Annotated in this window: 220 protein-coding genes, 1 pseudogene, 1 riboswitch and 1 other annotated feature (1 of these 223 running past the window's edge); of the genes and pseudogenes, 206 read left to right on the forward strand and 15 right to left on the reverse strand. The window is 39.5% G+C overall.

Features of this window, described 5'->3' with window-relative positions; translation table 11 throughout:
- From ftsZ to pyrE, 25 genes are all read left to right on the forward strand, one after another.
- A protein-coding gene (ftsZ, locus tag ACRPLQ_RS01225; protein WP_013058955.1) for a cell division protein FtsZ crosses the window boundary here: on the forward strand, positions 1-1150 show its 3' portion. The gene continues 8 nt to the left of window position 1, outside the view; 1150 of the gene's 1158 nt are visible here — the last part of the coding sequence; its start codon lies off the left edge, out of view; the stop codon is at positions 1148-1150.
- A 276-nt stretch (positions 1151-1426) separates the two neighbouring features.
- Complete coding sequence (gene spoIIGA / locus ACRPLQ_RS01230) at positions 1427-2350, forward strand: sigma-E processing peptidase SpoIIGA (RefSeq protein ID WP_014458377.1); 924 nt, start codon at positions 1427-1429, stop codon at positions 2348-2350.
- A 30-nt stretch (positions 2351-2380) separates the two neighbouring features.
- A complete protein-coding gene (gene sigE, locus ACRPLQ_RS01235; RefSeq protein WP_013058953.1) occupies positions 2381-3100 on the forward strand; it encodes an RNA polymerase sporulation sigma factor SigE in 720 nt (239 codons plus the stop codon).
- Between the two features lie 148 nt (positions 3101-3248).
- The gene (sigG, locus tag ACRPLQ_RS01240) at positions 3249-4028 is read left to right on the forward strand and encodes an RNA polymerase sporulation sigma factor SigG (protein ID WP_013058952.1); all 780 of its coding nucleotides are present in this window, start codon (positions 3249-3251) and stop codon (positions 4026-4028) included.
- Between the two features lie 345 nt (positions 4029-4373).
- On the forward strand, positions 4374-4628 hold the full coding sequence (locus ACRPLQ_RS01245) for a YlmC/YmxH family sporulation protein (protein ID WP_013058951.1): 255 nt from the start codon (positions 4374-4376) through the stop codon (positions 4626-4628).
- Positions 4629-4702: 74 nt separating this feature from the next.
- A complete protein-coding gene (gene pgeF / locus ACRPLQ_RS01250; RefSeq protein ID WP_154991816.1) occupies positions 4703-5524 on the forward strand; it encodes a peptidoglycan editing factor PgeF in 822 nt (273 codons plus the stop codon).
- A gap of 7 nt (positions 5525-5531) precedes the next feature.
- Positions 5532-6215, forward strand: a complete 684-nt coding sequence (locus ACRPLQ_RS01255; protein ID WP_028411471.1) for a YggS family pyridoxal phosphate-dependent enzyme — start codon at positions 5532-5534, stop codon at positions 6213-6215.
- A gap of 16 nt (positions 6216-6231) precedes the next feature.
- Positions 6232-6696 (forward strand): cell division protein SepF, encoded by a 465-nt coding sequence (locus ACRPLQ_RS01260; RefSeq protein WP_028411470.1) that lies wholly within the window; start codon positions 6232-6234, stop codon positions 6694-6696.
- A 3-nt stretch (positions 6697-6699) separates the two neighbouring features.
- Positions 6700-6969 (forward strand): YggT family protein, encoded by a 270-nt coding sequence (locus tag ACRPLQ_RS01265; RefSeq protein WP_028411469.1) that lies wholly within the window; start codon positions 6700-6702, stop codon positions 6967-6969.
- Between the two features lie 51 nt (positions 6970-7020).
- Positions 7021-7794 (forward strand): RNA-binding protein, encoded by a 774-nt coding sequence (locus tag ACRPLQ_RS01270; protein WP_013058946.1) that lies wholly within the window; start codon positions 7021-7023, stop codon positions 7792-7794.
- 84 nt (positions 7795-7878) lie between these two features.
- On the forward strand, positions 7879-8373 hold the full coding sequence (locus ACRPLQ_RS01275) for a DivIVA domain-containing protein (RefSeq protein WP_013058945.1): 495 nt from the start codon (positions 7879-7881) through the stop codon (positions 8371-8373).
- Positions 8374-8442: 69 nt separating this feature from the next.
- Positions 8443-8663 (forward strand) — a binding site (T-box leader).
- Between the two features lie 71 nt (positions 8664-8734).
- Complete coding sequence (ileS, locus tag ACRPLQ_RS01280) at positions 8735-11500, forward strand: isoleucine--tRNA ligase (protein WP_014458384.1); 2766 nt, start codon at positions 8735-8737, stop codon at positions 11498-11500.
- Between the two features lie 170 nt (positions 11501-11670).
- Entirely contained in the window at positions 11671-11958 is a 288-nt protein-coding gene (locus ACRPLQ_RS01285) for a conjugal transfer protein TraR (RefSeq protein WP_028411468.1), read from the forward strand.
- 80 nt (positions 11959-12038) lie between these two features.
- Positions 12039-12506 (forward strand): signal peptidase II, encoded by a 468-nt coding sequence (lspA, locus tag ACRPLQ_RS01290; protein ID WP_013084844.1) that lies wholly within the window; start codon positions 12039-12041, stop codon positions 12504-12506.
- The gene (locus ACRPLQ_RS01295) at positions 12503-13417 is read left to right on the forward strand and encodes an RluA family pseudouridine synthase (protein WP_013058941.1); all 915 of its coding nucleotides are present in this window, start codon (positions 12503-12505) and stop codon (positions 13415-13417) included. Before lspA ends, ACRPLQ_RS01295 begins: the two co-directional genes overlap by 4 nt.
- A gap of 191 nt (positions 13418-13608) precedes the next feature.
- Positions 13609-14151: a bifunctional pyr operon transcriptional regulator/uracil phosphoribosyltransferase PyrR gene (gene pyrR, locus ACRPLQ_RS01300; protein WP_013058940.1), complete on the forward strand. Its 543-nt coding sequence runs from the start codon at positions 13609-13611 to the stop codon at positions 14149-14151.
- Between the two features lie 156 nt (positions 14152-14307).
- Positions 14308-15615, forward strand: coding sequence for a uracil-xanthine permease family protein (locus ACRPLQ_RS01305; protein ID WP_028411467.1), 1308 nt, complete (start codon positions 14308-14310; stop codon positions 15613-15615).
- 148 nt (positions 15616-15763) lie between these two features.
- On the forward strand, positions 15764-16702 hold the full coding sequence (locus ACRPLQ_RS01310; RefSeq protein ID WP_028411466.1) for an aspartate carbamoyltransferase catalytic subunit: 939 nt from the start codon (positions 15764-15766) through the stop codon (positions 16700-16702).
- Entirely contained in the window at positions 16665-17954 is a 1290-nt protein-coding gene (locus tag ACRPLQ_RS01315) for a dihydroorotase (RefSeq protein WP_045290205.1), read from the forward strand. The genes ACRPLQ_RS01310 and ACRPLQ_RS01315 overlap by 38 nt, the downstream gene beginning before the upstream one ends.
- Positions 17939-19024, forward strand: a complete 1086-nt coding sequence (locus tag ACRPLQ_RS01320) for a carbamoyl phosphate synthase small subunit (protein ID WP_028411464.1) — start codon at positions 17939-17941, stop codon at positions 19022-19024. Before ACRPLQ_RS01315 ends, ACRPLQ_RS01320 begins: the two co-directional genes overlap by 16 nt.
- A complete protein-coding gene (gene carB, locus ACRPLQ_RS01325) occupies positions 19024-22236 on the forward strand; it encodes a carbamoyl-phosphate synthase large subunit (RefSeq protein WP_014458390.1) in 3213 nt (1070 codons plus the stop codon). Before ACRPLQ_RS01320 ends, carB begins: the two co-directional genes overlap by 1 nt.
- Complete coding sequence (locus ACRPLQ_RS01330; protein ID WP_034265289.1) at positions 22233-23006, forward strand: dihydroorotate dehydrogenase electron transfer subunit; 774 nt, start codon at positions 22233-22235, stop codon at positions 23004-23006. Before carB ends, ACRPLQ_RS01330 begins: the two co-directional genes overlap by 4 nt.
- Positions 23003-23944 (forward strand): dihydroorotate dehydrogenase, encoded by a 942-nt coding sequence (locus ACRPLQ_RS01335; protein WP_013058933.1) that lies wholly within the window; start codon positions 23003-23005, stop codon positions 23942-23944. Before ACRPLQ_RS01330 ends, ACRPLQ_RS01335 begins: the two co-directional genes overlap by 4 nt.
- Positions 23916-24638, forward strand: a complete 723-nt coding sequence (gene pyrF, locus ACRPLQ_RS01340) for an orotidine-5'-phosphate decarboxylase (RefSeq protein ID WP_028411462.1) — start codon at positions 23916-23918, stop codon at positions 24636-24638. The genes ACRPLQ_RS01335 and pyrF overlap by 29 nt, the downstream gene beginning before the upstream one ends.
- Complete coding sequence (gene pyrE, locus ACRPLQ_RS01345) at positions 24635-25273, forward strand: orotate phosphoribosyltransferase (protein ID WP_029715075.1); 639 nt, start codon at positions 24635-24637, stop codon at positions 25271-25273. Before pyrF ends, pyrE begins: the two co-directional genes overlap by 4 nt.
- A 34-nt stretch (positions 25274-25307) precedes the next feature.
- On the opposite strand, the gene ACRPLQ_RS01350 is transcribed toward pyrE, so the two are convergent.
- Complete coding sequence (locus tag ACRPLQ_RS01350; protein WP_176343453.1) at positions 25308-27020, reverse strand: Rqc2 family fibronectin-binding protein; 1713 nt, start codon at positions 27018-27020, stop codon at positions 25308-25310.
- 141 nt (positions 27021-27161) lie between these two features.
- Here ACRPLQ_RS01350 and ACRPLQ_RS01355 point away from each other — a divergent pair, with 141 nt between their 5' ends.
- From ACRPLQ_RS01355 to spoVM, 17 genes are all read left to right on the forward strand, one after another.
- On the forward strand, positions 27162-29840 hold the full coding sequence (locus ACRPLQ_RS01355; RefSeq protein ID WP_028411459.1) for a cation-translocating P-type ATPase: 2679 nt from the start codon (positions 27162-27164) through the stop codon (positions 29838-29840).
- 153 nt (positions 29841-29993) lie between these two features.
- On the forward strand, positions 29994-30869 hold the full coding sequence (locus ACRPLQ_RS01360) for a YicC/YloC family endoribonuclease (RefSeq protein WP_028411458.1): 876 nt from the start codon (positions 29994-29996) through the stop codon (positions 30867-30869).
- Between the two features lie 46 nt (positions 30870-30915).
- A complete protein-coding gene (locus ACRPLQ_RS01365) occupies positions 30916-31176 on the forward strand; it encodes a DUF370 domain-containing protein (protein ID WP_013084831.1) in 261 nt (86 codons plus the stop codon).
- A 13-nt stretch (positions 31177-31189) separates the two neighbouring features.
- Positions 31190-31804 carry a guanylate kinase gene (gene gmk, locus ACRPLQ_RS01370; protein WP_013058927.1) on the forward strand — a complete coding sequence of 205 codons (615 nt, stop codon included), beginning with the start codon at positions 31190-31192 and terminating at the stop codon, positions 31802-31804.
- Positions 31805-31806: 2 nt separating this feature from the next.
- On the forward strand, positions 31807-32028 hold the full coding sequence (gene rpoZ / locus ACRPLQ_RS01375; RefSeq protein WP_013058926.1) for a DNA-directed RNA polymerase subunit omega: 222 nt from the start codon (positions 31807-31809) through the stop codon (positions 32026-32028).
- Positions 32029-32208: 180 nt separating this feature from the next.
- On the forward strand, positions 32209-33426 hold the full coding sequence (gene coaBC, locus ACRPLQ_RS01380) for a bifunctional phosphopantothenoylcysteine decarboxylase/phosphopantothenate--cysteine ligase CoaBC (protein WP_047749894.1): 1218 nt from the start codon (positions 32209-32211) through the stop codon (positions 33424-33426).
- Complete coding sequence (priA, locus tag ACRPLQ_RS01385) at positions 33423-35837, forward strand: primosomal protein N' (protein WP_432235636.1); 2415 nt, start codon at positions 33423-33425, stop codon at positions 35835-35837. Before coaBC ends, priA begins: the two co-directional genes overlap by 4 nt.
- Positions 35838-35907: 70 nt before the next feature.
- Positions 35908-36381: a peptide deformylase gene (gene def, locus ACRPLQ_RS01390; protein ID WP_013084828.1), complete on the forward strand. Its 474-nt coding sequence runs from the start codon at positions 35908-35910 to the stop codon at positions 36379-36381.
- A gap of 10 nt (positions 36382-36391) precedes the next feature.
- The gene (fmt, locus tag ACRPLQ_RS01395) at positions 36392-37330 is read left to right on the forward strand and encodes a methionyl-tRNA formyltransferase (RefSeq protein ID WP_165635179.1); all 939 of its coding nucleotides are present in this window, start codon (positions 36392-36394) and stop codon (positions 37328-37330) included.
- Entirely contained in the window at positions 37323-38663 is a 1341-nt protein-coding gene (gene rsmB / locus ACRPLQ_RS01400) for a 16S rRNA (cytosine(967)-C(5))-methyltransferase RsmB (protein WP_165635180.1), read from the forward strand. The genes fmt and rsmB overlap by 8 nt, the downstream gene beginning before the upstream one ends.
- Before the next feature lie 2 nt (positions 38664-38665).
- Entirely contained in the window at positions 38666-39757 is a 1092-nt protein-coding gene (gene rlmN / locus ACRPLQ_RS01405; protein ID WP_028411453.1) for a 23S rRNA (adenine(2503)-C(2))-methyltransferase RlmN, read from the forward strand.
- A 4-nt stretch (positions 39758-39761) separates the two neighbouring features.
- The gene (locus ACRPLQ_RS01410; protein WP_028411452.1) at positions 39762-40505 is read left to right on the forward strand and encodes a Stp1/IreP family PP2C-type Ser/Thr phosphatase; all 744 of its coding nucleotides are present in this window, start codon (positions 39762-39764) and stop codon (positions 40503-40505) included.
- A gap of 5 nt (positions 40506-40510) precedes the next feature.
- Entirely contained in the window at positions 40511-42553 is a 2043-nt protein-coding gene (gene pknB, locus ACRPLQ_RS01415; protein WP_432235840.1) for a Stk1 family PASTA domain-containing Ser/Thr kinase, read from the forward strand.
- 13 nt (positions 42554-42566) lie between these two features.
- Positions 42567-43448 carry a ribosome small subunit-dependent GTPase A gene (gene rsgA / locus ACRPLQ_RS01420; RefSeq protein WP_013058917.1) on the forward strand — a complete coding sequence of 294 codons (882 nt, stop codon included), beginning with the start codon at positions 42567-42569 and terminating at the stop codon, positions 43446-43448.
- A gap of 2 nt (positions 43449-43450) precedes the next feature.
- Entirely contained in the window at positions 43451-44107 is a 657-nt protein-coding gene (rpe, locus tag ACRPLQ_RS01425; RefSeq protein WP_013058916.1) for a ribulose-phosphate 3-epimerase, read from the forward strand.
- A gap of 116 nt (positions 44108-44223) precedes the next feature.
- Complete coding sequence (locus tag ACRPLQ_RS01430; RefSeq protein WP_028411450.1) at positions 44224-44871, forward strand: thiamine diphosphokinase; 648 nt, start codon at positions 44224-44226, stop codon at positions 44869-44871.
- A gap of 79 nt (positions 44872-44950) precedes the next feature.
- Positions 44951-45031 (forward strand): stage V sporulation protein SpoVM, encoded by an 81-nt coding sequence (gene spoVM, locus ACRPLQ_RS01435; RefSeq protein WP_016765421.1) that lies wholly within the window; start codon positions 44951-44953, stop codon positions 45029-45031.
- A 57-nt stretch (positions 45032-45088) separates the two neighbouring features.
- Here spoVM and rpmB read toward each other — a convergent pair whose 3' ends face one another.
- Positions 45089-45277, reverse strand: a complete 189-nt coding sequence (gene rpmB / locus ACRPLQ_RS01440) for a 50S ribosomal protein L28 (RefSeq protein ID WP_013058914.1) — start codon at positions 45275-45277, stop codon at positions 45089-45091.
- 314 nt (positions 45278-45591) lie between these two features.
- On the opposite strand from rpmB, the gene ACRPLQ_RS01445 reads away from it, so the two are divergent.
- From ACRPLQ_RS01445 to spoVK, 128 genes and pseudogenes are all read left to right on the forward strand, one after another.
- Entirely contained in the window at positions 45592-45954 is a 363-nt protein-coding gene (locus ACRPLQ_RS01445) for an Asp23/Gls24 family envelope stress response protein (RefSeq protein WP_013058913.1), read from the forward strand.
- A gap of 16 nt (positions 45955-45970) precedes the next feature.
- On the forward strand, positions 45971-47638 hold the full coding sequence (locus ACRPLQ_RS01450) for a DAK2 domain-containing protein (protein WP_028411449.1): 1668 nt from the start codon (positions 45971-45973) through the stop codon (positions 47636-47638).
- A gap of 195 nt (positions 47639-47833) precedes the next feature.
- Positions 47834-48862 (forward strand): PTS sugar transporter subunit IIC, encoded by a 1029-nt coding sequence (locus ACRPLQ_RS01455; protein ID WP_016765419.1) that lies wholly within the window; start codon positions 47834-47836, stop codon positions 48860-48862.
- Positions 48863-49074: 212 nt separating this feature from the next.
- Entirely contained in the window at positions 49075-49737 is a 663-nt protein-coding gene (gene sdaAB / locus ACRPLQ_RS01460; RefSeq protein ID WP_028411448.1) for an L-serine ammonia-lyase, iron-sulfur-dependent subunit beta, read from the forward strand.
- Positions 49738-49816: 79 nt separating this feature from the next.
- Positions 49817-50704 carry an L-serine ammonia-lyase, iron-sulfur-dependent, subunit alpha gene (gene sdaAA, locus ACRPLQ_RS01465; protein ID WP_013084817.1) on the forward strand — a complete coding sequence of 296 codons (888 nt, stop codon included), beginning with the start codon at positions 49817-49819 and terminating at the stop codon, positions 50702-50704.
- Positions 50697-52745: an ATP-dependent DNA helicase RecG gene (recG, locus tag ACRPLQ_RS01470; RefSeq protein WP_033579773.1), complete on the forward strand. Its 2049-nt coding sequence runs from the start codon at positions 50697-50699 to the stop codon at positions 52743-52745. The genes sdaAA and recG overlap by 8 nt, the downstream gene beginning before the upstream one ends.
- A gap of 263 nt (positions 52746-53008) precedes the next feature.
- The gene (gene fapR / locus ACRPLQ_RS01475; protein WP_013058909.1) at positions 53009-53572 is read left to right on the forward strand and encodes a transcription factor FapR; all 564 of its coding nucleotides are present in this window, start codon (positions 53009-53011) and stop codon (positions 53570-53572) included.
- Positions 53573-53592: 20 nt separating this feature from the next.
- A complete protein-coding gene (plsX, locus tag ACRPLQ_RS01480) occupies positions 53593-54597 on the forward strand; it encodes a phosphate acyltransferase PlsX (RefSeq protein WP_028411446.1) in 1005 nt (334 codons plus the stop codon).
- 3 nt (positions 54598-54600) lie between these two features.
- A complete protein-coding gene (fabD, locus tag ACRPLQ_RS01485) occupies positions 54601-55545 on the forward strand; it encodes an ACP S-malonyltransferase (RefSeq protein WP_432235637.1) in 945 nt (314 codons plus the stop codon).
- Between the two features lies 1 nt (position 55546).
- Positions 55547-56287, forward strand: coding sequence for a 3-oxoacyl-[acyl-carrier-protein] reductase (gene fabG / locus ACRPLQ_RS01490; protein WP_013058906.1), 741 nt, complete (start codon positions 55547-55549; stop codon positions 56285-56287).
- Positions 56288-56425: 138 nt separating this feature from the next.
- The gene (acpP, locus tag ACRPLQ_RS01495; protein ID WP_013058905.1) at positions 56426-56659 is read left to right on the forward strand and encodes an acyl carrier protein; all 234 of its coding nucleotides are present in this window, start codon (positions 56426-56428) and stop codon (positions 56657-56659) included.
- Positions 56660-56840: 181 nt separating this feature from the next.
- Positions 56841-57587 carry a ribonuclease III gene (gene rnc, locus ACRPLQ_RS01500; RefSeq protein ID WP_165635185.1) on the forward strand — a complete coding sequence of 249 codons (747 nt, stop codon included), beginning with the start codon at positions 56841-56843 and terminating at the stop codon, positions 57585-57587.
- Positions 57588-57664: 77 nt separating this feature from the next.
- A complete protein-coding gene (gene smc / locus ACRPLQ_RS01505; protein WP_165635186.1) occupies positions 57665-61225 on the forward strand; it encodes a chromosome segregation protein SMC in 3561 nt (1186 codons plus the stop codon).
- A gap of 25 nt (positions 61226-61250) precedes the next feature.
- Positions 61251-62249 carry a signal recognition particle-docking protein FtsY gene (gene ftsY / locus ACRPLQ_RS01510; protein ID WP_013058902.1) on the forward strand — a complete coding sequence of 333 codons (999 nt, stop codon included), beginning with the start codon at positions 61251-61253 and terminating at the stop codon, positions 62247-62249.
- Positions 62250-62522: 273 nt separating this feature from the next.
- Positions 62523-62855 (forward strand): putative DNA-binding protein, encoded by a 333-nt coding sequence (locus tag ACRPLQ_RS01515; protein WP_025750337.1) that lies wholly within the window; start codon positions 62523-62525, stop codon positions 62853-62855.
- A 12-nt stretch (positions 62856-62867) separates the two neighbouring features.
- Positions 62868-64211: a signal recognition particle protein gene (gene ffh, locus ACRPLQ_RS01520; RefSeq protein WP_432235638.1), complete on the forward strand. Its 1344-nt coding sequence runs from the start codon at positions 62868-62870 to the stop codon at positions 64209-64211.
- A gap of 137 nt (positions 64212-64348) precedes the next feature.
- Positions 64349-64621 carry a 30S ribosomal protein S16 gene (gene rpsP / locus ACRPLQ_RS01525; RefSeq protein ID WP_013058899.1) on the forward strand — a complete coding sequence of 91 codons (273 nt, stop codon included), beginning with the start codon at positions 64349-64351 and terminating at the stop codon, positions 64619-64621.
- Positions 64622-64632: 11 nt separating this feature from the next.
- The gene (locus ACRPLQ_RS01530) at positions 64633-64863 is read left to right on the forward strand and encodes a KH domain-containing protein (RefSeq protein ID WP_013058898.1); all 231 of its coding nucleotides are present in this window, start codon (positions 64633-64635) and stop codon (positions 64861-64863) included.
- Positions 64864-65014: 151 nt separating this feature from the next.
- Entirely contained in the window at positions 65015-65398 is a 384-nt protein-coding gene (locus ACRPLQ_RS01535; RefSeq protein WP_013058897.1) for a YlqD family protein, read from the forward strand.
- Between the two features lie 12 nt (positions 65399-65410).
- Positions 65411-65923, forward strand: coding sequence for a ribosome maturation factor RimM (gene rimM / locus ACRPLQ_RS01540; RefSeq protein ID WP_028411442.1), 513 nt, complete (start codon positions 65411-65413; stop codon positions 65921-65923).
- On the forward strand, positions 65923-66663 hold the full coding sequence (trmD, locus tag ACRPLQ_RS01545) for a tRNA (guanosine(37)-N1)-methyltransferase TrmD (protein WP_014458419.1): 741 nt from the start codon (positions 65923-65925) through the stop codon (positions 66661-66663). The genes rimM and trmD overlap by 1 nt, the downstream gene beginning before the upstream one ends.
- Positions 66664-66824: 161 nt before the next feature.
- Complete coding sequence (rplS, locus tag ACRPLQ_RS01550) at positions 66825-67169, forward strand: 50S ribosomal protein L19 (RefSeq protein WP_013084808.1); 345 nt, start codon at positions 66825-66827, stop codon at positions 67167-67169.
- Between the two features lie 180 nt (positions 67170-67349).
- Entirely contained in the window at positions 67350-67901 is a 552-nt protein-coding gene (gene lepB, locus ACRPLQ_RS01555) for a signal peptidase I (RefSeq protein ID WP_013058893.1), read from the forward strand.
- 21 nt (positions 67902-67922) lie between these two features.
- Positions 67923-68789 (forward strand): ribosome biogenesis GTPase YlqF, encoded by an 867-nt coding sequence (gene ylqF / locus ACRPLQ_RS01560; protein ID WP_025750333.1) that lies wholly within the window; start codon positions 67923-67925, stop codon positions 68787-68789.
- A 107-nt stretch (positions 68790-68896) separates the two neighbouring features.
- Entirely contained in the window at positions 68897-69664 is a 768-nt protein-coding gene (locus tag ACRPLQ_RS01565; RefSeq protein ID WP_432235639.1) for a ribonuclease HII, read from the forward strand.
- A 368-nt stretch (positions 69665-70032) separates the two neighbouring features.
- A complete protein-coding gene (gene sucC, locus ACRPLQ_RS01570) occupies positions 70033-71193 on the forward strand; it encodes an ADP-forming succinate--CoA ligase subunit beta (RefSeq protein WP_013058890.1) in 1161 nt (386 codons plus the stop codon).
- A gap of 18 nt (positions 71194-71211) precedes the next feature.
- Positions 71212-72114: a succinate--CoA ligase subunit alpha gene (sucD, locus tag ACRPLQ_RS01575; RefSeq protein ID WP_013058889.1), complete on the forward strand. Its 903-nt coding sequence runs from the start codon at positions 71212-71214 to the stop codon at positions 72112-72114.
- Positions 72115-72177: 63 nt separating this feature from the next.
- Positions 72178-73059 (forward strand): DNA-processing protein DprA, encoded by an 882-nt coding sequence (gene dprA, locus ACRPLQ_RS01580; protein ID WP_033579776.1) that lies wholly within the window; start codon positions 72178-72180, stop codon positions 73057-73059.
- 154 nt (positions 73060-73213) lie between these two features.
- Positions 73214-75289, forward strand: a complete 2076-nt coding sequence (gene topA, locus ACRPLQ_RS01585; protein ID WP_028411437.1) for a type I DNA topoisomerase — start codon at positions 73214-73216, stop codon at positions 75287-75289.
- A gap of 206 nt (positions 75290-75495) precedes the next feature.
- Positions 75496-76800 carry an FADH(2)-oxidizing methylenetetrahydrofolate--tRNA-(uracil(54)-C(5))-methyltransferase TrmFO gene (trmFO, locus tag ACRPLQ_RS01590; RefSeq protein WP_028411436.1) on the forward strand — a complete coding sequence of 435 codons (1305 nt, stop codon included), beginning with the start codon at positions 75496-75498 and terminating at the stop codon, positions 76798-76800.
- A 65-nt stretch (positions 76801-76865) separates the two neighbouring features.
- A complete protein-coding gene (gene xerC, locus ACRPLQ_RS01595; RefSeq protein WP_014458427.1) occupies positions 76866-77768 on the forward strand; it encodes a tyrosine recombinase XerC in 903 nt (300 codons plus the stop codon).
- A 14-nt stretch (positions 77769-77782) separates the two neighbouring features.
- On the forward strand, positions 77783-78325 hold the full coding sequence (gene hslV, locus ACRPLQ_RS01600; protein ID WP_013058884.1) for an ATP-dependent protease subunit HslV: 543 nt from the start codon (positions 77783-77785) through the stop codon (positions 78323-78325).
- Between the two features lie 16 nt (positions 78326-78341).
- On the forward strand, positions 78342-79742 hold the full coding sequence (gene hslU / locus ACRPLQ_RS01605; RefSeq protein ID WP_013084801.1) for an HslU--HslV peptidase ATPase subunit: 1401 nt from the start codon (positions 78342-78344) through the stop codon (positions 79740-79742).
- A gap of 28 nt (positions 79743-79770) precedes the next feature.
- Complete coding sequence (gene codY, locus ACRPLQ_RS01610; protein WP_013058882.1) at positions 79771-80550, forward strand: GTP-sensing pleiotropic transcriptional regulator CodY; 780 nt, start codon at positions 79771-79773, stop codon at positions 80548-80550.
- A 443-nt stretch (positions 80551-80993) separates the two neighbouring features.
- The gene (gene flgB, locus ACRPLQ_RS01615) at positions 80994-81383 is read left to right on the forward strand and encodes a flagellar basal body rod protein FlgB (RefSeq protein ID WP_432235640.1); all 390 of its coding nucleotides are present in this window, start codon (positions 80994-80996) and stop codon (positions 81381-81383) included.
- Between the two features lie 2 nt (positions 81384-81385).
- The gene (gene flgC, locus ACRPLQ_RS01620) at positions 81386-81835 is read left to right on the forward strand and encodes a flagellar basal body rod protein FlgC (protein WP_289578387.1); all 450 of its coding nucleotides are present in this window, start codon (positions 81386-81388) and stop codon (positions 81833-81835) included.
- Positions 81836-81847: 12 nt separating this feature from the next.
- Positions 81848-82138, forward strand: coding sequence for a flagellar hook-basal body complex protein FliE (gene fliE / locus ACRPLQ_RS01625; protein WP_028411433.1), 291 nt, complete (start codon positions 81848-81850; stop codon positions 82136-82138).
- A 49-nt stretch (positions 82139-82187) separates the two neighbouring features.
- Positions 82188-83780 (forward strand): flagellar basal-body MS-ring/collar protein FliF, encoded by a 1593-nt coding sequence (gene fliF, locus ACRPLQ_RS01630; protein WP_048019845.1) that lies wholly within the window; start codon positions 82188-82190, stop codon positions 83778-83780.
- 11 nt (positions 83781-83791) lie between these two features.
- On the forward strand, positions 83792-84811 hold the full coding sequence (fliG, locus tag ACRPLQ_RS01635; RefSeq protein ID WP_025750326.1) for a flagellar motor switch protein FliG: 1020 nt from the start codon (positions 83792-83794) through the stop codon (positions 84809-84811).
- Positions 84804-85592 carry a flagellar assembly protein FliH gene (gene fliH / locus ACRPLQ_RS01640; protein WP_033579779.1) on the forward strand — a complete coding sequence of 263 codons (789 nt, stop codon included), beginning with the start codon at positions 84804-84806 and terminating at the stop codon, positions 85590-85592. The genes fliG and fliH overlap by 8 nt, the downstream gene beginning before the upstream one ends.
- A complete protein-coding gene (gene fliI / locus ACRPLQ_RS01645) occupies positions 85567-86880 on the forward strand; it encodes a flagellar protein export ATPase FliI (RefSeq protein WP_432235641.1) in 1314 nt (437 codons plus the stop codon). Before fliH ends, fliI begins: the two co-directional genes overlap by 26 nt.
- 2 nt (positions 86881-86882) lie before the next feature.
- The gene (gene fliJ / locus ACRPLQ_RS01650) at positions 86883-87326 is read left to right on the forward strand and encodes a flagellar export protein FliJ (protein ID WP_028411429.1); all 444 of its coding nucleotides are present in this window, start codon (positions 86883-86885) and stop codon (positions 87324-87326) included.
- Positions 87327-87335: 9 nt separating this feature from the next.
- The gene (locus ACRPLQ_RS01655) at positions 87336-87968 is read left to right on the forward strand and encodes a MotE family protein (protein WP_432235642.1); all 633 of its coding nucleotides are present in this window, start codon (positions 87336-87338) and stop codon (positions 87966-87968) included.
- A gap of 17 nt (positions 87969-87985) precedes the next feature.
- Positions 87986-90613: a flagellar hook-length control protein FliK gene (locus tag ACRPLQ_RS01660; protein WP_432235643.1), complete on the forward strand. Its 2628-nt coding sequence runs from the start codon at positions 87986-87988 to the stop codon at positions 90611-90613.
- A gap of 9 nt (positions 90614-90622) precedes the next feature.
- Positions 90623-91051 carry a flagellar hook assembly protein FlgD gene (gene flgD, locus ACRPLQ_RS01665; RefSeq protein ID WP_033579782.1) on the forward strand — a complete coding sequence of 143 codons (429 nt, stop codon included), beginning with the start codon at positions 90623-90625 and terminating at the stop codon, positions 91049-91051.
- A gap of 25 nt (positions 91052-91076) precedes the next feature.
- Positions 91077-91871 carry a flagellar basal body rod protein FlgG gene (gene flgG, locus ACRPLQ_RS01670; protein WP_033579783.1) on the forward strand — a complete coding sequence of 265 codons (795 nt, stop codon included), beginning with the start codon at positions 91077-91079 and terminating at the stop codon, positions 91869-91871.
- A gap of 35 nt (positions 91872-91906) precedes the next feature.
- Positions 91907-92116, forward strand: a complete 210-nt coding sequence (locus ACRPLQ_RS01675) for a flagellar FlbD family protein (protein WP_025750317.1) — start codon at positions 91907-91909, stop codon at positions 92114-92116.
- A 3-nt stretch (positions 92117-92119) separates the two neighbouring features.
- On the forward strand, positions 92120-92551 hold the full coding sequence (fliL, locus tag ACRPLQ_RS01680) for a flagellar basal body-associated protein FliL (protein WP_033579784.1): 432 nt from the start codon (positions 92120-92122) through the stop codon (positions 92549-92551).
- 20 nt (positions 92552-92571) lie between these two features.
- The gene (fliM, locus tag ACRPLQ_RS01685; protein WP_034265235.1) at positions 92572-93573 is read left to right on the forward strand and encodes a flagellar motor switch protein FliM; all 1002 of its coding nucleotides are present in this window, start codon (positions 92572-92574) and stop codon (positions 93571-93573) included.
- Entirely contained in the window at positions 93563-94693 is a 1131-nt protein-coding gene (fliY, locus tag ACRPLQ_RS01690; RefSeq protein ID WP_028411423.1) for a flagellar motor switch phosphatase FliY, read from the forward strand. Before fliM ends, fliY begins: the two co-directional genes overlap by 11 nt.
- A gap of 21 nt (positions 94694-94714) precedes the next feature.
- Positions 94715-95077, forward strand: coding sequence for a response regulator (locus ACRPLQ_RS01695; RefSeq protein WP_033579786.1), 363 nt, complete (start codon positions 94715-94717; stop codon positions 95075-95077).
- A gap of 63 nt (positions 95078-95140) precedes the next feature.
- Complete coding sequence (locus ACRPLQ_RS01700) at positions 95141-95782, forward strand: flagellar biosynthetic protein FliO (RefSeq protein WP_028411421.1); 642 nt, start codon at positions 95141-95143, stop codon at positions 95780-95782.
- The gene (gene fliP, locus ACRPLQ_RS01705) at positions 95775-96443 is read left to right on the forward strand and encodes a flagellar type III secretion system pore protein FliP (protein WP_028411420.1); all 669 of its coding nucleotides are present in this window, start codon (positions 95775-95777) and stop codon (positions 96441-96443) included. The genes ACRPLQ_RS01700 and fliP overlap by 8 nt, the downstream gene beginning before the upstream one ends.
- 10 nt (positions 96444-96453) lie before the next feature.
- The gene (gene fliQ / locus ACRPLQ_RS01710; RefSeq protein WP_033579787.1) at positions 96454-96723 is read left to right on the forward strand and encodes a flagellar biosynthesis protein FliQ; all 270 of its coding nucleotides are present in this window, start codon (positions 96454-96456) and stop codon (positions 96721-96723) included.
- Positions 96724-96725: 2 nt separating this feature from the next.
- Positions 96726-97502, forward strand: a complete 777-nt coding sequence (gene fliR / locus ACRPLQ_RS01715) for a flagellar biosynthetic protein FliR (protein WP_047749904.1) — start codon at positions 96726-96728, stop codon at positions 97500-97502.
- Positions 97503-97504: 2 nt separating this feature from the next.
- Positions 97505-98587 (forward strand): flagellar biosynthesis protein FlhB, encoded by a 1083-nt coding sequence (flhB, locus tag ACRPLQ_RS01720; RefSeq protein WP_275210778.1) that lies wholly within the window; start codon positions 97505-97507, stop codon positions 98585-98587.
- Between the two features lie 30 nt (positions 98588-98617).
- Positions 98618-100654, forward strand: a complete 2037-nt coding sequence (flhA, locus tag ACRPLQ_RS01725; protein ID WP_289578380.1) for a flagellar biosynthesis protein FlhA — start codon at positions 98618-98620, stop codon at positions 100652-100654.
- Positions 100654-101754, forward strand: coding sequence for a GTP-binding protein (locus ACRPLQ_RS01730; RefSeq protein WP_049166124.1), 1101 nt, complete (start codon positions 100654-100656; stop codon positions 101752-101754). The genes flhA and ACRPLQ_RS01730 overlap by 1 nt, the downstream gene beginning before the upstream one ends.
- Positions 101747-102616, forward strand: a complete 870-nt coding sequence (locus ACRPLQ_RS01735; protein ID WP_028411415.1) for a MinD/ParA family protein — start codon at positions 101747-101749, stop codon at positions 102614-102616. Before ACRPLQ_RS01730 ends, ACRPLQ_RS01735 begins: the two co-directional genes overlap by 8 nt.
- A 9-nt stretch (positions 102617-102625) precedes the next feature.
- Positions 102626-103669 (forward strand): protein-glutamate methylesterase/protein-glutamine glutaminase, encoded by a 1044-nt coding sequence (locus ACRPLQ_RS01740; RefSeq protein WP_098626922.1) that lies wholly within the window; start codon positions 102626-102628, stop codon positions 103667-103669.
- A 14-nt stretch (positions 103670-103683) separates the two neighbouring features.
- Complete coding sequence (locus ACRPLQ_RS01745; RefSeq protein WP_432235644.1) at positions 103684-105663, forward strand: chemotaxis protein CheW; 1980 nt, start codon at positions 103684-103686, stop codon at positions 105661-105663.
- A gap of 30 nt (positions 105664-105693) precedes the next feature.
- Entirely contained in the window at positions 105694-106122 is a 429-nt protein-coding gene (locus ACRPLQ_RS01750; RefSeq protein ID WP_028411412.1) for a chemotaxis protein CheW, read from the forward strand.
- A gap of 50 nt (positions 106123-106172) precedes the next feature.
- Positions 106173-106667, forward strand: a complete 495-nt coding sequence (locus ACRPLQ_RS01755) for a chemotaxis protein CheD (RefSeq protein ID WP_028411411.1) — start codon at positions 106173-106175, stop codon at positions 106665-106667.
- 56 nt (positions 106668-106723) lie between these two features.
- The gene (locus tag ACRPLQ_RS01760; RefSeq protein WP_025750299.1) at positions 106724-107485 is read left to right on the forward strand and encodes a FliA/WhiG family RNA polymerase sigma factor; all 762 of its coding nucleotides are present in this window, start codon (positions 106724-106726) and stop codon (positions 107483-107485) included.
- 15 nt (positions 107486-107500) lie between these two features.
- Positions 107501-108028: a hypothetical protein gene (locus ACRPLQ_RS01765; protein WP_028411410.1), complete on the forward strand. Its 528-nt coding sequence runs from the start codon at positions 107501-107503 to the stop codon at positions 108026-108028.
- A 158-nt stretch (positions 108029-108186) separates the two neighbouring features.
- Complete coding sequence (rpsB, locus tag ACRPLQ_RS01770; RefSeq protein ID WP_013058850.1) at positions 108187-108906, forward strand: 30S ribosomal protein S2; 720 nt, start codon at positions 108187-108189, stop codon at positions 108904-108906.
- 107 nt (positions 108907-109013) lie between these two features.
- Positions 109014-109895: a translation elongation factor Ts gene (gene tsf / locus ACRPLQ_RS01775; RefSeq protein ID WP_013058849.1), complete on the forward strand. Its 882-nt coding sequence runs from the start codon at positions 109014-109016 to the stop codon at positions 109893-109895.
- A gap of 76 nt (positions 109896-109971) precedes the next feature.
- Positions 109972-110694, forward strand: coding sequence for a UMP kinase (gene pyrH / locus ACRPLQ_RS01780; protein WP_028411409.1), 723 nt, complete (start codon positions 109972-109974; stop codon positions 110692-110694).
- Between the two features lie 2 nt (positions 110695-110696).
- Positions 110697-111254, forward strand: a complete 558-nt coding sequence (frr, locus tag ACRPLQ_RS01785; protein WP_013058847.1) for a ribosome recycling factor — start codon at positions 110697-110699, stop codon at positions 111252-111254.
- 134 nt (positions 111255-111388) lie between these two features.
- Positions 111389-112171, forward strand: a complete 783-nt coding sequence (locus tag ACRPLQ_RS01790; RefSeq protein ID WP_028411408.1) for an isoprenyl transferase — start codon at positions 111389-111391, stop codon at positions 112169-112171.
- Positions 112172-112189: 18 nt separating this feature from the next.
- Positions 112190-112981 carry a phosphatidate cytidylyltransferase gene (locus ACRPLQ_RS01795; protein ID WP_033579794.1) on the forward strand — a complete coding sequence of 264 codons (792 nt, stop codon included), beginning with the start codon at positions 112190-112192 and terminating at the stop codon, positions 112979-112981.
- 35 nt (positions 112982-113016) lie between these two features.
- Positions 113017-114165: a 1-deoxy-D-xylulose-5-phosphate reductoisomerase gene (dxr, locus tag ACRPLQ_RS01800; protein WP_033579795.1), complete on the forward strand. Its 1149-nt coding sequence runs from the start codon at positions 113017-113019 to the stop codon at positions 114163-114165.
- 78 nt (positions 114166-114243) lie between these two features.
- Positions 114244-115503, forward strand: coding sequence for an RIP metalloprotease RseP (rseP, locus tag ACRPLQ_RS01805; RefSeq protein WP_028411405.1), 1260 nt, complete (start codon positions 114244-114246; stop codon positions 115501-115503).
- A 104-nt stretch (positions 115504-115607) separates the two neighbouring features.
- Complete coding sequence (locus ACRPLQ_RS01810; RefSeq protein WP_028411404.1) at positions 115608-117305, forward strand: proline--tRNA ligase; 1698 nt, start codon at positions 115608-115610, stop codon at positions 117303-117305.
- A 118-nt stretch (positions 117306-117423) separates the two neighbouring features.
- Positions 117424-121734, forward strand: a complete 4311-nt coding sequence (locus tag ACRPLQ_RS01815; protein ID WP_028411403.1) for a PolC-type DNA polymerase III — start codon at positions 117424-117426, stop codon at positions 121732-121734.
- A gap of 364 nt (positions 121735-122098) precedes the next feature.
- Positions 122099-122569, forward strand: a complete 471-nt coding sequence (gene rimP, locus ACRPLQ_RS01820) for a ribosome maturation factor RimP (RefSeq protein ID WP_028411402.1) — start codon at positions 122099-122101, stop codon at positions 122567-122569.
- A gap of 37 nt (positions 122570-122606) precedes the next feature.
- Positions 122607-123719 carry a transcription termination factor NusA gene (gene nusA / locus ACRPLQ_RS01825; RefSeq protein WP_028411401.1) on the forward strand — a complete coding sequence of 371 codons (1113 nt, stop codon included), beginning with the start codon at positions 122607-122609 and terminating at the stop codon, positions 123717-123719.
- A 13-nt stretch (positions 123720-123732) separates the two neighbouring features.
- The gene (gene rnpM, locus ACRPLQ_RS01830; RefSeq protein ID WP_013058838.1) at positions 123733-124014 is read left to right on the forward strand and encodes an RNase P modulator RnpM; all 282 of its coding nucleotides are present in this window, start codon (positions 123733-123735) and stop codon (positions 124012-124014) included.
- On the forward strand, positions 124014-124313 hold the full coding sequence (locus ACRPLQ_RS01835) for a YlxQ family RNA-binding protein (protein WP_028411400.1): 300 nt from the start codon (positions 124014-124016) through the stop codon (positions 124311-124313). Before rnpM ends, ACRPLQ_RS01835 begins: the two co-directional genes overlap by 1 nt.
- A 22-nt stretch (positions 124314-124335) precedes the next feature.
- Positions 124336-126204, forward strand: a pseudogene (gene infB / locus ACRPLQ_RS01840) (translation initiation factor IF-2); the annotation flags it as partial.
- The gene (locus tag ACRPLQ_RS01845) at positions 126201-126479 is read left to right on the forward strand and encodes a DUF503 domain-containing protein (protein WP_013058835.1); all 279 of its coding nucleotides are present in this window, start codon (positions 126201-126203) and stop codon (positions 126477-126479) included. The pseudogene infB and the gene ACRPLQ_RS01845, both read left to right, overlap by 4 nt.
- A gap of 14 nt (positions 126480-126493) precedes the next feature.
- The gene (rbfA, locus tag ACRPLQ_RS01850) at positions 126494-126859 is read left to right on the forward strand and encodes a 30S ribosome-binding factor RbfA (RefSeq protein WP_013058834.1); all 366 of its coding nucleotides are present in this window, start codon (positions 126494-126496) and stop codon (positions 126857-126859) included.
- Positions 126860-126951: 92 nt separating this feature from the next.
- On the forward strand, positions 126952-127869 hold the full coding sequence (gene truB, locus ACRPLQ_RS01855; RefSeq protein WP_033579797.1) for a tRNA pseudouridine(55) synthase TruB: 918 nt from the start codon (positions 126952-126954) through the stop codon (positions 127867-127869).
- A gap of 28 nt (positions 127870-127897) precedes the next feature.
- Positions 127898-128854 carry a bifunctional riboflavin kinase/FAD synthetase gene (gene ribF, locus ACRPLQ_RS01860; RefSeq protein WP_432235645.1) on the forward strand — a complete coding sequence of 319 codons (957 nt, stop codon included), beginning with the start codon at positions 127898-127900 and terminating at the stop codon, positions 128852-128854.
- A gap of 149 nt (positions 128855-129003) precedes the next feature.
- Entirely contained in the window at positions 129004-129273 is a 270-nt protein-coding gene (gene rpsO / locus ACRPLQ_RS01865) for a 30S ribosomal protein S15 (protein ID WP_013058831.1), read from the forward strand.
- Positions 129274-129441: 168 nt separating this feature from the next.
- Positions 129442-131568, forward strand: a complete 2127-nt coding sequence (gene pnp, locus ACRPLQ_RS01870) for a polyribonucleotide nucleotidyltransferase (protein ID WP_014458473.1) — start codon at positions 129442-129444, stop codon at positions 131566-131568.
- A 142-nt stretch (positions 131569-131710) separates the two neighbouring features.
- On the forward strand, positions 131711-132691 hold the full coding sequence (locus ACRPLQ_RS01875) for a polysaccharide deacetylase family protein (protein WP_016765374.1): 981 nt from the start codon (positions 131711-131713) through the stop codon (positions 132689-132691).
- Positions 132692-132719: 28 nt separating this feature from the next.
- A complete protein-coding gene (locus ACRPLQ_RS01880) occupies positions 132720-133964 on the forward strand; it encodes a M16 family metallopeptidase (protein ID WP_028411394.1) in 1245 nt (414 codons plus the stop codon).
- Between the two features lie 98 nt (positions 133965-134062).
- Positions 134063-134329, forward strand: a complete 267-nt coding sequence (locus ACRPLQ_RS01885; protein WP_013058827.1) for a YlmC/YmxH family sporulation protein — start codon at positions 134063-134065, stop codon at positions 134327-134329.
- A 188-nt stretch (positions 134330-134517) separates the two neighbouring features.
- Positions 134518-135417 carry a dipicolinic acid synthetase subunit A gene (gene dpaA, locus ACRPLQ_RS01890; RefSeq protein WP_013058826.1) on the forward strand — a complete coding sequence of 300 codons (900 nt, stop codon included), beginning with the start codon at positions 134518-134520 and terminating at the stop codon, positions 135415-135417.
- On the forward strand, positions 135417-136022 hold the full coding sequence (locus ACRPLQ_RS01895; protein WP_013058825.1) for a dipicolinate synthase subunit B: 606 nt from the start codon (positions 135417-135419) through the stop codon (positions 136020-136022). Before dpaA ends, ACRPLQ_RS01895 begins: the two co-directional genes overlap by 1 nt.
- Positions 136023-136213: 191 nt before the next feature.
- A complete protein-coding gene (gene asd, locus ACRPLQ_RS01900) occupies positions 136214-137257 on the forward strand; it encodes an aspartate-semialdehyde dehydrogenase (protein WP_013058824.1) in 1044 nt (347 codons plus the stop codon).
- A 39-nt stretch (positions 137258-137296) separates the two neighbouring features.
- Positions 137297-138529: an aspartate kinase gene (dapG, locus tag ACRPLQ_RS01905; RefSeq protein ID WP_028411393.1), complete on the forward strand. Its 1233-nt coding sequence runs from the start codon at positions 137297-137299 to the stop codon at positions 138527-138529.
- A gap of 75 nt (positions 138530-138604) precedes the next feature.
- The gene (gene dapA, locus ACRPLQ_RS01910) at positions 138605-139477 is read left to right on the forward strand and encodes a 4-hydroxy-tetrahydrodipicolinate synthase (RefSeq protein WP_013058822.1); all 873 of its coding nucleotides are present in this window, start codon (positions 138605-138607) and stop codon (positions 139475-139477) included.
- Positions 139478-139671: 194 nt separating this feature from the next.
- Complete coding sequence (locus ACRPLQ_RS01915; protein ID WP_432235646.1) at positions 139672-141339, forward strand: ribonuclease J; 1668 nt, start codon at positions 139672-139674, stop codon at positions 141337-141339.
- A 105-nt stretch (positions 141340-141444) separates the two neighbouring features.
- Positions 141445-142197 (forward strand): ClpP family protease, encoded by a 753-nt coding sequence (locus tag ACRPLQ_RS01920; RefSeq protein ID WP_013058820.1) that lies wholly within the window; start codon positions 141445-141447, stop codon positions 142195-142197.
- Positions 142194-142403 carry a YlzJ-like family protein gene (locus ACRPLQ_RS01925; RefSeq protein WP_028411391.1) on the forward strand — a complete coding sequence of 70 codons (210 nt, stop codon included), beginning with the start codon at positions 142194-142196 and terminating at the stop codon, positions 142401-142403. The genes ACRPLQ_RS01920 and ACRPLQ_RS01925 overlap by 4 nt, the downstream gene beginning before the upstream one ends.
- Positions 142404-142541: 138 nt before the next feature.
- Positions 142542-144899 (forward strand): FtsK/SpoIIIE family DNA translocase, encoded by a 2358-nt coding sequence (locus ACRPLQ_RS01930; RefSeq protein ID WP_047749914.1) that lies wholly within the window; start codon positions 142542-142544, stop codon positions 144897-144899.
- 639 nt (positions 144900-145538) lie between these two features.
- Positions 145539-146264, forward strand: a complete 726-nt coding sequence (locus ACRPLQ_RS01935; RefSeq protein ID WP_432235647.1) for a GntR family transcriptional regulator — start codon at positions 145539-145541, stop codon at positions 146262-146264.
- 133 nt (positions 146265-146397) lie between these two features.
- Complete coding sequence (locus ACRPLQ_RS01940; RefSeq protein WP_028411388.1) at positions 146398-147486, forward strand: BMP family lipoprotein; 1089 nt, start codon at positions 146398-146400, stop codon at positions 147484-147486.
- Between the two features lie 119 nt (positions 147487-147605).
- Positions 147606-149135, forward strand: coding sequence for an ABC transporter ATP-binding protein (locus ACRPLQ_RS01945; RefSeq protein WP_028411387.1), 1530 nt, complete (start codon positions 147606-147608; stop codon positions 149133-149135).
- Positions 149132-150193, forward strand: coding sequence for an ABC transporter permease (locus ACRPLQ_RS01950; protein ID WP_432235648.1), 1062 nt, complete (start codon positions 149132-149134; stop codon positions 150191-150193). The genes ACRPLQ_RS01945 and ACRPLQ_RS01950 overlap by 4 nt, the downstream gene beginning before the upstream one ends.
- A complete protein-coding gene (locus ACRPLQ_RS01955) occupies positions 150190-151149 on the forward strand; it encodes an ABC transporter permease (protein ID WP_074893335.1) in 960 nt (319 codons plus the stop codon). The genes ACRPLQ_RS01950 and ACRPLQ_RS01955 overlap by 4 nt, the downstream gene beginning before the upstream one ends.
- A gap of 258 nt (positions 151150-151407) precedes the next feature.
- A complete protein-coding gene (yfmF, locus tag ACRPLQ_RS01960; RefSeq protein ID WP_028411385.1) occupies positions 151408-152703 on the forward strand; it encodes an EF-P 5-aminopentanol modification-associated protein YfmF in 1296 nt (431 codons plus the stop codon).
- Positions 152690-153973, forward strand: coding sequence for an EF-P 5-aminopentanol modification-associated protein YfmH (yfmH, locus tag ACRPLQ_RS01965; protein WP_025750276.1), 1284 nt, complete (start codon positions 152690-152692; stop codon positions 153971-153973). Before yfmF ends, yfmH begins: the two co-directional genes overlap by 14 nt.
- Before the next feature lie 63 nt (positions 153974-154036).
- Positions 154037-154762, forward strand: a complete 726-nt coding sequence (gene ymfI / locus ACRPLQ_RS01970; protein ID WP_311264942.1) for an elongation factor P 5-aminopentanone reductase — start codon at positions 154037-154039, stop codon at positions 154760-154762.
- Between the two features lie 65 nt (positions 154763-154827).
- Complete coding sequence (locus tag ACRPLQ_RS01975) at positions 154828-155088, forward strand: DUF3243 domain-containing protein (protein WP_013058809.1); 261 nt, start codon at positions 154828-154830, stop codon at positions 155086-155088.
- Positions 155089-155301: 213 nt separating this feature from the next.
- Entirely contained in the window at positions 155302-156093 is a 792-nt protein-coding gene (locus tag ACRPLQ_RS01980) for a DUF3388 domain-containing protein (protein WP_013058808.1), read from the forward strand.
- 21 nt (positions 156094-156114) lie between these two features.
- Entirely contained in the window at positions 156115-157089 is a 975-nt protein-coding gene (locus ACRPLQ_RS01985; RefSeq protein WP_025750272.1) for a helix-turn-helix domain-containing protein, read from the forward strand.
- A gap of 144 nt (positions 157090-157233) precedes the next feature.
- A complete protein-coding gene (pgsA, locus tag ACRPLQ_RS01990; protein ID WP_028411382.1) occupies positions 157234-157818 on the forward strand; it encodes a CDP-diacylglycerol--glycerol-3-phosphate 3-phosphatidyltransferase in 585 nt (194 codons plus the stop codon).
- Between the two features lie 16 nt (positions 157819-157834).
- Complete coding sequence (locus ACRPLQ_RS01995; RefSeq protein ID WP_028411381.1) at positions 157835-159076, forward strand: competence/damage-inducible protein A; 1242 nt, start codon at positions 157835-157837, stop codon at positions 159074-159076.
- Between the two features lie 199 nt (positions 159077-159275).
- On the forward strand, positions 159276-160313 hold the full coding sequence (gene recA / locus ACRPLQ_RS02000) for a recombinase RecA (RefSeq protein WP_013058804.1): 1038 nt from the start codon (positions 159276-159278) through the stop codon (positions 160311-160313).
- A gap of 280 nt (positions 160314-160593) precedes the next feature.
- Positions 160594-162153 (forward strand): ribonuclease Y, encoded by a 1560-nt coding sequence (rny, locus tag ACRPLQ_RS02005; protein ID WP_013058803.1) that lies wholly within the window; start codon positions 160594-160596, stop codon positions 162151-162153.
- Between the two features lie 81 nt (positions 162154-162234).
- Positions 162235-163032: a TIGR00282 family metallophosphoesterase gene (locus ACRPLQ_RS02010; RefSeq protein WP_028411380.1), complete on the forward strand. Its 798-nt coding sequence runs from the start codon at positions 162235-162237 to the stop codon at positions 163030-163032.
- Between the two features lie 223 nt (positions 163033-163255).
- Positions 163256-163516, forward strand: coding sequence for a stage V sporulation protein SpoVS (gene spoVS / locus ACRPLQ_RS02015; protein WP_003181955.1), 261 nt, complete (start codon positions 163256-163258; stop codon positions 163514-163516).
- A gap of 75 nt (positions 163517-163591) precedes the next feature.
- Entirely contained in the window at positions 163592-164509 is a 918-nt protein-coding gene (locus tag ACRPLQ_RS02020; RefSeq protein WP_033579803.1) for a dipeptidase, read from the forward strand.
- A 183-nt stretch (positions 164510-164692) separates the two neighbouring features.
- Positions 164693-164869 carry a hypothetical protein gene (locus tag ACRPLQ_RS02025; protein ID WP_432235649.1) on the forward strand — a complete coding sequence of 59 codons (177 nt, stop codon included), beginning with the start codon at positions 164693-164695 and terminating at the stop codon, positions 164867-164869.
- A 17-nt stretch (positions 164870-164886) separates the two neighbouring features.
- Positions 164887-166644 (forward strand): 2-oxoacid:acceptor oxidoreductase subunit alpha, encoded by a 1758-nt coding sequence (locus ACRPLQ_RS02030; RefSeq protein ID WP_013058800.1) that lies wholly within the window; start codon positions 164887-164889, stop codon positions 166642-166644.
- Positions 166631-167497, forward strand: a complete 867-nt coding sequence (locus ACRPLQ_RS02035; protein WP_013058799.1) for a 2-oxoacid:ferredoxin oxidoreductase subunit beta — start codon at positions 166631-166633, stop codon at positions 167495-167497. The genes ACRPLQ_RS02030 and ACRPLQ_RS02035 overlap by 14 nt, the downstream gene beginning before the upstream one ends.
- 254 nt (positions 167498-167751) lie before the next feature.
- Positions 167752-169281, forward strand: coding sequence for a tRNA (N6-isopentenyl adenosine(37)-C2)-methylthiotransferase MiaB (gene miaB / locus ACRPLQ_RS02040; RefSeq protein WP_025601388.1), 1530 nt, complete (start codon positions 167752-167754; stop codon positions 169279-169281).
- A 1-nt stretch (position 169282) separates the two neighbouring features.
- Positions 169283-169714: a RicAFT regulatory complex protein RicA family protein gene (locus ACRPLQ_RS02045; protein WP_013058797.1), complete on the forward strand. Its 432-nt coding sequence runs from the start codon at positions 169283-169285 to the stop codon at positions 169712-169714.
- Positions 169715-169950: 236 nt separating this feature from the next.
- Positions 169951-170496: an outer spore coat protein CotE gene (locus ACRPLQ_RS02050; RefSeq protein ID WP_013058796.1), complete on the forward strand. Its 546-nt coding sequence runs from the start codon at positions 169951-169953 to the stop codon at positions 170494-170496.
- 177 nt (positions 170497-170673) lie between these two features.
- Positions 170674-172071 carry an amino acid permease gene (locus ACRPLQ_RS02055; protein ID WP_033579805.1) on the forward strand — a complete coding sequence of 466 codons (1398 nt, stop codon included), beginning with the start codon at positions 170674-170676 and terminating at the stop codon, positions 172069-172071.
- Positions 172072-172234: 163 nt separating this feature from the next.
- On the forward strand, positions 172235-174892 hold the full coding sequence (gene mutS, locus ACRPLQ_RS02060) for a DNA mismatch repair protein MutS (protein ID WP_028411377.1): 2658 nt from the start codon (positions 172235-172237) through the stop codon (positions 174890-174892).
- Positions 174893-174910: 18 nt separating this feature from the next.
- Positions 174911-176788, forward strand: coding sequence for a DNA mismatch repair endonuclease MutL (mutL, locus tag ACRPLQ_RS02065; RefSeq protein ID WP_033579807.1), 1878 nt, complete (start codon positions 174911-174913; stop codon positions 176786-176788).
- A gap of 100 nt (positions 176789-176888) precedes the next feature.
- A complete protein-coding gene (gene miaA, locus ACRPLQ_RS02070; protein ID WP_033579840.1) occupies positions 176889-177839 on the forward strand; it encodes a tRNA (adenosine(37)-N6)-dimethylallyltransferase MiaA in 951 nt (316 codons plus the stop codon).
- 32 nt (positions 177840-177871) lie between these two features.
- Positions 177872-178096, forward strand: coding sequence for an RNA chaperone Hfq (gene hfq / locus ACRPLQ_RS02075; RefSeq protein ID WP_013058791.1), 225 nt, complete (start codon positions 177872-177874; stop codon positions 178094-178096).
- A gap of 205 nt (positions 178097-178301) precedes the next feature.
- A complete protein-coding gene (gene spoVK, locus ACRPLQ_RS02080; protein ID WP_432235841.1) occupies positions 178302-179240 on the forward strand; it encodes a stage V sporulation protein K in 939 nt (312 codons plus the stop codon).
- A 31-nt stretch (positions 179241-179271) separates the two neighbouring features.
- Here the strand turns inward: spoVK and ACRPLQ_RS02085 are convergent, their stop codons facing one another.
- Positions 179272-179883: a trimeric intracellular cation channel family protein gene (locus tag ACRPLQ_RS02085; RefSeq protein ID WP_013058789.1), complete on the reverse strand. Its 612-nt coding sequence runs from the start codon at positions 179881-179883 to the stop codon at positions 179272-179274.
- Positions 179884-180160: 277 nt separating this feature from the next.
- On the opposite strand from ACRPLQ_RS02085, the gene hflX reads away from it, so the two are divergent.
- From hflX to glnA, 4 genes are all read left to right on the forward strand, one after another.
- Positions 180161-181423: a GTPase HflX gene (hflX, locus tag ACRPLQ_RS02090; RefSeq protein WP_016765352.1), complete on the forward strand. Its 1263-nt coding sequence runs from the start codon at positions 180161-180163 to the stop codon at positions 181421-181423.
- A gap of 14 nt (positions 181424-181437) precedes the next feature.
- Positions 181438-182700, forward strand: a complete 1263-nt coding sequence (locus tag ACRPLQ_RS02095; RefSeq protein ID WP_033579808.1) for an aminotransferase class I/II-fold pyridoxal phosphate-dependent enzyme — start codon at positions 181438-181440, stop codon at positions 182698-182700.
- Positions 182701-182882: 182 nt separating this feature from the next.
- Positions 182883-183290: a MerR family transcriptional regulator gene (locus tag ACRPLQ_RS02100; RefSeq protein ID WP_014458504.1), complete on the forward strand. Its 408-nt coding sequence runs from the start codon at positions 182883-182885 to the stop codon at positions 183288-183290.
- A gap of 83 nt (positions 183291-183373) precedes the next feature.
- Entirely contained in the window at positions 183374-184708 is a 1335-nt protein-coding gene (gene glnA, locus ACRPLQ_RS02105) for a type I glutamate--ammonia ligase (protein WP_013084732.1), read from the forward strand.
- 609 nt (positions 184709-185317) lie between these two features.
- On the opposite strand, the gene ACRPLQ_RS02110 is transcribed toward glnA, so the two are convergent.
- A complete protein-coding gene (locus ACRPLQ_RS02110) occupies positions 185318-185467 on the reverse strand; it encodes a hypothetical protein (protein WP_155404183.1) in 150 nt (49 codons plus the stop codon).
- A 156-nt stretch (positions 185468-185623) separates the two neighbouring features.
- On the opposite strand from ACRPLQ_RS02110, the gene ACRPLQ_RS02115 reads away from it, so the two are divergent.
- The 3 genes from ACRPLQ_RS02115 (at position 185624) to ACRPLQ_RS02125 (ending at position 190079) form a co-directional block, all read left to right on the forward strand.
- A complete protein-coding gene (locus ACRPLQ_RS02115) occupies positions 185624-186670 on the forward strand; it encodes an N-acetylmuramoyl-L-alanine amidase (RefSeq protein ID WP_047749922.1) in 1047 nt (348 codons plus the stop codon).
- A 191-nt stretch (positions 186671-186861) separates the two neighbouring features.
- A riboswitch (cyclic di-AMP (ydaO/yuaA leader) is annotated at positions 186862-187003 on the forward strand.
- A 162-nt stretch (positions 187004-187165) separates the two neighbouring features.
- Positions 187166-188992 (forward strand): APC family permease, encoded by a 1827-nt coding sequence (locus tag ACRPLQ_RS02120; protein ID WP_028411372.1) that lies wholly within the window; start codon positions 187166-187168, stop codon positions 188990-188992.
- 109 nt (positions 188993-189101) lie between these two features.
- Entirely contained in the window at positions 189102-190079 is a 978-nt protein-coding gene (locus tag ACRPLQ_RS02125) for a cation diffusion facilitator family transporter (protein WP_028411371.1), read from the forward strand.
- Between the two features lie 39 nt (positions 190080-190118).
- Here ACRPLQ_RS02125 and ACRPLQ_RS02130 read toward each other — a convergent pair whose 3' ends face one another.
- From ACRPLQ_RS02130 to ACRPLQ_RS02140, 3 genes are read right to left on the reverse strand one after another with little or no spacing between them, the layout of a single operon-like run.
- On the reverse strand, positions 190119-191096 hold the full coding sequence (locus ACRPLQ_RS02130; protein ID WP_028411370.1) for a glycosyltransferase family 2 protein: 978 nt from the start codon (positions 191094-191096) through the stop codon (positions 190119-190121).
- Positions 191093-191485 (reverse strand): GtrA family protein, encoded by a 393-nt coding sequence (locus ACRPLQ_RS02135; protein ID WP_028411369.1) that lies wholly within the window; start codon positions 191483-191485, stop codon positions 191093-191095. The genes ACRPLQ_RS02130 and ACRPLQ_RS02135 overlap by 4 nt, the downstream gene beginning before the upstream one ends.
- A gap of 20 nt (positions 191486-191505) precedes the next feature.
- The gene (locus ACRPLQ_RS02140; RefSeq protein WP_416420453.1) at positions 191506-193011 is read right to left on the reverse strand and encodes an ArnT family glycosyltransferase; all 1506 of its coding nucleotides are present in this window, start codon (positions 193009-193011) and stop codon (positions 191506-191508) included.
- A gap of 282 nt (positions 193012-193293) precedes the next feature.
- On the opposite strand from ACRPLQ_RS02140, the gene ACRPLQ_RS02145 reads away from it, so the two are divergent.
- Positions 193294-193494, forward strand: a complete 201-nt coding sequence (locus ACRPLQ_RS02145; RefSeq protein ID WP_168761232.1) for a hypothetical protein — start codon at positions 193294-193296, stop codon at positions 193492-193494.
- Positions 193495-193561: 67 nt separating this feature from the next.
- Here ACRPLQ_RS02145 and ACRPLQ_RS02150 read toward each other — a convergent pair whose 3' ends face one another.
- Both ACRPLQ_RS02150 and lexA read right to left on the reverse strand, forming a co-directional pair.
- Positions 193562-195007 (reverse strand): hypothetical protein, encoded by a 1446-nt coding sequence (locus tag ACRPLQ_RS02150; RefSeq protein ID WP_034270839.1) that lies wholly within the window; start codon positions 195005-195007, stop codon positions 193562-193564.
- A gap of 207 nt (positions 195008-195214) precedes the next feature.
- Positions 195215-195832, reverse strand: coding sequence for a transcriptional repressor LexA (gene lexA, locus ACRPLQ_RS02155; protein WP_013058778.1), 618 nt, complete (start codon positions 195830-195832; stop codon positions 195215-195217).
- Positions 195833-195978: 146 nt separating this feature from the next.
- Here lexA and yneA point away from each other — a divergent pair, with 146 nt between their 5' ends.
- The 8 genes from yneA to ACRPLQ_RS02195 all read left to right on the forward strand — a co-directional run bounded on the left by yneA (position 195979) and on the right by ACRPLQ_RS02195 (position 204046).
- Positions 195979-196308, forward strand: coding sequence for a cell division suppressor protein YneA (gene yneA, locus ACRPLQ_RS02160; protein WP_028411366.1), 330 nt, complete (start codon positions 195979-195981; stop codon positions 196306-196308).
- 53 nt (positions 196309-196361) lie between these two features.
- Positions 196362-197030 carry a YneB family resolvase-like protein gene (locus ACRPLQ_RS02165; RefSeq protein WP_432235650.1) on the forward strand — a complete coding sequence of 223 codons (669 nt, stop codon included), beginning with the start codon at positions 196362-196364 and terminating at the stop codon, positions 197028-197030.
- A gap of 69 nt (positions 197031-197099) precedes the next feature.
- A complete protein-coding gene (locus ACRPLQ_RS02170; RefSeq protein ID WP_013058775.1) occupies positions 197100-197330 on the forward strand; it encodes a DUF896 domain-containing protein in 231 nt (76 codons plus the stop codon).
- Between the two features lie 167 nt (positions 197331-197497).
- Positions 197498-199504, forward strand: coding sequence for a transketolase (tkt, locus tag ACRPLQ_RS02175; protein WP_013058774.1), 2007 nt, complete (start codon positions 197498-197500; stop codon positions 199502-199504).
- Between the two features lie 149 nt (positions 199505-199653).
- The gene (gene sirA, locus ACRPLQ_RS02180) at positions 199654-200094 is read left to right on the forward strand and encodes a sporulation inhibitor of replication protein SirA (RefSeq protein WP_028411364.1); all 441 of its coding nucleotides are present in this window, start codon (positions 199654-199656) and stop codon (positions 200092-200094) included.
- A 90-nt stretch (positions 200095-200184) separates the two neighbouring features.
- On the forward strand, positions 200185-200397 hold the full coding sequence (locus ACRPLQ_RS02185; protein WP_013058772.1) for a YneF family protein: 213 nt from the start codon (positions 200185-200187) through the stop codon (positions 200395-200397).
- Positions 200398-200487: 90 nt separating this feature from the next.
- On the forward strand, positions 200488-202251 hold the full coding sequence (locus ACRPLQ_RS02190) for an ABC transporter transmembrane domain-containing protein (RefSeq protein WP_432235651.1): 1764 nt from the start codon (positions 200488-200490) through the stop codon (positions 202249-202251).
- Entirely contained in the window at positions 202241-204046 is a 1806-nt protein-coding gene (locus ACRPLQ_RS02195) for an ABC transporter ATP-binding protein (protein ID WP_367076872.1), read from the forward strand. The genes ACRPLQ_RS02190 and ACRPLQ_RS02195 overlap by 11 nt, the downstream gene beginning before the upstream one ends.
- Positions 204047-204068: 22 nt before the next feature.
- On the opposite strand, the gene ACRPLQ_RS02200 is transcribed toward ACRPLQ_RS02195, so the two are convergent.
- On the reverse strand, positions 204069-204245 hold the full coding sequence (locus tag ACRPLQ_RS02200) for an aspartyl-phosphate phosphatase Spo0E family protein (RefSeq protein WP_013084718.1): 177 nt from the start codon (positions 204243-204245) through the stop codon (positions 204069-204071).
- A 139-nt stretch (positions 204246-204384) separates the two neighbouring features.
- Here ACRPLQ_RS02200 and ACRPLQ_RS02205 point away from each other — a divergent pair, with 139 nt between their 5' ends.
- The 3 genes from ACRPLQ_RS02205 to ACRPLQ_RS02215 all read left to right on the forward strand — a co-directional run bounded on the left by ACRPLQ_RS02205 (position 204385) and on the right by ACRPLQ_RS02215 (position 206457).
- Positions 204385-205092, forward strand: coding sequence for a cytochrome c biogenesis CcdA family protein (locus ACRPLQ_RS02205; protein ID WP_033579815.1), 708 nt, complete (start codon positions 204385-204387; stop codon positions 205090-205092).
- Positions 205093-205303: 211 nt separating this feature from the next.
- Positions 205304-205861, forward strand: coding sequence for a DUF2179 domain-containing protein (locus ACRPLQ_RS02210; protein WP_013058767.1), 558 nt, complete (start codon positions 205304-205306; stop codon positions 205859-205861).
- A gap of 104 nt (positions 205862-205965) precedes the next feature.
- Complete coding sequence (locus tag ACRPLQ_RS02215; protein WP_013084715.1) at positions 205966-206457, forward strand: CcdC family protein; 492 nt, start codon at positions 205966-205968, stop codon at positions 206455-206457.
- Positions 206458-206488: 31 nt separating this feature from the next.
- On the opposite strand, the gene ACRPLQ_RS02220 is transcribed toward ACRPLQ_RS02215, so the two are convergent.
- Positions 206489-206914 (reverse strand): DUF2621 domain-containing protein, encoded by a 426-nt coding sequence (locus ACRPLQ_RS02220; RefSeq protein WP_028411360.1) that lies wholly within the window; start codon positions 206912-206914, stop codon positions 206489-206491.
- Positions 206915-207190: 276 nt separating this feature from the next.
- On the opposite strand from ACRPLQ_RS02220, the gene gabT reads away from it, so the two are divergent.
- The 3 genes from gabT to ACRPLQ_RS02235 all read left to right on the forward strand — a co-directional run bounded on the left by gabT (position 207191) and on the right by ACRPLQ_RS02235 (position 211521).
- Positions 207191-208546: a 4-aminobutyrate--2-oxoglutarate transaminase gene (gene gabT, locus ACRPLQ_RS02225; protein ID WP_028411359.1), complete on the forward strand. Its 1356-nt coding sequence runs from the start codon at positions 207191-207193 to the stop codon at positions 208544-208546.
- Between the two features lie 148 nt (positions 208547-208694).
- The gene (locus ACRPLQ_RS02230; RefSeq protein ID WP_028411358.1) at positions 208695-210065 is read left to right on the forward strand and encodes a sigma-54 interaction domain-containing protein; all 1371 of its coding nucleotides are present in this window, start codon (positions 208695-208697) and stop codon (positions 210063-210065) included.
- 31 nt (positions 210066-210096) lie between these two features.
- Positions 210097-211521 carry an NAD-dependent succinate-semialdehyde dehydrogenase gene (locus ACRPLQ_RS02235; RefSeq protein WP_028411357.1) on the forward strand — a complete coding sequence of 475 codons (1425 nt, stop codon included), beginning with the start codon at positions 210097-210099 and terminating at the stop codon, positions 211519-211521.
- 36 nt (positions 211522-211557) lie between these two features.
- Here ACRPLQ_RS02235 and ACRPLQ_RS02240 read toward each other — a convergent pair whose 3' ends face one another.
- The gene (locus tag ACRPLQ_RS02240) at positions 211558-211800 is read right to left on the reverse strand and encodes a hypothetical protein (RefSeq protein ID WP_028411356.1); all 243 of its coding nucleotides are present in this window, start codon (positions 211798-211800) and stop codon (positions 211558-211560) included.
- Between the two features lie 124 nt (positions 211801-211924).
- On the opposite strand from ACRPLQ_RS02240, the gene ACRPLQ_RS02245 reads away from it, so the two are divergent.
- Both ACRPLQ_RS02245 and ACRPLQ_RS02250 read left to right on the forward strand, forming a co-directional pair.
- On the forward strand, positions 211925-212092 hold the full coding sequence (locus ACRPLQ_RS02245) for a hypothetical protein (RefSeq protein ID WP_165573659.1): 168 nt from the start codon (positions 211925-211927) through the stop codon (positions 212090-212092).
- Positions 212093-212199: 107 nt separating this feature from the next.
- On the forward strand, positions 212200-212694 hold the full coding sequence (locus ACRPLQ_RS02250) for a metal-dependent hydrolase (RefSeq protein ID WP_224357778.1): 495 nt from the start codon (positions 212200-212202) through the stop codon (positions 212692-212694).
- A gap of 36 nt (positions 212695-212730) precedes the next feature.
- On the opposite strand, the gene ACRPLQ_RS02255 is transcribed toward ACRPLQ_RS02250, so the two are convergent.
- Together ACRPLQ_RS02255 and ACRPLQ_RS02260 are read right to left on the reverse strand one after the other, a co-directional pair.
- The gene (locus ACRPLQ_RS02255; protein WP_432235652.1) at positions 212731-213936 is read right to left on the reverse strand and encodes an ATP-binding protein; all 1206 of its coding nucleotides are present in this window, start codon (positions 213934-213936) and stop codon (positions 212731-212733) included.
- Positions 213937-214175: 239 nt separating this feature from the next.
- On the reverse strand, positions 214176-215603 hold the full coding sequence (locus ACRPLQ_RS02260) for a cryptochrome/photolyase family protein (protein ID WP_432235653.1): 1428 nt from the start codon (positions 215601-215603) through the stop codon (positions 214176-214178).
- A 165-nt stretch (positions 215604-215768) separates the two neighbouring features.
- On the opposite strand from ACRPLQ_RS02260, the gene ACRPLQ_RS02265 reads away from it, so the two are divergent.
- From ACRPLQ_RS02265 to ACRPLQ_RS02320, 12 genes are all read left to right on the forward strand, one after another.
- Positions 215769-216575 (forward strand): hypothetical protein, encoded by an 807-nt coding sequence (locus tag ACRPLQ_RS02265; RefSeq protein ID WP_432235654.1) that lies wholly within the window; start codon positions 215769-215771, stop codon positions 216573-216575.
- 251 nt (positions 216576-216826) lie between these two features.
- Positions 216827-217519, forward strand: coding sequence for a copper homeostasis protein CutC (locus ACRPLQ_RS02270; protein WP_014458532.1), 693 nt, complete (start codon positions 216827-216829; stop codon positions 217517-217519).
- Between the two features lie 262 nt (positions 217520-217781).
- A complete protein-coding gene (locus ACRPLQ_RS02275) occupies positions 217782-219146 on the forward strand; it encodes an aspartate aminotransferase family protein (protein WP_335707574.1) in 1365 nt (454 codons plus the stop codon).
- 1 nt (position 219147) lies between these two features.
- Entirely contained in the window at positions 219148-220668 is a 1521-nt protein-coding gene (locus tag ACRPLQ_RS02280; RefSeq protein ID WP_243495100.1) for a pyridoxal phosphate-dependent decarboxylase family protein, read from the forward strand.
- Entirely contained in the window at positions 220646-222400 is a 1755-nt protein-coding gene (locus tag ACRPLQ_RS02285; RefSeq protein ID WP_323873954.1) for an IucA/IucC family protein, read from the forward strand. The genes ACRPLQ_RS02280 and ACRPLQ_RS02285 overlap by 23 nt, the downstream gene beginning before the upstream one ends.
- Positions 222397-222990: a GNAT family N-acetyltransferase gene (locus ACRPLQ_RS02290; protein WP_323873955.1), complete on the forward strand. Its 594-nt coding sequence runs from the start codon at positions 222397-222399 to the stop codon at positions 222988-222990. The genes ACRPLQ_RS02285 and ACRPLQ_RS02290 overlap by 4 nt, the downstream gene beginning before the upstream one ends.
- Positions 222969-224258, forward strand: a complete 1290-nt coding sequence (locus tag ACRPLQ_RS02295) for a lysine N(6)-hydroxylase/L-ornithine N(5)-oxygenase family protein (protein ID WP_028415136.1) — start codon at positions 222969-222971, stop codon at positions 224256-224258. The genes ACRPLQ_RS02290 and ACRPLQ_RS02295 overlap by 22 nt, the downstream gene beginning before the upstream one ends.
- A 3-nt stretch (positions 224259-224261) precedes the next feature.
- Entirely contained in the window at positions 224262-225419 is a 1158-nt protein-coding gene (locus ACRPLQ_RS02300) for an MFS transporter (RefSeq protein WP_099331241.1), read from the forward strand.
- Entirely contained in the window at positions 225416-227221 is a 1806-nt protein-coding gene (locus tag ACRPLQ_RS02305) for an IucA/IucC family protein (protein ID WP_154973165.1), read from the forward strand. Before ACRPLQ_RS02300 ends, ACRPLQ_RS02305 begins: the two co-directional genes overlap by 4 nt.
- A gap of 284 nt (positions 227222-227505) precedes the next feature.
- Positions 227506-228408 (forward strand): formyltetrahydrofolate deformylase, encoded by a 903-nt coding sequence (purU, locus tag ACRPLQ_RS02310; RefSeq protein ID WP_028415133.1) that lies wholly within the window; start codon positions 227506-227508, stop codon positions 228406-228408.
- 267 nt (positions 228409-228675) lie between these two features.
- A complete protein-coding gene (locus ACRPLQ_RS02315; protein ID WP_013058746.1) occupies positions 228676-229470 on the forward strand; it encodes a thymidylate synthase in 795 nt (264 codons plus the stop codon).
- A complete protein-coding gene (locus ACRPLQ_RS02320; protein WP_028415131.1) occupies positions 229467-229952 on the forward strand; it encodes a dihydrofolate reductase in 486 nt (161 codons plus the stop codon). The genes ACRPLQ_RS02315 and ACRPLQ_RS02320 overlap by 4 nt, the downstream gene beginning before the upstream one ends.
- A 294-nt stretch (positions 229953-230246) precedes the next feature.
- On the opposite strand, the gene ACRPLQ_RS02325 is transcribed toward ACRPLQ_RS02320, so the two are convergent.
- Entirely contained in the window at positions 230247-230465 is a 219-nt protein-coding gene (locus ACRPLQ_RS02325; protein WP_028415130.1) for a hypothetical protein, read from the reverse strand.
- Positions 230466-230686 lie beyond the last annotated feature (221 nt).

Raw genomic sequence — 230686 nt, forward strand, 5'->3', positions numbered from 1 at the left:
GTTTGATACAAGTGTAGACCAATTAGCGACGATTAAAGTAATCGGTGTCGGAGGCGGCGGTAACAACGCGGTTAACCGAATGATTGAACATGGCGTCCAAGGTGTAGAATTTATTGCAGTTAATACAGATGCACAGGCATTAAATTTATCAAAAGCTGAAACAAAAATGCAAATCGGCGCTAAATTAACAAGAGGATTAGGTGCAGGTGCTAATCCAGAAGTTGGTAAAAAAGCAGCTGAAGAAAGTAAGGAACAAATCCAAGAAGCACTAAAAGGTGCAGACATGGTTTTCGTAACAGCTGGTATGGGTGGAGGAACTGGAACTGGTGCAGCTCCAGTCATTGCCCAAATTGCTCGTGAGCTAGGAGCACTAACGGTAGGCGTTGTTACTCGTCCATTTACGTTTGAAGGCCGTAAGCGTTCTACTCAAGCGGCAGGCGGCATTGCGTCAATGAAAGAAGCAGTGGATACGCTGATTGTTATTCCAAATGATCGCTTATTAGAAATCGTTGATAAAAACACGCCAATGCTAGAAGCGTTCCGTGAAGCGGATAACGTATTACGACAAGGTGTGCAAGGTATTTCAGATTTAATCGCAGTTCCTGGATTAATTAACTTAGACTTCGCGGACGTGAAAACAATTATGTCTAACAAAGGATCTGCACTTATGGGTATCGGTATTGCGACTGGTGAAAACCGCGCTGCTGAAGCAGCTAAAAAAGCTATTTCAAGTCCACTTCTTGAAACATCTATCGATGGAGCTCAAGGTGTATTAATGAATATCACAGGCGGTACAAACCTAAGTCTTTACGAAGTACAAGAAGCTGCAGATATCGTTGCTTCGGCTTCTGACCAAGAAGTGAACATGATCTTTGGATCTGTTATTAACGAAAACCTAAAAGATGAGATTGTTGTTACAGTTATTGCAACTGGCTTTAGTGACCAAGATTTATCACAGCCAAAACCAGGTCGTCCTTCGTTATCGGCGAATCGCATGCAGCAATCGACACAGCAACCGGCTCCACAGCCGAAGCGTGAAGTAAAGCGTGAAGAACCTGTACAGCAAGAATATACGCGTCCATCTCAGCCACAGTCTGAAGATGCGCTAGATATTCCAACATTCTTACGAAACCGTAATCGTAGACGCTAAGAAAATAAAAAGCCAAGACCTCTGTTTTATACAGAGGTCTTTTTTTATGCAATGAATCTAGAAAACTCAAAAAGAGTATAAAAAACATTCGACATGGTCAATATGACGCCTTCAAAGGGTTTGTGTTTTCTTTCTAAAAGTAGTGTGACAAATATCGAATGATTTCCTCAAAAATACTGCTTGTTTCTCGGCATGAACTGACAGACTTTCTAATAGGATGTACTATATACTAATTTTTAACAGAAAAATTCAGAAAGAATGGAGAGGTTATAAACATTGCCAATCTATTTAGATTTAATATGGATGCTGAATTTTGGGTTAGATACGATCTTACTAATGTTATGTGCTGTTGTACTTAAACGGAATTACAAGTGGTGGCGGCTTTTGCTTGGCGGCTTTATCGGTTCATTGATTGTCCTTCTTATGTTTACACCTTTTTCTCATCTTATGGTTCACCCTGCTATTAAAATTTTATTCTCGTTTTTTATGGTATTGATGGCGTTTGGTTATAAACGACTGCGCTTTTTCTTTGAGAATTTATTAACGTTTTATTTTGCAACCTTTGTTGTGGGTGGAGGGTTAATGGGCGTTCACTTTTTATTTCAAGATCAGTTCCTTGTTCTTAATCAAATGGTTGATACGAAATCTCCACAGTTTGGTGATCCTATTAGCTGGATATTTGTTCTTATTGGTTTTCCGCTATTATCTTATTTTTCAAAAGCACGAGTTGATGATTTGCGAATGAAAAATATTACATTTGATCAGCTGGTAGATGTAGAAGTTATTTTAAACGAACAGACGCTGTCGATGAAAGGACTTATTGATAGTGGGAATCAGCTTGTAGATCCGCTGACGAAAACCCCGGTTATGATTGTTACAGCAGATTCTTTAAAAGAAATATTGCCTGAAGGCTTAATGGAATTAAGCAAAAATGTTCAATCCTTTTCACACAGCGAAGATATTGATCAAGAGTGGTATTCAAAAGTCCGCTTTGTCCCTTATCGAAGCGTAGGCCAAGCCAATCAGCTGCTGCTTGCTCTAAAGCCAGATATGGTAAGGCTGGTTCATCAGTCCAACACGATTGAAGTCACTAAAGTATTAGTAGGTATTAGTCATACAACGCTTTCAGTGGAGAAGCAATATGAATGTATTGTTCATCCGAAGCTTATCGTTATTGGAGAAGTAAGTTCCGCATCGTAAAAGGTGTGAACAAATAAAGGAGGATACAGAATGGCTACATATCGAATTCGATTTCAATTATGGTGGTACAAATTATTAATTAAACTTAAGTTAAAAACAGATGAAGTGTACTATATAGGAGGAAGTGAAGCTCTTCCACCGCCTTTAACAAAAGATGAAGAAGAAGTACTTCTGAAAAAACTCCCATCAGGAGATGAAGCAGCACGTTCACTATTGATTGAGCGTAATTTGCGACTGGTTGTTTATATTGCCCGCAAGTTTGAAAATACGGGAATCAATATTGAGGATTTAATTAGCATCGGCACCATCGGTTTAATTAAAGCAGTAAACACGTTTAATCCTGAAAAGAAAATTAAGCTAGCGACGTACGCCTCTCGCTGTATTGAAAATGAAATTTTAATGTATTTGCGCCGCAACAATAAAATTCGATCTGAAGTTTCATTTGATGAGCCGTTAAATATTGATTGGGATGGAAACGAACTGTTATTATCTGACGTGATGGGAACCGAAGAAGATATCATCACAAAAGACCTGGAAGCGAATGTAGATCGAAAACTTTTGCTGAAAGCACTGCACCAATTAAATGATCGTGAAAAGCAAATTATGGAGCTGCGCTTTGGGCTAGCCGGCGGAGAAGAAAAAACGCAAAAAGATGTAGCCGATATGCTAGGCATTTCTCAGTCTTATATTTCAAGGCTCGAAAAACGAATTATTAAACGGCTGCGAAAAGAATTTAATAAAATGGTTTAAGTAAAAAAGCTGATTGTATAAGGGCTGAGAAGCATCTTATACAATCAGCTTTTTTAGCGTGGAATTGTCAGAATTGTAAAAGTGCATATTTTTTCCTCCGGAGGAGATACTGAATTCAGAACATCATCTCCTGTTAGGAGGGAAAGAGTTGACAAGAAATAAAGTAGAAATTTGTGGAGTAGATACTTCGAAACTTCCCGTATTAAAAAATGAAGAAATGCGAAAGTTGTTTAAACAAATGCAGGCTGGAGATGGAACAGCAAGAGAAAAGCTAGTAAGCGGAAATTTACGTCTCGTACTCAGCGTGATCCAACGTTTTAACAATCGTGGAGAATTTGTTGATGACTTATTTCAGGTTGGGTGTATTGGATTAATGAAATCCATTGACAATTTTGATTTAAGTCAAAACGTGAAGTTTTCTACATATGCTGTCCCAATGATTATAGGGGAAATTCGCCGCTATTTACGTGACAATAATCCAATCCGTGTTTCTCGTTCCCTTCGTGATATTGCTTATAAAGCTCTTCAAGTTCGTGAAAGGCTTATGAGTGAAACATCCAAGGAACCTACAGCTGAGGAAATTTCAAAAGTCCTAGAAGTACCGCATGAAGAAATTGTGTTTGCTTTAGATGCTATCCAAGATCCGGTTTCTTTATTTGAACCTATTTACAATGATGGCGGAGACCCAATCTATGTGATGGATCAGCTAAGCGATGAACGCAACCGTGATTCAACTTGGATTGAAGAAATTGCTTTGCAAGAAGGTATGAGAAGATTGAACGAGCGAGAAAAACTAATTTTACGAAAGCGCTTCTTCCAAGGTAAAACACAGATGGAAGTTGCTGAAGAAATTGGTATTTCTCAAGCGCAGGTTTCTCGTTTAGAAAAAGCTGCTATTAAACAGATGAATAAAAATATTCAAAGTTAACAAAAGCTCTCTAAACTGGCAGCTGCTCTTGTTCATACAATCAATACCATTCACTTTATTTGATGTTCAACTTAATAAGCATCGTGTCTATAAAAACAGACATGATGCTTATTTTGTATGTATCAATGAATACATAACCAAAAGATATTCATGTTAGATTTCCTATTGCTATGAGGACTTCTCGCTGCTTGTTGAGAATGTCTCTTGATGAAAAACTGTGTAATTAGTGAACAAAATGCTTATAGAAAGAGAATGGCAGAGAAAAAATAAGCTTTTCCTTCATGAAATGAAAATTTGAAAATATATATAGGCTAAGGAATAAAGTTGGCTATAGGAGGAGAGAGCATGTTAAAGATTTCAGAGTTTCAGCTGAAAGATGTAGTGAATGTAGCTGATGGCAAAAAACTTGGAAATGTAGGGGATATTGATATTGACTTAACAACGGGAAAAATACAGGCCGTCATTATCGGAGGCTCTCGTGTATTGGGCTTCTTTGGCAAAGATGATGAAATTGTGATTCCGTGGAAAAATATTGTGAAAATTGGTTCCGATGTCATTTTAGTACGTTATAAAGACGCATTTCAGCCTGAAGAGAATTAGTTTTTTGTCAACAGCACCTAGCAATCTGTGGTACAATATGTGAGAACAAATGAAACAAGGGATGTGTCACATACATGAATCCTGAGCCATTAAAAAAAAGCCATCACGAGTCGTTTATGTGGCTGAGCCCTTGGGTAGAAAAGAATGATATGCTTGTTGCTGGTTTCACCACAAAAAATGGTGGCGTGAGTAAACCTCCATTTGCTTCTTTTAACCTAGGGCTTCACGTAAACGATAACGTAGAAGATGTTATTACAAATAGAAAAATTTTAGCAGCCGAACTAGACATGTCTTTTGAAAGCTTTGTATGTGCTGAACAAGTACATGAAGCAACTGTTCAAAAAGTAACAAAAGCCGACTGTGCAAAAGGACTCTACAAGTATGAAGAGGGCATAAAAGCAGCGGATGGCATTTATACAAATGAATCTGATATTTTGTTAGCTTTATGTTATGCAGATTGTGTTCCGCTGTACTTCTATGCGCCTGATCACCATTTAGTTGGTCTTGCTCATGCTGGGTGGAAGGGAACAGTAAAAGATATTGCAGGAAATATGATTCGGCTGTGGGTAGAGCAAGAAAATGTTCCGGTTGAAGATATTTACGTGGCGATTGGCCCTTCGATTGAAGATTGCTGTTATGTTGTCGATAACCGCGTCATTACACAAGTAAACGAAGTAGTTGGCCAAAATGGATATCAAGAAGTAAGCCCTGGACAATACGCGCTTAATTTAAAAAAAGTCAATAAGCTGCTGATTCAAAACGCAGGCGTATTGCCGGAACGAATTTTAACATCGTCGTATTGTACAAGCTGTGAAGATGACCTGTTCTTCTCACATCGCCGCGACCAAGGGAAAACAGGACGCATGTTTAACTTCATAGGCTTTAAGGAGGAGTAATTACATAGTGACAGCTAGCGTAAGTGAAAATCTAGAAGCAGTTCAACAAACAATTGCTGAAGCATGTAAAAAAGTTAATCGAAATCGAGAAGATGTAGAGCTGATTGCTGTAACAAAATACGTTTCCACAAAACGAGCAGCAGAAGCAGTGGATGCAGGCATTTTACATCTTGGAGAAAACAGGGATGAAGGTCTTCTAGAAAAGTATGAATCAATCGGTGAGAAAGCGACCTGGCATTTTATCGGAAGCTTACAAACAAGAAAAGTAAAAAATGTGATTGATAAAGTTGACTATATTCATTCACTAGACCGATTATCTTTAGCAAAAGAAATTGATAAACGTGCAGGACATCGTATAAAATGTTTTGTACAAGTTAATGTTGCCGAAGAACAATCAAAGCATGGCCTTGCTGTAGAAGAGGTAATTCCATTTATTCAATCTCTTGAAACATTTACAAATATCCAAGTAGTTGGATTAATGACCATGGCTCCTCACACAGATGACGAGTCCTTGCTTCGCAGCTGTTTTCAAGGTCTAAAGAAATTGCAGGATCGTATACAAGAACTAAACCTCCCGTATGCACCTTGTACGGAGCTATCAATGGGAATGTCAAACGATTATGCAATTGCAATTGAAGAAGGAGCAACATTCATTCGACTAGGAACCACGCTAGTTGGGAATGAACGTTAAGGAGGTGTAATTCAAGATGAGTATGAAAAATCGCTTTAGAAGTTTTTTTGCTCTTGATGACGATACTGAATATGTAGAAGAACATTACGAACAAGAAGAGTCGGTAGAAGAGCCTGTACAGCAGTCGAGACCAGTGAAAGCTAGTCAGCAGCCGAATCAGCAGCAAAACGTGATTAGCTTACAAAGCGTTCAAAAATCATCAAAAATGATGCTTTGCGAACCTCGCGTCTATGCCGAAGCACAAGAAATTACGGATCATTTAAAAAATCGTAAAGTCGTAGTTGTTAATTTACAGCGCATTCAACGAGATCAAGCAGTGAGAATTGTCGACTTTTTAAGTGGTACAGTTTATGCTTTAGGCGGGGACATTCAAAAAATTGGAACCGACATCTTTTTATGTACACCTGATAATGTAGACGTAAGCGGAAGCATTTCAGATATGATGGGAGAACACGATACAACAAACGTAAAGAGGTGGTAGTTTTTGGACATCGTTTTTGGGATTCTCGCAAAATTAATTGGGCTTTACTCATGGGCACTGATTATTTACATTTTGATGTCTTGGGTACCCGATGTAAGAGCATCTAAGTTTGGTCAGCTGCTTGGCAGCATTTGTGAACCTTACTTAGAGCCTTTTCGTAAAATCATTCCGCCTATTGGCATGATTGATATTTCACCTCTTGTTGCAATCTTTTTACTACGATTTGCGGAAAGAGGCGTGTATTCACTTAATAATGTGATGGGGTTTATTTAAAAAAGGAATCGCTGGATTCCTTTTTTACATACCAATAGTAGGAGTAATAATATGTCTATTTATGAACATTTTAGGCAAGAAGAACATGGGTTTATTGATCAAGTTCTTCAGTGGAAAGAAGATGTCCTACATCAATACAGCCCAAAATTAACGGACTTTTTAGATCCAAGAGAGCAGCAGATTGTGACGGCTATTGTCGGGACTGAAGGAGAGGTTCAAGTTTCATTTGATGGTGGACAACCGTTTGCTGAACGCAAGCGTGCGCTGCTATATCCGGATTACTATGTGCCTGAAAGCGAAGATTTTCAGTTGCATATGTACGAATTGAATTATCCTAAAAAGTTTGTGACGATTGAACATCCTCAAGTTCTTGGTTCGGCGATGTCCTTAGGACTGCGCCGTTCAAAATTTGGCGATATTTTGGTCGCGGGAGACGATATTCAGCTTGTAGCCGCAGAGGAAATTTCTTCTTATATTGAGATGAATTTAACATCAATTGGAAAAGCCAAAGTTTCACTTTCTTCTATTCAAAGAGAGCAGCTGCATGTGGTAAAAGAAGAGCTGATTGAACACGTTTATACAGTTTCTTCAATGAGGCTTGATGTTTTGCTGTCGACCATTCACAATTTATCAAGACAAAAAGTCCAGCCGTTTATTGCAAATGGAGCGGTAAAAGTAAATTTTAAAGTCATTGAACAGCCTTCTTTTGAATGTCATGAAGGTGATATTTTGTCGCTTCGTGGCCACGGCAGAAGTCGTATCGTTTCACTTGAAGGCAAAACCAAAAAAGAAAAATGGCGAATTGTTGTAGGAAAGCAGAAATAAAGAAATCTACTAGCAGGAAATTTTAAAAATATGTCGAATAAACCATTACTAATGATGTAATGAGACAACACGGAGGTGGCCTAGATGCCTTTAACCCCTTTGGATATTCATAACAAAGAGTTTAATCGCGGATTTCGCGGATATGATGAAGATGAAGTAAATGAGTTTCTTGACCAAGTAATTAAAGACTATGAGCTGGTAATGCGTGATAAAAAGGAGTTAGAAGGAAGAGTATCTGAATTAACAGATCGTCTTGGACATTTTACTAACATCGAAGAAACGTTAAATAAATCAATTTTAATTGCTCAAGAAGCAGCGGAAGATGTAAAGCGAAACGCTGAAAAAGAAGCGAAGCTCATTATAAAAGAAGCAGAAAAAAATGCGGACCGTATTATTAATGAAGCACTGTCTAAGTCTCGTAAAATTGCGATGGACATTGAGGAGACGAAAAAGCAGTCTAAAGTATTTAGAACCCGTTTCAAAATGTTAATTGAAGCACAGCTTGAAATGTTAAACAGCGATGACTGGGATCAGTTGATGGATTATGAGATGCCAGCGCTAGAAGAAAAAATTGACTAGTCAAGACATCATCTTGACTTCTCACGTTTTGTTGTCATATAATTTGGTAACAGATGAAATTTCATATCAAACAGTACGGAGACAGGGACAGTAGCTTTTTTAGTTTGTCAAAGCGAATCGAGGATGGTGCGAGCTCGATAACAAACAAAAGAGTGAAAATCACCCTAGAGTACCATTGCTGAAATGATGATAGTAAGCAGTGGCGGTTTATTCACGTTACGAATGCAAAGAGGATTTGCGTGCAGCAAATCTACTAGGGTGGTACCGCGGGAGGCCTTCTCGTCCCTTTTTGGGATGAGGAGGTCTTTTTGTTATGGTGCAAAAAGATATGAAATTTACGTTTTTTTTTGGAGGGTAAAACATGGAATATAAAGATACATTATTGATGCCAAAAACTGAATTTCCGATGCGTGGAAATTTACCGAACCGCGAGCCTAAAATGCAAGAACAGTGGGCTGAAATGAATATTTATGAAAAAGTACAAAAACGTACGGAAGGCCGCCCGCTATTCGTCCTGCATGATGGACCTCCATATGCCAATGGCGATATTCACATGGGACATGCCTTAAATAAAATCTTAAAAGATTTTATCGTTCGCTATAAGTCGATGTCAGGCTTCTGCGCACCTTATGTGCCAGGCTGGGATACACACGGCTTGCCAATTGAAACGGCTTTAACAAAAAATAAAAAAGTAAACCGCAAAGAAATGACAGTAGCTGAATTCCGTAAGCTTTGCGAACAGTATGCTTGGGAACAAGTAAACGGCCAGCGTGAGCAGTTCAAGCGTTTAGGCGTACGCGGAGATTGGGATAATCCATATGTAACGCTTCAGCCACAGTACGAAGCGCAGCAAATCAAAGTATTTGGCGATATGGCGAAAAAAGGCTATATCTACAAAGGATTAAAACCTGTATACTGGTCTCCTTCAAGTGAATCTGCTTTAGCAGAAGCGGAAATTGAATACTATGACAAGCGTTCAGCTTCTATTTACGTAGCGTTTAATGTGAAAGATGGTAAAGGCGTGCTTGAACAAGATGAAAAATTCATCATTTGGACGACAACACCATGGACAATGCCAGCTAACCAAGGGATTGCTGTCAATCCCGAGCTTCAGTACAGCGTGGTTGAAGCAGATGGAGCAAAATATGTAGTAGCAACTGAACTTATTGAAACAGTTGCTAAAGAAATTGAATGGGCTGACTATAAGACACTTCGTACAGTAAAAGGTTCAGAACTTGAACGCGTGGTAGCTGAACATCCAATCTACAAGCGTGATTCTTTAGTTGTTCTTGGCGATCACGTAACGACTGATGCTGGTACTGGCTGTGTTCATACAGCACCGGGACACGGGGAAGACGACTTTATCGTTGGTCAAAAATACGGTTTGGAAGTTCTTTGTCCAGTTGATAGTAAGGGTCATATGACGAATGAAGCACCAGGATTTGAAGGATTATTCTATGATAAAGCGAATAAGCCGATTACCGACAAACTAGAAGAAGAAGGCGCGCTGTTAAAATTAAGTTTCATTACCCACTCATATCCACATGACTGGCGTACGAAGAAACCAACAATTTTCCGTGCAACAGCACAGTGGTTTGCGTCTATTAAAGATTTCCGTGAAGATTTATTAAAAGCAGTAGAAAAAACAGAATGGGTGCCTACTTGGGGTGAAACGCGACTTTATAACATGGTGCGTGACCGCGGAGACTGGTGTATTTCTCGTCAACGTGCATGGGGCGTTCCGATTCCAGTATTTTATGCTGAAAATGATGAGCCAATCATTACGGACGAGACAATTGAGCACGTATCAAATCTATTTAGAGAACATGGATCAAACGTATGGTTTGAGCGTGAAGCAAAAGACTTGCTTCCAGAAGGCTTTACTCATGAAGGAAGCCCAAATGGCCGTTTCACAAAAGAAACAGACATCATGGACGTATGGTTTGACTCTGGTTCTTCACATCAAGCTGTTCTTGAAGAGCGTGAAGACTTACAGCGTCCGGCTGATTTGTATTTAGAAGGTTCTGACCAATACCGCGGCTGGTTTAATTCAAGTCTTTCTACAAGTGTAGCTGTAACAGGTGAAGCACCTTATAAAGGCGTACTTAGCCACGGATTTGCTTTAGACGGTGAAGGTCGCAAAATGAGTAAGTCATTAGGGAATGTTGTAATTCCAGAAAAAGTAATGAAACAACTAGGTGCGGATATTTTACGTCTATGGGTAGCTTCTGTAGATTACCAAGCGGATGTTCGTGTATCTGATAACATTTTAAAACAAGTAGCAGAAGTATATCGTAAAATCCGCAACACGTTCCGTTTCTTACTAGGAAACCTAGCGGACTTTAATCCAACAACTGACGCTGTAGCCGTTGAAGACCTTCGTGAAGTAGACCGCTACATGCTTGTGAAGCTGAACAAATTAATTGATAAAGTGAAAAAATCTTATGATTCATATGAATTCTCAAGCATTTATCACGCAGTGCATAATTTCTGTACAATTGATATGAGTTCATTCTACTTAGACTTTGCAAAAGATGTATTGTACATTGAAGCAGAAAATAATGTAGAGCGTCGCAGCATTCAAACGGTTCTTTATGAAACGTTATTATCGTTAACGAAATTAGTGTCTCCAATTCTTTCTCATACAGCAGACGAAGTATGGGTTCACATTCCGAACGTAACGGAAGAAAGCGCGCAGCTAGTTGATATGCCAGAGGTTCAAGAAATTGAAGGAGCAGATCAATTAGTAGAGAAATGGGATGCGTTCATGGAGCTTCGCGATGAAGTCTTAAAAGCGCTAGAACAAGCTCGTAATGAAAAAGTAATCGGTAAGTCTTTAGAAGCAAAATTAACGCTGTATCCAACAGCAGATACGAAAGAGCTGTTAGCCTCTATTTCTGAAAATGTAGGTCAACTCTTCATCGTTTCAGATCTCGAGGTAGCAGAAGGTGAAGCGCCTGCTGAAGCACAAAAATTCAGCTATGCTTCAATTGTTGTAAGTAAAGCAGAAGGTGAGAAGTGTGAGCGCTGCTGGGTAGTATCACCAACAGTTGGCGAAGATCAAGATCACCCAACTTTATGTACACGCTGTGCGGATGTTGTGAAAAATCACTACGTTCAGCAGTAATGAACAAAAGCACGTCCTTTTTGGGCGTGTTTTTTGCTGTACGAAATTCCCAAATACAATGGTATAAAGCATTCAAAGCCTTAGGAAAAACTTGTGTTGTAGATTCGATGGAAAACTCGGTAAACCTAACATCATTAATACTTCATCTTATCAGCACAGGAGGCGTTTGCATGTATGAAAATTATCTTTCCATTGGACAGGAATTAGCTCTTATCAAAGAAGAATTACAAGATCGCCTATTGAGATATGCTACAGAACAATCTGGTTATATAGATGAAAAGGAACGTTACGTAATAGAAATGATTAAAGCCGATTTAAAAGATGTAGAACACGCGCTAGCAAAGCTTGACGTTGGTGCGTTTGGAATTGATGAACTAACTGGCGAAGTGATGTCTATTCATAAATTAAAAGTAATGCCGACGGCCCGCACAAACGAAGATTTATTTGTTTTCTGGTGAGAAGCGAGAAAAAAAATGAATTATGTGCTAAAATGCTTTAGTATGGATTCGTTTGATTTTATTGCGGGAGGAAAACGTTTGTGTTTTATTATCTTATCGCTTTAGCTGTTATACTTATTGATCAGGTAACAAAATGGATGATTGTAAAAGAAATGTATTATGGACAAAGCATTACCGTAATTGAAAACTTTCTTTACATTACCTCTCATCGTAACAGAGGAGCCGCGTGGGGGATTCTACAAGGACAGATGTGGTTCTTTTATCTTATTACGGTGGTTGTGGTAGTCGGTTTAATAATTTATATTCAAAAGCTCAAAAAACAAGATAAATGGTTCGGTATTGCGCTAGCATTAATGTTAGGCGGCGCCATTGGAAACTTTATTGATCGAGTGGTCCGTAAAGAAGTAGTTGATTTCGTAAATACATACATCTTTACGTATGATTTTCCGATTTTTAACGTAGCTGATTCGGCACTTGTCGTCGGAGTAATCATCATGTTTATTATGACGCTGTTTGAAGGGAAAATGAAGAAGGAGCACAAAGAATGAATGTAATTGAAACAGTTATAAATGAAGAACAAGCGGGAGAACGTATTGATAAAGTACTTTCGACTGTAAATGCAGAATGGTCACGTTCACAAGTGCAGCAGTGGATCAAAGAAGGTCATGCAAAAGTGAATGATAAAACCGTTAAAGGAAACTATAAATGTAAAACAGGAGACGCTATTATTATTGAAGTGCCGGAACTAGAGGAGCTTGATGTGGTAGCGGAAGAAATGGATTTAGATATTTATTATGAAGATCAAGATGTGCTTGTTGTAAATAAACCTCGCGGCATGGTTGTACATCCAGCTCCAGGTCATCATAGCGGCACGCTTGTAAACGGCTTAATGGCTCACTGTAAAGATTTATCCGGTATTAACGGCGTTATGCGCCCTGGGATCGTTCATCGAATTGATAAAGATACGTCAGGTTTACTTATGGTTGCAAAAAATGATTTAGCTCATGAATCACTAGTTAGTCAGCTTGTAGCTAAAACAGTGACGCGTCGCTATAAAGCTATCGTTCACGGAGTAATTGCGCACGATCACGGTACAATTGATGCGCCAATCGGCCGAGATAAGCAAGATCGTCAAAGCATGACGGTCACTGATGAAAACAGTCGTGATGCAGTGACGCACTTTACTGTATTGCAGCGTTTTAAAGATTTTTCACTAGTCGAATGTAAGCTAGAAACGGGGCGAACACACCAAATTCGCGTTCACATGAAGTATATTGGCTTTCCGCTTGCTGGAGATCCGAAGTACGGACCGAAAAAAACGCTTCCGATTGACGGACAAGCACTTCATGCAGGTGTATTAGGCTTTATTCACCCTCGTACAAATGAATATATGGAATTTGAAGCACCGGCTCCAAAAGAGTTTAATGAGATGCTAGAGCTTATTGAAAAAAGAAGTTGACAACTGCCATAAGTGATGGCATACTTGTATTAACTTAATAAGAACCTTTAAGAACAGTCCAGAGAGGCTGAGAAGGAAACGGTGCAGAAAAGGCATACTTATAGCCTTTTTGAAGAAATATGTCTAAAACCAAATCCTCTTGCCTCAAGGCAAGAGGATTTTTTTATGTCAACAACTTGAGGTGAAAAACAGTGAACGTAAAAGCTACCGTCCTTGACGAACAGGCTATCCGCCGCGCTTTAACTCGAATTGCACATGAGATTATTGAAAAGAATAAAGGAATCGAAAATTGTGTGCTAGTGGGGATTAAAACGCGAGGTATTTATATCGCAAAACGTTTAGCAGAACGAATTGCACAAATTGAAGGAAACACATTGCCAGTCGGAGAACTAGACATCACGCTTTACCGAGATGATTTATCGAAAGTGACAAGCAATGACGAACCTCTCGTAAAAGGATCAGATATTCCGACAGATATTGCAAATAAGAACGTCATCTTAGTAGACGATGTGTTATATACGGGCCGTACGGTTCGAGCAGCACTTGATGCACTAATTGATATCGGTCGACCGGAACTCATTCAGCTGGCTGTTTTAGTGGATAGAGGACACCGCGAGCTGCCGATTCGAGCAGACTATGTTGGTAAAAACGTACCGACAGCTAAAAGTGAAAAAATTGCGGTGCATTTGATGGAAGTAGACGAAAAAGACCACGTGTCTATTTACGAAAAATAAATTATATACCCTTTTAAATAGTAGTCCCGTGAGGCTGCAAAAGGGGGGTCACTATACAAGGAAAACTATACTGCGGTATAGCGTCTTCCTTGTATGCTGAAAACCTCTTTGCCTCTGCGTAAAGAGGTTTTTTTATAGTGATAGGAGGAAAAACATATGAGTCAACAACGAGATTTTGTACTTGATATACATGATAAACCAAAAGCAGTAAATTGGTTAACATTGAGTCTGCAGCATTTGTTTGCAATGTTTGGATCGACGGTGCTAGTGCCGTTCCTAGTCGGATTCAGCCCGGCAATTGCTTTGATTTCAAGCGGGGTAGGAACGCTTGCTTTCCTGCTCATTACAAGAGGTCAAATTCCTTCTTACCTTGGTTCATCGTTCGCGTTCATCACGCCAATCATTTTCGCAAAAGCTTCGTTTGGACCTGAAGAAACGATGGTTGGCTGTTTCTTAGCCGGACTTGTGTATGGAATCGTTGCTTTGATTATAAAAGGAACAGGAATTAATTGGATTATGAAGCTGCTTCCTCCGGTTGTAGTAGGACCAGTTATTATGGTTATAGGCTTAGGATTAGCTAATACAGCAGTAGGCATGGCGATGAACGATGCAAAAGGAAATTACAGCTTAACTTACCTGATGGTTGCGCTTGTGACACTAGCGATAACAGTTGCTTGCTCAATCTTCTTTAAAAACATTATCAGCCTGATTCCGGTACTGATGGGAATTATCGGCGGATACATCTTCGCTTATACACAAGGATTGGTAGACTTTTCAAAGGTAATGAAAGCAGAGTGGATTGAAATACCTCACTTCTACGTGCCGTTCGTCACATACACGCCGTCCATTTCATTAGGGATTGTGCTTATCATGGTACCTGTAGCAGTCGTAACACTTTCAGAACATATTGGACACATTCTTGTTTTAAATAAGATTGTGGATCGAAACTATATTGAAAAGCCAGGGCTGCACAGATCGATTTTAGGAGACGGAGTAGCCACTATGCTTGCTGCGCTGATCGGCGGACCTCCAAACACAACATATGGTGAGAACATCGGAGTGTTAGCCATCACAAAGGTGCTTAGCGTATTTGTAATAGCAGGAGCAGCAGTCTTCGCGATTTTGTTCGGGTTTGTCGGCAAAATCAACGCTCTTATTTCAAGTATACCAACGCCGGTCATGGGTGGGATTTCAATTCTCTTATTCGGAATCATTGCTTCATCAGGCTTGCGCATGATGGTGGATGCAAAGGTAGATCTTGGATCAAAACGAAACTTAATGATTGCTTCGATTATCTTAGTGTTAGGAATCGGAGGAGCACACTTAGATATCTCAGAACATGTAAAGATTGATAGCATGGCACTGTCTGCTATCATGGGAGTTCTGCTGAATCTAGTTCTGCCGAAAGAGAAGATAAAAGAAGCAGAAAACGTTCAACAAACGTCAGCACGAAAAATTTCATAGAACGCCTTTTAATTGAAATCCAGAGAGGTTTCTAAGGGTGTGTGAAAAGCGCGTTATAGACGAAGCTTGTTTTCTTACACCCTTTCTAAGTTAGAAAGGGTGTTTTTTATAAAGAAATGCGAGGAAAGCAAAAATGGAGGGAATCGATATGAAACATTTAGTGACAGTCTCAACACTAGAAACAAATGAAATTCTAGAGATTTTAGACAGCGCTGAAAACTATCGAACGAATAAACAAGGATGGAAACCGGAAGAGAAAATGTTTGTTGCCAACTTATTTTTTGAAGCGAGCACGCGTACTCGATGCAGCTTTGAAATGGCAGAACAGCAGCTAGGATTAACAACAATTCCGTTTGAAGTAACAACTTCAAGCGTCCAAAAAGGAGAAACGCTTTATGACACGATTGAAACATTAGCTTCAATCGGTGTTCAGTCAGTTGTTATTCGCCACCCGCAAGATCGTTATTATGAAGCACTGCAGGAAAAAGTATCGATTCCCATCATTAATGCAGGAGACGGATGCGGTCAGCATCCAACTCAGTGTCTGCTTGATCTACTGACAATTCGCCAAGAGTTCGGCTCGTTTAAAGGATTAAAAGTCGCAATAGTCGGAGATTTGCGACATAGCCGCGTAGCGAGATCGAATGCAGAAATGCTGACGAAACTAGGGGCGACCGTATATTTTGCGGGACCTGAAGAATGGAAAGATGAAGAGAACAGACACGGTACATATCTTGATATCGATGAAGCAATCGAAACGGTCGATGTTGTGATGCTACTGCGTATTCAATTTGAAAGGCATGAAGAGAACACTTCAGAGCTTGCAAAGAACTACCATAGCCGCTTCGGATTAACCGTTGAAAGAGAGCGGAAAATGAAATCACATAGCATTATTCTTCATCCAGCTCCGGTGAACAGAGGAGTCGAAATTGCAGATGAGCTCGTTGAATGTGAACGCTCAAGAATTTTTAAACAAATGCAAAATGGCGTATACATTCGCATGGCAGTATTAGCAAGAGCGCTACAACCAATTGAAAGGGGACTTAATAATGACAACAATTATCAAAAATGCTACATGGTTAAATGAAGGAAAAATTGAAAAAGTCGAACTGAAAATTGAAAATGGTGTAATTGCTGAAATAGCTTCACACATTGACGTACAGAATGAAGAAGTCATTGATGCAGGCGGGAACTTCTTATCACCGGGTTTAATCGATGTCCACGTTCACTTGCGTGAGCCAGGGGGAGAAAAGAAAGAAACAATTGAAACAGGTACTCTAGCAGCTGCAAAGGGCGGTTTTACAGCAATTGCTGCAATGCCGAACACGCGTCCAGTGCCTGATACTGTTGAACAAATGGAGTGGGTAAACAAGCGCATTGAAGAAACAGCACATGTGCGCGTATTACCGTACGCATCGATTACTACTCGTCAATTGGGAAAAGAATTAACGGACTTTGAAGGCTTAAAAGAAGCGGGAGCATTTGCTTTTACAGATGATGGAGTAGGGGTTCAGTCAACAGGAATGATGCTAGAAGCGATGAAAAAAGCCGCTTCATTAAACAAAGCAATCGTTGCACACTGTGAAGATAATGATTTAATTAACAAAGGCTGCGTACACGACGGGAAATTTGCAAAAGAACATGGACTAAACGGTATCCCATCTATCTGCGAAGCCGTTCAAATTGCACGAGATGTCCTGCTTGCTGAAGCAGCAAACTGTCACTACCATGTGTGTCACGTAAGTACAAAAGAATCCATTCGCGCCATTCGTGATGCGAAAAAAGCAGGCATTCGCGTAACTGCAGAAGTAACGCCTCATCATCTGTTACTAAATGAAGAAGATATCCCGGGACTTGATTCGAATTTCAAAATGAATCCGCCGCTTCGAGGAAAAGATGATCAACAGGCATTAATTGAAGCTTTATTAGACGGAACGCTTGATTTTATCGCCACTGATCACGCACCGCACACAGCGGACGAAAAAGCAGAAGGCATGGAGCTTGCGCCGTTTGGAATTGTGGGACTTGAAACAGCTTTCCCGCTTCTTTATACAAACTTGGTATTAAAAGAAGTAATGACGCTAGAGCAGCTAGTATCGTATTTAACAAACAAGCCGGCTGAAACATTCAACCTTCCTTATGGCACGATTGAAGTGGGAAAAACAGCGGATTTAACCATCATTGATCTTGAAACAGAAAAAGCAATTAATCCAGAAGAATTTGTATCCAAAGGTAAAAACACGCCGTTTGCTAACTGGGTATGCAAAGGTTGGCCGGTAATGACATTAGTAGAAGGTAAACGAGTATGGGAGGATGTTAAAGCATGCAACGTCAACTAATTTTAGAAGATGGAACAGTATTTATCGGAAAAGGATTCGGCAGCGACAAAGAAATGACAGGAGAAGTTGTTTTCAACACGGGAATGACAGGATATCAAGAAATTCTATCTGATCCGTCATACTGTGCACAAATTGTGACATTAACATATCCTTTAATCGGAAACTACGGTATTAACCGCGATGACTTTGAGTCGATTGAACCAGCTGTACACGGTTTGATTGTAAAAGAAATTTGTGATGCTCCTTCAAACTTCAGAAGCGAACTATCAGTAGATGAATTTTTAAAACAAAAAGATATTCCAGGATTAGCTGGAATCGACACGCGAAAATTAACGCGAAAAATTCGTCAGCACGGTGCGCTTCGCGGACGCGTGTGCAGCATGGAAGTCAATGTAGAAGAAGTGGTAGCACAGCTTCAAAATCATGAACTTCCGACTGATTCAGTTAAAAAAGTATCAACGGTGAAGCCTTACCCAAGCCCAGGCAGAGGTAAAAAAGTGGTACTCGTTGACTTTGGAATGAAACACGGAATTTTACGTGAATTAACAGCTCGTCAATGCGACGTGATTGTGGTTCCTTATAACGTAACTGCGCAAGAAATTCTTCAATTAAATCCAGATGGCATCATGTTAAGCAACGGACCTGGAGACCCAAAAGACGTACCGGAAGCAATCGAGATGATTCAAGGGGTTTTAGGGAAGGTTCCGCTTTTCGGAATTTGTTTAGGACATCAGCTGTTTGCCCTAGCATGCGGAGCAGATACAGAAAAAATGAAATTTGGTCATCGTGGATCCAACCATCCTGTAAAGGATCTAAAAACCAATAAAGTAGCTCTTACATCTCAAAACCACGGCTATACAGTGTGTGAGCCATCTCTTGTCAACACGCCATTAGAAGTGACGCACGTTGCGCTTAACGATGGAACAGTTGAAGGAGTAAAGCATAAAGAATATCCGGCATTTACGGTTCAGTATCACCCTGAAGCATCACCGGGACCTGAAGATGCAAACGGATTGTTCAACGAATTTATGGATCTTATGAAAAACAATCAGAAAGTAGGTAATTGCTAATGCCAAAACGTCAAGATATTAACACAATTCTCGTAATCGGATCAGGACCAATCGTCATTGGACAGGCGGCAGAGTTTGACTATGCAGGAGCGCAAGCATGTATTGCGTTAAAAGAAGAAGGATACAAAGTTATTCTTGTGAACTCCAATCCTGCAACAATCATGACAGATTCAGAAATGGCAGACAAAGTATATATTGAACCTCTAACGGTTGAATTTGTAAGCTCAATTATTCGTAAAGAACGCCCGGATGCACTGCTTCCAACGCTTGGCGGTCAAACGGGACTGAACTTAGCGGTAGAATTACACGAAACGGGCATTTTAGAAGAATTTAACGTAGAAATTCTCGGGACAAAATTATCAGCGATTGAACAAGCTGAAGACCGTGAGCAGTTCCGTTCATTAATGAATGAACTAAATCAGCCTGTCCCAGCAAGTGAAATCATTCATTCACTAGACGAAGCGTATGCGTTTGTTGAACAAGTAAACTATCCGGTAATCGTGCGTCCTGCTTATACGCTTGGCGGTACGGGAGGCGGAATTTGTAACAACGAGCAAGAGCTGATTGAAATTGTAACAAGTGGGTTAAAACACAGTCCTGTAACACAGTGCTTACTTGAGAAAAGCATTGCAGGCTTTAAAGAAATTGAATATGAAGTAATGCGCGATGCAAACGATAATGCGATTGTAGTATGTAATATGGAAAACTTTGACCCGGTCGGTATTCATACGGGAGATTCAATTGTTGTAGCACCAAGCCAAACGCTAAGCGACCGTGAGTATCAGCTGCTTAGAAATGCGTCACTAACAATTATCCGAGCGCTTAAAATCGAAGGCGGATGTAACGTTCAGCTAGCACTAGACCCAGAAAGCTTCCAGTATTATGTAATTGAAGTAAACCCTCGTGTAAGCCGTTCGTCGGCCTTAGCATCAAAAGCAACAGGGTATCCAATTGCAAAATTAGCCGCAAAAATTGCGGTAGGGTTAACATTAGATGAAATGATGAACCCGGTAACTGGGAAGACATACGCATGTTTCGAACCTGCACTAGATTACATCGTATCTAAAATTCCACGCTGGCCGTTTGATAAATTTGAATCAGCTAACCGTAAACTAGGTACACAGATGAAGGCAACAGGGGAAGTAATGGCAATTGGCCGCACGTTCGAAGAGTCAATTTTAAAAGCCGTACGCTCACTTGAGTCAAACGTTCATCACTTAGAGTTAAAAGATGCGCATGAATTTGATGATGCCATTATTGAAAAACGTATTCGCAAAGCTGGCGATGAGCGATTATTCTACGTCGCAGAAGCCATTCGCCGCGGCGTAACAATTCAGCAAATTCACGAGTGGAGCAAAATCGATCTTTTCTTCTTAGTAAAACTTGAAAAAGTGATTGCTTTTGAAAATGTGTTAAAAGAAGAGATTCATAATGTAGAAGTTTTACAGGAAGCAAAAGAAATGGGATTTGCAGACTGCACGATTGCTAAGCTATGGAATCAAACAGAGCGTGAAGTATACGACTTCCGCAAACAAAACGGCGTGATGCCAGTATACAAAACGGTAGATACATGTGCAGCAGAATTTGAATCTACAACACCATATTTCTACGGTACGTTTGAAGATGAAAATGAATCGATTGTTACAGATCGTAAAAGCGTTGTAGTGTTAGGGTCAGGTCCGATCCGCATCGGGCAAGGAATTGAGTTTGACTATGCAACGGTTCACTCGGTGTGGGCGATTAAAGAAGCTGGATACGAAGCGATTATTGTCAATAACAATCCAGAAACAGTGTCAACTGACTTCAGTATTTCAGATAAATTATACTTCGAGCCGCTGACGATTGAAGATGTGATGCATATCATCGATTTAGAAAAACCAGAAGGTGTGGTTGTACAGTTCGGTGGTCAAACAGCAATCAACTTAGCGGATGAGCTAGAAGCAAGAGGGGTCAAGATCTTAGGTACGTCGCTTGAAAGCTTAGATGCAGCGGAAGACCGTAAAAAATTCGAAGCGACGCTAGCGCGTTTAGAAGTACCTCAGCCGCTTGGAAAGACGGTTACTTCAGTTGAAGAAGCAGTGGTTGTGGCAAAAGAAATTGGTTATCCGGTGCTTGTACGTCCTTCATACGTACTGGGCGGACGCGCGATGGAAATTGTGTACAAAGAAGAAGAGCTGCTTCATTATATGAAACACGCGGTAAAAGTACACGCTGATCATCCTGTATTAATCGACCGCTACTTAACAGGAAAAGAAATTGAAGTCGATGCCATTTCAGACGGTGAAACAGTGGTTATTCCAGGAATCATGGAGCATGTAGAGCGCGCGGGTGTCCACTCAGGCGACTCCATCGCTGTATACCCACCGCAAACTCTGTCACAGGACGTAAAAGATACGATCATTGATTACACAACACGAATTGCAAAAGGCTTAAACATTATTGGACTGCTTAACATTCAGTTCGTCTTATCAAAAGGAGAAGTGTTTGTTCTTGAAGTAAATCCTCGTTCAAGCCGTACGGTGCCGTTCTTAAGTAAAATCACGCGTATTCCGATGGCGAATGTGGCAACAAAAGTAATTTTAGGAACAAGTTTAAAAGATCTTGGCTATGAATCAGGCATGCACCCTGAAGAAGAAGGCGTCTACGTAAAAGTGCCGGTCTTCTCATTTGCAAAGCTGCGCCGCGTAGATATTACGCTTGGACCTGAAATGAAATCTACTGGAGAAGTAATGGGGCAAGATTCAACGTACGAAAAAGCATTATATAAAGGACTAATTGCGTCAGGTATGTCCATTAAGCCGTACGGTTCAGTACTTATGACAGTAGCGGATAAAGATAAAGAAGAGGCAACAGCGTTAGCAAAGCGCTTTGCTAATATTGGCTATCAAGTGATTGCAACGGAAGGAACAGCTTCAACGTTTACAAAAGAAGACATTCGCGTAAAAATAGTAAATAAAATTCATCATGAAGATCACAATCTTTTAGATGTGATACGAAAAGGTGAAGCCCAGCTGGTCATCAACACGCTAACAAAAGGAAAACAGCCTGCGCGTGACGGATTTAAAATTCGCCGTGAAGCAGTTGAAAATGGCGTACCTTGCTTAACATCACTTGATACAGCAGAAGCGATTTTACGAGTGCTTGAAACGATCAGCTTCCATACAACGCCAATGAAAAAAGTTCGTCCAACCAAAGAGGTGACAACCGTATGATCAAACATGAAATGATGCAAGTCGTCAGTCAGCGACCGTTAACACACAATGTATATGAATTAACCCTTCAAGGCGAGCTTGTTCGTTTCATGAATGAGCCGGGGCAGTTTGTGCATATCCGCGTCAACAACGACTATTTGCCACTGCTTCGCAGACCAATCAGTATTGCAGAAATTGATCAAACGCACGAACAATTTACGATGATTTACCGTGCAGAAGGGGCGGGAACATCGCTGCTGGCCGAAAAACAAGCCGGACAGTCGATTGACGTGCTAGGTCCCCTTGGCCACGGTTTTCCATTAGATGCAATAGAGTCAGGTCAAACGGCTTTATTAGTAGGGGGAGGCATTGGAGTGCCTCCGCTCTATGAGCTTTCAAAAAGACTTCGTGAAAAAGGCGTGCAGGTTATCCACGTCCTGGGTTTTCAATCAAAAGCAGACGTATTTTATGAACGAGAGTTTTTAGCTTTAGGAGAAACATATATTGCAACGGTAGACGGCTCTTACGGAACAAAAGGTTTTGTCACAACGGTGATTGACGAGCATCAGTTTTCATATGACGTTATGTTTTCATGCGGTCCAACTCCGATGTTAAAAGCACTAGAAAATAATTATACAAACAAGCCGCTTTACATTTCTTTAGAAGAAAGAATGGGCTGTGGAATCGGCGCTTGCTTTGCATGTGTATGCAGGGAAAGTGAAGATTCTACGGCGTATAAAAAAATCTGCAGCGACGGTCCCGTCTTTCAAGCAGGGGAGGTGCTTCTATGAGTATGCTAAAAACGACATTGCCAGGGTTAGATTTGAAAAATCCAATTATGCCAGCATCCGGCTGCTTTGGATTTGGGCGTGAGTATGCTCAATTTTATTCACTTGATGCACTTGGAGCCATTATGATTAAAGCGACTACTGCTGAAACTCGTTTTGGCAATCCAACTCCTCGCGTAGCGGAAACATCTGCAGGAATGTTAAATGCGATTGGATTACAAAATCCTGGGCTAGAAAAAGTAATGAATGAAGAGCTCGTTTGGCTTCAGCAATATGATGTGCCGATTATCGCGAACGTAGCCGGTGCTTCAATTGAAGAATATGTGCACGTGGCAAAAGAAATTTCAACCGTATCAAATGTGAAAGCACTTGAATTGAATATTTCATGTCCTAACGTAAAGGAAGGCGGAATTGCGTTTGGCGTAGATCCTGTCATCGCTGCTCGTTTAACAAAAGCGGTAAAAGATGTTTCAAATGTTCCAGTTTATGTTAAACTATCACCAAACGTATCCAATATTGTAGACATGGCAATGGCTGTTGAAGAAGCTGGCGCGGATGGCTTAACGATGATCAATACGCTTCTCGGGATGCGTCTGGATTTGAAAACAGCTCAGCCGGTTTTAGCGAACGGCACAGGCGGACTGTCAGGACCTTCAATTAAACCGGTAGCGATTCGAATGGTGTATGAAGTGAGCCAAAAAGTAAACATTCCAATTATCGGTATGGGCGGAGTGACGACTGCTGAAGATGCACTTGAATTTTTATATGCAGGTGCAAGTGCCGTAGCGGTTGGTACAGCAAACTTTGTCGATCCGTATGTATGCCCAACCATCATTGACGAACTGCCAAGGCTATTAACATCATTAGGATACGAGCATGTTTCAGAATGTATCGGAAGGAGCTGGAAAAAGCGTGAAGCAACCGTTAATCATTGCTCTTGATTTTTCATCAATTAACGATGTACAGCAGTTTTTAATGCCTTTTCAACAAGAATCATTATTTGTGAAAGTAGGCATGGAACTGTTTTATAAAGAAGGGCTATCCATTATTTCTGCATTAAAAGAGCAAAACCACCAGATTTTCTTAGACTTAAAGCTTCATGATATTCCCAATACGGTAAAGCAAGGAATGAAGTCTTTGGCTTCTCTTGAAGTGGATTTGGTTAACGTTCACGCAGCCGGCGGAACGAATATGATGCAAGCAGCCGTTGAAGGACTTGACTTAGGAACCGCTGCTGGCAAAAAACGTCCGGATTGTATTGCGGTTACTCAGCTAACAAGTACATCGGATGAAATGCTAAAAGAGCAGCAGCTGATTACGCACTCGATGCAAGAAGTGGTTACGCATTATGCAGCGCTTGCTAAAAAAAGCGGACTAGACGGCGTTGTATGTTCTACTCATGAAGTGCCTTCGATTCGAAAAGCAGCAGGAGAGGACTTTTTGACCGTAACGCCGGGTATTCGTATGGGGGCAGATTCAGTAGATGACCAAGTCCGCGTAGCAACGCCTCAGCTAGCGAGAGAATATGGCTCAAGTGCCATTGTGGTTGGCCGTTCTATTACTAAAGCAAAAGACCCGCTTAAAGCATATTATGAGATGTTACAGCAGTGGAAAGGGGAGCGTATTACGCGATGACAAAACTACGAAAAGAAATTGCAAAACAATTAATTGATATTGAGGCAGTAAGCCTTCAACCGAACGATCCGTTTACGTGGGCCTCTGGAATTAAGTCGCCTATTTATTGTGACAACCGTCTAACGCTTAGCTACCCAAAAGTGCGAAAAGAAATTGCAAAAGGTCTGCAGCATTTAATTAAAACGTATTTTGCCAATGCAGAAGTGATTGCTGGTACAGCTACAGCTGGTATTCCTCATGCAGCATGGGTAAGTGAAGCGCTAGAGCTTCCAATGTGCTATGTGCGAAGCAAAGCAAAAGAACATGGACAAGGAAATCAAATTGAAGGAAAAGTAACAAAAGGTCAAAAAGTAGTTGTGATTGAAGATTTGATTTCAACTGGCGGAAGTGTATTTACCGCAGTCGATGCATTAAAAGCGCAGGGTTGTGAAGTACTGGGAGTTGTTTCTATCTTTACATATGAGCTGGAAAAAGCGCGTCAGCTGTTTAAAGAAAAAGAACTTCAAGTTTATTCTTTAACAGACTACTCTACGCTAGTAGAGGCGGCAAACGAAGCGGGATACATTGAAGAAGAAGCGATGGAAAAGCTATTTAAATGGCGTGAAAATCCTTCAGATCCTTCATGGATGAACTAAACTAAAAACCCCCTATATAGAAAGGGGGTTTTTGTTATGACTGGCGCAGCTTCAGTACAAGTTCTTCGCTAGGCGTTACGTACACCGTTTGCTGATTATCGTACGTCACAAAACCAGGTTTAGCACCGCTTGGTTTTTTTACGTGGCGAATTTTTGTATAGTCCACTGGTACCGAACTTGAATTCTTGGCTTTACTAAAGTAAGCAGCAAGGTGAGCCGCTTCTAAAATTGTTTCTTCTGAAGGCTCTTGGCTGCGGATAACAACGTGAGAACCCGGTATATCTTTCGTATGAAACCAAACGTCATCACGAGCAGCAAGGCGATTTGTTAAATACTCATTTTGCTTATTGTTTTTTCCAACTAAAATCGTCGTGCCGTCGCTTGAAACGTATTGTTCAAGTGTAGGCGTGGTGTTTTTTTGTTTTTTTGCTTGCTTTTGCTGACGGTTGCGCAAATATCCTTCTTCCACAAGCTCTTCGCGAATCTCGGCAATGTCTTTGTGAGTAGCAGTATCCATTTGCTGAATAAGTGATTCAAAATACTGTACTTCTTCGTTTGCTTTTTCAATCTGTTCGATTACAATCGAAACGGAATTTTTCGCTTTTTGATACTTTGTAAAATAGCTTTGAGCATTTTGAGACGGTGATTTTTGCGGATCTAATGAAATCGTAAGTGTACCGCTATTTTCATCGTAATAATTAATAACATCCACTTTCGCATCTCCTTTTTTGACAAGGTGTAAATTTGCCGTAAGGAGTTCACCGGCTAGCTGATAATCAGATGCTTTTTCTGCATTTTGTAGCGTTTGCTCAAGTTTTTTTATTTTTTTCTCATTTTTCTTTTTCTCGGTGGAAATAAACTGTACTAAATCATGCGCTTGCTGCTTTACACGATCTCGCTCTGCTTTCCCGTAGTAATAGCGGTCAAGAAGCTCGCTGATAGTTGCATACGTTTTTTTCGTACCCTCTAAATGCGTTAATTCGAGTAAATAAAAATAGTCTTTTTGATTAACGGTTGTCAGAGTCGGTGTAAACTGACCTTCTTTGATCAGCGTCATGGTTTCGACGAATGATTTTGGAAGGGTAGAACGATTCGCTAAGCCAGAGCGAAACACTACTTCATTTGCAATTAAAGGAGAAAGCCCTGAGAAGGTCTGCACTAGCTGACTGGCTAGCTTTCCGCTATTAAAATCAATTTTTTTAACCACGGTTTCCTCGTCCGCTTCAAATGGATGAAGCTTATCTTGGCTAGGAGGCAGTACGTAAGGAGCTCCGGGTAGAAGCGTACGATGCCTGTTCAAGGCCATTGGAACATGCTTAATACTGTCGATAATCGTTTGTTTTTCTTTATCTACAAGTACAACATTACTATGTCTTCCCATGATTTCAATAATAAGCTGCTTGTACGTCACGTCGCCAATTTCATTTCGTCCTTTTGTTTCAATGACTAAAATGCGGTCTAATCCAAGCTGATACACTTGTTCAATAATGCTTCCTTCTAAATGCTTGCGAAGAAGCATACAAAACATAGGAGGCTCAGATGGATTTTCATAGGGCTCATTTGTAAAATGAACGCGTGAATAGTTAGGGTGAGCTGAGATTAAAAGTTTGCGGTTTTCACCTTTAGCGCGTACTTGTAAAATCAACTCGTTTGGAAACGGCTGATATATTTTTGAAATTCGTCCTGAAACCAAGGTCTCAGATAATTCTTGTAAAATGCCATATGTAAAAATACCATCAAATGACACAGTGCTCACATCCTTAAGTAATTGAAAATTGTCCTATAGAAAAGTATAGCATTTTTTAGGACGAGTCTGAATAAGCATACGATATAAGATTGTAACAATCTAATAGGTGCATTTACAAATAAAAGGGTGTGAAAAGATGCAATGAAATGGTATGAATTAGGTGAAAAAGCAATAGTAGAAGTAACAAAAACAGACAGGCAGCATGGTCTTACACACAAAGAAGTAAAAGCACGTCAGCAGCAACAAGGGTTTAATGAATTGACTGAAGGAGAGAAAAAACCAGCCATTCTTGTGTTTCTAGAGCAGTTTAAAGATTTTATGGTACTGGTTTTACTAGCTGCCACGCTTATTTCAGGGCTTTTAGGAGAATACATCGATGCAATTGCTATCATTGCTATTGTGGTAATTAATGGATTTCTCGGGTTCTTCCAAGAAAGAAAAGCAGAGAAATCTCTTCATGCATTAAAAGAGCTTTCTGCTCCTCAAGTAGCAGCCATGCGTGAAGGGAAATGGGTTAAGTTACCATCTAAAGAGCTGGTGGTAGGAGACGTTGTAAAGTTTTCGAGCGGAGACCGTATTGGAGCTGACCTTCGGATTATGGAAGCCAAAAGTCTAGAAATTGAAGAATCAGCGCTTACGGGAGAGTCTTTGCCTGTTGGTAAGCAAATAAAAGCATTGTCAGGAGATGAAGTGCCGCTTGGAGATCAGGACAATATGGCGTTTATGGGTACCCTTGTAACCAGAGGAAGCGGAACAGGTATCGTTGTAGGGATTGGAATGAAAACAGCAATGGGCCAAATTGCTGATTTACTTCAAAATGCTGAAGCCATGATTACTCCTCTTCAACGGAAGTTAGAGCAATTGGGCAAAATTTTAATTGTTGTAGCTCTTGCACTTACTGTATTAGTTGTTGGGATTGGTGTGCTGCAAGGGCATGATTTATACAGTATGTTCTTAGCGGGAGTTTCCTTAGCTGTTGCTGCCATACCCGAAGGTCTTCCTGCCATCGTAACCGTGGCGCTATCTCTTGGTGTACAGCGCATGATTAAGCAAAGATCCATTGTTCGCAAACTTCCTGCTGTTGAGACACTAGGATGCGCGTCAGTCATTTGCTCAGACAAAACGGGCACATTAACGCAAAATAAAATGACGGTTACCCACCTCTGGTCCGGAGGAATGACGTGGAGAGTATCAGGGACAGGGTATGAACCTACGGGCGTATTTTCACGAGAGGAAAGAGAAGTTGATACACGGAGTGAAAAACCGCTTCAGCAGCTTTTGGTGTTTGGTCTGCTTTGCAATCAAACGTCGATCTCGAGAAAAGATAAAGAATATGTTATCGACGGGGATCCTACTGAAGCGGCTTTGCTTGTTGCCGCGATGAAAGCGGGGCTGACAAAAGAAAATATTCAAAAGCAGTTTACGATTATTGAAGAGTTTCCATTTGATTCAACGCGTAAAATGATGAGTGTAGTCATTGAAGACGCATCTCATAAACGCTATGTGATAACAAAAGGTGCTCCGGATGTGCTGCTTATAAACAGCAAAAATATTTTGTGGGAAAGCAGACAACAAACGCTGTCGGTAACAGTTCATAATGAAGTAAAAGGAGCGATTGATCAGTTAGCTAGCCAAGCGCTTCGAACCATTGCTATTGCATATCGACCGTTAGGAGAACATGAGAGCGTTCATACAGAGAAGGAAGCAGAAAAAGACCTGACTTTCCTCGGGCTTCAAGGAATGATTGATCCGCCAAGACCAGAGGTCAAGCAAGCGGTCAAAGAATGCCGAGACGCAGGCATCAAAACCGTTATGATTACAGGTGACCACGTTATTACAGCACAGGCGATTGCAAAACAGCTCGGAATTTTACCGAAAAACGGTCAAGTCTTGGAAGGAACGGATTTATCCAAAATGACGCAGGAAGAGCTAGAAGAAGTAGTAGATGATGTTTATGTATATGCAAGGGTATCACCTGAGCATAAGCTTAAAATTGTTAAAGCTCTTCAAGCAAAAGATCACATTGTAGCGATGACGGGCGACGGCGTAAATGACGCACCGGCTATTAAAGCAGCAGACATAGGAATTGCGATGGGCATCACCGGGACAGACGTAGCAAAAGAAGCGTCTTCACTCGTTTTGCTTGATGATAATTTTGCCACTATTAAATCAGCGATCAAAGAAGGGCGAAATATCTATGAAAATATTCGGAAGTTTATCCGTTACTTGCTTGCATCAAATGTAGGAGAAATTTTAGTTATGCTCTTTGCGATGATTTTAGCACTTCCGCTTCCGCTAGTGCCCATTCAGATACTATGGGTAAACTTAGTAACAGACGGTTTGCCTGCGATGGCTCTTGGCTTAGACCAGCCAGAGGACAACGTGATGAAGCGCCATCCAAGGCATCCGCGCGAAGGTATTTTTGCAAGAGGATTAGGATGGAAAGTAGTCAGCCGTGGATTTTTAATTGGAGCTGCTACACTTGCTGCGTTTATGATTGTTTACGACAATGACCCAGATCGGTTGCAGTATGCTCAGACAATTGCATTTGCCACGCTTGTCATGGCACAGCTTATTCACGTATTTGACTGCCGAAGTGAAAAATCAATTTTTGATCGGAATCCATTTCAGAACTTATATCTTGTAGGGGCTGTTATTTCATCTATTATCCTTATGCTGGTGGCCATCTACTATCCGCCGCTGCAGCCTATTTTCCATACAATGGCCATTGCACCGCGGGAATGGCTCGTTATTTTAGGACTTGCAAGCCTTCCAACTTTTTTACTTGCTGGTTCACTTTTAACAAGAAAACCTTCATAAATTGTGCTATACTTTAATACAGGCTGTCCCAAATGAGAAAACTCATGAAGGCAGCCTTTACAGGTTGAATAAAGAAGAGAGATTTCTTTTTTTTGCTAACACTTTCTTTTACGATACTTTTTATGTAAGATGTACATAGTGGATGTGATGATAATGATAAAAAGTATGACTGGTTTTGGCCGCGGAAAAGCGGAAGTGGAAAATCGATCAGTAACAGTGGAAATGAAGTCTGTTAATCATCGTTTTTGTGAAATTGTTATCCGTATGCCAAGACAATTAATTGAAATTGAAGATAAAATAAAAAAAATCGTTCAAACATACATAAAACGTGGTAGAGTAGAAGTATTTGTTACTATTTCAGGTGAAGAAATGGCAAAAAAGAAACTGCAGACGGATTGGCAGCTGCTTGACGAATACATGAATGCGTTGCAGCAAGTAAAAGAAAAGCACGGGCTGTCACAATCTGTTCAAATTCAAGACATTTTACACATGCCTGAAGTGATGACAACTTATGAAGAAGAAGCTGATCAGACGAGTATTCATGGTGCAATCTTTGAAGCCGTTGAAGCTGCTGTTCATCAGTTAGTGGATATGCGGAAACGAGAGGGATCAGAGCTGTATCACGATTTAATGGGATACTTACAGGACATTCAAGACATTCGCGAAAAAATTACACAGCTTGCTCCTGAAGTTGCTGAACAATATCGCGAGCGTATTAAAAGAAAGCTGAGCGACTATTTAGAAGGTACTTTCGATGAGCAGCGAGTGCTGACTGAAGTAGCTATTTTTGCTGAAAAAGCAGATATTAGCGAAGAACTTACGCGAATTCAAAGTCATGTTTCACAATTTATTCAAGCATTAAATACACCTGATTCAGTGGGACGCAAGCTGGATTTTCTTGTTCAAGAGCTGAATCGTGAAATGAATACAATCGGTGCGAAGGCAAATAATGGTACTATTGCTCAGTATGTTATTAGTATGAAAGCACAATTAGAACGCATAAAAGAGCAGGTTCAAAATATTGAATAGCCTTCGTGTAAGATAAAGATTATATTGGTATAGCAGGAGGCTTCTTATGAGCGGTAAATTAGTGAACGTTGGATTTGGAAATTTTATTTCTTCTAATCGTATAATCTCTGTCGTTCATCCTGAATCAGCTCCAATCAAACGCATTATTCAAGATGCAAAAGATCGAGGCTCTTTAATAGATGCAACGCAAGGACGTAAAACACGATCTGTTATTGTTATGGATAGCGATCATGTTATTTTAGCTCCTGTACAGCCAGAAACTGTGTCGCAGCGACTTATAAACAAAGAAGAATTATTAGAAGGGTAGGTCACTTGAACCGATGATTGAAAGAGGTTTATTAATTGTTCTTTCCGGACCATCAGGTGTTGGAAAAGGAACGGTACGAAAAGCATTGTTTGAGCAAGAAGACATTAAATTGCAGTATTCTATCTCTGCAACAACAAGAAAGCCCCGCGAAGGTGAAGTAGACGGCGTTGACTATTTCTTCAAACCACGCGAAGAGTTTGAGCGCATGATTGAAAACAAGAAATTATTAGAGTGGGCTGAATACGTAGGCAACTACTACGGTACCCCGGTTGATTATGTAGAACAAACGTTATCTGAAGGAAAAGACGTATTTCTAGAAATTGAAGTGCAAGGTGCTCTTCAAGTGAAAGAAGCATTTCCAGAAGGTTTGTTCATCTTCTTGGCACCGCCGAGTTTATCAGAGCTTAAAAGTCGTATCGTAAACCGCGGTACTGAAACAGAAGACTTAATCAATAACCGTATGCGCGTGGCAAAAGAAGAAATTGAACTTATGGACGCCTACGATTATGTTGTAGAAAATGACAAAGTAGAAAATGCTTGTGCTCGCATCCGTGCTATCGTAACGGCTGAACACTGCCGTCGTGATCGTATTTCTGCGCGCTATAAAAGAATGCTGGAGGTAGAATAAACATGCTTTATCCATCAATTGATTCCCTAATGGAAAAATTAGATTCTAAGTACACGCTTGTGACAGTAGCTGCAAAACGCGCTCGTCAATTACAGCTTCACAATGATACGCCGATTGAAAAGCCGGTTTCTTATAAGTTTGTAGGCTGTGCTTTAGAAGAAATTAATGCTGAACAATTAAGCTATAAGCAAGGTGTAGCAGAAGAAGATTCTAAACATCAGTAAGTGAAAAAATAACAACCTACTTTATAGGTTGTTATTTTTTTGATGCTTTTGTTTGTATTCAAGCAGGATAGTGAATGTCTCACTACAAAAATGGTATAATAATTGAATTGAAAAGCTTTAGATAGTTACCCGAGTAAACAAGCGGATGCTGGTTGAGCGGGATAAATAGATGGGGGCATAATGATGAAGGGAAAACGAATTTTATTATGTGTTAGCGGCGGAATCGCCGTATATAAAGCCGTAGCTTTAACAAGTAAATTAGTACAAGCAGGAGCGGAAGTTAAAGTAATGATGACTGCTTCAGCACGCGAGTTCGTAACGCCGCTTACGTTTCAAGCTCTGTCTCGAAACCCAGTTTATACAGATACGTTTGATGAAAAAGATCCATCTGTGATTGCACATATTGATTTAGCCGATTGGCCCGATTTAATTTTAGTGGCTCCTGCTACGGCTAATATGATAGGGAAAATAGCAAATGGTCTTGCAGATGATATGATTTCCACAACGCTGCTTGCTGCTACTGCACCTGTGTGGATTGCGCCTGCAATGAATGTTCATATGTACGATCATCCCGCTGTTAAAAAAAATATGAGCACTCTTTCATCATTTGGTTACTCTTTTGTAGAACCAGGAGAAGGGTATTTGGCATGTGGTTATGTAGGAAAAGGTCGTCTTGAAGAGCCAGAAACAATTGTTTCACTAATCGGCTCTTATTTTTCCAAAGTATCAGATACACAAAAAATCTTTGACGGTATCAATGTATTGGTTACAGCAGGACCTACGGTAGAACGCGTTGATCCCGTCCGATTTTTCACCAATCGCTCTACTGGGAAAATGGGCTATGCTCTTGCAGAACAAGCTGCTAAGTTAGGTGCATCGGTAACACTTGTAACGGGACCGACGAATTTAGAGTATCCAAAAGGGGTGCAGGTTGTTCAAATTGAAAGTGCGCAGCAGATGCTTGAAGCTGTTATGCAGCGCTATCATGAAGCAGATGTTGTCATTAAATCAGCCGCAGTGGCAGATTACCGACCAAAGTATGTGTTTGATCAAAAGATGAAAAAGCAGCCTGGTGAAGCAGTATTAGAGCTAGAGAGAACAACAGATATTTTACGCACGCTTGGAGAGCGAAAAGAACACCAGCTTTTAGTCGGCTTTGCAGCAGAAACAGAACAAGTGGATGAATATGCACAAAAGAAACTTGCATCTAAAAACTTGGATATGATTGTAGCCAATAACGTGACGACAGAAGGAGCAGGTTTTGGGACGGACACAAATATTGTGACGCTCTATAAGCGAAGCGGAGAGTCTAAAGAACTTCCCATTCTTTCAAAACACGATGTAGCTACCGAGGTGTTAAAAGAAGTGAAGGAAATGTTAGAAGGGCTGAGAAAATGAGTGTAGCTAGTGTAATTGTGGACGTGGCTGCTAAACAAACAGATCGAGCTTTTGACTACGCCATTCCTGACAATTGGAAAGGAATTATTGTTCCGGGTATGCGAGTTGTCGTTCCGTTTGGTCCAAGAAAAGTTCAAGGGTTTGTGGTGGCTCTTAAAGAAGAGGCTGAAGTTAAGCGTGTTAAACCAATCGCTGACTTGCTTGATTTAACGCCGGTTCTGACTCCTGAACTGTTAGAGATTGGGCACTGGCTAACAGAAAAAACGCTTTGTTTTATGATATCGGCTTTTCAAGTCATGCTGCCTGCGGCGATGAAAGCAAAATATGATAAAGAACTGTCACTCCTTTCAAAAGAGGCATACGAACAGCTTCATGAGCAAGTCAAGCCGTTTTTTCAGTCAAGATCCTCGCTGAAGTGGAGTGAAGTGGAAAAAACAGCCGCTGCTCCTGCTTTTCACCGTGATATTCAAAAAGGTCTAATTGAAGTCGTCTACGTGGTGAAAAACAAAGGAAACAAAAAAACGGCAAAAGGCGTAAAACTGAATCAAAGCCTTGAAGACATTCAACAGTTTATGAACGAGTTAAATAAGCAGGCAGAAAAGCAAAAGCAAGTGCTGTCTTTTATGCTCGAGCGAAATGAAGAAGTAGCCATAAAAGAAATAGCGGAAGATTTGCAGATTACCTCCGCTCCTATAAAAGCGCTGATTAACAAAGGACTCTTAGAGGAAACGGAAATTGAAATATACCGTGATCCTTATCAAGATCGATACTTTACACCGTCAAAGCCATTTCAATTGACCGATGAACAAGCTGAGGCAATCGCACCGATTCTGCAGGACATCGAAGAAAATCTTCACGATGTGTTTTTAATGTATGGAGTAACGGGAAGCGGAAAAACAGAAGTGTATCTCCAATCGATTGATCAAGTATTAAAAAAAGGAAAAGAAGCGATTATGCTTGTTCCGGAGATTTCACTTACCCCTCAGATGGTCAAGCGGTTTAAAGAGCGGTTCGGCTCAAAAGTTGCTGTGCTTCATAGCGGCTTGTCTACTGGAGAAAAATACGATGAATGGCGAAAAATTCAGCGAAAAGAAGTATCCGTTGTGGTAGGGGCCCGCTCTGCTGTATTTGCTCCATTTGAAAATTTAGGCCTTCTTATTATCGATGAAGAACATGAGACGAGTTATAAACAAGAAGAAAACCCCCGTTATCATGCAAAAGATGTAGCCATTTACCGAGGGCAGCATCATCAGTGTCCAGTCATTTTAGGAAGTGCAACACCAACGCTTGAGTCCTTTGCAAGAGCGCAAAAAGGTGTATATAAGCTACTGACGTTAAAGCAAAGAATGAATAAGTCATCGATGCCGTCGGTGGATATTGTTGATATGAGAGAGGAACTTCGCAGCGGCAATCGCTCTATGTTTTCAACTATGCTGTTTGAAAAGATGAAAAACCGTTTGGAAAAAGGAGAGCAAATCGTTTTATTTTTAAATAAAAGAGGCCATTCTTCTTTTGTTATGTGCAGGGACTGCGGTTACGTTCCGACATGTGAGCACTGTGAAATTTCACTAACGTATCACCGCTATCAAAATAAATTAAAATGCCATTACTGCGGACACGAAGAACATGTGCACACTGAGTGCCCGGAATGCCACAGCGAACATATCCGCTTTTTTGGATCTGGTACACAAAAAGTGGAAGAAGAATTAACAAAAGTGCTGCCTGAGGCTAGAGTCGTGCGAATGGATGTTGATACAACAAGCCGAAAAGGCGCGCATGAAAAGCTCCTGAACAAGTTTGCAAGTGGAGAAGCGCAAATTTTACTAGGGACGCAGATGATTGCCAAAGGGCTAGACTTTCCAAACGTCACGCTTGTAGGCGTTTTAACAGCAGATACGATGCTGAATTTACCTGACTTTCGTGCATCTGAAAAAACGTTTCAGCTTTTAACACAAGTAAGCGGAAGAGCAGGACGCCACAAGCTTCCAGGAGAAGTAGTGATTCAAACGTACACGCCTGAGCACTACAGCATTCAACTTGCGAGTCAGCATGATTACGATGCGTTTTATAAGCAGGAGATGGAAATTCGTAAAATGCATAAATATCCGCCTTTCTTTTACTTGGGGCTTGTAACGGTATCTCATGAAAATATTGCAAAAGTGGTGTCTGTTACAGACAAAATTTCGCAGTATCTTGGTCAGAAACTTTCGCCGCAAACAACAATCTTAGGGCCAGTCGCATCTCCCATTGCTAAGATAAAAGATAGATATCGCTATCAATGCATGTTAAAATACAAGCTGGAACCAAGCCTGATTCCGCTGTTGAAATATATATTAGAACGTTATCAAGCGGAAATGCAGAAGGAAAATTTAACGATTACAATTGATTTGAATCCATACTCGATGATGTAACTAGTCGTCTTGATGGCGTTAAAGAAGAAGCTTTTTGGATATAAATAGAAAGAATAAAGGAGGTGCCTATTTGGCTAAGCTTAAGCTTGTTTACCATCCTAATGAAGTACTTGAACAAGAGTGTGAAGTCGTTAAAAACTTTGATAATAAATTAGCGAAATTACTAAACGGCATGTATGATTTAATGCTTGAAGCAGACGGTGTGGGTCTAGCTGCTCCTCAAGTAGGAGTTCTGCAGCAAGTGGCAGTGGTAGACGTGGACGATCGACACGGTAAAATTGAGTTAATTAATCCGGTAATTATTGAGCAACGAGGCGAACAAATCGGTCCAGAAGGCTGCCTAAGTTTTCCGGGCCTTTTTGGTGACGTGGCTCGAGCTGATTATGTGAAAGTACGTGCGCAAAATCGTAAAGGAAAACCTTATTTTATAGAAGCAAAAGGTTTTTTAGCACGAGCCATTCAACATGAAATTGATCACTTACACGGTGTATTGTTCACGGAAAAAGTAACAAAGTATTACGAAGAGGATGAACTAGAAGGGTAGGTTTTACACGATGAAAGTCGTATTTATGGGAACGCCGGATTTTTCAGTGCCGGTTTTACAAACATTACTTAAAGATGGATATGAAGTGGTCGCAGTGGTTACACAGCCGGACCGACCAAAAGGACGCAAGCGCGTATTAACACCTCCTCCTGTAAAAGTTGAGGCGTTAAAACATGAAATACCTGTACTGCAGCCAGAAAAGATTCGTTTAGAAGAAGAATATCAGCAAGTGTTAGCGTATGAGCCTGACCTAATTGTAACAGCGGCTTTTGGTCAAATTTTACCAACTCCTATTTTAGAAGCGCCTAAATACGGCTGTATTAACGTACATGCTTCTCTGTTACCTGAACTGCGCGGAGGCGCGCCGATTCACTATTCAATTCTACAAGGTAAGCCAAAAACTGGTGTTACAATTATGTATATGGTAGAAAAATTAGATGCAGGTGATATCTTAACACAGGTAGAAGTTCCGATTGAAGAACGTGATCACGTGGGCACACTTCACGATAAACTCAGCGCTGCTGGTGCAAAATTGCTTTCAGAAACCATTCCTTCTCTTGTGAAAGGTGAAATTACGCCGGTTAAACAAAACGATGGCGAAGCGACATTTGCTTCTAATATTAAGCGTGAACAAGAGAAAATTGATTGGGCCCGTACAGGAGAAGAAATTTATAATCATATCCGCGGACTTCATCCTTGGCCCGTTGCTTATACAACAGCAGACGGTCAAGTCATGAAAATTTGGTGGGGAGAGAAAGTATCTGCATCAGGCAAACCGGGTACCGTTTTATCACTTGAAGAGGACGGATTTGTAGTAGCAACTGGAAATGAAACAGCTATTAAAGTGACGGAACTTCAGCCGGCTGGAAAAAAACGTATGGATGCAGCGCAGTATTTACGAGGTACATCTGTTGAAGTCGGAACAGTATTAGGGGATGTCAATGGGTAAGTACAACGTTCGAGACATAGCTTTAGATATTTTACTAGCTATTGAAAAAAATCAGGCATTCAGCAATCTATTGTTAAATAACAGTATACAAAAACGTGGTATTCAAGGGAAAGATGCAGGGCTGTTAACGGAAATCGTGTATGGAACGATTCAAAGACGCGATACGTTAGATTACGGGTTAGCCCCTTTCTTGAAAAATCCCAAAAAACTTCAGCCTTGGGTGCGAGTGCTGCTTCGTTTATCTCTTTATCAGATGATGTATTTAGACCGAGTACCTGACCGGGCAATCCTTCATGAAGCAGTAGAAATTGCTAAAAAACGTGGTCACAAAGGAATTGCCTCAATGGTAAACGGCGTTTTACGAAATATTCAGCGCAGCGGCACGCCTTCTTTAGAAGAAATACAAAATCCTGTGGAGCGCTTGGCAATTGAAACGAGTCATCCAGTATGGCTTGTAAAACGCTGGGTGGAACAATATGGATTGGACAAAACACGCGGAATCTGTTTAGCTAATTTAATGGCCCCTAAACAAACAATCCGAGTAAACAGTGCACGCTTTACGCAAAATGAAGTAAAAGAAGCGCTAGAAAAAGAAGGTATTGTTGTAGAACCAGGCCATTTTGTAGAAGAAGCGCTAGAAGTTCAAAAAGGAAATGCAGCTCATACACAAGCATTTCGTGAAGGAATGTTTACCGTTCAAGATGAAAGCTCTATGTTAGTAGCTCATGCACTAGGCGCAGAAGCAGAAGAGCTGATTTTAGATAGCTGTGCTGCACCGGGAGGAAAATCAACTCATATTGCAGAGCAGCTTAAAAACAGTGGTAGAGTTATTTCCTTGGACATTCATGACCATAAAGTAAAGCTGATTGCCCAGCAGGCAGAGCGTCTGCATCTTACCAATATTGAGCCAACGGTTCAAGACAGCCGCAAAGCCGGTGAACAGTTTGATAAAGAAATGTTTGACCGCATTTTAGTAGATGCCCCGTGCTCAGGTTTTGGTGTGATGAGACGTAAACCTGATTTGAAATATACAAAAACTGAGCAGGATGTAAAGCAGCTGGCGCGTATTCAACAAGATATTTTAAATGCGGTTGCGCCTTTATTAAAAAAAGGTGGGACCCTCGTATATAGTACATGTACAATTGATCGGGATGAAAATGGGGATGTTGTAGCAGCATTTTTAGCAGATCATGCTGATTTTCAAAAAGACGAAACGCTTGCTGCACGCATGCCGCAAAGACTTAAACAAAACGTAAAACATGGTGAAATTCAATTGCTGCCAGATGCACAAAGCGATGGATTTTATATTGCATGTTTACAGAAGAAGGTGTAAAAATGGAAGAAGTAGCTAAAAGAAAAGCAAAAGCAGAAGAAAAAACGCAAAAACCATCTATTTATTCATTAGAAATGCACGACCTAGAAAATTGGTTAGTGGAACATGGTGATAAGAAGTTCCGTGCTAAACAAATTTTTGACTGGTTATATGTTAAACGCGTAACGGACTTTGACGATATGTCAAACTTATCTAAAGGATTACGTGAACAATTAAAAGACAAATTTGCATTAACGACATTAAAAACAGTTGTTCAGCAAACGTCTGGAGACGGCACGATGAAGTTTTTATTCGAACTCCATGACGGTTATACGATTGAAACGGTGCTTATGCGTCATGAATACGGAAATTCTGTCTGCGTAACAACTCAAGTTGGCTGTCGCATCGGCTGTACGTTCTGTGCGTCTACTCTTGGAGGTTTAAAGCGTAACTTAGAAGCTGGAGAAATCGTAGCGCAAGTAGTAAAAGTACAAAAAGCGCTAGATGAACAAGGAGAACGCGTGAGCTCTGTCGTAATTATGGGTATTGGGGAGCCATTTGATAACTATGATGAAATGATGCGCTTCTTAAAAACAATTAACAGTGATGATGGATTAAATATTGGTGCACGTCATATCACAGTATCGACAAGTGGAATCATTCCAAAAATCTATAAGTTTGCTGATGAAAAAATGCAAATCAATTTTGCGATTTCACTTCACGCTCCAAACAATGACATCCGCTCACGCTTAATGCCGATTAACCGCGCGTATAAACTTCCTGATTTGATGGAAGCCATTAAATATTATACGGATAAAACGGGAAGACGTATTAGCTTTGAGTATGGTCTATTCGGAGGAGTAAACGATCAAGTAGAGCATGCGGAGGAATTAGCGGATTTGATTAAAGACGTTAAATGTCACGTGAACTTGATTCCGGTAAACTATGTGCCTGAGCGTGATTATGTTCGTACACCGCGTGAACAGATTTTTGCATTTGAACGTACGCTTAAAAAGCGTGGCGTTAACGTGACTATTCGACGTGAGCAAGGTCATGACATCGATGCAGCTTGTGGCCAATTACGTGCGAAGGAGCGTAAAGAAGAGACGAGGTGATTGTATGGCAACTGTCTTCATGACAGACCGAGGGAGAGTTAGACAACACAATGAAGATAACGGAGGGGTATTTTTGAACCAACATAATCAGCTGCTTGCAATTGTGGCTGATGGTATGGGAGGTCATCGAGCTGGCGACATCGCCAGTGAGATGGCGGTTCAAAAATTGCAAATAGCGTGGGAAGAAGCGAACAAAGTAACGTCTCCTGATGAGGCGACGCAGTGGATTCGTACGCATGTTTCCCAAATTAATCAAGATATTTATCGGTATGCTCAGGAGCATGAAGAGTGTAAAGGCATGGGTACGACAGTTGTACTTGCTTTATGCGCCGATACGTTTTGTGCGATTGGTAATATAGGAGACAGCAGGTGCTATATTTCCAATGAATATGGATTTCAACAAGTAACAGAAGATCATTCTCTTGTGAATGAACTCGTAAAAAATGGTCAAATCACAAAAGAAGATGCTGAACATCATCCGCGAAAAAATATCTTATTGCGAGCACTAGGTACCGAAGAAAATGTTAGTTTAGATGTAAAAACAATTGAAGTGGAAAAAGAAGATCGATTATTATTATGTTCAGATGGACTGACAAATAAGGTAACGGAACAAAAGCTGAACGAAACGTTATCAACAAGTTCATCACTTCACGAAAAGGGTACGAGCCTGATTCAATTAGCAAATGAGCTTGGTGGAGAAGACAATATTACACTTGCAATTGTGGACTTTACATCTGAAAGTGGGTGAGAGTGTTGCTAATAGGTAGACGGCTAAACGACCGTTATAAGGTATTGCAAGTAATTGGTGGAGGCGGAATGGCAAACGTCTATTTAGGTCGCGACATGATTTTGGATCGTGATGTGGCAATTAAAGTGCTTCGTTTAGACTTTGCAAGTGACGATGCGTTTATAAAGCGTTTCCATCGAGAAGCTCAATCTGCTACGAGTATTGCTCATCCTAATATTGTCAGCATTTATGATGTTGGAGAAGAAGAAGATATTTACTATATCATCATGGAATATGTACCGGGTATGACATTAAAGCAATACATTCTGCAAGAATCACCATTATCTCTTGATAAAGCCATACATATTATGACGCAGATTACATCAGCTATTGCCCATGCTCATCAGTACGGAATTATTCACCGGGATATTAAGCCTCAAAATATTTTAATTGATCATGATGATACCATTAAAGTTACTGACTTCGGCATTGCCGTAGCACTAAGTTCTACAACCATTACGCATACTAATTCTGTTTTGGGCTCTGTTCATTATTTATCTCCTGAACAGGCAAGGGGAGGGCTTGCGAATAAGCGTTCTGATATTTATTCGCTTGGCATCGTCCTATTTGAATTGCTAACGGGTCGAGTCCCTTTTTCTGGGGAATCGGCTGTGTCAATTGCATTAAAACATTTACAGACAGAAACACCTTCTCCAAAAAGGTGGAATCCATCTATCCCTCAAAGCGTGGAGAATGTTGTATTAAAAGCAACAACTAAAGATCCATTTTACCGATACAGTTCCGTCGAAGAACTCGAAGCGGATTTACAGTCTGCTGTTCATCCAAATCGTTATAATGAACAAAGATTTACGGTGCCTGATGATGAAGAAGTGACAAAAGCCATTCCCGTTATTAAGGAGGATTTTGTTGAATCCGAAGAAACGCACGTACCTGTGAGAAAACCACCTCACTTAGAGCGCGAAGAACAAGAAGAAGAAGTAAAGCCGAAGAAAAAAAAGAAGAAAAAGAAAAAAAGCAAAAGCAAGCTGATTGTAACGCTTGTTTTAATTTTTTTGCTGCTGGCAGCTGCTAGCGTAGCCGCCGTTACATTCATTCCGGCTTTATTACTGCCAAAAGACGTAAAGGTTCCTGATTTACATAATCAAGATTATGAATCAGCTGTAACCGATTTAGTTTCTTTAGGCTTTAAAGTGAAGAATCCTAAAGATATATCTGATAATGAGGTGGAAGAAGGCGACGTGGTTAAAACGATGCCAGAAGCGGGAGACGTGATCAAAGAAGGCTCTAACGTCATTATTTATCGAAGTACAGGAAAGAAAAAAGAAGCATTTAACCGGTACATTGGAAGAAGCTTTACGGAAGTAAAAAGTCTGTTAGAAAAGCAGAATTATAAAGATATCCAATCCATCGAAGTTGAAAGCACAGAACCAAAAGGCAATATTACAGATCAGACGCCTAAAGAAACCGAACAAGTCGTGCCGGAAGATACAACGGTTACTCTATGGGTAAGTAAAGGTCCGCCGAAGATTGCATTAAAGGATTTCTCGGGCTGGACGGAAAAAAGCGTAAAAGATTATGCATCAGATGAAGATATTGAAGTGGACGTAAAAACAGCGTATTCCGACACTGTTGAAAAAGGTCTTGTGATGTCTCAAAAGCCTGCAGCGGAGCAGAGTATTGAGCAAGGTGATAAGCTCACCATTACGGTCTCAATGGGCAAAGAGCCAAAAGCTCCTCAAACGGTGTCAGTGGATGTTACCATTCCGTATAAAGAAGAGGCTGACACCGAAGCAAGCACGGAACAAGGCGACGCAACGGAAACAAGCGATGCCACTGAAACAGAAGAGGAAAAGCCAAAGCCGCAAAAAGTACAAATTTATATCGAAGATGCAGATAACGATATGTCGGTTCCTGCTAAAGAACTAACGATTACTGAAACAACAAAAGAATCATTCGATGTTTTAGTTGATGAAAATGAAAAAGCGTCTTATAAAATTGTCCGAGACGGGGAAGTTATTGAAGAAAAAGACGTTGAATATCCAGAGTGATAGGAGTGAGGTTATGCCAGAAGGAAGAATTATTAAATCCCTTAGCGGATTTTATTATGTTCTTCATGACGGACAAGTAACGCAATGTCGAGGACGAGGTGTTTTTCGTAAAAAGAAGGTAACGCCTTTAGTCGGTGACAATGTAGTATTTCAGGCGGAAAATAAGCTTGAAGGATATATACTTGAAATTAAAGAACGTAAAAATGAATTAGTTCGTCCCCCAATTTCAAATGTTGATCAGGCGCTGCTTGTTTTTTCAGCGATTGAACCTGATTTTAGTACAATGCTTCTTGACCGATTTTTAGTGTTAGTGGAGTCTAATCATATTGAACCTATTATTTGTATTTCAAAAGTAGATCTTTTATCACAGCAGCAAAAGCAAGAAATCGAGCAATATGCCGAAGAATATCGTAAAATAGGATATGAGGTCATTTTAACGTCGACAGTCACAGAAAAAGGCATGGAACAAATTCAGCCGTTATTTGAAGATCGCGTAACGGTTATTGCTGGACAGTCAGGTGTAGGTAAATCTTCACTGCTAAATACGCTTAAACCAGAGCTTGAGTTAAAGACAAATGATATTTCAATGTCACTTGGAAGAGGAAAGCATACAACACGTCATGTAGAACTGATTTCGTTTGGTGAAGGTTTAGTAGCTGATACGCCAGGCTTTAGCTCACTGGAATTTTTAACGTTAGAAGTAGAAGAGTTGACCGATTGTTTTCCTGAAATGTCGCGTTTGAGTGAACAGTGTAAATTTCGAGGTTGTTTGCATGTGAAAGAACCAAAATGTGCGGTGAAAGAAGCATACGAACAAAAAGAAATTCCGAGTTATCGCTACGAACATTACTTGCAATTTATTGAGGAAATTAAGCAAAGAAAGCCGAGGTATTAAAAATGACAAAAATCGCACCTTCCATTTTATCTGCCAATTTTTCAAAGCTTGCTGAAGAAATTCGTGAAGTTGAAGCAGGTGGAGCAGACTACATCCATATAGACGTCATGGATGGCCATTTTGTTCCTAATATTACAATTGGACCGCTTATCGTTGAGGCTGTACGCCCTGTCACAACACTGCCATTAGATGTGCATTTAATGATTGAAAACCCAGATCAATACGTTCCAATGTTTGCAAAGGCGGGTGCTGATATTTTAACGGTACATGCTGAAGCGTGTACTCATTTGCACCGCACCATTCAATTAATCAAAGAGCACGGCATGAAAGCAGGCGTTGCTTTAAATCCTGCAACGCCAATTGACGTGGTAAAGCATATCTTAGAAGATATCGATCTTATTTTATTAATGACGGTGAACCCAGGCTTTGGAGGACAAAACTTTATTCCAAGTGTACTGCCGAAAATCGAGCAAATCTCTCAGCTTATTGAAATCCGTCACCTTTCTATTGAAGTAGAGGTTGATGGAGGAATTAATGAAGAAACAGCAAGAAAATGTGTAGAAGCAGGAGCAAATGTCTTAGTGGCTGGCTCAGCTATTTATAATCAAGAAGATCGAGCTGGCGCAATCAGCCAAATTCGCACAACTGTTCAAGCGTAAGTAATAAAAGCTGCTGTGTACAACGGGTAGAACTTGTACACAGCAGCTTTTTCTTTTAGGATAAAGAAAACATATTTATTTCGTTCATTTTTTAATAGAAAAGGAGCATATACATAATGAAAATTCATATTCTAGCAGGGGGACCGGATGAACATATGCCACTCCTGCACCAATCAAATGATGTAAAGTGGGTAGGAGTAGACCGGGGCGTATTCCTGCTTCTTCAACAAGACATTTTGCCCGTGAAAGCATTCGGAGATTTTGATTCCATTACAAATGCGCAGCTTAAGCGAGTGAGAGAAGCATTACAAGATGTTGAATTGTATCCTGCGGAAAAAGATGCAACTGATTTGGAACTTGCTTTTGAGTGGGCAATAGAGCAAAAACCGGACAGTATTTGTATCTTTGGAGCAACAGGTGGAAGACTTGACCACATGTTTGGAAGCATTCAGCTCCTGTACAAAGGCTTAAAAAAGAAAGCGAATGTACAAATGATTGACAATCAAAATATCATTCAATTGTTTGAACCAGGCACTTATCATGTTGATCGTTTAAAGGAGTTTCACTATATTTCATTCGTTCCTTTTGCAGGCGGTGTAAAAGAGCTTACGCTAGAAGGTTTCAAATATCCGCTCAATAAGCATGAAGTAGAACTCGGCTCAACTTTATGTATTAGCAATGAACTTATTCAACAAAGAGGTACTTTTTCATTTACAAAAGGCATATTAATGATGGTAAGAAGCAATGATAAACGTTGCTTGTGATGAAGTATGGAAAATGAGAGCAGGACATAGGGCTTTCTTTAAAAGGAGATAAAGTGTGGAGACGGTTAGGAGGGACAGTATGAAATTCTATACAATCAAACTTCCAAAGTTTTTAGGTGGGATCGTAAAGGTCATGCTTAATTCGTTTAAAAAAGATTAACAACGCCGGAATAATAAAAGAAGCACCATAAAATATGGTGCTTTTTCATTATAAAGATTAAACGCGTTGAACTTTACCAGACTTAAGGGCTCTAGCTGAAACGTACACACGTTTTGGTTTACCGTTCACTAAGATACGTACTTTTTGAACGTTAGCACCCCATTTACGCTTAGTAGCGTTCATTGCGTGAGAACGTGCGTTACCTGAACGAGCTTTTCTACCAGTTACTACACATTTGCGTGCCATGATTTTCCCTCCTAACACCAAAAAAACTACTCAATTCTGTTTTGAGAAATACTATATTAATTTATCACAGCCTTACAGAGAATGCAATAGTTCTGGAGAAAAGCTTTCAAGAAATTTTCCTTGACATATAAAATGAATCTATGTTCAATAATATAGAGAGTAGAAATAGGTATAACTTGGGCTATTACTTATTTTAAGACAAGTTGATACCTAATACTGTCATCTTTAAAAGGGACAAGCTGGACGCCTCTTTTAAAACGAGATTGATTATAGTAGAATATTTATAACCTATGAAAGTAGAAAGGGGAACGAGTATGTCCATCGAAATGAAAACGAAGTATGGTCAAATTGATATCTCTACAGATGTAATTGCAACAATTGCTGGAGGAGCAGCTGTTGATTGTTACGGGATTGTCGGAATGGCTTCAAAAAATCAGCTTAAAGATGGTCTTACAGAAATTCTTCGCAAAGAAAACTTTACACGAGGTATTGTGGTAAGACAAGAAGAGGATGACGTACATATCGACATGTACATTATCGTAAGCTATGGAACAAAAATTTCTGAAATTGCTCATAATGTGCAAACAAAAGTAAAATACACGCTGGAACAAACGGTTGGTCTAACGGTTGATTCAGTAAATATTTATGTGCAGGGTGTTCGTGTAACGAACGTTTAATTAAGGAGGAAGATTCGTGTCAATGACAACGTTGGACGGAAAGCGGTTTAGAGAAATGGTGCTTCAAGGAGCCCAGCATCTATCTAACAATGCAGATTACGTGGATGCGCTGAACGTTTTTCCTGTACCAGATGGTGATACTGGAACAAATATGAACTTATCGATTACGTCTGGTGCTAAAGAAGTGAAAAATAAACTATCTGATCACATCGGTCAAGTGAGTCAAGCTTTGTCTAAGGGCTTATTGATGGGCGCGCGCGGTAATTCAGGAGTTATTTTATCTCAATTATTCCGCGGTTTTGCGAAATCGGTTGAGCAAAAGTCAGCGATTACAACAGTTGAGTTTGCTGAAGCTCTTGAGCTTGGTGTAGAAACTGCTTATAAAGCTGTTATGAAACCAATCGAAGGAACCATTTTAACAGTAGCTAAGGATACTGCTAAAAAAGCAGCGGCTGTTGCTAAAAAGCAATCTGATATGATTCTGTTCATGGAAGAAGTACTTAAGGAAGCTAATGCTTCGTTAAATCGCACGCCAGATCTTTTACCCGTGTTAAAAGAAGTAGGCGTAGTGGATAGCGGAGGTCAAGGGCTTGTTTTAATTTATGAAGGGTTTTTAGCTGAATTAAAAGGTGAAAAACTTCCGGGTGTACCCATGTCAGCTCCTTCGATGAATGAACTTGTAAATGCTGAGCATCATAAGCATGCGCAAAGCCATATGAATACAGAAGATATTGAATTTGGCTATTGTACAGAATTTATGGTAAGGCTGGAAGAGGATAAGCCCGCAGCTAAAACATTTTCTGAAGAAACGTTTCGCCAAGATTTAAGTAAATGGGGCGACTCGTTGCTTGTAGTATCTGATGATGAAATTGTGAAAGTTCATATTCACGCCGAGCATCCTGGAGAAGTGTTAAACTACGGGCAGCAATATGGAAGTTTAATTAAAATGAAGATTGAAAACATGAGAGAACAGCATAGCAGCATTGTTTCAGATGAAGAAAAGCCTGCAGTAAAAAAGGCTGAAAAACAGCCCTTTGGCATTGTTACTGTATCAATGGGAAAAGGAATTGCTGAATTGTTCAAGAGCCTTGGGGCAACGGTTGTCATTGAAGGCGGACAAACAATGAATCCAAGTACGGAGGATATTGTCAAAGCGATTGAAGAAACAAATGCAGAACAGGTACTTATTTTACCTAATAACGGAAATATTGTAATGGCTGCTAACCAAGCGGCTGCTGTTGCGGGCAGTCACGTTTCGGTTGTCCCGTCTAAAACGGTTCCTCAAGGAATGACAGCGCTGCTATCATTTAATCCTCAGCAAAGCTTAAAAGAAAACGAGGAAGCAATGACAGAAGCTCTGCAGCACGTAAAAACAGGGCAAGTAACGTATGCAGTTCGCGATACAAATATTGATGGTCTTGAATTAGCCAAAGGCGATTTTATGGGTATTGCCGAAAAGAAAATCGTCGTAAAAGATTCAGAGAAATTAGAAGCAGCGAAAAAGCTATTGACTTATATGATTGATGACGAAGCGGAAATCCTTACGATTCTTCAAGGAGAGGATGTCTCAGACGATGAAGCTGAAGCGCTAACATCGTTTGTAGAAGAAACGTTTGAAGAAGTTGAGGTAGAGCTTCATAAAGGAGATCAACCTTTATATTCTTACATTTTTGCAATTGAATAACAAAAAAAGAAGCACTCCTCTCAAGGGGCGCTTCTTTTTTGTGTTTTTTAAGTTAAATACGAACTATTTTATTTTTACATGTTGTAATCGTTCGGCATATTAGGTATATTAGTTGAAAAGAACCCGTTTGTATGGTAGTTTTGAAAACTGATTGAGTCAAATGTGAAAGAAAACAGCATGAGAGGAGAGGCAACAGTGGATATTTTAAAAGGAACAGGTTTATTGTTATTAGTTTTATTTTTATTTTGGTTGTTTAGCAACAAGGCACCTTATGGCATGAAAGCGATGGGGGCTCTGGCAAGCGGAGCGGTGGCTGCGTTTCTCGTAGAGGCCTTTCAGTCATATGTAGGAGGAGATTTACTAGGTATTTCATTCTTAGGTGAAGTTGGAAAGGCTGCAGGAGGAATGGGAGGAGTTGCAGCAGCTGCACTAGTTGCTTTGGCGTTAGGAGTATCTCCTGTATATGCTCTTATGATGGGCGTGGTGTGTTCAGGACTAGGCTTGCTCCCTGGATTTTTTGCGGGATACCTCATGGCATTTGTAGTGAAATTTATTGAGAAAAAGGCACCTGCTGGTCTAGATTTATTAGGCAATATCTTAATTGCAGCACCTTTAACAAGATTAATTGGTAATGCATTCTCACCTATTGTAGATGCGACGCTTTTAAATATTGGAGGAATTATTAAAGATACAACAAGTGCTAGCCCTATTTTGATGGGAATTATTTTAGGGGGAGTTATTACAGTAGTAGCAACGGCTCCGCTTAGCTCAATGGCTTTAACGGCTATGCTAGGGTTAACGGGATTGCCTATGGCGATTGGAGCTCTTGCTGTGTTTGGTTCTTCTTTCATGAACTATGTGCTGTTTGATCGATTAAAAATTGGGGATCGTCGTACAACCATTTCAGTTGCAGTTGAACCTTTAACACAAGCAAATATTATTTCAGCCAATCCAATTCCTATTTACATTACCAACTTTGTTGGAGGGGCACTAGCGGGTGTAGTTGTGGCTCTGTTCGGATTAGTAAATGATGCTGCAGGCACGGCAACGCCAATCGCAGGACTTGCAGTGATGTTTGGGTTTAATGACCCTATGAAGGTCACAATTTGTGCAGTACTTTGTGCACTAGCGGGAGCATTAGCTGGGTTTATAGGTTCAGTTGTTTTTAAAAACTTTAAAATTAAAACAGTAGACGATGTAGCTTCAGAGCAAGAAGCAGCGTAAGTAATTCATCTTTTCCTGCATAACATAGCAAAAAAAGCGGTGTGCTTATCCTATTTTTATGGATAAATACACCGCTTTTTTTGTGCGTGAATCTCTAATAAAAATGAGAATTTTTAAATTTTTTAAGAGCGTGAAACAAAGCTTCCAAAAAGTCAAAAGCTCAAGTAACATATAAGTAATAACAATGTCTAAATAGCAGGGGGAAAATCCTTATGAAATATAAATCTGTCTTTGATATTATTGGTCCGGTAATGATTGGACCATCTAGTTCACATACGGCTGGTGCAGCGCGTATTGGACGCGTTGCCCGAACACTCTTTGGTAAGCAGCCCACAAAAGTTGTGGTTTCATTGTACGGTTCTTTTGCGCAAACGTATAAAGGGCACGGAACAGACGTAGCGTTGATTGGCGGTATTTTAGATTTTGATACATTCGATCAGCGTATTCCGGAGTCTTTGGACTTGGCTAAAAAGGAAGGAATCGACGTCACATTTGTTGAGGAAGCGGCAATCACCGATCATCCGAATACTGCTCGCATCAAAATGAGCGACGGATTAAAGGAAATTGAAGTTGTTGGAATTTCAATTGGCGGAGGAAAAATTCAAATTACGGAGCTTAACGGATTTGAATTAAATTTATCAGGCATGAATCCAGCTATTCTCGTTGTGCATAATGATCGATTTGGTGCCATTGCGACCGTTACAAATATTTTGATGAAACATTCAATTAATATCGGACATATGGAAGTATCTCGCAAAGAGCGCGGCGAAGTAGCGCTTATGGCAATTGAAATGGATACGAATATTGAAGATGATGTAATTGAAGAGTTAAAAACATTGCCTCACATTATTCAAGTAACAAGAATGGTTGAATAGGAAAGGCCTGGGAGAATAAATCGAATAATTATATATGGTTCTAAAGTGAAAATAAGACAGAATAATAGCGGAGGTTACTATGTTTCGAAATGTAGCAGAACTAGTAGAATTAGCAGAAAGTCAAAATGTGAAAATTGCAGAGATTATGATTCAACAGGAAATAGATATCACGGGAGTTACTCGTGAAGAAATCATGGAAAAAATGGACCGGAACTTAACGGTTATGGAAGAAGCGGTTGAACGCGGTTTAAAAGGGGTACAGTCTGTTACAGGTTTAACAGGCGGGGATGCAGTGCTGCTTCAAAACTATATTCAAAGCGGAAAATCTTTATCTGGAAATTTAATTTTAGATGCAGTTAGCAAAGCTGTAGCGACAAACGAAGTAAATGCGGCAATGGGTACAATCTGTGCAACGCCTACTGCTGGATCTGCAGGGGTAGTGCCAGGAACGCTGTTTGCAGTGCAACATAAGCTAAATCCCACTCGTAAAGAAATGATTGAATTTTTATTTACATCAGGTGCTTTTGGGTTTGTTGTAGCCAATAATGCGTCTATTTCAGGAGCAGCAGGCGGATGTCAAGCAGAAGTTGGTTCAGCTTCAGGTATGGCAGCTGCAGCGATCGTTGAAATGGCAGGAGGTACACCTAGTCAGGCAGCTGAAGCAATGGCAATTACTCTCAAAAATATGCTAGGATTAGTATGTGACCCAGTAGCGGGGCTAGTAGAAGTTCCATGTGTGAAACGAAACGCAATGGGAGCGGCGAATGCAATGATTGCAGCAGATATGGCCTTAGCAGGCATTACAAGTCGTATTCCATGTGATGAAGTCATTGATGCTATGTATAAAATTGGTCAAACAATGCCGGTTGCATTACGAGAAACTGCACAAGGAGGCTTAGCGGCAACACCAACAGGTCGCGAGCTTGAAGCGAAGATCTTTGGTATTGCATTAAATAAAAGTGAATGAACTAACAACTATTTCAATCAAAACCATTAAAGGTATTGGAGATGAAACAGCACAAGCATTAGAGGATATGCATATTCACAGTGTGCATGACTTGTTAGAACATTTCCCATACCGCTATGAAGATTATGAGTTAAAAGATTTGGCTGAAGCAAAGCACGACGAAAAGGTCACCGTAGAAGGAAAGGTTCACAGCGTCCCCTCGCTTACGTATTACGGCAAAAAACGTTCGCGCCTTACGTTTCGGCTGCTAGTAAACCGCTATTTGATTACGGTTACTTGTTTTAATCGCCCTTACTATAAATCAAAGTTAGAAATCGATCAAACTGTTACGGTTACAGGGAAATGGGATCAGCATCGGCAAACGATTAACTTGCAGGAGCTTCAATTTTCTCCGTTTGTTAAAAATCAAACGATTGAGCCTGTTTACTCAGTTAAAGGCAGCTTAACGGTCAAAGGAATGCGGAAGTTCGTCTCTCTTGCGTTGAAGAATTATGGCAGCAGCATTCAGGATATGCTCCCGGCCTCTATTCGTTCTAGGTACAAACTAGTAACGCGTGAAGAAGCGGTTAGAAGTATTCACTTACCTCGTGATCATGAAGATTTAAAACAAGCGAGACGTCGATTTGTCTATGAAGAATTTCTACTTTTTCAATTAAAAATGCAGGCGCTGAGAAAGCGCGAAAGAGAAGAAACGCCTGGAATGAAGCAAGCATTTGATTCAACTGAGCTGGTAAACTTCACGAACTTGCTGCCGTTTCCGTTAACAAGCGCTCAAAAACGTGTAGTAAACGAAATTACGCACGATATGAAATCGCCTTATCGCATGAATCGCTTGCTGCAAGGTGATGTAGGGTCAGGTAAAACAGTCGTAGCAGCGGTTGCTTTATACGCCACTGTTTTAGCGGGACATCAAGGTGCTTTAATGGTACCGACTGAAATTTTAGCTGAACAGCATGCAGAGTCATTAACTGCGATGCTTGAAAAGGTAGGCATCAGCGTAGGATTGCTAACAGGGTCTGTTAAAGGAAAAGCAAGAAGAGAGCTGCTTCAGCGAGTGAGAGACGGAGATGTTCATGTATTAGTAGGTACACATGCCTTAATTCAAGACGAAGTTATATATAATAGTTTAGGGCTCGTCATTACGGATGAACAGCACCGCTTTGGAGTTGGACAGCGCCGGGTTTTACGTGAAAAAGGAGAAAGTCCGGATGTACTGTTTATGACGGCGACTCCTATTCCAAGAACCCTTGCTATTACGGTGTTTGGAGAAATGGATGTGTCCATTATCGATGAAATGCCAGCAGGACGTAAGGCTATTGAAACGTACTGGGTAAAACATGATATGCTTGAACGTATTTTACATTTCGTTGAAAAAGAAATACATGATGGCAGACAAGCTTACGTTATTTGTCCGTTGATTGAAGAATCGGACAAGCTGGATGTTCAAAATGCCATTGATGTGCATGCAACACTCACTCACTATTTTAATGGAAAAGCAAGCGTTGGTCTCATGCACGGAAGATTGTCACCTGATGAAAAAGAAGAAGTGATGAAACAGTTTAGCGTAAATGACGTGCAGATTTTAGTATCAACAACGGTTGTAGAAGTAGGAGTGAACGTTCCGAATGCAACCGTAATGGTCATTTATGATGCAGAGCGCTTTGGGTTATCTCAGCTTCATCAGCTAAGAGGACGCGTAGGACGAGGAGATGCACAGTCATATTGTATTCTACTCGCGGATCCGAAATCAGAAGTTGGAAAAGAACGAATGACCATTATGACGGAAACAAACGATGGATTTGTATTATCAGAAAGAGACTTAGAGCTTCGTGGGCCTGGTGATTTCTTTGGTAGAAAACAAAGCGGGATGCCTGAGTTTAAAGTAGCGGATATGGTGCACGATTACCGTGCGCTTGAAGTAGCCAGAGAAGATGCTGCTAAGCTTGTAAATTCCGACAGTTTTTGGACAGAAGAGCAGTTTGCGCTGCTGAGAATACAATTAGAAGCAACGGGCGTATTAACTGGAGAAAAATTTGATTAGTAAAAGAGGCTGAAAGTAGTTTAGTTGAAGGGAAATCCGAACGATGAATCGAGATTCTTGACGAAGAATCCAACTCGTTCGGATTTTTTCATTGGTAGGGTGAACGTCGGTTTCATGTATGTAGATACTTTTAGCGGCTGTTAATAGTCATGAATATCTATAGTGTGATGCACAGAATACAGCATGTGAAAAATGTTGCAATTAGAAGGCAATGATTATATACTGCTATTAGTACCTAGTATTAAAAGTTCGGATGGTGGACAATGAAGCGCAGTAAAAAAGAAAGACAGCAGCTATTAAAAACGACAATTGAAGAAAACCCATTTATTACGGATGAAGAACTAGCAGACCGTTTTTCAGTGAGCGTTCAAACAATTCGATTAGACCGCCTAGAGTTGTCGATTCCTGAACTGCGAGAACGTATTAAGCATGTAGCTTCAAAACAACTAGACGAGGAAGTGCGTTCGCTTCCGATTGAAGAAGTCATTGGAGAAGTTATCGATATTGAACTAGATCAATCAGCGATATCTATTTTTGATGTGAAAACAGAGCATGTGTTTCAGCGTAATCAAATCGCTCGTGGTCACCACCTTTTTGCGCAAGCTAATTCGTTAGCTGTCGCTGTTATTAACAACGAACTAGCGCTCACAGCAGATGCGTCGATCCGTTATCATCGCCCTGTTAAGCTTCATGAACGAGTGATAGCAAAAGCGAAAGTTCTGTCAACTAGTGAAGTGCGAACCACCGTTGAGGTAAACAGCTATGTAGGGCAAGAGCAAGTGTTCTCTGGCACTTTTAAAATGTATCGTTCTACAAAGGATAAATAATAAAAAGGATGAGACGCAACATGAAACTAGCTATTGATGCAATGGGCGGAGATCATGCACCGAAAGCCATTATTGAAGGTGTAGAAAAAGCTACTGCTCAATTTAAAGAATTACATATTACGTTAATTGGAAACGAATCAGAAATAAAAAAGCATTTAACAAATTCAGATCGTATTTCAATTATTCATACAGAAGAAACCATTGATGCAACTGATGAGCCAGTGCGAGCTGTGCGCCGTAAAAAACAAGCATCTATGGTATTAATGGCAAATGAAGTAGCCGAAGGTCGTGCTGATGCTTGTATTTCAGCAGGAAACACAGGTGCGTTAATGACAGCGGGACTTTTTATTGTAGGTCGCATCAAAGGCATTGAACGTCCAGCACTTGCTCCGACGCTTCCGACACTAGATGGAAAAGGCTTTTTAATGCTAGACGTTGGTGCAAACGTTGATGCCAAGCCTGAACATTTGCTCCAGTACGCTGTGATGGGGTCGGTGTATGCCGAAAAAGTACGCGGCATTCAAGCTCCTAGAGTGGGACTGTTGAACATTGGAACTGAAGATAAAAAAGGAAATGACTTAACCAAACAAGCTTTTCAGCTACTAAAAAACGCTGATCTCAATTTTGTAGGCAACGTGGAATCTCGTGATTTGCTAAACGGCGTAGCCGATGTGGTTGTAACAGATGGTTTTACAGGAAATATGACTCTTAAGAGCATTGAGGGAACGGCGCTTTCCTTGTTTTCAATGATTAAACAAGAATTAATGAGCACGTTAAAAAGCAAGTTAGCCGCAGCGGTACTCAAGCCTCAGCTGCAGGGTTTAAAAGCGAAAATGGATTACAGTGAATATGGAGGAGCAGGGCTGTTTGGATTGCATGCGCCTGTTATCAAAGCGCACGGTTCGTCGGATGCGAATGCAGTATTTAGCGCGATTAAGCAAGCTGTGAATATGGTGGAAAACAATGTGTCTTCCACTATTCAAAAAGCAATCGAACAAACTGCTAATGAAGAAAAGGAGAGATAAGAAATGGGGAAAATTGCTTTTATCTTTCCAGGCCAAGGGTCACAAACTGTTGGTATGGGAAAAGATTTATATGATGAAACAGAGGAAGCAAAAAAGCTGATTCATACAGCTGACGAAGCTTTAGGGTTCAGTCTTTCAAACATTATTTTTGAAGGCACTCAAGAAGAATTGACTTTAACTTATCACGCTCAACCTGCTCTTTTAACAACGAGTACAATGCTGCTTGAAGCGTTTAAAACGAGCGGAATTACACCCGATTTTGTTGCGGGTCACAGTCTAGGAGAATACAGTGCGCTTGTGGCTGCTGAGGTTTTATCGTTTAAAGATGCTGTTGTGGCTGTTCACAAAAGAGGTCGCTATATGGACGAAGCTATACCAGCAGGTCAAGGTACAATGGCAGCAGTGCTTGGCATGTCTGCGGAAGATCTAGAAGCCGTTACCGCTCAAATTACAAACGAAGGCGACGCTGTTCAGCTTGCAAATATTAACTGTCCGGGTCAAATTGTTATTTCAGGTACGGTAAATGGCGTAGAAAAAGCAGGAGCTCTTGCCAAAGAAAAAGGTGCAAAACGCGTGATTCCTCTAGTGGTAAGCGGTCCGTTTCACTCTAGTTTAATGAAGCCAGCTGCTGAAAAATTACGTGATACGCTAGAAACAGTGGGCTTTAGCGATGCGAAAGTTCCAGTCATAGCAAACGTAACAGCAAAGCCGGTTACTGACAGTCAAGATATTCAAAACAAGCTAGTGGAACAACTGTATTCTCCAGTGAGATGGGAAGAAACAGTTGAGACACTTCTTGCAGAAGGTGTAGATACATTTGTTGAAATTGGACCAGGAAAAGTATTATCAGGTCTTGTGAAAAAAGTAAATCGCCGTGCGGCTGTTTACGCTGTTAATGATCTTACATCATTAAAATCAACGATTGACGCACTAAAAGGGGGAGAATAACATGTTACAAGGGAAAGTTGCAGTTGTAACAGGCGCTTCTCGCGGAATTGGTCGTGCCGTTGCAATTGAGCTGGGAAAGCTTGGTGCTAAAGTAGTTGTAAACTATTCTGGAAGCGAAGCGAAAGCTCTTGAAGTTGTGGATGAAATTAAAGGACTAGGAACGGATGCAATTGCTGTACAAGCAAATGTGGCAGAAAGTGATTCTGTACAAGCAATGATAAAAGAAGCGATTTCTACATTTGGTTCAGTAGATATTTTAGTAAACAATGCGGGCATCACACGTGATAATCTTCTTATGCGTATGAAAGAAGACGAATGGGATGATGTTATTAATACAAACTTAAAAGGCGTGTTTTTGTGTACAAAAGCGGTTACTCGTCAAATGATGAAGCAGCGCGCAGGACGCATCATTAACATTTCATCAATTGTCGGCGTCAGCGGTAATGCTGGACAAGCAAATTATGTAGCAGCAAAATCAGGCGTGATTGGTTTAACAAAAACAACTGCCAAAGAATTAGCAAGCCGCAATATTACAGTGAATGCAGTTGCTCCAGGTTTCATTGCAACAGACATGACGGATAAATTGAATGAAGAAGTTCAGGCGGAAATGTTAAAGCAAATTCCTCTTGCAAGCTTTGGCCAGCCTGAGGATGTTGCGAACGCAGTTGCGTTTTTAGCATCAGATGCAAGCCGTTATATTACGGGTCAAACGATTCACGTTGACGGCGGAATGGTGATGTAAAAAAGGCACTTTACGAAAAGTGCAATTTGGTGATAAAGTACAAAGGGACGTTTACTAGGCGACCGATAAACTTTATTATTCAACCATAGTATTTTAGATGGAAATCATCTATAATGACTTGAGGGGAGGTGAAGAACAATGGCAGAGGTACTAGAACGCGTAACAACAATCATTGTTGATCGTCTTGGTGTAGACAAAAGTGAAGTGAAACTAGAATCTAGTTTCAAAGAAGACTTAGGTGCTGACTCTCTAGACGTAGTTGAATTTGTAATGGAGCTTGAAGAGGAATTCGATATTGAAATTTCTGACGAAGAAGCTGAAAAAATTTCAACTGTAGGAGATGCAGTTAATTACATACAGAGCCAAATTTAATCTGTAGTATATGTATGAAAAGCCCCGTTAAACAGCGGGGCTTTCTCTTCTTTTTAAGAATTTCAAAAAAAGACCTCTTTTTTTTGAAAAGGTAGTGTATCTTTTAGGATACCTCGTTTTATAATGAGAGATGGTAGGGAAAAACTACGAAACAATTGAAGCAGGTAAGCGGAGGTATTTTATGCCTAAACAATATTCAAATCGAGATCGAAAGATGAACGTGAAATTCAAGCAAAATTTTGCCGAGTTTCAAAAGGAAATTGGTATTCAGTTTACAAATGAAGCGCTTCTTTTTCAAGCATTTACACATTCATCCTATGTGAATGAGCATCGCAGAAGACCGTATGAAGACAACGAGCGTCTTGAGTTTTTAGGAGATGCCGTATTAGAGCTAACCGTATCACAATTTTTATTTAAAAAGTATCCAACGATGAGTGAAGGTGAGTTAACGAAGCTTCGTGCAGCAGTTGTGTGTGAACCGTCGCTTGTTACTTTTGCAAATGAAATGGATTTTGGTAAACTAGTGTTACTTGGAAAAGGTGAAGAGATGACGGGCGGCCGATCTAGACCGGCTTTACTGGCCGATGTGTTTGAAGCATTTATCGGAGCTCTTTATTTAGACCAAGGGCTTGATACGGTAGTAACAATTCTAAAAAAAGTTGTCTTTCCAAAAATTAATGAAGGTGCTTTTTCTCATGTGATGGATTTCAAAAGCCAGCTTCAAGAAGTGATTCAACGTGATGGAGTTGGACAATTAGAATACAAAGTTTTGCAAGAAAAAGGTCCAGCGCATAATCGCGAATTCTTATCTCGCGTATCGTTAAATGGTGAAGAGCTCGGCGTTGGTATAGGCCGTTCGAAAAAAGAAGCAGAGCAAAAAGCAGCTCAAGTAGCTATTACGAAAATTAGAGCAAGTCAAACGAAATAAAATGATCCCCCTCTTAACGCATTCGTTATAAAGGGGGATTTGCTATGAAAAGATTACATGTGTGAGGGGGGATTTCTATGTTCCTCAAACGATTAGATATTGCAGGGTTCAAATCGTTTGCAGAAAAAGTATCGATAGATTTTGTGCCAGGTGTAACAGCGGTAGTAGGACCGAATGGGAGCGGAAAAAGCAACATTACGGATGCTATACGCTGGGTGCTTGGAGAACAGTCAGCCAAATCGCTTCGTGGAGGGAAAATGGAGGACATTATTTTTGCAGGAAGCGAATCACGCCGTGCGGTAAACGTGGCTGACGTAACGCTGACTTTGGAAAATGATGACCAGTTTCTCCCGCTTGATTATCATGAAGTTAGTATCACAAGGCGCGTGTACCGCTCAGGAGACAGTGAATTTTTTATTAACAACCAGCCGTGCCGTTTAAAAGATATTGTCGATTTATTTATGGACTCAGGACTTGGAAGAGAAGCTTTTTCGATTATCAGTCAAGGAAAAGTAGAAGAAGTACTAAGCAGTAAATCTGACGAGCGCCGTAAAATTTTTGAAGAAGCAGCAGGTGTATTAAAATACAAAACGCGTAAACGAAAAGCGGAGCTTCGGCTTCTCGAAACGCAAGAAAATTTAAATCGAGTAGTAGATATTCTTCATGAAATTGAAGGTCAGTTAGAGCCTTTACAGATTCAATCGTCTATTGCAAAAGATTATTTGCAGAAAAAAGAAGAATTAGAGCACATTGATGTGGCTGTTACGGTATTTGAAGTTGAAGATCTTCATCAGAAATGGGAAAAATTAAAAGCTGAAATGGCTCAGCACGAGCAGCTTGAAGAATCTCTCGCGACGAATATTCGCACGCGTGAAGGAGAAATCCAGACCCTTCGTTCGCATATTCAGCAAATTGATGAACAGCTAGACTCTTTACATAAAAAACTACTATATGTAAGTGAAGAAGTAGAAAAGCTAGAAGGCAAAAAAGAAGTATTAAAAGAGCGTAAGAAAAATGCTTTTCAAAATAAAGAGCAGCTGGAACGTTTAGTAAAAGAGTATACTCATAAGCATCAAGAGTTAAGTAAAGCAAAAGACAGCGAAGGAAAAGATCTTGAGCAATCTCAAAAAGAAGTGCAAGAGATACGTCTGAAGCTTACTGAGCAGGAACAGTTGTTCAGGCAGTACAGTGAGAATCTAGAAGAAAAACTTGAACAGATGAAAAGCGAATATTTTGAATTAGCGAACGCTCAAACATCCGCTCGAAATGAAATTTCATTTTTAGAGCAGCAAAAAATGCAAACGTTTGAAAAAGAGCAGCGCTTAACAAAATCCAACGAGCAATACGTCCAACAGCGCCGTGAATTAACGCAGCGAAAAGAAGCGGCGATCAAAAGGCTCGCTCAGTTTCGTCAAGAGCTTCAGCAGGCTGTACAAGTGTATAAGCAGCAAGAAGAGAAGCTTGAGTCATTAAGGCAAGCCTATCGTAAACAAGAGTCTACGCTTTATCAAGCTTATCAGTACGTGCAACAGACAAAATCACGAAAAGAAATGCTTGAAGAGATGCAAGAAGACTATGAAGGTTATTTTCACGGTGTAAAAGAAGTACTAAAAGCGCGTGATGGGAAGCTTGCAGGTATTAAAGGTGCCATTGCTGAGCTAATTAATGTCCCAAAAGAGTATGAAACAGCGCTTGAAATTGCGCTTGGAGGAGCAGCTCAGCACATTGTCGTTCAAGACGAACAAAGTGCCCGTCAGGCAATTGGCTTTTTGAAACAAAACGGTTACGGAAGAGCTACATTTTTACCACTGACGTCTGTAAAAGACCGTTATGTTCCGGCTCAAACTATTTCTATGCTAGAGAGTCACGAAGCGTATGTAGGAATCGCTTCATCTCTTGTTAAATACGAAGCTACTTACGACCGAGTTATTAAAAATTTGCTTGGAACCGTTATTGTTGTCAATGATTTAAAAGGCGCGAATGAACTTGCCCGCCTTGTGCAGCATCGCTATCGTTTTGTGACCGTTAAAGGGGATGTGGTCAACCCCGGTGGTTCGATGACAGGCGGTTCAATGAAGCAAAAGTCCAACTCTTTGTTAGGCCGTCAGCGTGAAGTGGAAGCCATTACGGCAAAAATAGAAGAGATGGAACAAAAGACGCTTGTGCTCGAGCAAGATGTGAAAGATAAAAAGTCACAGATTGAAGAGCTTCAACAGGAAATTAATAAACAGCAGGCATTTGTGGAACGCTTGAAAGACAAAGAGCAGGAATCTGACCGAGAAGTAAAGCAAATTGACATCGAAGAAAAAGCAGTGAATGACCGCTTAACCATGTATGATCATGATATTGCTAGCTTTAGACAAGATCAAACAAGCTTGTCCGCTCGAATTGATGAGCTGCATACGAGTTTGCAGGGAAATCAGCAGCAGGCAAATGTATTAGAGAAAAACATTGAAGAGTTAGCTGCACGCAAGCATACACAGCAAACGTCTAAAGAAACGGTTCAACATGAGCTTACAGAAGTAAAAGTGCTTCTTGCGAAAAAAGAACAGTTCCTCACAAATCAGCAAGAAAAATACGAAAGAGTGTGCTTTGAGCTTGATCAAACCATTCAGCGTTTGTCTGAAGCTACAGATGATCTTTCTCTTTTAACGAGTGAAATCACAAGCAACGACTCGGGTGAACTTCAGCTCGAAGAAGCGGCGCATGAGCGAATAAAAGAAAAGACAGAAACGTTACAATTAATGGATGACTGCAGATCAGAGCGGTTGAAAGCCCAGAATAAGCTTGAAGACGAAGAAAGGGTTGTAAAAGAGCTCCAGCGTCAGTACAAACAAATTACGGATGCTTTAAAAGATGAAGAAGTCAAAATCAATCGAATTGACGTAGAGCTAGACAGCCGTCTCCAGCAGCTGACAGAAGAGTACGAAATTAGCTTTGAAGCAGCAAAAGAAAAGTATCCTTTAACATTAGATATTCAAGAAGCAAGGAAAAAAATCAAGCTCATTAAGCTGGCAATTGATGAATTAGGAACCGTAAACTTAGGTTCTATCGAACAATACGAACGCGTTTCAGAACGCTATGAATTTTTAAATACGCAGCGAGCTGACCTCGACGAAGCGAAAAATACCCTGTATCAAGTGATTGAAGAAATGGACGAGGAAATGAAGAAACGTTTTTCTGATACGTTCTCTCGTATCCGCAATGAATTTGGCACAGTGTTCTCTTCACTATTCGGAGGAGGAAAAGCGGATTTGAAATTAACAGATCCGAAAGATTTATTAAATACAGGAGTGGAAATTGTTGCCCAGCCTCCTGGGAAAAAACTGCAGAATCTAGGGTTGCTGTCAGGCGGCGAGCGTTCGTTAACAGCCATTGCCCTCCTGTTTTCTATTTTGAAAGTACGTCCGGTGCCGTTTTGTGTGCTAGATGAAGTGGAAGCGGCGCTTGATGAAGCGAACGTTCATCGCTTCGCTACGTATCTACGCAAATTTAGTAATCAAACACAGTTCATTGTTATTACTCACCGAAAAGGTACAATGGAAGAAGCTGACGTACTGTACGGTGTGACAATGCAAGAATCTGGCGTATCGAAATTAGTCTCTGTTCGTTTAGAAGAATCAAAGCAATATGTTTAACTCATAGAATGAAAGGGTGGTACGAATGAGCTTTTTTAAGAAATTAAAAGAAAAAATTACAATGCAAACGGATTCTGTTACACAAAAATTTAAAGATGGACTATCAAAAACACGCAATTCTTTTTCGGAACGTGTGAATGATCTAGTGTCTCGCTATCGTCAAGTAGACGAAGAGTTTTTTGAGGAATTAGAGGAAATTTTAATTAGCGCTGATGTCGGCGTGGCTACCGTGTTGGATTTAATTGATGACTTAAAATCGGAAGTGAAACGCCGTAATATTAAGGACCCTCAAGATGTACAGGCTGTCATCTCTGAGAAATTAATTGATATTTATGAATCTGGTGAAGAGCAGATTGGTGAATTAAATATGCAGCAAAATGATTTAACGGTTATTTTGTTTGTAGGGGTAAACGGCGTTGGGAAAACAACAACAATTGGGAAAATTGCACATAAATTCAAACAAGAAGGCAAAAAAGTCGTAATGGCGGCAGGAGATACGTTCCGTGCCGGTGCGATTGAGCAGTTAGAAGTATGGGGAGAACGCGTTGGTGTTGATGTTATTAAGCAATCTGCAGGCTCTGACCCTGCCGCTGTCATGTATGACGCTGTTCAGTCAGCCAAGGCTCGAAAAGCAGATGTTTTATTATGTGATACAGCAGGTCGCCTTCAAAACAAAGTGAATTTAATGAAAGAATTAGAGAAAGTAAAGCGTGTTATTGAGCGAGAAATTCCTGGTGCTCCGCATGAAGTGCTTCTCGTACTTGATGCGACGACGGGTCAAAACGCTTTAAGTCAGGCTAAAACATTCTCAGAAGCAACGAACGTGACTGGAATTGTGTTAACAAAACTAGATGGTACGGCTAAAGGCGGGATTGTTCTTGCCATTCGAAACGAACTGAAGCTTCCTGTTAAATTCGTTGGACTTGGAGAAAAAGTAGACGACCTTCAGCCGTTTGACACGGAGCAATATATCTATGGGTTATTTGCCAATGCTGTAGAAGAAGAAACAGAAAAAGAGGCGTAATCTAAAAAGAGGCTGGGATAAAAGTATCTTCGTTGAAGGAAGATCCGAACGATTAATCGTTCGGATCTTTTTATTAGTAGGGTGGACGCAGGTTTCATATTTAGTCGTCTTTAAATTGAAGTAATTTAGTTATGTTTCCATCTCTTTTAAGTGGAAAAATGTGAGGTGTTAAGGAAAAAACTTGACATTCAAACTTCGCCTAGTTAAACTAATAACATGTAAAGGCTTTTCACTTAACAAGGGGGCGGTCAGATGGTTGAAAAGAGCGTGCATATGCTCGAGAAAACAACAAGAATGAATTACTTATTTGACTTCTATCAGGCGCTGTTGACGCCCAAACAAAGAAGTTATATGTCACTTTATTACTTGGATGATTATTCCCTCGGTGAAATAGCGGAAGAATTTGATGTGAGTCGTCAAGCAGTTTATGATAATATAAAACGTACAGAGCAAATGCTTGAACAATATGAGGAAAAGCTATTGTTATTTCAACGGTTTCAAGAGCGTCAATCAATTGTTCAACAACTGAAAGACGAACTTGCAGCCGACTTACACAAGAACAGTAAGCTTTCTTCTCTTCTTGATTCGCTCGAGAAATTAGATTAGGGGGCGGCGTATATGGCATTTGAAGGATTAGCCGACCGTTTGCAAAGCACACTGCAAAAGTTAAAAGGAAAAGGAAAAGTTAACGAAGCTGATGTTAAAGAAATGATGCGTGAAGTTAGACTTGCCCTTTTAGAAGCCGATGTAAACTTTAAAGTAGTAAAAGACTTTGTTAAGCGCGTAAGCGAACGTGCTGTAGGTCAAGACGTTCTTAAGAGCTTAACGCCTGGACAGCAAGTTATTAAGGTTGTACAAGAAGAATTAACTGCACTTATGGGCGGAGAGCAAAGCAAGATTGCAGTAGCTCCAAAACCTCCAACTGTAATTATGATGGTTGGACTTCAAGGTGCAGGTAAAACAACAACAACTGGTAAACTTGCCAATTTATTACGTAAAAAATATAACCGTAATCCATTGCTTGTAGCAGCAGATATTTATCGTCCGGCAGCTATTAAACAGCTTGAAACACTAGGGAAACAGCTTAGCATGTCTGTTTTTTCATTAGGTGATCAAGTAAGTCCTGTGGAGATTGCGAAACAAGCTATTGCTCATGCGAAAGAAGAGCATCACGATTATGTATTAATTGATACAGCGGGACGTTTGCATGTTGATGAAAATCTAATGGAGGAGTTAGAACAGATCAAAGAGCTTTCTAACCCAGACGAAATTTTCCTTGTTGTCGATGCGATGACGGGTCAAGATGCAGTAAACGTTGCGGATAGCTTTAATAAGCAATTAGGATTAACTGGCGTTGTATTAACGAAACTAGACGGCGATACGCGCGGTGGTGCAGCGCTTTCTATTCGTGCAGTAACTGATACACCAATTAAGTTTGTCGGTCTTGGAGAAAAGATGGATGCTATTGAAGCATTCCACCCAGAGCGTATGGCTTCCCGTATCTTAGGTATGGGTGATGTGCTGACGCTTATCGAAAAGGCTCAGGCAAATGTAGATGCTGAAAAGGCAAAAGAGCTTGAAGCTAAGCTGCGCACGCAGTCATTTACATTTGATGACTTTTTAGATCAACTTGCTCAGGTGCGTCAAATGGGACCGCTTGATGAGCTAATTGGTATGCTTCCGGGCGCCAATAAAGTAAAGGGGCTCAAAAACCTGCAGGTTGATGAAAAGCAAATTAATCATGTAGAAGCAATTATTCGTTCGATGACGAAAGCGGAAAAAACAAACCCTGAAATCATTAATTCAAGTCGAAGAAAGCGTATTGCAAAAGGAAGCGGACGTTCTGTACAAGAAGTCAATCGTTTGCTTAAACAATTTGAAGACATGAAAAAAATGATGAAACAAATGACAAATATGTCAAAAGGCAAGAAAAAGGGTATGAAACTTCCATTCTTTTCATGATAAAATGCTTGATTTGAACTGAAAAAACCAAAGAAAATAAAATATTTTTCTAGTGTTAAGAAAAAAACCTTTACAAACATTTTACCTATTTGATATTATATTATCTTGTTGAAACATATTCGGAGGTGCTTTATAAAATGGCAGTAAAAATTCGTTTAAAACGTATGGGAGCTAAAAAATCTCCTTTCTATCGTATCGTAGCAGCAGACTCTCGTTCACCACGTGATGGACGTTACATCGAAGTAGTTGGAACTTACAATCCTGTAGTTCAACCAGCTGAAGTTAAAATCGATGAAGAGCTAGCTCTTAAATGGTTACAAAATGGTGCTAAACCATCTGATACAGTTCGTAACCTTTTCTCTAACGAAGGCATCATGGAAAAATTCCATAATGCTAAATTAGGAAAATAATTTCACTCGAGATGACATCACTAATCGAAACAATTGTAAAGCCGCTTGTTGATTATCCAGCTGATGTTAAAGTGGAGGAACAAGAAGATGAACGTCAAGTGACGTACATCCTTACTGTTCACCAAGAAGATGTCGGCAAAGTAATCGGCAAACAAGGCCGCGTTGCAAAAGCGATTCGAACTGTTGTGAATGCAGCAGCATCACAGCAAGGTAAAAAAGTGTATGTGAAAATTCAAGAGTAATCAAAAAGGGAGAGGGATAACCTCCCCCTTTTTTTATGTTATGATAAGATGAACGTTTTGATCACAGTAAGTCTTTTGCGAGCAAGAAGCAGCTATTTCAATATGCATGTAAAAAGCACAAGGTCACTATCTTGAGGGCGGAGGGAACGTTTTGAACATTATTCAAAAAGTGGTTGTGAAACAAGTGTTAACTGAAGCAAGCAAACAAGATCTTGAAAATCGTTTTATAAACCGCAAGCAGGCGCTTGAAAAGGAAATGGAACAGCTGAAATTTCAGTTAAAGCACATGGAAAAAGCCAATAAAGGTTCTTCTTTATTACATAGTCAATTTGAAAAAGAAAAATCCGCTCGCCTTGAAAAAATTGAAGTGTTGAACTTTCAGCTGACGCAATTAGAAAAGCTTCCTTTAGGGAGCGAACTCGTTGAAACGGAACTGGATGCCTTAGTAGAGGTAAAAATCGGCGATGATTGGGAAAAGATAAAAGAAAGTAAAACAATTATTATAAAAGATAGCAAAGTTGTTGAGATTAGATAGAGGTGAAGAAGCATGAAATGGTTTAAGGTTGGAAAAATTGTGAATACCCATGGTGTAAAAGGAGAAATTCGTATTGTATCAACTACGGATTTTGCTGATGAGCGCTATGAAAAAGGAAATAAACTTTATATCTTCAAAGAAAAGCAAAGCGAGCCGGTGGAAGTAACGGTAGCAAGCCATCGCAGGCATAAAAATTTTGATCTGCTTACATTCGAAGGCTATCACAACGTAAATGATGTTGAGCAGTACAAAAACTGCGAAGTGAAAATTCCTGAGGAGCAGCTAACGGATTTAGAAGACGGTGAATTTTATTTCCACGAAATTATTGGCTGTACAGTAAAAACAGAAGACGGAGTAGAGGTAGGAACGGTCAAAGAAATTTTAACGCCGGGAGCTAATGATGTGTGGGTCGTTAAAAAAGGCGGAAAAGAAGTTCTTATTCCTTACATCGACGACGTTGTACAATCTATTGATATAGAGGAAAAAGAGATTGTTATTACAGTAATGGAAGGGTTATTGGACTAATGAAAATTGATGTACTATCGCTATTTCCTTCTATGTTTGACGGTGTTTTTGGTGAATCAATTTTGAAAAAAGCACAGGAAAAAAATGCGGTTGAACTGAATGTAGTTAATTTCCGAGAATATTCTACGAACAAACATCAAAATGTGGACGATTATCCTTACGGCGGAGGTGCTGGAATGGTATTGACACCTCAGCCTATTTTTGACGCTGTAGAAAAGCTGACTGAAACAGCTAAGAAGCCCCGGGTAGTTTTGCTTTGTCCGCAGGGCGAACGCTATACACAGGCAAAAGCAGAAGAACTAGCAGCAGAAGAGCATTTAATTTTTATTTGCGGTCATTACGAAGGATATGATGAACGAATTCGTGAGCAGCTGGTAACTGATGAAATTTCAATTGGTGACTATGTATTAACTGGAGGAGAGCTTGGTGCAATGGTTGTGATCGATAGCGTTGTTCGCCTGCTTCCTGATGTGCTTGGCAATAATCATTCAGCTGTACAAGACTCACACAGTACAGGTTTACTAGAGCACCCCCACTATACGCGTCCTGCTGATTTTAGAGGCTTAACAGTTCCTGAAGTACTTATGTCAGGAAATCATAAAAAAATTGAACAGTGGCGCCAAAAAGAGTCTTTAAAGCGCACGTTGCTTCGAAGACCGGATATGCTTGAAAAGATGGAGCTAACGGAAGAGCAAAAGAAACTAGTAGCTCAATTAAAAGAGGAAAACAACCTTTCATAAATCCATAAAATTTATGCATAAACTCTGTTGCATACGGTATAAGAGTGTGCTAAGATAGATTTTGTGGCTTGGGCAGATGTCTGGTCACCTATAACGATGTTCCGCTGCAATGATTGAAAAGCATTGGTATGAGCGTCTGTTGGAAGGAGTTGAAACACGCGATGCAAAAATTAATCGAAGAGATTACAAAAGAACAATTAAAAACAGATCTTCCTACGTTCCGTCCTGGTGATACTGTACGTGTACACGTAAATATCGTTGAGGGTACTCGTGAACGTGTTCAGGTATTTGAAGGTGTTGTTATTAAGCGTCGTGGCGGTGGTATCAGCGAAACATTTACAGTACGTAAGATTTCTTACGGTGTAGGTGTAGAGCGTACATTCCCACTTCATACGCCAAAAATTGCAAAAATCGAAGTAATGCGCCGCGGTAAAGTACGCCGTGCGAAACTTTATTACCTACGTGAATTACGTGGTAAAGCTGCGCGTATTAAAGAAATTCGATAATAGTAAAGGGGAGCTTGTTTAAACAAGCTCCTTTTTTCAAATGTTTTTTTAGAACGATTCGTTCTCTGACAGTGAAAAATAGACGTACAAGTCATCATTTTTTTATTCTATTTATTTATTAGGCGTTTCAAACATTATCGTTTAAAATAAAGGTATGACATAAGAGTTGGAGGACTGAAGATGGCTCGAAAGAAAAATGAACTGTGGGAATGGATAAAAGCAATCGCCATTGCCGTACTGTTAGCTGTTGTAATTCGCTATTTTTTGTTTGCACCGATTGTAGTAGATGGACTTTCTATGATGCCTACGCTGCATGACCAAAATCGAATGATTGTAAATAAGTTCTCCTATAAGATTGGTGATCCTGATCGCTTTGATATTATTGTTTTTCATGCTACAGCGGAAAAAGATTACATAAAACGTATTATCGGACTGCCGGGTGATCATATTGAGTATCGAAATGATACGCTATATGTAAATGGAAAAGCTTATAAAGAGCCCTATTTAGATCAGTATAAAAAAGAAGTGATTGACGGTAATTTAACCGAAGATTTTAAACTAGAAGACGTAACGGGTAAAAAGACCGTGCCAGAAGGCTATTTGTTCGTGATGGGAGACAATCGACGCTACAGTAAAGACAGCCGTCAGATTGGCTTTGTGAGTATGGACAAGGTGCTTGGTAAAACGAGTGCCGTATACTGGCCGATTAAAGAAGCGCGTTTTGCAAAGTAAAATATAAAAGGTGAGTAAAATATGACAATTCAATGGTTTCCTGGCCATATGGCCAAGGCCAGAAGACAAGTAACTGAAAAGCTAAAATTGATTGATATTGTATACGAACTGGTTGATGCACGCATTCCGCAATCATCGCGAAATCCAATGATTGATGAGATTATTGTGAACAAGCCCAGAATCGTATTGTTGAATAAAGTGGACAAAGCGGATCCGCGCGTCACTCAGCAGTGGTTAGATTATTACAAAGAACAAGGTATTTATGCCTTAGCTATTGACGCACAAGCAGGTAAAGGAATGAAACAAATTGTTTCGTCTTCTAAAGAACTTCTTCAAGAGAAGTTTGACCGCATGCGCGCAAAAGGAGTTAAAAAACCCCGCGCTATCCGTGCGATGATTGTAGGGATTCCTAACGTCGGTAAATCAACGCTAATTAATCGCCTTGCCAGCAAAAAAATCGCCAAGACGGGAGATCGTCCAGGTGTGACGCAGGCACAGCAGTGGATTAAGGTAGGAAACGAGCTAGAGCTGCTTGATACGCCAGGTATTTTGTGGCCTAAGTTTGAAGATGAAACAGTTGGATATAAGCTTGCGACAACGGGTGCTATCAAAGATACCATTTTAAATATGCAAGATGTCGCTGTTTATGCGCTGCGCTTCTTAACTAGCCATTACCCAGAACAATTAAAGCAGCGTTATGATTTAAATGAAATCCCTGAAGACATTGTAGAGCTTTTTGATGCAATTGGGTCGCGCCGCGGCTGTTTAATGGGTGGCGGCATGGTGGATTACGATAAAACAGCTGAGCTTGTTCTTCGAGAAATTCGAACGGATAAAATTGGCACCTTTACATTTGATGATCCAAGTGAAGCTGAACAACAGCTGTAAGCAACACATTGCGAACTGAAGCAAAAAACGCCTCTGCCTTTTCAGCATGAGGCGTTTTTTATGTGAAAGTGCCGCGTGAAAATGTTGATATAAAGAAGGTGGAGCTAATGAAAAAGAGTATTAAGGAAATAAAAGAGGAACTAAAGCAAGTGAGAAGCCCGGAAGATGCTTTATTTAAGGCATATGCGCAAGATGAGCGTAAAGGTGTGCAGCAGGTTATTATTCAAAAACAAAGGCAATTTGAAGCGGCTGAGCGCTTGAAGCAACAGTTTGATGAAATGATGGCATATGAAAATGAATTATATAGGCAAGGAGCAACTTATATTGCCGGAGTAGACGAAGTAGGAAGAGGACCGTTAGCAGGACCGGTAGTAGCGGCTGCTGTTATTTTGCCTCCCGATTTTTTTCTCCCTGGTCTGACGGATTCAAAGAAGTTATCAGAAGCAAAGCGAGAAGCGTTTTATGAAGAAATTTGTAAAAAAGCTGTCGCTATCGGTATAGGGATTATAGACGCAGAGGTCATTGATTCTATTAATATTTATGAAGCGACAAAAAAGGCAATGACTGAAGCCATTGAACTGCTGGCAGTTCAGCCTGATGAACTGCTCATTGACGCGATGAAGCTGCCGGTGCCTATTTCGCAGCAGTCAATCATTAAAGGCGATGCTACAAGCATTTCAATTGCTGCAAGTTCTGTTATTGCAAAAGTGACGCGAGATCGAATGATGAAAGAACTTGGTGAACGCTATCCTGCATACGGATTCCAAAAACATATGGGATATGGAACAAAACAACATTTAGAAGCAATCGAACAATATGGAATTTTGCCAGAACACCGCCGATCTTTTGCACCGATAAAAAACCAAGTAAACTAGAACATGATACCCGAACATATCTCTGCTTTTTAGCGCATGTTTCAATGCGGGATTCTAGGCTTAAAAAGAATATAGCCTATGTAAGCGGAGATATTGCAGCGGGAAAAATTCGTAAATTATTTTCCTCTCAGTGTGCTTTAGTTATGAAGGTTGATTTACATGATCAACCACACGTTTAACGTCCGCAGAGCCTCATCTACTTCATAAGGTATGGTTAAGTACTATCTCCATAAAAATATCAATTTTCTTATTATTTCAATATTTTTCACTAGAATAGTAGACAATTAGACAATTATTTTTATACAATGAAAGCGCAGTCTATTTTGTGCAGTATAGTTTTGTGGTTGATTATGTTAGGAGGATGGGAAATGAATATCCATGAGTATCAAGGAAAAGAACTACTCAGAAAATATGGGGTTGCAGTACCAAACGGTCGAGTAGCTTTTACTGTTGAAGAAGCAGTTGAAGCAGCAAAGGAATTAGGTTCACAAGTATCAGTGGTGAAAGCACAAATCCATGCTGGTGGACGCGGTAAAGCGGGCGGTGTCAAAGTAGCAAAAAACTTAGATGAAGTTCGTACATATGCACAAGATATTTTAGGAAAGACCCTCGTAACGCACCAAACAGGCCCTGAAGGAAAAGAAGTTAAGCGCTTGTTAGTTGAAGAGGGATGCGATATTAAGAAAGAATACTACATCGGTTTAGTTCTTGATCGTGCAACGTCTCAAGTTGTATTGATGGGTTCTGAAGAAGGTGGAACTGAAATTGAAGAAGTGGCGGAAAAAACGCCTGAAAAAATCTTTAAAGAATATGTAGATCCTGCGATTGGTTTACAAGCATTCCAAGCTCGCAGACTTGCATTTAATATTAATATTCCAAAAGAATTAGTTGGAAAAGCAGTTAAATTCATGACAGGTTTATATACAGTATTTGTTGAAAAAGACTGCTCAATTGCAGAGATTAACCCTCTAGTTGTAACAGGTGACGGAGACGTTATGGCATTGGATGCGAAGTTAAACTTTGATTCAAATGCGCTGTATCGCCAAAAAGATATTCTTGAATATCGTGACCTTGAAGAGGAAGATGCTAAAGAAATTGAAGCATCTAAATACGACTTAAGCTACATTTCACTAGACGGTAATATCGGTTGTATGGTAAACGGTGCAGGTTTAGCGATGGCAACGATGGATATTATTAAGCATTACGGAGGCGACCCTGCTAACTTCCTGGATGTTGGGGGCGGCGCAACTGCTGAAAAAGTAACAGAAGCATTTAAAATTATTTTATCTGACCAAAATGTAAAAGGTATTTTCGTTAATATTTTCGGCGGAATTATGAAATGTGATGTTATTGCAACAGGTGTTGTTGAAGCAACAAAACAAGTTGGATTAAGCCTTCCATTAGTTGTTCGCTTAGAAGGAACAAACGTTGAACTTGGAAAAGAAATTTTACAAAAATCAGGCTTAAATATCACAGCTGCTGAATCTATGGCAGACGGCGCACAAAAAATCGTTTCACTAGTGAAATAGAAAGGCTGGGGGATAGGAATGAGCGTATTTATTAATCAAGATACAAAAGTAATTGTACAAGGAATTACAGGCGGAGTTGGCCTTTTTCACACACAGCAAATGTTAGAATATGGAACAAAAATTGTTGGTGGCGTAACGCCGGGTAAAGGCGGCTTAGAAGTAGAAGGTGTTCCGGTATTTAATACGGTTGCCGAGGCGAAAGAAAAAACAGGCGCAACGGCTTCTGTTGTATATGTTCCACCAGCATTCGCAGCTGACTCCATTATTGAAGCAGTTGACGCAGATTTAGATTTAGTTATTTGTATTACAGAAGGTATTCCAGTATTAGATATGGTAAAAGTAAAACGTTATATGGAAGGAAAACGTACGCGTCTTGTAGGGCCTAACTGCCCAGGTGTTATTACACCGGAAGAATGTAAAATTGGCATTATGCCAGGGTACATTCACAAAAAAGGTCATGTAGGTGTAGTTTCGCGTTCTGGTACATTAACATATGAAGCTGTTCACCAACTTTCTGAAGCTGGAATTGGCCAATCAACAGCTGTTGGTATCGGCGGTGACCCGGTGAATGGCACGAACTTTATCGATGTATTAAAAGCGTTTAATGAAGATGAAGATACGTATGCAGTAATTATGATTGGGGAAATCGGCGGTACAGCAGAAGAAGAAGCGGCAGAATGGGTAAAAGCAAATATGACAAAACCTGTTGTTGGCTTCATTGGCGGTCAAACAGCGCCTCCAGGAAAACGTATGGGCCATGCTGGTGCGATTATTTCAGGTGGTAAAGGGACAGCGTCTGAAAAAATTAAAACAATGAATGAGTGCGGTATCCAAGTAGCTGAAACACCATCTGTTATGGGAGAAACACTTATTAAAGTGTTAAAAGAACAAGGCATTTACGAGCAGTGTAAGACTCATTAATAGAAGACATATAGCCTCCTTTGACCGGGGGCTATTTTGTCCATTTAAAAAGGAGATTGTAGAATGTCTGGTTTACGGGAAAAATTAATTCATTTAGCACATTGTCCATCTGTTAATTGGAAACAAATTTTTACGCTACTTCAACAGAATTCTTCATTACAAAATCTCTACGAGTACTCTCCATCACAGCTTCAAAAACTATTGACTCTCTCGATTGAACGTGCTAATCAAATAAAAAAAGATTTGCAAACTATTCCAATACGAGATATTCTAGATAAATATGACGCTGAGAATATTCGATGTGTCACCATCTTAGATGATGAATATCCTGAACTTTTGCGCCATATTTATGATCCGCCTTGGGTATTATTTGCAAGGGGGAACTTGTCTCTTCTACACGCTCCGGCAAGCTTAAGCGTTGTAGGAACAAGAAATCCTACTTCATATGGAACTGCAGCTTTAACTCGTATTGTTAAGCCGATGCTGCATGAAGAATTTGTCGTTGTGAGTGGGCTAGCCTTAGGAATTGACCAGGCTGCTCATGAACTGGCTATCGCTGAAAAAGCTAAAACGATTGCAGTTTTAGGCGGAGGGTTTTATAATATTTACCCAAGAGGAAACCAAAATTTAGCAAGAGAAATTGCGCAGCATCATTTGCTGCTTTCTGAATATGCCCCGTTTATGAAGCCGACGAAATGGTTTTTCCCTCGCAGAAACAGAATCATTAGCGGATTAACAGGAGGCACGTTGGTGGTGCAAGCAAAAGAAAGAAGTGGATCTTTTATTACCGCCGACCAGGCGCTTCAGCAAGGAAGAGAAGTATTTGCCATACCGGGTTCTATTTTTGAAGAAACATCATGTGGAACGAATAAGTTAATCCAATTAGGGGCAAAACTTGTGCAAAGCGCTGCTGATATTACAGATGAAATGATGTATATAAGATGAATGTTTCAAAGTAGTCATATTCTTGCATGGTATGAAATACTAGTGAGATACGTAGGAAAATCGTATGACTTATCTTTTTGACATTTGACAAACAAGAACCAAATATTTAATAATAATGAAGATTTTATTCTACCTCTTGAGGAGGAACAAATAGATGTCTGACTACCTAGTAATTGTAGAATCGCCTGCAAAGGCTAAAACAATTGAACGTTATTTAGGAAAGAAATATAAAGTAAAAGCATCGATGGGACATGTTCGCGATTTACCTAAAAGTCAAATGGGAATTGATATTGAACAAGATTACAACCCGAAATATATTACAATTCGCGGGAAAGGCCCGGTTTTAAAAGAACTAAAAACAGCGGCTAAAAAAGCAAAAAAGATTTACCTAGCAGCCGATCCAGACCGTGAAGGAGAAGCGATTGCATGGCATTTGGCGCACAGTTTGGATGTAGACATTGCATCGGACTGCCGCGTAGTGTTTAACGAGATTACAAAAGAAGCGATTAAAGAATCTTTTAAACATCCACGAGCAATTAATATGGATTTAGTAGATGCTCAACAAGCACGACGTATTCTTGACAGGCTGGTTGGCTACAATATCAGTCCATTGCTGTGGAAAAAAGTGAAAAAAGGATTAAGTGCCGGAAGGGTTCAATCAATTGCAGTGCGGTTAATTATTGATCGTGAAAAAGAAATTGCAAAGTTTATCCCAGAAGAATACTGGACGGTAAAAGCAACTTTTCAAAAAGGGAACGACCAGTTTGAAGGCCAGTTAATCGAATATCAAGGGAAAAAAGTAGAGCTATCGAATGAAGATGATGTAACCAACATTGTTAAACAATTAGATGGAAACGAATTTTCAATTTCTAAAGTAACAAAACGTGAGCGAAAGCGTAATGCGGCTCCCTCTTTTACCACGTCTTCATTACAGCAAGAGGCAGCACGGAAACTGAACTTCCGAGCGAAAAAAACGATGATGATTGCGCAGCAATTATATGAAGGAATTGATTTAGGAAAAGAAGGTACAGTAGGTCTTATCACGTATATGCGTACCGATTCTACTCGTATTTCAGAAACAGCTCAAACAGAAGCTAGAGATTACATTACGAACGCGTACGGAAATCAGTTTGTGGCAACGGAAAAGCGTAAAGAAAAGAAGAATTCAAATGCGCAAGATGCCCACGAAGCGATTCGTCCAACTTCAGCTCTTCGTAAACCAGGAGAGGTAAAAGAGTTCTTATCGCGTGATCAGTATCGACTGTATAAGTTAGTATGGGAGCGCTTCGTTGCTAGTCAAATGGCACCTGCCATTATGGATACAATGGCTGTAGATTTGAAAAATGGAGACGTAACATTTAGAGCGAACGGCTCAAAAGTTAAATTTCCAGGCTTTATGAAAGTGTATGTTGAAGGCAATGATGATCAAGTGGAGGAAAAAGAAAATCTTCTTCCAGACTTAGAAGAAGGAGAAGTAGCTTATTCTAAGGACATCGATGAAAAGCAGCATTTCACACAGCCGCCGCCAAGATATACAGAAGCTCGTTTAGTTAAGACATTAGAAGAGCTAGGCATTGGCCGACCGTCTACATATGCTCCAACACTTGATACGATTCAAAAGCGCGGATACGTAGCGCTCGATAACAAGCGTTTTGTTCCAACAGAACTTGGAGAAATTGTACTAGAGCTTGTATTGGAGTTTTTCCCGGAAATTTTAGATGTAGAGTTTACAGCTAAAATGGAAAACGATTTGGATGAAGTGGAAGATGGTAATGTTCAATGGGTGCGTGTTATTGACGAATTTTACAGTGATTTTGAAAAACGCTTAGAACATGCTGAAAAAGAAATGCGCGAAGTGGAGATTAAAGATGAACCTGCCGGAGAAGACTGTGAAGAATGCGGTTCACCTATGGTATACAAAATGGGACGCTACGGAAAATTTATGGCATGCTCTAATTTCCCTGACTGTCGCAACACGAAGCCAATTGTAAAAGAGATTGGCGTAAAGTGTCCGAAATGTGAAGAAGGAAATATCGTTGAGCGAAAATCGAAGAAAAAGCGTACATTTTATGGCTGTGATCGATTCCCGGGCTGTGACTTCGTATCTTGGGATAAACCGATTGCAAGAAAATGTCCGAAATGTGAAAATCTGCTTGTAGAGAAGAAACAGAAAAAAGGAACTCAAGTCGTCTGTACAAGTTGTGATTATAAAGAGGAAGCTCAGCAGTAAAAGAGAATGGGATGAATTCCCACACTTTAAATTTAAAAATAGCAGTTATATAAGATGCGGCGACATTGCTTCATGTGCTAAAATGGAAACGTTATTAGCGACATTGAGTAATGTCGCATTTTCTTTGTCCCGTTAAAAAAGGAAAAGACAAGTGAATGAATAAGCAAAATGATAGAAAAGATAGAAATGAAGTTGGAGGATTTACAATGAATGAACAAGTAATTAATGTTATTGGAGCAGGTCTTGCTGGAAGTGAAGCAGCTTGGCAAATCGCAAAGCGCGGTTTGAAAGTCCGTCTTTATGAGATGAGACCAGTAAAGCAAACACCTGCTCATCATACGGACAAATTTGCTGAATTAGTATGTAGTAATTCACTGCGTGCGAATACATTAACAAATGCAGTGGGTGTGCTAAAAGAAGAAATGCGATTATTAGACTCTGTCATTATTCGTTCAGCAGACGAGTGTGCGGTTCCAGCAGGTGGAGCACTGGCTGTTGATCGTCACGAATTTGCCTCTCGTGTGACGGAAAGCGTTAAAAACCATCCGAACGTAACGGTTGTTAATGAAGAGATTACGGAAATTCCACAGGGACCAACTGTTATTGCAACAGGTCCGCTAACGTCAAAAGATTTATCGGAACAGCTGCGCGCGTTAACAAGTGAAGATTATTTATATTTTTACGATGCGGCTGCACCTATTATTGAAAAAGACAGCATTGATATGGATAAAGTATATCTTAAATCTCGCTATGACAAAGGGGAAGCTGCCTATTTAAACTGTCCGATGACAAAAGAAGAATTCCAGCGCTTTCATGAAGCATTAATCAATGCAGAGACGGTTCCTTTAAAAGAATTTGAGAAAGAAATTTATTTTGAAGGATGTATGCCAATTGAAGTAATGGCTTCACGCGGAGAAAAAACAATGCTCTTTGGACCAATGAAACCAGTTGGGTTAGAAGATCCGAAAACAGGAAAGCGACCTTATGCAGTTGTTCAGCTTCGTCAAGATGATGCAGCAGGTACACTATATAATATTGTAGGTTTCCAAACACATTTAAAATGGGGAGCACAAAAAGAAGTATTAAGCTTAATCCCAGGTTTAGAAAATGCAGAAGTAGTACGCTACGGGGTTATGCATAGAAATACGTTTATTAATTCTCCTAAATTGTTAAAGCCTACGTATCAATATCGCGAGCGTGATGACTTATTCTTTGCTGGACAAATGACGGGAGTAGAAGGATATGTAGAATCAGCTGCGAGCGGATTAATGGCAGGAATGAACGCGGCTCGACTTGTGCTTGGTGAAGAATTGGTTGTATTGCCGCAGGAAACAGCGATTGGCAGTATGGCTCACTATATCACACATACAAACGCCAAAAACTTCCAGCCGATGAATGCCAACTTTGGCTTATTCAAAGAATTGGAAGTGCGAATCAAAAACAAACAAGAACGAAATGAAACGCTGGCTAAACGAGCATTGGAAACTATTCAGAATTTTACAACAAAATAATCAAAATTGTTTGCAAGGGCTACTTAATTGTGATAATATTTAGTAGCCCTTGTGAGGTGATAACATTGGAATTTGTTAAAGATGTATTAAATTCCTTTCTAGAATATTTACAAATTGAGAAAAATTATTCAAAATATACAGTTGACTGCTATGAAAAAGACATAGGTATCTTCATGTCTTTTATGCAGGAAGAGCAAATACAAAACCTACAAAGTGTTACATATGCTGATGCAAGGCTGTTTTTAACACGCCTATATGAAAAGCAGTATTCAAAAAGATCGATGTCACGCAAAATTTCTTGTTTGAGAACGTTTTATCGTTACTTAAATAGAGAAGAATTAGTAGAAGATAATCCATTTGCGCTCGTTACCCTTCCTAAAAAGGAAGAGAGAAATCCTCGCTTCCTGTATGAAGAGGAGATTGTGAAATTATTTCAAATGAATGACTTAACAACTCCGTTAGGGCAGCGTAATCAGTCTCTCTTAGAATTGCTGTATGCCACCGGAATACGAGTGAGTGAATGTGCATCTATTAAGCTTAGCGATATAGATTTTTCACTTCAAACTTTGCTCGTATATGGCAAAGGGAAAAAACAACGGTACGTGCCATTTGGCTGTTATGCCAAGGACGCTCTTAGAGTATATATAGATAATGGAAGAAAGCTTCTTTTAAAAAAGGCTCCTTCTGATACTCATTCGCTCTTTTTAAATTATAAGGGGACACCGTTGACAGACCGAGGCATACGCTTAGTCATTGATCAGTTAGTAAAGAAAACCGCTGAGAATATACATATTAGTCCACACGTTTTGCGGCATACTTTTGCGACTCATATGTTAAATGAAGGGGCAGATTTACGTACAGTTCAAGAAATGCTAGGTCATGAACATTTATCAACCACTCAAATATACACACATGTGACGAAGGATCGTTTAAAGGCAGTTTATATGAATCACCATCCTCGCGCATAAAAGGAGGAGTTAATTTGTCTACTTTCCATGCTACTACGATTTTTGCAGTTCAGCATAACGGTCAATGTGCCATGTCTGGGGACGGACAAGTAACGTTTGGAAATGCTGTTGTGATGAAACATACTGCTCGAAAAGTAAGACGTCTATTTCAAGGGCAAGTTCTTGCCGGCTTTGCAGGTTCAGTAGCTGATGCATTCACTCTTTTTGAATTATTTGAAACGAAGCTTGAAGAGTATAACGGAAATCTTCAGCGTGCAGCCGTGGAGCTTGCTAAACAATGGAGAAGTGACAAAGTATTGCGAAAGTTAGAAGCAATGCTTATTGTTATGAACAAAGATAACTTACTGTTAGTATCAGGAACGGGTGAAGTTATTGAACCGGACGACGGCATTTTAGCAATTGGATCAGGCGGAAATTATGCTTTATCAGCGGGACGTGCATTAAAACAACATGCAGGCGAACATTTAACAGCTAAAGAAATTGCAAAAGCAGCTTTAGATGTAGCAAGTGAGATATGTGTTTATACAAATGATCATATTATTGTAGAAGAACTGTAGGAAAGGGGATTTTTTTATGAATTCTCATTTAACACCTCGACAAATTGTAGAAAAGCTCGATCAGTATATTATTGGTCAAACGAAGGCAAAGAAAGCGGTCGCTGTTGCGCTGCGAAATCGCTATCGCCGCGGTCTGCTAGACGAATCTTTACGTGATGAAGTTGTGCCGAAAAACATTTTAATGATTGGTCCTACAGGTGTGGGTAAAACCGAGATTGCACGCCGCTTAGCTAAGCTTGTCGGTGCACCTTTTATTAAAGTTGAGGCAACAAAATTTACGGAAGTTGGATATGTAGGACGCGATGTGGAATCAATGGTTCGTGATTTAGTGGAAACGTCAGTTCGACTTGTGAAAGAAGAAAAAATGAACGGCGTGCGTGATCGTGCAGAAGAAAATGCAAACAAGCGGATAGTGGAGCTTCTTGTTCCAAGCAAAAAGAAGCAGCAATCGTTTAAAAATCCGTTTGAAATGATTTTTTCAAACGGTACACAGTCAAGCGATGCGGATCCTGATCAAGATGAGGAAACGAATATTGCAACGAAGCGCAAGCAGATTGCTCATCAGCTTGCTCTAGGAGAGCTTGAAAATCATTATGTCACAATTGAAGTAGAAGAGCAACAGCCTTCTATGTTTGATATGTTACAAGGTTCGGGTATGGAACAAATGGGCATGAACATGCAGGATGCCTTAAGCAATTTTATGCCTAAAAAACAAAAAAAGCGCAAACTTACTGTTAAAGATGCACGAAAAGTATTAACAAATGAAGAAGCGCAAAAATTGATTGATATGGATGAAGTGACGCAAGAAGCTGTGAATCGTGCAGAACAATACGGAATTATTTTCATTGACGAAATTGATAAAATTGCTCAAAAAAGTGGTAATTCATCTTCCGCTGATGTTTCACGTGAAGGCGTGCAGCGAGATATTTTACCAATTGTAGAAGGATCAACGATTGTTACCAAATATGGTGCAGTCAAAACTGATCATGTTTTATTTGTAGCAGCTGGTGCTTTCCATGTATCAAAACCGTCGGATTTAATTCCAGAATTGCAAGGTCGATTTCCAATTCGCGTTGAATTAACGAAGCTAACCGTTGAAGATTTTATAAACATTTTAGTAGAGCCAGATAATGCGTTATTAAAGCAATATGCGGCATTATTGGAAACTGAAGGTATACAAATTGAATTTTCTGACGATGCTATACGTAAGATTGCAGAAATTGCATATCAGGTAAATCAAGATACAGACAATATTGGTGCAAGAAGGCTTCATACGATTTTAGAACGTTTGCTAGAGGATTTATCGTTTGAAGCACCAGAAGTAACATTAGAGAAAATTGTGATTACTCCGCAGTATGTGGAAGAAAAATTAGAAAAAATCGCTAAAAACAAAGATTTGAGTCAATTTATTTTATAGAACTGAAATCGCAGGAGGAAGAGTACTAATGGATTTATTAGGGAAAACTAGAAAGATTAATGCAATGCTACAAAAAGCAGCTGGTAAACCAGTAAACTTTAAAGAAATGGCTGAAACACTTTGCGAAGTGATCGAATCAAACGTATTCGTAGTAAGTCGTCGCGGTAAATTATTAGGAATCGCTGTTAAACAGCAAATTGAGAATGCGCGCATGAAAGATATGTTAGAAGCACGCCAGTTCCCAGAAGAATATACTCAAAGCCTATTTAACATTCAAGAAACATCTTCTAATTTAAACATTGAAAGTCAATATACAGCTTTCCCAGTTGAAAATAAAGACTTATTTGATGCAGGACTAACAACAATCGTTCCAATTATCGGAGGCGGAGAGCGTCTAGGTACGCTTGTACTATCTCGTTTAGACCGTCAGTTCGAAGACGATGATTTAATCCTTGCTGAATACGGTGCAACGGTAGTAGGTATGGAAATTCTTCGTGAAAAAGCAGAAGAGATTGAAGAAGAAGCGCGTAGCAAAGCTGTTGTACAAATGGCAATTAGCTCATTATCATACAGTGAGTTAGAAGCTATTGAGCACATCTTTGAAGAGTTAAATGGAAATGAAGGACTATTAGTCGCAAGTAAAATTGCTGACCGCGTTGGAATTACACGTTCAGTAATCGTAAATGCGCTACGTAAATTAGAAAGTGCTGGCGTTATTGAATCACGTTCGCTAGGAATGAAAGGAACTTACATTAAAGTTCTTAACAACAAATTCTTAGTAGAGCTTGAAAAATTAAAATCTAACTAAGTTTATGAACCAAAAAGCACACGGGCAAAGCCCGTGTGCTTTTTTTATATGCTCTCAGTATGAAAAGGTTCGCTCTGGGTTAAGACGATTCGTTCACTATTTTTATAAATCTTTAACAAACTTCATATAAAAATCTAAAAATTATATTATAGAATCTTTAAATAGTAAAAAGATACTAGTTGATTACAAATCGTTACTTTTATTACATATTGTTCAGGACTTATGGTATGTATTTTGATTTTAAATTAAAAAAATAGAGCTAAAGTACAGCATTGATGTTAAAATATGCTTGGAAATCGAATGAAAATTTTGGTTTATAGTCCAAAAGTTCTTAAAAAAGGATAGACATTGCATGAAGTTTTTCTTACAATAAGTTCTATGGTACTAAAGTCGAAATTTGTCTCATTTTTGAGAAAAATAGAATAGGTAAGCAGGTGTAAGAATTGAGTTTGTTTTCAACTACTTTTCAAACAATTGGAAATGGAATTAGCTACGCGTCACAAAAGCAGCAGACGATTGCACAAAATATAGCAAACGTTGATACTCCAAATTATAAATCGAAAACAGTATCGCGTACGAGTGAATTTCGAGATTTATTACATAACGAGTTAGAAGCATATCAGACTGATTCAAAACATATCCCATTTTCCGATTCATCCCAGCGAGTGATTACCCAGCAAGGAAACACTTCCTATCAAGCAAATGGAAACAATGTGGATATGGATAAAGAGATGGCGGATATGGCTGAAAATCAAATTTACTATGAGGCGCTAGTAGATCGTTTAAACGGAAAATTTAATTCTCTTCAAACAGTCATTAGAGGGGGGAAATAAGTTTGACTATTTTTCAAAATATGAATATTACATCTTCAGCTTTAACTGCCAATCGTTTAAGGATGGACGTTGTTTCATCTAACATGGCGAATGCTGAAACGACAAGAGGGACGTACGTTAATGGTGAGTGGCAGCCTTACAAAAGAAAAATGGTTGTCATGCAGTCTGATCGTTCGCCTTCTTTTTCGTCTCTCTTACACTCCGAAATCAATAAAAGTCAAAACAACGGTGTAAAAGTCACAGATATCGTAGAAGATAATATTCCTTTTAATTTAGTATATAATCCGACGCATCCAGATGCGAATGACCAAGGGTACGTGCAGATGCCGAACGTAGATCCTTTAAAGGAAATGACGGATTTAATTAGTGCTACTCGATCCTATGAAGCAAACGTGACGGTCTTTAATACAAACAAAAGTATATTAACAAAGACGTTAGAAATTGGAAAATAAAGGAGCGATAAAATGATTAATGGTATCAGCAATCAAATAGCAATAGCAAAAACAGCCGCTTCGACTGGCACTGGACAAACAACTCAACAGTTTTCAACGTTTTTAAAAGACTCAATCAATGAGTTAAACAATGCTCAACGCGCTTCGGATATAGCGACTGAAAAGCTTGCTAAAGGAGAAAATGTCGAACTCCAAGATGTAATGATTACTGCTCAAAAAGCAAGTATTACGATGCAAACGGCTCTTGAAATACGCAATAAAGCTGTTGAAGCCTATCAGGAAATGATGAGAATGCAAATGTAATTGAGCGGTTATTAAAGAAAATGAAAATAGTAATAACCGGAGGAATACCATGAATGAAAGAATAGCTCTTTATCGAGATAAGATGAAAGTCTTTTGGAATAACCGCAAAAAAGGACAGAAAATAGCCCTTATCGCTGCTCCTCTTGCGGCTATTCTAGTCATTAGTTTAGCATCTGTTTTCTTAAACAAAGATAAATTTGTCCCTCTTTATAGCAATCTATCGGCTCAAGAAACAGGACAAATCAAAGCAGAGCTTGATGCTAGAAGCGTTCCTTCAGAAATCTCTGATAATGGAACAACCATTTCGGTGCCTGAACAAAGCGTTGACTCGCTAAAAGTTGATTTAGCTGCACAAGGAATTCCTGATAGCGGAAGTATCGACTATTCGTTTTTTGGGAAAAATGCGAGCTTTGGTATGACAGACAATGAATTTGATGTGTTAAAACTCGATGCGATGCAAACTGAATTGGCTAACTTAATGAAAAACATTCAAGGAGTCAACGATGCAAAAGTGATGATTACCCTTCCCAATGAAAGTGTATGGGCGAATGAAAAGCAGGGAGAAGCCTCTGCATCGATTGTGCTTAATACAAAGGCTGGTTATAAATTTGATGATCAGCAAATTAAATCTCTTTATCATTTAGTATCCAAAAGTGTGCCAAACCTTCCTACAGATAATATCGTCATTATGAACCAATATTTTGAGTACTTTGATTTAAAAGGAAATGAAACGGATTCAGCTTCTAGCTCATTTGCTTCGCAGAACGAAGCGAAAAAAGAAGTTGAGCGGGATATTCAGCGTCAAGTACAGCAAATGCTAGGAAGACTGGTCGGTCAAGACAAAGTAATGGTCTCTGTTACAGCAGATCTTGATTTTACACAGGAAAATCGCGAAGAAAAGCTAGTAGAGCCTGTTGATAAAGATAATATGCAAGGAATTGCCGTTAGCGCTGAAAAAATCAATGAAACATTTTCTGGTAAAAATGCTCAAGATGGAGGCGTTGCTGGAACAGGAGAAGAAGATACAACAAATTACTCATCTAGCACAGCAAGTGGAGACGGAGACTACGAAAAAAACGAAGAACGTATTAATTATGAAGTGAATCGAATTCATAAAGAAATCGTTGAAAGTCCATACAAAATTCAAGACCTTGGCATTCAAGTAATGATAGATCCCTCCAATGCAAAAGGGAAATCACAAGTGTCCGATACACTTGAGTCAGACGTTCAAAAAATGTTAGGTACAATTGTCCGTACTTCTATTTCAAAAGATGCAAATACGAAAGCTCTCTCGGATAACGCGGTCAGCGATAAGATTACCGTTTCCGTTCAGCCGTTTAATGGACAAGAAACAGCTGACAGCACAGCAAGTTCGATTCCATTGTGGATGTATATAATCGGAGGAGCACTGCTGCTTATTATTGTTGTTCTTATTGTGCTGTTGGTTAGGAAAAGGCGTCAAGACTTAGATGAAGACGAATATGATGAAGAGTATGATGAAACTTTTGAAGCATATGAAGCGGCACAAAAAGCCCCTGTTTTAAGTGCTGAACAGCAAACAAAAAGCAATCTTGAAACGTTAGCGAAGCAAGACCCGGAAGAGTTTGCAAAGCTGCTGCGAACATGGATTAGTGAGGATTAGGAGGAAAGCTAATGGTAAAGGCTATGCAAAAAAATGAGTTAACTGGAAAGCAAAAAGCAGCAATTTTGTTGATTTCTCTCGGTCCGGATGTATCAGCTTCTATCTATAAACATCTCAGTGAAGATGAAATTGAGCAACTAACGCTTGAAATTTCTTCAGTGAGAAAGGTAGAGCCGTCCCTAAAAGAAGCTGTGCTTCATGAGTTTGAACAAATAACGCTTGCTCAAAACTACCTTGAAAAAGGAGGAGTAAGCTATGCGAAACAGGTGTTAGAAAAAGCACTTGGACCAGAGCAGGCTATGATGATTATCAATCGATTAACTTCTTCTTTGCAAGTTCGTCCGTTTGACTTTGCCAGAAAAGCTGATCCTATGCAGCTGTTAAATTTTATTCAGCATGAGCATCCTCAGACGATTGCCCTTATTTTATCTTACTTAGAACCGCCGCAGGCAGGACAAATCTTATCATCACTGCCTCAGGAAAGGCAAGCGGATATTGCAAGGCGGATTGCAACGATGGGAAGTACGTCTCCGGAAGTCATTAATGAAGTGGAGCAAATTTTAGAGAGAAAGCTTTCAGCTACCGTTACCCAAGACTATACCCAAACAGGTGGTTTAGAAGCAGTAGTTGAAGTATTAAATGGAGTGGACCGAGCGACTGAAAAAATTATTATTGATACGCTTGAAATTCAAGATCCGGCATTAGCAGAAGAAATCAAACAGCGAATGTTTGTATTTGAGGATATCGTAACGCTCGATAACCGTTCTATTCAGCGTGTGATACGAGATGTAGAAAATGATGATTTATTGTTGAGCTTAAAAGTAGCAAGTGAAGAAGTGAAATCTATTATTTTTAAAAATATGTCTAGCCGTATGGTGGAAACGTTTAAAGAAGAAATGGAATTTATGGGCCCTGTGCGTTTGAAAGATGTAGAGGAAGCCCAGTCACGTATCGTTGCTGCAATTAGACGTTTAGAAGATGCTGGTGAAATTGTACTAGCTCGAGGTGGAGGAGACGATATTATTGTCTAATATCATTAAATCAACTTATACGAACAAACTTTCAGACGAAAATGCTAAGCACATTCAAGTCATTCCATTTGGTTTTCCGATACAAGATGAGCCGACAGAAGAACATCTTCAGCAAGAAAATGCACAGCACGTTATTGAACAAGCGCATAGTGAAGCTGAAATGATAAAGGCCGAGGCAGACGCTTACCGCAAACAAGCTCAAAACGAAGTTGAACGTTTGAAAAAGCAGTGGGAAGAAGAGAAGGTGCTGCTGTTTCAACAAGAAAAAAAACGCGGCTATGAAGAAGGGTACGAAGAAGGGCTGCTTCAAGGGAAACAAGAGTACGAACATGTATTAGCCATGTCGCGAAACATTGTTGACGAAACAAAGAATCAGTACTACGAATATATAAATCAGTCTGAAGAAGTCATTTTTGAATTAGGTTTCACCCTAGCAGAAACGCTTTTAAATGAGCAGCTTCAAAGAGATGAATCATTTTTATCACTTGTTGCAAGGTCTTTAAAAGAAGTTAGAGAACATAAAGAAATCCAGCTTTTTGTTTCTCCCAAAAAATATGCATATGTATGTGAACATAAACGAGAACTGTTCGATTTATTAAACGGAGAAACCGGGCTGTTTATTTATGCAGATGAAAATCTTCAGGAAATGGATTGTGTCATCGATTCCTCTTATGGGCGTCTTGTTGCTTCTTTTGATAGTCAGTTAACGGAAATGAAGAAAAAATTAAAAGAACGTTTGTTAGAGGGGAGTAAACATGAAAGTCGCACAACTCATTCATGAAATCCCGCGCACATCTTCTTTTAAACGGTACGGGAAAGTCAGCCGAGTAGTAGGAATGATGATTGAATCTAAAGGACCTAGAACGTCAATAGGAGATGTTTGTTTTATTCATCTCAGTGAACGAGGAGATAAAATTCGTGCAGAAGTTGTTGGTTTTAACGGTGAGCACGTCGTTTTAATGCCTTATACGTCTGTTCGATATATCGGACCTGGCTGCCTAGTGGAAACAACAGAAAAACCTCTGCAGGTAAGCGTGGGGAAAGAGTTAATAGGTCAAGTGCTTGATTCGTTAGGCAACCCTTTAGATGGGTCTGAACTTTCTCATTATTTGCCTTTTGTTTTAACCGATCAAGACCCCCCTAATCCTTTAGAGCGCCCGGCTATTGAACAGCCTATTGAAGTAGGTGTACGGACGATTGATAGTTTGTTAACCGTAGGCCGAGGGCAGCGCATAGGTATTTTTGCAGGAAGCGGTGTTGGGAAAAGTACGCTGCTTGGGATGATTGCTCGTAATACAAAAGCAGATATCAATGTCATTGCCCTTGTAGGCGAGCGAGGAAGAGAAGTTAGAGAATTTATTGAACGAGATCTTGGAGAGGAAGGGTTAAAGCGCTCCGTTGTAGTAGTTGCTACCTCGGATCAGCCTGCTCTACTTCGAATGAAAGCAGCATATACAGCTACTTCTATTGCTGAATACTTTCGAGATGAGGGGCTGAGCGTCATGATGATGATGGATTCTGTTACCCGTGTAGCAATGGCTCAGAGAGAAATTGGATTAGCCGTAGGTGAACCTCCGACTACCAAAGGTTATACACCATCTGTTTTTGCTAGCTTGCCAAGGCTGCTTGAACGTACAGGGACTAATCAACATGGATCTATTACCGCTTTTTACACTGTATTAGTAGACGGTGATGATATGAACGAACCTATTTCGGATACGGTGCGAGGCATTATAGACGGACATATTGTACTAGACAGGGAGCTTGCCAATAAAGGTCAATATCCGGCCATCAATGTCTTAAAAAGCGTTAGTCGCGTGATGAACCATATCGTAAGTGAACGGCATAAAGAAGCAGCTGAAAAACTGCGTTCATTAATGGCTACCTACGCTAATTCTGAAGACTTAATTAACATAGGTGCCTACAAAAGAGGATCTTCTGCTTACATTGATGAGGCAATCCACTATCATCCTGTCATTGAGGCATTTTTAAAGCAAAAAACGAACGAACATCCATCGTTTGAAACAAGTGTAACAAAGCTCTGTGAACTGTTTGTGAAAGGTGAGTAAATATGGCATATGAATTTAGGTTATCTAAAATAATGGCAATTAAGTCAAATGAAAAAGATGAACTGCTATCTCAATATAATCAGTCCTTACAGCAGTTTGAAACAGCGGGTGAAAAGCTTTATAAAAAGTTAAAAGAAAAAGAAACGCTGATTGAACAGCATACGGGCAAAATGAAGCAGGGGCTTTCTATTTTAGAAATTACATCATTTCAGCAGTTTTTAACAAGTGCCGAACGAGTGATTGAAAGGCTGCAACAAGAGGTCATGTTTGCCAGACAGCAAATGAACTTAAAGAAACTGAAGCTAGAAGAAAAGAATATAGAAGTAAAGAAGTATGAAAAATTAAAAAAGAAAGACTACGATTCTTATATAACAGCGGAAAAACAATTAGAAGCGAAGCAAATGGATGAGCTGTCTTTACAGCAGTACATGCTGCATAGAAATTAGGTGAAAAACATGGCTAAACGAAAAGAATTAAGAGAAGAGTACGAAGAAGAAAACTATGAAGATGGGAAATCTTACAGTAAAATCCAGGTGTTTTTATTTTTAATCTTTATTCCAGCGGTGTTCCTCATCTTGGCAGCTTACATTGTCCTGACACTTTTAGGCGTCAATATAAATGATAAGGTTTCTGCTGTTACACACGCCATTCCATTTGTATCAAGTGAGCAGTCACAAAAAAATGAAAATATTCAAGAAAGCAATGAAGAAATACAAAAGCAGGTTGAGAGCCTTCAAAAGAAGCTGAGCACGAAAGAAAAGCAAATTTCAGCCTATGAGAAAACGATCAGTACAAAAGATCGTCAAATGGATGAACTAAAAATTGAAATGCGCGATATGGAAGAAAAAGCCGATGACGAAGCGAAAAAACAAAAGAACAATCAGCTGGCGAAAAAAGATGTCATTGCTACCTATGAAAACATGTCTCCTAAAAATGCAGCGCTCATTTTTGCCGAATTAAAAGAAGACAAAGCGGTCACGATGCTTAAGCAGTTCAAAGCAAGTACAAGAACGGCAATCTTAGAAAAAATGGATCCGAAAGTAGCTGCACGCTATACGACATTGTTAACAGATCAGATTGATGAATAAAAGCAGAGGTGAAAACAGTGGAAATTTCACTACGTCCAGCAGCTGCATCAAAGGTAAACTGCGATGAAAAAGAGGCTGTTATTCAGACTCAGGGTTTTTTTGAAGAAATCGTTCAACAGCTTCAGCAGCTAAATGCGCAACCTTTAGCGAGCCGGGAGAAATCATTGAATGAACAAGCGATAAATCAAGACGTCTTTAACGCGGTCGGGTTAATTGCGATTCAGTTAAGCGAAGCAGAATATGAAGGAGATGAAGGAGATGAACCGTCTGTCTTATACGAACATCTAGCCGAGATGATCAGTAGTATTCCAAGTAGTCTAGATTTGGAACAGCCGCTTCTAAAGCTGCAGCACGTGTTAACAGAAATGCAGCAGGAACCTGTTTCATCTAAAACAGACAGTCAAGAACAATATTTGTCTTCTATTTCTAGCTTGTTGACTATATGCAAAAACACGTCGTCTGCGTTTCAAACAGAGTTTGCTCAGCTGATGGAAGAACTACAAAAACCGCAGCTACAGTCAGTGAAGCTTTCAGATTCGCAGCTTCAAGGCTTGCGGAAAGCTGCTGTTGAAAAAATAGAGAAAATTCATAAACAACCACGTGTATTAACCGATACCTTACATGAAAAGCGCTCAGCTGGTTTTTTCGCCGTTGTTCATTCAACTTCAAAAAATTCTCTAAAAGATATGAGCGCTGTTCGTAAAGAAGAAAAAGGGCCGCTATTTAATCAGCTTCCATGGAAAAAAGATGTGGTTTTAGGTAACCCAAGTATAGATAGTGAAAGTTCTTTCACTGCTAAAACAGCCGGGTTGACGTTAAAAAATAACCCATCAGCTTTTGGAGCTGGAGAAATGCTTAAGATCCAAGAGTTTTCTATTGATCTAGGGCAAGCAAACTCTGATCATCAACAGTCTGACGATCTGGTAAATGAGCTGCAAAAAATATGGAGTAAAGCTTCAGTTGGATCTGAAGAGGGGGCGTCCAAGCTTTCCATTCAGCTATTTCCAAATCAGCTAGGGACAATATCAATTGAAGTGCTTCAACAAGACGATGAAATGATTGCGCAGGTTGTGGTAACGTCGGCAAAAACAAAAGAGCTGTTAAATTCCAACCTTTTCAGTTTACGACAAGCTCTCGGGTCTCAGCACGTATTGGTTGATCAAGTGGATGCGGCGGGCGTTCAAGCAGCTCCAGAAAGTTCTGTAACAGAGATGAATGCTTTTGGTAAAGAAGAAAAAGAGCCGCAGTTTTCTATTGATTTAAGCCAAGCAAAATCAGACTATCAGCAGTCTAGGGATTTGGTAAATAATCTGGAAAAAATATGGAGTGAAGCTTCCATCAGTATTGAAGAAGGAGCATCCAAGCTTTCCATTCAGTTATTTCCAAAGCAGCTAGGGACGATTTCAATTGAAGTGTTTCAACAAGACAATGAAACGGTTGCACAAGTAGCTGTATCGTCAGCGAAAACAAAAGAGCTGTTAAATGCCAACTTTTTCAGATTACGACAAGCTCTCACGTCTCAGCATGTATCCGTTGATGAAGTGGATGTGGCTACTGTTCAAGCAGCTCCAAAAAGTTCAGTAACAGATATGACTGCTTTTGGTAAAGAAGAAAAAAGGCCGCAGTTTTCTATTGATTTAGGGAAAGCGAAATCAGATTATGAACAGTCTAGCGATCTGGTAAACGAGCTGCAAAAAATATGGAGTAAAGCTTCAGTTGGATCTGAAGAGGGGGCGTCCAAGCTTTCCATTCAGCTATTTCCAAATCAGCTAGGGACAATATCAATTGAAGTGCTTCAACAAGACGATGAAATGATTGCGCAGGTTGTGGTAACGTCGGCAAAAACAAAAGAGCTGTTAAATTCCAACCTTTTCAGTTTACGGCAGGCTCTCGGGTCTCAGCACGTATTGGTTGATCAAGTGGATATGGACGCTGTTCATACAGCTTCAGAAAGTTCTGTGAAAAATATGACTGCTTTTCCTAAAGAAGAAAAAGTACCGTTTTTTAATCAGCTTCCATGGAAAAAAGATGTGGTTGTACCTAGCGGAAGTATAGATACCAATAGCTTTTTGGAAAATAGCGAAAGTCCGGCAGGTACACACACAACCGGGGCGCCAGTAGAGAATCAGGCATCATCCTTTGGAAGTGGAGAAATGCCTAAGCTTCAGCAGTTCTCTATTTATCTAGGGCAAGCAAAATCAGACTATCAGCAGTCTAGCAATTTGGTAAACGAGCTTGAGAAAGTATGGAGTAAAGCTTCGTTTAGTGCCGAAGAGGGAACATCCAAGCTTCTCATTAAGTTATTTCCTAAACAGCTAGGTGCGATTTCAATTGAAATGCTTCAGAAAGACAGCGAAACGGTTGCGCGAATTGTCGTATCGTCAGCAAAAACAAAAGAGTTATTGGACTCCAATCTTTCAACTTTGCGGCATGGTCTCGCGTCTCAGCATGTATCAATTGATAAAATCGATGTGCTACTGTCAGAACAAGCGATGTCGTATAACAATGAAAACGACCAGCAAAAAGAAAGACAGGAAAAAGAAGCGTTTAAAAAAGAAGAAGAAGATCAAGATTCACAACAATTGGAAGAATCGGCTTCCTTTCTATCTTCTTTTGAATCAGCGCTCATTAACTACAACGTATAGGTGATAACAATGACAAATGAAATTACGTCTGACTTGTATTTAAGCAATAGGGACACACAAGTGAAGCAAACGGGAAACAGCTCGCTTGGCAAAGATGACTTTTTGAAGCTTTTGATTGCTCAGCTTCAAAATCAAGATCCAATGAATCCAATGGAAGACAAAGACTTTATTGCTCAAATGGCTCAGTTTTCATCCCTTGAACAAATGACAAATATGAGCACATCGCTCAATACGTTTGTAACGCAGTCTCAGGCTTCTCCTATTTTAAAAGGAAGCGAATTAATTGGTAAAACCGCTGCATGGTTAGATGAAGAAGGAAATAAAAAGCAAGGAGTCATTTCAACAGCATCCGTCAAAAACAATGAGATATCGTTTACGATCAACGATGAAAATCATACGGTACTTTCGCTAAACGATATCTTAGAAGTAAGCAGTTAACCAACCAAATTTAAGGAGTGATTTTATGTTACGTTCGATGTATTCAGGAATCAGCGGCATGAAAAATTTTCAAACTAAATTAGATGTCCTAGGAAATAACATTGCCAATGTTAATACATACGGCTATAAAAAAGGACGTACAACGTTTCAAGATTTAGTAAGTCAGCAGGTAGCAGGAGCGACGGCACCGGGAGCTAACCGTGGAGGTGTTAATGCTAAACAAGTCGGGTTAGGTTCACAGATTGGCACGATTGATACAGTTCAAACGGCAGGAAGCATTCAGTCAACGGGACGTCCGCTTGATTTGGCTATTTCTGGGGATGGGTATTTTGTTGTAAATGATGGAAACACAAATTATTACACAAGAGCAGGTAATTTTTATTTGGATAGCAGCGGTAATTTGGTAACGGGTGATGGACTGTATGTACAAAAAACTGGAGGAGGGAATATTAATATTCCTTCAACAAGTAAGAGCTACAGTATAGGAGCAAATGGGAAGGTTAATATCATAGATGCTAACGGAAATATAACTCCAAATACACCAACAATTGAACTTGCTAAATTTGCAAATAATGAAGGACTCCAAAAGGCAGGAGGAAATTTATTTACTCAAAGCGTAAACTCAGGAAATCCTTTGCTAGGAGCTCCAGGAGCCAACGGTACAGGAACCTTCGTCTCAAGCGCCCTTGAAATGTCCAACGTTGATTTATCCGAGGAATTCACGGACATGATTGTTGCACAGCGCGGATTTCAAGCGAATACAAGAATTATCACAACATCCGATGAAATACTGCAAGAATTAGTGAATCTAAAACGATAGGCGGGAGGAAGGAGTAGGTATTACTCCGGTTGATTATGATCACTTTAACGAGGCTAAACGGCAAAACATTTACGTTAAATGCTCTTTACATCGAGCAGGTTGAGGCATTTCCCGATACAACTATTACGCTAACAAATAACAAAAAGCTAGTGGTAAAGGATTCAGTTGAAGAAGTGAATGAGAAAGTGACGAGTTATTATCAGCGAATTAACGTATTAGGACTGCAGCAAACGACGGAGGAATAAAGTGTGTTCAAAAATAAGCTAATTAGTAAGATGATTATTATCCTGCTTTCTCTTACTTTAATAGGAAGCATTGCGGTTATTGTGACGTTAAAGTATACGGAGCAGGCAGGTACTGAAAAAGGTCCATCTATCGACGATGTGATTAAAGCTTCTGTAGATGTAACGGATATCAAAACCAATTTAAAAAGCAATAACTACATCAGCATCTCCTTTAAAATTCAAATGGATAGTAAAAAAGCGGCAGCAGAGCTTCAAAAAAGAGACTTTCAAGTAAGAGACATTATTATCAAACGGCTCTCCGATATGAGTGCTCAAGATTTTGAAGGAACGCAAGGGCTCAGTACGTTAGAAACAGATATTGCAAAGCAAATTGATCAATTAATGGAAAACGGACATGTTGTTAAAATTTATACAACGTCTAAAGTGTTGCAGTAAAGAAAAAGGGAGGGAAGCTAGTGGCTGGGGATGTATTATCACAAAATGAAATTGATGCCCTATTATCCGCGTTATCAACCGGAGAGATGGATGCGGATGAGCTAAAAAAGGAAAATAAAAAACAGCGCATTCGTACATATGATTTTAAACGCGCGCTGCGTTTTTCAAAAGATCAGATTCGCAGTTTGACGCGAATTCATGAAAATTATGCGCGCATGCTCATCAACGTCTTTTCGGCACAGCTTCGTAACGTTGTACAAGTGTCCGTTGTATCAGTGGATCAAATTCCGTATGAGGAGTTCATTCGCTCTGTTCCGAAAGTAACCATCTTAAATGTGATAGCTGTCCCTCCTTTAGAAGGGCATATCATTATGGAAGTCAATCCGAACATTGCCTATGCGATGCTTGACCGCTTGCTCGGGGGACAAGGCGAGAGCGGTGGGAAAATTAGTAACTTAACGGAGATTGAAACGAGCTTGGTTCGAAACTTGTTAGAGAAAACGTTAGACAGTATGAGAGAAGCTTGGAGTTCTATTGCGGAAATTGAACCTGAAACATCAGAGTTTGAAGTGAATCCTCAGTTTTTGCAGGTGATTTCACCAAATGAAATTGTCATCGTCATTTCATTAAACGTACAAATTGGAGATGAAACGGGCATGATCAATCTATGTATTCCGCACGTGACGCTTGAGCCGATTGTGTCCAAACTGTCCGTTCATTACTGGATGCAATCTTCGAAAAAAGAACCTAACGTACAAGAGGTTGAGCAGCTAAAGGAACAAATTAATGATGCGGAATTGCAGGTTGTAGCCGAGCTAGGAAAAGCGGATATTTCCATTGAAGATTTCCTAGCATTAGATGAGGGAGATGTTATTCGACTGCAAACAAGCGTTCATAATCCGTTAACTATTTACGTCGGAGAACAACCTAAATTTATTGCGCAGCCTGGAAAAGTCAGTCGGAAAGTCGCTGTGCAAATTCTAGATGATGTTAAGAGGAGGAACGAAAGGAATGAACGATGACATGCTTTCGCAAGATGAAATTGATGCGTTGTTAAAAGGAACTTCTTCACTTGACGAGTTTTCAGAGCCGAATAAGTCAAGTCAAGTAGACGATTACTTTACGGAAATGGAAAAAGACGCGCTTGGCGAAATTGGAAATATTTCGTTTGGCAGTTCAGCAACAGCGTTATCGGCTTTATTGAATCAAAAAGTCGATATTACCACACCGTTTGTATCGCTCGTGTATAAAGAAGAGCTGACGGATGAATTTCCAAATCCTCATGTCGCTGTGCAAGTTCAGTACACAGAAGGCTTTTCTGGTACGAATTTGTTAGTTATTAAACATGAAGATGCAGCTGTTATTTCAGATTTGATGCTTGGTGGAACGGGAGAGAATCCGACGGAAATCATGGATGAAATTAAGCTGAGTGCAGTGCAGGAAGCGATGAATCAAATGATGGGTTCTGCAGCGACGTCTATGTCTACGGTATTTCAAAAGAAAATTGATATCTCTCCGCCGAGCTTAGATATTTTAAATATTCAAAAAGGGGAAGGCACAGAGCTGATTCCCCAAGATGACGTCTTTGTAAAAGTCTCTTTTAATTTGAAGGTAGGCACATTAATCGATTCCAATATTATGCAGCTGTTATCGATATCTTTTGCCAAAAGTTTGGTGGAAGAGCTCTTAGTTCCAAGCGCAGAAGGTACCGCAGCTTCTATTGAAAAAGAATCAGATCTTAACGAAAAGCAAACAGAACCGCCGGCAGCTGAATACATACAGCATGAAGAAACACAGCAGGCAGAACCTGTTCATGTACCAGTTGATGTTCAGCCCGCATCGTTTTCAGAGTTCGAGCACGTGTCTTCTCCTCAAGGGGATTCGCGAAATTTAGACATGCTGCTTGATATCCCGCTTCAAGTTACCGTGGAGCTTGGAAGGACTAAGCGAACGGTTCAAGAGATTTTAGCATTATCTTCTGGTGCAATCATTGAACTTGATAAACTAGCAGGCGAACCGGTAGATATCTTGATTAATAGCAAATTAATTGCAAAAGGTGAAGTGGTCGTCATTGACGAGAATTTTGGCGTTCGCGTAACTGATATTATTAGTCAAAGAGACCGTATTAACAAACTAAAGTAATGATTTTTAGGAGGAGTAGAGATGGGAAACCGAATTTTAATTGTAGATGATGCTGCGTTCATGCGCATGATGATTAAAGATATTTTAACGAAAAATGGATATGAAGTAGTAGCGGAAGCGGCAGATGGCCAGCAGGCTGTGGAGTTATTTAAAGAGCATGCACCAGATCTTGTCACAATGGATATTACGATGCCTGAAATGGATGGAATTACGGCCTTAAAAGAAATTAAAAACATAAAAAGTGATGCCAAGGTGATCATGTGTTCAGCGATGGGACAGCAGGCAATGGTGATTGATGCCATTCAAGCAGGGGCAAAAGATTTTATCGTTAAGCCGTTTCAAGCAGATCGTGTATTAGAGGCAATTTCAAAAGCAATTGGATAAACAACAGATTGGCGGGACTTTCCCGCTAATCTTACACTATGTTGAAGTAAGAGGTGGCAGACATTGCTGCGAAAGTTCGTAATTGTTGCGCTGTTAATAAGCGTATTAGCAGGATCAAATCAAATCGTCTATGCAGAAAGTGGATCTGCATCGGTAAAAGAATGTTTGGAGAAAACGGAGAAGTGTTCAGAGAGTGAGAGTACTGATTCAAAAGAAAAAACTGAACTCCAGGCGACGCCTGCGCTTTCAGCTGGAGATATCGTGAAGATGATATTCGCGTTTTTACTTGTAATTGGGCTGCTTTTTGCGCTCTTAAAATTTGTAAATAAAAAAGGAAGGCTTCTACAAAAAAATAAAGTCGTACAAAACTTGGGTGGTACAAATGTTGGAAGCAGCAAGTCTGTACAAGTAGTCAAAGTTGGAAATCAGCTTTTTGTTATTGGAGTCGGTGAAAATGTGCAGCTTCTTTCAGAAATTACAGGGCAAGAGAAACAGCAGCTGCTTACGCAGTATGAGGAACAACAGAAAAACGAGGGCGAATATAAAGTCGTACTACCGTCTTTTTTAGAAAAATTCACTTCTAAAAAAGAAGAGAAATCTAGTCATTCTTTTCAGCAGCTTTTTCAGCGAGAAATGAATGAAATGAAAATAAAAAGACAAAACGCACTGAAAGAGTTAGAAAGGAACAAAAAGAACGATGAATGAAGTGATGAATCTCTTTAACTCGAGCAGTCCTACAAATATTTCAACTTCTGTCCAGCTTTTGTTGCTGCTGACGGTGTTTTCAGTAGCTCCTGGAATTTTAATCATGATGACCTGCTTTACACGAATTGTCATTGTGCTTTCATTTGTACGTACGTCGCTTGGGACACAGCAAATGCCTCCTAATCAAGTATTAGTTGGTTTATCGCTGTTTTTAACATTTTTTATTATGGCACCAACTTTTTCTCAGGTAAATGAACAGGCGCTTCAGCCGCTTTTAAAAGAAAAAATCACGTTGAATCAAGCCTATAAAAAAGCAGCTGAACCAATGAAAGAATTTATGAGTGCTCATACAAGACAAAAAGATTTAGCTCTTTTTTTAGAATATGCGGATATAGATAAACCATCCTCTGTTCAAGATATTCCCTTAACTGCGCTCGTTCCAGCTTATGCGATCAGTGAGCTAAAGACGGCATTTCAAATTGGATTTATGATTTTTATTCCTTTTCTCATTATCGATATGATTATAGCAAGCGTGCTGATGTCTATGGGAATGATGATGCTTCCTCCCGTTATGATTTCGCTCCCATTTAAAATTTTACTATTTGTACTGGTTGACGGCTGGAATTTAGTTGTTAAATCATTATTAATAAGTTTTCAATAGGTGATAGACAATGAATGGAGAATTTGTCATTTCGTTAGCAGAAAAAGGCGTGTATACAATTTTAATTGTATCTGGTCCTCTATTACTGCTGGCCCTTGTAGTTGGGCTCATTATTAGTATTTTTCAAGCAACTACCCAAATTCAAGAGCAAACTCTTGCTTTTGTTCCTAAGATTGTAGCGGTCTTAGTAGGGATTGTATTTTTTGGTCCGTGGATGTTATCGAAAATGATTTCATTTACATATGAAATTTTTGCAAATCTGTATCGGTACGTAGGATAGCTATGAGTCAGTTGATCTTATCCTATCCCGCGTTTTTACTAGTACTAGTGCGGGTAACGTCTTTTTTCATCACTGTTCCGCTATTTTCATACAAAACGATTCCCGCAGTTCATAAGGTAGGTTTGTCTGCCTCGCTATCCGTCATTATTGCGACAACGATTGATTTACCCGTCGTTTCGTTAGATGCACAGTTTGTACTTTTAGTAGTAAAAGAATGTGCTGTTGGGTTGTTTATTGGTTTGACTGCGTATGTATTTATTATGGCTATTCAAATCGCCGGAGGTCTCATCGATTTTCAAATTGGGTTTGCCATTGCCAGTGTAATAGACCCGCAGACAGGGGCGCAAAGTCCGATACTAGGTCAATATTTATATGTATTTGCTCTTCTATTTTTATTATCGACCAATGGGCATCATTTATTAATAGACGGCATTTATAATAGTTATTTAATTATTCCGTTAGACAAAGTAGCTTTCCCTGTGGGAAGCCAAGCATTTGCTACACACATCATAACTGTTTTTTCATCGATGTTTTTAGTAGCCGTTCAAATGTCTTTGCCTTTGGTTGGTTCATTATTTTTAGTCGATATCGCGCTTGGCATCATCGCGAGAACGGTTCCGCAGTTAAATATTTTCGTAGTTGGATTTCCGGTGAAAATCATCGTTGCTTTTATTTTACTAATTGTAGTGATGGGGAGCATGTTTTATATGATGCAAATCATATTTGAACAAATGATAGAAGCGATGCGCGCGATGATCCGCATATTAGGAGGGGTGTAGCTTTGTTTTTAGTAAAAGTTGATTTGCAATTTTTTGCAGGAGAAAAAACGGAAAAAGCTACACCTAAAAAAAAGCAGGACTCTCGAAAAAAAGGACAGGTAGCTAAAAGTCAAGACGTTACCACTGCGCTCATTCTTTTAATGGTTTTTCTTTATTTTTTGTTTGGAGCCAAACAATTTTTACAGCAAATGATGAAGCTGTTAAGAGAAGCTTTTCAAACGTATATGCTTGAGGAAGTGACGGCAGAGCGCGTATTTGCGATGTTTAAGCATCTTCTTCCTTCAATTGCTCTTGCAGCGGGTCCTGTCATGCTCGCAGCTTTTGTTGCTGCGCTCGGAGCGAATTATATGCAGGTTGGCATTCTTTTTTCCACGGAGTCCCTTCAGCCTAAGTTAGAAAAGATTAACCCTATTAGCGGAGCCAAACGAATTTTTGCCATGAGAGCGCTGGTAGAACTAATCAAGTCAACGCTGAAAATTATGTGTATCGGAGCCGTCACGTGTTTTATATTATGGATTCACATAGAAGATGTATTAAATTTATCTCAAAAAAGTATAGGGGACTCGCTGGTTGTTCTGTCTAAGCTTGTTTTTCAAATGGGACTTGCAGCTTCGCTTATGCTTTTATTTTTATCGCTGCTTGATTATTTGTACCAAAAGTTTGATTTCGAGAAAAATATTCGAATGTCAAAGCAAGATATCAAAGATGAGCATAAAAACATTGAAGGAGATCCTCTAATCAAATCAAAAATAAAGCAAAAGCAGCGTGAAATGGCAATGTCTCGCATGATGCAAGAAGTTCCAAAAGCAGATGTCGTCATTACAAACCCTACTCATTATGCCATTGCTTTAAAATATGATGAAGAAAAAATGGATGCTCCCTATGTTGTAGCCAGCGGCGTAGATTTTATTGCTCAAAAGATCAAAGGAATTGCCAAAAGTCATGAAATTATCATGGTAGAGAACCGCCCGCTGGCAAGAGCGCTTTTTGATCAAACCAAAGTAGGGGATGCGGTTCCAGAAGAGTTTTTTAAAGCGGTGGCTGAAATATTAGCTTACGTATACCGCATTCAAAATAAAATGTAACGTTACGCTATTGTAAGGAGAGAAAAATTAATGTCTGCAAGAGAACTGCCAGTTGTTATAGGTGTTGTACTCATTATCGTTATGCTTGTTATTCCGTTGCCTTCATGGTTATTAAGTATTTTAATCATGATTAACATTTCTCTTGCGCTGCTTGTACTGCTCGTTTCCATGAACATGAAAGAACCTTTAGAGCTATCGGTGTTTCCGTCTTTGCTGCTGGTTCTTACGCTGTTTCGATTAGGTTTGAACGTATCGACAACCCGTTCAATTTTAGGAACAGGAGAAGCAGGCGGAGTAGTGGAAACATTTGGCCACTTCGTGATTGGTGGAAATCCGTTAGTGGGGTTTGTTGTCTTTATTATTTTAATTATCATTCAGTTTCTCGTTATTACAAAAGGAGCGGAGCGTGTTTCTGAAGTAGCCGCACGTTTTACCTTGGATGCGATGCCAGGGAAACAAATGAGCATTGATGCAGATTTAAATGCAGGTATGATTTCAGAAAAACAAGCAATTGACCGCCGTGAAAAAATTCAGCGCGAAGCAGATTTTTACGGAGCAATGGATGGAGCTAGTAAATTCGTCAAAGGTGATGCCATTGCAGGGATTGTCATTACCCTTATTAACATCTTGTTTGGAATTATTATCGGCATGCTGCAAATGGGAATGTCCATCACTGAAGCATCCCAAACGTTTACTTTGTTAACAGTAGGCGATGGATTGGTTAGTCAAATTCCAGCCCTCATGATTTCAACAGCGACGGGAATTATCGTCACGAGAGCTGCTTCAACAGGCAATTTGAGCGAAGATATTACACGGCAGCTGTTTGCTTTTCCCGTTATGCTTTATGTAACTGGAGGAACAATTGCCGCTCTTGGTTTAATCACGCCAATTAATGATGTCATTACAATGCCTATTGCTATTTTATTAGGGGTGGGAGGCTATTATTTGTCTCAGGCTAAAAATCAGGCGGTTCGTGAAGAAATGGCCCCTACTGAAGAAGAGCTAGAAGACAATGAAATGAAAAGTCCAGAGAGTGTTGTCAATCTATTAAGCGTTGATCCGATTGAATTTGAATTTGGGTATGCATTAATTCCGCTTGCTGATACGAATCAAGGAGGCGATTTACTCGATCGAATTGTTATGATTAGGCGCCAGCTGGCACTTGAGCTAGGATTAGTCATTCCAGTTGTTCGTATCAGAGATAACATTCAGCTTCAGCCCAACGAATACTGTCTTAAAATAAAGGGCAATGAAGTGGGGAAAGGGGAGCTGCTGCTCGATCACTACTTAGCAATCAGTCCCGGAATGGATGATGAATTGATTGAAGGAATTGATACGTTAGAACCAGCTTTTAAAATGCCTGCGAAATGGATTAGCGAGTCGGTGAAGGAGCAGGCTGAGATGTTTGGGTATACCGTTGTGGACCCACCGTCGGTTGTGTCTACGCACATAACAGAAGTTATAAAATCGTATGCGCATGAGCTGATTGGAAGGCAGGAGACAAAGCAACTAATTGATCACACAAAAGAAACGTATCCTATTTTAATTGAGGAAGTAACGCCTAATCCGCTTTCCGTTGGAGACATTCAAAGGGTACTGGCAAAACTTTTAAAAGAGAGCGTCTCAATTCGAAATTTACCCATTATTTTTGAGGTGCTGGCCGACTACGGAAAAATGACGTCAGACACCGATTTGTTAACTGAATATGTCAGACAAGGACTTGCAAGGCAAATTACCAGTCAATATACGGTCCAAGAAGGTCTGCTTCGAGTTCTTACCCTTTCAGGAAAAGTTGAAAAAACGATGGCGGAAGCTGTTCAACAAACGGAGCATGGGAACTATTTATCACTAGACCCTAACGTTTCACAAGCTATTGTGGAAAGTATAGCTAAGCAAATAGAAACACTTTCTTTTCAAGAACAGTCTCCAATTGTGTTATGTTCTCCTGCAGTGAGGATGTACGTGCGTCAAATCACTGAGCGGTATTTTCCTCATATGGCGGTTTTATCATATAACGAGTTAGAAGCAAATGTTGAAGTTCAAAGTGTTGGAGTGGTGGATATCTGATGAAAGTAAAAAAATATGTAGTAGAATCTATGCCGCAAGCTATGAAAGCCATTCGTTCAGATTTAGGTGAGGAAGCGGTTATTTTACATTCGAAACAAATTCGAACAGGAGGTTTTCTTGGCTTATTTACTAAGGCGAAAATAGAAGTATTGGCAGCTGTCGATCCCGTAGAAAAGCTGAGCGTAAAGAAGAACTCAGCGCCGCCAGAACCCAGTATGGAAGATAATCAATCTTTTATGAAGCAGCAGCTCAGTGAGTTAAATACTCTTGTCTCACAAATGAGTCAAATGCCAAAGGTTTCTTCAGGTTCATATCCAAAAGTAGTGGAAGATGTGCTTGCTTATTTGCGTTTGCAAGAAATAGACGAAGCTATTTTAGAAAACTTGGAGGCTCCTATGCTAGAGTACTACTACTTACATCGCCGCCCTAACTCAAACCAACTCATGAAGTGGACGAAAAACTGGTTTACCAATCAGTTTAAAGCAAGTGAATGGAGCGGTCCTTTCAAAAAATATGTAAGTGTAGTAGGGCCAACAGGTGTCGGTAAAACAACCACTCTTGCTAAATTGGCTGCAAAGTGTGTCCTAGAACAAAATCAAAAAATAGCATTTATCACAACGGACACCTATAGAATTTCAGCGATTGAGCAGCTCAAGACGTACGCTTCGATCTTAAATGCGCCTTTAACGATTTGCTATAACGGAGAAGATTTTAAAAAAGCTTTGCTGGAAACAAAAGCATACGATGTGATTTTTATTGACACAGCAGGCCGTAACTTTTTAGAACCGCAATATGTAAATGATTTAAAGAAAATTATTACGTTTCAAGAAGATTTGCAAACGTTTCTTGTTCTAGCACTAACGTCAAAAGCATCAGATATGAAAGCTATATATGAACGTTTTGCTAGTCTCCCTGTTGATCAACTGATTTTTACGAAGCGAGATGAAACAACTCACAAAGGCTCGCTTTTAAATATGTTGTATCGTTACGGCCAACGAGCTGCTTTTACAACAAACGGGCAGGATGTACCAGAAGATGTTTCGTCATTTAAAATAGAAGAGTTTATCGACGATGTGTTTGGAGATTGGAAAGATGAATGATCAAGCAGCAGTTTTAAGAGAAAAAGTGTTAAAGAAACATCAAAACTCTTTAAGAAATTGTAAAACGATAGCCGTGTTAAGCGGAAAAGGAGGAGTTGGAAAGTCGAATCTATCATTAAACTTATCTCTTGCGCTAACGAAGCAAAAGCAAAGAGTTCTTCTTTTTGACATGGATATAGGGATGGGAAATATTGATATTTTGATTGGACAAACTGCTTCCTATACGATGGTTGATTTGCTAGAAAAAAAGCTTTCCATCCAGCAAATTATTAAAAAAGGTCCTGAAGATTTAGCTTATGTGGCTGGTGGAACGGGAATTTCCTCTGTATTTGAATGGTCTCCATCGGACCTTGCTCATTTAATACAAGAATTGAGTTCTTTAACAAATCAATACGATTACATGATTTTTGATATGGGAGCGGGCATGTCAGAGAGTGTGCTTAAGTTTTTAAAAGCTGTAGATGAAATGATCGTGGTCACAACACCCGAACCTACATCTATCACAGATGCTTACGCTGCTATTAAGCTAGCAGCTTCCTATTCTGTATCAGCACCGGTTCGTCTTATTATTAACAAAACGCTTTCTGACAAAGAAGGAAATGAGACGTATGAACGATTTAACCGAGCTGTTCAGCAGTTTTTGAACATATCTATTTCTCTATTAGGTATTGTGCCAAACGATCAAGCTGTCCAGAAAGCGGTCAATCGCCAAATGCCTTTTTTGCTTCAAAACCCAACATCTAAAGCAAGTGTATCACTAATAGAAATGGTGAATATTCTTATTCCTCAAGATAATAGGATAACGGCTAAAAACGAGGGAATGTTTATTCGGCGCCTCAAACGATTTTTTCTTGAAAGGTAGGAAATGAGAGTGAATGAAATAAAGGTGCTTATTGTGGATGATTCTGCATTTATGCGAAAGCTAATCGGCGATTTTTTAGCATGTGACAGTCGTTTTCACGTTGTGGGTACCGCACGTAACGGTGAAGAAGGGTTGAAAAAAGCGCTCGAGCTGTCGCCAGACGTTGTGACACTTGATATCGAAATGCCTAAAATGAATGGCTTAGATATGTTAAAGCAGCTTATGCGTGTGAAGCCCCTTCCTGTTGTCATGTTATCGAGTACAACAATAGAAGGTGCTGAAAATACGCTGACCGCTATGCAGTACGGCGCAGTTGATTTTGTTGCTAAACCTTCGGGAGCTATTTCGCTGGACTTACATAAAGTGAAAGATGAGCTTATCTCTAAACTATTGCTTGCTAGTAAAGCCAACATATCTTCAAGCAGTCATCAGCACGTGCAAAACAGAAGTGTATATAACCTCCCGATGGGGACGAAAGTGAACAAAATGATTTGTATTGGCACTTCTACTGGAGGACCGCGTGCGCTGCAAGAAGTATTATCAACTGTTTCAAAAGACATACACGCACCTATTTTTATTGTGCAACATATGCCTCCAAATTTCACAAAATCATTAGCGGTTAGACTAGATCAGCTAGCTGATATTGAAGTGAAAGAAGCACAAGACAATGAAATCGCGCGCTCAGGATGTGCGTACATTGCGCCTGGAGGTTTTCATATGACGGTTGTAGAGAAAGAAGGACAGCTCAGCATTTGTTTAGACACTTCTTCACCTGTAAAGGGACATCGCCCCTCAGTGGATCGTTTGTTTCAGTCGATTAGTAAAATTTCAGGTTATCAAAAACTTGCTATTGTGTTGACGGGAATGGGGGCGGATGGAACGGAAGGCATTATTGATTTAAAGAAAAATAAAGACGCGCTTATATTGGCTGAATCTAAAGAAACAGCTGTCATTTATGGGATGCCCAAATCAGCTGTTTCTACAAAGCTTGTTGATTATATTGAACCGCTGCGAAACGTTGGAAGCTTTATTTCTCGCTACGCACAGAAATAGGAGGGAAAGTTACGATGGATATGAATCAATATCTAGAAGTGTTTATTGAAGAAAGCAAGGAACATCTTCAAAACGTTAACGACCAGCTAATGCGTTTTGAAAAAAATACCGATGATCTTGGTTATGTAAATGAAATTTTTCGGTCTGCTCATACGTTAAAAGGTATGTCTGCAACAATGGGATTTGATGATTTAGCACAATTAACTCACAAAATGGAAAACGTGCTAGATGCCGTTCGAAATCATCAAATCGACGCTCACACGGAAGTTCTTGATGCTTTGTTTGAATCAGTCGATGCGCTAGAAATAATGGTTCAATCTATTTCTGAAGGCGGCGATGGTCAGCTTGATGTCAAATTGCTTGTTCAAAAGCTGCAGCGTATTGTAGCAGAGGAACCCGCAGCAGAGCATGCGGCTTCTTCTATTGAGTATGATGAGTTCTTACAAACGCTGCTCAGTCAAACAGCAGGGCAAGGATTTAATGCGTTTGAAATAACCGTACAGCTCGAACGCACCTGTCTGTTAAAAGCTGCGCGTGCATATATGGTATTTGATGTGTTAGAGCAAGCGGGAGACGTCATTCAGTCAGCGCCAACTGTTCAAGATATCGAACAAGAAAAATTTGAATCATCTTTTATCGTTATATTAGTAACAAGCGAATCGCAAGAAAAGCTGAAGGCGAGCATTATGGAGGTCTCTGAAGTAGAAAGCGTGAAAATTGCTGCGGTCCCCATAAAAAAGGAGACAGAAATGCAGGAGCTTGTTTCACAAGAAGAAGCAGCAACTATACAGGAAGTTACTGTGTCAGCACCTTCTAAATCGCCTGTTGAAGAGAAAAGACAGCTCTCAAATAACAAGACGATTCGAGTCAATATTGACCGTTTGGACAGTCTGATGAACTTGTTTGAAGAACTAGTTATTGATAGAGGCAGGTTAGAACAAATATCAAAAGAATTGAATAATAGCGAATTAGACGAAACGGTAGAGCGGATGTCCCGTATTTCTGGAGATTTGCAAACGATTATTTTAAATATGCGTATGGTGCCTGTAGAAACCGTTTTTAATCGGTTTCCTCGTATGGTGAGACAGCTTTCAAAAGATTTAGGGAAACAAATTGAACTTCAAATTGTCGGAGCTGATACAGAGTTGGACCGAACCGTCATTGATGAAATTGGAGATCCGCTTGTTCACTTATTAAGAAATGCCGTTGACCACGGAATTGAAATGCCTCAAGCACGCTTAAAGAACGGAAAGAATGAAAAGGGAACGATTCGCCTTAAAGCTTATCATAGCGGAAATCATGTCTTTATTGATTTAGAAGATGACGGGGCGGGCATCAATCGTGAAAAGGTACTGCAAAAAGCGTTAGATCGAGGAATTATCGATGGGAAAACTGCTGAAACGCTGACGGATAAACAAGTGTACGAGCTCATTTTCGCTTCGGGCTTTTCGACGGCTGAACAAATTTCAGATGTTTCCGGACGAGGAGTAGGTCTAGATGTCGTGAAAAACACGATTGAATCGCTAGGGGGTTCTGTAACGATCGATTCTAACGAAGGATACGGTTCGCGTTTTTCTATTCAACTGCCGCTCACTCTGTCTATCATTTCTGCTTTACTCGTGCAAATGAGTGAAGAGCGCTATGCCTTACCGCTTTCTTCGATTATTGAAACAGCTATTGTTCAGCCGAAAGAGGTCATGCATGTACATGGTCAAAAGGTTATTGACTTTCGAGGAGCCATTATTCCTCTTATTGATTTAAAAGAACTATTTACTGTGCCTAACTCGGTACAAAGAGATCATTATTCCGTCGTTATTGTGAAAAAAGGAGAAAAGACCGCCGGGCTAATTGTTGATTCTTTTATCGGTCAGCAGGAAATCGTTTTAAAATCTTTAGGTCATTATCTGCCGGGTGTATTTGCTATTTCAGGAGCCACGATTTTAGGCGATGGACAAGTAGCACTTATCATTGATTGCAACGCTTTGATCAAATAACAAATGCTGTAAAAAGAAAGGGAGAAAGGCATGAAAATTATTGTGTTTCAATTGGGGGACGAGGAGTACGGAATTTCAGTAGAAGAAGTGCAATCGATTGAAAAGATTCAGCACATAACACGCGTTCCTGGAGTAAAAGAATATGTAAAAGGTGTTATTAATCTTCGCGGTGTTATTACACCGATTATTGATTTGCGCACTCGTTTTAACTTACAAGAACAGCTTAACCATGAGCTGACACGTATTATTATGGTTCGTCTTAATGATGTAGAAGCAGGTTTGATTGTGGATGCGGCAAATGATGTAGTAGACATTGATGAAAAAACGATTGCTTCAGTGCCTGAAACAGTTGAAGGAACAGCTGTAGAATACTTGAACGGAGTTGTTAAAGTAGATAACCGTTTAATTGTTCTTCTAAATTTACCTAAAGTGCTCTCTTTAGAAGACCACCTCCAGTGAGCCAAGCGAATAATGGATATCACGCTGAAGTTTGTAGGAGTTGAAGAATCGTGAGAGATGATAAACAAGTGATTAAGGTAGGAATTGCCGAGATGAATGTTACACATGCACCCGCAGTGCTTCGAACAGCGGGATTAGGGTCATGTGTAGGAGTTGTCGTTTACGACTCTGTTCACTCAGTAGCTGGGCTCGCTCATGTAATGCTTCCCGATTCAAGCGGGGCTAAATGTCCTTTTAATAGAGCTAAATATGCAGATACAGCCATTTTTGATTTGATAAATATGTTGATTAAACAAGGTGCACATAGAAGATTATTAAAAGCAAAAATAGCAGGGGGGGCACAGATGTTTCAATTTGAACCAAGAAATGATGTGATGCGAATTGGCCTTCGAAATGTTCAAGCAGTGGAGAGAGAACTGCATAGAAACAGTGTAGAAATTGCAGCAAAAGCTACAGGAGGACACAACGGACGCACAATTGAATTTGATCCTCAAACGGCTATTTTAAAGGTTCGTACGATTAATGAAGGGATAAAAACGATATAAAGCGCGCTCTGACCGTTGACCGTTTAATAGCGCTATAAAAAGGAGTTGAAAGACCCTTGAAAAGTATACAAGAAGTTGAAGAACATAAAATTTGGCAGGAATGGATAGAGACGAGAGACTCCCATGCGGGAAACATGCTTGTTAAAAAGTATATGCCGCTTGTTAACTATCACGTTCAGCGGATTAGTGTAGGGTTGCCGAAGAATATTCATAAAGAAGAGCTTCGTAGTTTAGGATTAATCGGCCTTTACGATGCTTTGGAAAAGTTTGATTACGGTAGAGACTTAAAGTTTGATACATATGCGTCTTTTCGAATTCGAGGGGCGATAATAGACGGGCTTCGTAAAGAAGATTGGTTATCAAGAAGCGCAAGGGAAAAGACGAAAAGAATTGAGCAAGCAACAGAAGCACTTGAACAAAGATACTTGCGCAGAGTTGCACCAAGTGAGGTTGCAAAAGAAGTAGGCATGACAGAAGCAGATGTTGTTCATACAATGAATGAAGGCTTCTTAGCTAACGTTTTGTCAATGGAAGAACAGCCAAAAGAGTATGAAGATGGAGAGCAAAAATACACGATTAAAGATGAAAAAACGCTCTCTCCTGAAGAGGAGCTAATTAACGACGAACGATATCAAGAGCTCGCTGAAGTTATCGAGCAGCTAAATGAAAAAGAGCAGCTTGTTGTTTCATTATTTTATAAAGAGGAGTTGACTTTCACAGAGATCGCGCAGCTGTTAGGGCTATCCACTTCACGCATTTCTCAAATTCATTCGAAAGCGCTGTTTAAAATGCGTACGAGTTTAAGCAAAATAATTTAACAAAGAGGTAAAGTGATGGAGTTTTTACTCACAGTTAGTTTTTTAATTCATGGTCTATCACTGTTTTGCATTATTCTTTTATATATGCAAGTGACCAAAGTGAAAAGGATTGAACGCTTGCACCAGCAAAATATAAATAAAATGGAAGCTGCAATGAGTTCATATCTCGCTGAATTTCAGGAACAAAACGAGCAGTTTTTACGGCAGCTTCGTGAGCGTTCAACTTCGCTTTCTTCCGAAATGGAAGAAAGCAGCGCCAAATCACCTTTGGTAGATGAAGAAGACGTGCCTGTTCAAAGGGTGGATCTAAAAAGTGAGCCTTCCCAGTCGCTGCATGAACTTCTCTCTATAGAAGAAAATCAGAAACATATAAGCACATCTTTTGATGAATTAACTACAGACCAAATTCAAGATTTGTCAGGTGAAGAGATAAAAGAATTTTCCGTTTATTTAAAGGGAAAAGGTTTAACAATTGAAGAAATTGCAAAACATTTACACAGAGGGAAAACTGAAATTGAATTATTATTGAAATTTCATCAATAAACTTAATGAAACGCTTGCTTGTGAAAAAGGAGTATGCTATATTAGTTTTTGGTGTTATTACACACGCTTGTTGATTCGGTTGATGGTGCTACTTTTTGTAGTTTCGGCTGAAGATGATATAAGCGGAGGAGACTTAAAACCATTAGGAGGAAAAACACATGTCAGTAATTTCAATGAAACAATTACTAGAAGCTGGTGTACATTTCGGTCACCAAACTCGCCGTTGGAACCCAAAAATGAAGAAATATATCTTCACTGAGCGTAACGGCATCTACATTATCGATCTTCAAAAAACAGTTAAGAAAGTAGAAGAAGCGTACAAATTCGTTAAAGAATTAGCTGCAGACGGCGGTACTGTTTTATTCGTAGGTACGAAAAAACAAGCTCAAGATTCTGTTAAAGAAGAAGCAGCTCGCGCTGGTATGTACTTTGTTAACCAACGTTGGTTAGGTGGTACATTAACTAACTTCTCAACTATCCAAAAACGTATCAAACGTTTAAAAGATATCGAAAAAATGCAAGAAGACGGTACTTTCGAAGTACTACCTAAGAAAGAAGTAGTTCAACTTAAAAAAGAGTTAGAGCGTCTTGAGAAATTCTTAGGCGGCATTAAAGATATGAAACAACTTCCAGATGCATTATTCATCATTGACCCTCGTAAAGAGCGTATTGCAGTAGCGGAAGCTAAAAAATTACACATTCCAATCGTTGGTATCGTAGACACTAACTGTGATCCAGACGAAATTGATTATGTAATCCCTGCAAACGATGATGCAATTCGTGCTGTTAAACTTTTAACTTCTAAAGTTGCTGATGCTATTCTAGAAGCTAAACAAGGTGAAGAAACAGCAGTTGAAACTGAAACAACTACTGCTTAATTCCGTGAAAGGTGATAAGAGGGAATAGCCTTTTATCACCTTTTTTTGAAAAGATTTAACCCATTTATATACATTAATTACATACCCAAACAAGGAGGCTACACATTATGGCAATTACTGCTCAAATGGTAAAAGAACTACGTGAAAAAACAGGCGCTGGTATGATGGATTGTAAAAAAGCGTTAACTGAAACTAACGGTGATATGGAGCAAGCAATCGATTTCTTACGTGAAAAAGGTATTGCAAAAGCTGCTAAAAAATCAGACCGTATTGCTGCTGAAGGTCTAACTTACATCGAAACTCAAGGTAACGAAGCTGTTATCTTAGAAGTTAACTCTGAAACTGATTTCGTTGCGAAAAACGAAGGTTTCCAAAAATTAACAAAAGAATTAGCTGCTCACATCTTAGCTAACAAACCAGCTGACGCTGCTGAAGCTGCTACTCAAAAAATGGAAAACGGTGCAACTGTTGAAGAACACATCAACTCTGCAATCGCTACAATCGGAGAAAAATTATCTCTACGTCGTTTCGCTGTAGCAACAAAAACTGATGCTGATGCATTCGGTGCTTACCTACATGCTGGCGGACGTATCGGTGTGTTAACAGTATTATCTGGTACAACTGAAGAAGCTGTTGCAAAAGACGTTGCTATGCACATCGCTGCAATCAACCCTAAATACATCTCTCGTGACCAAGTTTCTGCTGAAGAAACTGAGCGTGAGCGCGAAGTATTGACTCAACAAGCATTAAACGAAGGCAAACCAGAAAAAATCGTTGCAAAAATGGTTGAAGGTCGCCTTGGCAAATTCTTCGAAGATATTTGCTTACTAGATCAAACATTTGTTAAAAATCCTGATCAAAAAGTACGTCAGTTCGTTGAGAGCAAAGGCGCTACTGTTGAAAGCTTCGTTCGTTTTGAAGTAGGAGAAGGTATTGAGAAACGTCAAGACAACTTCGCTGAAGAAGTAATGAACCAAGTTAAAAAGTAAGGGTTTGACCGTATAGGGAACACTGTGTGTTCCCTTTTTTACAAAAGAGATCTCACCGTTAACGATGGAGGTAAGCATGAGTCAAGCAAAATATAATCGTATCGTATTAAAGTTAAGTGGAGAAGCATTAGCTGGTGAAGATGGTTTTGGTATTAACCCATCCATCATCAAATCTGTTGCTGAACAAGTAAAAGCCGTTTATGAATTAGGTGTGGAAATTGCTGTAGTCGTTGGTGGTGGAAACATTTGGCGTGGTAAAATTGGTAGTGAAATGGGTATGGATCGTGCAGCTGCTGATTATATGGGAATGCTAGCAACAGTAATGAACTCGCTGGCTCTTCAAGATAGCTTAGAGAACATTGGTGTGCAAACACGAGTTCAGACTTCTATCGAGATGAGACAAGTAGCAGAGCCTTATATTAGAAGAAAAGCTGTTCGACATCTTGAGAAAAAACGCGTTGTTATTTTCGCTGCGGGTACAGGAAACCCTTATTTCTCTACAGATACAACAGCAGCTTTGCGTGCAGCTGAAATCGAAGCTGACGTTATCTTAATGGCTAAAAACAACGTAGATGGCGTTTATAATGCAGATCCTAAGCTTGTACCTGATGCTGTAAAATATGAAACATTAACATATATTGATGTTTTAAAAGATGGACTAGCTGTTATGGATTCTACAGCTTCTTCATTATGTATGGACAACGATATTCCGCTAATTGTTTTCTCAATTACGGAAGAAGGCAATATTAAACGTGCCGTTACAGGCGAAAACATTGGAACAATTGTAAAGGGGAAATAAACATGCCAAAACAAGTGTTGCAAAACGCAAAAGAAAGAATGGAAAAAGCAATTCAATCATTTAGCCGCGAACTAGCATCAATTCGCGCTGGACGTGCAAGCGCGTCACTTCTTGACCGCGTAACGGTAGAATACTACGGTGCACCAACACCGATTAACCAATTGGCGCAAGTAAGCGTACCGGAAGCTCGTATGCTTGTTATTCAGCCTTATGACAAATCACAAATTGGTGAAGTTGAAAAAGCTATTTTAAAATCTGATTTAGGATTAACACCTACAAGCGATGGAACTATTATCCGTTTATCGATTCCTGCTTTAACGGAAGAGCGTCGTCGTGAGTTAGTGAAAATGGTTAAAAAATATGCTGAAGAAGCAAAAGTTGCGGTTCGTAACGTACGCCGTGATGCAAACGATGATTTCAAAAAGTTAGAGAAAAAAGGTGAAATTACTGAAGACGATCTACGCGGCTACAGTGATGACATTCAAAAACTAACAGATGACCATATCGTAAAAGTGGATAAAGTGGCAAAAGATAAAGAAGAAGAAATTATGGCAGTTTAAGTCATTTCAAGGTAAAATATATTGTAAAAGACCCTCTATTGTTTACAGGGGGTTTTTTTGTTAATAATGTGTAGTAAGAAAAAACTCACATAAGCTACACGTTTATGTGAGAGCGTACAACGGGGGACCTTTGCATGTTAAGAAAATTTCAAGCATGGAAGAAAAGTCAAGATTTAAATACACTGTCTTTGTCAGAACGAAAAGATCAAGTGAAACAGCACCCTGTTCCTGAACATATTGCAATTATTATGGATGGGAACGGTCGTTGGGCGCAAAAACGAGCTCTTCCTCGCATGATGGGCCATCATGAAGGAATGAAAGTAGTACGTCATGTGACCAGACTGGCCAATGAATTAGGTGTTAAAGTATTAACTTTATATGCATTTTCCACTGAAAATTGGAAGCGCCCCAAAACTGAAGTTGAGTTTTTAATGAAACTGCCAGAGGAATTTTTAACAACCTTTTTGCCTGAGCTAATTGAAAAAAATGTGCAAGTTCGTATTATGGGAGATAAAAGTGAGCTCCCTGCCCATACGATTCGAGCCGTGGATAAGGCAATTGAAAAAACAAAGCATAACACGGGGATGATTTTAAACTTCGCGCTTAATTACGGTAGCCGTCACGAAATTGTGGGCGCTATTCGGTCATTGGCAGAAGATGTAGAACAGGGAAAAGTGGCTTCCTCTTCTATTTCAGAAAATTTATTTTCTTCCTATTTAATGAGCAAAAGCCTTCCAGATCCGGATTTGCTTATTCGCACAAGTGGCGAGCTTCGCTTAAGTAACTTTATGCTTTGGCAGCTAGCGTACACAGAGTTTTGGTTTACAAAAGTATTATGGCCAGATTTTAAAGAAAATCATTTAATCGAAGCAGTCGAGGCGTTTCAAAAGCGCGGTCGCCGCTTTGGTGGTGTATAAGAAGGTGTGGAAAACAAGATGAAACAGCGCATTATCACCGCGATTGTAGCACTTGCGGTATTTGTGCCGATTGTTTTAATTGGAGGGTTACCTTTTACCCTTATCATGTATGTGATCGGAACAGTTGGTGTAATTGAGCTTTTAAAAATGAAACATTTGAAAGCAATGTCTTTTCCAAGTATCATTAGTTTATTACTAACTTGGGTGTTTTTACTACCAAACGGAAGAGATGTTGCATTTCAATTCTTAAGTGAACATAAGATAGAAGTAGCGCTTGCTGCTGTCCTTCTTTTATTAATGTACACGGTTGTAGTTAAAAATAAATTTACCTTCGATGACGTTGGGTTTATTTTATTAACAACAGTATATGTTGGCTTTGGCTTTCATTATTTTATCGAGGTTCGTCAAGAGTTCGGGTTAGCTTATTTGTTCTTTGCTTTCCTTATTATTTGGGCGACGGATTCCGGAGCTTATTTTATTGGACGAGCAATGGGGAAACGAAAGCTATGGCCGGAAATCAGTCCCAATAAAACAATTGAAGGTTTTGTTGGTGGCGTCGTATGCGCTATTATAGTAGCCATTGTATTTAAGCTGTTAGCAAATATTGATCAAACTATGATCGAGCTACTTGTAATTGGTATTATCGTATCGTTATTTGGACAGATGGGTGATCTTGTACAATCAGCGTTCAAACGTCACTATGGCGTAAAAGATTCAGGGAAAATTTTACCGGGTCATGGTGGGATTTTAGACCGTTTTGACAGTTTAATGTTCATCATGCCAATTTTAGCTTTTTTATTATCTCTATAAAAAAGATGTCTTTGTTTTAATAGGAGTGAATATACTTGAAGAAAATTTCCTTGTTAGGAGCTACAGGTTCAATCGGTACTCAAACCGTTGATATTGTTCGAGCGCATCCTGAGCATTTTGAGCTCTCAGCAATCTCTGTAGGTCGAAATATTAACGAAGCAAGAAAGATTATTCAGCAGTGTAAGCCAGCCCTTGTTTCTGTAATGAAGAAAGAAGATTGTCTGTCACTGCAAGCAGAATTCCCTTCTATTCGATTTGTTTATGGAGAAGAAGGACTTGTGGAAGTAGCAACTCATCCTTCTACAGAAGTGTTGGTAAACGCTGTTCTTGGAAGTGTAGGGTTGACTCCTACGCTAGAAGCAATCAAAATGAGAAAAACAATTGCTATTGCAAATAAGGAGACACTTGTTACCGCTGGTCACCTTGTCATGGAAGCAGCCAAGGAATATGGCGCTGATATTTTACCGGTAGACAGTGAGCATTCAGCTATTTTTCAAAGTTTGCAAGGGCAAGATCAAAAAGCAATAGACCGTTTAATTTTAACGGCTTCTGGAGGGAGCTTTCGAGATAAGACGAGAGCAGAACTACAGGGAGTAACGGTTGAAGATGCGTTAAATCATCCAAACTGGTCAATGGGAGCTAAAATTACAATTGATTCGGCAACGATGATGAATAAGGGACTAGAAGTGATTGAAGCACATTGGCTTTTTGATCTTCCCTATGAGAAAATTGATGTATTGTTACATAAGGAAAGCATCATTCATTCTATGGTAGAGTATTCTGATACAAGCGTTATTGCTCAGCTTGGAACGCCCGATATGCGCGTGCCAATTCAATACGCGTTAACGTATCCAAGACGCATGTCTTTGCCTGACACCAAGCGTTTAAGTTTGGCGGATATTGGTCAGCTTCACTTCGCTAAAATGGATGAAGAGCGTTTTCGCTGTTTAGCTTTTGCATTTGAGGCTGGCAAAGCGGGTGGAACACTTCCGACTGTTTTAAATGCAGCTAATGAAGAAGCTGTTCAAGCCTTTCTAGATGGTCACATTACATTTTTACAAATTGAAGATGTGATTGAAAAAGCAATGAATGAACATACTGTAATACAGAAACCTTGTTTATCTACTATTAAAGAAGTAGATTTAGAAGCAAGAGAGTTTGTTAGATCCGCCATCTCTCGATAATGTGCGTGCGAGAGAAGCCACTCCCTTATTTTTGGTGGGTGGAGGTTTGACTCTATTACATGAAGGGGGTAATACCCATTGAACACAGTCATTGCGTTTGTCGTCATTTTTGGAGCTCTTGTATTCTTTCATGAGCTTGGTCATTTAGTTTTTGCAAAGCGTGCAGGCATCTTATGCCGTGAGTTTGCCATTGGGTTTGGTCCCAAAATCTTTTCATTTAAACGAGATGAAACAGTTTATACCATTCGCTTACTGCCTCTAGGTGGATTTGTTCGAATGGCTGGAGAAGACCCGGAAATGATTGAAGTTAAGCCTGGTCAAATGGTGGGCCTCATGTTTGATAAGGAAGGCAAAGTAAATAAAGTCATTATTAATAACAAGGAACAGCATCCAAATGCAAAAGTCATTGAGGTAGAGCAAGCAGACTTAGAGCATAATCTATTTATTTCAGGTTATGAAGAAGGTGAAGATGAACATCTGCAAAAATTCGAGGTAGCAGAAGAATCTTACTTTGTTATGGACGGAGAAGACATTCAAATTGCACCTTACAGCCGTCAGTTTGCTTCCAAAACTCTTGGTCAGCGTGCGCTAGCCATTTTCGCTGGTCCGCTAATGAACTTTATATTAGCCTTTGTTATTTTTATCGTTCTTGGGATTTCTCAAGGATATGTTGTTGACAAACCTGTGATGGGCAAATTAACATCAGATGGAGTAGCCGTTGATGCGGGACTTAAACAAGGAGATAAAGTTCAAGCAATTGATGGACAAAGTGTTTCAACGTGGGATGATGTCGTAAAAGTAATTCAAAAACATCCTGAACAGCAAATTACATTCACGGTTCAGCGCGGCGGCAAAACCCTAGATATTCCAATTACACCTGAAAGCCGCAAGGTTGGGGAACAGACAATTGGATTAATTGGCGTATATGCACCGGTTGAAAAGTCATTCATTGGTTCGATCACGCACGGAGCTACTGAAACATATACGTGGATGAAAGAAATTTTAACGGGCCTTGGGAAGCTTGTGACAGGACAGTTCAAACTGGATATGCTTTCTGGTCCTGTAGGTATTTACGCAGCAACCGATCAAGTAGCACAGTCAGGCATTTATTACCTAATGAAATGGGCAGCCGTTTTAAGTATTAACTTAGGGATTGTCAATTTGCTTCCACTTCCTGCTTTAGATGGAGGACGACTATTATTCTTCGCTGTAGAAGGAATTCGCGGTAAGCCAATTGATCGTCAAAAAGAAGGGATTGTTCATTTTATCGGTTTTGCTTTATTAATGCTGCTGATGCTCGTTGTAACGTGGAACGATATTCAAAAGTTCTTTTTATAAGACATACGCTCAGCGAGGGATATTCCCTCGCTGATTATATGAAAATTGCGGCATGGTCCGCCTTAAAAAATAAGATAGAGAAGTAAGCAAAGAGGTGCGAGGTTATGAGACAAAGTTCTACATTGATTCCTACATTAAGAGAAGTGCCAGCTGATGCGGATATAAAAAGCCATCAGCTTCTATTGCGCGCAGGTTATATGCGCCAAAATGCAAGCGGCGTGTACAGCTTTTTACCGCTTGGTAAGCGTGTATTGCAAAAAGTTGAACAAATTGTTCGTGAAGAGATGGACCGTGCAGGTTCTGTCGAATTATTGATGCCTGCTTTACAACAAGCTGAATTGTGGCAAGAGTCTGGCCGCTGGTATTCATATGGGCCTGAGTTAATGCGTATGAAAGATCGTCACGGCCGTGAATTTGCTTTGGGAGCAACACACGAAGAAGTTATCACAAGCTTGCTTCGTGACGAAGTGAAGTCATACAAACGTTTACCGCTAAATTTATATCAAATTCAAACGAAGTTCCGCGATGAAAAACGTCCACGCTTTGGCTTATTACGCGGTCGTGAATTTATTATGAAAGATGCATATTCGTTTCATGCTTCTCAAGAAAGTTTAGATGAAGTGTATGATAAAATGTTTGCTGCCTACAGCCGCATCTTTGAGCGCTGCGGATTAAATTTCCGTGCGGTTATCGCTGATTCAGGTGCAATGGGCGGAAAAGATACGCATGAATTTATGGTTCTTTCTGAAATCGGGGAAGATACAATTGCTTATTCAGATACATCTTCTTATGCAGCAAATGTTGAAATGGCACCGGTTGTAAATACGTATGAAAAATCAGATGAAGCTGAAAAAGAATTAACAAAAGTGGAAACACCAAATCAGCATAGCATTGAAGACGTAGCTGCTTTCTTAAATGTTGAAGCGACTTCTTGTATCAAGTCCCTTTTATTTAAAGTAGATGATCGTTTTGTGCTTGTACTTGTTCGCGGGGATCACGAAGTAAACGATATTAAAGTGAAAAACTATTTTGAAGCTTCCGTCGTTGAACTGGCAACTCCAGAAGAAACAAAAGAAGCATTAAAATGCGCAGTTGGTTCGGTAGGACCGATTGGTGTAAGTGATTCAGTAGAAGTGGTAGCTGATCATGCGGTAAAAGCAATCGTTAACGGTGTATGCGGAGCAAATGAAGAAGGTTATCACTATACAAATGTGAATGAACGTAACTTTAATGCAACTTACGAAGATTTCCGCTTCATCCAAGAAGGAGATCAGTCACCGGATGGACAAGGTGTTATTAAGTTCGCTAAAGGTATTGAAGTCGGACATGTCTTTAAGCTAGGAACTCGCTACAGTGAAGCGATGGGAGCAACGTATCTAGATGAGAACGGACGCAGCCAGCCAATGATTATGGGTTGCTATGGTATCGGTGTTTCTCGTACAGTAGCTGCGATTGCAGAACAATTCAATGATGAAAACGGTCTTCTATGGCCAGAGGCTGTTACGCCTTATCAAGTGCACGTTATTCCAGTTAACGTGAAAAATGATGAACAGCGTGAACTAGGTGAGAAATTATATAATGAGTTATTAGATAATCGCTTTGAAGTGCTGTTAGATGACCGCCAAGAGCGTGCAGGAGTAAAATTTGCAGATTCAGATTTAATTGGTCTTCCTGTTCGAGTAACAGTTGGTAAACGTGCATCTGAAGGAATTGTAGAAGTAAAAGTACGGAAAACTGGGGAGTCACTAGAAGTGTCAGTTGACAATCTTGTTTCAACAGTGAAAGAACTGCTAGCGAAGTAATGAAGCAGCGGGGATTTGTATCCCTGCTGTTTTTATGTTTATAAACAGAACATATGACAGAATAGAAGTCATTTATGTTAAAATAGATTGCACTCATTTATAAAAGGAGGCAGAAAACTTGGAAGCACAAACGCTAGGAAAAAAAGAGCGTTTTAAGTTGCTGCTGCAGCAGTTAGAGCTGACGAGTGATCAAATTGTTCCTTATTTTGAAAACGCAGCGATTGAAAAGCTCGTCATTCAGAAAGAACAAAAAAAATGGCATTTTCATTTTTCTTTAGAAGGGTTATTACCTTTTGAGATCTATGAGTTATTCCATGCTCGCATGTCTTCAGCTTTTTCTCATATTGCGAGTGTTTCTTTTTCTATTCAAACCGTTAATAAAGAATGTACGGAAGAGCATGTACAGTCATATTGGAAGCATTGTATTGGAGAAATGCAGGGAATATCCCCGCTTTTACAGTCGCTTTTACAAGATCAAATGCCGAGATTGAACGGTGCCAAATTGATTGTGAACGCACGACATGATGCAGAAGGAACGGCTTTACGTAAAAAGTACAGTCAGTTAATTGCTGATCAGTATGCGTCCTATGGCTTTCCGAACCTTCAGCTAATGACGGAAGTTGTACATTCAGAAGAAGCATTTCAGCAGTTTGTAGAGCAACGAAAACAAGAAGATACAGAAAAAGTATTACAAGCCATCACAGAGATGCAAAATAAAGAAAATGAAAAAAGTGATGGACCAGACCTACCAAAAGGTCCGCTTACAATTGGATATACGATTAAAGACGAGACGGTTCGCCTAGACTCCATTGTGGATGAAGAAAAGCGAATTGCCGTTGAAGGATACGTATTTGATGCAGAAACTAGAGAATTACGAAGCGGACGTACGCTTCTTATTTTTAAAGTGACAGATTATACAAACTCTATTATGGTTAAAATGTTTTCACGTGACAAAGAAGATATTCCTTTACTTCAAGCGATTAAAAAAGGAATGTGGGTAAAGGTTCGCGGAAGTGTACAAAATGATACATTTGTCCGTGATTTAGTTATGATTGGAAATGATGTCAACGAGATTACCGGTCCTGCTAGACAAGATACAGCGCCTGAAGATGAAAAGCGTGTGGAGCTTCACTTGCATACGCCAATGAGTCAAATGGATGCCGTTTCATCTGTTGGAGCTTTAGTCGGACAAGCTAAAAAATGGGGACATCCGGCTGTAGCGATAACTGATCATGCGGTTGCGCAGTCGTTTCCTGAAGCATATGGAGCCGGGAAAAAGAACGGCATTAAAATACTGTACGGAGTGGAAGTTAATTTAGTAGACGACGGCGTGCCGATTGCCTATAATCCGAAGCATGTGGATTTAACAGAAGCAACTTACGTAGTATTTGACGTCGAAACAACCGGTTTGTCAGCCGTGTACGATACCATTATTGAACTTGCTGCCGTGAAGATGAAAGAAGGAGAAATCATTGATCGATTTGAACGGTTTGCAAATCCTCATCATCCTCTGTCTGCAACAACAATTGAGCTGACGGGTATTACAGATGATATGGTCCAAAATGCGCCTGAAATCTCAGAAGTACTTCGTGATTTTCACGAGTGGATGGGTGACAGTATTTTAGTCGCTCATAATGCAAGCTTTGATATGGGATTTTTAAATATGGGACTGCAAAAAATCGGTTTAGAAAAAGCAGCTAACGGCGTTATTGATACGCTTGAACTCGGAAGATTTTTGTACCCGCATATGAAAAACCATCGTTTGAATACTCTTGCTAAAAAGTTTGATATTGAACTTGTGCAGCATCACCGCGCGATTTATGATGCGGAAACAACCGGCTATTTGTTAAATAAAATGCTGAAAGATGCATTTGAACGGGAAATTACAATGCATGATCGCTTAAATGATTATATGGGAGAAGGGAATGCCTATCAGCGGGCCCGTCCTTATCATGCGACTCTTTTAGCACAAACCGACGTAGGATTAAAAAATCTATTTAAACTTGTTTCGATTTCTCATTTAAATTACTTTTATCGAGTTCCGCGAATTCCAAGATCTCAGCTCGACAAATATCGAGAAGGCATCTTGATTGGAACCGCATGTGACCGAGGCGAAGTATTCGAAGGCATGATGCAAAAAGGAATTGATGAAGTAGAAGGAGTAGCTGAATTTTATGATTACATCGAAGTACAGCCTCCTGACAACTACAAGCACTTAATTGAACTAGATTTAGTGCGAGATGAGAAAGCCTTAAAAGATATTATTAGCAATATTGTGAAGCTTGGTGAAAAGATTGGAAAGCCGGTTGTAGCAACAGGAAATGTTCACTATCTCAATCCGGAAGACAAAATTTACCGAAAAATTTTAATTGGTTCACAAGGCGGGGCTAATCCTTTAAACCGTCATCAGCTGCCGGATGTTCACTTTAGATCAACGGATGAGATGCTGAATTGTTTTTCATTTTTAGATGGGGACAAAGCGAAAGAAATTGTTGTTCATAATACGCAAAAAATAGCCGATATGATCGATGATATTAAACCAATTAAAGATGATTTATATACGCCGAAAATTGAAGGTGCGGACGAAGAAATGCGTGAAATGAGCTATGCGATGGCACGCAGCATCTACGGTGAAGAGCTGCCTGAAGTAGTAGAAGCTCGTCTAGAGAAAGAGTTGAAAAGTATTATCGGCCACGGGTTTGCCGTTATTTACTTGATCTCGCATAAACTCGTTAAAAAATCATTAAATGATGGTTACTTAGTTGGTTCACGTGGTTCCGTAGGGTCTTCATTTGTTGCGACGATGACGGAAATTACAGAAGTAAACCCACTGCCGCCGCATTATGTGTGTCCAAAATGTAAGAAATCCGAGTTTTTTAATGACGGTTCCGTAGGTTCTGGATTCGATCTGCCGGACAAAAGCTGCGACGATTGTGGCGTACCGTTTATTAAAGATGGACACGATATTCCGTTTGAAACGTTCTTAGGATTCAAGGGAGACAAGGTTCCCGATATCGATTTGAACTTCTCCGGAGAGTATCAGCCGCGAGCTCATAACTATACAAAAGTACTGTTTGGAGAAGATAATGTATACCGTGCGGGAACAATCGGTACAGTTGCCGAAAAAACAGCTTATGGCTATGTAAAAGGCTATGCTGGTGACCGTGATTTACATTTACGAAACGCAGAAGTGGATCGTTTAGTAGCAGGATGTACGGGCGTAAAACGTACAACTGGTCAGCATCCAGGAGGAATTATTGTTGTACCGGACTATATGGATATTTTCGATTTTTCACCCATCCAGTTTCCAGCTGACGACCGTAATTCCGAATGGAGAACAACTCATTTTGACTTCCATTCGATTCATGATAATTTATTAAAACTTGATATACTCGGACACGATGATCCGACCGTGATTCGCATGCTTCAAGATTTAAGTGGAATTGATCCAAAAACAATTCCGACGGATGATCCTGAAGTGATGAAAATTTTTAGTGGAACGGAATCACTTGGCGTAACAGAAGAACAAATTATGTGTAAAACAGGAACGCTTGGCATACCTGAATTTGGAACGCGCTTTGTGCGTCAAATGTTAGAAGATACGAAGCCAACGACGTTTTCAGAACTTGTTCAAATCTCGGGACTGTCGCACGGGACGGACGTATGGCTTGGTAATGCGCAGGAGCTAATTCGCAATGATATTTGCAACTTAAGTGAAGTAATCGGCTGTCGTGATGACATCATGGTTTATCTAATTTATCAAGGTCTTGAACCTTCACTTGCTTTTAAAATTATGGAGTCTGTGCGTAAAGGGAAAGGGCTAACACCTGAATTTGAAGAAGAAATGATCAAAAATGGTGTTCCGGACTGGTATATTGATTCTTGTAAAAAGATTAAGTATATGTTCCCTAAAGCCCATGCGGCTGCTTATGTATTGATGGCCGTGCGTATTGCTTATTTCAAAGTGCACCACGCGCTTCTTTATTACGCAGCATACTTTACGGTTCGTGCAGATGACTTTGATATTGATACGATGATTAAAGGATCAACTGCCATTCGAGCGAAGATGGAAGAAATCAATGCCAAAGGTTTAGATGCATCTCCTAAAGAGAAAAACTTATTAACGGTGCTTGAGCTTTCTTTGGAAATGTGCGAACGAGGCTATTCATTTAAAAAAGTAGATTTATATGAATCGAGCGCAGACGAATTTTTAATTGACGGCACATCTTTAATTCCACCGTTTAATGCCATTCCTGGTCTTGGCACAAATGCAGCGCTGAACATTGTAAAAGCTCGTGAAACGGGAGAGTTTTTATCGAAAGAAGACTTGCAGCAGCGAGGCAAAGTATCGAAGACGATTTTAGAGTATCTAGACAACCATGGATGCCTTGAATCATTACCTGATCAGAACCAGCTTTCTCTTTTCTAACATTTGCATAAAATAAGCGGTTATGATATAGTAATTGTGGAAATGCTAAGGATACGGACGAGAAAGAGTGGGGAAACCCGCTCTTTCTTATTGATATGAACTTACTGTCATAGTAAGTAGTATGGAGAACGAATCGGCTTCTAGCATGATTCGTTTTTTCTGTAGATTTTCAATCACCATGATTGATTTATTATGTGACGTTTAAAATCCTGCAACACAAATGACAACATTTCCACTCTAGTAGGTTAGACCTCTTATAGAGTGCAAAATAAAAATAGCAAATAAACCACTCTTTTTTGATATAAGAGACATAAAAAACGCGTAACCTAAACATACCATGCAATGTCTCGAAGGGAGGATTAGAATGAGTAAAAATGTAAAACAAACAGTGGAAGAAATGGTTTCCCCTATCTTAGAGGAAATGAATTTAGAGCTTGTTGAAATTGAATACGTAAAAGAAGGAAAAGATTGGTTTTTACGTGTGTTTATCGACTCTGATACCGGCGTGGATATCGAAGACTGCGGAGCAGTAAGTGAAAAATTGAGTGAGAAAATGGATGCAGTAGATCCAATCCCTCATAACTATTTTTTAGAAGTATCATCGCCTGGTGCGGAACGCCCATTAAAAAAAGATAAAGATTTTGAACGTGCAATTGGTAAGCATGTATACATAAAAACATATGAACCAATTGAAGGTGCAAAAGAATTTGAAGGCGAATTACAATCATTTGACGGAGAAACTGTCACATTATCTATTCGTATCAAAACACGCACAAAAACGGTGATTTTACCATATGACAAAGTCGCTTTTGCTCGATTAGCGATTGTATTTTAATGTGTAGGGGCCAATATTAAAGGGGGATTATCCAACGATGAGCAGTGAGTTATTTGATGCCTTAGTCATTCTTGAAAAAGAGAAAGGCATTAGCAAAGATGTAATTATTGAAGCAATTGAAGCAGCGCTAATTTCTGCTTACAAACGCAACTTTAACCAAGCGCAAAACGTACGCGTTGATTTAAATTTAGAAAGAGGTTCAATGCGCGTGTTTGCTCGCAAAGATGTGGTTGATGAAGTATATGATCCACGTCTAGAAATTTCGGTTGAAGAAGCACAAACAATCAACCCTAACTTCCAGCTAGACGATGTGGTTGAAATCGAAGTAACGCCAAAAGACTTTGGACGCATCGCGGCTCAAACAGCAAAACAAGTTGTTACACAGCGTGTTCGTGAGGCGGAGCGCGGCGTTATCTACTCAGAGTTCAGCGATCGTGAAGAAGATATTATGACAGGTATTGTTCAGCGTCAAGATTCTCGCTTCATTTACGTGAGCCTTGGCAAAATTGAAGCATTGCTTCCTCAAAGCGAGCAAATGCCAAATGAGCAGTATAAACCTCATGATCGTATTAAAGTGTATATTACGAAAGTAGAAAAAACAACAAAAGGACCACAAATCTATGTTTCACGTACGCATCCAGGTCTTTTAAAACGTCTTTTCGAAAAAGAAGTTCCGGAAATCTATGACGGTACAGTTGAATTAAAATCAGTAGCTCGCGAAGCTGGAGACCGTTCAAAAATCTCTGTTCATTCTGAGTATGCTGAAGTAGATCCGGTCGGCTCTTGTGTTGGGCCAAAAGGTCAGCGCGTACAGGCTGTTGTGAATGAACTAAAAGGTGAAAAAATTGACATCGTTCGCTGGTCAAATGACCCAGTTGAATTTGTTGCCAATGCCCTAAGTCCATCTAAGGTAGTAGATGTGATTGTAGATGAAAATGAAAAAGCAACAACTGTTATCGTTCCTGACTATCAGCTGTCACTTGCAATTGGTAAGCGTGGACAAAATGCACGTCTAGCCGCTAAGCTGACAGGCTGGAAAATTGATATTAAAAGTCAATCAGAAGCTGAGCAAGAAGGTATGGTTGTAAAAAGTAGCGATGATATGCTAGTAAGTCAACATGCATTTGATTCAGATGAAGATATGGAATAAGAGGTGAGCCAAGGTGAACAATCGTAAAAAAGTCCCGATGCGAAAATGTGTGGCCACTGGAGAAATGAAGCCTAAAAAAGAGCTAGTACGCGTTGTACGTTCAAAAGAAGGCGACGTTTCAGTTGATGTAACGGGTAAAAAGTCCGGGCGCGGAGCTTATGTAAGCAAGGATAAAGAAGCAATTTTATTGGCAAAAAAGAAAAATGTGCTTTCGACACATTTAGGCGCGTCAATAGATGAAGCGGTTTATGAAGAGTTGCTAGCGCTTGTAGAAAAGGAGAAACAGTCACGCTAATGAATGAACAGTGGATCTCTTTTTTAGGGCTTGCAAACCGTGCACGCAAATTGATTTCTGGAGAAGAACTTGTGGTTAGAGAAGTTCGGAAACAAAAAGCAAAGTTAGTACTTTTAGCAAGCGATGCGTCTGAAAACACAAAGAAAAAAGTAACGGATAAATGTTCTTACTACAACGTTTCGGTTAGAATGGTTCCCGATCGCTACACGCTAGGTCAAGCGATTGGTAAAGATGCTCGAGTTGTGGTAGCCGTTATGGACGAGGGATTTGCTAAAAAGCTAGCAACGATGCTCGGTTAATTTTATGGGGGTGAAAGTATTGAATAAAAATACAAAATCAACAGCTAACAAAGGAAACAATAAAGGTAACAAAAAGCCACAGGCACAAAAGTCACAGGCACCAAAAGGTAGACCAGCTCCAGCAGCTGCAAAAGAGTTACCGGAAAAAGTAACGTTTGTCGGAAGCTTAACGGTTTCTGAGTTAGCAAAAGAATTAGGCAAAGAGCCTTCTGAAATTATTAAAAAATTATTTATGCTTGGTGTAATGGCAACAATTAACCAAGAGTTAGATAAAGATTCTATCGAACTAATTGCCGGAGAATACGGTGTAGAAGTTGAAGAAGAAGTAGTAGTAGATGACACTGCTTTTGAATCATTAGAAATTATTGACGACGAAAAAGACCTTCAAGTGCGTCCTCCAGTTGTTACAATCATGGGTCACGTTGACCACGGTAAAACGACGCTTCTTGACTCTATCCGTAACACAAAAGTAACGGCTGCAGAAGCAGGCGGTATCACGCAGCATATCGGTGCTTATCAAGTTGTGGTTGATGAAAAGAAAATTACATTCCTTGATACACCAGGGCATGCTGCATTTACAACAATGCGTGCTCGCGGTGCGCAAGTAACGGATATTACAATCCTTGTTGTTGCAGCAGACGATGGTGTAATGCCTCAAACAATTGAAGCGATTAACCATGCAAAAGCGGCAGAAGTGCCAATTATTGTTGCGGTTAACAAAATGGATAAAGAAGCAGCAAATCCAGATCGCGTTATGCAAGAACTAATGGAGCACGGCCTTGTAGCTGAAGAGTGGGGCGGAGAAACAATCTTCTGTAAGCTTTCAGCCATTTCAGGTGAAGGGATCGATCAATTACTTGAAATGATTTTACTTGTAAGTGAAGTAGAAGAGTTAAAAGCAAATCCTAACCGTCGTGCAGCAGGTACAGTTGTAGAAGCACAGCTAGATAAAGGCCGTGGGTCTGTAGCAACGCTTCTTGTTCAAACTGGTACACTACGCGTAGGTGATCCAATCGTAGTCGGAAATACGTTTGGCCGCGTTCGCGCAATGGTAAATGATATCGGCCGCCGTGTGAAGGAAGTAGGACCATCTACTCCGGTTGAGATTACTGGCTTAAACGAAGTTCCATTAGCTGGAGATCGTTTCTTAGTATTTGAAGATGAGAAAACAGCTCGTCAAATCGGAGAAGCTCGTGCTCAAAAGCAGCTTGAACAACAGCGCGGTGAAAAATCTCGCGTAAGCTTAGATGATTTATTTGAAAAAATTAAACAAGGTGAAATGAAAGACTTAAACCTTATCGTAAAAGCAGACGTACAAGGTTCTGTAGAAGCATTGGCTGCTGCTCTTCAAAAGATTGATGTAGAGGGTGTAAATGTTCGTATTATCCATACGGGTGTAGGCGCAATTACAGAATCTGATATCATTCTTGCAACTGCTTCTAACGCAATCGTTATCGGCTTTAACGTGCGTCCAGATGCTGGAGCAAAACGTACAGCTGACGTAGAAAACGTAGATATTCGTCTTCACCGCATTATTTATAAAGTAATTGAAGAAATTGAATCTGCGATGAAAGGAATGCTTGACCCTGAGTTTGCTGAAAAAATCATCGGTCAAGTGGAAGTACGTCAAACATTCAAAGTATCAAAAGTTGGTACAATCGCAGGAAGTTACGTAACAGACGGTAAAATTACGCGTAACAGTGGAATTCGTTTAATTCGTGACGGAATTGTTATCTTTGAAGGTGAAGTAGATGTGCTAAAACGCTTTAAAGACGATGCAAAAGAAGTCGCTCAAGGATATGAGTGTGGTATTACAATTAAAAACTTCAATGATATTAAAGAAGGAGATATTATTGAAGCATATGTAATGGAGCAAATTGATCCTAAATGATTGGACTAGTGGAGTGTGAATGCTTAATTTACGATGCTGCTTCTCTTAAAGAAAAACGTGCCGTGCTTCAGCGCATCTTGATGCGCTTGAAGCAGCGGTTTAACGTATCGGTTTCAGAAACTGATTTTCAAGATGTGTGGCAACGAACAAAAATTAGCATTGTCGCAGTCTCATCTAGCCGTGTCACAACGGAACAAGAACTGCAAAAAGCGCTAAGCTTGATTGATTCTTTTCCAGAGATTGAACGTACCATTACAACTTTTGATTGGTTATAAAAGGGGTGACACAGATGAACATAAGAGCAACTAGAGTCGGAGAACAAATGAAAAAAGAGATGGGCGAGATTTTAAATCGTAAAATCAAGGATCCGCGCATCGGTTTTGTGACTGTAACAGATGTTCAAGTATCAGGCGATTTACAGCAAGCGAAAGTTTATATCTCTGTTTTAGGAGATGCTGAACAGCGTGAGAATACGTTAAAAGGCCTTGCGAAAGCAAAGGGATTTATCCGCTCAGAAATCGGTCAGCGCATTCGCTTACGTAAAACACCTGAAATTACGTTTGAGTTTGATGAATCAATTGATTATGGTAATCGAATTGAATCATTGCTTCATGAAATAAAAAAAGAAAGCGATGACCATCAAGAGAACGAATAAGATCAGTGAATGTAGAAACAAAAAAGGGTGTCTCAAAAGTGGTTTTTGCTTCTGAGACACCCTTTTTTAAATGAAAAGGAGATGAAGAATGAGTGGACGGTGTTTTAGTTTTACATAAACCAGCTGGCCTGACTTCGCACGACTGTGTGTTTAAAGTCCGAAAGCTGCTTCGCACTAAAAAAGTAGGGCATACAGGCACATTAGACCCAGACGTTACAGGAGTATTGCCTATTTGTATCGGTAGAGCTACCAAGATTGTAGAATATCTAACAGGAGCTACTAAAACCTATGAAGGGGAAGTTACACTCGGGTTTTCTACAACAACAGAAGATTCTTCCGGAGAGGTTGTAGAAGAAAAGAAAGTAGCGGATTCTTTTTCACGTGCTCAAATCGAAGAAGTGCTGTCTTCGATGACAGGAGAACTTCAGCAAGTCCCTCCAATGTATTCAGCGGTAAAGGTCAAAGGTAAAAAACTATATGAATATGCAAGGCAAGGAATCGAAGTAGAGCGCCCAGTTAGAACCATTCATATCTATAACTTTGAACTGCTGGATGATCGCGCTACATTTGAGGGAGAACAAATTTCCTTCAAATTCCGCGTAACGTGCAGCAAAGGTACATATGTGCGAACGCTTGCTGTGATGATTGGAGAAGCTCTTGGCTATCCATCTCATATGTCGTATTTGCAGCGAACGGGTTCCGGGCAGTTTTCACTCGAAGATTGTGTGACATTTGAAGATATTGAACGGGCGGTAGAAGAAGAAACGATCAATGAGAAACTACATTCGATCGAAGAAGCTCTTAATCATTTGCCGAAACTTCAAATTAGTGATACATTAGCAGAGAAAGTGAAAAATGGCGCGGTATTGCCGTGTACGGAAGATGAAGAGTTAAAAAAAGAACCCTTCTTTTTAATGATAAATTCTGCAGGCAAGTGCTTAGCAATTTATGCTCAGCACCCAACAAAAAAACATTTAATGAAGCCGGTTAAAGTGTTGGCAATCGACTAGACCGGTTAGGGAAAAGGTGAACTGTGTTTTGGAAACGATTGAAATTCGACATCCACACCACTTTCAACGAGAAGCTGTTCAACAATCAGTGTTAGCGCTTGGTTATTTTGATGGTGTGCATTTAGGGCATCAGCAAGTGATAAATTCAGCAAAACAGTTAGCCGATGAAAAAGGCATAGCTAGTGCTGTGATGACGTTTACTCCTCACCCTTCTGTGGTGCTCGGGCGCAATGTGCAGCACATTGATATGATCACACCGCTTCAAGAAAAAAAGAAACTCATTGAGGAAATGGGAATTGACTTTTTATATATCGTTCATTTTGATAAACAGTTTGCAGCACTATTGCCTCAAGAGTTTGTTGATCAGTATATTATTGGACTGAATGTACAGCATGTGGTAGCTGGATTTGACTATACGTATGGAAAGTTAGGTAAAGGAACAATGGAAATACTACCATTTCATTCTCGATCAAAATTCACGCAAACAACAATTGATAAGTTAACAAATGGCGAAGAAAAAATTAGTTCAACGCTTATTCGCGAAAGTATAGCAAATGGAGATATGCATCGAGTAAAAGAGCTGCTTGGCCGCTATTATGAAGTGTCAGGTACAGTGACTCATGGAGAAAAGCGAGGCAGGCAAATAGGTTTTCCTACTGCTAACATCGCTTTAGACGATGAGTATTTACTTCCACGCATCGGCGTGTATGCTGTTGAGCTTCAGCTTCACGGTAAGTGGTATGCAGGAGTGTGCAACGTGGGCTACAAGCCGACTTTTCACGATAATTTAGAAAAGCCAACAATCGAAGTCCACTTATTATCATTTGACGAGCAAATCTACGATCAGCACGTAACGGTGAAATGGCACCGAATGATTCGCTCAGAAAAAAAGTTCAGCGGCATCGAAGAGCTTGTCGGTCAGATCTCAAAGGACAAGGAAGAAGCCCTTGTTTATTTTGAAGGAATTCAAAAAAACAATAAATAAAAAAATATATATAAATAGCTGCTACGACTTGCTTTTTGTTCTAATAAGTAGTAACATAACACTTGTATGTAAAACAACCATTGCTTGGCATTACGATTCACCAACGTTTTGCTCGGTAACTGGGGTTTAATAATAAGGAGGTGAATAGGATGGCTATCACACAAGAGCGTAAAAATGAAATCATTAGTGAGTACAAAACTCATGCGAACGACACTGGTTCTCCAGAAGTTCAAATCGCTGTCCTAACAGAGCAAATTAACAATCTAAACGGTCACTTACGTACTCATAAAAAGGATCACCATTCACGTCGTGGTCTTTTAAAAATGGTAGGTCGACGTCGTAACTTACTTAACTACCTACGTAACAAAGACGTTACTCGTTATCGTGAGTTAATCAACAAACTTGGTTTACGTCGATAATAAGAAGAAAGCGGGAGCATTCCCGCTTTTTTAGTATGTACATTTAAGAAACATTAAAGATGCTACATAATGTGAAAAAAGCTATTGTTTTTGGATATTTCGTTTATAATAAAACTATCACATTTGATTACATACATATTTTATATGTAGAGAGGGGTACTCGTCGATATGGAACAAGAAAAACGAGTGTTCTCTGTAGATCTAGCTGGACGAAAGCTAGAAGTTGAAGTTGGCCAGTTGGCAAAACAAGCAAATGGCGCAGCATTAATCCGCTATGGAGACACAGTTGTATTAAGTACAGCAACGGCTTCAAAAGAGCCTAAAAATGTAGATTTCTTCCCGTTAACAGTAAACTATGAAGAGCGTTTATATGCAGTCGGTAAAATCCCAGGTGGATTCATTAAGCGTGAAGGCAGACCAAGTGAAAAAGCAATCTTGGCTAGCCGTTTAATCGACCGTCCGATTCGTCCTTTATTCGCAGATGGTTTCCGAAACGAAGTTCAAGTTGTCAGCGTTGTAATGAGCGTAGACCAAAACTGTTCTTCAGAAATCGCAGCAATGTTTGGTTCTTCATTAGCATTATCAGTATCTGATATTCCATTTGAAGGTCCTATTGCAGGCGTAATCGTAGGCCGTGTAGACAATGAATTTGTTGTAAACCCAACGGTAGATGAGCTTGAAAAAAGCGATATTCATCTGACGGTTGCTGGTACAAAAGACGCGATCAACATGGTTGAAGCAGGCGCTGATGAAGTACCGGAAGAAGTAATGTTAGAAGCAATTATGTTTGGACACGAGCAAATTAAAAAATTAATTGCGTTCCAAGAAGAAATTGTAGCAGCAGTAGGCAAAGAAAAAGTTGAAGTTGAGCTTTATACTGTTGATGCTGACCTTGAGCGTCAAGTTCGCGAAATTGCAGAAGGTGACATGAACCGTGCTGTTCAAGTTCAAGAAAAGCATGCGCGCGAAAATGCGATTAAAGAAGTGAAAAGCGCTGTAGCTGCAAAATTTGAAGAGCAAGATGTAGAAGAAGAAGTACTAAATCAAGTGAATGAAATTTTGTCGAAGCTTGTTAAAAGTGAAGTGCGTCGCTTGATCACAGAAGAAAAAGTACGTCCTGATGGCCGTAGTATTGACGAAATTCGTCCACTTTCTTCTGAAACAAACTTGCTTCCACGTACACACGGATCTGGATTATTTACGCGTGGACAAACTCAAGCGCTTAGCATCTGTACATTAGGTGCACTTGGCGATGTGCAAATTTTAGATGGTTTAAGTGTAGAAGAATCTAAACGCTTCATGCATCACTACAACTTCCCTTCATTTAGTGTTGGTGAAACTAGACCGATGCGCGGACCGGGTCGTCGTGAAATTGGACATGGTGCGCTAGGTGAGCGTGCACTTGAGCCGGTTATTCCAAATGAAAAAGATTTCCCTTATACAATTCGTCTTGTATCTGAAGTATTAGAGTCAAACGGTTCTACTTCACAAGCAAGTATTTGTGCAAGTACGCTTGCAATGATGGATGCTGGGGTTCCAATTAAAGCACCTGTAGCAGGGATTGCAATGGGTCTGATCAAATCAGGTGAACACTACTCGATTCTAACGGACATTCAAGGAATGGAAGATCACCTAGGAGACATGGACTTTAAAGTAGCAGGTACCGAAAATGGCGTAACTGCGCTTCAAATGGATATTAAAATTGACGGGTTATCTCGTGAAATTTTAGACGAAGCCCTTCAACAAGCAAAAAAAGGCCGTATGCAAATCTTAAATCATATGATGTCGACGATTGCTACGCCTCGTCAAGAGCTTTCTCAATATGCGCCTAAGATCCTTACAATGGCGATTAACCCTGATAAAATTCGTGATGTTATTGGACCAAGCGGCAAGCAAATCAATAAAATCATCGAAGAAACAGGCGTTAAAATTGATATCGAACAAGATGGTACAATCTTCATTTCTTCTATTGATCAGCCGATGAATGAAAAAGCGAAGAAAATCATCGAAGATCTTGTACGCGAAGTTGAAGTCGGCCAAATGTACTTAGGAAAAGTAAAACGAATTGAAAAATTCGGTGCATTTGTAGAAATCTTCAGCGGAAAAGATGGGCTTGTTCATATTTCAGAGCTTGCAGAAGAGCGTATTGGAAAAGTAGAAGACGTTGTAGCGATTGGTGACGAGCTTTTAGTTAAAGTCATGGAAATTGATAAACAAGGTCGCGTTAACTTATCTCGTAAAGCAATTTTAAAAGAACAAAAAGAAAAAGAAGAAAAAGCAAAAGAAACAAAATAATCTTCTTTTACTACTATATAGATATTGTGAAATCGTCCATACATGAAGAAAATCCATGTGTAGGGCGATTTTATCGTTTGTAGATGTTTGTTCTACCTTGTCCTCTTTATACATATTTTAAATGGTAAAGGGGGAAGGATAAGTGAAGAGAACCATTGTGCAATTTACAGCATTTCTATTTTTACTGGCAATTACATATAAATCTATTTATAATCCTTTTGCTGAAGCATATATAGAAGCACTTAAATCCGATGTACAACTTGTATCAGCTCAGCATGATGCGTTATATCAAAAGATTGAAGAAAAAGCAAAAGATTATGAAAAGCCAGCAGCGAATGCACGAATCGATCCCGTTTGGAAACGGGTTCCTGGCTATAACGGCATAAAAGTTGATCTTGCTGCTTCTTATAAAAATATGAAACCTGCGGGTAAATTTGATGAAAAAAAATTAGTGTACAAACAGGTTAGACCAAAGGTTCACTTGAAGGATTTACCACAGGAACCTATCTACCGTGGACACGATGAAAAGCCTATGGTATCGTTTACAGTGAACGTAGCATGGGGGAACGAGTATTTGCCTAAAATGTTAGAAGTGCTGAAAAAGCACCATGCTAAAGCAACCTTCTTTTTAGAAGGAAAATGGGTTAAAAATAATCCAGATATGGCAAAAATGATTGTAGACGCAGGGCATGAAGTGGGAAACCACTCTTATTCTCATCCTGATATGGCCACTTTATCGGCTAGTCAAATCAATCAGCAGCTTAAAAAAACGAATGATATTATTACATCTACTACGGGACAAAAAGTAAAATGGTTTGCTCCGCCGAGCGGCAGTTTTCGCCCCGAAGTAGTAACGCTTGCTTCTCAGTTAAAAATGAGTACCATCATGTGGACAGTTGATACAATCGATTGGCAAAAGCCGAGTTCAGAAGTGTTAATTAATCGAGTAATGAAAAAGATTCATCCAGGAGCTATTGTACTGATGCACCCGACTGAATCAACGGCTGAATCGCTTGACCAATTGTTAACCGATATTGAACGCAAAGGCCTGAAAGTTAGCGATGTGTCAACAATGCTAGATGAAGAAAGAATGATGAAAATACCTTCTTCTACTAAGAAGTAAGTGAGATAAGCAAAAGGGAGGCACTAGCTTGATAAAACGATATACGTGCAAAAATGGTGTAAGAATTGTATTGGAAAATATCCCAACTGTTCGATCTGTGGCCATTGGGGTATGGATCGGAACGGGTTCTCGAAGTGAACACCCTGAAATTAATGGTGTATCACATTTTCTTGAACATATGTTTTTTAAAGGAACAAAAACAAGATCTGCTCGTGAAATTGCAGAAAGCTTCGACCGCATTGGGGGACAAGTAAATGCATTCACTTCTAAAGAATACACGTGCTACTATGCAAAAGTATTAGACGAACACGCAGATCAAGCGCTAGATGTGCTGGCGGATATGTTCTTTAATTCTTCATTTGATGAAGAGGAATTAGCTCGTGAAAAAAATGTTGTATATGAAGAAATTAAAATGTATGAAGATACACCTGATGATATTGTACACGATCTATTAGGAAAAGCCGTATATGGCAATCATCCATTAGGCTATCCAATTTTAGGAACGGAAGATACGTTAAAAACATTTAACGGTGATTCGCTTCGTCAGTATATGGAGCAAATGTATATTCCTGAAAACATCGTTATTTCAGTAGCTGGAAACATTGATGAGAGTTTTATTCAACAGGTGGAAAACTATTTTGGTACATATACGTCAAGTCATTCCGCTCATCAATATGTTCAGCCAGAGTTCCATACAAATCATATTGCGCGCAAAAAAGAGACAGAACAAGCTCATCTTTGCCTTGGCTTTAAAGGTTTGCCAATCGGCGGAGAAGATGTATATAGCTTAATTGTATTAAACAACGTGCTTGGTGGAAGTATGAGCAGTCGTTTGTTCCAAGAAGTCCGTGAACAGCGCGGCTTGGCTTACTCTGTTTTTTCTTATCATTCTTCTTATCGAGACAGCGGTCTTGTAACGATTTATGGGGGAACTGGAAGCCATCAGCTCGACGTATTATATGATACGGTTCAAGAAACGCTTTATGATTTGAAAGACAAGGGTATTACGGATAAAGAACTTGCTAACAGCAAAGAGCAGCTGAAAGGAAACTTAATGCTGAGTCTTGAAAGTACAAATAGCCGTATGAGCAGAAACGGAAAAAATGAGTTAATGCTGGGCTATCACCGTTCATTAGATGAGATTTTAGACCTTGTTAATGCCGTGACTAAAGATAGTGTAAATGGTCTTGCACGAGATATTTTCAAAGACGAATTTGCGCTTTCATTAATAAGCCCGAGTGGAGATTTACCTAAGGGTTTTAAAGGAAATTAAACCATAAAAGTAAGGTTGGCTAAAATAATTGAGCCAGCCTTATTTTTATGTCATTTTTTGTATGGTTGTTCAATAAATTAGATGAAAGGAGGGATTTCATGAGATTAAGTGAGCTGAGTGGAAAAGAAATTGTAGATGTTAAGCGAGCAGAGCGTTTGGGTATTTTAGGGCAAACAGATCTTGAAATTAATGAACATACGGGACAAATTAATGCGCTTATTATTCCATCTGTGAAGTGGTTTGGATTTCGAAAACAAGGAGATGAAGTGCGAGTGCCGTGGGGGAATATCGAAAAAATTGGTACGGATATGGTGATTGTAAATGTTCATCAGCTAGAAGACATAAATAATGAGTCAACAAAATAACAAACGAGATGCTTCCTGCATCTCGTTTCTTTTATTTTCAGGGATAAAGATTCACCGATTCCTGTGTGTTTACATAGTATGTTGAAGAAAAGCAATAGGCATTCTAGGGCGTAATGATAGCACTTTACATCTCGATGGTTTAAGCGAAGGATACATCTATTTAATGTTAAAGAAGGTGAAAATGAAACATGTTAACGGATTTGCACATAGCTGTAATTGGCGGTGATGCTAGGCAGCTTGAAGTCATTCGAAAATTAATTCAATTAGATGCAAAAACCTCTCTTATTGGTTTTGATCAGCTAGATCATGGTTTTACAGGTGCGACGAAATATCAGATAGAGGAGCTGGATTTTTCAGATGTTGACGCCATCATCCTTCCAGTGCCTGGAACAAATCACGAAGGGCAAGTAGATACTATTTTTTCAAATGAAAAAGTAGTATTGACTGAAGAAATACTTAAAAAAACGCCTGAGCACTGCATTATTTATTCTGGTATTAGCAATGGGTATTTAAACGAATTAGTCAAAACGACAAACCGTAAACTCGTTCAGCTATTTGAGCGTGATGATGTAGCAATTTATAACTCTATTCCTACTGTTGAAGGTACCATCATGCTTGTTATTCAACATACGGATTTTACCATTCACGGTTCAAATATTTCTGTCCTAGGTTTAGGAAGAGTAGGAATGAGCGTGGCGAGGTCCTTTGCTGCACTTGGTGCCAATGTAAAAGTAGGAGCTAGAAAATCTGAACATTTAGCACGTATTGCTGAAATGGGTTTGCAGCCTTTCTATCTTTCTGAACTCGATAAAGAAATTGCTGATAGTGATATATGTATTAACACCATTCCGTACCCCATCTTAACGGCTAAGACATTATCTAATGTCCCGACCCACGCGCTCATTATTGATTTAGCTTCAAAGCCTGGAGGAACCGATTTCCGCTATGCAGAAAAACGAGGAATTAAAGCTATTTTAGCACCTGGTCTTCCAGGGATTGTGGCTCCAAAAACAGCAGGTCAGATTGTCGCTAATGTATTAGTGAATTTATTAAAAGACGCTGCGGATGCGAGAGAGGAGAAAAAATAATGTCATTAAAAGGTAAAAGAATAGGATTCGGCTTGACCGGATCTCACTGTACGTATGATGCGGTTATGCCAGAAATTGAAAAGCTTGTTAATTTGGGAGCAGAAGTGTTACCGGTTGTTTCTTACACTGTACAATCCACAAATACTCGTTTTGGAGATGGAGAAGACTGGGTGAAGAAAATTGAGGAATTAACAGGTCACGCCGTCATCAATACAATTGTAAAAGCAGAGCCTCTAGGACCAAAGATTCCGCTTGATTGTATGGTAGTTGCCCCAATCACTGGGAATACGATGAGTAAGTTTGCGAATGCAATGACTGAATCTCCGGTACTCATGGCAGCTAAAGCAACGCTTCGTAATAATAAGCCAGTGGTACTGGGAATTTCGACTAATGACGCACTAGGGCTAAATGGTGTAAACTTAATGAGGCTAATGGCGACTAAAAATATTTATTTTATTCCATTTGGTCAAGATGACCCGGTGCTTAAACCAAATTCAATGGTAGCGCGTATGACGATGTTATCAGACACGGTGTACGCAGCGCTTGAAGATAAACAGATTCAGCCTGTTATTGTCGAAAGGTTCCGCGACGGTCAAGAGTCATAGGACATATATGCCTCTTGCTGTTGTATGAATCTGTTCAATACTGCGGCTGTAAGAGAACTCTCAATCTCAAAGAAGAGAAGATTTTAAAAATCTTCTCTTCTTTGACGCAATGAAGCATAATAATATGTTAAAATAGTCAGTATATGCAGATAAATGTTGAGTAGTTGAAAATTGTTGGAGGCGGTATTAAAATGACAAGAGAATTACATGTAGCAGTAGTAGGAGCAACAGGTGCAGTAGGACAACAAATGATTAAAACCCTACAGGAGCGTAATTTTCCAGTTGGTAAATTAACGTTATTATCTTCAGCTCGTTCAGCTGGTAAAAAAGTGTTGTTTAACGGAGAAGAAGTTGTTGTGCAAGAAGCAACTCCTGATAGCTTTGAAGGCGTAGACATTGCTTTATTCAGTGCAGGCGGCAGCATTTCAAAAGCACTTGCACCAGAGGCAGTAAAACGCGGAGCAATCGTTGTAGACAACACAAGCGCTTATCGAATGGATGAAAATGTCCCGTTAGTTGTGCCGGAAGTGAACGAAGATGCATTACACGCACATAACGGAATCATTGCTAATCCAAACTGCTCTACAATTCAAATGGTAGCAGCATTACAGCCATTACGCGAAACATACGGCTTATCTAAAGTGCTAGTATCAACGTATCAAGCCGTTTCTGGAGCAGGCGCTGCTGCAATTAATGAATTAAAAGAACAAGCTAAAGCTATTTTAGAAGAAAAAGAGTTTACACCGGAGATTTTACCGGTTGGTGGAGATAAAAAACATTATCAAATTGCTTTTAATGCCATTCCGCAAATTGATAAATTTCAAGATAACGGTTTTACATTTGAAGAAATGAAAATGATTAATGAAACGAAAAAAATTATGAGCATGCCTGAATTGCCAGTAGCTGCTACTTGTGTTCGTCTACCGGTTGTAACAGGTCATTCAGAGTCAGTGTACATTGAAATTGAAAAAGACGGTGTAACGGTAGCTGATGTGAAAAATTTATTGGCTGATGCACCTGGTATCGTATTGCAAGATGATCCAGAAAATCAAGTATATCCAATGCCAGCAGACTGTGTAGGTAAACGAGATGTGTTTGTCGGCCGTATTCGTAAAGATTTAGATCGCGATAACGGTTTCCATATGTGGATCGTTTCTGATAACTTGTTAAAAGGTGCAGCTTGGAATTCTGTACAAATTGCAGAATCACTTATTAAGCTTAGCTTAGTAAAATAAGCGCAACCAGAGTGTCTCGGAACATGATGAGGTGTAAGTATGAAAATAATCGTCCAAAAATTTGGAGGAACTTCCGTACGTAACGAAGAAGGAAGAGCAAGAGCAATCTATCATTTAAATAATGCATTAAGTGAGGGTTACAAAGTAGTCGTTGTTGTATCGGCAATGGGACGAAAAGGTGAACCGTATGCAACGGATACATTGCTTTCACTTGTTGATGGAAATAAAGCGTCTCTTAACAAACGTGAGCTTGATATGCTTATGGCATGCGGAGAATTAATTTCATCGGTTGTGTTTACAAATTTATTAAACGAAAATGGGATTAAAGCTACAGCATTAAACGGTGCACAGGCAGGGTTTGTGACGAATGATGATTTTACCAATGCCAAGATACTAGAAATGAAATGCGACCGTTTGTTAAAAGAATTAGAAGAATATGATGTCGTTGTCGTAACAGGCTTTCAAGGGGCAACTGCTGAAGGTGATACAACAACGCTTGGACGCGGAGGCAGCGATACATCTGCTTCAGCGTTAGGTGCAGCCCTTATGGCCGATTACATTGACATTTTCACGGATGTAGAAGGTGTGATGACAGCGGACCCGCGTATTGTAGAAGATGCAAGACCGCTATCCGTTGTCACATATAACGAAATATGCAACATGGCTTATCAAGGTGCAAAAGTAGTTCACCCACGTGCCGTAGAGATCGCCATGCAAGCAAAAGTACCGATGCGCGTCCGTTCCACGTATGCTGATTCAGAAGGTACGCTCGTTACATCTCAAGGTGAAGCACAGCAGCGTGGAAGCGATGTGCAAGAACGCCTTGTAACAGGAATCGCCCACGTATCGAACGTGACTCAAATTAAAGTTTTTAGTAAAGAAGGCCATTATGATACGCAAGCAGAGGTATTCAAAGCAATGGCACAAGAAAAAATCAGCGTAGATTTTATCAATATTTCACCGAAGGGTGTTGTATATACGGTAACAGATGAAGCAACTGACAAAGCAATTGATGTGCTTCATGCGCTAGGGTATGAGCCGGCTGTTATTCGCAACTGTGCCAAAGTATCAACGGTTGGAGCAGGAATTGCAGGGGTGCCTGGTGTTACATCTAAAATTGTTACAGCTCTTTCTAGCGAAGGTATTCAGATTTTACAATCTGCTGACAGCCATACGACGATTTGGGTGCTTGTAAAAGAAGAGGATTTAAAGAAAGCCGTTAATGCTCTTCATGGTGCCTTTGACTTGTCAAAAGCACCGCAAAAGAGATAAACTACATGTTCCGTTAGCTATAAGCTAACGGTTCATTATATGAATAGGGATAATGCAATTTCAAGGAGTGAAAACATGATTGATTTTGGGAAAGTCGCAACAGCGATGGTAACGCCTTTTGATCATAAAGGAAATATTGATTTTGAAAAAACAACGCAGCTTATTAACTATTTAATCAGCAACGGTTCAGATGCGTTGGTTATTGCAGGAACAACGGGTGAATCTCCTACGCTTTCAACAGAAGAAAAGCTGGCGCTGTTCCGCCACTCAGTAAAGGTAGTAGATGGCCGTGTACCTGTTGTTGCAGGTACAGGAAGCAATAATACGTATGCATCAATTGAATTAACGAAAAAGGCAGAAGAAATCGGCGTAGATGCGATTATGATTGTAGCACCTTATTATAACAAGCCGAATCAGGAAGGCTTATATCAGCACTTTAAAACAATTGCTGAAAGTACAGAGCTGCCTGTCATGTTATACAATATTCCAGGGCGATCCGTGATCAATATGTCTGTGGATACAATTGTACGCCTAGCTGAACTGCCAAATGTTGTAGCGTTAAAAGATGCAAGCGGCGACCTTGACGCAATGACAGCTATTATCGCACAAACAAGCGATGATTTTGCTTTATACAGCGGTGATGATGGCTTAACACTGCCGGTATTAGCAATTGGAGGAACTGGGATTATTTCTGTTGCCTCTCACGTTATTGGAAATGAAATGCAAGAGATGGTTAAGTTGTATGAGTCAGGAAATCCGAAAGAAGCAGCAAAAATTCATCAGCGTATTGTACCTGTGATGAAATCTCTTTTTGCGGCTCCAAGTCCAACGCCTGTTAAAACAGCTTTACAGCTAAAAGGGTTAGACGTAGGATCGGTACGATTACCTTTAGTTCCGTTAACGGAAGAAGAACGCCAAACGTTAGTCAGCACATTAAATACGCTATAAGCTATAAGTATGTTTTTTAAGCGTCTCTTCATTGACCGTATATACGAGTTGATGAAGAGACGTTTTTTTCTTATAAGATAATAGAAGAGCACATGACGGAAATAGACGAATGAAATTTCTTGTATTCCAATTCTTACTTCAGTTATAATGTAAGCAAATGAAATTGTACGGGTGAAAGTAAGTAGGAGGAACTTATGGTACTAGAAAAGACAGAAAATATTAAAATTTCAGCCTTAGGTGGAGTCGGAGAACTTGGAAAAAACATGTATGTGGTGGAAATCAATGAAAACATATATGTGTTAGATGCAGGGTCAAAGTTTCCGGGAGGGGAAATGTTAGGAATTGATATTGTCATTCCTGACATTACATATTTAGTAGAAAATCAGCAGAACGTAAAAGGCATTTTTGTTACTCATGGACATGAAGAGCAAATTGGGGCTATTCCCTTTATACTTCAAAAATTGGACGTGCCGGTATATGGTACAGAATTAACGCTAGCACTTATCAAAGAAAAGTTAAAAGAGTATGGAATTAAAAAATATGAGGCTTTACATCCTATCACTTCGTCAACGGTTTTATCGTTTGAAGGAGTGGATATTTCATTTTTTAGAACGCAGCACAGTATACAAGATTCAGTCGGCATTTGTTTACAAACCAATCAAGGTGCGATTGTATATACAGGTGATTTTAAATTTGATCAAAACTCAGTCAGCATTCAAAGCGCTGATATTGGAAAAATGGCTGCCATTGGGAAAAAAGGCGTCCTGTGTTTGCTTTCAGACAGTACAAATGCGGATAAGCCAGGCTATACAGTTTCCGAGGCCGTCATCGGACAAAATATTACCGACGCTTTTTATAAAAGCAAAGGTCGAATCATTGTTGCTGCATACAGTTCCAATCTGCACCGTATTCAGCAAGTTATTCATGCCGCATATCAGCATGGCCGTAACCTGATCGTTATGGAAAAGAGTATGCTGAAAATCATTGATATTGCAGCAAAACTTGGACATTTGCAGCTGCCTGAGGATTTAATTGTTCCTGTGCAAAAGCTAAAGGATCTTTCAGAACATGAAACGGTTATTTTAACAACAGGTCATCACGGAGAGCCGATTTCAGGTCTTACTCGAATGGCTAAACAGTCCCATAAATTTATTCAAATCAAACAAGATGACACGGTCCTGCTGGCTGCTACACCCGTGGCGGGGCACGAAACGACCTTTTCAAAAACAATTGACGTCATCTTTCGTTTAGGAGCAAGCGTAGTGTTTGCTCAGAAGAAAGTGCAGGCTTCCGGACACGGCAGTCAAGAAGAATTAAAATTTATGATTAACTTAACAAAGCCGAAATATGTCATGCCTGTGAATGGAGAGTATCGAAAACAAAAAGCTTATGCAAAGCTAGCCGGTCAATTAGGAATATCAGAAGATCATATTTGTTTGCTTGAAAAAGGTGAGCGAGTTGAGTTTAAAGATGCTCGCATGTACCCTAGCGGTTCTATTCAAGCGGGAAATACGCTCATTGATGGACTAGGCGTCGGCGATATTGGGAATATCGTTCTGAGGGATCGCAGGCTGCTGTCACAGGACGGAATCTTAACGGTAGTAGTTACGATTAATAAACGTCAAAAAACAGTAGTAGCGGGGCCAGAAATCATCTCCCGCGGATTCGTCTATGTAAGAGAATCAGAAAAGCTTTTAGAAGAAGCAACGAAGATTGTTCAGCAAATTTTAGAAAAGTGTATGGAAGACAAAGTGATCGAGTGGTCTTCATTAAAATTAAAAATGAGAGAAAGTTTAAATCAATTTTTATATGAAAAAACCCGTCGTAAACCGATGATTTTACCGATTATCATGGAAATCTAATGTGAAGCCTTCCCGCTGGGAAGGCTTTTTATTTGCAGCTGATGCGGATGTAATAACTATGAGAAGTTCATACTACTACTATCAATAAGTGAAAGGAGCTAGAATATGTTTGAAAATAACGAAAGATTACATTCTGATGAAGCGCCTCAGCAGCCTAATAAAAATGAAGAAAGCAAGGGCGGAATATTAGATAAAATTCAACAATTGGGACAGACCAACGTGGCTCAGCTTCCTCAGGATTCTAATATTCACTGTTTAACGATTGTAGGACAAATCGAAGGGCACATGCAGCTGCCTCCTCAAAATAAAACGACAAAATATGAGCATGTCATCCCGCAAATTGTGGCGATTGAACAAAATCCAAAAATTGAAGGATTGCTTATTATTTTGAATACAGTAGGTGGAGATGTAGAAGCAGGTCTTGCCATTGCGGAAATGATTGCTTCGTTATCCAAGCCTTCTGTGTCCATTGTGCTAGGAGGCGGACATTCAATCGGTGTTCCAATTGCGGTTTCAACTGATTATTCGTATATTGCCGGTACAGCGACCATGACCATTCATCCCATTCGCTTAACGGGTCTTGTTATTGGTGTACCGCAAACATTCGAATACTTAGATAAAATGCAAGAGCGCGTGATTAACTTTGTGAGAGAACACTCTCATATTTCAGAAGAAAAGTTTAAAGAACTTATGTTTTCAAAAGGGAACTTAACGCGTGATATCGGGACAAATGTAGTTGGCGGAGATGCTGTTTCATACGGGTTAATTAACGAAGTAGGCGGAGTTGCTCAAGCAATCAAAAAATTGAATGAACTGATTGAGCAAGGACGTCAGAATGAGGAGCAGCTGCTGCAATGATTTTATATACAATGATGCCACAAGAACTGATTTTTCAGCAGTCTTATCATCAAGAACAATCTCAGCCAAAGCTTATTAATCATAATGGAATCCCGGTTATCGTTGAAGAAAATGAACAAAAACAACAGCAAATTGTGAGGGTTTTAAGCACGAATCCTCAAGATTATTTGAATGAAAATTATTATCCTGGTCAAATTTTGTCGTAAGGATTTCAGTATAATTATGGTGAATATGGTATAATGAATATGACGAAGAAGGCAGCCGCTGTATTGGCTGCTTTTTTATTCAACTGATAAAAGAAACAAAATCAACATAGGGTGTTGGACGTTGATTGGAGTGGAAAAATGGCAAAGAAAAAACGAAGAGGTCAAATAAAAAAGGATGAATGGAAACGCATATTGCGCTTTGAGCTTATTGGCTTATTTTTATTAGCGTTAACGTTAATTGCCATGGCAGGACTCGGTGCTGTAGGACAGGCTCTTGTACTCGTGGTCCGCTTATTTATTGGCGAATGGTATATGCTGTGTTTAATCGGAATGGTTATTCTATCTGTTTATATTATTTGGAAAAGAGAAATGCCTCCTTTAGTGACGCGGCAGCTTATCGGTACATACCTCATTATTTTATCTATTTTACTGTTTAGTCACGTGACGTTATTTGAAAATTTATCGAAAAACGGAACGTTTACAGATCCATCTGTCATTATGAATACGTGGGATTTGTATATGCTCGAAGCAACGGGACAATCGAATCACAGTGATTTAGGGGGAGGGATGATAGGAGCTATTATGTTTGCCATGTTCTACTATCTGTTTGATAGCTTAGGAACAGAACTTATCGCTGCCTTGCTTATTGTGATTGGGGTACTGCTCATTACCGGACGTTCGCTTCACGAAACGGTATTAAAACTTCTGTCACCTCTAGTTAATTTTTTAACAACGGAGTTAAAAGAAGGCTGGCAAGATATTCAGACGTGGAAACATAAGAAGAAAAAAGCCCCTAAAACAACAAAAAAGAGACGCCAAGAAAAAGCTGTTCAAGAACCTGAAGAAAGCGTGGAAATAGAAGTGGAAGCACCTTCGCCTCCAATTATTGAACACTTTGATTATGGAGAGGAAGAGTCTAGTCAATCTCCTGCTGCTCCTATAGCTCCGGTGCCTCCGGTTATGGAATCGAAGCCTGTAGCTGCTGCACCGCAACAGCCAAGGCCGCAAAAGGAACAGGAAGAAGAAAAAGCTCCTATGATTACCTTTACTGAAACGGAAAATAAAGAGTATGAGCTTCCTCCTATCAAGCTATTGACGATGCCAAAGAAAAGTAACCAGGCAAAAGAGCATAAAAACATTTATAAAAATGCCGAAAAGCTTGAAAAAACGTTTCAAAGTTTCGGCGTAAAAGCAAAAGTGGCAAAAGTTCACCTTGGACCAGCTGTTACAAAATATGAAGTATATCCTGATGTAGGAGTAAAAGTAAGTAAGATTGTCAATTTAAGTGATGATTTAGCACTTGCATTAGCTGCCAAAGATATTCGGATTGAAGCTCCAATTCCCGGGAAATCAGCGGTAGGAATTGAAGTGCCGAACGAAGAAGTAGCGATGGTTTCACTTAGAGAAGTACTTGAAGCGACTGAAAATAACCGACCTGATAAAAAGCTATTAGTTGGTTTAGGAAGAGATATTTCAGGCGAAGCTGTGCTAGCAGAGCTTAATAAAATGCCTCATATGCTTGTAGCAGGGGCAACAGGAAGCGGAAAAAGTGTGTGTATCAACGGTATTATTATTAGTATTTTAATGAGAACAAAGCCTCATGAAGTAAAATTAATGATGATTGACCCTAAAATGGTTGAGTTGAATATGTACAATGGTATTCCGCATTTATTGGCTCCTGTCGTAACAGATCCGAAAAAAGCTTCTCAAGCATTAAAGAAAGTTGTAAGTGAGATGGAGCGACGTTATGAGTTGTTCTCACACAGCGGAACGAGAAACATTGAAGGATATAACGATTTAGTAAAACGTATGAATGATGATGGAGACGCCGATGCAAAACAGCCGACTCTTCCTTATATTGTGGTGATTGTTGATGAGTTGGCTGACTTGATGATGGTTGCTTCATCTGACGTCGAAGATTCAATCACACGTCTTGCTCAAATGGCTCGTGCTGCCGGCATTCATTTGATTATTGCTACACAGCGACCATCAGTAGATGTTATTACTGGAGTTATTAAAGCAAACATTCCTTCCCGAATCGCTTTTAGTGTATCTTCACAAACTGACTCTCGTACGATCCTAGATATGGGAGGAGCTGAGAAGCTTCTAGGAAGAGGAGATATGCTGTTCATGCCTGTTGGAGCTTCAAAACCTGTGCGTGTGCAAGGTGCCTTTTTATCAGATGAAGAAGTAGAAGAGATTGTTGATTTTGTAATTGCACAGCAAAAAGCACAGTATCAAGAAGAAATGATTCCAACAGATGCCCCTGAACAAGTCGATGATTTTGCAGATGAGCTATATGACGAAGCGGTTCAGCTTGTGGCAGAAATGCAAACAGCTTCTGTTTCTATGCTGCAGCGACGCTTTCGAATTGGCTATAACCGGGCTGCACGCTTAATCGATGCGATGGAAGATCGTGGAGTGGTTGGGCCTTACGAAGGAAGTAAGCCGCGTTCGGTGCTGATTTCTCAGCAAAATGAAGATGTTGGATCTTAATAAGGTTATTAGAAAAGATGGAGCTGGGACAAAAGTATTTTAGCCTAAGTGAAAAACGAATCACTAATCAACATGTCTGATTAGCGGTTCGTTTTTTTTGTTAGGGTGAATATAGGTTTCATCCGTTTCGTTCCTTCTAGCAGTTGACTGAAAGACAAGGTGAAGACTCCTGCGGGAAGAGCGTAAGCGACGAGGAGACCCATCGCCCGCCCGTGGAAACCGAAGTCTTGCACGGAAATCAACTGCGGTGTCGCAAGCGTTTCAGCTCATGTATCTTATTTGTTTGTCTTTAGATTGGATTCATTTAGTTATGTTTCAACCTCATTTTTTTATGGAAGAAGAGACGGTAAGAATAGTATTATACAAAAATATGTCATGCTAAATAAATAAAATAAAAACGAATATTAAAAAATTTAATGACTAAAATGTTTGGGTTTTATCTAATATTAGAAGAAAAGTAGGTTGTTAGGTATGCTGACATTAAAAAATAACAAAAATTCATTTTTTAAAAAAATATTAAAAATTTTAACAAAAAATTAATATAACCTATTTATTTATCTGTCGAAAAATGATATATTATTTTCGATTAAGTAGTCGAACATCAGAGGTCTGATGACTTTTTAATATGGAGGAAGAGTGATGTCTATACGTGCGGATAATCGGCACTTGTATTTACAAGTGATTGATAAAATTAAACAAAATATAGAAAAAGGAATTTTTAAAGAAAAGGAAAGACTCCCTTCAGAGTTTGATTTATCAAAGCAGCTAGGGGTTAGCCGCGCAACGCTACGTGAGGCACTTCGCATATTAGAAGAAGAGAATATTATTGTTCGCAGACACGGCGTGGGAACATTTGTCAACACGAAGCCTACTTTTTTGTCAGGGATTGAGCAATTAAATAGTATAACACATATGATTGAACAAGCTGGTATGAAGGCCGGAACAATCTTCTTATCTTCTCAAATACAAGAGTTGTCTGAAAATGATTTAACACGTTTTGCTTGCGGGGAAGACAAACAGATTTTATTTGTTGAACGGGTGAGAACGGCAAACGGAGAGCCTGTTGTATATTGCATGGACAAGGTTCCTCAAGAAATATTGCCTGAAAATTTCGAATATAAACAGGAATCTTTGCTAGAAATTCTTGAAAAACAAGCAGGAAAGCACATTTCATACGCCGTGGCAAATATTGAGCCTCTAGGCTATCATGAAAAAGTTTCTCCTATTTTACAATGCGAGCCAGAAACCGCTTTGCTTGTGCTGAAACAAATGCATTATGACCAGTATGATGAACCCATTTTATATTCCATCAATTATTTTAAAGCAGATCAATTTAGTTTCCAAGTACTGCGTAAACGCGTCTAGTTTTTTTATGGTTAAATGTCAGAAAATTTACAACTATTTAACATTGTCCTTTTAAGGAGGTGTCAAATGTAGGTCACAGGGACGAAATAGAAAATTGGCTTTATACTTTTAAAACTATTCAGGGGGTTAAAACATGTTAAAACGTAAAACGGGACTTGCATTATCACTAGTATTAGCGGCAGGAACACTTTTAAGCGCGTGTGGCTCAAACGACGCAGATAAGAGCAGCGGAGATAAAAAAGCAGCGGATTTTAAAGTGGGAATGGTAACAGATACGGGCGGGGTAGATGATAAATCGTTTAACCAATCTGCTTGGGAAGGTCTAACAAAGTTTGGGAAAGACAACGGACTTGATGAAGGGACTGGATACAAATATTTGCAGTCTACAAAAGCATCTGAATACGAGAGCAACCTTTCTAAATTTGCTGAGAGTGGCTACAACTTGACGTATGGAATTGGCTTTTTGTTAAAAGAAGACATTAAAAAAGCAGCAAAGCAGTATCCAGATGCTAACTTTGCATTAGTAGACGATACGTTAAAGTCAGAAAACTTAGATAACGTGGCGAGCATTCTATTTAAAGAAGAGCAGGGCTCTTTCTTAGTAGGTGTAGTGGCAGCGAAACAAACGAAAACGAACAAAATCGGCTTTATCGGAGGCGTTGAATCTCCATTAATCAAGAAGTTTGAAAACGGATTTAAAGCAGGTGTTAAATCTGTAAACCCAGACGCTGAAGTTATTTCTCAATACGCGGAAAGTTTTAACTCTCCAGAAAAAGGATCAGCTATCGCTTCTACCATTTACAGCAAAGGCGCTGATATTATTTATCAAGCGGCTGGCGGTACTGGAAACGGCGTATTTACAGAAGCTAAAAACCGTTCAAAAGGCGGTAAAGACAAAAAGGTTTGGGTAATTGGAGTTGACCGCGATCAGCATGAAGAAGGTATGCCTGAAAACGTAACGTTAACTTCGATGGTAAAACGCGTTGACCTTGCTGTAGAAGATGTTGCAAAACAAGCAATGGACGACAAATTCCCAGGCGGTAAAGAGGTTGTGTTTGGCTTAAAAGAAGACGGAGTAGGAATTGCTCCATCACAAGATAATGTAAGCAAAGATGCGTTAAAAGCAGTTGATGAGTATAAGCAAAAAATTCTAGACGGTGACATTACAGTGCCTCAAACGGATAAAGAATTTAAAGAGTTTGAAAAAACGCTTAAAAAATAAGCTGATATCTGTTAAGCAATGATTATATGAGTATAAAAGGCTAGTGAAAACTAGCCTTTTTCATAGCCAAAAAACGGAAGACAGAATCCTGTAGCAGGCAGGAATAGGGAGTGAAAGTAGTGGAATATGTTATTGAAATGCTAGATATTCGCAAAGAGTTTCCCGGTATTGTCGCTAATGACAATATTACACTCCAAGTGAAAAAGGGAGAAATTCATGCTTTGTTAGGAGAAAATGGTGCAGGTAAGTCAACGCTGATGAACGTTTTATTTGGGCTTTATCAGCCTGAAAAAGGGCAGATTCGTGTAAACGGCCAAGAAGTCAAAATCACGGACCCTAACGTAGCGAATGACTTAGGAATTGGAATGGTTCATCAGCATTTTATGCTTGTTCAAAACTTTACAGTCACAGAAAATATTATTCTTGGGAACGAACCGACGCGAACGGGGAAAATCAATATTAAAAAAGCAGCTCAAGATATTCAAGAGCTTTCAAATCAATATGGATTATCGGTAGATCCATATGCGAAGATTCAAGATATCTCAGTTGGCATGCAGCAGCGAGTGGAAATTTTAAAGACGCTTTACAGAGGAGCCGATATTCTTATTTTTGATGAACCTACTGCCGCCTTAACACCTCAGGAAATTACGGAATTAATTCAAATTATGAAAAAATTAATTCAAGAAGGAAAGTCGATTATTTTAATTACGCATAAATTAAAAGAAATTATGTCAGTGTGTGACCGCTGTACAATTATTCGAAAAGGTGTCGGGGTTGGTACGGTAAATGTGCAAGAGACCAACCCTGATGAACTTGCTGCTTTAATGGTAGGAAGAGAAGTACATTTTAAAACTGAAAAGAAAACAGCGACTCCAAAAGAAGCTGTGTTAACAATAAAAGAATTAGTAGTAGAAGACAGCCGAGGAGTAGAGGCTGTAAGTTCACTTGATCTAAGCGTTCGAGCAGGCGAAATTGTAGGCATCGCGGGTGTGGATGGAAATGGCCAAACAGAGCTGATTGAGGCAATTACGGGTCTAAGAAAAATAAAGTCGGGCTCGGTCACGTTAAAAAATCAAGAGTTGTCTACGTTATCCACGCGTAAAATTACGGAGTCAGGAGTAGGTCATATTCCGCAGGATCGCCACAAGCATGGGCTGGTATTAGATTATACAATTGGTGAAAATATCGGTCTTCAAACGTATTATCAAAAGCCGATGTCTAAATCAGGTATTTTGAATTATAAAGAGCTGTATAAAAAAGCAAAAGAGTTAATTGCAGAATATGATGTGCGAACCCCTAGTGAATATACGCAAGCGCGATCGCTATCGGGCGGAAATCAGCAAAAAGCCATTATTGCCCGTGAAGTAGACCGCAGTCCGGAACTATTAATTGCAGCTCAGCCAACGAGGGGGCTGGATGTAGGAGCCATTGAATTTATTCATAAAAAGCTGATTGAAGAACGAGATAAAGGACGGGCAGTGCTGCTCGTTTCGCTAGAACTAGATGAAGTAATGAATCTAAGCGATCGCATTGCGGTTATTTATGAAGGGAAAATAGTTGACATTGTAGATCCAAAAGAAACGAATGAACAAGAGTTAGGTCTATTAATGGCAGGCGGTACGCGTGAGAAAGCGGGTGGAACAGCATGAATAAACTTGTGAAAAATGAACGTGTAATGATGATTTTGATCCCTGTTGTATCGGCCATATTAGGACTCATTGCCGGAGCGGTTATTATGTTACTAGGCGGCTATGATCCAATGCTTGGCTATCAATCTCTTTTTGACGGGATGTTTGGAACGCCAAAAGCCATTGGAGAAACGATTCGTGCCATGACGCCTCTTGCTCTGGCCGGTATTGCGGTTGCGTTTGCTTATAAAACCGGTCTCTTTAACATTGGAGTAGAAGGACAGCTTTTAGTTGGCTGGTTGGCTTCAGTATGGGTTGGGTATGCGTTTGATTTACCAGCAGTCATTCATATTCCTTTAGCTGTATTAGCAGCAGCTGCAGCTGGAGCAATTTGGGCGTTTATTCCAGGATTTTTAAAAGCAAAATTTCATGTTCATGAAGTAATTGTTTCCATCATGATGAACTATATTGCCCTTTACACCACGAGCAGCTTAATCCGTACGTATTTATACGCGGGTAATGAAAAATCGTATGATATTAAAGAATCGGCATCTTTAGCATCAAGCTTTTTAGCACAGTTAACCAATAACTCCCGCCTTCATTACGGCATTCTTATTACCATCGCTGCAGCCGTCGTAATGTGGTTTATTTTGAATAAAACAGCTAAGGGCTTCGAGCTAAGAGCCGTTGGTTTTAATCAGCATGCTTCACAGTATGCAGGAATGAATGTAGGCCGAAACATTGTGTTATCCATGGCAATTTCAGGCGCTTTTGCCGGGCTTGCCGGGGCTATGGAAGGGCTTGGAACATTTCAGTATATGGGCACATTCACTGCGTTTACGGGTACGGGATTTGACGGTATTGCCGTAGCCCTTTTAGGAGCTAACAGCGCAATTGGAATTTTATTAGCTTCATTTTTTTTCGGAGGACTGCAAACTGCGGCTCCTCAAATGAACTTTATGACAGGCGTACCGTCTGAATTAATTCAAATTGTCATTGCGCTTATTATCTTTTTTGTTGCATCTAGTTATTTAATTCGCTGGGTGCTTGGCCGTGCAGGCAAGGGGGGAGCAAAATGAACTTCTTAGAGGTATTAGCCATTATTATTCCAGCGGCGCTTTATTCAGCTGCACCGCTTATCTTTACCGCGCTTGGAGGGATATTTAGTGAACGTTCCGGGGTCGTGAACATTGGATTAGAAGGGCTGATGATGTTTGGCGCGTTCACAGGTATTGTTTCAACCCTTTTACTTCAGGATTCATTAGGTGCTTGGGCCCCGTGGATAGCAATAGTAATTGCGGCTGTTGTTTGCGCTGTGTTCTCGCTGATTCATGCTGTTGCAAGCATTACATTAAAAGCAGATCAAACTGTAAGTGGTGTAGCCCTGAATTTTCTAGCTGCGGGTCTTTCAATCTTTTTAATTAAAAAGATTTTTGGGAAAGGACAAACAGATTTTATTCAATTCCGTATCGATAAAGTAAGTATTCCAGGTTTATCAGACATTCCAGTAATCGGTAAAATTCTGTTTTCGAACGTTCCTATTACGTCTTATATTGCGATTGCGCTAGCTTTTGCTGTATGGTACATCATTTATAAAACGCCGTTTGGTCTCCGTCTTCGTTCAGTTGGTGAACACCCAATGGCAGCAGACACGATGGGGATCAAAGTTGTGAGAATGCGTTACGTTGGCGTTATGATTTCCGGCATGTTCGCTGGAATCGGCGGAGCGGTGTATGCCACGTCTATCGCTACAAACTTTGCAGCGGGAACGATTGCTGGACAAGGGTTCCTTGCTATTGCGGCCATGATTTTCGGGAAGTGGCATCCTATTGGTGCTTTAGGTGCAGCCATGTTTTTCGGATTAGCACAGTCTTTGAGTATCACGGGAGCTCAGATTCCGGTTATTCAAGATATCCCATCCGTCCTTTTAACCATTGCACCGTACGTATTAACAATCTTAGCGCTTACTGGTTTTGTAGGACGTGCTGAGGCTCCTAAAGCGCTGGGCGTTCCTTATGAAAAAGGCCGCCGCTAATAAATCCTCTATACGAGGTCTAACAATGACTAAAGTTGGATAAATATAGAAGGTGGAGACAAAGAAATCATATTCTTTTCTCCGCCTTTTTTTCATTGAGAGAAAGAATATGAAAAGAAATGAGGAAGCGCGCGGCAAGTTACTTGAAAATGTTTCCTTGAATTCGATATAGTGGTTATAAGACTAAAATTAGCGTTAAAGATTCAAAATAGAAGTATTGTCTAGTTAATACATCAAAATTTAAAAGGAGGTTTATATATGAAATTATTGACTGAACAAAAACATGAACTAGAAGGATTGACTGTTCATACCATTCAAACAGCTAAGTACAAAACAAACACGTTCATTTTAAAACTAAATGCCCCTTTAGATAAGAAAACGGTGACAATGCGTGCCCTTTTACCTTATGTGCTTCAAAGCGCTACCGAGTCGCTGCCGTCTACGACAAAGCTTCGTACATATTTAGATGAGCTTTATGGTGCTACTTTACAAGTAGACTTAACAAAAAAAGGTGATAACCACGATATTACGATTCGCATTGATATAGCGAATGAAAAATATTTGAAAGATTCAACTCCGCTTTTGCAAAAAGCGTTAGCTCTTCTTGGCGATATTTTATTAAAGCCAGCAGTTGAAGGGGACTCTTTTTTAACGGATATTATGACAAAAGAAAAGCGTTCGCTTCGTCAGCGAATTCAAGCCGTATTTGATGATAAAATGCGCTATGCTAATTTAAGACTAGTTGAAGAAATGTGTAAGGAAGAACCTTACTCTTTACATGTAAACGGTCAAATTGACGATGTGGAAGAAATTACAGGTGAAAGTTTGTACGCCTATTATCAGCAGGTGTTAAAAGAAGATGCCATTCACCTTTATGCTATTGGAGATTTGCAAGTCGAAGAGGTTTTACAAACAGTAAAAGAAACATTTACTTTACCAAAGCGCGAGCAAAAAGACATTGAAGATTCTATCACGTCTAAAGAGATCTCAAACGTAAATGAAGTGGTGGAAAAACAAGAAGTCAAACAAGGGAAATTAAATATTGGCTATCGTACAAACGTTGTATACGGAGATAGACAGTATTTTGCTCTTCAAGTATTCAATGGGATATTCGGAGGGTTCTCACATTCCAAGCTATTTATTAACGTGCGTGAAAAAGCGAGCTTAGCTTACTATGCTGCTTCGAGAGTAGAGAGTCATAAAGGATTACTAATGGTCATGTCGGGTATTGATGCTAAAAATTACGACCAAGCTGTTACGATTATTAAAGAACAAATGCAGGAAATGAAACAAGGATCGTTTACAGACGGCGAAATCGCTCAAACGAAAGCCGTTATTCACAACCAACTGCTTGAAACGGTGGATACTCCACGAGGACTAGTAGAGGTTATGTATCATAATGAATTAACGGGTAAAGATATTTCAATTGATGAATACTTAAAGCATATTGATGCGGTATCTAAGCAGGAAATTATTAAAGTGGCTGAGAAAATTGAAATGGATACAATTTATTTCTTAACAGGAACGGGCGGTGAAGAAAATGGAGAAAATTGAATTTTCGCAGCTTCAAGAACAGCTGTATCATGAAAAAATGGATAACGGGCTGCAGGTATACATTTTGCCAAAACCGGAGTTTAACAAAACGTTTGCCACTTTTACAACAAACTACGGATCGATTGACAATCAATTTGTACCGCTAAATGAAAATGAAATGACAAAAGTTCCGGATGGAATTGCCCACTTTTTAGAGCATAAATTATTTGAAAAAGAAGACGGAGATGTCTTTCAGCAGTTTAGTAAACAAGGTGCTTCGGCCAATGCATTTACTTCTTTTACCCGCACAGCTTACTTATTCAGCTGTACATCTAACTTTGAAGAAAATCTTGAAACATTAGTGGACTTTGTACAAGAGCCGTACTTCTCAGAAAAAACGGTAGAAAAAGAAAAGGGCATTATCGGTCAAGAAATTACAATGTATGACGACAATCCGGACTGGCGCTTGTATTTTGGTACCATTCAAAATATGTACAAAAACCATCCTGTTAAAATTGATATTGCTGGCACGATCGAATCAATTTCACATATTAATAAAGATTTACTGTACACATGCTATGAAACGTTTTATCATCCGAGCAACATGCTGTTGTTCATTGTAGGTCCTGTTGATGCGGAAAAAGTAATGAAGCAAGTTCGAGACAATCAGCAGAAAAAAGATTATAAAGAAATCTCTGACATACAGCGTCATTTTGACGAAGAGCCTGAAACGGTGGATCAAGAAAAACAAGTATTAAAAATGCCGGTGCAGTCTTCGAAATGTATGGTGGGTCTAAAAGCGAAAAATCCGCAGCGTTCAGGCGGAGAAATGCTTAAATACGAGTTAGCAATGAATATCATTTTAGATTATGCATTTGGAAAAAGCTCTTCGTACTATGAGGAGTTGTATGCAGACGGACTCATTGATGAAACGTTTGCGTATGATTATACGGAGGAAAGAGGATTTGGTTTTGCTCTTATCGGAGGAGATACGGATCAACCGGAACAGCTGTATGATCGAGTTAAACAAATTTTACTTGAAATGAAAACAAAATCACTAACAGAAGAGGAACTTGAACGTATTCGTAAAAAGAAAATCGGCGGATTTTTACGTTCATTAAACTCACCTGAGTTTATCGCTAATCAGTTTACACGCTATGCGTTTAATGATATGAATTTATTTGATATTGTTGAAACGCTAGAAAAACTGAAGGTAAACGAAATAAAAGATGTGCTAAACGAGATTATTGATGAAAAGAACTTTACGGTTTGTGAAGTAGTACCTAAATAAAGATGATTGTTGCCAAAAAAGCTGATGTTCATCAGCTTTTTTGCATGTAAAGGAGAGAAGGCTATGGAGAAATTTGCCCTTGTGACAGGTGCAAGCGGAGGAATTGGCACAGCGATTGCTAAGCAATTGGCTGAAGATGGATACTCGCTTATTTTGCACTATCATCAACGAAAAGACAAAATAGAGGCGCTTGCACATGAGCTAGCTGAAAAGGTGAAAACCGTGTTTACAGTACAAGCGGATTTATCATGTAAAGAGGGAGTGGAGAAGTTTTTAAAGGAGATTATTGTTCCCGTAGAAGTTATTATTCATAACAGCGGACGAAGCATTAGCGGGTTAATGACAGATGCTTCGGCAAATGAAACCGAAGAAATGATCTATCTTCACATCACGGCTCCCTTTGTTATTACAAAAGCTTTGCTGCCTAAAATGATCAGTGCTAAAAGCGGACAAATTATCATGATTTCTTCCATTTGGGGACTTACAGGAGCTTCGTTTGAAGTTCTTTATTCAATGGTAAAAGGCGCCCAAAATACGTTTGTAAAAGCTTTGGCAAAAGAAGTTGCATTAAGTGGAATTCGCGTCAATGGAGTTGCGCCCGGAGCGATTGAAACGGATATGATGGCCAGCTATTCAAAAGAAGAGGTTAAAGAGCTGGCTGAAGAGATCCCTTTAGGAAGAATAGGATATCCAAAAGAAGTGGCAGATGCGGTTTCATATTTAATATCTTCACGTGCTTCGTATATAACTGGACAAATATTATCGGTTAATGGCGGTTGGTACATATAAAGTGTGCATAAAATTAAAAACAAGGTACAAACTATGATATGAATAAACCTTAAGGAGGGCTACTCATGTCAGTATTAGAAAACTGGGATAGCTGGAAAGATTTTTTAGGCGACCGTTTACATCATGCACAAAACGAAGGAATGCAAGAAGAAGTTATTCATGATCTTGCTTATCAAATTGGTGGATATTTAGCAAACCAAGTTGATGCAAAAAATGATCAAGAGCGAATTTTAGCAGACCTTTGGAGCGTTGCTTCTAAAGAAGAGCAGCATGCGATTGCGAGCAGCATGGTGAAATTAGTTCAAAATAACGGATCAGTAAAATAAGTTATCGTTTCTAAAAAGGAGCTAATTCACCGCGTGTGAAAGCTCCTTTTTTCTTAGAATTAAATAGTACAAATAAATAAGCGCTTACATACATAACAAATGTAGAACTACTTGCCTTTAGGGTTTATAATATAATGGAAATCATTTATAGTTAAACTAGGTGAAAAAAAGGGGGCACCTCTCGAAGGCCAGCCAAGAAATGGGAGGGGTTTGATGGAGAAAATTGAGTGGTATTTAGAATATCAAATACAAAAAAATCGTCCGGGTCTTTTAGGTGATATTTCATCGCTTCTTGGAATGTTGTCAATTAATATTGTCACAATTAATGGAGTGGATGATATTCGCCGTGGATTATTGCTGCGCTGTGATTCACATGAGCAAATAGACAGGCTTGAATCTATTTTGAAAACAATGGATAATATCATTGTGACAAAAATGAGACCGCCTAAATTGCGTGATAAGTTAGCAGTGCGTCACGGTCGCTATATTCAGCGTGACGCAGATGATAAAAAGACATTCCGTTTCGTAAGAGATGAATTAGGTTTGCTCGTAGATTTTATGGCGGAACTGTTTAAACAAGACGGTCATAAGCTTATCGGTATTCGAGGTATGCCGCGAGTAGGCAAAACCGAATCGATTGTAGCAGCTAGCGTATGTGCGAACAAAAGGTGGCTTTTTGTGTCTTCTACACTCTTAAAACAAACGATTCGCAGTCAGCTTATTGCTGACGAATACAACGCTGATAATATTTTTATCATTGACGGGATTGTATCGACAAAACGAGCGAATGAAAAGCACTGGCAGCTTGTTCGAGAAGTAATGAATGTACCCGCGACAAAAATCGTGGAGCATCCGGATGTATTTGTACAAAATACCGAGTATTCGTTAGATGATTTTGCCTACATTATTGAAATAAGAAATGACCCCAATGAGAAGATTACATATGAAATAATGGAAGGTCCTCAAATGTTTCAAGACGGTGGATTATCGATGTTTGATTTTTAGCATAATTGGTAGGTGTTAGCATTGACAGAGTTAGGACAAAGGTTAAGACAAGAACGAGAAAGCAAAGGATTGTCGTTAGAGGATTTACAAAAACTAACGAAAATTCAAAAACGCTATTTACTTGGCATTGAAGAAGGCAATTATGAGGTTATGCCAGGGAAATTTTACGTACGAGCGTTTATTAAGCAATACTGCGAAGCAATTGGGTTGGACACAGATGCTATTTTTGAAGAATACAAATCAGACATTCCTTCAACTCAAACAGAAGACATGCCGCAGCAGCTTTCGCGCGTTCGCAGCCGCAAAGAAATTCCTCAGCATACAAAAGGAGTTTCAAAAGCATATGACTACCTTCCAACTGTTCTAGTGGTGGCGGGAGTTGTAGTTGTTGGGATTATTATTTGGGTAATCGCTCAAAATATCGTCTCGGATAAAAACAAGGAGCAGGCTAACCAAGAAGCTCCAAACAGCGAAGTTCAGCAGTCTAACACGCAGGAAGAAACGAATGAAACTACTGCAAAAAATGACAATAGCAAGTCAGAAGATGAACAAAGTGCTGCTGATAAGAAAGAACAAGAAAAAGAAAAAGCTGAAAAAGAAAAAGCCGCAAAAGAAAAAGCTGAGAAAGAAAAAGCTGAAAAAGAAAAGAAAGACAGCGGTAAACAAGAATACAAGGAAGTTCAAAAAACAGGCAGAAGTGCTACGTATGCTCTTTCCGGTACAGATGCATTTAACCTAGAAGTAACATCCACTCAAGCAGATACTTGGTTAGATGTGAAAAATGGAAAAGGAAATGCTTTCTTTAGCTCCATTCTAAAAAAAGGTGAAACAAAAGAATTTGATTTGACGAAAGAAACGGAAGCTCGTGTCAACATCGGTTATTCACCTGGAGTAGAGTTAAAAGTAAATGGAAAAGCGGTTGACTTGCCGTTTGATTCATCCAAGCAAGTTCGACAAGTTGTAACGATTCAATATCAGCCGGCAGAAGCACAGTAAACAGCCTGTTTTAAAAAGTGGTCAGGGTGTAAATAAAGATAATATGTGAATTAAACACTCATTCACGCTATAATAAAACCAAAGCCGTGCAAACAACTTCGTTTGCACGCTTTCAGTTTGTAACAGTAATTGGAGGCAGAAGAAGTGAATTTACCAAACAAGATTACCATTTCGCGAATTTTTCTAATTCCCGTATTCCTCATTTTTATGATGGTGCCGCTACCATTTGGCACAGTAGAGGCAGCAGGAAAAGAGATTCCGATCGCTCATCTATTAGGGGCGGCATTATTTATTATTGCATCTACAACAGACTGGATCGACGGATACTATGCAAGAAAGTACGATTTAGTCACGAACTTGGGCAAGTTTTTAGATCCACTAGCAGACAAGCTGTTGGTTTCAGCTGCGCTTGTAGCTATTGTTGACTTAGATTTAATTGCAGGTGCAGGATGGGCTGCTATCATCATTATTAGCCGTGAATTTGCTATCACAGGTTTAAGACTTGTACTAGCAGGGGAAGGAGAAGTTGTAGCAGCCAATATGTTAGGTAAAATTAAAACATGGACTCAAATTTTAGCTATTTCAGCTATTCTGTTGTACAACTTGCCTTTTGAATGGATTTCCATTCCGTTTGCTAGCGTAATGCTTTGGATCTCAGTGATTTTTACGGTTATTTCAGGCTGGGACTACTTTGCTAAAAACAAACAGGCTTTTGTTAATTCAAAATAAGTAAGATGGAGATGATATGATGAACGCTGAAATTATTGGAGTCGGCTCTGAGCTGCTGCTTGGGCAAATTGCCAATACAAACGCTCAGTATTTATCGAAAAAATTAGCCGAACTTGGAATTAATGTTTACTATCATACAGTAGTAGGAGATAATGCACAGCGCTTGAAAGAAGTGATTGCTACAGCTCAAACACGTGCAGAGTTAATTATTTTCACAGGCGGGCTTGGTCCTACAAAAGATGATTTAACAAAAGAAACAATTGCGAGTGTGCTAGGAGTAGAGTTGACAACAAATGCGGAAGCACTTGAAAGCATTGAAGCCTATTTCAAACAGTCAAATCGTATCATGACACCTAACAATAAAAAACAGGCAATTGTACTTGAAGGTTCGACAGTGCTCCCTAATGATTACGGAATGGCTCCAGGTATGGGGCTTACAGTAGAGGGAAAACACTATATGCTATTCCCAGGGCCGCCAAAAGAGCTCTATCCAATGTATGAAGCATATGGTCAAGAATTTTTAGCTCAAAAGCTTGAATTAAAAGAAAGTATTGAATCACGCGTTCTTCGTTTTTTCGGAATAGGAGAATCACAGCTTGAGACGGAAATTGAAGATTTGCTTGATGCGCAAACAAACCCGACGATTGCACCGCTTGCAGGAGATGGAGAAGTGACGCTTCGCTTAACTGCTAAGCACGCTGATGCTGCTGAAGCACAGCGCATGTTAGACGAAGTGGAAAAAACCATTTCAGAGCGCGTAGGCGAGTATTTATATGGATACGAAGCAACTTCTTTACATAATGAATTGGTAAAAGAATTAACGGCACAAGGCTTGACGATTGCTTCAGCCGAAAGTTTAACCGGCGGGTTATTCAGCGAACGTTTAACAACTGTTTCAGGTGCTGGAGAAGTTGTTAAAGGCAGCCTGGTAGCCTATCATTATGAAATCAAGCAAAATATTCTCGGAGTGAGCGAACACACGCTGAATCAGTACGGAGCCGTTAGCGAGCAGTGCGCGGCTGAAATGGCTCAGCGTATTCAACAGTTATACAAAACGGATATTGGCATCGGTTTTACGGGTGTAGCTGGACCCTCTAAACAAGAAGGACACCCTGTAGGAACAGTGCATATAGGGGTCGCTTATAAGGATCAAACTCCTCAAGTTTACAGCTTGCAGCTATCTGGAAGCCGCCAAGGAATTCGTTCACGAACGGTTAATTACGGCTGTCATTACGTATTGAAGACGATAAAAAAATAAAGAAAAAAGGCTGCTTAGTTTTACCAAAGCAGCCTTTTTTTAATTTTATAAAAAACGAACATTTATTCGCTTTTTGCTTGTCAAACGACCCAAAAACTAGTATAGTAAGTTATAGAAAGTTGTTAATTCGACATTGCTACTACATCGTAGTAAGTTTGCAGTTTATAGATGATTTCAAAGAGATAGAGGAGGAAATTGAGTGAACGATCGTCAAGCAGCCCTTGATATGGCTTTAAAGCAAATTGAAAAGCAATTTGGTAAAGGTTCAATTATGAAATTAGGTGAACAAACGGAAAAAAGAATTTCTACAATTCCAAGTGGTTCATTAGCATTAGATATAGCTTTAGGCGTAGGTGGATATCCACGTGGACGTGTGGTGGAAGTATATGGCCCAGAAAGCTCAGGTAAAACAACAGTTGCTCTTCACGCGATTGCAGAAGTTCAACAGCAGGGCGGACAGGCTGCATTTATCGATGCGGAGCACGCGTTAGATCCTGTATATGCTCAAAAATTAGGTGTTAATATTGATGAGCTGTTATTATCTCAGCCTGATACAGGAGAACAAGCTTTAGAAATCGCAGAAGCTTTAGTTCGAAGCGGCGCAGTAGATATTATTGTTGTTGACTCAGTAGCAGCGTTAGTGCCAAAAGCGGAAATTGAAGGAGAAATGGGAGACTCTCACGTGGGTCTACAAGCTCGTTTAATGTCTCAAGCATTGCGTAAACTATCTGGAGCTATTAACAAGTCTAAAACAATCGCTATCTTTATTAACCAAATTCGTGAAAAAGTCGGCGTAATGTTTGGTAACCCTGAAACAACTCCTGGTGGACGTGCGCTTAAATTCTACTCTTCAGTGCGTCTAGAAGTGCGTCGTGCAGAGCAGTTAAAGCAAGGAAATGATATCGTAGGTAACAAAACAAGAATTAAAGTTGTGAAAAATAAAGTAGCTCCGCCTTTCCGTGCTGCCGAAGTAGATATTATGTACGGAGAAGGTATTTCAAAAGAGGGTGAAATTTTGGATATCGCTTCTGAACTAGATATTGTCCAAAAAAGTGGATCTTGGTATTCATATAATGACGAGCGTCTAGGTCAAGGCCGTGAAAATGCAAAGCAATTCTTAAAAGAAAATACTGATATTCGTCAGGAAATTGCGGGACAAGTGCGTGAACATCATGGTTTAGACCAAGATGGAGAGCCAGCTCCTGAGGATGACGATCAAGGCGATTTAAATATTTAATTTGCTGCGAGATAAAAAAAGACTCCTCTATTTCAAAGAAGGGGTCTTTTTTTTGTAAAAATTGTTAATGCTAGAAAAGTAACATACGAAATTTCAATATATACTGTAGAGGCAGGCTTGACAATAAAAATGCACAGATTTACAATTAAGATGTATATTTTCCCTTTTTAAAACATTTTAGCGTTTAAAAGCCTTTGTGTGTATATTGAAAGGTGAATACGATGTACATGCCGACATGAAATTTAAAACTTACAAGTTTATAGCAAGGGGAGGTGAAATGATGGATACTAATACAATCATCTTCGCTTTGCTTGGCCTAATCGTCGGTGCAGTTGTTGGCTTTTTTGTTTGTAAATCGATTGCTGAAGCTAAAATTGCGGGAGCAAAGTCTAGTGCAGAACAAATTATTGATGAAGGAACCCGCGAGGCGGAAGCTTTGAAAAAAGAAGCTTTACTAGAAGCGAAGGATGAAATCCATCAGCTTCGTACAGAGGCAGAACAAGATATTCGTGATCGTCGAGCAGAACTTCAAAAACAAGAAAATCGATTAATGCAAAAAGAGGAAAATCTTGATCGTAAAGACGAATCACTTGATAAACGTGAAGCGTTACTTGAAAAGAAAGATGATTCTCTTACTGTTAAACAACAGCATATTGAAGAGATGGAAAGCAAAGTTGAAGAAGTAGTACGTGCACAGCAAACAGAGCTAGAGCGTATTTCAAGCTTAACAAGAGAAGATGCAAGAGCGATTATTTTAGATCGTGTTGAAAATGAACTTTCCCACGACATTGCAATAATGGTAAAAGAAACAGAAAACCGTGCAAAAGAAGACGCCGATAAAAAGGCGAAAGAAATTCTTTCACTTGCTATTCAGCGTTGCGCAGCAGATCATGTTGCTGAAACGACTGTCTCAGTTGTTAACTTGCCAAATGACGAAATGAAAGGCCGAATTATCGGTCGAGAAGGTCGAAACATCCGTACGCTTGAAACTTTGACAGGAATTGATCTTATTATTGATGATACGCCAGAAGCAGTTATTTTATCAGGATTTGACCCAATTCGTCGTGAGACAGCAAGAATTGCACTTGATAAACTCGTTCAAGATGGTCGTATCCATCCCGCACGTATTGAAGAAATGGTTGAAAAATCTCGCCGCGAAGTGGACGAATATATTCGTGAAGTCGGTGAACAAACGACGTTTGAAGTCGGTGTTCACGGGTTGCATCCAGACTTGATGAAAATTCTTGGTCGCTTAAAATTCAGAACAAGCTATGGTCAAAATGTGCTGAAACATTCAATGGAAGTAGCTCATTTATCAGGACTTATGGCTGCTGAATTAGGTGAAGATGAAACGTTAGCCAAACGAGCAGGATTGTTACATGATATTGGTAAAGCAATTGACCATGAGGTAGAAGGAAGCCACGTAGAAATCGGTGTTGAATTAGCTACAAAGTATAAAGAACATCCGGTTGTTATTAACGCGATTGCTTCTCACCATGGAGATACAGAACCAACATCAATCATTGCTGTACTAGTTGCAGCAGCGGATGCATTATCTGCTGCAAGACCAGGTGCTCGCAGTGAGACGTTAGAAAACTACATTCGTCGTCTTGAAAAGTTAGAAGAAATTTCAGAGTCTTATGAAGGCGTTGAAAAATCATTTGCAATTCAAGCAGGGCGTGAAGTTCGTATTATGGTGAAACCAGATACGATTGGTGATCTAGAAGCGCATCGACTTGCTCGAGATATCCGAAAACGAATTGAAGATGAGCTGGATTATCCTGGCCACATCAAAGTAACGGTTATTCGCGAAACAAGAGCAGTAGAGTATGCAAAATAAAAATGAAGTGGCGTTTCGCCACTTTATTTTTTTTCGTAGAGATGAAGATGCAGATTAAGAATGAAGTATAGGAGCTTTTACATGAGAATTTTATTTATTGGAGACGTAGTTGGTTCTCCAGGCCGTGAAATGGTTGAAGAATATTTACCGAGATTAAAAAGAAAATACTCTCCGGGACTTACAATTGTGAATGGAGAAAATGCAGCTTCAGGAAAAGGAATTACCGAAAAGATTTATCGTCAGTTCTTACAAGCAGGGGCTAACATTATTACTCTTGGTAACCATGCGTGGGACAAACGTGAAATTTTTGATTTTATTGACGATGCAAAAAATCTTGTTCGTCCAGCAAATTTTCCTGAAGGTACACCGGGCAAAGGAATTACGTATTTTACGTACAATCAGCTTGAGGTAGCCGTGATTAATTTACAAGGGCGTACGTTTATGGCTCCGCTCGATTGTCCATTTCAAAAAGCAGATGAATTAATTGAAGAAGCACGCCAGCGCACTCCGCTTATTTTTATTGATTTTCATGCTGAAACAACAAGTGAAAAGCAAGCGATTAGCTGGTATGTGGACGGTCGTGTCAGCGCTGTTGTCGGCACTCATACGCACGTTCAAACAGCTGACAATCGTATATTGCCAAAAGGAACAGCCTACATCTCTGACGTAGGAATGACGGGACCTTATGACGGCATTTTAGGGATGGAGCGCGAAGCTGTTATTAAGCGTTTTTTAACGTCTCTTCCTGTTCGATTTGAAGTGCCAAAAGAAGGAAGAACGCAGCTTAGTGGAATCGTTATTGATATTGATCAAAAGACGGGGAAAGCAACAAAAACAGAGCGAATTTTAATTAACGAAGATCATCCGTTTTTTGAATAAAGGGAAAAAGTCAATGTGTCGAAAGGCGATACATTGGCTTTTTTATTTTGTCAAAAACGTAAAAAGAAAAAAGAAAGGTGTAGAAATATAAGTTTTTGAATATTTAGGAAAAACAAGCAGGAATACGTTTGACATATCGTGAATATAGTAACATTGAAATCAATTAAGTCATTGGTCTAATGATCTCTCATCATACATTGTAAAGAATAAGGAGGAGCTAGATATGGAAATATTAAAAGTTTCAGCAAAGTCTAATCCAAATTCAGTTGCTGGTGCCTTAGCAGGCGTGCTGCGCGAACGCGGCGCAGCAGAAATTCAAGCCATTGGGGCCGGGGCACTTAATCAAGCAGTAAAAGCTGTAGCAATCGCAAGAGGGTTCGTTGCACCAAGTGGGGTTGATTTAATCTGCATCCCAGCTTTTACAGATATTCAAATTGATGGAGAAGAGCGAACAGCCATTAAATTAATTGTAGAGCCGCGATAATTATAAAAACCACGGACCTGTAAAGCATAGAAGCCAAACAGGTCCTTTTTGTATAGAGTTAAAGGGGTGTTGGTTGTGATATTTGATGCTCATTGTGATGTATTAATGAAGCTCTGGTTAAATAAACGTTTATCTTTTACATATGATTCAGCGCTGCATGTTACGTTAGAAGGCATAAAAAAAGCAAAAGGGAAAGTTCAGCTATTCGCTATTTATATTCCAGAAGCGGTTCCGGCAGCTCAGCGCTTTGATGTTGCGTTAGAAATGATTCAGCTGTTTCAGAGTCATATTTTATCGCTTCCCGGTGTAAAATGGGTTCGTTCAAAGCGCGATATAGATAGCTTGAAAAAAGGTGAACTTGGAGCCATGCTGACGCTTGAAGGGTGCGATGCCATTGATACAAGTTTAGTTCGCTTAAAGACACTTTTTTCACTGGGTGTACGTTCAGTAGGCTTGACATGGAATTACAGCAATGCTGTATGTGATGGTATTTTAGAACCTCGAGGTGCGGGGTTATCGTCTTTTGGAAGAGAAGTTGTTGAATTGAATAATGAACATAAAGTATGGACGGATGTCTCTCATTTATCAGTAAGAGGTTTTTGGGATGTGATTGAGCTAGCACAATATGTAGTGGCTACTCATTCCAATTCACACGTATTGTGTTCTCATCCCCGGAATTTAAGAGACGATCAAATTCATGCTTTAATAAAGCGAAACGGCGTGATTGGTATTACGTTTGTCCCTGAATTTTTAACGAGTTCTGCCAAAGCGCACATAGCGGATGTGATCCGTCATCTTGATTACATATGTGAAAGAGGAGGCGAATACTCCGTTGGTTTTGGCTCAGACTTTGACGGCATTGACAAAACGGTTTATCGTCTCGGAAGATATGAACAGTATACGAATTTAATTGAAGAACTCCTTAAGTATTACACTGAGGAGCAGGTAAAACGTTTTCTGTTTCAAAACTTTGCCGATCGTGTATGCAACTAATAAAAAAAGAGCTTTTTCTTTTTGGGAAAGCTCTTTTTATAGAAGTTATTTATATAATAATACCTCATGTGAAGGCAGAAAAGATCATTAAAAAACTTCATCTTATTCATTAAATATAAATATAATTAAAACGATTGAGAATTCAATGGAAAGGGTTGCATTTTTCTGGCAATCGGAATAAAATTGAAAACGGATTATGGAGCTGTTCAAGCAGAAACGTATCCTGCACAGCGACAAGGTGCTGTGGGAGTTTTGCGGATGATTTTTGTTCGTGAAGTGCAGAAGCAAATGAAATCGTTTGCTAATTTACTTTTTTCAGTTTTTATCAATAAAATAGATTTCTATATTAAGAGCAATTAAAGGAGTGGCGTTGATTTATGGTACAGCAACTTTCATGGAAAGTTGGCGGACAGCAGGGTGAGGGAATCGAAAGTACGGGAGAAATCTTTTCAACCGCTTTAAATCGATTAGGTTATTACTTATACGGCTATCGTCATTTTTCTTCTCGTATCAAAGGTGGACATACAAATAATAAGATCCGAGTGAGTACAACTCAGGTTCGATCTGTGTCAGATGATTTGGATATTTTAGTTGCGTTCGATCAGGAAACAATCGATGTAAACGTCCATGAGCTGCGCGTAGGAGGCGTTGTAATTGCAGATGCGAAATTCAACCCAAGTCTGCCCGAAACATGTACAACTGCTACGCTATACGCTGTTCCGTTTACAGAAATTGCAACGGAACTAGGAACGTCGCTAATGAAGAACATGGTTGCTGTAGGCGCTTCAAGTGCTGTGCTTCATATTGACACAGAAGTATTTGAAGAAGTAGTGCTTGAAATCTTCGGTAAAAAGGGCCAAAAAGTTGTACAAAAAAACATGGAAGCTATTAAAAAAGGTGCAGATTACATTCGTGAACAGCTAGGCGAACAATTAGAAACAATGAAACTAGATCCAGCGGATGGTAAAAAACGTATGTTTATGATTGGAAACGATGCGATTGCACTAGGTGCTTTAGCCGGTGGGGCTCGTTTTATGCCAGCATATCCAATTACCCCTGCTTCAGAAATCATGGAATACTTAATTAAAAAGCTTCCTCAATTCGGTGGAACTGTTATTCAAACAGAAGATGAAATCGCAGCATGTACGATGGCTATCGGAGCTAACTATGCAGGCGTACGTGCGCTGACAGCATCAGCTGGACCTGGTCTATCATTAATGATGGAGTCGATTGGATTAGCGGGCATCACTGAGCAGCCTGTTGTGATTATTGATACGCAGCGCGGCGGTCCAAGTACAGGGCTTCCAACTAAGCAAGAACAGTCTGACCTAATGGCTATGATTTACGGTACGCACGGTGAAATTCCGAAGATCGTCATGGCGCCAAGTACGGTTGAAGAAGCATTCTACGATACGATTGAAGCGTTTAACTTAGCAGAAGAATATCAGTGTCCAGTTATTATGCTAACGGATTTACAGCTTTCACTTGGGAAACAGTCGGTAGAACCGCTTGACTATAACCGCGTTGAAATCCGCCGCGGCAAGCTTCAGCAAGGAGAGCTAGAAGAGTTGGAAGAAAAACAATATTACAAGCGCTACCGCGTAACAGAAGACGGCGTATCACCACGCGTCATTCCAGGAATGAAGCATGGCATTCATCACGTAACGGGAGTAGAACATGATGAGACAGGAAAGCCATCTGAATCTCCGGTGAACCGCGATGATCAAATGAATAAGCGTCTTCGTAAAACAAAAGGAATTCGTTTTAATACGCCAATTCATGTTCACTCTCATGAAAAAGAGTCTGATATTTTATTTGTTGGATTTAATTCGACGCGTGGAGTTATTGAAGAGGCAATGGAACGTTTGGAACAGGACGGTATAAAAGTAAATCACGCTCACATTCGTTTAATTCATCCTTTCCCAGCTGACGAACTGCTTCCTTACGTGCAAGGAGCTAAAAAAGTAGTTGTCGTTGAAAACAATGCTACTGGACAGCTTGCTAATATTTTAAAAATGAATATCGCAAGTCATGATAAAATTCAAAGCGTATTGAAGTACGATGGAAATCCATTTCTTCCGCAAGAAGTATACGCAAAAAGTAAGGAGATGTTTGTGTTAAATGGCAACGTTTAAAGATTTTCGTAACAGTGTAAAACCTAACTGGTGTCCGGGGTGTGGAGATTTCTCCGTACAAGCAGCCATTCAACGCGCATCTGCTAACGTAGGTTTAGAACCTCATGAGCTTGCTGTTATTTCAGGTATTGGATGCTCTGGACGTATCTCTGGTTATATTAATTCATATGGTTTTCACGGTATTCACGGACGTGCGCTTCCAATCGCTCAAGGTGTAAAAATGGCTAATCGTGATTTAACCGTTATCGCATCTGGCGGTGATGGAGATGGGTTTGCTATCGGTATGGGACACACGGTACATGCGATTCGCCGAAACATCGATGTAACGTATATCGTAATGGATAACCAAATCTATGGTTTAACAAAAGGACAAACATCTCCTCGCAGTGAAGTAGGATTCAAAACAAAAAGTACGCCTGAAGGATCAATTGAGTCGTCTTTATCTGTCATGGAGCTGGCGTTAACTTCCGGGGCAACGTTTGTAGCGCAAAGCTTTTCAACGAATTTAAAAGAGTTAACAAGCTTAATTGAACAAGGCATTCAGCATAAAGGTTTTTCTTTAATTAACGTATTTAGCCCGTGCGTAACGTATAACAAAGTGAACACGTATGATTGGTTTAAAGAAAACCTAACTAGTCTTAGCACAATTGAAGGTTATGATGCAAACAATCGTATGCAAGCTATGCAGACGTTAATGGAGCATAATGGCTTAGTAACAGGGCTTATTTATCAAAATGCGCATCAGCCGTCGTATCAGCAGCTTGTTCACGGCTATAGTGAAGAGCCGCTGTCAAAAGCAGACTTAGGTATGACTGAGGAAAAATTTGATGAGCTAGTGGCTGAATTTATGTAAAAGAGGCTGCAATAAAAGCAGTTTAGTAGAGGGAAAATCCGAACGGTAAATTGAGATTCTTAATGGAGAATCCAGCTCGTTCGGATTTTTTCATAGTCATAGGTATAGAAAATAGGTATATGATTGTGTTCGCTACTTGAAAGTTATATACTATGTTAATGTGATGAGTTTTATGCATAAGCATAAGGCTGTCACATTTTTTTGCGATTTACAGGTGCAACGTGACAATTGTCATGGCGAAAGGAGATTTTTTTATGAACGAAAAACAACGTTTAGAAAGCAACCAAGTTAATCCAGCGGACAAAAAATCCGAAAAGGATTACAGCAAATATTTTCAAACAGTATACATGCCACCTTCTTTAAAAGATGCGAAAAAACGAGGAAAAGAAGAAGTTTCCTATCACAACGATTTTGCAATCGATGAACAGTTTCATGGAATGGGACAGGGACGTAAGTTTTATATCCGTACGTACGGCTGTCAAATGAATGAGCACGATACAGAAGTAATGGCTGGTATTTTTCTAGGCCTTGGCTACGAGCCGACTGACTCTGTTGAAGATGCTCATGTTATTTTATTGAATACGTGTGCGATCCGTGAAAATGCGGAAAATAAAGTGTTTGGTGAATTAGGACACTTGAAGGCCTTAAAGCGCGAGCGTCCTGAGCTATTAATCGGCGTCTGCGGATGTATGTCTCAAGAAGAGTCAGTTGTAAATAAAATTTTACAAAAACATCAGCACGTGGATATGATTTTTGGTACACATAACATTCACCGTTTGCCTCACATTTTGAACGAAGCATACTTAGCAAAAGAAATGGTGATTGAAGTATGGTCTAAAGAAGGGGACGTTATTGAAAACCTTCCAAGAGCACGTAAAGGCAGCGTCAAAGCATGGGTTAACATCATGTACGGCTGTGACAAGTTCTGTACGTACTGTATCGTTCCGTATACGCGAGGAAAAGAACGAAGCCGCCGTCCAGAAGATATTATCCAAGAAGTACGTCATTTAGCTGCTCAAGGCTACAAAGAAATTACGCTTCTAGGCCAAAACGTTAATGCATACGGAAAAGATTTTGAAGACATGACGTACGGCTTAGGCGACTTAATGGACGAAATCCGTAAAATTGACGTTGCTCGTATCCGTTTTACAACAAGTCACCCTCGTGACTTTGATGACCGTTTAATTGAAGTTCTTGCTAAAGGTGGAAATCTTGTCGATCACATTCACTTGCCTGTTCAATCAGGAAGCAGTGATATCTTAAAAATTATGGCACGAAAATATTCTCGTGAACATTATTTAGAGCTTGTTCGTAAAATTAAAGAAGCCATTCCAACGGCATCATTAACAACTGATATTATTGTTGGTTTCCCAAATGAAACGGATGAGCAGTTTGAAGAAACAATGTCGCTATATCGTGAGGTTGAATTTGATAGTGCTTATACGTTTATTTATTCACCTCGTGAAGGTACGCCGGCTGCTAAGATGCAAGACAACGTACCAATGGAAGTGAAAAAAGAGCGTCTTCAGCGTTTAAATGCTCTTGTAAATGAAATTTCTGCAAAGAAATTGAAGGAATATGAAGGTAAAGTTGTCGAAGTATTAGTAGAAGGTGAAAGTAAAAATAATCCGGAAGTATTAGCAGGCTACACGGAAAAAAGTAAGCTTGTAAACTTCAAAGCACCTAAGTCAGTGATTGGGCAACTTGTAAAAGTAAAAGTTACAAAAGCCAAAACATGGACATTAAACGGGGAAATGGTAGAAGAAACAGCAGAGGTGAAGTAATATGGCGCAGTATAACAAGAGTGACGTAATTAAACGTGCTCAAGAGCTGGCAAAAATGATTGCTGAAACGGAAGAAGTAGATTTCTTCAAGCGTGCCGAAGCTCAGCTTAACGAAAATCAAAAAGTGCGTGAAACCATTGCAAGCATTAAAAGTTTGCAAAAACAAGCTGTTAATTTCCAACATTATGGTAAGACAGAAGCGTTAAAACAAGTGGAGGCAAAAATCGATCGTTTACAGGAAGAGCTGGATGAACTGCCGATTATTCAGCAGTTTCAAGAGTCTCAAATAAACGTGAATGATTTGCTTCAACTTGTCGCTAACACTATTTCAAACACAGTAACAGATGAAATTATTGTGTCAACAGATGGTGATTTACTGCGCGGTGAAACAGGTTCACAGGTGCGAAACAGCCCTGGATCTAGCTGCTCATAAAGAAAAAATGCCTTAGCAAATTGCTGAGGCATTTTTTTGTGCATCACGTGTGCATTATGTGGCATGAAAATTGGGCAGATTTTCTCTCTAATAATTGTCACGTTTTTCTATATCCTTGCATACAATGGAACATAGGTTTTTTATGCCTTAAACCTAGTTTCTTAAAAATAATGTGCAAACAAGTGAATGAGCCTGCATAGGATGAAATGAAGATAGTTTGAGGAGGGTATGCTCACATGTCACAACACTATAGAGAAATTATTACAAAAGCAGTCGTAGGTAAAGGTCGCAAGTTTACACAATCGTCTCATACGCTTGCACCGAAAAATCGACCAACAAGCATCTTAGGATGCTGGGTGATTAACCATGAGTACAAAGCAAAGAAAAGCGGCAGCAATGTAGAAGTTGACGGCAGATATGATATTAACATCTGGTATTCGTACAATAATAATACAAAAACCGAAGTTTGGACGGAAACCGTATCATACAAAGATAATATTAAGCTGCGCTATAAAGACGAAGATTCGATTGGAGACGATTACGAAGTAATTGTTCGCGTGCTGCAGCAGCCAAATTGCCTAGAGTGCACAATTTCACCCAATGGCAATAAAACGATTGTTCAAGTAGAGAGAGAATTGTTGGCGGAAGTGATTGGCGAAACCAAGGTTTGTGTTGCAGTAAATCCGAAAGGCTGCGATGATGAAGACGAGTTTGATTTAGACGTAGATGACGATGAATTTGAAGATTTAGATCCTGATTTTATATTAGGAGACGATGAGTAACTAGGAAGAAGTTCTTCCTAGTTTTTTTATTTTTACTATTTTAAGAAAATTCTTATAAAAATAAAAAAATATATTGCTTTTTGTCGAATGCGCAGTGTATAGTAAATCTAAAGAAAATAATGCATTAATTTTCAGAAAATTTAGTTATATCAGATAAGTATTTTTTGGGGGTTTACTATGAGCTTATTTCGTAAAAAATCAATTCAAACGTTAATTAGTGAAACCAACTCTAAAGGTGTTAAATTAAAAAAGGATTTAGGCGCTTTCGATTTAACGATGTTAGGAATTGGAGCCATTATCGGAACCGGAATTTTTGTATTAACGGGCGTAGCCGCCGCTGAACATGCCGGTCCAGCTTTAGTTATATCTTTCATTATGTCAGGACTTGCGTGTGTGTTTGCAGCTCTTTGTTATGCGGAGTTTGCCTCAACAGTTCCCGTTTCAGGAAGTGCATACACTTACAGTTATGCAACATTTGGTGAATTAATCGCTTGGATTTTAGGGTGGGATCTTATCTTGGAATACGGTCTTGCTTCTTCTGCTGTAGCGAGCGGATGGTCGGGGTATTTCCAAGGATTGTTAGCAGGGTTTGGCATACATTTTCCAAAAGCTTTAACAAGTGCATACAATCCTGCAAACGGCACGTACATTGATATTCCAGCAATTATGATTGTTTTCTTAATTACCTTGCTTTTAACACAAGGAGTAAAAAAATCTTCACGTTTTAATGCTATCATGGTTATTATTAAACTGGCTGTTGTACTTCTGTTTATCGGGGTAGGAGTTAGCTATGTTAAGCCAGAAAACTGGACGCCGTTTATGCCGTTTGGTTTCTCGGGAGTAGCGACAGGAGCAGCAACTGTATTCTTCGCCTACATTGGATTTGATGCTGTAGCAACAGCGGCCGAGGAAGTACGTAAGCCTCAGCGAGATATGCCAATTGGAATCATCGCATCTCTTGCGATTTGTACAGTCCTTTATATCGTCGTATCGCTTATCTTAACAGGAATCGTCCCTTATACTGAATTAAATGTTAAAAACCCTGTAGCATTTGCTTTAAGCTACATTAATCAAGACTGGGTAGCAGGATTTATTTCATTAGGTGCAATTGTTGGTATTACAACGGTATTACTCGTTATGATGTATGGACAAACTCGTTTATTTTATGCGATCAGTCGAGATGGTCTATTGCCAAAGCCTTTTTCAAAAATCAGTGAGAAAAAACAAACGCCAGTAGTAAATACGTGGATTACATGTTTACTAGTATCTATCTTCTCTGGTTTAGTACCATTAGGAAGATTAGCAGAGTTAACAAATATCGGTACTCTTTTTGCTTTCATGACTGTATCAATTGGAATTTTATATTTACGTAAATCAAAACAAACTTCAGAATCGACTGGTTTCCGCGTACCGTTCGTGCCGGTGGTTCCAATTTTAGCTTTTGTGTTCTGTTTATACTTAGCACTTCAGCTTCCAAAGTTAACATGGATTAGTTTCGTAATTTGGCTTGTACTAGGGCTAGTGGTTTACTTCTTATACGGACGTAAGCATAGTCATTTGAACAGCAGTAAATAATGAAAAGCTTCGGACAAGCTTCTTCCTTCGTCCGAAGCTTTTTTATTTGTTTGATGAAAAGAAATTGAAGATTGTTCTATTTGAATAAATTAAGTTTAAGAAAGACTTATGTTATAATACGTGTAGCAAAAACGCACAACTAGATGTGGTATGGAGGAATAGTATGGCAGCGTATACGCCAATGATACAGCAATATTTGAGAATTAAGGCAGAGTATCAAGATGCCTTTTTATTTTTTAGATTAGGTGATTTTTATGAAATGTTCTTTGAAGATGCTACGACAGCTTCTCAAGAACTTGAAATAACATTAACAAGTCGAGACGGAGGAGGACAAGAGCGAATTCCGATGTGCGGGGTTCCGTATCACTCTGCTCCTACGTATATCGAGCGTTTAATTGAAAAGGGATTTAAAGTAGCTATTTGTGAGCAGGTAGAAGACCCTAAGCATGCAAAAGGTGTTGTAAAGCGAGAAGTGGTGCAGGTGATTTCACCCGGAACACTGATGAACGAACGCGGACTGCATGAAAAGGAAAATAACTATATTTGTTCTGTTACTGCGTTCGAGGATCAAACGTTTGGTCTTGCTCTTTCTGATTTGTCTACAGGAGAAAACAGCGTAACGCTTGTTAGTTCGTTTCACGATATCGTCTCAGAAATTTATGCAAAAGAAGCAAAAGAAGTCGTTGTAAGCTCTGAGTTTCCTGCTGACTTATTACAAACACTAAAAGAGCGCATGACGATTACCATTTCTTATGAGAATAGTACAGATCAAGTAGAAGGACTAGATTATTTAGTAGAGTCGCTTCAGCAGCAAAAGCTTATTACAACGTTTGCGCGTATTCTTCAGTATTTAACTCGCACGCAGAAGCGTTCGCTTGAGCACTTACAGCCCGTGCAGTTTTATCAAATCAATGAATATATGAAAATTGATTTGTTCTCTAAGCGAAACCTAGAGTTAACCGAAACGATTCGTTCAAAAGGAAAGAAAGGCTCGCTTCTATGGCTATTAGACCAGACCGTTACGGCAATGGGCGGCCGTTTATTAAAAAATTGGATTGACCGTCCGCTTTTAAAACAAGCGGATATTGATAATCGTTTGAATATGGTAGATGTCTTAATGAAACAGTTTTTTGAACGAGAAGAACTGCGTGAGTTGCTAAAAGACGTATATGATTTAGAACGCTTAGCTGGTCGAGTAGCTTTTGGGAATGTAAATGCTCGTGATTTAATTCAATTAAAAAAATCATTGCAAAATGTGCCTCATATTCAAGAGGTTGTGAATCGTTTGAATCATCCTTATGCCACAAAGCTTGTTGAAGACATTGATCCTTGTGAGCGATTAGCTAATCTTCTTGAAAGAGGATTAAAAGAGCACCCTCCGTTGTCAATTAAAGAAGGAGACATTATTAATGACGGCTATCATGAACAGCTTGATCAATATCGAGATGCAAGCCGAAACGGAAAAACGTGGATTGCGTCACTTGAACAGCAAGAGCGTGAGAAAACAGGGATTCGCTCACTGAAAATTGGTTATAATCGTGTGTTCGGCTATTATATAGAAGTAACGCGGGCAAATCTGCATCTTTTGCCTGAAGGAATGTATGAACGAAAACAGACGTTAACCAATGCAGAACGTTTTATTACGCCTGAGCTGAAAGAAAAAGAAGCGCTAATTTTAGAAGCGGAAGAGAAAATTGTAGAGCTGGAATATGAATTGTTTTTACAAATTCGTGAAGAAGTAAAAGCATATATTCCAAGGCTGCAAGAACTTGCTAAAAAAGTAAGTGAGCTCGACGTACTGCAGTGCTTTGCAAAAATCAGTGAAGAACGTCATTACACGAAGCCTATTTTTTCAAGTGAAGACATTTCGATTCAAAATGGACGCCATCCAGTAGTAGAAAAAGTAATGAATTCGCAGGAATATGTGCCAAACGACTGTCAAATGACGGATGATAGTTCAATTTTACTGATTACAGGACCAAATATGTCTGGTAAAAGTACGTACATGCGTCAGGTCGCTTTAACGGCGATATTAGCTCAAATTGGCTGTTTTGTGCCAGCTGACGAAGCGGTTCTGCCGATTTTTGATCAAGTGTTTACACGTATCGGAGCAGCTGATGACTTAATTTCAGGCCAAAGTACGTTTATGGTCGAGATGCTAGAAACGAAGAATGCAGTGACAAATGCCACTCAGTCGAGTCTGATCCTGTTAGATGAAATTGGACGGGGCACGTCTACGTATGACGGAATGGCTCTTGCTCAAGCAATTATTGAATACGTTCATGAACATATTGGCTGTAAGACACTATTTTCTACTCATTATCATGAATTAACCGTACTCGATGAGTCGCTTCCTGCGCTTAAAAATGTTCATGTAAGCGCGGTTGAAAAAAATGGGAAAGTCGTCTTTTTACACAAAATCAAAGATGGTGCCGCAGATAAAAGCTATGGTATTCACGTAGCGGAACTAGCAGAACTTCCAGATCCGCTTCTGGAGAGAGCTCGCGTCATCTTACACGATTTAGAACAATTTTCTGAGCGTGAACCTGTACGTCAGGCTCCAAAAAGAGAAGAGATAACACAACAAGTTCCACAAGAAGGTGCTTCTTTGGTTCAAGAAGAACGTGCAGATCGTAAAAAAGCAGATGAAGCCAATCAGCTTTCGTTCTTTGAAATAGAAGAGAAAAAAGAAAAGCCTGCGCTTTCAAAACGTGAAAAAGCAATTATCGATCGTTTAAAAGAGCTCGATATTTTAGAAATGACGCCTTTAGACGCAATGAATGCGATGTATGAACTGCAAAAATCATTAAAAAAGAAATAGATTGAGAGGAGTGAGTCTGTGGGTAAAATTGTGCAGCTTTCAGACGAACTTTCAAATAAAATTGCTGCCGGAGAGGTTGTTGAACGACCTGCTTCGGTGGTGAAAGAACTAGTCGAAAATGCTATTGATGCAAACAGTACAGTTATTGAAATTGAACTAGAAGAAGCTGGGCTTTCAAAAATTCGTATATTGGATAATGGAGACGGCATTGCTTCTGAAGACTGCTTGACCGCTTTTAAAAGACATGCGACAAGTAAAATCAAAACAGAACAAGATTTATTTCGAATTCGAACGTTAGGATTTCGCGGTGAAGCTTTGCCAAGTATTGCTTCGGTTTCAATGCTTGAACTCAAAACGAGTACGGGAGAAGAAGCCGGCACTCACCTTAAACTTAGAGGCGGAGAAATCGTTCATCACGAATTAACGTCAAGCCGAAAAGGTACCGAACTTGTTATTGAAAACCTATTTTTTAACACACCTGCACGTTTAAAATATATGAAGACGGTAAACACGGAGCTTGGTAACGTAACGGATGTCGTCAATCGCCTTGCGATGTCTCATCCTGAAGTTTCAATTCGGCTGATGCATCAAGGAAGACAGCTTCTGTATACGAACGGAAGCGGAGATGTGCGCCAAGTGCTTGCAGCTATTTATGGAATGGCAGTCGCCAAAAAAATGATTCCGATTAACGTTCAGTCTCTTGATTATGAAGTGAATGGTTACGTTGCCCTTCCTGAAATTACACGAGCTTCTCGCAACTATATGTCCACCATTATTAACGGTCGTTTTGTTAAAAACTACGGGTTGTTAAAAGCGGTACAGCAGGGCTATCATACCCTTTTACCTATCGGCCGTTTTCCAATCGTGTTTTTAACCATTACAATGGACCCTTTGTTAGTGGACGTGAATGTTCATCCAGCGAAACTAGAAGTGCGTTTAAGTAAAGAAGCGGAGCTGTTTGAGCTTATTGAACAAGGAGTAAAAGCTGCTTTTAAAAAGCAGCAGTTAATTCCGGATGCTGTAGTACCAACCAAGTCAAAATCAGCTGTGCAGCCAACTGAGCAGCAGACCTTTACATTTGATCATCAGTCTAAACCGTCTGGCTATCAGCCGTCTGATACGGTTCGCGAGCCTAGCTTTAAGGAGACTCCCGCTCGTGTAGACGAGATCATGCCGCCTGTTAAAACAGAGGTCATACGTCAAGATGAAGAACTTGAACCAACGTTTCGAGAAATAGAACACTATGAAGAATCGGTGGAAGAAAACGCACCTATTCCAGAACCAAACCGTTCAGCCAAAGAGCAGCCGGAACCGCGTGTTCCTGCGATGTACCCAATTGGCCAAATGCACGGAACGTATATTTTGGCGCAAAATGAAAAAGGATTATTTATTATTGATCAGCACGCGGCGCAGGAGAGAATCAAGTACGAATATTTTAAGCGAAAGCTTGGAGAAGTAGATTCAGAAGTTCAAGAACTGCTTATGCCGCTTACGCTAGAGTTCTCGGGAAATGAAGCCTTGATTTTAGAAGAATACAAAGACATGCTTGCTGAAGTAGGAGTCTTTTTAGAACCGTTTGGACAAAACTCCTATATCGTTCGTTCACATCCGCAGTGGTTTCCAAAAGGAGAGGAACAGGAAACCATTGAAGAGATGATTCAGCAAATCTTTACGATGAAACGAGTCAATATCGAAAAGTTACGAGAAGAAGCGGCTATTATGATGAGCTGTAAAGGATCGATTAAAGCGAATCATCATTTGCGAAACGATGAGATTTTTGCTTTACTTGAAACGTTAAGAAAAACAACGGATCCATTTACGTGTCCGCACGGACGGCCAATTATTATTCATCATTCGACGTATGAAATGGAAAAAATGTTTAAGCGAGTGATGTAAGCAATGCGGCTAGCTGCAGCTAGCCGTTTTGTTGAATAAATCATGACCATTTGGATAAAATGGAATGATGTGAATGCCTATAGATGAAAGTAGTGTTGTTATGACGGGAGAGAAACCAAAACTTATTGTCATTATTGGACCAACTGCGGTTGGTAAAACAAAATTAAGCATTGAACTTGCCAAACAGTTAGACGGAGAAATTATTTCAGGTGATTCGATGCAAATTTATAAAGGGATGGATATCGGAACAGCAAAGGTGTCAGAAGAAGAGATGCAGGGTGTTCCCCATTACCTGATCGATATTAAGGAGCCGGATGAATCGTTTTCTGTGGCAGAATTTCAAGAGATTGTAAGAAAACAAATCGATGATATTCGTGCTAGAGGAAAAATGCCGCTGATTGTTGGAGGGACGGGTCTTTATATTCAATCCGTTATTTATGATTATCAGTTCACAGAAACGCCTAGTGATGAAAAAGTTCGTGAACGAATGGAAGTATTTATTAAAGCTCATGGCATTGATCCCCTGTATGAGAAGCTCAAAGAAATTGACCCAGACAGTGCGGCTGCTATTCATAAAAATAACCATCGCCGTGTAATTCGAGCCCTTGAAGTTTATGAAGTAACCGGCAAAAAATTCAGTGACTATACAAAAGAACAGTCGCAAGAGTTATTATACGATGTAACCATTATTGGACTTACAATGGATCGAGACGTATTATATGAGAGAATTAATCACCGAGTCGATATGATGATGCAGGCTGGACTGCTTGAGGAAGTCAAATCATTGTACGAAAGTGGTCTGCATGATGTACAATCAATTCAAGCTATCGGCTACAAAGAGCTTTATGCTTATTTTGAGGGACGCTGTACGCTCGAAGAAGCCGTTGAACAGTTGAAACAAAATTCACGCAGATATGCAAAGCGTCAGTTAACATGGTTTCGAAATAAAATGCCTGTAAAATGGATAGAGATGGAAGTTGACAAATTTCCCGAAAAGTTTGCTGAAATTTTTACATATATTGCAGGAAAGCTGAAGAAAGAAGCGAATTAAGTAAACAGATAGAGAAACGAGGAGGCCGAATAATGAAACAATCAGTTAATATTCAAGATCAATTTTTAAATCAATTACGTAAAGAAAATATCTATGTGACGGTATTTCTTTTAAATGGTTTTCAATTAAGAGGACTAATTAAAGGATTTGATAATTTTACTGTGCTAATTGAATCTGAAGGAAAACAGCAGCTGATTTATAAACATGCGATTTCGACATTTGTACCAAATAAAAATATTACAGTAGAACTTGAATAGAGATTAAAGAGAAGCATCCGCATATTCGGATGCTTTTTTTATGTAAATAAAGGCTTAGAAAAGTTTCTTAACATTGTTTTTACTCATTGAACATAAACCTTATAATAGACGATTATTTCTTCGGTAACAAGAGATCATTGTCTTCGTATCGTTCATCGCATGCAGCTATGCGATACAGAGAAGTGGGATGAAACGAGAGGTGAACATGGTGGAACAGCCGATAACTCTTAAAAATAATGGGCAAATTAATATCATTTTAAATAATGAAACAAAAAAGGAAAAATCGTATACGACATCAATTCCGCGTCCTGCCAAAAAAGCTGTGATAAATCATGAGCCGCTTCGGGAAATTGAACGAGAAATGAGCGGACTGGTTGGAATGGAAGAATTGAAAAAAATGATAAAAGAAATATATGCGTGGCTATATATTAACAAAAAAAGAGAGGAACAGGGCTTAAAAGCGGGAAAGCAGGCGCTGCATATGATGTTTAAAGGAAATCCAGGAACAGGGAAAACGACGGTAGCCCGCCTGCTGGGTAAATTATTTTTGAATATGAACATCTTGTCTAAAGGACATTTAATTGAAGCAGAGCGTGCAGATTTAGTTGGAGAATACATTGGTCATACCGCTCAGAAAACGAGAGATCTTGTAAAAAAAGCGCTTGGAGGTATTTTATTTATCGATGAGGCTTATTCTCTTGCAAGAGGGGGAGAAAAAGATTTTGGAAAAGAAGCGATTGATACATTGGTCAAACATATGGAAGATTCAAATGATAAGTTTGTATTGATTTTAGCTGGTTATCCAAGAGAAATGGAAAATTTCTTAAGTCTTAATCCAGGACTGCGCTCTAGGTTTCCGTTTATTTTTGATTTTCCGGATTATGATGTTAATGAACTGATGGACATTGCGGGTCACATGATGAATAACAGGCAGTATCAGTTTAGTACAGAGGCCTATAAAAAGCTAAAAGATCATTTTATGGACGTGAAGTACAATCAGACGCCTAGGGATTTTAGTAACGGTCGATATGTGCGAAACATTATTGAACGTTCCATACGTACTCAATCCATGAGGCTTTTAGAAGAAGAAAGCTTTGAACGCAACGAGCTTTTAACTTTAACGTCAAGCGATATTCAGCTGTGAAAAAAAGCCTTTCGTCATGAAAGGCTTTTTTCTACATATTTGGTTGTCGAATCGTTTTAATCGGCAGGCGCCATTTGTAAATGTATGAACACATCCGAAGGCCTACAAGCAAGATAAATAACGTATAAAGTTCTACAGGCGTGTTTGTAATATGGAGCCCTACGCTAAATCCTGCGATAATCGCCCATACGGCATAAATTTCATCTTTAAGAACAGTAGGCTTTCGGCGTGCTAATAAATCTCGGATAATCCCCCCGCCGCTTCCTGTTAAGACCGCAGCTACAATAACCGCGCTAAGCGGATGGTTCATATGAGTGGCATAAAGCGCTCCTTGAATCGCGAATGCTGCAAGGCCAATGGCGTCCGAAAAATTTCCCCATCGCTTCCAATGTTTTAAGATATTGTTTGGAAATAAAAAAGTGGCAGTGATAGATAATAAAGCAATTTGAAAAAAGAGTCCTTGTTCCCAAAGGGCAGACACCGGTACACCGATAAGCAGGTTTCGAATGGCTCCTCCGCCAAAAGCCGTTACGATTCCGAGTATGTAAACGCCTAAAATATCATATTCCTCTTCCATGGCAATGAAAGCTCCGCTGATTGCAAAAGCAATCGTTCCAATAATGCTAAGTACGTCCCAAGTCATGATGCTATCCCCTTTATTCTGTTTTCACCAAGTAGCGACTATTATTTTAAAATCAGGCAGCCTGATTCAAATTTCGATAAGTAAACCAATTCAAATTGTATACAGAATTTCGTGATATTTCAATGTTTTTTTAATCATCGTTTTATAGATTTTAAAAAGGGTGTTAAACTAGTAAAAGACAATGTATTCTGTCTCTTTTGCAAAGATGGAGAAATGGACATTTTTTTGATATGATATGAATGATTTGTCAATTTAATAGTAAGGGAAGGAAAAATCTTTGACAGCAGAAATGAATACTGAACTTGAACGCGTAATTTTAGTCGGATGTCAGCTTCATGACGATGACGAACGTTTTGAATATTCAATGGATGAGCTAGCATCTTTAACTGAGACTGCAAAAGGCGAAGTGCTGGTAAGGTTAACGCAAAAGCGCGATCGCATTCATCCAGCTACTTATATTGGAAAAGGGAAAGTAGAAGAACTTGTGGCTCTTGAAGAAGAGTTAGAGCCTGATTTAATTGTATTTAATGATGAATTGTCACCGAGTCAAATCCGCAATTTGTCAGCAGGGTTATCTGCGCGTGTTATTGACCGCACGCAGCTGATTTTGGATATCTTCGCACAGCGTGCTCAAACGCGAGAAGGAAAAATGCAGGTGGAACTTGCTCAATTAAATTATCTGCTGCCTAGGTTAGTAGGACAAGGTACCGCTTTGTCGCGTCTTGGAGGCGGAATTGGAACAAGAGGTCCTGGTGAAACGAAACTTGAAAGTGACCGCAGACATATTCGCCGTAAAATTGATGAAATTAAGCGTCAGTTAAAGACAGTGGTAAGTCACCGCGAACGTTATCGAGAAAGACGTAAGCGTAATCATGTCTATCAAATTGCAATTGTGGGCTATACGAACGCTGGTAAATCGACGATCTTTAACCGCTTAACCGAAGCTGGTATTTTTGAAGAAAATCAGCTGTTTGCAACTCTTGATCCAACGACAAGACAGTATACGCTTCCGTCAGGATTAACGGCGCTGTTAACGGATACGGTTGGATTTATTCAAGATCTTCCAACAACGTTAGTAGCCGCCTTCCGTTCAACACTTGAAGAAGTAACCGAAGCTGACCTTGTTCTGCACGTGGTAGATTCATCTAATCCAGATTACAACAACCACGAAAAAACAGTGCATCGCTTACTAGAAGAGCTGAACGTAACGGACATTCCGATGCTAACAGTTTACAATAAAGAAGATATGCAGCATGAACTATTTGTCCCATCCGCTTCAACATCGTTATCAATGAGCGCTTTTAAAGCTACGGATTTAGTGAAGCTTGGGGAAAGAATTCAAGAAGAAATGAAAAAAGAAATGGCGTTTTTTCATGTGCTGCTGCCGGCTTATGAAGGAAAAATGCTCGCTGAACTAAAAACGGTCTCTATTCTTGAGTCGTTAAAGTTCAATGAAGAAACTGAGAAGTATCAGTGCAAAGGGTATATTGCAAAAGAGCATCCCCTTTACAAAAAGCTACAAACGCTTGAAGAAAGTTGAGGAACAAAGAAATGATGTTTGATCAGTTAAAAAACGGGGCACGCATTCGGGAACTTGCTGCAAAAGTAGAAAAGCAGATTAAGCCCGTACATGAGAAAATTGACGAGCGTATTGAAGCAAATCAATTTCGAGTGCTGCAAAGCTTTCAGCAAAACCGAGTGAGTGATTCACATTTTAATCCGACAACGGGGTATGGCTACGACGATCTAGGCCGCGATACGTTGGAGAAAGTATATGCGGACGTTTTTGGAACAGAAGCATGTCTAGTGCGTCCGCAAATTATTTCAGGCACGCATGCAATCGGCATTTCGCTGTTTGGTGTACTGCGTCCTGGAGATGAACTATTATATATAACTGGAAAGCCTTATGACACGCTTGAAGAAATCGTTGGCATACGAGGAAGCGGTGTAGGTTCTTTAAAAGAATATAACATTAGCTATAAATCAGTAGATTTAACTGAGGAAGGTCAAGTGGATTTTGAAGAAGTGAAAGCGTCTATTCATGAGCATACAAAGATGATAGGCATTCAGCGTTCAAAAGGGTACGGCATTCGTCCTTCTTTTACAGTCGCTCAAATAAAAGAAATGATTTCGTTTGTAAAGAGCATTAAGCCTGACGTTGTTGTATTTGTTGACAACTGCTACGGTGAATTTGTAGAAACAATCGAGCCAACGCATGTAGGAGCGGATTTGATGGCGGGGTCGCTTATTAAGAACCCTGGTGGAGGTCTCGCTAAAATCGGTGGCTATATTGCAGGACGAAAAGACCTAGTGGAAGCTTGTTCATACCGAATGACAACTCCTGGAATCGGTGCAGAAGCTGGAGCGACGCTGTATAGCTTGCAAGAAATGTATCAAGGGTTCTTCTTGGCGCCGCACGTAGTAGGTCAAGCCTTAAAAGGAGCGGTTTTCTCATCCGCTATGTTTGAAGAGCTTGGTATGCAAAGTGAACCGAAGTGGGACAGTGAACGAACAGATTTAATTCAATCCGTTCAGTTTGATGACCGCGATAAAATGGTGGCTTTTTGTCAGGCAATTCAATTCGCTTCGCCAATTAATTCACACGTAACGGCGTATCCTGCTTATATGCCAGGGTATGAAGATGATGTGATTATGGCAGCAGGAACGTTTATACAAGGAGCCAGCCTCGAGCTTACGGCAGATGGTCCTATCAGGCCGCCTTATGTCGCTTACGTGCAGGGCGGATTAACGTATGCTCATGTAAAAGTAGCAATATGCATGGCGGTAGATCAATTACTGACAAAAGAACTTTTATAAGATAGAAAGATTATTTCTCCCCGTTAACAAGGAAAAAAATAAGCTATAAAAATAAACGAAGTGCTATTTATTTGTATAGAAAAAATGTTCAGAAAAATTTATGTTAGAATTACTAACATTCGGTTGACAGGTGAACTAACATAGCATACAATGTAAATAGTTAATCCAAAGGAGGAACTGAAATGAGTGACAACATTCGAAGAAATACGCCACTTTTCCCGATTGGAATTGTGATGCAGTTAACTGAGTTGTCTGCTCGCCAAATTCGCTACTATGAAGAACATGAATTAGTTGCACCGGTAAGAACAGAAGGAAATCGACGACTATTCTCATTTAACGATGTTGATAAGCTGCTTGAAATCCGCGATCTAATCGAACAAGGTGTAAACTTAGCAGGTGTAAAACAGCTGTTTCATCTTCAAAAGGAGCAAAAAGGGCATAAGCAAGAAGAAAAAGTTGTGGCAGAAACAGCAAAGCCAGAATTAACGGACGATGAGTTGCGAAAAATGCTTCGTGCAGAACTTATGCAAGCAGGCCGTTTTAATCGAGCAACTTTAAATCAAGGAGATATGTCCAGGTTCTTTCATTAATAAAGTTATCAATATTTATGCCGTTCGTATATGAGGGGTATAGATTATAAATATTATATAGAGATTTAGGGGAGGATCACACGATGGCAAAGTACACAAAAGAAGATATTTTCCGCAAAGTTCAAGAAGAGAATGTAAAATATATTCGTCTTCAGTTCACTGACATTTTAGGAACAATTAAAAACGTTGAAATTCCAGTAAGTCAATTAGAAAAAGCGTTAGACAACAAAATGATGTTTGACGGTTCTTCTATTGAAGGGTTTGTACGTATTGAAGAATCAGATATGTACCTATTCCCGGATATTGATACATTTGTTATTTTCCCTTGGACATCTGAAAAAGGTAAAGTAGCACGTTTTATTTGTGACATCTACAATGCAGATAGAACTCCGTTTGATGGCGATCCACGTAATAACTTAAAACGTGTGTTAAAAGAGATGGAAGAGTTAGGATTTACTGATTTTAACCTTGGACCTGAGCCAGAGTTCTTCTTATTCAAATTAGACGAAAAAGGCGAACCTACATTAGAATTAAATGATAAAGGTGGCTACTTCGACTTAGCGCCAACTGACCTTGGTGAAAACTGCCGTCGTGACATCGTATTAGAGCTTGAAGAAATGGGCTTTGAAATTGAAGCATCTCACCATGAGGTAGCTCCTGGACAACACGAGATCGACTTCAAATATGCTGCTGCATTAAAAGCTTGTGATGATATCCAAACGTTCAAACTTGTTGTAAAAACAATTGCACGTAAACATGGCTTACATGCTACATTTATGCCAAAACCATTATTTGGTGTGAACGGTTCAGGTATGCACTGTAACGTTTCATTATTCAAAGATGGCCAAAACGCATTTTATGATGAGAACGGTAATCTAGAGCTAAGTGATACTGCTCGTCAATTTATCGCAGGTATCATCAAGCACGCACACAGCTTTACAGCAGTAACAAATCCTACTGTAAACTCTTATAAGCGTCTAGTACCTGGATATGAGGCTCCTTGTTATGTTGCATGGTCTGCTCGCAACCGTAGCCCATTAATCCGTATCCCAGCTTCTCGCGGCGTAGGAACTCGTGTTGAAGTACGTAGCGTAGACCCGGCTGCTAACCCATATTTAGCAATGGCTGTTCTATTAAAAGCTGGTTTAGATGGAATCAAGAACAATCTTGAAGCTCCAAAACCTATCGATCGTAATATCTATGTAATGACAAAAGAAGAGCGTGTTGAAGAAGGTATCGTAGATTTACCTGCAACATTAGCTCAAGCTTTAGATAGCTTCCAATCAAATGAAGTTATGGTTTCTGCATTAGGTGAACACTTAGCAGAGCACTTCGTTGAAGCGAAAGAAATCGAGTGGGATATGTTCCGTACACAAGTTCATCCTTGGGAACGTGACCAATACATGAGCCAATATTAATTTTTAAAAGTCGGAGAGATCGTTTGTACGTTCTCTCCGACTTTTTTGTTTTTCACAATGAATAAATAACATTCTGCATACGTAAATTGAATAATATAGCTTGTTTATAAAAAAGCTGCCTGTCGTATAATTTACAGGGAGCTTTTTTATTGTTTTGTTACATACAAGAAAGAATTTGTTTACATGAATCAAAAAGGATGAGCTTTTTGTCTCATTGAATCTATAAGTAAAAGTAGTGTATAACAGATAGTGAGATTGTTTATGTGTTCACTCTGCACTGTATTTCAGTATAACTTCAGAGAGTTTTCAGCCAATCATAGTATCGTTAGAAAATACTGTTGGAGAGGAATGTAATAAAAATGAAAGAAGGAAATTTCTTTAAAGGTTTAGTGATAGGGATATTGATAAGCATTCCAATTTGGATTATTCTCATTGTTGTAGGCGTTCTGCTTTTTAAATAGGTCCTAACGTTATAAATAATAGACCCTCCTGATCTATACTTTAATCAACCAGAATAGAATTTGGACCAAAAGTATGTTAGGGGGAGGGAACCGCACGATGAATTGTGCGGATTTTCTTATTGGTAGGATGAACGTAGATTTCATCTATTTAGTTGCTTCTAGCAGTTGATTGGAGGGACTCCTGCGGGAAAAGCGGAATAGGTGAGACTCCGCAGTAGCGCACGCGACGAGGAGGCTCACCAGCCCCCCGCGGAAAGCGAAGCCTTGCACGGAATTCAACAGCGATGTAACAAGCCATCCATACTAGCGCATTTATCCCATTTGTTCGTTTTTAGGTTGAAGTGATTTCGTTATGTCTCAATCTCCTTTTTTAGTAATTTTTCACTAAGTAGGCTAGTATACGTAGCACTTTTTTCCCTCATGCATATGTTAACAATAAGGAGGGACAAGTAATATGAAAAAAATCTATCTTGATGCAGGACATGGTGGGGCAGATGCAGGAGCAGTTGGAGCGAACGGACTGTATGAAAAAAACTTAGTTTTAAAAATTCAACAATATTTAATAAGCTATTTAAATAGCACCTACAGTGACTTTACGATTAAAACCACCCGTACCACAGATACTTTTTTATCGTTATCTCAGCGCGCTTCTCAAGCTAACTCGTGGGGAGCAGATGCATTTATGTCTATTCACGTAAATGCCGGTGGAGGAACAGGATATGAAGATTATGTTTATAGAAGCGCTAGCAATGCCAGTAAAACGTTTCAATCAATTGTCCACGGCCAAGTACAGCCAACGCTGCTGTCGTATAATCATCCGAATCGCGGTCGAAAATCAGCTAATTATGCGGTGCTTCGCTTAACAAATATGCCTGCAGTACTAACTGAAATAGCTTTTATTGATAGGAGCGCCGATGCAGCACTTCTTCAAAATGAAGCTTTTTTAAAAAGCATGGGTGAATCGTATGCAAAAGGAATTGCCGTATATTTAAATTTACCTCGTCGTGCAGTTCCAAATCCATCGCCATCTCCAACACCGACACCGACACCAAATCCATCACCTTCTGAACCAGGTGAAAAAACGTATACAATTAAGCAAGGAGATACGCTGTACAGTATTGCACAGAAGTACGGCATAACAGTACAGGAGCTTCAAGAAGCGAATACAGGGCTTTCTGATCCTTTAACACTACAGGTTGGAAAAACAATTGTTATTCCTTCAGGAACTTCACCAACACCTACTCCAACACCACCTTCTGAACAATATCCACTTCCCAATGGAATTTTAAAACAAGGCGATTCTGGAGAAGCAGTGAAACAGATTCAAAGAGCATTAAACGCGGTTAATTTTAAAGTAGGGTCAGTAGACGGAATATATGGAGTACAAACGAAAGATGCAGTCAGACGTTTTCAGCTTGTGTATCTTCCTTATGATGTAGATGGCATTTATGGTCCTCAAACGAAAAACAAGCTAGCAGCCGTTTTAAAAGCAAAAAGTTAAAGAAAGCAGGTCTTCTGTAAGCAGGCAGAAGGCCTTTTGTTTTCCCCTTAAAAGCGCCTTAAGTACTATTTTATCGTTTACGTAAAATAATGCTTTACAAACCATTTGTACGGGAGTATATTATCTAAGAACAAAGGATAGTTATGAAAGAAACTTGTTATCAATCATACCCTTTAACCGAAAATTATATTGACCTGTTATCGCTTAATTCGTCAGAAGTGGGGGACCCAAATTTGTGCATGGTCACTTGGGGTGAATCCTTTTTTAAAAGGTAGGGCTACTCTCATAGCCCGAATCCGACAGCTAACCCCATAAGCGTTTTGGAGAGGAGGTTTAAGCTGTGTAAAAACGCTGAGAACCCTTAGTGTTTTTTTTGTGCGCTTTTTTAACATAAAAAGGTATTTTTTAGGGATAATATCACTTATTCATGAACTTGTAACGGAGCTTAGCAACGAACAGTGAATAGTAGCTAAGCAATCATCGGAGGGAAATTACGTGAACTATTCAGTTCTCAAGAGATTATTGATTGGAAAGCCGCTCAAAACAAAAGAGTTAGGCGATCAAAAGCTTAGTAAGCTTAAAGCGCTGGCTATTTTATCATCAGATGCCTTATCTTCAGTGGCTTATGGAACAGAACAGATTTTGATTGTCCTTGCAACAGTGGGCGTGCTTGCCTATTGGTATTCGATTCCAATTGCGATTGGGGTATTGGTGCTGCTGACGGCTTTAATTCTTTCATATCGTCAAATTATTTATGCGTATCCGCAAGGCGGAGGAGCTTATATTGTTTCGAAAACCAATTTAGGAGAAAATCCTGGACTTATCGCTGGGGGATCACTGTTAGTAGATTATATTTTAACAGTTGCCGTGAGTGTTTCAGCAGGAACCGATGCTTTAACTTCGGCTTTTCCAACGCTGCATCACTATAACGTAGTAATTGCGTGTTTGCTGGTGATTTTTATTACGGTTTTAAATTTACGAGGTGTAACAGAATCCGCTTCTGTCTTAGCTTATCCGGTTTATTTATTTGTGATTGCTCTTATTTTGTTAATAGCGGTGGGCTTCTTCAAAATAGTGACAGGTCAAGTTTCACCTGAGCTTCATACATCTCTCGGTACCGTGGTGCCAGGTATTAGTTTGTTTTTATTATTAAAAGCTTTTTCATCAGGCTGTTCGGCATTGACTGGTGTAGAAGCTATTTCGAATGCAGTGCCTAACTTTAAAGATCCAGGTGCAAAAAATGCTGTTCATACATTAATGCTGATGGGCGGTATTTTAGCCGTTTTATTTTCTGGCATCACGTTTTTAGCTTATTGGCTTGGCATTTCTCCAAAAGCAGATGAAACGGTTGTATCACAAATTGCATCGAGTGTATTTGGACGAAATGGGTTTTATTATTTTATTCAAGGCACCACAGCTCTGATTTTAGTGCTAGCAGCGAATACGGGTTTTTCAGCTTTCCCTTTGCTTGCCGTAAACTTATCGTCTGATAAATACATGCCAAGAATGTTTCAAATTCGCGGCGATCGACTAGGCTATTCAAATGGAATTGTGACCCTTGGAATTGCTTCTATTGTCTTACTTGTCGCCTTTAAAGGAGCGACGGAACAATTAATTCCTCTTTATGCAGTTGGAGTGTTCATTCCATTTACGCTTTCTCAAACAGGCATGATTGTCAAATGGCTTAGAGAAAAGCCGGCCGGCTGGCAAGGAAAGCTAACCATTAACTTAATTGGTGCCCTCATTACCTTAACGGTGCTAATCATTTTGTTTACAACGAAGTTTTCACAAGTATGGTCCGTGCTCGTTTTCTTACCGGTTATCGTTTATATTTTTCATCGCATTCATACGCATTATGAAGCAGTAGGAGAGCAGCTTCGTATTAAGCAAGGAGAAAAGATTGGAAAGCTTGAAGGAAGTGTGGTCATTGTTCCTGTAGCAGGAATGACAAAGGTAGTAGAAAATTCATTGAACTATGCAAGAACGATTGGTGATACCGTTATTGCGGTGCACGTTGCTTTTGACCGAGAAAGCGAAAAGAGAATGGAAGAGAAGTGGGAAAAGTGGCAGCCTGATATTCGTATTGTTACGTTTCACTCTCAATACCGCAGTCTTGTGCGTCCGCTGTTTCGATTCATCGATATGGCTGAAGAAAAAGCCCGGGAAAATAATATGGCTATTACGGTTGTTATTCCGCAGTTCATCACGAAAAAAAGCTGGCAAAACATCCTTCATAATCAGTCCAGTCTGCTGTTAAAAGCACATTTGCTTTACCGTAAAAACGTAATCGTTACAACGGTACCTTATCGTTTTAAAAAATAATGAAACATGACTAAAAACCTCCAACTTATATGTTGGAGGTTTTTAATTTTTAAATTCACATACACTAACCATAATTGAATCTCATCAAAGGCACAAACGGAGGGATTGCATGAGTGAATTAATTAAGTTATTGCGAAAAGGAAATAAATCGGCCATGATGGCCGCTATAGTTAATACCATTATATCCATTATTAAAGGGATTGCTTTTGCTTTAACGGGAAATGTAGCGATGTTTGCTGAGACGATGCACAGCTTAGGAGACGCAGCAAATCAGTTCTTTGTTTTTATAGGTTCAGCATTAAGCAAAAAAGCTCCGACCAAACGATTTCCAAACGGATTTGGACGATTGGTTAATCTCGTTTTATTAGGAGCGGTTCTTGTAGTAGGAATTATGGCATTTGAAACGATTAAAGAAGGGTATCATCATATTCTTCATCCGACGAAGTCTTCAGGCTTTATCTTAAATATTGCAGTACTTGGCATCTCGGTATTACTTGAGATGTTTGTCCTCTTTAAGGCAATGAAAGAAATTTTGCACGATGTCGGAATGAATACTGCAGAGGTCAATGTTTTTACGCAAAGCTTTGTTCATCTAAAGAAAGCAAAGCCAGCAACTAAGCTTGTTTTTATGGAAGATCTGGTAGCCACTGGAGGAGGCGTATTGGCTTTAATCGCCGTTTTTATTTCGCGGTTTACGCCTTTTCATCAAGCTGAAGGAATTGCTTCTATGCTAATTGGTCTTATGATGTTTTTTGTAGTAGGACGAGTATTTTTAGATAACGCTGCTGGAGCGCTTGGTGAAGCAGATAAAGAAATGGAAATGAAAATTGGCGCCATTGTTATGCAAGATGTACAAGTGCGTGATATTCAAACGTTAATGGTGATGAAAGAAGGAGAAGAGCTTCACGTTGAATTAAAAGTAGAAATTGATCCTTCTTTAACAGTAGCAGAAGCGGATGATATTAAAGATCGTCTCGAAAATCGTATTTTACAGGAAAAAGGAATAACGGATGTCATTATTGAATTTGATGAAGATGATGGAATTCCTGACTGGGTGACAAGCGATTTACAGCTTCAAAAAGAATAAAAAACAAGGAAGAAAACAGTTGTTTTCTTCCTTGTTTTTTTAGCTATATACTTTTTCACGCACGTTTTGAGAATCTGTTGAAGCCGCAGAAAAGTTAATAGTTTCACGTACAACGTAAATAGGTCTATTTTTACTTTCATCGTAAATTCTTGCGATGTATTGTCCCACTAGACCTAAACCAAGTAGCTGAATACCGCTAAAGAAAGTGATAGCTACCATAATCGAAGTCCAGCCAGGCTGAATATTTTCACCTATCAGCCAAACAACAATCGAATAACTTAAAACGAGAAGTGATACAAAAACTGATAACAAGCCAATAACCATTACTAAACGTAAAGGTTTCGTTGAAAACCCAATAATTCCATCTGAAGCAAACTTGATCATCTTTTTTAAAGGATATTTTGTTTCACCAGCAAAACGCTCATCGCGCTCATATTCTACATATGTTTGCCTGAAGCCGATCCAAGACATCATTCCTCTTACGAAACGATTGCGTTCAGTCATTTTTTTGAATACGTCCGCAACTTTTCGGTCGATAATACGAAAATCTCCCGTGTCTTTTGGGATTTCAATATCGGACATATAATTTAAAAAGCGATAAAAATACTTAGCCGTTGTCAATTTAAAAAAGGTCTCTCCGCTTCGCTTCTTGCGCTTTGCGTATACAATTTCATAGCCTTGCTGCCATTTAGCAATTAATTCAGGAATCATTTCAGGCGGATCCTGTAAGTCAGCATCAATAATTACGATAGCATCACCTTGAGCATAGTCAATACCTGCTGTGACGGCAGTTTGGTGCCCGAAATTACGGGCAAAATCAATAATTTTTACGTTAGAATCCATAGCTGCTACGTCCTTTAAGATTTCAATTGTTCGGTCTGTACTGCCGTCATTGACGAAAATGAATTCATAGTTAATGTGATTTTCATGCATGACGGAAAGCAAGCGATTATAGCATTCATTAGCTACTTCTTCTTCAAAATACATAGGTACCACGATTGAAATTAGTTCTTTCATGCTTTACCTCCTATCGAGTGATTGTTTGTGTGCTTAAACGTCCATATTTTATTAAGAAAAAAATTAAAAAACATTCCTATACAAGTAGACAACAGTTGTCCAATTATCGGATTAGCAGGTGTATAGTGTACAAGAAGGAATAAGCAAGATGTATTAATTGCTAAAGTAATAAGGTTTACGATGAAAAATTGAGCTAACATCCATTTATGTACAGTTGCTTGAAACACCCACGATTTGTTCCAATAGTAGCTGTTTATGACGCCAATGAAATAGGATAGTACGTTAGCCAATATATAATTCATATCAAAATGAATGAGTGCTAAGTAACTGATAATAGTGAGCAGGGTATTCATTATACCTACGAATCCGAATTTCAGGAATTTTATCACGGTTGCATAATCCCTTCCATTTAATTTATCTCTTCAGATTTTGCCTGTGGCTTATTTTTAGTAAATCGTACTAGTAAATAAGATAGAATCACTGAAATACCAAACCCTTCGAGCAGCATAAAGCTTGGAAAAATAAAGAATCGATAGCGAGTTTGAATTTCAATAAGCAAGTGAATAAGAACGTATCCTATGATTAGTAATAAAAACAGTGTATACGGATATTTATCCTGCTTTTTCAGGAATAAACATATAAGTCCAATAATGGAAAGAATAGTAGTTGAAACGTAAATGATTCTTTCATAAATTTGAGCAGCACTAATTAATTTCTCTTTATTAAAAGGTACATCTTCTTGAGGAGTTAATGAAATACTCCAAAATGTAGATGCATCCGTTCCTCCCCACATATTCAGGAATTTAATGTGAAAGAGATCTAAAAGCTGCTCTTTATCTGCTACACGCTCTTTAATTACTTCTTTTTCTGCTTCAGCTCGTTTTTCTCCAATTGGCATACCCATAAAACGACTAGCATCCTCTGAAGAATAAGAACCGCTTGTTTCATAATTAAAGCCAATAACGAATTTCCATAAAGGATCTCTGTTACTTAAAGGATATTTAGAAATACCGCTCGCTACAAAAGAGTAGTTGATCAGCGCATTTGCAATAAAAAAAGTAGCCAGTACGCCTACGAGGTTTTTTCCTATTTTCTTTCGACGAGTTTTTAACTCAGCAGCATCCTTCGCTTTAATGTAAGGTTGAAGAATTTGCAAGATGAAATAAATGAAAACAGCAACGATAATAATGGGTCCCAGAGGGCGCATTAAATTTCCTAACGACAATAGAAGACCAATATAAAGCCAGCTAAACTTGTTATGAGCAAATCTTTTTATAATAAGGTAAAAAGCTGCATAAAATAAAAAAGTAGCTAAATGCTGATTGGTTAACACTGAGCTGTAGAGAATGTTCGGAATGTAGAACGCATATAGGAAAGCTGCCATTCTCCCAGCAAGTTCGTTAAATACTTTAGCGCCAATTAGATAAATAAAAATAACGGTTCCAGTAGAATAAAAAATATTTAACAATTTTAATGTGAAAATGCTATCTCCAAAACAGCGAATAACAATAGATTCATAGAATGAAAAGCCTAGCTGATATACCCATGTAGTGAAATAAACGCTTTGGTTAAATTCATAATTTCCTTTTGCGATATTACGTGCGGCATCTAACATGACAAGAAAGTCAGATTTTACAGGTGTTTGAACAGAAAGCATCCATGCTAATCGAACACCTAAGGTCAAAACAATCAGTGAAATAAAAAAAACAGTTTTGTTCATGTATCTACTTGCAATAGCTATTAGAAAAATGACAAGGAAAGTGATACATATTCCTTCAATAATAAATGAATTACTTAAAGCCAAGCCTGTTAAGTCCAATGAATTTGTCATCGCACTATAACTGCCCCATAGAGACCATGTAAGAATCATGACACATAAAAGAATCAGGCTTTTGGATAAAAATGAGTTAAGCATATTACCTCCTGCAAATTATTTCAAAGATAAGGTACAAAATTCCTACCCTATGATACCATATTTTATTATTTTGTATATATTTTTCTTATAGAGTATAATGTTAGATTGTTCTGAAATTACAACAGCGGCACAACGTGTAATAAAAGGTTCAGTGGAGTAGGCAGTGATTTAGTAATAGATAAAAGAGGTTGGGAAAAAAGGATTTTAGTCGAAGGGAAAAACGAACCATCGATCACCATGTTTGATTAGTGGTTCGTTTTTTATGGTGCACGTAGGTTTCATTTGTTTAGTTCTTTCCAGCAGTTGATTGGAGGGCAAGACGAAGACTCCTGCGGGAAAAGCGGAAGGGGTGAGACCCCGCAGGAGCGCAAGCGACGAGGAGGCTCACCGGCCGCCCGCGGAAAGCGAAGTCTTGCACGGAAATCAACAGAGGTGTCACAAGCAATCCCTGCTAGCTTATTTATTTCATTTGTTTCCCTTTAGACTCGCTTGATTTAGTTATGTCTCAATCTCTTCTTTTTTATAATGTATTTTCTGATGCGAACAGCTTTTATGTTTTAAATCGATCTTTTAATAAATTCCATAGGGAACTCACTCCGAGACTAATGCTAATCAGAATTCCTGATAAAGCTACTATTAAAGCGATATATTCAAAGATAGAAAACTGCTTCATACTATCCCAATTGATGTTTCCCTTTAGCTTGCTAATAACTAAATTCATTCCGTAAATACCGGAAAGAACGGTATAAATCGTTAAAATTAATAATAAGTAATTGTGACGCTTGGCCGCGATTTTCTCTTGATTTTGATACAAAGTACCAAGGGTTTCTTTGACTTCTTGATAAAGAGAATTGATGTGGAAGATTTTTTTAAAGAGCTCAGAAAACTCTTGACCTTCCGTGCGAGAGCTAATTTCTAAAAATAAATATTTACCTGAAAATACAGTAATAGAGCGAATTAGTCGCTCGATGCCCTCTGAATTTTTATGAAACGTGAGCTGAGAATACTCATAGGATAGTTTTAGCAACACGATTTTATAGAAAAAATGCAAAAATAAATTATAGTAATGCTGGCCAAATAGATGATTCATCAAAAGCTGATCCGTTTTAGAGTCTGTCGATTTAGAAATACACGAAAACACATGGTCTGTTATAACGTAATAGGTTTCAGGAGCCCATCTGGAATACACGTGTTTGGTATTATACGTTTTAATATACTCATGGTTGTGTGCAGAGATAAACGGTTTCCCGTCAGGCGTATAGCTATTTAGCTGCCCAGTACGAAATAAAGTTGTGGAGTTAATCTCTTGCTCTTGATTTACCGTTACATAACTTAATACAAACATCCGTTCATCGATAAAATAAGGAAGACTCCCGACGTGCTGTTCACGCGTCGCTTCTTTTTTGATGTGTTCGTTCAAAAATGGCGCGAGCTGTGAAAAAATATAATCCTGTACTTTGCTATAGCGATGATGTTCATAGGTAATGGTGGATCCATGCTCTTCAGCAAGCTTCGGTTCTAATACACGAAAATGATTCATGAATTCTAAAATGTCATCATAGGTGTAATGATTATGACTCATCTCAGTGCGAATGGTCATGACGCCAATTTCAAAAGGACATAAAAAAACATCCACAGACAGCACGTTGCTAGACACGGTGGTGGAGGAAGTTTGTAGCGTAACGGTATGGTCTATTTTTTTTGAAAATCGAAGCAAGCCTTCTTTTTCGCAGGAATCAGGAAATAGAATACATTCAATGTAAGGAAGAAAATATTGATCCAAGCTATCATGAGATACGTAATACTGTTCTCCGTAGTATTCTTTTTCTACATGTTTGTTTTGAATGGAAAAAAACTCAAACATATTTGCTTCTAGTGCATGAACAAGCTGCTCTTTATTTTTTCGATCAAAGGAAAAAGGAAAAAGAAACATGTTCATTGCTTTGGTAGGCATAATAGTTTGAAATGGTTCTGTTTTCCTTGGTGTATTGGTCATAAACTACATCCTTCTTATAGTCGGTTGTATTTTTTTGAGAGTCGAAAAAATGCAGACAGAAAGTAAAAGGTAAAACAGGCTTTATAAAAACCGCTCTACCTGCCTGTAATGATTCGACGTATCATTTATAATATGCCAATTTTTTTAGAAAACAAACGTAAAAAAACCAACTAACATCATGATTAGTTGGTTTTACATACAGTGTGATTAGTGAATCGTGCGATATACACCAGTGACTTTTCCTAAAATCGTTACGTGGCGAAGAATAATAGGCGCCATCGTTGAATTTTCAGGCTGTAAACGAACGAAATTTTCTTCTTTAAAGAAACGTTTTACCGTTGCTTCGTTGTCCTCGGTCATAGCGACCACAATATCTCCGTTATTAGCAGTTTGCTGCTGACGTACGATTACCATATCGCCATCTAGAATACCTGCTTCAATCATACTTTCTCCCATAATTTCAAGCATAAATACATGATCATCTGGAGAAACGAATTTATCTGGAAGAGGGAAATATTCTTCCACATTTTCAACGGCTGTTATAGGAAGACCCGCTGTTACTTTACCGATAACAGGAACATTAATGACATTGCTTTTAGGGATGTTTACTTCGTCTAGTTGAAGAACTTCGATTGCTCTTGGTTTTGTTGGATCTCTGCGAATTAACCCTTTGCTTTCTAAACGAGCTAAATGCCCGTGTACAGTGGAGCTAGAGGCTAATCCCACCGCTTCCCCAATCTCACGAACAGAAGGTGGATAACCTTTTAATTTTACTTCGTGCTTAATAAAATCTAGTATGTCTTGTTGACGTTTTGATAGCTTCATATTTTTCACCTCGATTTTAGCTATTCTTTAGGTGAATTATACCACGTGATGTGTCAATATACAAACATAAGTTCGAAGAATTCCATTGACAGAAACAAATGTTCTCAATAAAATAAGAACATATATTCTGATAGGGGGATCATAATATGCACCAATTCTTACATTCTATGAAACATTACGCTATTTTTTTTGCAGTTATCGCTGCACTTACATATGTATTGACGCTGGTTTTAGGAGCGGATAAAGTAGATTTAGACAAATATTCAACGGTTACTATTACAAAAGGAGATACGCTTTGGGACTTGTCCAACAAGTATCATAATCACCATCATTTGACCACCAATGAATTTGTCAAATGGGTTGAAGACGTCAATGATCTAAACTCAGACACTGCCCAGTCTTTATCTCCTGGAGATAAATTATATATTCCTGTTTTAAAAAAAGAGTTACATAATCAAGTGGCAATTGAACAGTAGTGTGTAACGGCCGTTCCTGAATATTGTTATAAGCCGAAAAGGTCGTGATAAAAGTGGACGCCATTATTTATTGCCGTGTAAGTACGGATAAAAAAACCCAAGAAACATCTTTACAGCGCCAGCAAGAAGAATTAAAAAAGCTTGCTCATCTTCACCATCTAAACGTAAAAAAAGTCGTAATGGAAAAAGCAAGCGGATATGACGTAGACAGAGAGGGTATATTGGATGTTCTTCATACAATGAAAGAAGAAAAAATATCTGTGCTGCTCATTCAAGACGAAACGCGATTAGGCAGAGGAAATGCCCGAATTGCGCTTCTTCATGCTTTTCATAAAGAAAATGCTACGATCTATACGATTAGTCATCAAGGTCAGCTTCAGCTTTCAGAATCTGATTCGATGGTGTTAGATATTATTAGCTTAGTGGAAGAGCATCAGCGGAAATTACATAACGCTAAAATTAAAAGAGGAATGAAAAGAGCCGTAAAAAACGGTTATCGTCCGCAGCAAAATTTAAAAAATCAAGGAGTTAACTCAGGAAGAGAAAAAAAAGAAGCGCCGATTGAAGAAATTGTCCGCCTTCGTCATAACGGCTTAACCTTTGCTGAAATTTCAGTTACGCTAAAAGGTTTTGGTTATAATATTTCAAAAGCAACGGTACATCGTCGCTATCAAGAGTATCAAGAGAGTGCTCAATCTCTTGATAAAACGAAAGAGATTTAGTAAGATGACTACATGTTGCCGGAACGGTTCGGTAATTTTAATTATTGATTATAAGGAGATAGGTTTTATATGCTATCAAAAGATAAACTTGCTCGTATTAATGCTCTTTCAAAAAAGGCAAAGGCTGAAGGTCTGACAGAATCTGAAGCGAAAGAACAGCAAGAGCTACGTCAGGAATATTTAAAAGTTTTCCGACAATCTATGACAAACCACCTTCATACGATTAAAGTTGTGGACGAGGAAGGTAAAGATGTTACGCCTAAGAAGTTAAAAGAGAGCAAAAAGAAGCGTCTTCACTAAGACGTTCTAGTAAAACTAGAGGGAGAGTTCCCTCTAGTTTTTTGTATATTTTTAATAAGGCACACAAAAACTGTAAAAGTGGAAATTTTTTTGGTTCAAGTATTGTACAAATAAGCAAATCATTAGTATGATAACATATGTACATAGTTTTGAAAGGAATGAAGAGTATGACACAACGTATTGAAGATCTTTCGATTGCAACAATTCGTACTTTATCAATCGATGCGATTGAGAAAGCAAATTCAGGTCACCCAGGTATGCCAATGGGAGCTGCTCCAATGGCATATACATTGTGGACAAAATTTATGAACATCAATCCAAAGAATCCAAACTGGTTCAACCGTGACCGCTTTGTATTATCAGCAGGACACGGATCAGCACTATTATACAGCTTGCTTCATTTAGCTGGATATGACTTATCAATTGAAGACCTTAAAAACTTCCGTCAATGGGGAAGCAAAACACCAGGTCATCCAGAGTTCGGTCATACAGCAGGTGTTGATGCAACAACTGGTCCACTAGGACAAGGTATTGCAATGGCTGTTGGTAAAGCAATGGCAGAACGTCATTTAGCTGAAACATACAACAAAGAAGGTTTAGAAATTGTAGACCACTTTACGTATGGTATTTGTGGTGACGGAGACTTAATGGAAGGTGTATCTGCTGAAGCAGCTTCATTAGCGGCACACTTAAAATTAGGACGCTTAGTTGTTTTATACGATTCAAATGATATTTCTTTAGACGGAGATTTAGATCGCTCGTTCTCTGAGAACGTAGAAGATCGTTTCAAGGCTTACGGATGGCAAGTAATTCGCGTTGAAGACGGCAATGACTTGACAGCGATTGCAAACGCAATTGAAGAAGCAAAAGGCGATTTAACACGCCCAACGCTAATTGAAGTAAAAACAACAATCGGATTTGGTTCTCCAAACCACGCGGGTACTTCTGGCGTGCACGGTTCTCCATTAGGTTCCGATGAAACAAAATTAACAAAAGAAGCTTATGCATGGACATTTGAAGAAGATTTCTATGTGCCAGAAGAAGTGTATGCTCACTTCAAAGCTACAATTGCTGAAGATGGCCAAAAGAAAGAAAACGAATGGAACGATGTATTTGCACAGTATAAAGAAAAATATCCTGAACTAGGTCGTCAATTTGAACTAGCAGTAGAAGGAAAGTTACCGGAAGGCTGGGAAGAAACGCTTCCAGCATACGAAACGGGTTCAAGCTTAGCTAGCCGTGCTTCTTCTGGAGAAGTATTAAACGCAGTAGCACAAGCTGTACCTCAATTCTTCGGCGGTTCAGCTGACTTAGCTGGGTCAAATAAAACAATGATTAAAGGTTCAGAAGACTTCACTGCAGCTGATTACAGCGGACGTAATATTTGGTTCGGTGTACGTGAATTTGCAATGGGAGCTGCATTAAACGGTATGGCTCTACACGGCGGTGTAAAAGTATTCGGAGGAACATTCTTTGTATTCTCTGATTATCTTCGCCCAGCAATTCGCTTAGCAGCTTTAATGAAGCTTCCTGTAACATATGTATTCACACATGACAGTATCGCAGTTGGAGAAGACGGCCCAACACATGAGCCAATTGAACAATTGCCATCACTTCGTGCAATGCCAGGTCTTTCAGTGGTTCGTCCTGCAGATGCAAATGAAACAGCTGCTGCATGGCGCTTAGCATTAGAATCAACTGACCGCCCAACGGCGCTTGTATTGACTCGTCAAAACTTGCCAACGCTTGAAGGTACAAAAGAAAATGCATACGAAGGCGTGTCTAAAGGCGCGTACGTTGTATCTAAAGCTGGTAAAGACCAAGCGGATGCATTAATACTTGCAACAGGCTCTGAAGTAAGCCTAGCAGTAGAAGCACAAAAAGCATTAGCTGCAGAAGGCATTGATGTATCTGTAGTAAGTATGCCTGCATGGGACCGTTTCGAAGAGCAATCTGCTGAGTACAAAGAAAGTGTTATCCCTAAATCAGTGAAAAAACGTTTAGGTATTGAAATGGCTTCTACACTTGGCTGGGAACGCTATGTTGGAGACGAGGGACAAGTTCTTGGTATTAATCACTTCGGTGCATCTGCTCCTGGTGAAACAATCATGAAAGAATTTGGTTTTACAGTTGAAAATGTAGTAGCAAAAGTGAAAAGCTTGCTTAATGCATAATTCTTTTTCACAAGAAAGAGCAGACTCCTATGGTCTGCTCTTTTTTTTCGACAAAAAAACAAAGAAATTTTTTCATCGATAGACAAGCATTGCGTACACCATTCGGTATAATGGTACAAAAAAGAACGAGCCGAAAGGGAGGATGAATCGTGAGAACGTATGAAGTATATTTAATGGAGGAAGAAGTTGCATCATCCTATTTTCGAAGAGAAAAGCTCATTTATCAGCTGCTGATTGAATATAAAATGAAACGTCACTTGCAGGAAACGCATTTACAAAAACAAGTTCATTACATTACTCGCCAACTGCCCAATTCATTTATTCAACGAGAATTACTTCAGGCGTTTTCTCATTATCCTCATTTTTTTACTCATCAAGAGACGTTTGTGCTGGAATATCCTCATAAAAAAAGTCGAGCATCTATAAAATTAACGAATCGCTGTATAACAATTGAAGGAGATGGCAATGTTGATGCTGAGACAGCTTTTTTTGAAGTATTACGCAAGCTAGATCCTTGTTTTTTAGCAGTGAATTATGGAACGGATGAATACGGCTGGCTGAGGCCTGTGAAAACAAGAAAATTTGTGTAATTATTTAAGGAAATTGGAACGGAAATATTGTATAATAGCGTATGGTCTAGTACACTGTAAGTTAGACAACACGAAGGAGGAAGTAATACCATGGGAATGTATATTCTAGTTGGTGTTCTAGCATTAATTGTTGGGATAGCGCTAGGATTTTTCATTGCTCGTAAGTATATGATGAGCTATCTGAAGAAAAATCCACCAATTAATGAACAAATGTTAAAAATGATGATGATGCAAATGGGCATGAAACCATCGCAGAAAAAAATTAACCAAATGATGAAAGCAATGAACGGCCAAATTAAATAATGGTTAATTGGACAGACACTCTCTATTCAGAAGGGTGTCTTTTGTTTTATGATAGAGATAAGAAAATGGTTGTGGGGCTAGGGGGATACGATGAAAATTTTTCGAGAGTTATGGTGGTTTTTCAAACAGGAAAAAAATTCTTACATAACGGGGATAGCGCTGCTCATTATTGTGGCAGCATTAGAACTTCTCCCGCCTAAAATTATTGGTTTAACGGTAGATGGCATTAAAGAAGGGACGCTGAATGGAAAGCGCTTAATGCAGATGGTTGGCATTTTGCTAGGAGCTGCTGTTGTGGCCTATTTCACAAGGTACATATGGCGTATTATGATATTTGGTTCATCTGTTAAACTAGCCAAGCAGCTGAGAAATACCCTCTACACTCATTTTACCAGGATGAATCAGGCCTTTTATCAGCGGCGGCGAATTGGGGATTTGATGGCCCATGCAACAAACGATATTCAAGCTATTCAACAAACTGCAGGTTCGGGCGTTTTGACGCTCGTGGATTCCATTGTCACAGGAGGGCTTGTTCTATGCACAATGGCCCTAACAATCAGCTGGAAATTAACGCTTATTTGCCTTATTCCTATGCCGCTTATGGCCGTTTTAACAAGTTACTATGGTACATTGCTTCATGCGCGGTTTCATCACGCACAAGCAGCATTTTCTACTTTAAATGATAAGGTTCAAGAAAGCATTAGCGGAATTAAAGTCATTAAGACGTTTGGGGAAGAAGCAGCTGATGTCGAAGAATTTCGTATGAAGTCTGCAGATGTTGTTCAAAAGAACATGAAAGTAGCACGAGTAGATGCATTGTTTGATCCGACCATTTCGATTATTGTAGCACTTTCTTTTTTACTTGCTCTTATTTTTGGCAGCAAGATGGTGATTAGTGAAGAGTTAACACTGGGACAGCTTGTTACCTTTACAACTTATTTGGGCCTTCTTATTTGGCCGATGCTCGCGTTTGGCTGGCTATTTAACATTGTGGAACGAGGAAGAGCATCATATGACAGGGTATTTTCTTTATTAAAAGAAGAAAATTCGATTGAAGAAGCAGCGCATCCTAGTGTTGAACTGCCAACAGGAAATATTGAAGCTGTTATTCATAGGTTTTCGTATGGTAAAGAAGACGAATACACGTTAAACGAAATTTACTTTACACTTTCTCGCGGTCAAACGTTAGGGATTGTCGGAAAGACGGGTGCTGGGAAAACCACGCTTTTAAAGCTGTTGCTTCGTGAATTTGATGTAAGCGACGGAGCTGTTTTATGGGGAGGAAAAGACATTAAAGATTATGCTTTTGATTCACTGTACAAAAGCATTGGATATGTTCCTCAAGATCACTTTTTGTTTTCAACAACAGTCGCTGCTAATATCGCGTTCGGAAAAGAAGACGCAAACAATCAAGAAATTCAAGAAGCGGCTAAAGTTGCAAATGTACATAAAGACATCCTCGATTTTACAGATGGCTATCAAACAATAGTAGGTGAAAAAGGCGTTTCGTTATCTGGTGGACAAAAACAGCGTATCTCGATTGCAAGAGCTCTTCTATTAGATCCTGAGCTTTTAATTTTAGATGACTCGCTATCAGCGGTAGATGGAAAAACGGAAGCGGGTATTTTACAAGCGTTGAGGCAAAAACGTCAAAATCGAACAACGATTATTACAGCGCATCGGCTGAGCTCGGTTACTCATGCAGACCTGATTCTTGTCCTTGATAAAGGGAAAATTATTCAGCGAGGAAATCATGAGGAACTGCTTAGCGTGAGCGGCTGGTATCAGGATATGTACGATAGACAGCAGCTTGAACGTGCGGTAGAAGAAGGAGAGACGAAAAATGAAAATTGAGCATTCTTCGGTACATAAACGTCTGTTTCACTATACAATTCCGCATAAAAAATCATTTTTTTTAGCGTTCACTCTATTATTAATTGCTACGGCTGCTGATTTATTAGGGCCCATTTTGATTAAAATTTTCATTGACGATTATTTAACTCCTAAGTATTTGCCTCTTCAGCCTCTGGTGTGGCTTGCAAGCAGTTATTTGCTTTTACAGCTTTTAAAAATTGTCGTTCAATACTTTCAGCTTCTGCAGTTTCAGAAAATTGCGCTTCAAATTATTCAGCAGATTCGAATTGACGTTTTTTCTCATGTTCATCGTCTGGCGCTTCGCTTTTTTGACAACACGCCAACGGGAAGCCTTGTTTCTCGAATTACAAATGACACGGAAGCTATGAAAGAAATGTTTGTAGAAGTCATCGCGGTTTTTATTCAAAATGGGGTATTTTTGATTGGTATTTTTATAGCGATGTTTATGCTAGATGTGAAGCTGGCTTTTTACTGTTTAGTTCTTCTCCCGTTTATTTGGGGACTTATGAAGCTTTATCAGCATTACAGCGCTATTTACTACGGACAGCTCCGAGAAAAGCTAAGTCAGTTAAATGCCAAGCTTCATGAGTCTTTGCAAGGCATGTCCATTATTCAAGTATTTCGTCAAGAAAAGCGGCTTCGCTCGGAATTTGAAGAAATTAATGATGAGCACTACAAAGCGGGCATGCGCAATATTAAGTTAGATGGTTTGCTATTGAGGCCTGCTGTCGAAATTCTTTATATTTTAGCCGTTATTCTTGTGCTCAGTTATTTTGGCATTTCCGTAGCTGACAGTCCTGTTAAAATTGGTGTTCTTTACGCGTTTATCAACTATTTGGATCGTTTTTTTGAGCCCGTTAATGAAATGATGCAGCGTCTTTCTATGTATCAGCAAGCGATGGTATCAGCCTCCCGGGTATTTGATTTGATGGATGAGGAAGAAAAAAATCCAGTGATGACAGGAGAACAAAAGCAGGGGGTACAAAAAGGAACGGTAGAATTCAAAAACGTCACGTTTTCCTATGACGGTGTTCGAGATGTGCTTTCTGATATATCATTTACGGTAAACGAAGGAGAAACAGTGGCTTTAGTAGGCCATACTGGAAGCGGGAAAAGCTCCATCATTAATTTATTAATGCGTTTTTATGAGCAGCAAAAAGGAGACATTTTGATCGATAATAAACCACTGTCGTCCTTTTCAAATAAACAGCTTCGAGATCAGGTAGGGCTGGTGCTGCAAGATGCCTTTTTATTTGCCGATACCGTAAAGCGAAATATTACGCTGCATGAAGACCATTTTTCTGATGAGCAAGTAAAAGCAGCGGCGAAATTTGTGCAAGCTCACGCATTTATCGAAGCTCTTCCTAATAAGTATAATGAAGTGCTAGTGGAAAGAGGTTCAACTTTATCAAGCGGTCAGCGTCAGCTCTTAGCATTTGCAAGAACGGTGATTCGAAACCCTAAAATCCTTATTCTTGATGAAGCAACAGCCCATATCGATACAGAAACGGAAGAAGCGATTCAAGAAGTGTTAAGAGATATGGGAAAAGGCCGCACAACGATTGCGATTGCACATCGTTTATCAACTATTCAACACGCCGATTGTATTTTAGTATTGCATAAAGGGAAAATAGTCGAAAAAGGAACGCATGCTGAACTGCTAGATAAAGGCGGTTTGTACTATAATATGTATCAGCTTCAGCACAGTGAAAAAGAGGAAAATTTCAATAAAGAAACAGGAGTAAAAGAGATTTATAAAGAATTGATAGAGTGAAGGTGAAAAAAAGAAACAACCTTCATGAAGAGGTTGTTTCTGTTGTTTGAGCAGGGAATTCATTGTAAACGTTTAATAAATGATCTAATTCTTGACTATGTTTAATAGCAGGTGGAGAGTTTAATCCACTTACTCGGACTATGCGGATGAGTTCTTCTCGTTTCTTTTCAATCGCTAATAGAATATCTTTTTTGGCCAATGCTATGTATCCCTTCTAACAAGTCGTTTACCTAATTATACAAGATAATGGTACTATTTGAAAGAAGTGAGATAAGACAATTTGGTTACAAAATGGTAACGAAAAAGAACAAAAAGAACAAAAAAGGGAAGTGGGAAATGTGGGAGATTTAAATTTATTTTTGGCATTTGGCGCAGGCTTTTTATCGTTTATTTCACCCTGCTGTTTGCCTTTGTATCCAGCTTTTTTATCGTACATAACGGGAGTATCAGTCAGCGAGCTAAAGGAAGGCGCTAAGTCACATCAGCGCAAAGCTTTTATTCACACAGCTTTTTTCCTGCTGGGATTTTCTGTTATCTTTATTATGATTGGTTTTGCGACATCCTTTATTGGTCAGTGGTTTTTTAACTATAAGGATTTAATTCGGCAGATTGGCGCTATTCTTATTATTTTCTTTGGTCTAGTTGTACTAGGGATTTTTAAGCCTCGAATTCTTATGCAGGAACATAAAGTTCAATTCGCCAATAAGCCGGCTGGACTCTTAGGTTCTTCTTTTATTGGTATGGCTTTTGCTGCCGGCTGGACTCCTTGCACGGGACCTATTTTAGTATCGGTTATGGCACTTGCAGCGACAAACCCAGGCTCCGGTCTTTTGTACATGATAACGTATTCACTTGGGTTTTCTATTCCGTTCTTTATCATGACATTCTTTATTGGAAAAATGAACTGGTTAAAAAAACATATGAATTCCATGATGAAAGTTGGCGGATACGCAATGATTGGCATGGGGTTTATTTTATATTTTGACTGGATGACAAAAATTATTATTTATACAACGAGCGTATTTGGAGGGTTTACGGGCTTTTAAAAAGGGAAAATGATACAAAAAAGAATCTGGAAGTTGGCAGGTTCTTTTTTGTTTTTTAAAGACCAAACGTTCATTTTAGCTCTTAGGAAAGAAGCAAGAATATGACTCGAAAAAATATATAGAAAAAATTTATTTTTACTATATCTTCTATAAATACGGAGTGATACAATGAAATCGTCATATTTTTAATTGTTAAAAAGAGGTGTATAAATTGAAAGATATTTTGTTAATCTTGCTTTTGCAACTGATCTATGTACCGATCTTGACGCTGCGCACAATTTTTTTAGTCAAAGGTATGAGTATGTATGCCTCGGTTTTTGGATTTGTTGAAGCGTTAATTTATGTATTTGGCTTATCCCTAGTATTTTCAGGAGATCAAAGCACGCTTGCTATGGTTGTATACGCAGTTGGATTTGGAGTGGGAATTATACTTGGAAGTTATATCGAATCTAGGCTTGCTATCGGATATACAACATTCTTAGTTAACCTTATGACCAAAAATGAAGAGTTAATTAACCGCCTTCGACAGGAAGGTTTTGGTGTTACTGTGTACCAAGGTGAAGGAAGAGACAGTGCACGCTATAGATTAGACATTTTAACAAAAAGAAGTAGAGAAGAAGAGCTATTAGCATTCATTGAAGAATATGAGCCTCGTGCTTTCATTATTTCATACGAGCCGCGTAAATTTAAAGGCGGGTTCTTACTAAAAGCAATGAAAAAGCAAAAACAAAAGCAAAAAGCAAAAGCAGATATTACCTCTACTAAATAAAAACAGAAGAGATCCTCTTCTGTTTTTTTGTTGCACTTTTACTTCTGATGTTTTTTGGATTATAATATAAGTACACACTAAACTATAGTAAAGGAAGGATTTCATTGGTTATTGCTTCAACACTTGTCGCAATTTTTATGGCTTCTTTCATATTAGTTGTTCGAATGAAAGCTGCTGATAAACCAACGAATGCAAAAAAAATTATACTTCCGCCTTTTTTTATGAGTACGGGAGCGTTAATGTTTATCTTTCCAATGTTTCGAGTAACGGGTGCAGAACTGCTTGAGGCGTTAATAGCAGGCATGATCTTCTCAATCCTGTTAATTAAAACGTCTAAATTTGAAATTCGTGACGATCATATTTACTTGAAGCGTTCAAAAGCTTTTGCATTCATTATTATTGGTTTGCTTATTATTCGAATTGCAATGAAAATATATTTAAGTTCTTCAATTGATGTTGGCCAGCTTGGCGGTATGTTCTGGATTTTAGCATTTGGTATGATTGTACCTTGGCGCATTGCGATGTACACATCGTACAAAAAGCTCGAACGAAAGCTGCACAATGATCGTCTTGGAAATACAACGATATTAAATTAAAAAAGGTGGCTACGCAGCCACCTTTTTTGATTTAAAATAAATGCTGATAAGGGACGGCATCTATTTTTTGCTTTTTTAATGTTTTTAATAAAAATTTATGATCACGTTTAGGCGTAGCTAAGATGTATCCACGTACGATTAAGTCTTCTGTTATAGAGGCGGCTTGTTCCTCAAGTGCGAGTTCCCCAATTTTCCCTGCAATTTTTTGTTTGGCCACATCGCGAAATAGTTCAGGTACTGGTTCAACAAGAACGTTTAATAGCTGCTTTTGATCCGCTGACCAAAGGTGAATGGTTTTGGAAAGATAGTGATCTTGCCAATCAAGTTCAGACATGCCGTCTTCTTTTGGTAAGCGCTTTAAAAATTTTCTGAACATAAAAAATCCGCCGATAGCAAACATGCTCATTAAAAAGACAACCCAAAATAAAATAACCCATAAAAACCAGCCCTCTAGCATATTTTTCACTCCTTTATAAAGAGATTAATCATAACATTACTATATTTATACATTTATTATAAAAGCCTTGTTCCTTTTATGGCAATATAAAATTCCTGCACTTTATGTGAAAAGAGAGTCATTTTTGACTTACTGATAAGTTTATATTGACTCATTAATGAGTGAATTATCGTTAGAATTATCTAAAAATGCTTATTTTTCAACCTTTTAAAAGTTGGCACGTTTTTTGCATATAAACTAATTGAAGAATTATTTAATATGAGAGGAAGATAAAAAATGAGTCAAACTTTTAGCAAAGTAGCAACAAATTTACCGGGAGAAAATGCAAAGCAATTATTAGATAGAAGACACCGTGCCATTCCGAAAGGTGTAAGTTATGGCATTCCGACATTTGCTGATACGGCTGAAGGGGCGATCGTTAAAGATGTCGATGGCAATACGTTTATTGATTTCGTAGGGGCAATTGGCACAATCAATGTAGGACATAGTCATCCAAAAGTAAAAGAAGCGCTTCACAAGCAAGTAGACCGTTTTATTCACACAGGATTTAATGTCATGATGTATGAGTCATATGTAGAGCTTGCAGAAAGATTAGCAGCAATTGCACCTGGTGAATTTGACAAGAAAGTATTACTTTTAAATAGCGGAGCAGAAGCTGTAGAAAATGCAGTGAAAATTGCTCGTAAATATACAAAACGTCAAGGAATTATTTCATTTAACCGCGGTTTCCACGGCCGTACATTAATGACAATGACAATGACAAGTAAAGTAAAGCCATATAAATATGAATTTGGACCGTTTGCTCCTGAAGTATACAAAGCTCCATATCCTTATGAGTATCGCCGCCCACAAGGATTATCAGTTGAAGCATACGAAGAGTTTATGATCACTGAATTCAAAAACTTCTTAAATACAGAAGTAGCACCAGAAACGATTGCAGCTGTTGTAATGGAGCCAATTCAAGGCGAAGGTGGTTTCATTGTTCCAGGTAAACGTTTTGTGCAAGAAGTGTATCAATTATGTAAAGAGCACGGAATTTTATTTGTATCAGATGAAATTCAAGCTGGTTTTGCACGTACGGGACGCTACTTCGGTATTGAACACTTTGACGTTGCACCAGATTTAATTACAGTATCTAAATCACTAGGAGCTGGTGTACCGATTAGTGGTGTCATCGGCCGCGCTGAAATCATGGATGAATCTAATCCTGGTGAGCTTGGCGGAACGTACTGCGGAAGCCCTCTTGGATGTGAAGCGGCTTTAGCTGTACTTGATATCATTGAAGAAGAAAAGCTAAATGAACGCGGTGAGTACCTTGGAAAAGTGGTAACATCACGATTTGAAAAATTAGCAGAAAAATATGACTGTATCGGTGATATCCGCGGATTAGGAGCTATGTCTGCTATCGAGCTTGTGAAAGACCGCGAAACAAAAGAAGCGGATAAAGAGCTTACACAGCGCATCGTAAAAGAAGCAAACAAACGTGGATTATTACTGCTTAGCGCGGGAGTATTCGGAAACGTTCTTCGTATCTTAATGCCGATTGTTATTACAGATGAGCAGCTAGAAGAAGGCTTAGCTATTTTTGAAGCAGCACTAGAAGCAAGCGTGCAGCAAACGGTTGAAGTATAAGAGAAATTGAGGCATGAGTGAAGAGAGAACTCTTCACTCATTCTTCATGAATCACAAAGAATGGATATGTTTGGACACTCTATTTATAGATTTTTCATTTTCTGATAAAATAAAATAATAATTATTTTTTGACGAAAAGGTGATTCAAATGACCATTCATAAAAAGCAGATTCAGCAAATTAACGACGAACTTTACGATATATTTGAGTCATCATTTGATGAAATCTTTGTAACTGATGCAAATGGGTATGTATTAGTTGTAAATTCAGAGTGTGAAAAAAATTATGCTTTGAAAGTGGAAGATTTTATTGGAAAGCACGTAAAAGAACTTCAGGAAATGGGCATCTTTTATCCTTCGGCCACGTTAAAGGTGATTGAATCTAATCAAGCAATTGAATTGGTTCAAAAAACAAACTCAGGCCGATATCTTCATGTGCGGACTAGGCCAGTATTTACTAATGACGGGCAATTGAAAAGTGTTATTAGCTATTCTCGAGATCTCACAGACTTAATGGAATTAAAACGAAAAGTAGAAGAGATGGAAGAACAGCTTGAAAACTATAAAAAAGAGTTAAACGAATCCGTAGATTTAGAAGGAATCGTAACAAAAAGCGAAGCGATGAAAAAAGTTTTTTCAACCATTCAACGAGTTGCTTCTGTAAATACAACCGTTCTCTTACTTGGAGAAACAGGGGTAGGAAAAAGCAGAGTAGCAAAACTGCTTCATCAGCTTAGTACAAGAAAACAGCAGCCGTATCATGAGCTTAATTGTGCAGCGCTTCCTGAACAGCTTATTGAGTCAGAGCTATTTGGCTATGAAGGCGGTACGTTCACTGGAGCATTTCGCGAAGGGAAAAAAGGGATCATTGAGCTTTCGAACGAAGGCACGCTTTTTCTAGATGAGATTGGTGAACTTTCTCTTTCAGCACAAAGTAAGTTGCTCCATGTACTGCAAGACCGTACAATTCGTCCCGTGGGCTCAACAAGAGCAGTATCAATAGACGTACGAATTATTGCTGCTACGAATCAAAATCTGGAGCAAATGGTCGAAGAAGGAAAGTTTAGACGTGATTTGTACTATCGACTTAACGTGGTGCCAATTACAATCCCACCTTTACGAGAGCGAAAAGAAGATATTCTGCCTCTTGTCTATCAGTTTCTTCATCATTTTAATACGGTATACGAACGTAATGTACGCTTATCACCAAAGGCATTAGATGCATTTTTAGGGCAGGAATGGAAAGGAAACGTTCGTGAAGTGGAAAATATCATTGAGCGTCTGGTTGTTACAGGAGAAGAAATGATTACGCTTAAAGACTTGCCATTTGCAAAAGAGTTTGCTATCGATCCACCTGTGCATACGCTTCCTGAAATGATTGAACATGTGGAAAAAGAAATGGTCATCAAGGCGTTTGAACAGCATAGGTCATCTTACAAAGTAGCCGAACAGCTTGGTATTAGTCAATCACAAGCGAGCCGTAAAATTCGAAAATATGTGTCGGACAGTACCGAACAGTGAGTAGATAAATTTAAGCAGGGAGTGAAGAAATATGAAGCAAGCAAACTTATATATTAACGGAGAATTTGTTTCAGCAAATGATACATACGAAGTGGTAAATCCAGCAACAAATGAAGTAGTAGCTACCGTTGCAAAAGGCGGAGAAAAAGAAGCAAAGCTAGCAGCAGATGCTGCCTATGAAGCGTTTCAAACATGGTCTAAAAAAACAGCAGAAGAGCGCGGTAAATTATTATTTAAATGGCATCAGCTGATCGAAGAACACACCGATGAACTTGCTGAAATCATGACAGTCGAGCAAGGTAAGCCTCTTAAAGAAGCAAAAGGTGAAATTGGCTATGCCAACGGATTCGTTTCATGGTACGCAGAAGAAGGAAAACGCATTTACGGAGAAACAATTCCAGCTTCTTCTCCTAATAAACGATTATTTGCTCATAAGCAGCCTGTGGGAGTTATGGCAGCTATTACACCTTGGAACTTCCCAGCAGCTATGATTACGCGTAAAGTAGCCCCAGCTTTAGCAGCTGGATGTACAGCGGTTATTAAACCGGCAGAACAAACGCCACTAACGGCTCTTCGTCTAGCAGAGCTGGCGCAGGAAGCAGGTATTCCAAAAGGGGTAATGAATGTAGTTACAGGAGATGCAAAAGCAATTGGAGAAGCGTGGCTGCAAGATGGACGCGTACGCAAACTATCGTTTACGGGCTCTACAGAAGTAGGTAAACTATTAATGCGCGGAGCAGCTGATACGGTTAAAAAAGTGTCTTTAGAATTAGGAGGACACGCTCCGTTTATCGTAACAGCAAATGCTGATTTAGATAAAGCAGTAACAAATGCAATTGCTTCTAAATTCCGTAACGCTGGTCAAACATGCGTATGTACAAACCGCATCTACGTGCACGAGTCTATTGCTAAACCGTTCGCAGAGCAGTTTGCAGCAGCTGTTAGTCAGCTGAAAGTCGGAAACGGCTTAGAAGAAGGTACGGATATCGGACCTTTAATCGATGAAAAAGCGTTAGAAAAAGTAAAGCGCCACTTAGATGATGTTGTAGCAAAGGGTGGAAACGTCTTGACTGGAGGGGCTGTACGCGAAGAGGGAAGCGGACTTTTTGTTGAGCCTACGGTTGTAGATGGTGCAACGGATGACATGCTTTGTATGTACGAAGAAACATTCGGACCAATTGCTCCAATTGCAACGTATCAAACAGAAGAAGAAGTTATTCGCCGTGCAAATAACTCGCCTTACGGATTAGCAGCTTATGTGTTCACTGAAAATATTTCAGAAGCTATTCGTATTGCTGAAGCTTTAGAATATGGTATTGTAGGGCTAAATGATGGACTACCTTCTACACCACAAGCGCCGTTTGGCGGCTTTAAAGAAAGTGGACTTGGACGTGAAGGCGGACATTACGGAATTGAAGAATATTTAGAAGTAAAATATATTTCTTTAGGCTTTTAATAAAAAGTGATTTCGCTTTCCTGCGAAATCACTTTTTTAGTAATAGTACACGTGGGGAATTTGTGCATGGATTGATTGGAAATTCATGAATAAAAAACAAAACTCCTCAAGAGTACAGCATGCAAGGTCTTCGCAATCGTGAGAATTAAAAAAATCTTCTAGTATAGTTGGTTCGGCGTCTTTAAATAACCAGTGGTGTTCAACATCTTCAAATTTGCCTCGATAAACCTCGCTCAGTCCATAAAAGTCAAATATATCTTCCAACTGCTTTTGGTGCATAGCCATCCCTCCTCTTCTTAGTATAAGAAAAAGAAAGAGATATTAAACAAGCCGTCATACTACTTTGTTTTTTTTGAAAAAATCTCGTATAGTTAATAGTAATGACAAGCAAAGGAGTTTCGGCATGTTTACATATATCACGTTATTTGGTTTTCTTGGATTCGCTGTGTATTCGAGTACGTGGATTTATTCCATTGTCAAAAAAGATGGAAGAGCAAAGAAAAATGGAAAGGGTACTCTTATTAGTTTTCTTGTGATGCTTATCGGGTTAGTCGGTATGCAGTTTACATAACTATAGATTATTTTGACATTTTTACCACCTTCACTTATAGTTAACGTTGGGCGAACATATGTATGATTTTGGTTACGGTGCTTGCCTTAAGTTGAAAAAGAAAGAAGGTGGCATATTTGAGATATCACACACATATTGCAACATCGATTGCTGCCGGTGCCGGTGTGGCTATAACAGGAGAAGCTTCGTTTACATTTCCTTATGTTGTAGGCATTGCGATTGGAGCGCTGCTTCCTGATATAGATGAACCAAATTCATATATTGGTAGAAGATCTCTTGGTCTCGCAAAAGTCATTAAATCTATTTTTGGACACCGAGGTATCACGCATTCTATTCTTGCAAGTGGACTTATTTTTTATTTACATACGATGTATAACAACGATTTTACATTAGGGATAGCCTATGGGTACGCTTTTCATATTCTTGGAGATTTCTTTTCTAAACGAGGGGTACCTTTTTTCTCTCCTCTTAGCAAGAAGAAGTTTAAGCCTCCTTTAACATATGAAACAGGTGGTGGAGCAGAGACTCTCATCTTTTACCTGGCAGTGATAGGAAGTTTCTATATGCTTTATAAGTATCAGCTGTACACCCAGCTGTTTTAAAGAAAGAAGCCATCTGAGTAAATTAGATGGCTTCTTTTACACTTCTACCACATAAAGTTCAGGCGTTTTCATAGGCAGGGTAATGGTAATGCTTGTGCCGTCATTTTCTTCACTTGATACGTGGAAAAAGCCATTATGCTCGTTAATAATCTTGTTGCAAATGGTTAGTCCCAGGCCTATTCCTCGTTCTTTTGTTGTATAAAAAGGCTCTCCTATATGAGGGATACGCTTTGAGTCAATTCCACATCCGCTATCTTTTATCACAATGCATAGCGTTTCTCTAGCTGATTTTTCAATCGATACAGCCAGCTTGCCGCCGCTTTCCATAGAATCAATGGCATTTTGTATAATATGAATAAATACTTGGGTTAGCTGTGTTTTTTGCCCACTAATGAGCAGGGGATATTCTTTTGGATAATGGCGAATGATGTGGATGTTTTTGACTTCGGTAACTGGTTCAAATTGCTTTAATACCTCATCTAGCAAGTCTGTCATAATAAGGCTTTCTGTATAAGCGTACTCTCGTTTAGCTAAGCTCATAAATTCTGCGATAATATGTTCAATTTGTGAGAGTTCGTGCTGAATGAGATCTCGATAAACCATTGTTTCTTTCGGCTGCTGTGTCTCACTGAACAGTTGTATAAACCCTTTAATGGTTGTCAAAGGATTTCTAACCTCGTGTGCGATACTTGCAGCAAGGTGACCAATGACAGAGAGTTTTTCTGAATTCTGGATCTTTTTCTCTGCTTGTCTTTTCTCTGTTACGTCTCGTGAGATAAATACAAACCCTTCGATTTCTCCAGTAGCTGTGATAATTGGAGCGCCTTTACATTCTAATAAAACGATGGTGCCATTCACGTGAAACTTCCGGTATTCAAATGTGGAGGCATCTTTTGTTTTGCTCATGTTAGCTAAAATAGTCGAGATTAGGTGCTTGTCTTCAGGATACGCATTGATAAGCACATGTCGTCCAATAAGTTCATCAGGATAAACCCCTAATGTTTTAGCGTAAGAAGGAGAAGCGTATTCATAAATGCCATCTTCAGTAATAGCACATACTAAATCATGGGTATGAGATAAAATAGCTTGATGCTTTGGTTCATTGTCATCGGCAATGATTCGATCTTTTAATGGATAAAAAAGCTGATCTTCTTGGTTGGTGAAGGTGTGACGAACTTGAGTGCCGCACATTCTGCAAAAATTATAATCTTCCTTATAGTTACAAGAAGGACAAACGGGCATCGAATCACTCCAATCAGATCTATGCAGTGAGAGAGTTCTCAAGCACATATAATCATTATTATATATTCAAATTATAGGAAAAAATATGAAAAATCAAATGTGCTATAGAGAGGGAAACTGGGCTTGAAAACCCTATAAATGGATTTCAAATACATGTTTTTAGTTGCAAATAGATGCGAAATGGGAATTTTTACACATTTAAAAAATCAAGACGTCAAATAAGAGGTGAATAATACCTCTTATTTGATGTCTTGATAATGCTCTAGCGCACGCTCTCTAGCTGCTTTATGATCAACAATTGGAGTCGGATATGTTTTATCAAGCGTAACGTTTGCTTTTTCTAATACGTCTGCTGGAGCCTCCCAAGGTTTATGAATGTAGGGAGAAGGCAGATCTCTAAGCTCTGGAAGCCACTTTTTAATATATTCTCCTTCTTTATCAAATTTTTCTGATTGAGCAGTTGGATTAAAGATACGAAAATATGGCGCGGCGTCTGCTCCCGAGCCTGCAACCCACTGCCAGCCCATTGTGTTGTTAGCTAAATCTGCATCTACTAAGGTATCAAAAAACCAATTGGCTCCGTGTTTCCAATGAATTAAAAGATGCTTTACTAAAAAGGAAGCAGCTACCATTCGAACTCGATTGTGCATAAAACCTGTTTCCCACAGCTCCCGCATTCCGGCATCGACAAGGGGATAGCCGGTTTTTCCATTTTTCCAAGCTTGAAGCTCTTCATTGCCGTCCGCCCACTGAAATTGCTTGAATTTTTCATTCAGCGGTTCACTTGTAGTGTGTGGGAAATGATAAAGCAGCTGATAAGCAAAATCTCTCCATACAAGTTGACGAATAAACATTTCAGCTTGATGGTCAAAGGCATCAGAGCTTACTTTTTCTGCTTTAGTTCTCAAATAATGATAAAGGACTCGAACTGAGAGCTGTCCTGTAGAAAAATAAGGAGATAGAAATGAATTTAATGCTTCAGCGGGAAAATCTCGTCCTTTTTCATAGTGAAGCAACTTCTTCTTTAAAAACGTTTTAAAGGCATTAACAGCGCCTTTTTCCGTAGCTTCCCACGTCGACTTAATCGTTTCGTCCCAGGGGATGCTTGGAAGTAAATCGAGATCTGAGACTGAAAGAGATTCAATTGGTTTAGAGAAGGCCTGTATGGAAGTAACTTTTTTTACAGCAGAAGATACGGCATGTTTTTGAGAAGCTTTATAGTAAGCTGTAAATACTTTATAAGGATCTCCATTTTCTTTTGTGATTTTCCAAGGTTCATGAAGGAGAAATCCTTCAAATGTGCGAATATTTATTTGTTGCTCTGAAAAAAAAGCTTGAAGCTCTTTATCTCTTTTTAGCGCATGTGGTTCATAGCGTCTGTTCCAATAAATATCTTGCGCATTCGTTTCATGGAGTAATTTTTGCAACACATCTTTAGGGTTTCCTTTTTGTACAATTAGCGTTCCTTGTATTTGTTCGATCGAAGTTTTAAAGTCATTTAGCGCATGGTGAAGCCACCATTTACTTGCACTTCCCATTGAGTTTTCTTCATGGTCGTCATGGATATAAACAGGTACAACCATTCCTTCTTTAGCTGCGTGAAATAGAGCTGGGTTATCAACCAGCCGAAAATCTTTTCGAATCCATACGATAATGGTTTTATTCATCATGTGCCACCTTTCTATCTGCAATTTGCCTCGATTATAGCTTTTTTCTCATACGTTCTACAATTTTGAATGTGTAGAAGGCCTATTTTCTTATGGACGAATTTCAGATTGATGGTAAAAAGAATAACGTAAACAGAGTAAGAGAATGGGAAGGAGCCCTTAAAAATGAGAAATTCGTATGGAATGAAACAAACCGGACAACCGATATCCAATCCATATATGCAAGCAGCACCTAAACCTGCTAAAATGCCGCCAATGCCTTCTGCAAAGGAAATGCAGGCAATGCCGATACAAGAAGGCACAAGTCAAATGCCGATGCAAGGAGAAATGCCGCCGATGAAAGACGGAATGCCGCCGATGCATGGCGGAATGAGTCAAATGCCAACTATGCAAAAAGACATGAATCAAATGCCAATGTACGGAGAACTACCGCCAATGCATGGAGGGATGGATCAAATGCCGATGCAGGGTGGAATGCCGCCAATGCATGGAGGGATGGGTCAAATGCCGATGCAGGGTGGAATGCCGCCAATGCACGGAGGGATGGGTCAAATGCCGATGCAGGGTGGAATGCCGATGCAGGGTGGAATGCCGCCAATGCACGAAGGAATGTGCCAAATGCCGATGCAAGGTGGAATGCCGCCAATGCACGGAGGAATGGGTCAAATGCCAATGCAAGGTGGAATGCCGCCAATGTACGGAGGAATGGGTCAAATGCCGATGCATGGAGGAATGCCGCCAATGCACGGAGGAATGGGTCAAATGCCGATGCATGGAGGAATGCCGCCAATGCACGGAGGAATGGGTCAAATGCCGATGCAAGGTGGAATGCCGCCAATGCACGGAGGAATGGGTCAAATGCCGATGCATGATTGCGGATGCCGCGATGTCTCAGCACCCGTTGGTCATCAGCAGCCTCATTCTTTAAATGAGTGGATGTTCATGCAACAAACAAATCCACGCTCTTTTTAATAAATCCTTTACCCTAGATAAAAGGGATGTATTTTTGGATCTTTAGTATAAATATAGAATTTTATTAATTGAAACGTCATGAGAAAAAGAATAGTTCTTACTCTTTTTCCATGACATTCAATTTTTTGAAAATATTAATCACATCTTTTGGGTGTTTTCTTACATAAGAGAGTTTGGTAGAGTTTTTTAAGTATAAATACAGGGAAAAGAAGGCAAAAGCTCTATATTAAAGGGGAAAGGGTGTTTTTAGAATGATATTAGAAGTCACAGCTGCAACCTTGCATGATGCTAAAGTTGCCCAGGAACATGGTGCCGATCGGATAAGTCTTGTAACTGGAATCGGTGAAGGCGGCTTAACCCCAAGCTACGGTTTGATGAAAAAAGTGAAAGAAACGATACATATCCCAATATTTGTGATGATTCGTCCACATAATCAATCTTTTCAATATGATGAAGATGATTTGCAAACAATGATTGAAGATATTCACTATGCAAGAGAAATTGGCATTGATGGAATTGAAATTGGCTGTTTAACAGAAGACAAAATTATCGATGAGCAAGCTTTAAAGCGACTGCTGGATGCGGCAGGAGAAATGAACGTAACGTTCCACTTAGCATTTGATGAAATCAGTGATCAAGAAAAGGCGCTTGAAACGCTTTTAAGCTATAAGCAAATTCAGCGTGTTATGACTTCAGGAGCGGATAAAAGTGCGCTAAACGGTATTCCTCATATTAAAAAGCTGTTAAGAAGAATGAAAGATAAAGATATTATTTTAATCGGGACAAAAGGGCTGAAGCCTGAAAATCTTCAAGCGTTCTTATCCGTTACTCCCGTGAAAGAAATTCGTATTGGTTCAGGGGTTCGAGTAAATTGTCAATATACGAAACCGCTTGACCCAAGGAGTGTAAAAGCTGCAAAAGAAACGATGAATAAGCAAAAGTAACAGAAGTGCTACAAGAAATTGTAGCACTTTTTTATTTGGAAATAGAAAGGGACTTATTACATAGTTTTCCCTAATTGGAAAACAACATAAAACTCTTTTAACCCTTGATACATAAGAGAAATACTGAGTTTTTACGACTGTAGAGTGAAATAGGAATAATTTCATATTTTCAGAATAATTATTGACAGTGATAATCATTATCATTTATTGTTGTAATTGTTAATGAAAATCATTATCAATTGAACAAACAGGAGGATATGATATGTCAACGTCAACGAAACAACTTACATCAAACGAAATGCTGCTTGCTATGCAAAATGAACGAGAATCCAATGCAAGATCTTATCCTAGACGCCTTCCTATTGCGATTAAACAGGCAAAAGGCGCCGTGATCACGGATATGGATGGAAAAGAGTATATTGATTGTTTAGCAGGAGCCGGCACACTTGCTCTTGGTCATAACCATCACGTAGTTCATGAAGCAATTCAAGACGTTTTAGCAAAATCTATTCCTTTACATACATTAGATTTAACAACGCCTGTAAAAGAAGCTTTTATCGATGAAGTATTCGCTAGTTTGCCGGAAAATTTCGCAAACAAAGCGAAAATTCAGTTTTGCGGTCCCACTGGAGGAGACGCAATTGAAGCGGCTTTGAAACTTGTGAAAACAGCAACAGGCAACCGAACGATTTTATCTTTTCAAGGGGGATATCACGGCTCCACACACGGAACATTAAGCATCAGCGGTACAACGAGTCCAAAAAAGCACATTCATGCGCTAGTGCCAGATACACATTTTTTACCCTACCCATATGAATATCGCTGCCCTTTTGGCGTAGGTGCTGAAGGACACACGTATATTAGTACATATATTGAAAATATGCTGGATGATCCTGAGAGCGGAATTGTTACTCCTGCCGGTGTTGTAGTAGAAATTGTACAAGGAGAAGGAGGCTCTGTTCCAGCACCGATTCCATGGTTAAAAGAGCTTCGTCGAATTACAAAAGAACGAAATATTCCGCTTATTGTGGATGAAGTTCAAACTGGAATTGGACGAACAGGAAAACTGTATGCATTTGAGCACGCTGATATCGAACCAGATGTATTAGTACTGTCTAAAGCAATTGGAGGAAGCCTTCCATTATCCGTTGTTCTGTATGATAAAAGGCTTGATCAATGGGAAGCAGGTGCACATATCGGCACCTTTAGAGGAAATCAGCTTGCAATGGCTACAGGACGGGCTACTCTGCAATTTATAAACCAAGAAAACTTACCTGCGCATGCTCACGAGTTGGGAGCCTACATTCAAAGCCAGCTAAGACATATTCAAAAGCAAGTATTGTCGATTGGAGATGTACGCGGAAGAGGTTTGATGCTGGGTGTTGAAATCATCGACGCGACAAAGCCGGCTAATAAAATCGGCAGTCATCCTGCAAACGGTGAGTTAGCTAAGCTGATTCAAAAAGAATGTTTTGACAGAGGCGTCATTTTAGAAGTCGGTGGAAGGCATGGTGCTGTTATTCGTTTGCTTCCTCCATTAATTTTAACGAAACAACAAACGGATGAAATATTAACGAAATTTGAAGAAGCGGTAAAAGCAGCAGAAGAGAAGTGGGTGAATAAATAGAATGGCACCGTTTGAAAAGTGGTTTTTATCATCATCAAAGGAAAGCCTCGAGAATTATGAAGCGATGATAGGCGGAATGACTGAGATGATCAAACGTCACTACTATGAATTAAAGTCCGCTTATACTCACATCGACGTTGAAGAGTTGTCAAACTTAGTCAATCGTTCTGTCTATTTTAGCAAGCACGAACAACCGCTAGAAGATTTATTTGATAACGTACAAGCAGTAGTGATGAATCATTCGCTTCATATTTCGCATCCCGGAGCAATGGCGCACTTGCATTGCCCTCCGATTATACCCGCTCTTGCTGCGGAAGTGATGATTTCTGCTTTGAATCAATCTATGGACTCGTGGGATCAAAGTCCGGCAGCTACGTATATAGAAGATAAAGTGATTGATGAGTTAACACAACAAATTGGTTATCCAAGCTCATCTTCAGGCATTTTTACAAGCGGAGGGACGCAGTCAAATTATATGGGACTCCTGCTTGCTCGTAATGAATATTGCCATTCTGCCTTTTCAATGGATGTTAGTAAAGAAGGCTTACCGTTCCAAGCTAAAAAACTGCGGATTTTCTGCTCGGAAAAAGCGCACTTTACGGTGCAACAATCTGCAGCTCAGCTTGGGCTGGGCATGCGTGCAGTGGTGAGTGTAAAGTGCAATGAGCAGCATGAAATGGATATAAAAAGCTTAGAAGAAGCAATACAGGAAGTGAAAGCTCAGGGCAACCTTCCCTTTGCTATTGTAGCAACGGCAGGTACAACAGATTTTGGCAGCGTAGATCCTCTTTTTGAAATAAGTGAGCTTGCTAAAAAAGAAGGGCTCTGGCTCCATGCTGACGCCGCTTATGGAGGAGGGCTGCTGTTTTCCCATAAGTACCGTGAACGCTTACAAGCTCTTGAACAAGCGGATTCTATCACGATGGATTTTCATAAATGGTTTTATCAGCCTGTAAGCTGCGGAGCATTTTTGCTGAAAAATTCAGCTATGTTTAAACACATTCAGCTTCATGCAGATTATTTAAATCCTGAAGAAGATGAGCATGTGCACTTAGTAGACCGCAGCATTCAAACGACAAAGCGGTTTGACGCCTTGAAGCTCTGGCTTACTTTCGGTGCAGTAGGTGCAAATGAATACGGAGAAATGGTTGACCACACGATTGAAACTGCTAAGCAAACAGCTGACTACTTACAAAAACAAAGGAATGTAGAAGTGTTAAATGACCCTTATATGAACGCGGTTGTCTTTCGCTATGTACCAGATATTTTATATAGTGATTGTCAAAAGCAGCAGCATTATGAAAATAGGTTGAATCAGCGTATTCAACAGCACTTATACGAAAAAGGCACGTTTATCATGGCAAAAACAAAGCATAAAGAACGAGTCTATTTAAAACTAACGATGTTAAATCCTATGATTACATTTGATTCTGTTGTCACTCATTTAGAGGAAGTTGTTGCTTTAGGCAAACAGTTGGAGAAAAAGGAGGAGCGATTACGTGAACGCTCAGTTATCGGCTAATTTTATTACGATGCAAAACATTATTAATTGCTATATTCGAGAGACAGGTAAGGGAGTATGGCAGTCCGTTTCAGAAATAAAAAGTGAGGAAACGCTCGTTCTTAGACTAGAAAAACAGCCGGTAACTCTTTACTTTCCAGTAAAGTACCGCTCAGCCACCGGACGTCACTTGTTCTTTTCAAACTTTTCTTATCGTATTCAGCAAGAGGAGATTAAGGAGTTAGATATCGTCACTCTTTTGGCCTTTCTTTTAAAAGAAGTAACGGATCATTTAGTACAAGTAAATGAGCTAATTATACGTGTTCTATTAAGCTATGAAAATATGAAATTATTCATTGAAAAAAGGCAGAAAGAGTTAGAAACGTGCTATAAATGGGACAAAACGTTCTTAGAATCTGAACAGTCCCTGCTTATTGGGCACCAGCTGCATCCAACACCTAAAAGCCGCCAAGGGATATTACCTGAAGAAGAAGAGGTATTTGGACCTGAAGTGAACGGGGAATTTCAGCTTCATTATTTTAAAGCGCATGCATCTCTCGTTGCAGAACAGTCCGCTGGAAATCAAACCGCTTCACAGCTTATTAAAGAGCAGCTGAAAAAAGATAAGACGGTTTCTGAAGAATTCATACAGTCTTATTGCCAAGCGGACGATTATTCACTTATACCTATGCATCCGCTGCAAGCTCGTTATCTTTTAGGAAAAGAAGAAGTGTGCCAATGGATTCAAAAAGGCAGGCTTGCTTATCTAGGGCCACACGGTCAGCCGTTTTATCCGACTTCGTCTGTTCGAACCGTATACAGTAACAATGCAGATGTGATGTACAAATTTTCCATTCCGGTAAAAATCACTAATTCACTGAGAGTGAACAAACGCAAAGAATTAAGCAGAGGGGTAGAAGTTAGCCGTTTATTGCAAAAGAGATTACAGGCGGAGCTTCACGAAAATCATCCGGCTTTTCAAGTAATTGAAGACCCTGCTTACATCACGCTTGGAGAAAAGGAGCTTGGATTTGAAGTTATGATTCGAAGCAATCCTTTTCAAGGTAAGCAAGGGGATCGTACAACACTTCTAGCCAGTTTGTGTCAAGATCATGTGTTTGGAGAAGCTTCTCAAATTGAAAATATTATTCATCACATTGCTGCAAGTGAAAATAGCACGACTGAAGATGTAAGCAAGCGCTGGTTTAAACGCTATTTAGACGTATCTTTTCATCCTATGATGTGGCTTTACACTCAAAAAGGAATTGCGCTGGAAGCTCATCAGCAAAACTCCGTTATTAAACTTGATGAAAACGGATATCCATCGGTGTTTTACTACCGCGATAACCAAGGCTATTACTTTATGAAATCAAAGGAACAAGAGCTTCGCAAGCTGCTTCCTTCCTTAAACGGAGAAAGCGATACGGTCTGTGATGACGCTGTAGCAGAAGAAAGATTTCGTTATTACGTATTTTTTAATCATATTTTAGGATTAGTTAACGCTTTTGGTGCAGCTGGCCTCGCTCAAGAATCAGATCTGCTATTGATTTTGCGACAAGAGATCGAGATGTACAAAGAAAATGATCATACAGGGCTTGTTTCATCAATGTTAGAAGAGAAAGTGCTTCCTTGCAAAGCCAACTTCTTAACGCGCGTTCATGATATGGATGAGCTGGTAGGATCTCTTGAAACACAGTCTGTTTATGTAAATGTCGAGAATCCATTGTTCGAATCTGCAGGTGTACGTGTATGAAATCAGCCTTGCAAACGCAGTATCCATTTATGATTCAGCAAAAGGAGCAGAGCATTACCTTTCGCTCTGTTTCTTTTGCAAAAGATTTCGAACGGCTGTACAAGTGGATGCATGAACCGCATGTTATTCCGTATTGGAATTTAAATATTTCAAAACAGGCGTACGAGCAGCATTTAAAAACATTTCTAGCTGATTCTCATCAAAAGCTGCTAATCGGAGAAATTGATGGTGTACCTATGAGCTATTGGGAATCTTATATGGTTGAAGGTGACATAATCAGTAACTATTATCCTTATGAAAAAGGAGATCAAGGAATTCATTTATTGATTGGAGACCCTGCTTTTTTAGGAAAAGGCTATATTTATCCGCTCCTTCTTAGTTTGCTAAAGCATAAGTTTAACGTAGCAGACACTGCTAAAGTAATAGCGGAGCCAGATAGACGAAATGAAAAAATGATTGCAGTATTTAAAAAATGCGGGTTTCAATTCATGAAAGAAGTGTCGCTGCCTGATAAAACGGGTGTACTGATGAAATGTGAAAGAGAAGTATTTGAAAGAAGGTGGAGCGAATGGAACAACGGGACATTTTAGACGTAATTGGAGTAGGAGTTGGTCCATTTAATTTAGGATTAGCCGCTTTAATTGATAAAAAAGATTGTACATATAAATGTTTTGAACAAAAGGATGAGTTTAATTGGCATCCAGGAATGCTTTTAGAAGGGACAACACTTCAAGTGCCGTTTATGGCAGATGTGGTCACGATGGTGGATCCGAAGAGTCCATACACGTTCTTAAATTATTTGCATGAGCATGAGCGCTTGTATCAGTTTTATTTCTTTGAAAAGTTTCATATTCCGAGAAATGAATACAATCACTATTGCCGCTGGGTAGCGAGCCAGCTGAGTGGGCTTGAATTTAACAGCACAGTAAAAGAAGTAAAAATGCATGAAGACGCTAAGCCTTACTACGAAGTAACAGTTGAAAAAGAAGGAAAGCTTTATACCTATTACAGCTATCATCTTGTTACTGGAGTAGGTACGCAGCCCGTAGTGCCAAGAGACTTTCAAACAGTGGCAAGCGATACGTTTTATCACTCCGCTCATTACAAAATGAAGCGTCAGCAAACGCTGCAGGCTAAAAGCATAACCGTAATTGGCTCTGGTCAAAGTGCAGCTGAAATTGTCTATGATTTACTTCAACAGCAGCCTGAGTTTGAGTATAAGCTGAATTGGTATACGCGCTCAAAAGGTTTTTATCCAATGGAATATTCAAAGCTTGGCCTTGAACATTTTTCACCGGATTATACCCGCTATTTTTACAGATTGCCCGAAGAGAAAAAAGAGAGCGTTTTACGAAATCAAGCTCTCCTCTATAAAGGAATAAGCTTTGAAACAATCGGGAATATTTATGATTTGATTTACGAACGAACAATTGGAGGAAAAGAAGTGCCTCTAACGATGCGCGCGCTTACGGAACTTGCAGGCGTTGAAAAGATAAACGATACACATCTTCTGACTCTTCACCAATACGAGCAGGACTCATTTGAAAAAGAAGAAAGTGAAATTGTCATTATGGCTACTGGCTATCATGCAAAAGAGCCTGCTTTTATGGAAGGTTTAAAAGAACATGTACTATTCGATGAAAAAGGCCAGCTGAAAATTAACGAACGCTATCAAGTTGAGATGAAGAAGAAAGGAGCCCCGCTATTTGTGCAAAACGGAGAGCTTCATACACACGGAGTTGGAGCACCGGACTTAGGTTTAGGCGCTTATCGCAATGCTGTTTTGATTAACCAAATTGCAGGCAAAAGCGTGTACAAAATATATAAAAATACTGTTTTCCAAAAGTTCGGATTTTAAGAAATGATTTCTCCGCGCTTTGTTTTTATCTGCTTGTTTATGACCATGACGTCAGAAGTATTATTATCACCATTTTATCCACAGTATTTTACACATGCATTTCATGTAGATGGAGTGGCGATGACGTCTTTTTTCATTATTTGCTGCCGGATTGTGGTCATTGTTATGACACCTTTATGGGGAATGCTGTTTAAGAAATGGAACGTAAAATATGTAGTTGTAACGTCACTTTTAATGACGGCCTTAATTAAAGTCATTTTGAGCGAAGTTTCTACTTTTTATGGATTTTTAGCTACTTCCTTAGTGCTGCTCCTATTTCAAAGCAGTTTATATCTTTTGTACCCCTATTTAGTAGGCGGCATGAAAAAAGGACAGAAAAAGGCAAGTGCTGCAACAACGTATGTATTTATTGTTCATACGGCGATTATTGTCGCTAGCTTGTTTGGAAGTACGGTTATTGCATGGGAAATGCCGCTTAACGTATATCAATACTTTGCTTTAATTGATATGGTACTGGCCGTATGGCTCTTAACAAGAAAAGCATTACCTTTAAAAGCAGAAAAAACACCGGCATCCATTCAAAGCATAAACGAGCCCATTTTTTTTTATTTGCTGGCGATTTTCTTTTTTTACCTTGGGCACAATGTCATTCGCCCTTATTTTACATTGTTTACACATGAAACATATGGCATGAGCAGTCAAGGCAGCGCTTTGCTGTATGCGATGCCGAGTATTATGGCGATTGTCTTAAAGCTTACGGTACCTACCAAACTATTGAACGGCAACGTTATACCGCTTTTTTATGGCATAACGGGTGCTAGTGTTTTGGTGCTGTGTTTGCAGGCATATGCTGATCATCTCAGCGTGTTTATTATCAGCCGAATTTTATATGGAGCCGGGTTTTATCTCAGCATGGTTATACTGGATATCTATTTATTTCGAAAAAGTAAAGAAGCGGCTGCTTACTATTACAGCTGGCTTATTGCTGTTCAAAATATCGCTCTGCTGATTGCACCGATTGTAGCATTAGAAATCAGCAAAGTGGATTTGGCATTTCCTTTAGTAGCGGGAGCAGCTGCTTTGCTAGCTGCTAGCGCTGTAATGCCGCTGCGTAATAAAACAATCCCTATTCTAAGACAAGTAAAGGAGAATGAAGGATGAAAATCAAAGAAACGAATCTTTCCGTATTTAATAAGCAATCATGGGAAAAAGCAAATCGACAGCTTTTAGCTAAAATGCTGCAGGAATTTATGTATGAAAATATTATTGAGCCAAAACAGCTGCAAAAGCAGGGTGCGCTTGCCACGTATCGATGGGAAGATCACCGGGGCGTTACGTATACATATCAAGCGAAACAACGATTGTTTGACAGTTTTTCTGTACTACCAGAAAGTATTAAGTTGACATCTAAAACGTCAACCCCTACATTTTCGGAGGCCTTGCAGCTGTTAATTAGCCTATCTGAAGACAAAGGAATGTCTAGCTCAACCGCAGGTCACTTAGCAAAAGAATATTTTCATACATTAATAGCAGATTTGCATTTACAAAATCGAAAATCAGCTGATGAATTAGCAGATATGGATTACGCAGAGCTAGAAGGTGAAATGACGGGACATCCTTGGATTACGTATAATAAAGGGCGCATTGGGTTTGGTTATGATGACTATCTTCGGTTTGCGCCTGAGCAAAAACAAGAAATTCAGCTTTCATGGATTGCTGTAGAGAAGCAAATTGCTTCATTTCATTCGTTGGATACCCTCGGCTTTGATGATGTTATGAAGCAGGAGCTAAGCGGTGAGAGGCTAGCTGAATTTGAAAAAGAATTAACAAGCCAAGGCCTTTCGAAAGCGGACTATTATTATATTCCCGTTCATGAATGGCAGTGGATGAACGTAATTGTTCCTTTATTCGCTGAATACATTGCAAATGATTTAATTGTTCCGTTAGGAGAAGGTGAAGATCAATACTTTCCTCAGCAGTCGATTCGGACATTTGTGAATACAACAAATCGAGATAAATATCATGTAAAGCTTCCCATGAGTATATTAAATACCCTTGTATACAGAGGGCTTCCAAGTGAGCGGACGGTCATTGCACCTCAAGTCACTCAGCACATTAAAGGCATACGAGATCGCGATGCGTTTTTAAAAGATACGTGCAAAGTAGGACTTTTAGGTGAAGTGGCTACGTTAAACGTAACTCAGCCGACGTTCGCTTCTATTAAAAATGCGCCTTATCAGTATCTAGAGATGCTTGGAGTCGTTTGGCGTGAAAGCATTTATCAAGAGCTAGAAGAAGGAGAGCATGCGATTACGCTAGCTGCGCTTTTACATGTTGACAGTAAAGGGAAAGCTTTAGTTTCGTCATATATTGAAAAGTCAGGCTTAACTCCTAACGAGTGGATTGATGCGCTAACCAGCGCTGTGTTGCCGCCGCTACTTCATTACTTGTATCAATACGGCACTGTATTTTCCCCGCACGGTCAAAATACGGTACTGGTTCTTAAAAACAACAAGCCCGTTCGAATTATTATGAAGGATTTTGTAGACGACGTGAATATTAGCGATCAGCCGTTTGAAGAACTGCAGCAGCTATCTTTTGAATTAAAAGAAGTGCTGCGCAGCGAAGAGCCGGAAGGATTGACGCAGTTTATTTTAACAGGGTTATTTGTTTGTCACTTCCGCTATTTAGCAAGCATCTTAGAAGAGCATGAAGGTGTAGAAGAAGAGGACTTTTGGAAAAGTGTACGAGCAGAAATCTTGCATTATCAAGCATCATTTCCACATTTGAAAAAACGATTTGAACTGTTTGATTTATTACGTCCAACCATTACGAAATTAACGTTAAATCGAAATCGAATGTTTGATTACGGATACGAAGATGACGGAGATCGTCCTCACGCAAGCGAATATGGTACGGTGAGGAATGCCTTGCATGAAGTTAGTGAAAAAGCCGTGCAATAATAAGGAAAAGCCGCTGGTGTTGTGCCAGCGGCTTTTTATGGTTAATTCAAAAGCAGGAAGCGAAGGGGATGAGCTGCAGCACTTTAGGAAACACTCATTTTATGTATGTGTAGAACGTAAAGATCAGTGAATGAACGATTTGATGGAGTAGATGGTAGAACAACAAATACGCAAGCCGAAGCAAACGTTTCGGCTTTCTTTTGTCAAAGCCTTATTTCAATGTCGCATCGCTACAAGGATAATGGTACAATTGTCTGTATATTTAAAAAAAGAGAGGGAATTACATGAAATCGCATATTCAAAAACATTTAACTTCATATAAAGAGAAATATAAAAACCGAGGTCGGCTGCTAATTAGCTGTCCGGACAAACCGGGTATTGTAGCCGCTGTGTCTACGTTTTTACATGAGCACGGTGCAAATATTGTAGAATCAAGTCAACATTCAACAAACCATGAAGGCGGCATGTTTTTTATCCGTTTCGAATTTGAATGTGAGGATTTATTAGCTAAAGAAGTAAAGCTAGAAGAAAGCTTCAAAAAGATTGCCGATACATTTTCGATGAACTGGCAGTTTACATATGCTCATAATTTGAAAAAAACAGCTATTTTTGTGTCAAAAGAGCCTCACTGTCTGCTAGAGCTGCTGTGGGCGTGGGAAAGCGGAGACTTGATGACAGACATCGCTGTCGTTGTAAGCAATCACGAAGATGCGCGCGAAGTAGTTGAATCGTTTGGCATTCCATTTAAGCATATACCAGCGACAAAAGACATTCGTCAAGAAGCAGAAGCAAAACAGCTTCAAGTATTAAAAGATTATGATATTGATGTAATTATTTTAGCGCGTTATATGCAAATTTTAACGCCGACCTTTGTGGCTGAAAATCCGTATCGCATTATTAATATTCACCATTCATTCTTACCGGCATTCATTGGAGCACGTCCATATGAACGTGCATATCAACGAGGCGTAAAATTAATTGGTGCTACGTCTCACTATGTAACGGACGACTTGGATGAAGGACCAATTATTGAACAAGATATTGAACGCGTGAATCACCGTGATGATGCGGATGACTTAAAGAAAAAAGGCCGCTTAATTGAACGTACGGTGCTTGCACGCGCTGTGAAATGGCACTTAGAAGACCGCATTTTAGTGCATGAAAACCGCACAATTGTATTTAATTAACAAAGACTAAGCTGTTAAAAAGTAGTTTAGCCGAAGGAAGATCCGAACGATGAATCGAGATTCTTGAGAGAGAATGAAATTCGTTCGGATTTTTTTATGGTCATGGTAAACGTAGGTTTCATTAGGTCTCATTCTCGTTTTTTTTCGGGGAAATCGCGTACCTACATGATAAAGAACTTTTCTATATGAGCTGAGATTTAGTTGTTTACTTAGCCCGTGAACACTTATACAATAGAAAAGGACTTTTTAATAAAGGAAGTGTCGGAAGTGAAACAATATCTTGAACTTTGCGAGCATGTGTTAGCAAATGGAACAAAAAAAGAAGATCGGACAGGAACAGGTACAATTAGCACATTTGGCTATCAAATGCGTTTTAATTTACAAGAAGGTTTCCCGGTATTAACGACAAAAAAACTTCATTTGAAATCAATTATTCATGAACTGCTTTGGTTTTTACAAGGAGATACAAACGTTAAGTATTTACAAGATAACGGCGTGCGCATTTGGAATGAATGGGCGGATGAAAACGGCGAGCTTGGCCCTGTATATGGTCATCAGTGGCGTTCATGGCCAACGCCGGACGGCGAAAAAATTGATCAAATTACAAATGTTATTAATCAAATCAAAAACAATCCTGATTCGCGCCGCTTAATGGTAAGCGCCTGGAATGTATCTGATGTAGACAATATGGCTTTGCCGCCTTGTCACTGCTTATTTCAGTTTTATGTAGCGGACGGCAAATTGTCTTGTCAATTGTATCAGCGCTCAGCTGATATTTTCCTAGGCGTACCGTTTAATATAGCTTCATATGCGCTGCTTACAATGATGGTGGCACAAGTGTGTGATTTAGAGCCAGGTGATTTTGTTCATACGTTTGGTGATGCGCATATCTACAGCAATCACATCGAACAAGTAAACCTGCAGTTGACGCGCGAGCCTCATGCATTACCAAAAATGAAAATCAATCCAGACGTAAAATCAATTTTTGACTTTAAATTTGAAGACTTTGAATTAGTAGATTATAATGCGCATCCTCACATTAAAGGAGCTGTGAGCGTATGATTTCCCTCATTGTCGCAATGGATCAAAATAGGCTGATCGGTAAAGAGAATGATTTGCCATGGCGTCTTCCGGAAGATTTAAAGTATTTCAAGCGCATCACAACGAGTCATACGATTGTAATGGGAAGAAAAACATTTGAATCAATTGGACGACCGCTCCCTAATCGCGAAAATGTGGTTCTTACGCGTCAAAAAGATTATCAGCAAGAAGGAGCAACCGTTATTCATTCAGTTGAGGAACTAGAAGCATTAGATGCTGAAAAAGAAGACGAGCTCTTTGTGATTGGTGGAGCTACTCTGTATGAGCAAACATTAGACGTTGCAAACCGACTTTATATTACGCATATTGAAGAATCTTTTGACGGCGATACACATTTTCCTGCGATTGATTTGAGCGAATGGAAAGTTATTTCGAAGCAGCAAGGAATTAAAGATGAAAAAAATCCCTACACGTATTATTTTACCGTATACGAGCGAAGCTGATTTCCCTTATTAAAAAAATGCGAGTCTGGGACAAAAGTATGGTAGTTGAAGAAAGATCCGAACGATTCATCGTTCGGATCTTTCTTTGTGATGGTGAACGTAGGTTTCATGTCTGTAGGTGCTTTTAGCAGTTGATTGGAGGGCAAGGCGAAGACTCAGGCGGGAGCGGAAGCAATGAGGAGGCTCACCGCCCGCGGAAAGCGAAGTCTTGCACGGAAATCAACTGCGGTGTAAAAACCGATTCATATTAGACGTCTTTAGGTGGGGTCTATTTCGTTATGTCTCAATCTCTTTTTATATTGATTTTAATTGCTTCATCATTTCGTGAAAAGCGGCTGTGCTAACAAACTGTTCAGCGCTCCAGTTTGCTTCAATCCATTGAATCAGCTCGCTTGGTGTATTAAAAACTTCTCCGCTTGTATCTGCTTTGCGAAGCATATATCTACCGTTTTCTTCATCTGCAACTACTTCGCACGGAATGGCACTTTCATAACTTTGAAGTGAAAACTCCATTTATTCCACAACCTTTCTTAATTTATACCTGTTATAGCATCAGCTGCATGTAGAAAGTATGGGCAATTTTGTAAGTCTATTTAGCGTTTGCTAAACATATGTAAAGTATGTGGACAGTAAAATAGTTAGAAAAGTTTTTTTAGTCATTATTAATGAAAAATAATGATTTTTCTAAATTTTATGTGATATAATGTACAAATTAATAATGGTAGAAGAGGAAG

The organism is Priestia sp. TRN 1309 (assembly GCF_050846875.1).
Classification (GTDB): domain Bacteria; phylum Bacillota; class Bacilli; order Bacillales; family Bacillaceae_H; genus Priestia; species Priestia zanthoxyli.

What these genes read in the sequence shown, in the direction of transcription:
- ACRPLQ_RS02185 (WP_013058772.1), top strand. Translation starts at nt 200,185, where the DNA reads ATGGGAATGTATATTCTAGTTGGTGTTCTAGCATTAATTGTTGGGATA.
- rsmB (WP_165635180.1), top strand. Translation starts at nt 37,323, where the DNA reads ATGGGTAAGTACAACGTTCGAGACATAGCTTTAGATATTTTACTAGCT.
- smc (WP_165635186.1), top strand. Translation starts at nt 57,665, where the DNA reads ATGTTCCTCAAACGATTAGATATTGCAGGGTTCAAATCGTTTGCAGAA.
- gabT (WP_028411359.1), top strand. Translation starts at nt 207,191, where the DNA reads ATGAGTCAAACTTTTAGCAAAGTAGCAACAAATTTACCGGGAGAAAAT.
- ACRPLQ_RS01845 (WP_013058835.1), top strand. Translation starts at nt 126,201, where the DNA reads ATGATTGGACTAGTGGAGTGTGAATGCTTAATTTACGATGCTGCTTCT.
- ylqF (WP_025750333.1), top strand. Translation starts at nt 67,923, where the DNA reads ATGACAATTCAATGGTTTCCTGGCCATATGGCCAAGGCCAGAAGACAA.
- ACRPLQ_RS01320 (WP_028411464.1), top strand. Translation starts at nt 17,939, where the DNA reads ATGCAACGTCAACTAATTTTAGAAGATGGAACAGTATTTATCGGAAAA.
- ACRPLQ_RS02115 (WP_047749922.1), top strand. Translation starts at nt 185,624, where the DNA reads ATGAAAAAAATCTATCTTGATGCAGGACATGGTGGGGCAGATGCAGGA.
- ACRPLQ_RS02190 (WP_432235651.1), top strand. Translation starts at nt 200,488, where the DNA reads ATGAAAATTTTTCGAGAGTTATGGTGGTTTTTCAAACAGGAAAAAAAT.
- gmk (WP_013058927.1), top strand. Translation starts at nt 31,190, where the DNA reads ATGATTGAAAGAGGTTTATTAATTGTTCTTTCCGGACCATCAGGTGTT.
- fliQ (WP_033579787.1), top strand. Translation starts at nt 96,454, where the DNA reads ATGAATGGAGAATTTGTCATTTCGTTAGCAGAAAAAGGCGTGTATACA.
- ACRPLQ_RS02195 (WP_367076872.1), top strand. Translation starts at nt 202,241, where the DNA reads ATGAAAATTGAGCATTCTTCGGTACATAAACGTCTGTTTCACTATACA.
- ACRPLQ_RS02265 (WP_432235654.1), top strand. Translation starts at nt 215,769, where the DNA reads ATGAGAAATTCGTATGGAATGAAACAAACCGGACAACCGATATCCAAT.
- ACRPLQ_RS02055 (WP_033579805.1), top strand. Translation starts at nt 170,674, where the DNA reads ATGAGCTTATTTCGTAAAAAATCAATTCAAACGTTAATTAGTGAAACC.
- ACRPLQ_RS01275 (WP_013058945.1), top strand. Translation starts at nt 7,879, where the DNA reads ATGCCTTTAACCCCTTTGGATATTCATAACAAAGAGTTTAATCGCGGA.
- ACRPLQ_RS01315 (WP_045290205.1), top strand. Translation starts at nt 16,665, where the DNA reads ATGACAACAATTATCAAAAATGCTACATGGTTAAATGAAGGAAAAATT.
- ACRPLQ_RS02130 (WP_028411370.1), bottom strand. Translation starts at nt 191,096, where the DNA reads ATGAAAGAACTAATTTCAATCGTGGTACCTATGTATTTTGAAGAAGAA.
- fliG (WP_025750326.1), top strand. Translation starts at nt 83,792, where the DNA reads ATGGTAAAGGCTATGCAAAAAAATGAGTTAACTGGAAAGCAAAAAGCA.
- tsf (WP_013058849.1), top strand. Translation starts at nt 109,014, where the DNA reads ATGGCAATTACTGCTCAAATGGTAAAAGAACTACGTGAAAAAACAGGC.
- ACRPLQ_RS01885 (WP_013058827.1), top strand. Translation starts at nt 134,063, where the DNA reads ATGAGATTAAGTGAGCTGAGTGGAAAAGAAATTGTAGATGTTAAGCGA.
- ACRPLQ_RS01565 (WP_432235639.1), top strand. Translation starts at nt 68,897, where the DNA reads ATGAAAAAGAGTATTAAGGAAATAAAAGAGGAACTAAAGCAAGTGAGA.
- ACRPLQ_RS02010 (WP_028411380.1), top strand. Translation starts at nt 162,235, where the DNA reads ATGAGAATTTTATTTATTGGAGACGTAGTTGGTTCTCCAGGCCGTGAA.
- ACRPLQ_RS01260 (WP_028411470.1), top strand. Translation starts at nt 6,232, where the DNA reads ATGAGTATGAAAAATCGCTTTAGAAGTTTTTTTGCTCTTGATGACGAT.
- rpoZ (WP_013058926.1), top strand. Translation starts at nt 31,807, where the DNA reads ATGCTTTATCCATCAATTGATTCCCTAATGGAAAAATTAGATTCTAAG.
- ACRPLQ_RS02275 (WP_335707574.1), top strand. Translation starts at nt 217,782, where the DNA reads ATGTCAACGTCAACGAAACAACTTACATCAAACGAAATGCTGCTTGCT.
- ACRPLQ_RS01410 (WP_028411452.1), top strand. Translation starts at nt 39,762, where the DNA reads ATGGCAACTGTCTTCATGACAGACCGAGGGAGAGTTAGACAACACAAT.
- carB (WP_014458390.1), top strand. Translation starts at nt 19,024, where the DNA reads ATGCCAAAACGTCAAGATATTAACACAATTCTCGTAATCGGATCAGGA.
- ACRPLQ_RS01950 (WP_432235648.1), top strand. Translation starts at nt 149,132, where the DNA reads ATGAATAAACTTGTGAAAAATGAACGTGTAATGATGATTTTGATCCCT.
- ACRPLQ_RS02295 (WP_028415136.1), top strand. Translation starts at nt 222,969, where the DNA reads ATGGAACAACGGGACATTTTAGACGTAATTGGAGTAGGAGTTGGTCCA.
- ACRPLQ_RS01655 (WP_432235642.1), top strand. Translation starts at nt 87,336, where the DNA reads ATGGCTAAACGAAAAGAATTAAGAGAAGAGTACGAAGAAGAAAACTAT.
- ACRPLQ_RS02100 (WP_014458504.1), top strand. Translation starts at nt 182,883, where the DNA reads ATGAGTGACAACATTCGAAGAAATACGCCACTTTTCCCGATTGGAATT.
- ACRPLQ_RS01330 (WP_034265289.1), top strand. Translation starts at nt 22,233, where the DNA reads ATGATCAAACATGAAATGATGCAAGTCGTCAGTCAGCGACCGTTAACA.
- ACRPLQ_RS01245 (WP_013058951.1), top strand. Translation starts at nt 4,374, where the DNA reads ATGTTAAAGATTTCAGAGTTTCAGCTGAAAGATGTAGTGAATGTAGCT.
- spoVS (WP_003181955.1), top strand. Translation starts at nt 163,256, where the DNA reads ATGGAAATATTAAAAGTTTCAGCAAAGTCTAATCCAAATTCAGTTGCT.
- ACRPLQ_RS01365 (WP_013084831.1), top strand. Translation starts at nt 30,916, where the DNA reads ATGAGCGGTAAATTAGTGAACGTTGGATTTGGAAATTTTATTTCTTCT.
- ACRPLQ_RS01295 (WP_013058941.1), top strand. Translation starts at nt 12,503, where the DNA reads ATGAATGTAATTGAAACAGTTATAAATGAAGAACAAGCGGGAGAACGT.
- lexA (WP_013058778.1), bottom strand. Translation starts at nt 195,832, where the DNA reads ATGAAGCTATCAAAACGTCAACAAGACATACTAGATTTTATTAAGCAC.
- fliE (WP_028411433.1), top strand. Translation starts at nt 81,848, where the DNA reads ATGATTAATGGTATCAGCAATCAAATAGCAATAGCAAAAACAGCCGCT.
- ACRPLQ_RS02110 (WP_155404183.1), bottom strand. Translation starts at nt 185,467, where the DNA reads ATGGCTTGTTACATCGCTGTTGAATTCCGTGCAAGGCTTCGCTTTCCG.
- fliF (WP_048019845.1), top strand. Translation starts at nt 82,188, where the DNA reads ATGAATGAAAGAATAGCTCTTTATCGAGATAAGATGAAAGTCTTTTGG.
- ACRPLQ_RS02305 (WP_154973165.1), top strand. Translation starts at nt 225,416, where the DNA reads ATGAAAATCAAAGAAACGAATCTTTCCGTATTTAATAAGCAATCATGG.
- ymfI (WP_311264942.1), top strand. Translation starts at nt 154,037, where the DNA reads ATGGAGAAATTTGCCCTTGTGACAGGTGCAAGCGGAGGAATTGGCACA.
- yneA (WP_028411366.1), top strand. Translation starts at nt 195,979, where the DNA reads ATGCACCAATTCTTACATTCTATGAAACATTACGCTATTTTTTTTGCA.
- ACRPLQ_RS01930 (WP_047749914.1), top strand. Translation starts at nt 142,542, where the DNA reads ATGGCAAAGAAAAAACGAAGAGGTCAAATAAAAAAGGATGAATGGAAA.
- ACRPLQ_RS02235 (WP_028411357.1), top strand. Translation starts at nt 210,097, where the DNA reads ATGAAGCAAGCAAACTTATATATTAACGGAGAATTTGTTTCAGCAAAT.
- ACRPLQ_RS01730 (WP_049166124.1), top strand. Translation starts at nt 100,654, where the DNA reads ATGAAAGTAAAAAAATATGTAGTAGAATCTATGCCGCAAGCTATGAAA.
- ACRPLQ_RS01430 (WP_028411450.1), top strand. Translation starts at nt 44,224, where the DNA reads ATGAAAATTCATATTCTAGCAGGGGGACCGGATGAACATATGCCACTC.
- fapR (WP_013058909.1), top strand. Translation starts at nt 53,009, where the DNA reads ATGAAGCGCAGTAAAAAAGAAAGACAGCAGCTATTAAAAACGACAATT.
- spoVK (WP_432235841.1), top strand. Translation starts at nt 178,302, where the DNA reads ATGGTGGAACAGCCGATAACTCTTAAAAATAATGGGCAAATTAATATC.
- ACRPLQ_RS01530 (WP_013058898.1), top strand. Translation starts at nt 64,633, where the DNA reads ATGACATCACTAATCGAAACAATTGTAAAGCCGCTTGTTGATTATCCA.
- hslU (WP_013084801.1), top strand. Translation starts at nt 78,342, where the DNA reads ATGAATTCTCATTTAACACCTCGACAAATTGTAGAAAAGCTCGATCAG.
- ACRPLQ_RS02260 (WP_432235653.1), bottom strand. Translation starts at nt 215,603, where the DNA reads ATGAATAAAACCATTATCGTATGGATTCGAAAAGATTTTCGGCTGGTT.
- ACRPLQ_RS01515 (WP_025750337.1), top strand. Translation starts at nt 62,523, where the DNA reads ATGCTCGAGAAAACAACAAGAATGAATTACTTATTTGACTTCTATCAG.
- dapG (WP_028411393.1), top strand. Translation starts at nt 137,297, where the DNA reads ATGAAAATAATCGTCCAAAAATTTGGAGGAACTTCCGTACGTAACGAA.
- ACRPLQ_RS01995 (WP_028411381.1), top strand. Translation starts at nt 157,835, where the DNA reads ATGATGAACGCTGAAATTATTGGAGTCGGCTCTGAGCTGCTGCTTGGG.
- fliY (WP_028411423.1), top strand. Translation starts at nt 93,563, where the DNA reads ATGAACGATGACATGCTTTCGCAAGATGAAATTGATGCGTTGTTAAAA.
- yfmH (WP_025750276.1), top strand. Translation starts at nt 152,690, where the DNA reads ATGGAGAAAATTGAATTTTCGCAGCTTCAAGAACAGCTGTATCATGAA.
- ileS (WP_014458384.1), top strand. Translation starts at nt 8,735, where the DNA reads ATGGAATATAAAGATACATTATTGATGCCAAAAACTGAATTTCCGATG.
- rpe (WP_013058916.1), top strand. Translation starts at nt 43,451, where the DNA reads ATGACAAAAATCGCACCTTCCATTTTATCTGCCAATTTTTCAAAGCTT.
- rpsO (WP_013058831.1), top strand. Translation starts at nt 129,004, where the DNA reads ATGGCTATCACACAAGAGCGTAAAAATGAAATCATTAGTGAGTACAAA.
- fliJ (WP_028411429.1), top strand. Translation starts at nt 86,883, where the DNA reads ATGGCATATGAATTTAGGTTATCTAAAATAATGGCAATTAAGTCAAAT.
- ACRPLQ_RS02255 (WP_432235652.1), bottom strand. Translation starts at nt 213,936, where the DNA reads ATGCCCGTTTGTCCTTCTTGTAACTATAAGGAAGATTATAATTTTTGC.
- ACRPLQ_RS02085 (WP_013058789.1), bottom strand. Translation starts at nt 179,883, where the DNA reads ATGACTTGGGACGTACTTAGCATTATTGGAACGATTGCTTTTGCAATC.
- ACRPLQ_RS02270 (WP_014458532.1), top strand. Translation starts at nt 216,827, where the DNA reads ATGATATTAGAAGTCACAGCTGCAACCTTGCATGATGCTAAAGTTGCC.
- ACRPLQ_RS01745 (WP_432235644.1), top strand. Translation starts at nt 103,684, where the DNA reads ATGGATATGAATCAATATCTAGAAGTGTTTATTGAAGAAAGCAAGGAA.
- glnA (WP_013084732.1), top strand. Translation starts at nt 183,374, where the DNA reads ATGGCAAAGTACACAAAAGAAGATATTTTCCGCAAAGTTCAAGAAGAG.
- ACRPLQ_RS02030 (WP_013058800.1), top strand. Translation starts at nt 164,887, where the DNA reads ATGGTACAGCAACTTTCATGGAAAGTTGGCGGACAGCAGGGTGAGGGA.
- ACRPLQ_RS01915 (WP_432235646.1), top strand. Translation starts at nt 139,672, where the DNA reads ATGGTACTAGAAAAGACAGAAAATATTAAAATTTCAGCCTTAGGTGGA.
- ACRPLQ_RS01955 (WP_074893335.1), top strand. Translation starts at nt 150,190, where the DNA reads ATGAACTTCTTAGAGGTATTAGCCATTATTATTCCAGCGGCGCTTTAT.
- ACRPLQ_RS01835 (WP_028411400.1), top strand. Translation starts at nt 124,014, where the DNA reads ATGAATGAACAGTGGATCTCTTTTTTAGGGCTTGCAAACCGTGCACGC.
- fabD (WP_432235637.1), top strand. Translation starts at nt 54,601, where the DNA reads ATGGGGAAAATTGCTTTTATCTTTCCAGGCCAAGGGTCACAAACTGTT.
- ACRPLQ_RS01750 (WP_028411412.1), top strand. Translation starts at nt 105,694, where the DNA reads ATGAAAATTATTGTGTTTCAATTGGGGGACGAGGAGTACGGAATTTCA.
- ACRPLQ_RS01445 (WP_013058913.1), top strand. Translation starts at nt 45,592, where the DNA reads ATGTCCATCGAAATGAAAACGAAGTATGGTCAAATTGATATCTCTACA.
- ACRPLQ_RS01305 (WP_028411467.1), top strand. Translation starts at nt 14,308, where the DNA reads ATGAGTCAACAACGAGATTTTGTACTTGATATACATGATAAACCAAAA.
- ACRPLQ_RS01285 (WP_028411468.1), top strand. Translation starts at nt 11,671, where the DNA reads ATGTATGAAAATTATCTTTCCATTGGACAGGAATTAGCTCTTATCAAA.
- ACRPLQ_RS02280 (WP_243495100.1), top strand. Translation starts at nt 219,148, where the DNA reads ATGGCACCGTTTGAAAAGTGGTTTTTATCATCATCAAAGGAAAGCCTC.
- ACRPLQ_RS02230 (WP_028411358.1), top strand. Translation starts at nt 208,695, where the DNA reads ATGACCATTCATAAAAAGCAGATTCAGCAAATTAACGACGAACTTTAC.
- ffh (WP_432235638.1), top strand. Translation starts at nt 62,868, where the DNA reads ATGGCATTTGAAGGATTAGCCGACCGTTTGCAAAGCACACTGCAAAAG.
- coaBC (WP_047749894.1), top strand. Translation starts at nt 32,209, where the DNA reads ATGATGAAGGGAAAACGAATTTTATTATGTGTTAGCGGCGGAATCGCC.
- sucD (WP_013058889.1), top strand. Translation starts at nt 71,212, where the DNA reads ATGAGCGTATTTATTAATCAAGATACAAAAGTAATTGTACAAGGAATT.
- ACRPLQ_RS02245 (WP_165573659.1), top strand. Translation starts at nt 211,925, where the DNA reads ATGTTTACATATATCACGTTATTTGGTTTTCTTGGATTCGCTGTGTAT.
- ACRPLQ_RS02050 (WP_013058796.1), top strand. Translation starts at nt 169,951, where the DNA reads ATGTCACAACACTATAGAGAAATTATTACAAAAGCAGTCGTAGGTAAA.
- pyrE (WP_029715075.1), top strand. Translation starts at nt 24,635, where the DNA reads ATGACAAAACTACGAAAAGAAATTGCAAAACAATTAATTGATATTGAG.
- ACRPLQ_RS02140 (WP_416420453.1), bottom strand. Translation starts at nt 193,011, where the DNA reads ATGCTTAACTCATTTTTATCCAAAAGCCTGATTCTTTTATGTGTCATG.
- dprA (WP_033579776.1), top strand. Translation starts at nt 72,178, where the DNA reads ATGTCTGGTTTACGGGAAAAATTAATTCATTTAGCACATTGTCCATCT.
- miaB (WP_025601388.1), top strand. Translation starts at nt 167,752, where the DNA reads ATGAACGAAAAACAACGTTTAGAAAGCAACCAAGTTAATCCAGCGGAC.
- ACRPLQ_RS01975 (WP_013058809.1), top strand. Translation starts at nt 154,828, where the DNA reads ATGTCAGTATTAGAAAACTGGGATAGCTGGAAAGATTTTTTAGGCGAC.
- mutS (WP_028411377.1), top strand. Translation starts at nt 172,235, where the DNA reads ATGGCAGCGTATACGCCAATGATACAGCAATATTTGAGAATTAAGGCA.
- miaA (WP_033579840.1), top strand. Translation starts at nt 176,889, where the DNA reads ATGACGGGAGAGAAACCAAAACTTATTGTCATTATTGGACCAACTGCG.
- ACRPLQ_RS02320 (WP_028415131.1), top strand. Translation starts at nt 229,467, where the DNA reads ATGATTTCCCTCATTGTCGCAATGGATCAAAATAGGCTGATCGGTAAA.
- fliI (WP_432235641.1), top strand. Translation starts at nt 85,567, where the DNA reads ATGAAAGTCGCACAACTCATTCATGAAATCCCGCGCACATCTTCTTTT.
- ACRPLQ_RS01765 (WP_028411410.1), top strand. Translation starts at nt 107,501, where the DNA reads ATGGAGTTTTTACTCACAGTTAGTTTTTTAATTCATGGTCTATCACTG.
- yfmF (WP_028411385.1), top strand. Translation starts at nt 151,408, where the DNA reads ATGAAATTATTGACTGAACAAAAACATGAACTAGAAGGATTGACTGTT.
- ACRPLQ_RS01920 (WP_013058820.1), top strand. Translation starts at nt 141,445, where the DNA reads ATGTTTGAAAATAACGAAAGATTACATTCTGATGAAGCGCCTCAGCAG.
- flgD (WP_033579782.1), top strand. Translation starts at nt 90,623, where the DNA reads ATGACAAATGAAATTACGTCTGACTTGTATTTAAGCAATAGGGACACA.
- rlmN (WP_028411453.1), top strand. Translation starts at nt 38,666, where the DNA reads ATGGAAGAAGTAGCTAAAAGAAAAGCAAAAGCAGAAGAAAAAACGCAA.
- sdaAB (WP_028411448.1), top strand. Translation starts at nt 49,075, where the DNA reads ATGAAATATAAATCTGTCTTTGATATTATTGGTCCGGTAATGATTGGA.
- flgG (WP_033579783.1), top strand. Translation starts at nt 91,077, where the DNA reads ATGTTACGTTCGATGTATTCAGGAATCAGCGGCATGAAAAATTTTCAA.
- pgeF (WP_154991816.1), top strand. Translation starts at nt 4,703, where the DNA reads ATGAATCCTGAGCCATTAAAAAAAAGCCATCACGAGTCGTTTATGTGG.
- pnp (WP_014458473.1), top strand. Translation starts at nt 129,442, where the DNA reads ATGGAACAAGAAAAACGAGTGTTCTCTGTAGATCTAGCTGGACGAAAG.
- codY (WP_013058882.1), top strand. Translation starts at nt 79,771, where the DNA reads ATGGATTTATTAGGGAAAACTAGAAAGATTAATGCAATGCTACAAAAA.
- ACRPLQ_RS02045 (WP_013058797.1), top strand. Translation starts at nt 169,283, where the DNA reads ATGGCGCAGTATAACAAGAGTGACGTAATTAAACGTGCTCAAGAGCTG.
- ACRPLQ_RS01810 (WP_028411404.1), top strand. Translation starts at nt 115,608, where the DNA reads ATGAGACAAAGTTCTACATTGATTCCTACATTAAGAGAAGTGCCAGCT.
- ACRPLQ_RS01360 (WP_028411458.1), top strand. Translation starts at nt 29,994, where the DNA reads ATGATAAAAAGTATGACTGGTTTTGGCCGCGGAAAAGCGGAAGTGGAA.
- ACRPLQ_RS01895 (WP_013058825.1), top strand. Translation starts at nt 135,417, where the DNA reads ATGTCATTAAAAGGTAAAAGAATAGGATTCGGCTTGACCGGATCTCAC.
- trmD (WP_014458419.1), top strand. Translation starts at nt 65,923, where the DNA reads ATGAAAATTGATGTACTATCGCTATTTCCTTCTATGTTTGACGGTGTT.
- fabG (WP_013058906.1), top strand. Translation starts at nt 55,547, where the DNA reads ATGTTACAAGGGAAAGTTGCAGTTGTAACAGGCGCTTCTCGCGGAATT.
- ACRPLQ_RS02300 (WP_099331241.1), top strand. Translation starts at nt 224,262, where the DNA reads ATGATTTCTCCGCGCTTTGTTTTTATCTGCTTGTTTATGACCATGACG.
- rpmB (WP_013058914.1), bottom strand. Translation starts at nt 45,277, where the DNA reads ATGGCACGCAAATGTGTAGTAACTGGTAGAAAAGCTCGTTCAGGTAAC.
- fmt (WP_165635179.1), top strand. Translation starts at nt 36,392, where the DNA reads ATGAAAGTCGTATTTATGGGAACGCCGGATTTTTCAGTGCCGGTTTTA.
- frr (WP_013058847.1), top strand. Translation starts at nt 110,697, where the DNA reads ATGCCAAAACAAGTGTTGCAAAACGCAAAAGAAAGAATGGAAAAAGCA.
- rbfA (WP_013058834.1), top strand. Translation starts at nt 126,494, where the DNA reads ATGAACATAAGAGCAACTAGAGTCGGAGAACAAATGAAAAAAGAGATG.
- spoVM (WP_016765421.1), top strand. Translation starts at nt 44,951, where the DNA reads ATGAAATTCTATACAATCAAACTTCCAAAGTTTTTAGGTGGGATCGTA.
- purU (WP_028415133.1), top strand. Translation starts at nt 227,506, where the DNA reads ATGAAATCGCATATTCAAAAACATTTAACTTCATATAAAGAGAAATAT.
- ACRPLQ_RS02170 (WP_013058775.1), top strand. Translation starts at nt 197,100, where the DNA reads ATGCTATCAAAAGATAAACTTGCTCGTATTAATGCTCTTTCAAAAAAG.
- ACRPLQ_RS01790 (WP_028411408.1), top strand. Translation starts at nt 111,389, where the DNA reads ATGTTAAGAAAATTTCAAGCATGGAAGAAAAGTCAAGATTTAAATACA.
- ACRPLQ_RS02325 (WP_028415130.1), bottom strand. Translation starts at nt 230,465, where the DNA reads ATGGAGTTTTCACTTCAAAGTTATGAAAGTGCCATTCCGTGCGAAGTA.
- nusA (WP_028411401.1), top strand. Translation starts at nt 122,607, where the DNA reads ATGAGCAGTGAGTTATTTGATGCCTTAGTCATTCTTGAAAAAGAGAAA.
- tkt (WP_013058774.1), top strand. Translation starts at nt 197,498, where the DNA reads ATGACACAACGTATTGAAGATCTTTCGATTGCAACAATTCGTACTTTA.
- acpP (WP_013058905.1), top strand. Translation starts at nt 56,426, where the DNA reads ATGGCAGAGGTACTAGAACGCGTAACAACAATCATTGTTGATCGTCTT.
- lepB (WP_013058893.1), top strand. Translation starts at nt 67,350, where the DNA reads ATGGCTCGAAAGAAAAATGAACTGTGGGAATGGATAAAAGCAATCGCC.
- sigE (WP_013058953.1), top strand. Translation starts at nt 2,381, where the DNA reads ATGGCTACATATCGAATTCGATTTCAATTATGGTGGTACAAATTATTA.
- priA (WP_432235636.1), top strand. Translation starts at nt 33,423, where the DNA reads ATGAGTGTAGCTAGTGTAATTGTGGACGTGGCTGCTAAACAAACAGAT.
- ACRPLQ_RS02035 (WP_013058799.1), top strand. Translation starts at nt 166,631, where the DNA reads ATGGCAACGTTTAAAGATTTTCGTAACAGTGTAAAACCTAACTGGTGT.
- topA (WP_028411437.1), top strand. Translation starts at nt 73,214, where the DNA reads ATGTCTGACTACCTAGTAATTGTAGAATCGCCTGCAAAGGCTAAAACA.
- ACRPLQ_RS01270 (WP_013058946.1), top strand. Translation starts at nt 7,021, where the DNA reads ATGTCTATTTATGAACATTTTAGGCAAGAAGAACATGGGTTTATTGAT.
- rny (WP_013058803.1), top strand. Translation starts at nt 160,594, where the DNA reads ATGGATACTAATACAATCATCTTCGCTTTGCTTGGCCTAATCGTCGGT.
- ACRPLQ_RS01335 (WP_013058933.1), top strand. Translation starts at nt 23,003, where the DNA reads ATGAGTATGCTAAAAACGACATTGCCAGGGTTAGATTTGAAAAATCCA.
- dpaA (WP_013058826.1), top strand. Translation starts at nt 134,518, where the DNA reads ATGTTAACGGATTTGCACATAGCTGTAATTGGCGGTGATGCTAGGCAG.
- ftsY (WP_013058902.1), top strand. Translation starts at nt 61,251, where the DNA reads ATGAGCTTTTTTAAGAAATTAAAAGAAAAAATTACAATGCAAACGGAT.
- ACRPLQ_RS01310 (WP_028411466.1), top strand. Translation starts at nt 15,764, where the DNA reads ATGAAACATTTAGTGACAGTCTCAACACTAGAAACAAATGAAATTCTA.
- rnc (WP_165635185.1), top strand. Translation starts at nt 56,841, where the DNA reads ATGCCTAAACAATATTCAAATCGAGATCGAAAGATGAACGTGAAATTC.
- rimP (WP_028411402.1), top strand. Translation starts at nt 122,099, where the DNA reads ATGAGTAAAAATGTAAAACAAACAGTGGAAGAAATGGTTTCCCCTATC.
- rpsB (WP_013058850.1), top strand. Translation starts at nt 108,187, where the DNA reads ATGTCAGTAATTTCAATGAAACAATTACTAGAAGCTGGTGTACATTTC.
- sucC (WP_013058890.1), top strand. Translation starts at nt 70,033, where the DNA reads ATGAATATCCATGAGTATCAAGGAAAAGAACTACTCAGAAAATATGGG.
- fliP (WP_028411420.1), top strand. Translation starts at nt 95,775, where the DNA reads ATGAATGAAGTGATGAATCTCTTTAACTCGAGCAGTCCTACAAATATT.
- ACRPLQ_RS01355 (WP_028411459.1), top strand. Translation starts at nt 27,162, where the DNA reads ATGAAATGGTATGAATTAGGTGAAAAAGCAATAGTAGAAGTAACAAAA.
- rpsP (WP_013058899.1), top strand. Translation starts at nt 64,349, where the DNA reads ATGGCAGTAAAAATTCGTTTAAAACGTATGGGAGCTAAAAAATCTCCT.
- ACRPLQ_RS02290 (WP_323873955.1), top strand. Translation starts at nt 222,397, where the DNA reads ATGAAATCAGCCTTGCAAACGCAGTATCCATTTATGATTCAGCAAAAG.
- ACRPLQ_RS01735 (WP_028411415.1), top strand. Translation starts at nt 101,747, where the DNA reads ATGAATGATCAAGCAGCAGTTTTAAGAGAAAAAGTGTTAAAGAAACAT.
- dapA (WP_013058822.1), top strand. Translation starts at nt 138,605, where the DNA reads ATGATTGATTTTGGGAAAGTCGCAACAGCGATGGTAACGCCTTTTGAT.
- ACRPLQ_RS01925 (WP_028411391.1), top strand. Translation starts at nt 142,194, where the DNA reads ATGATTTTATATACAATGATGCCACAAGAACTGATTTTTCAGCAGTCT.
- ACRPLQ_RS01795 (WP_033579794.1), top strand. Translation starts at nt 112,190, where the DNA reads ATGAAACAGCGCATTATCACCGCGATTGTAGCACTTGCGGTATTTGTG.
- trmFO (WP_028411436.1), top strand. Translation starts at nt 75,496, where the DNA reads ATGAATGAACAAGTAATTAATGTTATTGGAGCAGGTCTTGCTGGAAGT.
- rimM (WP_028411442.1), top strand. Translation starts at nt 65,411, where the DNA reads ATGAAATGGTTTAAGGTTGGAAAAATTGTGAATACCCATGGTGTAAAA.
- ACRPLQ_RS02220 (WP_028411360.1), bottom strand. Translation starts at nt 206,914, where the DNA reads ATGCTAGAGGGCTGGTTTTTATGGGTTATTTTATTTTGGGTTGTCTTT.
- sdaAA (WP_013084817.1), top strand. Translation starts at nt 49,817, where the DNA reads ATGTTTCGAAATGTAGCAGAACTAGTAGAATTAGCAGAAAGTCAAAAT.
- ACRPLQ_RS01675 (WP_025750317.1), top strand. Translation starts at nt 91,907, where the DNA reads ATGATCACTTTAACGAGGCTAAACGGCAAAACATTTACGTTAAATGCT.
- ACRPLQ_RS02125 (WP_028411371.1), top strand. Translation starts at nt 189,102, where the DNA reads ATGAGTGAATTAATTAAGTTATTGCGAAAAGGAAATAAATCGGCCATG.
- ACRPLQ_RS02150 (WP_034270839.1), bottom strand. Translation starts at nt 195,007, where the DNA reads ATGACCAATACACCAAGGAAAACAGAACCATTTCAAACTATTATGCCT.
- fliR (WP_047749904.1), top strand. Translation starts at nt 96,726, where the DNA reads ATGAGTCAGTTGATCTTATCCTATCCCGCGTTTTTACTAGTACTAGTG.
- ACRPLQ_RS01940 (WP_028411388.1), top strand. Translation starts at nt 146,398, where the DNA reads ATGTTAAAACGTAAAACGGGACTTGCATTATCACTAGTATTAGCGGCA.
- rsgA (WP_013058917.1), top strand. Translation starts at nt 42,567, where the DNA reads ATGCCAGAAGGAAGAATTATTAAATCCCTTAGCGGATTTTATTATGTT.
- ACRPLQ_RS01935 (WP_432235647.1), top strand. Translation starts at nt 145,539, where the DNA reads ATGTCTATACGTGCGGATAATCGGCACTTGTATTTACAAGTGATTGAT.
- ACRPLQ_RS01695 (WP_033579786.1), top strand. Translation starts at nt 94,715, where the DNA reads ATGGGAAACCGAATTTTAATTGTAGATGATGCTGCGTTCATGCGCATG.
- hfq (WP_013058791.1), top strand. Translation starts at nt 177,872, where the DNA reads ATGAAACAATCAGTTAATATTCAAGATCAATTTTTAAATCAATTACGT.
- plsX (WP_028411446.1), top strand. Translation starts at nt 53,593, where the DNA reads ATGAAACTAGCTATTGATGCAATGGGCGGAGATCATGCACCGAAAGCC.
- flhA (WP_289578380.1), top strand. Translation starts at nt 98,618, where the DNA reads ATGTCTGCAAGAGAACTGCCAGTTGTTATAGGTGTTGTACTCATTATC.
- rplS (WP_013084808.1), top strand. Translation starts at nt 66,825, where the DNA reads ATGCAAAAATTAATCGAAGAGATTACAAAAGAACAATTAAAAACAGAT.
- ACRPLQ_RS01980 (WP_013058808.1), top strand. Translation starts at nt 155,302, where the DNA reads ATGGAGAAAATTGAGTGGTATTTAGAATATCAAATACAAAAAAATCGT.
- ACRPLQ_RS02240 (WP_028411356.1), bottom strand. Translation starts at nt 211,800, where the DNA reads ATGCACCAAAAGCAGTTGGAAGATATATTTGACTTTTATGGACTGAGC.
- ACRPLQ_RS02095 (WP_033579808.1), top strand. Translation starts at nt 181,438, where the DNA reads ATGTTTGATCAGTTAAAAAACGGGGCACGCATTCGGGAACTTGCTGCA.
- pyrH (WP_028411409.1), top strand. Translation starts at nt 109,972, where the DNA reads ATGAGTCAAGCAAAATATAATCGTATCGTATTAAAGTTAAGTGGAGAA.
- asd (WP_013058824.1), top strand. Translation starts at nt 136,214, where the DNA reads ATGACAAGAGAATTACATGTAGCAGTAGTAGGAGCAACAGGTGCAGTA.